The organism is Vibrio chagasii (assembly GCF_024347355.1).
In the GTDB taxonomy this organism is placed as follows: domain Bacteria; phylum Pseudomonadota; class Gammaproteobacteria; order Enterobacterales; family Vibrionaceae; genus Vibrio; species Vibrio chagasii.
The window spans coordinates 460,796-691,481 of sequence record NZ_AP025466.1; the positions used below are offsets into that span (position 1 = coordinate 460,796).

Consider the following 230,686-nt stretch of genomic DNA (forward strand, 5'->3'; position numbering starts at 1 on the left):
TTGGGCTTGCAATGCTGAATCAAGGAATAGACAGTGTTCACTCACGCCTTCTGTTTTAAAGTCATTGCTGATGGCGCCGACTGCGATAACAAGATAATCGTACTCTAGCTCTTGCATCGTACCGCTAAAATGATTCAGTTTGATGACTTTATTAGCACGCTCTAAGCCGCTCATGGAGGCTTGAACATAGGTGTAACCATTACAAGATGCATGTTGGAAGTAGCTGACAGCGTCGAGTTCTTCGTCGAATGTTCCCGCTGCAATTTCGTGTAAACGCGGTTTCCAGTAATGGTGTGACGATGGCTCTACAAGTGTCACATCATAACGTTTATCACGACCTAAACGCGTAACTAACTCCAGGCCAGCAGCGCCGCCACCAACCACAACAATCTTTTCTTTCTGTTTCAACATTCGCTTACCCACCATGCCTAAAGGCAAAATCTTTCTGATGGAGTGCATTATATTTATAACAAAATTAATGATAATCCCAATTCAAATCAAATCACTTTTACTAATTTGTAATAATAAAACTCAAATTGATTAATTACAGGATCAAAAAAGCGCCACATTCAAAAAGAATTTGTGACGCTTCTGTCTACCTTAAATAAAAACTAAGGCTTTAGTTTCAGTACCTTATCAATATCTTCAGCCGAGTGGCGTTCTGGTACTTGTTCCCACTCTTCACCCCATGAGCGGTTGATAATACGACCGCGTTGGAAGCCTTCACGCGCTTCTAGTAACTTCGCCCAGCGAACGACATTGGTGTAAGACTCAACCTGCAAGAACTCAGCAGCATCATAAAGGTTACCGAGTACCAGGTTGCCATACCAAGGCCAAATAGCCATATCGGCGATAGTCAGCTCTTCTCCAGCGACAAAGGTACTTTTTGCTAGCTGCTTATCCAATACGTCTAGTTGACGCTTAGCTTCCATCGCGAAGCGGTTAATTGGGTACTCTTGCTTTTCATCTGCGTAAGCGTAGAAGTGACCAAAGCCGCCACCTAGGAATGGGGCTGAGCCTTGTGCCCAAAATAGCCAGTTAAACGTTTGAGAACGAGCAGCGCCCTCTTTCGGTAAGAAGTGACCAAACTTTTCAGCTAAATGAACCAGAATGGAAGCCGATTCAAAAACGTTCACGTCTTCATTGCCAGATTTATCGACCAAAGCAGGAATTTTCGAGTTAGGGTTTACACCAACAAAACCAGAAGAGAATTGATCCGACTCACCAATATTAATCAAGTACGCATCATATTCAGCTTCTTTCACGCCCGCAGCTAATAACTCTTCAAGCATGATCGTCACTTTTTGGCCATTCGGTGTGCCAAGAGAATACAGTTGCAGAGCATGTTCACCAACAGCCAGAGCTTTGTCGAATCGAGCGCCAGATTCAGGGCTATTGATGTTTGCCCACTTGTTACCACCGGCAGTATCGTTAACCCATACTTTTGGTGGTGTGTATTGATGTGACATGATATTTCCTTATTAGTATAGGGTCTTACCAACAGATATTAGGTCACATTTACTCGGTTAAAACCCCTCAATGCGTTTTCTTTTCAAACTGTTAAGCATGCCTTATTCCAGAAAGACATATCCAACATACGGCCCCCTCTGTATAAGCGTTCACAAACCAGTCCAGCGCAAAATTGATGTTAGTTAAAGCAAAGCATCATTTAGTGACAACACCTCTAGAGCTTCAATAAAGCTGTGATAGTATCGACTGATTACAACAAATAGGAATTTGGCAATGTCTTCAGATTACAATGGCTCAAGCGCGGCATACGCTCGCCAGGAGCAAGGTTACCGTGAGAAAGCACTCAAACTTTACCCTTGGGTTTGTGGTAAATGTGCACGTGAATTTGTTTACTCGAACCTAAGAGAGCTGACGGTTCACCACGTCGACCACGACCACACCAATAACCCTGAAGACGGCAGTAACTGGGAACTATTGTGTCTTTACTGTCACGATCATGAACATTCTAAATACACAGACCACGAACGCTACGGTGTCGATGCCACAGCACGTTTAGACGACCACCAAACGGCGACACATAACCCGTTTGCTGATCTAGCGAAAATGATGAAGAAGTAAAACGCTCTTCATTCCTGGCTCGATAACAAGAAACCCCAGTATGTCGCCATACTGGGGTTTCTTTTATCTGAGGCCATATAGGTTCTCGCAGGATCAAAAAAGCCTTCCGAAGAAGGCTTTTGAAAATCTGTTTTTAACTATGCTGCAGCTTGCTTGCGAGATTCTTCAATCTGTTTCTCACGTTTCTTTAGTGTCAGCTTATCGCGGTAAGAGAACCACACGTAAGACACAACCACTAAGAAGAATAGGTAAGACAATGAGAAGATGAATGGTGACTGGATAATATCGTTAGAGATACCCCAAGACAAACCTACCACTGTTACCGCGATTTTTGCAAAGAAACCGCACATTAGCAGCACTAGTGCTAGCTGTGGGAAACGTGTGCTGCGGAATGCAAGCCAGTAGCAACTACCCACTGCAAGTGCTGCAATGTAGAAACCGAACAAGAAAGAATGAATATGATCAGCGGCTGCTACACCACCAGTAATCGACATCAGTAGAATTAAAAATAGTTTCATAACACTTGCCTCTTAGTAGACTAGAAACGCATCCTTTCAAATTTGAAATCTCAGTTTGCGTACTATTTTCCCACTTTTTACGGACAAAACAAGCCCAAAAAACGAACAAATTGTAACCAACAAGAAACACAAAGCCCCTTATTAACAATCAATTAACATTCGTAAATTCAACAAACTAAGTTCCCTCTGGGGTTGTGGCGATTAATGTCCAATTTGATTTATTTTGTTACACAAAATTAACCACAGAAATAATTTAAAATTAATTGCAATGATGTGATGAGAGCACGGTTTGTAGGGACACTAGCAGGAAGAGATTGGGTAAAAAGCATGAATACTGGAGCCTAAACCAGCAAAGTGTACAAAAAAGAAAGGTGTTAACAACAACTGCAACACGCATAAAAAACAGTTCTTTAACAACTCAAGTTTAATTTTGATAAAAATGGAAAAAGAGATTCCAATCACATTTTTATTGGTTATAATCCGCGCTCTTTTGCGCTATCTGTTGATAAACGCAAACTAATTTTGAAGAAATAATCACAATAACCCGTCTTTAGTCCTGTGGCTCTCACTAGACCAAAGACAAAACTGAGAATAAAAATGAGCAAGATTGATAAAGCTACACGTATCCTGCTAGCAGGCTTCTGTATCAACCTTTGTCTTGGCATCCTGTATGCTTGGAGTGTATTTAACAAAGCCCTACAAGGTGAAGGCTGGTCTGCAGCTGAAGCATCAGCACCATACGCGACTGCAACAATCACATTCTCTATCTGTCTTCTTGTTGCTGGTATCCTACAAGACCGCATGGGTCCACGTAAGATCCTAATTCTTGGTACAGCTCTTACTGGCATTGGCATGATCGCATCTGGTTTTGCGACTTCTCCACTAATGCTAAACATCACATTCGGTGTAATGGCAGGCGCTGGTATCGGCTTCGGTTATGCATGTCTTTCTCCTTCTGCAATGAAGTGGTTCCACCCTTCTAAGAAAGGTATGGTTAACGGTCTGATCGCAGCAGGCTTCGGTCTAGCGGCAATTTACCTTGCTCCAGTTACTGCTGCTCTTATCGAGAGCATGGGCATCCAAACAAGCTTTAAGATTCTTGGTGTTGGTGTACTAGCAATCGCTGTACCTCTAGCAGCAACAATCAACAACCCACCAGCGGGTTACGCTCCAGCTGAACCAAAAGTAAAAGCTGGCCAAGCTCCAAAAGCTGTTAAGAAGAGCGAAGACCTATCTTGGAAAGTAATGCTGAAGACTCCTCAGTTCTACTCTCTATGGATCATGTACGCTTTCGCAGCTTCTGTTGGTCTAATGATCATCGGTAACATCACAAGTATCGCAAGCGCACAAGCAAACCTACCGAACGCGGTTTACCTTGCTTCTATCCTTGCTGTATTTAACTCAGGCGGTCGTGTTGCTGCTGGTATGCTTGCTGACAAAATCGGTGGCGTTCGTACTCTTCTACTTGCGTTCATTCTGCAAGGTGCAAACATGGCGCTATTCGCTACGTTTAACACTGAGTTCACACTAATCATCGGTACTGCAGTAGCAGCGGTTGGTTACGGTACTCTACTAGCAGTATTCCCAACGCTTACAGCTGAGTTCTACGGCCTTAAAAACTACGGTACTAACTACGGCGTGCTTTACACGGCATGGGGTATCGGTGGTGCAATCGGTACAGCGGTTGTTGGTTACTCGATGACTAACGGCGACAGCTACGGCCTTGCTTACACTATTTCTGCAGCAATGATGGCAGTATGTATTGTTCTAGCAATCATCACTAAGCCAATGTCTGAAGCGAAAGCGGCTGAGCTAAAAGCATCTCAAGCTTAATCTGATAAAAGATTGAATTTGAAAAGAAAGAGCTTAACCTTAGGGTTAGGCTCTTTTTGTATGAAGCGACGTATCAAGTGACATTAGAATCCACTCCTCAACTACACCCAACTTACTACCTCGACAACTTCAATCGACTGATTGAACACGCTCAAACGTACTACCCTGACCTTCTAAGCGCCGATGAAACTCGTTGGCTACAAGGTTACAAGCGCCTTTCTACACCTAGCCAGTGTTTAATGGTTCGTTTGCTGTCTCGTAAGGGGTGTTGGTTTCGCAGTGATAAACTCGACTACGTTGAAATACCCAACCTCTCAGATGCGCTGCAAGAGCTGAGCACATCCGGCTTTATCGCACTGAGTAATCCTAAAGCTACACACAACCTTGTCATCACAGAGCATGAGTTAGGCTTACACTTGCTCACCAAGCCTGAGCTATTAAACCTATTTCCTCCCCTCAAAAGCAGTAAGTCGGCTAAAAAGGACGTGCTATTGGGGCTGCTGACTCAACAACCTTTTGATAATTATCAAGCCTTAACATTTGACTGTATCCATGCTATTGAAGCCGAAGTTATCGATTTATTACTGCTACTCTTTTTTGCCAATACATACCAAGATCTCAGTCAGTTCGTTTTAAGCGATCTTGGCCTCAACACTTTTGAAAACTACCCATTGAGCAAGCAGCGTCGCTTCTTCAACTCCAGGGAGCAGGTCGATCAACTGCTCTCAATGCGCGATGTTCAGCGCCAATATTATGAAAGTGACCGTAAGGACAGCGATGTTCTTGAGAACCTTTTGCAATCCTTACCGTGTGAATCAGAACATCGCACCATAGCGCGAAAACGCTCGCGCCTGATCAATGACATTGCTCGAGATCTAGAAAGACTCAATCAGAACGAAAAAGCCGTTCATTGGTTTAAGCAATCATCACTTCCACCGAGCAGAGAGCGGCTTGCTCGCATCTACGACAAGCAAGATGAACTAGACCTAATGAGTGACACCGTCACGGAGATGCAAACCAATCCATCTGACGTATCAGAACTGGAAGTCGCCGTTAAGCTTGAGCAGAGGTTGCTACGCAAGCAGGGACAAAAGGTTCCACGCGCTTCAAAGCCAACTTGCGAACAAATTAGATTGGAATTAGACCTAAGCCAAACCAGAGTCGAGCTTGCCGTTAAGCAATATTTTGAAGTTCAAGGTTGGGAAGTCTATTTTTCCGAGAACAGCTTTCTGTGTGGGTTGTTCGGCTTGGCGTTTTGGGATGTAATTTTCTCAGATGTCGAGGGGGCATTTATCAACCGCTACCAACATAGACCGCTGGATCTCTATCATTCCGACTTTCAACAAAAGCGTGTATTGCAAATCAATGCCGTATTCCAAACCATCTCGAGCAAAGGCATTGAACACTTGCTCGATGTCTATGATGAAAAGCTTGGCATTGCTAATCCGTTTGTTCATTGGAATCACTTCCCTAAAGCACTCATCGAACATAGCATCCACTCAGTACCACGAGCCTTGCTGATCGAGCTCTTCAAAGTCATATTGAGTGACCTAAAACTGTTTAGAACCGGAATGCCTGACCTGATCGCTTTTAAAGATGACCAATTTCACTGGATAGAAGTCAAAGGCCCTGGAGACAAATTACAAGACAACCAATGGCGTTGGATAAAGGAATTTGAGCGACTCTCAGTCCCCTTTTCTGTTTGTTACGTTAACCAGTAGGCCTGAATACTGAGCTCTATGCCCACAGCCAAGCCTTGCGAATCGCTCAATCCTATAGAGATCTTGTCTACACAATTGTCAGAACATGAGCATTTTCAATCGTTTTCGATATAATTAGAAAAAATGCCAAATATCTAAGTACGTATGAATTTGAAAAAACTCTTCATTTTGTCTCTTGTCAGCGTGTTCTCAGGTTGTGCCGTGTACGCGGGTCTAAACTTCGATGAGCTGTTTGGCGAACAACAAGTTCGTGATCGCCAAACTCCTATCCTTTCAGCTCAATCGCAACACTTTCTCAACGAAGTTAAACCGATCATTGATAACCGATGTGTGGTTTGTCACGCCTGCTATGATGCTCCTTGCCAACTAAAAATGTCTTCTGTGGAGGGTATCGACCGAGGTGCAAGTAAAGCACTGGTTTATCAAGGTACGCGTTTAACGGCATCGGCTCCCACTCGCTTGTTTGAAGATGCGTTAACCACACAAGAGTGGCGCGACGCTGATTTCCACCCTGTACTCAACGAACGTATGCAGAACTCGACCGCTAACTTAGATGCTGGGCTTGTCTCTCGTATGTTGATTCAGAAAGAGAATCATCCACTTCCGGAGCAAACGCAGCTAGAAGGCTTCGACTTTTCAATCGATCGTGACCAGCAGTGTCCGACTATCGAAGAGTACGCTCAATATGAGAGAGATTACCCTACGTGGGGTATGCCTTATGGGATGCCTAACTTAGACAAGACAGAATACGCGACTCTGATGAGCTGGCTAGAAAATGGCGCTTTGATGAACGAACATATTCCGCTAAGTGAAGCTGAGCAAGAACTGGTTAATACTTACGAAAAGTTCCTCAACAAAAGTTCAAGAAAGAGCCAGCTTTCAGCACGTTACATCTATGAGCACTTGTTCTTATCACACGTTTATTTTTCTGAGTTAGGACAGCCGACACGTTTCTTCTCGATCGTTCGTTCTGCTACACCTCCTGGCGAACCAGTTAAGCGCATCACCACTCGTCGTCCTTATGATAATCCAAAAGTCCCACGCTTGTACTACCGTCTTATCCCTGAGCAAGGCACAATTGTCGACAAGACACACATGCCTTTCGCACTCAATGAAGAGCGCCTGCAAAACTGGAACACTTGGTTTGTTGATGCCGATTACACTGTAGATAAGCTGCCAAGTTACGATATTGATGTTGCCGCGAACCCGATGACCTCATTTGAGGCCTTGCCAGTAAACTCTCGCTTTAAGTTTATGCTCGACAACGCTCAGAACACCATCATGGCTTACATCAAAGGCCCTGTGTGTCGTGGTCAGTTGGCATTAAACGTGATTAACGACCGATTCTGGGTATTCTTTATCGACCCAGACAAAGCCGATCTTCCAGAGATCAATGCCTTTTATGCGAGCCAACGTGACAACCTTAAGCTTCCAAGTGAGCTTGAAAGTAACACGGTTCCTGCAACTAACTGGGTTAGATATTCAAAACAGCAAGCACGCTACCTAGAAGGGAAATCAGACTTTGCTAATAAATGGTTTAAGAATGGCGAGAACTTAACGACAGACGTTATCTGGGATGGCAATGGGACTAACCCGAACGCTGCCCTCACTGTTTTCCGTCACTTTGACAGTGCATCGGTTGTACAAGGCTTGGTTGGCCCTCAACCTAAAACGGCGTGGATTCTGGATTACGCACTTTTAGAAAGAATTCATTACCTACTTGTAGCTGGCTTCGATGTTTACGGAAACTTCGGCCACCAGCTCATCACGCGTATGTTTATGGATTTCTTACGTCTTGAAGGTGAAAGTAACTTCTTAACACTGTTACCAAAAGATGTACGACACCTTGAGCACTCAAGCTGGTACCAAAATCAAAGCGTCCAGTTGAGCGACTTCTTGCAACGTAATATCGCACCTTTTGATCAGCCAACTAGCGTGGTGTACAAAACGGCCGATCCAAAACGTGAGTTACTCGATAAGCTGAAAGATAAGCTGAGCCCAATACTTAATGACCGTTATGAGATCGTTGATACTGGCTTTAGCCGTAAAAATGAAGCACTGCTTAAACAGGTAAGCTTGGTGAAAGGTGAAGGCCTACGCCATGTCCCTCAACTCGTGATGATCATGATTGAAGGCGAAAACGGTGAAGAGCAGCTATTCACCATGATTCACAACAACGCTCACAGCAACATTTCTAGCCTATTTAACGAAGAGGGTAACAGAGATTACGCTAATGACGACTTAACGCTCGTCCGAGGCATTGTAGGCAGCTATCCAGCCGCTTACCTATCACTGACAGAGAAGGAACTTCCAACTCTAGTGAAGTCTCTACAAAACTTACAGACTGAAGAAGATTACGTGGCGCTGCTTGATAAGTTTGCCATCCGACGCAGCTCTAGTGAGTTCTGGCCATTCAGTGACCGTGTACATCGTTGGTACCAACAAGACCAACCAATTGAGTTCGGCCTGTTAGACTACAACCGCTTCGAAAATCGTTAGTCCTCAGATGCCGCTTTAAAAACAAAAATCCTCTGTCTTGGCAGAGGATTTTTTGTTTCTGGATGCGCGGTTAGACAGAGCTCAGCTTAGCCTAAGAAGCTCATTATGTGGCAGAGAACATTCTATATCAGACATGTTGTTGCAACGCCGCTAGAGAGTCTTTAACGAGCCCCGTTAATTCTTCAGAGCTGTTCTTGTATTGCGTTAATGGCTCACTGCTTATCTCAATGTTCTTACACAATTCAAACAGGGCTAATAGTCCTAAGCTGCCTGCCGACCCTTTGAGCTTATGAGCGAGCGATTTCACCTCACGGGCGTTCTCCGCATCATTGGCGTCAGCCATTTCTTTTAACGTTTCAAGGCTGCTTTGTTCAAATAGCCCGACAATCTGCTTCATCTTGTCCAAACCAAGAATAGACAAGTCGCCTTCTATTACTTTGCTATCAATTATCAGTTTGCTATCAGAAATGGTCACAGGACTTTCCTCTTGGTCTGGCTGTTTAACTTTGCTTTCGACTACTAGGTCGTTCTCAATACGCTTTTCACAAAAACTATCTTGGTTTCTTTGGCAGGTCGAATCATTCGGATCAGGCTGTGGCAATAGCAAGGTCTTGCCATCTAGCTGAGTCACTATCAGCCTTGCAAGCGCTTCTTTCTCCAAAGGTTTTGGTAAGAAGCCATCAAAGCCAGACGCCAAATAACTTTCTACTTCTTCATTAAACACATGAGCCGATACCGCCACCATAGGAGGCGCATACTGTGCAGTGCTCTCTGGTAAACAGTCTAAAGCAGATGCTTGAACCTCGATCTCTTTAAGCTGCTGAATAAGCTCAACGCCATCGCAGTCCGGGAGGTTGATATCAACAAGTGCAATATCAAAGACCTGTTCACTGTATATCTGACGAGCTTCTTGTCCGGTTGTGGCAATCACGACCTCATGCCCTAGGTTGTTTAAGAAGCCTTCGGCAACAATGCAGTTCACTGGGTTGTCTTCAATCAACAGCACTTTAGCGCGGATACAGGTTTCAACCACTGCAGCTTTAGTTTCGATTTTTTCACCAGCTTGAAGCGGTAAAGAGAACCAAAACTGACTGCCTTCCCCCTCTTCTGAATGAACGCCAATATCACCGTTCATTGCCAACATGATGCGTTTACTGATCGCCAGACCTAGCCCAGTGCCACCCGTTGTGTTTCGACCACTGTTGGTTTGGCTAAACGCATCAAACAAGCACTTTTGTTCGCTTTCATGTATCCCAACGCCCGTATCGGACACTTCAAACATGACGCGGTTTTCATCTTCGAGATCTAAGCTGATGAAGATGTCGACATCACCTTTATCGGTAAACTTGATTGAGTTACCAACCAGGTTATTCAATATCTGGCTAATACGGGTGACGTCACCACGCCAGTAGCGCTGTACATCGCTTTCAATATGGTAGCTAAAGCCAAGCTTCTTCTCGGCTGCTCGCCCTTCCATCAATTGATAGGTGTCTTGAACCATTTGATGCAAGTCGAAAGACGCAATCCTTATCTCAAGGTGCCCAGCTTCAATTTTAGAGTAGTCCAATACATCGTTGAGGATGGCTAATAAGTTCTTACCGCTGCGGTTAATGATGTCAGCATAGCCCGATTGAAGAGAGTTCAGCCCGGTATCTTTTAGCAAACGGGCCGTGCCCAATACCCCATTCATCGGTGTTCTGATTTCATGGCTCATGGTCGCCAAGAAAGCAGACTTAGCACGGCTCGCTTGCTCGGCGGCACTTCGCGCTTTGGCGTGATTCGTCACCTCGACGTTCAGCTTTTCGTTGGTTTGTTGAAGCTGGTAAGTTCGCTCTGTGATCAGCTCTTCAAGGTGCTCTTTGTGTTCCTCTAGCTCTCGTTTCGCTTTAGCCTCACCCACAGCCACCACTTGTAGCGCCTGCGCTGTGTTTCTTGCTGTGATGATTGCTTCACCCATGTGCGCAAGCTCATCATTACCTTTTACTGAGATATCAATATTAAGGCGCCCTTGTGCAATAGACATCAAGGCAGCAGAGTATTCAGCAAGGCGTTTCACGACCGACACATACACCACTCGCCATACAATAAACGCCACTATCACCAAGCCAATAATAGAAATCACAGAGAGCGACCATTGCGCGAGGCTTAACGTAGAAGTCAGTTCATCTACCGCTTTTTTCGTACTCAGGTTGGAGTCATCGATCAGTTGGTTTACCGTCATGTTCAGCTGTGAAAACAACTTCAAGGTATTCTGCATCAACAGCTCAGATTTTTTGGTGTTCTCATACTGCTCCAGAGAGATATCAAACACCACTTGGCGCTTTTGTAATTCATGGAGAAGCTGAGACATTTGCTCTGAACGTGTTGGATCCTCTACCGCTTTCACGCGGCGCACCATGACCCTATGATTCGTTTCAAACTCGGTCTGGATTTGGTGGATACGCTCAACATTGGTTACCGTTTGAGTTTCCTCAATTTGGTTAAGCATTTTAAACGCCAGCAAGTGCAATTCGTGTAGACGCTCTGATAGGTCAAGATCAACTTCCACCAGCGCATCCAAGGCTTGGTAAGCTTTATCGGTTTCTTTAGTTTCTAGCAGGTCATAGATATGGGTAACGTTAGCAACCGCTATGGTCGCCGTGTTCAGCACTTGAGTTCGAGTCAGCTGTTCTAGCTCTTCAGCTAATAAGCGCATCTCTTCAACGCGAGACGTCAGCTCTTTGGTTAGCCAGAGTTTACGTTCTACTGAAACGCCTAGTTCAGCTAGCGTGTTGATAACGCTCTGCACGTTATTTTCAAGTTTATGCAGCAGCTCTGAGTCGAAACTATCGACACCCAGGTCTTTGATGTGTTGCAACAAAGACTCAAGCTGATCAAACAACAGTGTGCCAGCCTCTTTTCTCTCTGCTTCATTTCTCGCATTAGAGAGGGTCTGCACAGACGAAATGATACGATTACTCAACTCAGACACCTGACGAGCTTCAATCATCGCAGGCAAAGCAGAATCGACGACGTTTCTTTCTGTTTTTGCAACAAAGCTAAATCCAGAAACACCAATCAATGCAGACAAAAGAACGAGCATCGCCATCACTAAAAATGAGGCCAGCAGCTTGCGTCCAATACTTGCTGAAGCTAACAACATAAAACCTAAACCTTAAAACGTTCTTCTTTACCCCTGCAGAATACGCTATATTTTGCAGTGTTTCTTATCTAAAACCAATAAAACGGCAATTCATGCGCACTAAATCCTTCGCGTCAAAACTTCTTTTATCTTTACTTGCGTTAACCGCCTCTTCCGCTAGTGCTGATGAGCTATTAAGCCCTATCAAACCGGCGACTGCGACGTCACAAAAAGAGAAGATCTGCGCCATCTACCCACATCTCAAGGATTCCTATTGGTTATCTGTGAATTACGGCATGATTTCCGAAGCCGAAAAATTGCAGGTTGAGCTACGAGTGCTAGAAGCTGGCGGCTACCCAAATATCGGCAAGCAAGCCTCGCAACTCGTGCTTTGCACTCAATGGGGTGCCGATGCCATTATTTTAGGCACAGTATCACCAGACGCCTATCACGATAACCTCACCGACTGGGTTGGATCGACACCTGTGTTTGCGACCGTGAATGAGTTAACACTAAGTAAGGAGCAGCAAAAAGTCTTGAAAGGCACGGTTGGTGTTGATTGGTATAAGATGGGCTTTCAAGTAGGTGAATACCTTGCCAAGCTTCATCCTAAAGGTTCAGGCGAAACGCCCATTGCACTCTTGCTTGGCCCTCAAGCGAGTGGCGGCACCAAACCTGTGGCGTTAGGATTCTATGACGCGATTAAAGATAGCGATGTAAAAATCGATGTGAGCTATTGGGCTGACAACGACAAAGAGCTACAACGCAATCTTGTACAACAAGTAATAGAACAAGCTCACGTAAAATACATTGTCGGCAGTGCCGTCGCGGTTGAGGCTGCAATCAGCGAGCTAAGAGCGGCAGACAAAACCGATGAGATTGGGCTGATTTCTAGCTACCTAAGTCACGGGACTTACCGAGGTTTACTGCGAAACAAGGTACTTTTTGCACCAACAGACAAAATGGTGGAACAGGGTCGCTTGTCGGTGAAACAAGCGGTGAGTTATTTACGAGACCAACCTTACGAGATGCACAGCGCACCAAAAATTGAAGCTCTGACCCCTGCAACACTCAAAGATCAAATTATTGCCGATTCATTGTCACCTTCTGAGTTTCGGCCGGTATTCAGTGTGAATCCATAGTGTTATATTGAACCAAGCACTCAATAACTATAAAAATACGAACAATAATTTAGGGAACATTCATGCAAAAAACAACGCGTACTATGCCAACGCATAAACATATCGCTCTAGTCGCTCATGACCACTTCAAACCTGAGCTTCTAAGATGGGTAAAAGAGAATAAAGAGAAGCTACAAAGCCACTTCCTTTATGCGACGGGTACAACGGGTTCTCTGCTAAGCAAAGAGACAGGTTTAGCAATCAAGAGCATGATCAGTGGCCCAATGGGTGGCGACCAACAACTTGGCGCTCTAATTTCAGAAGGCAAGATCGACATGCTGATCTTCTTCTGGGATCCACTCAATGCCGTACCGCACGACCCTGATGTAAAAGCACTACTGCGTATCGCGAGTGTTTGGAACATTCCTGTAGCAACCAACCGCGCTACTGCGAACTTCCTTTTCAACTCTTCACTACTTGAAGAAGAAGTTGTTATCGAGATTCCAGATTACGAAGCGTATCTGGCTGAACGAACCTAATTCTCGTTAAGACAGATGAGTACGTCACAGACTAAAAAGCCTGCTTAATCGCCTGTCTCTTGATCACAAGTCTGGTTAATCAAGAGACTTGGCGAGTTCATACCCTTCAAGGATGGTTTGTAACCTAAGCCATCCTTGCCATAACGTCTTTATAGAAGCGCGACCTGTTCGCTTGGTATTCTTCCAACCACCTAACCGAGCAATACCGTTGTAAGCCCATGATATATTAGGCGCTTCTTTCGGTAGTTTTTTGCTCTCCAACTTGAGCCACATTAACTTCCACGCTTTGCCTTTTAATACCTGCTCACAACTGCTCTTAGATAACTCGTCTGATTCATTCATAAACCTCAACTGGAGTAACCGAGTCGCGATAAAAGCCAAAACGACGCTGAGCCTTTCTAAGTTATCCTTACTTTGCATTCTCAGTTGCTCAACTTCAGTCCCTTCACTTTTCCAGACTTTATGAAAATCTTCTATCAGCCAGCGCCGCTCATAATAACTGACGATTTTGAGTGCCTCTTCCTTGCTCGTTATCGGCTCTGAAGTCAGTAAGTGCCATGCGAGCTTATTACCACTCTCTCCTTGTTCTATACATCCCACGTAGTAAAGCGGAATGTTATCGAACTCTTTCTTGTTAGCAGGAGACTTGAGTGTCACGGGGGCATATTTGATATCTAAATGAGCCTTGCGAGCTTTACGACCGCCTTTTTGCGGTATTTCGAGCACTTTCTCTCCGGCTGATAACAGGGTAGAAGCATAGCTATAAAGACGATTATCGTGCTCTTCAATACAGCGGCTTTGCATTGAGCGAACGAGGAACCTTTGTTGTTGCTCTCGCTTGTAAGTGAGGTATTCAAATAGGTCGGCTTCTCTATCGCACACAGAAATGACATCCGAAATTTTATCGCCAAGTCGCTCAGCGACATGGCGAGAGGCTTGTTCCCACTTATAACTTTCTTTCTCTTTGTATGGTCGAGTCGCATGCTGGTGCCTTTGACCTCGCTTTTCTATATCACGAGTCCAGCGCTGTTGTTCAATTAAACCAATAACAGATTGAGTGTCGGGAGCAAAAAGTAAGGTTGAGTGTACAAACATGGCGCGATGTCGATTGCCTTGATTAGAGTGCCCGAGTTCATCTCGAATGCTGCGATGGGAGTAACTGAGAGAAGTGGTGTCTTCTAAGGCAAGAAGTGTTTGTTGCTCTAATGCTTCTTGTGCGGTGACATAAAAACCCGCTTCTGCGATATCTTCTGCTTTGATTTGCTCATTACGGATGAAGCGATAAGCCCCTTCCATTTCAGCAGGGGATATAATGAGTTTCGAGACGGGTACGCCAGGCTGCTCGGCCAGTGAGGCTGCGAGAGCAACGAGTCTTTGAGTGCGTCTAGGGTCATTAAGGTGGGCTTGACCGAACTGTTTTTGTGCCCAAAGGGTTGGCTCTATATAGGTCATGATAATCATCCTTGTCATTGCTTAGATGATCAGATCATGATACCTAAAAATAGTTCAAAAAAAATCCCCAAGCGTGGCTTAGGGATTTGTGTATAAGAGACAGGCTTAATCGCAGGCTTTGGTTTATCTGAGTATAGATGTCATGAGAAAAGGCTATTTGTCACTCCACACTGCCATTTCGTTGCCACTTGGCTCGCGAAAATGAAAGCGTCGGCCACCTGGGAAACTGAATATTTCACGATTGACCTCTCCACCCGCATTAAGCACGTCACGTTCGGTCTGTTCGAGATCTTCACTGTAGAAAACCATCAATGCCCCGCCCTTTTCTGCATCAGAAGACAAATCAGCCAAGTAGAAACCGCACATTAACCCTTTACCTTCAAAAGCGGAATACTCAGGACCATAGTCCTCAAAGCGCCAACCAAACACTTGGCTGAAAAACGCCTTGGTCGCTGCAATATCTTTCGCGGCAAATTCGATATAGTTGATTGAACCATGTTCCATATGCATGTCCTTCTGCTTTATGTCTGCAAATAAAATACAGGCGAATGCGACTTAAACCCCTACCTAGACACCCTAGCTAGACGACTACTTTTTACGGACTATAGGGTAGTCGGAGCCGTGTAGCTCTTGTACGAAGCCAGAACCATCGCCACTGTGCGTGATCCACACTTTCTCTTTAGCACGTGTCATCGCTACGTAGAACAAGCGACGTTCTTCCGCGTATGGGAACACGTCTGACGATTCAGTCAATGCACCATCAATATGCAGTTGCTTCTTCTTCGCTGGGAATTGTCCTTCATCCACGCAAAGGATAATAACGAAGTCTGCTTCTTTACCCTTACTGGCGTGACAAGTCATGAAGTTGATATCAATGGAGGTGAAAATCTTCTTCCAGTCTTCCAATAATTCTGGCTTGTGATAGTGGTTACGACCAAGCAATAACACCGACTTGTTAGTTTTGCCTTTAGATTGACGGTTAAGTTGATCAAGAATCTTCTCAACTTCTTTACTTGGCGCACTGTATACCGCCTTTTGCTTCTGTTGCTTGAAGCTGTTCAGCTCTTTCGGCAACTGAATTGGGTTTTCCTGCACAAAGCGATTCGCCACAGCACCTAACTGGTTGTTGAAACGATACGTGGTATCCAGGTGATGAATTGTCGAGCTCGCGAAACGATCTTTAAAACCTGTAGTTAAATCAACGTCTGCACCCGCAAATTGGTAGATGGATTGCCAGTCATCACCCACGGCAAAAATAGACGCTTGGTGCTCCGCTTTAGACTGGTTACACAGTGCCTCTACCAAGGCAAGGCGATCAGGAGAGATATCTTGATATTCGTCGATCATGATGAACTTCCAAGGCGAGATAAACTTACCTTTTTCGACGTACTGAGTTGCACGGCTGATCATGGTCGAGAAATCGATATGGTTCTCTTCTTTCAGTGCCTTTTGCCACGCCGTAACACATGGCCAGCAAAGTGATAGTTCGCTGTTAAGACGTGTGTAATCGCGGTGGTCAATAAGCTGCTGCTGTACTTCTTTCTTGGTTAAGCCTGATGCGTTCAGCTGTTCTAGTTGCTTTTCAAGCCAGCCAATCAGTTTAAGGTTTGAAACGTGACTGCCTAGCTCGTCATCACCCGTCAGGTAAGCAATCGGCCATTTAGATAAATGCTTCTGCCAACGTTTGAAGTTGGTCGGCGTCATCCAGTGCTTCTTCAACCAATCAATACACCATGCTTGGCGCTGGTTATCATCAAGTACTAACGGAGAAATCACCACACGCTCGGCTTCAACCTCATTCAAGATCTTCAAACCCAACTGGTGGAAGGTATTCACTTGAACCTTCTCAGCGGACAACCCAATTTTACTGTCGAGGCGCTGCTTCATCTCTTCGGCTGCTTCACGACCAAACGCAAGCAATAAAAGCTCTTCGGCTTGAGCTTGGTGACTTTGCAATAAGTAAGCGACACGTGCTGTCAGAACACTGGTTTTACCGGAACCTGCACCTGCCAGAATCAGGTTATGGTCATCGTTCATCAAAACCGCATATTGCTGTGACAGGTTCAACGGCGATGACTCACACTGGGCAAACAACACTTCCCAGTTTTTTCTCTCGGTCTCAAGCCATTGCTGGTTTCTTTCCGCTTGTTTAACCTCGGTGTCTGACAACCACGGCTGCATTCTTGCGATGCGATTTGGCATACGCTGCGCAGCTTCGCCCAGAGTCATCGTCATACTCTCGAGGCCAGAGTTAACCTTCTCAACCCAAGTGTTGACTTTAGAATGAGGAAGAAAGGCTGGAAGTTGCTCTAAGCGTAGTAACTCAGCTTCCCATTGAGGTACGTGTTCAGCCAGCTGCTCACACTGTGTGTCGTGCCATTTCTGGTATGCCGCCACAGATGCACGTGCAAACTGACGACACTGGTCCCAAGGTAGACCTTGAACTAACCAACTGCGCTGCTTTCCGTCTTGTTGGTTAGCAAAAAACTGTAACGATCCCCAAAACAATCCGCGTTTGATCGCGATCTTGCCACTCCAAATAGTAAACGGGATACGTTCCTCACTTCCCACTGACGACAACAGTAGACGTGAACCATCGAGTTCAACCTGATGGTATTCATTTTGAATAAAAAATTGTGCAGTCTTGTTAGCGCTTAGCTGCATTGGAGTGTGCTCTTAATTGGGAATATTGAATTTATATCATGATGCAATGAGAATTAATAATATCTCATATCTTATCGACGCTTTCATGACCACCTATGGACAATTATGGATAAGTATCAAATTCTTGTGCTTGATTTCTGTTAGGATTATGGTTTTTAGTGCGTCAAGCGAGTGACTGTGGACTTTTCAGCCAAATTACGCCTCTATTGGGCGAATAAAACCATAAATTACAGCATATTAATTCTCATCACTCTGCTCGGAGTAGTCGTACCTGCTTGGTATTATGGACAGAACACACTCATCACCCCGTTGATTTTAGGTGTTATCGCTGCGGCATTGGCCGAAAGTGATGACAGCTTTACTGGTCGCTTAAAAGCCCTGACCCTAACCTTTATCTGTTTTGCCGTCGCCGCTTTTTCTATTGAACTACTTTTCGACACCCCCTGGCTGTTCGCATTGGGTCTATTTGCGTCAACATTCTCATTCATCATGCTGGGTGCAATCGGCCCTAAATACGCCAGTATCGCCTTTGGTTCTCTGCTAGTGGCCATCTACACCATGCTCGGGGCCCATGAGAGCGTCAACTTATGGTTCCAACCTTTGTTACTCTTAACGGGCGCAGCTTGGTACTACTTCATGTCGATGATTTGGCAAATCGTGTGGCCGATGCAACCTGTACAGCAGAACCTTGCTACGGTGTTTGACCAAATTGGCACCTACATGGAATCGAAGGCTGAGCTTTTCTACCCTGTTTCTGACCTTATTCCTCAACCACACCGCATTATTGAAGCCAAATTGAATGCGAGTACCGTGAATGCGCTCAACATGTGTAAAGCAACGCTACTTAACCGTTCTAAGCGCGGACACATTGATGGCCCAAGTGACCGCTTCTTAAACACTTATTTCATCGCACAAGATATTCACGAGCGTGTAAGTTCTACTCACTACCGCTACCAAGAGCTTGCCAAACACTTTGAACGTTCTGATGTGCTATTCCGCTTCAAATACCTACTGGAAGCGCAGGCAACAGCATGTAAAGAGGTGGCGAGCTCACTCAAGGTGGGCGCTGAGTATCAACATGGTGATAAATCAGTGTTAGCGCTGGATGAATTAATGTCTTCACTCAACCACCTACATCAACAAAATAAGCCCGAATGGAAGCCGTTGTTGAACCAACTGGATTATCTGTTCAATAACCTAGCGACCGTTGAGAAGCAGCTATCAAACATCAGTAACCCAGATGCGGAAAAGCTAGAGGAAGATGTATTAGACGACACCAACCCACATACGCTGTCGGCAATGTGGCAGAAGATCAAAGCCAACCTTCATACTGACTCTATGCTCTTTCGCCATGCCATTCGTATGGCAATCACATTGACACTTGGCTACGGGATCATCCAAGGGTTTGAGATCGAACGCGGTTATTGGATCTTGCTAACGACATTGTTTGTTTGCCAACCAAACTACAGTGCTACCCGCCAAAAGCTGACTGCGCGTGTTATTGGTACCGTTGCTGGCCTGTTGATCGGTGTGCCACTGTTGACCTTCTTCCCTTCTCAAGAAAGCCAGTTGGTATTCATTGTGATCAGTGGTGTGATGTTCTTTGCGTTCCGTATTAATAACTACGGCTTCGCGACAGGCTTCATCACCCTATTGGTACTGTTCTGCTTTAACCAGCTTGGTGAAGGCTACGCTGTGGTTCTGCCAAGGCTTGCAGATACCTTCATTGGCTGTGCTTTGGCGGTATTGGCAGTGGTTTATGTGTTACCCGATTGGCAATCAAAGCGACTACACAAGGTAATGGCTGACGCGCTGGACGCCAACAAAAACTATCTAGCGCAAATCATCGGTCAGTACCGAGTCGGCAAAAAAGACACGCTGAATTACCGTATCGCTCGTCGCAGTGCTCACAATAACGATGCGAACCTGACCGTGGCGATCAGCAGTATGTTAGTCGAACCTGGGAAATATCGTACTTCTGAAGATGAGAGTTTCCGCTTCCTAACGCTCAACCACGCCCTATTAAGCTACATTTCCGCTTTAGGTGCGCATAGAACACGTATCGACGACGAGTCGACACACAAGCTCGTTTTAGATGCTCACCGTGTCATCCATGAGCACCTCGACGCGCTCAATGATCAGCTTTACTCTCACTGCGAACAGTGTGAAGTCAAAAATACTTACGATCCTGATTTGGATAAACGTTTGAGTGAGTGGCGAGAAGAAGACGAAAGTTCTGTCAGAATGGTTCTACAACAGCTGCATTTGATCTATCGAATGCTTCCAGAACTGCATACGCTAGCAACCAAATTTGCAGTTAAAGTAAAAATCGACAAAGCGTTTGAAACGGACGCTTCTTGAACGAAGCACAAAGTACTGTAAAAACAAAAAGATAGCGGCAATCGCTTACCTTTTGATCATTTGTTAAATTTGTGGGTTGCTCTACCAATACCTATATTTGGGTAGGGCAACTCCTCACCTAGCCTTACTGCATAAGGGATGAGTCGATTTTTACATTGTCATGATTTTCTGACTTTGATTGACCAAGCCTTAACTTTGCTTAACATTTCTCGGACAAAAAGCGACCACAGAAATTTATAGTTGTCTTAGTTCTAGGAAACGACAAAATAAGTTTAATATTCTCTTAATCTTGTTTGATTTCTGGTTACAGTAGTCTATGCTCCTTGGAGCATATGGAATTGCAGCAAGGTCACATTATGAATACTCAACAGTTTGAAGCATTTAAACAGCAGATCCAGCTTCTTAACCCGGAGCAACTAAAAGCGTTGCAGGGTGAGATTGACGGTAATCTGGAAACAGAGAAAGAAACTCTGCTTACTGACGAAGAGCTAAATGCACTTAACGATCTGTTCAGTTAATAGACAGATATCACTATTTTAGCTTAAGTTCACCGTTTCACCGTAGATTTCCCCTTCTCAACATTGCGCTTAAAATATCGTCCACCTAGACTCTTCCAATACGTCAATTAAAGGTCCTGCTATGTCGATATCTGGTATTCAATCTGGTTACGCCATTATTCAGCAGTCTGCCAACATGGCTGAAGAAGCGGCGATCGAACTCAACCAAGCCTCAAAACATAATCAAGTCTCTGAACATGTGCCCGAATCTGACGACGATGTAATCGAAGACAGCGATTTCAGCTTTAATCAAATTGAACCTGAGCAATCACTTTCATTTAAAGAAAAAGAACCAGAACCTACTGCTTCTTCAAGCGATGCGTTGGTCAAATTAACGCAGAGTGCAAGCTATAACCGTGTCGGTGCTAGCGTTGTGGAGCGCCAAAACGAAGCCATTGGCAGCCTACTCGATATCCATATCTAGGCCGTGCTGATCTGTTGAACTGATCTATAATCAAATTTAACGTCCGGTTCCTGTAGTCTGAATCCCTTTGGTTCAAGCACTTTTAATACTTTTTGACGTAATAAGCACACAAACTGTAACTCATTATATCTGGCGCTTGTTTCTGGTCTATTACTCGGTAGAATCAGCGCAAACCATTTTGCTGCACAAACTTTACTTCATACTATTTATGCCAAAACTAAATCTGCATCGCCGTGACTATGTTTCTATTTTAGGGGGCGATATCTCCGCAGACGAATTAGAAAATAAACTCCAACCTCATTTTGAAAAGCCAGCAAACAAGCTGACACCTAGCCCTTACCTGACAGAAAAGAATGTGACACGTCGTTGGACTGCTCTCGATAATCAAGAATCACAAAAAGAGCTACTCGACCCTCATACTGAAAGCCAGATGCAAACCTATGAAAAAAACATCGAGCACTTCGTTGGCACTGTTAAGGTACCTGTAGGTATCTCTGGCCCATTGCGCGTCAACGGCTTGTTTGCCCAAGGTGATTACCTAGTTCCACTGGCAACAACCGAAGCAGCACTTGTCGCGTCTTACAACCGAGGTTCTAAACTCATTAGTGCCTGTGGCGGCGCGAGTGCAATGTTGCTCAATGAAGGCGTAACGCGCACCCCTGGCTTTGCATTCCAAGGCTTAGTGGAAGCTGGACAATTTGTGGCATGGGCAGTAACTCAGTATGAAAAGTTCAAGAGCTTGGCAGAATCAACAACATCACACGGCAAACTGACCGATATCAATATCAACATTGAAGGTAACCATGTTTATTTGGTGTTTGAGTTTCTAACCGGAGATGCTTCTGGTCAGAATATGGTGACCATCGCGACCAACGCGGTATTTGAGTACATCATTGAACATACACCAGTGAAACCCGATCACGCCTTCCTTGATGGTAACTTGTCGGGTGATAAGAAAGCCAATACCCAAACCTTGCGCAGCGTTCGTGGTAAAAAGGTAACCGCTGAAGTAAATATCCCAGCAGAACTTGTTGCTAAGTATCTACATACCACGCCTGAGAAGATGGTTCAGTTTGGTCAAATGACCACTGTGGGCGGCGCTCTGAGCGGCACTATCGGTATCAATGCCCATTACGCTAATGCACTAGCTGCTCTTTATATTGCTTGCGGACAAGACGCCGCGTGCGTTGCAGAATCTGCCATTGGCATGACTCGCATGGAGCTAAACAAAGAAGGCGGTTTATACGCAAGCGTAACGCTTCCTAACCTAATGGTGGGTACTGTTGGTGGCGGTACCAGCCTTCCAAGCCAAAAAGCGTGTCTTGATTTGCTAGGGCTGCACGGCAATGGTAAATCCCAAGCCTTAGCTGAAGTTTGCGCTGCATTGTGTTTAGCCGGTGAGCTTTCCATCGTTGGTGCATTTTGCGCAGGCCACTTTTCACGAGCTCACCATAAGTTAGCTCGAAAATAACCTTTATCAATTTGGCTTGTTCGGTTTTGGTGTAAATTCAAAATCACAAGCCAATTTGAATTCGCGAGTCATACATGGATTACTTACACTTATCGAGAGTGAGCCTTAAGCACCTCACTGCTCTACATATAATGCTAAATACCCATAGCGTGACTCAAACCTCTGAGCAGCTCTGTGTTAGCCCATCAAGTGTGAGTAAGACCCTGTCTCAGCTTCGTGAGATCCTCAACGACGAGCTGTTCTACCGAGATGGCACTAAGCTCATCCCAACGCCCTTTGCACTTCAAATCGCTCCAACGGTTCACGCGATTCTTTCCAGCATGAATGGATTGCTTCATCAGAAGAGCTTCGCTCCAGAGGAATACCAAGGCAGCTTTTCACTCTCGATGCGCGAGAGTACTTTTGAAGTATTCGCCTCTAAGATCAGCAGAATCACCACAGGGCTTGCTCCGAAAGCAAAACTTCATATCTATTCGAAACAGCAGCTTGGGTTCGATGCTTTGCTCAGCGGCAAGGTTAATTTGATCTTATTACCTCACGATATCTCTCAACCTCCGACAGACAACAAAGATCTGGTGTGGGAAACGATCCTGCCGGATGAGATGGTTTGCTTGATGGGTGCTCACCACCCGCTCGCACAGCAAGAGCTGACGGTAGAGGGTTACCTAAACTACAAGCACATTGGCATCTTAGATAATGAACTGTCACAGCCTTACTTTGAACAAAGCTTAGTGCAACGCCATAAGCCAAGAGAGATGGCTATTTCGGTCGCTGACTTTGGTGCAGCGGCTGTGCTTTGTCACAATACACCTTTCCTGTTCACTTGTTCGAAACAGTGGGCTGAACACGCAAAACAAGCCCACGGATTAGTGAGTAAGCCACTCCCCTTCGATTACGGAAAAGTGGCGTACAGCTTAGTGTGGAACAAGCCAAACATGAATGATCAGGCGATCAAATGGCTGTGTGACCTGTTTTTAGAAGCCTAGCTCTTTTTTTAGAAGCCTAGTTCTTTGGTCATTGAAGACCGAGAATATTAAGTGTACACCTCTGGCGTTTGCATCGGCCTTTGAACAATCGTGTAGAGCTGGTCGTGAAAGCTTTGCATCTGTTGTTTTGTACACTTAGGCCACTCCAACGCTTCGCCAGTCACGCCGTGATGTTGAAAAGCATTGAGTCGAATCCGAACATCAGCTGGCAATCCTTTCAAGTAATACCCAACTTGCTCTATCTCATCCTCAAGGTCACTCTTACCCGGAATATGCAAAAGCCTAACTTCGTGTAACTTACCTTGTTCCGCTAGATAATTGATGGTTTCAAACACACGATGATTCCCTCTTCCCACTAGCCAGTTATGGGTTTCTGATTGCCAAGATTTAAGATCAATCATCGCTCCATCAAGATAAGGCAACACCTTGTCCCAGCCTTGTTTTGACAGCGAGCCATTGCTATCAATAAAACATGTGAGATGCGCTAGCTGCGGATCGCTTTTCATCGCTTCAAATAGATCAATGATAAACGGCAACTGCATGGTCGCTTCTCCGCCCGACACGGTAATACCACTCAGGAAGAACTGGTTATGTCTCACAAGTTCTAGCACTTCTGAAACCGTCATCGTGGTGATTTTCGGGCTCGATTTGTGACCACAAACATCAATACACTGGTCACAATTGGTGCAAGCCACCGGATCCCATATCACTTTGCCACCAATAGTACTCAAGGCACCACTTGGGCAGCCACTAACGCAATCTCCGCAATGATTACAGTGATTGATGGTATGAGGGTTATGACAGGTTATACAGTCGAAATTGCACCCCTGTAGAAACAGCACAAGCCGATTTCCCGGCCCATCAACACAAGAAAAGGTCAGCACACGGCTGACCTTCGCTTGTTTTTCTGTCTTATTGTTATTAACCCTAGCCATTTGAGTTGTTAGATCAGAAATTTTCATAGTTAATGTGATTCGAACACCAGGTTATTCGTACGTTGGCGACATCTCTAAGCTTGCCACGCGCGGTTTACGCTCTAAGATGCCCGTATTTTTCGCCGCTTCAGCTCCTAAGAAAGTCGTGTTGGTGCGCGAACCTTCTTCGTCGTATTTAGCGATGTCAGACAACTTAATCATGTAACCTGTCACACGAACTAAGTCGTTTGATGCAACGTTAGCGGTAAACTCACGGTAACCCGCTTGGATTGCACCTTTACACAGGTTAAACATAGCTTCAGGGTTCGACTTCACTGTTTCGTCGATGGTTAAAATGTCGCTGATACCTGAGGTATAGAACTTGTGGTGCCCCGCTGTCGCACGAACGTAAGAGACAGGATCTGGTTCTGTTCCATAAGGGATACGCACACCTGGTGTTACACCTTCATCTAGGCTGATACCACCTTGAGCATGCAATAGAGCCTTGCCTTCTAAACCATATTTCACTTCAGAGCTATCAACGATCTCAGCCAGTTTTTCTGAAATGCGATGTCCAAGTTGGTTAGCTTGTTCGTCATGACCATAACGTCCTGCGTTACCCTCTTTCTCCATCAAGATATTCACAGCTTCAGCCATACCGTAGATGCCGAACATTGGTGCAAAGCGATCTTCTTCGATCAGACCCTCTTGGGTTAAGAAACCCTTGAAGAAATTAGATTCTTCATGCAAGAAGCGGCTACGAGCGTTCATTAGCTCAACCATGATAGCGCTGTAGTGTGGTAACACTTGCTGTAGGAAATCGACACTGTCCTCAGACTTCAACGCTACTTGTTTTAGGTTCATACGTACTAAAGTGTTTGAACCACCAGCCAAAGGAAGAGAGTTATAACAACTCACGATGCCAAAGCGCTTATCACCGTATGCCGCAGCGTGTGCTGGGTAGTTAGCGATGTGTGGCTTACTGCATTCACAAATATTGCTCGCAGCATGACGTAGCAAATCATCAGGTGTTACAGCAGGGTCATACATAAAAGTAAGGTTTGGCGCAATCTGCTTGAGTTCAGCATCAACTCGCAAAATAGTACGGCAGATAATGTTGTCTGTTGGCCCGATATTCACATGCATGAACGCATCTGGCAGTGTGCGGTCCAGCATGATCCAGAATAACTTAAGCTTCTGATAAACCTGCTCTTCTGTTAAGTCGCCAACGAAAGGCATTAATACATCATCCAATTGACCTAAGTAAACAGGAATAGATGTTACCGATGGGACGTGATGGTAAAGGATGGTAAGCATGTTCAATGCTTCATCAAAATTAATTGCCGCGCTAAGCTCTAAATACTTTGAGCCTTGATGTAAGTATTTAGAATAATCGGGAAGCACATAGCGCGGCTTAAATGGAGCGTGACCTTCAAACATGTCACATAGCACGCCTTGTTGTAAGGCTTGTTCTACTTCACTACTTACCGGCATGTACGGTAGGCTTGCTTCAGCCTCTAAAGCAAGATAGCTCGACTTCTGTTTTGGTGACAGATTGGCATCTGAAATGATATTGCTAAAGCGTTGTTGCTGCTTGGAAAGTTGTGGAGAAGCAGATTGGTGGCTCATGATAAAACCCTTAAAATTGTTATGGGCTTATTTTATATCTGACCATTCAGTTTCCACTAGTGAAATGTATGCAAGGATACATTTCCAAAATGGAAATGAGCAATTTGTCATTGGGCGATTTTAGAGGGACGGATTTATGCGTTTAAAACGTTAGTAAGTGTCATAAATCTCAACAACTAAAAATAGAAAACCCACATAACTGGCACTAAGACCGTTGATGTGGGTTCGGTTATTTATGTTTTACTTCGTTCGCTAAAACGTGTTTTGGATTTTAGTTCTCGCTAATCACTTAGCCATAAGCTTCAAATGAACTACTTACGTCCAACGCCCATCAGCACTTTTAGCTTGCCTTGTGGGGTATCAACAGAGAAAGGTGCCGATACTTCAACAACAGAAAATCCAGCAGCACTCAATACGTTCTCTGAGCGCTCAGGGCTTACGCCGTAGTCATCGCTGTCGTTTTCTAGACACCAGTCCCAGTGAACAAATGTGCCATCGTTTTCGAGTAGCGTATAAATTAGGCTAACTGTGTCTTGTAGGTTCGGGAGAAAGCCACAAACCGACGATGCAACCACTAAGTCAAACTGGTTTCTGAATGCTGGATGCTGCGCTGCTAGCCCGCGCGATAGAATATCAACAACCGGTTCAACGTTGGGTAGTTCTTTCTTATCTAGCTCTTCAATCATCCCCTCAGACATGTCGAGTGCGATGATCTCTTTTGCTAAAGGAGATATTTTTTGGCTGAGTAGTCCTGTACCACAACCAAAATCAAGGACACGGGTTCCGTTTAAATCAACGAGCTGTGTTAACTGGTCAAATACGGACTGTGCGAATCCTGCGGTCGCGGGATCTTTATCCCAATCAACGGCGTACTCGTCCCATTGTTTCGCCATCATGGCCTCCATCTTTACTTCTTGTAGGTTCGGAACCTGCCCAGAGTAAACTAAATTAGTCAATTCGTCATAGAGTTATCATGCAAAGATGGACTATTTCTAAGATAGCCAGCACAATATTCAATATAATATGCACCAATACCCGCCTAATCTGGAAATGAAATGAACCTTTCTCAAGTCCAAGCCTTCTGTTCTGTTGCTGATTTAGGATCAGTCTCTGAAGCTGCACGCCAGCTAGAATGCAACCGAACCAAGCTTAGTATGTCGATCAAAGCCTTGGAGAAAGAATTAGATGTAGAACTTTTCGTACGCAGCGGCAACCACGTCGAGCTGTCTGAAGCAGGCAAAGCCATCTATAAAGATTGCGAAGGAATGTTAGTGACAGCGGCGCGTATTAAACAAACCTGCCTCCATGTTTCTGGTGAGTTCAACGCCGAGATATGGATTGCTCGCGATGATTCTCTGCCCGATGAAATGTGGCAAGATTTATCTCACACGCTGAACAACAAGTACCCTTCTACTTCTTTTAACTTCGTTCTAGCATCGAGTGGTGACTTAGCCAACCTCGTTGAAACTCAACAAGTTGATTTCGCATTCGGTGTTGATTACGAACGTGTAGACGACCCAAGAATCATCTATAACCCACTTGGTAAGATTCGGATGATGTCTGTGTGTAAGAAAGGACATGACCTGAGTGCAATGCGCCGTGTCTCCGACGAAGTGCTAAGAAATTCGATGCAAGCGACCATGGTTTATCTCAACGAAAAAGATAATCCAGAGCTTGAGCCCTTCTCTCGTCGTTACATTGGTTTCTCTAGCTTTGACTTTATGCTAGATACAATTTTGCGTGAAGACGCATGGGGCGTAATGCCAGAGCCGCTGATACGTCATCTGCTGCGTGAGCAAGAATTAGCAGTAATCAAACACACCTACGGCCTAACGCAAGAAGATTACTGCATGTTTACGGCAGCTGGAATGGCAGAACACCCAGGTATGAACTGGCTCGCAGACCAGCTAAGTGATTACTTGTTCGATTTCTAATTGAGGCTGGTTAGAAGACCATCACATGGTCCACTAGATAACGTCCGTCTTCTTCAACTAGCACCATTTCAGCAACGAATTCGCCTTTGGCAATGGTGTATGCCTGCTTCCATATAAAAGCGACGGAATCAGAACGCCTAAACACCGCAACAGGTTCGCGCTCTGCAAAAAAGCCGTTGCTGTGTTGATAATGATGGCACACCTTTTCTAAATACTCAGGTGTCACTATGTCCTTCATTCGTTGAGTAAAGTCGCGACAATGTTGGGCATGATCAACATTGGTTGAGCCCTCCATCAAATTATCCATAATAGGGTTAGCGATTGCCCACAAATCGCTGTCGCTAATATCATCAAACTTCATCGTCATCCTTTCTTTCCCACTATTCCAAGCGCTAATGCCCTTCACCGCGCTATAAAACACCGCTCAATGATGTGTTTTATTAATGATAAGCGATCTTGATTCAGTTGCACACTAGTCCACGAAAACAGTCATCGTCAATTTTACTGACACCTAAATATTAATGTAAACAACTGAATTAAAATGAATAATATAAAAAACCATGTTCTGTAACATAAACATCATCAGATAAAGTTTGAAAATCTCGCTCAATATTAGAACAATGAAATTATCAAAAACATCTGGAAAATATTATGTGTGACAGGAAAAGCCAAAACGAAAACCGAGTTCTATTGTTCTCAGCCCTTTTAGCATCAGGCTTCGCTATTGGCGGATTGATGTTGGGTCTTCTCGTTGGCTCTCTGGTCATAGTATTTGACGGTGTCTACTCTCTTATTAGCTTACTGTTAACTTTATTGTCACTAGCTGCCTCAAAATACATTAATCGCCCTTCTGATCGTGAATTCCCGTTCGGTCGTGCGATCATTGAACCTATCGTCATCACGATTAAAGCTGCTGTCATTTTACTTGTGGTTGGTTATTCACTGTATTCAGCGATTGGCGCCTTGATGACAGGTGGTCGTGAAGTTGATGCTTCTATCGCAACTCTGTTTGGTATTTTTAACGTATTGGGCTGTGGTTACGCGTGGTGGTACATCGCTAAAAAGAGTAAGAGCATTTCATCTGGCTTGATTCAGGCTGAGTCTAAGCAATGGCAAATGGATACACTATTGAGTGTCGCGGTAACAGCAGGTTTCGTCGTGGCTTGGTCAATGACATTCTCACCGTTCGCAGAATACGCTGTGTATGCCGACCCAATGATGATGTTGCTGATGTCTTTCTACTTCATCAAAGTACCGTTCGATATGCTAAGAGAAGCGATGCGTGAGCTACTAATGATGTCGGCAAACAAAGAAATTTGTGACGCGGTAGATAAGAACGTTGTCGCGGTAGACAAAGAAGCAGAACAAGATTTGGAGCTAATCGGTGTGACTAAGGTTGGTCCTGAGCTAAGAATCAACGTTGATATTCATACCAACGACCAACAAGCGATTGCGGTCGATGATATTGAACGTACGCGCCGCCAACTAAAGCGACGCCTGTCTAAGATGCCATATGAGCTTCAACTGAACCTCAACATCGCGAGCTAATTCTCACCCAGCAATCGGTAGATAAACGCAATTGCTATTGAGATTGAATCTCTTCAGAAGCCGACGCCTTAACCGTCGGCTTTTTTTCTCTTGTAACCCACCAGCAAGCCAGTGATCCAATCGTCACCATACATACCCCCTGCCAAAATGTGATAGTCAGCGTTAAACCTAAAATCATAGAAGAGAGTAAGGTTGCAAAAATTGGCGTGAAGTAAGACATGGTAGCAAGAAAGACCATGTTGCCACCCAATATCGCGGTATTCCAAAGCGCGTAGCCCGCGCCCATGCACACGCCAGCTAAAGCCAAATCAATCGCGGCACTGCTCGTAAGTACCATTCCGGTTTCGCTGCTAAGTGCGTATTTGATCCACAAGGTGATCGCTGTAGCGATAAAGAACAACACAATCGCATTCTGCCCTTTCGCAACTTTCTGAGTATAGTTACAGTAAACCGCCCAGATAATCGCACCGAAGAACGCCATCGAATAGGTTTTAGGGTTAGTCGCGATATTTGCCGCAATCTGTTCAACAGAGAGGCCTTGGTCGCCACTGATGCTCCAAGCCACACCAAAGAAAGCCAAAAAGATACTAGGGTACACCAGCCAATTTATCTTTTTATCGCTGAGTAATACCGCAAACAATACCGTCAGAGCAGGCCAAAGGTAATTGATAACCGCCATCTCTAAGGCTTGATGTCGGTTATTTGCCATGCCTAATGCCAAGGCTAGAAAGATCTCGTAGCAAACGAACAGCGCGCCACCAATCAACAAATAAGACTTTGAGAAGCGTTTCAGCTTAGGTAACCCCATAACGCAAACCAAAAACAGTGAACTCACTGTGTAAAGACTGGCTGCGCCGCCAATTGGGCCTAATTGCTCTGAGACGCTACGAGATAACGCAATTAAGCAGCTCCAAAGTAAAATGGCAGCAATGCCGTAGCAGCTATGGCGATGAGATTTCAGCACGCTTATTCCTTCTATTTATTATGAGTAGTTATCGTGGCAGCTTAAAGCATAAATATGCTTGAGTACCACAATCGAAAAGTGAAACCTGTAGAAATTAAGTAGCCGAGCACAGAATTGTACTCGGCCATTAGTGATCAACGAATAAAGTGATGATCAACGAATAAAAAGATGATCAATGAATAAAGCTAAAGTCAGTAAGCCGTTACGCTAACAGAAGTGCTTGTAGCTCAGCCAGAGACTTCACTTGATAATGCGGGTTAATACCTTCTGGCGTCGCCTTCTCTTGGCTGTTTAACCAACAGGTCTCGATACCAAAATCTAAGCCACCTAAAATGTCTGAGTGTGGGTTATCTCCCACCATCAAAATGCGCTGCTTTGCTGGTAAGCCAACAAGCTTGTGTGCATGTTCAAAGATCTCAGCATCTGGTTTAGCAACGCCGACTTCTTCAGAAATGATCACATGTTCGAAGTAATCGGTCATGCCAGTGCGCTCTAAACGGATCGATTGCAGCTCAGTGAAGCCATTAGTAATAATGCCCATGTTCACTTTGCCTTGTAACGATTCCATTAGCTCTTTGGCACCCGGTAGCAAAGAACAGATGTCCGCCATTGCTGTTAGGAATGCGCTGTTTAATTCTGCAGTTGTTGTTTCTAACTTTTCTGCCCAGCTTTCGAAGCGTGTGTGCTTCAGTTGATCAGCCGTAATTCGGCCATCTTGATAGTCTACCCATAGTGGTAGGTTAACTTCTTGATAAACAGAATAATCCTGCTCGCTAAAATCCACACCAAAACGTGAGAACATTAGCTTCATTCCTTGAAAAGCGTCAAAGTGGAACAAGGTTTCATCCGCATCAAAGAATATCCAATCGTACTTCATTATCTCTCCTATTATTCGCGCTATCGAGCCGAATTTTCCTAACCTCAACGGTTAAGTGTGCATTCTACTACCATTTTTGTGAGCCTGAATATAGTTCTAAGAATTTATAGAAAACAAGCAACAAGTCATGATGTATCGCAAATTTTGCCACATATTAAACCAATACCATAAAGGAAATACACGAAATGTACCGGGATGTACTATGAAGCACTTCTTACCGTCATCCGTCATGCTCACTCCATTCCTGGTCAAATACTACGATGAAGAGCCTCAAGAAGCGTCAGATTCACCTGGGAAAAAGGAAAGCCAGGTCGAATGCACTGTCAACCCAGCTCAAGAATCGACACAAGAAGAACATGAGCCAGCGTTGACTGAATAGCCTTATTTTCAATGGTTATAAAGCATCATACCAGTCTTAGAACGATCAATTATTCACCATCCATAACTGACAATATACACATCAGAAAACCATAAAAACGATTGCTATATGAGCCCTATCACAACCAATAACCAGAAAGTGGTAGTTCGAAATCAAAGTTGTTCCAGATCAATGGTCGACCAGTTGTTTGCCGACAACATATAGGCAATTAAAAATCATAATTAACCGGAGTTTTCCAATGTCTAGTGCATTTTACATCCCTACAATCAACTTCATGGGTACTGGCTGTCTAAAGGATGCTGCTGATAGCATTCAGTCTCAAGGCTTTAAAAAAGGTCTTATCGTAACCGATAAAATCCTAAACCAAATTGGCGTGGTTAAGCAGGTACAAGACCTTCTTAGCGAGCGCGGTGTAGACGCTGTGGTATTCGACGGCACTCAACCAAACCCAACCATCACAAACGTAAATGATGGTCTTGAATTACTGACTGACAACGACTGTGATTTCGTTATTTCTCTAGGTGGCGGTTCTCCACACGACTGCGCAAAAGGTATCGCTTTGGTTGCTTCTAACGGCGGCAAGATTGCAGATTACGAAGGTGTCGATCAATCTGAAAAACCTATGATGCCTCTTATCGCTATCAACACGACTGCGGGCACCGCTTCAGAAATGACACGTTTCTGCATCATCACTGATGAAGAGCGCCACATTAAGATGGCTATCGTTGATAAGCACACAACACCGCTTATTTCAGTAAACGATCCTGAACTAATGCTTGCTAAGCCTTCATCACTGACTGCTGCAACAGGTATGGATGCGCTAACACACGCAATCGAAGCTTACGTTTCTATCGCAGCGACACCAATAACAGACGCTGTAGCGATTAAAGCAATTGAACTTGTACAAGCTCACCTAAGAACGGCAGTAGCGCACGGCGAAGACATTGAAGCACGTGAGCAAATGGCTTACGCACAGTTCATGGCGGGTATGGCGTTCAACAACGCGTCACTAGGTTATGTTCACGCGATGGCGCACCAACTGGGTGGTTTCTACGACCTTCCACACGGTGTATGTAATGCTATTTTGCTACCACACGTTCAACGCTACAACGCGCAAGTTTGTCCTGAGCGTCTACGTGATGTTGCAAAAGCAATGGGCGTTAACGTTGAAGGTATGTCACCAGAGCAAGGTGCAGAAGCTGCGATCGAAGCGATTGTTCAACTAGCAAATGACGTGAACATCCCAACAGGTATCGCGCAACTTGGTGCGAAGCTAGAAGATATCCCTACTCTGTCTGACAACGCTCTGAAAGACGCATGTGGTTTTACTAACCCTAAACAAGCGACCCACGAAGAAATCTCTGCGATTTTCGAAGCGGCAATGTAATCGGCCATTAAGTCACTTATAAACTTATCGACAAACGGGCTCACCTACTGAGCCCGTTTTCTTTACCTACCATATGCTATTCAAGTCTCTGTTTTGAATAGCCACTGATCCAGATAAATCTCTTTAAAAGTCGCATTGTCGTAACTGCTTAGTTATAGTTAAACTATTGATACATAGAATGACAAACAGGTTCCATTGAGTCGTTGGATAGTTAGCTCCTCATTATTAGCATCGCTCGTTTCCCACTCTGCCTTCGCGGAGGAACAGGATGAGTGTCACAGCCAACCGTTAGAAGACACGCGCGTCGAAAAAGCTTACCACTACCTAAACAGCAAGTTTTGTCAGCCCGCAATATGGTTCGATAACTTCTTTGTGGATGACCGTATTACCGAGGACGCCAGAGCCGGAACCTCTGTACGTTGGTATAATGATTTCATCTATTCTGAGGGCGGTGACGTGGATTACTCCACCAAGCTCAACGCACGCTTACATTTACCCTTTGTCAGCAAAAGGCTTAAGCTAATCTACGAGTCTGTTGGCGATGAAGAATTCTTAGACTTCTTCCCGCAAGATTCTGAAGAGTTAGAGAATGCACTTGGCCTTCGTTATGACGCCTATGCCAAGGGTTACAGTAGTTTTAATATCAAAGCGACTCTGCGCCCTCGTATCGAGGCTCGCTACCGTTTTACCTACCCGCTCACCACAGATGCAGTGCTTCGGCTAACCCAACGTGTGTATCAAGAGAAGAAAGAGACGGGAGAGATCACTGATATCGATTTTGACCTCTCTTTGAGTGACAATTTCTTAGCGCGTTGGTCTAACTTTGCTGGCTATAACGATGACCTCAAAGGCTGGGAGTATGGTACGGGCATTACCTTGTACCATTACCTTTCTCAAGACCAAGCTCTGCAATACAGCGCCACGATAACCGCGACCAGCGAGCCATATAACCACTACGAATACTCGCAAGTGTCGGTTACCTATCGAGAAAACATTTGGAAAGAGTGGCTATTTTACGAGATTACTCCGCGCTATCAGTGGGAGCGAGAGCCATACGAGAAACACACTGAAGAAGCCAACATCACCTTTCGAGTCGAAGTCTTGTTCAATAACGTTTAGCGTTATCAGAAGCGTTAGACATACTCTATGAAAAAAGCACATCAAATGATGTGCTTTTGAGTTCTCTACAGCTCGAATTAAAATCTTACCCTTTGTAATTTCTCACTCGTGCCGCTTCTGCTTCGCGTTTATCAACCACCGTTTTACCGATTGGCGCCAGTGAGATAACCGCTAGCTTAAGGTGCTGAATCGCAAACGGAATACCAATGATGGTAATGAAACATGCCACCGCTGACATGATATGACCAATCGCAAGCCAAATACCTGCAAACAAGAACCATATGATGTTACCTATCATACCTAACGGACTGGTACCAATATCCATTTCATTGGTCAGCTCATCACGAGAAATGGCTTCTTGACCAAATGGAAAGAACGAGAAGTTCCCCATAACAAAACACGCTCTACCCCACGGAATACCAACGATGGTAAGGAATGCAAGCAGCCCAAAGAACCACCACGCCAATCCCATAAATACGCCACCGAACAGAAACCAAATGATGTTACCTATTGTTTTCATTCTGTATTCTCCAACTCTTTGAATGCTGTTTAATTACTATGCCAAATAAGGCTGTGCTTCTTTCAATAAGTTCATTATTGTTGAGCCTTTATGAACCGTTTATGAATCAACGCGATTTTCTGTGTTTGATGCACACCACGAAATACCAAATCCGCATAGGGCAGTGCTAATTTATTTGATACCATTCAGTTCTAACCCAAGCGCAGACTCAACAACGAATTTAAGGCCGAATCTATGAACAATACAGAGCAACCTAAAAAGAAAATGAAAAACTGGGTGCCTATCGTCTTCTTCGGAGTTCTTAGCACCGTTCCAGTATTCATGTTCCTAGTCGACGTGTACATCAACCAATATATGTAACACACCCTCTATTGTCCCGACTTAAATGAATACAGGTAAACACACCTGTATTCATCCTAGTTAGCACTCCTCACTAGATTCAGTCCAGCCGTTCGGTACTCAAATCAGTGCTTCGCTAATGAGGTCCAAGATATCGATCAACTCGTGATCCGGCAGGTTTAATAAGTTATCCCCCACATACCACTCAATCTTGCATTGATTCGGTAACTCACAGATAGCTGGGTTTCCTATCCATACCTTATGCTTACTAGCAATATTGTCTCTTAAAGCAATCCCATCTTCGTAACTTGCCGGCAAATAAAGATGTAGCATGTTCGCTTGCGGTTGTTGTGGGTTCACTTTGAATTGAGGGTAATCTAACAAGATTTGGTAGATCTGTTTCGTGCGTTCATACAAAGCGGGCATCTGCGCTAGTCGTTGATCAAACTGCATTGCTGCCGATACAACATAAGGTGTACGGTGATACACATTACCGCCTTGTCGTTTCATCCAAGCTGATGCATTGGCTACAAACGCTTTATCACCTAACAACAGTGAGCCACCAAGTCCATTTAGCCCCTTGTATAACGAGACATAAGCGCTATCAAACCCCTTTGCGATTTCACTGTAAGGTTTTTGATAATATGCACCACACTCCCACAAGCGCGCGCCATCCATATGCAGATGAATGGATTGTTCGTTGCAATACTGCTTAATCGCTTCGAGTTCTTCCCACCCTGGTAGCTGACCACCTATCTCTCGCATCGGTAACTCATACAGTGCCGCTGCGATTTCATCTGGCCACGCTTTCAAGTCATCGACATTCCAAGTGCGAAACACATTGCCCACTGGCAACACATTAAAGCGGTTCTGGAGCTGGTACCCTTGACGTTCATGACGCAGAATATGACTCGATTCATGCATCGCAACCAGCGGGTTTCTTTTCTCCTGGCAGGCGATCTCTAGTGCCGTGGGTTGATTCATAGTGCCAGTGATCACAAACACAGCCGCTTCATATCCAAGCAGATCTGCAACTTTGGCTTCAAAGCCTTCGATGAACTCACCATCACCGTAAGTATCGTGATGTATGTTGTGCTCTTCACACCATTCAGCCATCTGAGCAAATGTTTGGGCCGGAGTCGGATCTAAGTGACCTGAAAGAAACAAATTGCACTGTTGACGCAAGTCCATGCTCATACTTTTTCCTTTATTCATTGTTGTTCTATGTAGAGAGATTGAATTATTTACGTTCGCTACCAACGTTGACATAAAATACGTCTATTCGCTTTTATTATTCGCGAATAATTAGTTTTACTTAGTCATAGTCTACGTGTGCCAGAAATACGCAAACTAACGAGTGTTTTATATAATTGAGCACTCGATAAACCTATGTATCTAAATAGATAAGTATGGGCTAATTCGTTGTTCTTCAATCATTCTTCTATTATTGTATATCTATAATTCCAATAAGCATTATTCGTTAACGGACAAAGAGGGCTTTATGTCGAAAAATCGAGTCTTGGTGCTATTCGCCCACCCTTCTCAGCATCGCTCTGAAGCAAACAAACCCTTATTCGAACAAGCCAAGTGTATTGATGGCGTGACCTGTGTTGACCTCTACGCTGAATACCCAACTTTCAAAATTAACATCGATCGTGAACAGAAACGCCTGTTGGACCATGACATCATCATTTTTCAATTCCCACTTTATTGGTATTCAACTCCGGCAATTCTAAAAGAGTGGCAAGACCTTGTTCTTGAGTATGGTTTTGCCTACGGCACGGATGGCAATGAGCTAGAAGGTAAAAGCTTAGTCTGTAGCATCACCGCGGGCGGTAAACAAGACGCTTACCAATGCGACGGTTACAACCATTTCACCATCAGAGAATTGCTTCATCCTATTGAGCAAACGGCTTCGTTATGTGGCATGAACTATCTTGCCCCCTTCGCGCTATTTGGTTCACGTACCGCTTTGGAAGAAAACCGCATTCAAGAGCATGTCTACAGCTATAAGTTTCTATTAGAGGCGTTAGTTGCAGGCAAAGTGAACGTAAAAAAAGCAGGTAAGGCAGAAAAGCTCAACCACTACGTTGAAGAATTGAAAGCTGAGGTTAAATAATGACGGGATATTTTCTACAAGCCTTTATCTACTTAGTCGCCGCCGTGATCGCAGTGCCGATAGCTAAGCGTCATGGCTTAGGCTCAGTACTGGGATATTTAATCGCAGGTGTGGTTATCGGACCTATCATCGGCCTTGTCGGTGAAGAAACCACCACCATTCAACACTTTGCCGAATTCGGGGTTGTGATGATGCTGTTCTTAGTTGGCCTTGAACTTGAGCCTAAGATGCTATGGGCAATGCGAAATCGCTTGATGGGCCTTGGTGGTCTGCAAGTGGGGGGCACCGCAGCCATTGTAATGGGCATTGCTCTAGCCTTTGGCCAACCTTGGACTATCGCTCTCACTATCGGCTTAATCTTTGCGTTGTCATCGACAGCGATTGTACTGCAAACATTCAACGAGAAAGGCTTATCTAAGACTGAAGGCGGTAAGAATGCCTTCTCGGTTCTTTTGTTCCAAGATATTGCCGTTATTCCGATGCTGGCATTCATTCCTCTGTTGGCGTTGCCAGAATTAATAGAAGCTGCACAAAGCGCGGTCACTTCAGCTTCTGACCACCATGAAGAGTTAAGTCTGGTTGCTGGCCTACCTGGTTGGGCTTATGGTCTTGTGATTACTGCATCTATCGCGATTGTGGTTGTTGGCGGGCACTTCTTAAGCCGTCCACTCTTCCGCTTCGTCGCAAGCTCTGGCCTGCGTGAGATCTTCACGGCAACGGCACTGATGCTGGTTATTGGTATTGCTGCACTGATGAGCCTTGTCGGCTTATCGCCTGCACTAGGCACTTTCCTTGCGGGTGTTGTACTGGCGAACAGTGAATTCAGACACGAACTGGAATCGAACATCGACCCGTTCAAAGGACTGCTGCTTGGCTTGTTCTTTATTACGGTAGGTGCGGGAATCAACTTCGATGTTCTATTCAATGATTTCATCCTAATCATAGGGCTAACTCTGGGTGTCATGTTACTAAAAGCAGCTGTGCTTTTTACCTTGGCATTGATTTTCAAAATCAAGAACAGTGATCGTTGGCTATTTACACTGAGCTTGGCGCAAGCCGGTGAGTTTGGATTCGTACTATTAAGCTTCTCGGCGCAAAACCACGTATTGCCGGCTGACATTGTTCAAACGCTCTCACTAGTGGTTGCTCTTTCAATGTTCCTAACTCCGGGCCTGTTTATTTTGTTTGATAAGGTGATTCTGCATCGTTACGAGCAAAAATCGAATGACCGTGAAGAGGACACTATCGAAGAGAAAGGCACAGTAATCATTGCGGGTATCGGGCGATTCGGTCAGATCGTTAACCGCTTATTGGTATCGAACGATGTCAAAACGGTGGTTCTGGACCATCAGGCTAACCAAGTCGACGTGTTGCGCTCTATTAATATCAAATCTTACTTTGGTGATGCGACTCGTCACGATCTGTTGCACACTGCGGGTATCGAAGAAGCAGCAATGCTTGTTGTTGCCATCGACAATCAAGACTCAAGCGTGGAGCTCGTCAAGTACGTTAAGCACTCCTACCCTAACGTAAAAATCTTGGCTCGTGCGTTCGACCGTGGTCATAGTTACCGCTTAAGAGAGGCTGGTGCTGATTTCGTGGAATCAGAAACCTACCACTCAGCACTAGAAATGGGCGCACAAGCCCTACGCTCGTTGGGTCACCACCCATTCTTCGTAGAACAGCAGAAATCGACCTATCAACGTGTTGAAAGCCGTAAGTCTGAAAAGCTATTCAAAGCTTGGTCGGAAGCGGAAGACAACCCAAGGTACGACAACAACTATCGACAGATATTTATTCACCTTGAAGAAGCGATGAAAGAAGACATGAAGAAAGACCGATCCGATAAGCACTCTCGCTCAGAGCGTGGTTGGACACCGCCTCCAAAAGGTTATGCAGACGGTTTTGAAGAAGAGGAATCATAAACTTCGATTCTCAATCCCAATTAAAAGCGGCTATTTAGCCGCTTTTTCTTTATCTATGGCCCCTAAATACCGCAAACAAGTGCCATTTATTGATACCTAAGCGGATAATAATCGCAATTTATGTGATCAAGCTATAATTTTTAATCTCATCCCTCTCTTCAAAAACGAATTCACTTTTTACATTTTTGAAACATACTCGCCATGCATAAACCTCAGTAAAAATATGGTTTTATATGCACTTCCTTTAACTATACTGAACTCAGCTAAAATTCCAATAACCAGTTTCAGGGCTTTGAACACCATTGCATATATCAAAGTCGACCTTACTAACTATTACAAAAACATTCACACAACAAATGCCTGAAGCGTCTGATTCACAAACCAAAACCAATCTAATTAACACAAATGTTTCAAGAGATGTCTATCGTTACAATTTGTAACGAACTGAAGTTGTCGGTATAGTCCTGCCATCAAAAAAGTGAGACCTATGCGCTCACCTTAAAGGAGATATAATAATGATCACTAATGATGCCGTAATTATGGGCATGTTAGCTGTTATTCTTGGCGGCGTATTTATCACGGAAAGTAGCCAAAACAGCGCACTGAAAAAATTCTATTCATTCATCCCAGGCCTATTGCTCTGCTACTTTGTTCCTTCATTGTTGAACAGTTTTGGTATCATCGATGCGTCAAACTCAAAACTATACTTCGTAGCAAGCCGCTACCTACTACCAGCGGCACTGGTACTACTGATCATTTCAGCGGATCTTCGTAAGATCTTTGGTCTTGGCTCAAAAGCCGTCATCATGTTCCTGACTGGTACTGCAGGTATTATCATTGGTGGTCCTCTGGCGATTCTGATCATCGACCAAGTAAACCCTGACCTTGTCTCTGGTGACGTGTGGCGCGGCCTAACGACAGTAGCAGGTTCTTGGATTGGTGGTGGGGCAAACCAAGCTGCGATGAAAGAAGTGTTCGATGTAAATGATAACCTGTTCTCAGCAATGATTACGGTTGACGTTATCTGTGCAAACATCTGGATGGCAGTGCTACTAATTATGGCTGGCCGTCAGAAGAAAATTGACGCATGGCTAAAAGCAGACACTTCTTCAATCGAAGAACTGAAAGAAACGGTATCGAAATACCAAGAAGAAAACGCTCGCCCGACAACAACAACCGATCTCATGAAGATCGCTGGTATTGCCTTTGGTCTAACAGGCCTTGCTCACTTCTTCAGTGACATAATCGCACCATGGATCTCAACGAATGCTCCAGAACTAGCAAAATACAGTCTAACATCTGGCTTCTTCTGGCTAATCGTTATAGTTACAACGTTCGCGTTGATCGCTTCGTGCTTCAAATCGACACGTAGCCTAGAGCACAGTGGCGCATCGAAAATTGGTTCAGCGTTCATCTATATCTTAGTTGCTACCATCGGTATGCAAATGGACGTTACAGCAATCTTTGACAACCCAGGTTACTTCTTCATTGGTATCACATGGCTAACTATCCATGCCCTGCTCATGATTGCGATGGCGAAAATCATTCGTGCACCGCTGTTCTTCATGGCAGTAGGTAGCCAAGCTAACGTTGGTGGCGCGGCATCAGCTCCAGTCGTTGCAGCAGCATTCCACCCAGCATTAGCTCCAGTAGGTATCTTGATGGCGGTACTAGGTTACGCGTTAGGTACATACGGCGCTTACATCTGTGGCCTAATCATGCAGGCTGCTGCGGGTTAAGTGAGCTCACCTTAGCTCAAGCTATCCATTAAACATCAAAGCCCAATATTGGTACGCCAATATCGGGCTTTTTTATGTCTACAGATTAGTCATGATGTAATGAAAACAAGGAATTAAGATCATCTGTAGCCCCAAGAATGCCAGCAGATACTGAAGAGTTTCATTTTTGGACTTCTCAATCTTTTTGTTCACATACGACTGAGATACCGGGTCGACTTCATTAATTGAATCTTTAAATGCTTTGGGCAAGTAACACCGCCCTCTTCTCTGGAACGCCTGCCTTAATCAGGGTGTTAGATAATTTTCTAACGTCTACTCGTACCATTTGAAACACCAATAATTAAATTAAGTGCTTGAAATCTATCATACAGAATAAGTCGTATCTCACTTCAAAATGAATCGTGTGTTTTAAGTTTATTCTTAGTTTCAAACCGCTTTTGGTTTTGTTTTCATTAGCTTTTCTGTAGGAAGATTTAGACCTAATTTCATCCTATTGATACTAAAACAATCTATCGTTCAGTCTAGCTAAACACCTATTATAAAATCATTGATTTATACGAACACATCTATCCAGTTATATTGCTTATCAAAGTGATTAACGAGGTGATGACGATGAGCGAACTCGATAGATATTGTGAACAAATCAACCTAGAACTGACAGAGCAAGATGTCGCTCGCCTTGGTTGGAACAAGCCTATGTTTAGCAAGCGGGTTGCTACGCTCTCAGCTGTGTCTTTATTTGCTTTGTAGCTAACTTATTGGTTTTAATAAAAAGGCCAAACGACGACCGTCCAGCCTCTCTTCGAACCCAGCTAAAACAAGATTAATCGAACAAAGATGCCAGTTTGTTCTCAACGACTGGGCTGACGTTAAAGCTCAGCATGAAATCCGGGCGTGTCTTTTCGTCTTTCTCGATATAGTAATTGGCTTCAATACCAAACTTCCAAGGACGACCGTTGAACACTGTTGTTTTACTTACGCTAATATTCAACGGAATTTCAGCCTGATCTTTATTCCAGTCATAAGAAAGTGTCGGCGCTGAGCCCACCGTCCATCCACCCTCTAATAACTCTACCCAAAATAACTGCGTAGACGTCTTGTTAATACGAGTATCTGAGTTATCCGCACCATTGCCAGATACACCATAAAGGTGGCTTGGGAACACACCTACCACGCGATCGGCGCTTACTTTGCCGTACATAAACTCAGGGCCAACAGCAAATTGATCCGCCGTGAGTTCACTACTTCCGGTTGGTAACGAAGCAAACACACCAAAAGCGGCAATGGTCCCGCCTTCCATTTTGGGCGCATAAGCTAGGTCAAAGGAAATATCACTAACTCCCGACTGATCCATATGTTGGGAACTTGTCGGCGTATTCACATTGAAATCATTCTGAACATAAGAGATAGCCGGGCGGAAAATGATTTTGTCGCCGTTCTCCATAGGGAAAGGTAGCGTCGGCTGCAGAACTGTAGCAAAACTGTCCCCTCCTCCGTCATATCCGCCAGAGTATTGAAGTTTTAAGTTAAGGCTCGCGTAAGCCGTGTTCGGGTTTGCAAGTTCCTTTGCTGCCTGGTCTGCTGTTTGATTACTTTCTTCATTAGCAATCGCAACAGTAGACGTTAATAATAATCCACTCATTATTACAGCAAGTGATTTACAAGCCATTAAGCCCTCTCTAAATATAAACGCTGTGTATTTACGCGTATTTTAAAGATTGCCGATATTCAAAATAGCCATTAGGCGACATGGGAATTTGTTCGCCCTCAAAAAACAAAAATGCCCCAAATTTCTTTGGGGCATTTTCATTGTGGAACTAGCTAAGGGTCTCCCCTATTTGCTTATTCCCAATCTAGGATTACTTTACCAGACATACCAGAGCGCATCATGTCGAAGCCTGCTTGGAAGTCGTCTACTTTGTAGTGGTGAGTAATGATTGGAGACAGATCTAGGCCAGACTGGATTAGTGAAGCCATCTTGTACCAAGTTTCGAACATCTCACGACCGTAGATGCCTTTGATAACCAAGCCTTTAAAGATTACTTGGTTCCAGTCTACTGCCATGTCTGATGGTGGAATACCTAGTAGAGAGATCTTACCGCCGTGGTTCATGTTAGTTAGCATGCTGTTGAATGCTGATGGTACACCAGACATTTCTAGGCCTACATCGAAGCCTTCTGTCATGCCTAGATCAGCCATTACATCTTCAAGCTTCTCTTCCATCACGTTTACAGCGCGCGTTACGCCCATCTTCTTAGCAAGGTCTAAGCGGTATTCGTTTACATCAGTAATTACAACGTGACGAGCACCTACGTGCTTAGCAACCGCAGCAGCCATGATACCGATTGGGCCAGCACCAGTGATTAGCACGTCTTCACCTACTAGGTCGAAAGAAAGTGCTGTGTGTACAGCGTTACCGAACGGGTCAAAGATTGATGCTAGGTCATCTGAAATCTCCGCAGGGATCTTAAACGCGTTGAACGCAGGGATCACAAGGTATTCAGAGAACGCACCAGTGCGGTTAACGCCAACACCAGTAGTGTTACGACAAAGGTGAGTACGGCCGCCACGACAGTTACGACAGTGACCACATGTGATGTGACCTTCGCCAGAAACACGATCGCCGATTTCAAAACCACGAACTTCTTGGCCGATGCCAACAACTTCACCTACGTATTCGTGACCTACAACCATAGGTACTGGAATTGTGTTTTGTGACCACTCATCCCAGTTGTAGATATGTACGTCTGTACCACAAATTGCGGTTTTCTTAATACGGATAAGAAGATCATTATGACCCATTTCAGGTTTTTCAACCTCGGTCATCCAAATGCCTTCTTCAGGCTTAAGTTTAGAAAGTGCTTTAATTTTCATAATGTTACCTAGTTCATCTCGCCTAACTGTAAGGCGAGAATCAAAAATCTTATTGTTTTTATCTAATCATCACAGCGTTAGCGTTACGCTAACGACCTGCAATAAAATTAGATGATACCCATGTCTTTACCAACTTGGATGAACGCATCGATTGCGCGGTCTAGTTGCTCACGAGAGTGTGCTGCAGACATTTGCGTACGGATACGAGCTTGACCTTTTGGTACTACTGGGAAAGAGAAGCCTACAACGTAGATGCCTCTCTCTAGAGCGCGCTCTGCGAATTCAGCCGCTACTTTTGCATCACCAAGCATGATTGGGATGATTGCGTGGTCAGCACCACCCATAGTGAAACCAGCTTCTTCCATGCGAGTACGGAAGTGCGCAGAGTTTTCCCATAGTGTTGTACGTAGGTCACCAGATTCTGCTAGAAGATCTAGAACGCGGATAGACGCTGATACGATTGCTGGTGCAACAGAGTTAGAGAATAGGTATGGACGAGAACGCTGACGTAGCCAGTCGATCACTTCTTTCTTACCAGACGTGTAACCGCCTGAAGCGCCACCCATTGCTTTACCTAACGTACCTGTGATGATATCGATGCGATCAACAACGTTGTGGAACTCGTGAGTACCAGCGCCGTTTTCACCCATGAAGCCCACAGCGTGAGAATCATCAACCATTACTAGTGCATCGTACTTGTCTGCAAGGTCACAGATAGCAGGAAGGTTAGCTACTACGCCGTCCATTGAGAATACGCCGTCAGTTACGATTAGCGTGTGGCGAGCGCCAGCTTCTTTAGCTGCGATAAGTTGCTGCTCTAGCTCTTCCATGTTGTTGTTCGCATAGCGGAAGCGCATCGCTTTACATAGACGAACACCATCGATGATAGATGCGTGGTTTAGTGCATCAGAGATGATTGCATCTTCTTTGCCTAGAATCGTTTCGAATAGGCCAGCATTAGCATCAAAACAAGATGTGTATAGGATTGTGTCTTCTTTACCTAGGAACGTAGACAGCTTTTGCTCTAGCTCTTTATGAGAATCTTGAGTACCACAGATGAAACGAACTGAAGCCATACCAAAACCGTGCTGATCCATACCACCTTTTGCAGCTTCGATAAGCTCAGGGTGGTTCGCAAGACCTAAGTAGTTGTTTGCACAGAAGTTTAGTACTTCTTCACCAGTCGAGATAGAAACCGCTGCTTTTTGAGCAGAAGTGATAATGCGCTCAGACTTGTAAAGACCTTCTTCTTTAACTTCTTCGATTTGATTTTGAATCTGTTGGTAAAATGCAGAAGACATTGTCTCATTCCTTCCTAGTTATTATTCAGCAGCATCGCGCGCCGCATTATGTAGGGATATAAACGATCCTAAAACGATCATTTACACTGTAAAACTAATCTCTATATTCTAGTTGAACATCCCCTTTTCGATTATCCCTCCAGTTGGAAAAACATTAATGAATCTGAGGCATAAATAATGGTTCATCCCAGTGACACAGGGCACATTAACGTCCTTCTCTTGTTCTTTTTAACGCCATGTTCACCGAAAATTCGACCTAATTTCGCTTTCATATCAAATCTCAATTTTTAATCTCAAAACGATATAGTAGTGAATTACTGTTTCTCTCAGAATGTGCGGCCGTTACACAGATGCCCAAGATAAGATGAGAAACAAGCCCATGACACTATCCGACCACATCATTCAAGAAGCCTTCGAAAACGACTGGCACACCTGCTTTTATCAACCAAAAGTAGAAGCGAGTGCAGAGAAAGTAACAGGCGTAGAAGCACTGTTTCGCCTGAATATTCCAGAAGAAGGTGTCTTTTCACCCGGTGTGTTCATTGATCGTGCGTTCGCGCTAGGTTACGAAGAAGAGATCTTCTTTTGTGTTCTTGAGCAATATTTAACTGAAGTGAAGTCACTATCAGCACACTTGAACTTGGCCGTAAATGTCAGCAAGAAAGTTCTAGCGAACCCAGACAACGTAGAAAAAGTACGTGAACTACTTTGGAATACCTCGTTCAAAGCAAAACAGTTAACGTTCGAACTCAGTGAAGCCGATCAATGGGATGAAGAGCTCTGCGAACAGATTAAACGCTATAAAGCGCTTGGTATTAAAATCTCTATCGATGATTTCGGTGTGGGTTACTCAGACATGAATAAGGTGATGAACCTTGATGTCGATGAAGTGAAATTTGATAAGTCGATTGTAAATAGCGAAGACAGTTCTCGCTCTGAACTAATCCAGCAAACTTTGGCTTACTGTAAAGCATCTGGAATTAAAACCGTAGCGGAAGGTGTTGAAGATGTAGATAGACATCAACGTGTCCACCAGCTTGGCTTCGATCGCTGTCAGGGTTTCCTATACTCGAAGCCACTTCCGTTGACGGATCTTAGACTGGTCATGTAATGACTCTGTTCTACTAAGGAGTGGGCTAGCTTAAAACAAACTCAACGCTTTTTTTCTTCTGTTTTAGGTCATGGTAACGGATGTACTTGAAATAGATATCGTGCTTGTTTTGGATATTCTGAGAAAAGGGATTTTTCACCACTTTTTAATATCAGCTTTGAAAAATGGCATACCAAGCATACTCATGTATGGCTCTAAATAGAGATCATAAAGAAACTGACACATAGCTGGATCAAGAGTAGGAAAACAGAATTCAGTGCCCGCTAAGTTGTCGGCCATGTAATCAAAGATCTTGCGACGAATAACAATACTCACGGCCCCTACACTGCACAGCATCTTGCTGACACCGTCGTAAACCACATGCCCAATGATGATGCCCTCATAAAGAAAACACAGCACCTGCATATCTTCTCTCTTCACACCCAAATGACTCGCGACTTCGATAAAATCTTTGCCGTAAGTCTTTTGATGCATTCCTTGAATCGATTTGAGCCTTTTTGCAGGCAGTGAGCTAAGGCTATGTGATTCAACACTGGTCACCTCGTAATCGTAACCAATATCAACACTGAACGGGCACTCAGCGTTCTTGGTTGCTGCTTTCACTTGCACCATTTCTTCAACAGAAAAGTCATAATCCACCCGGAAGAAGCTCGCAATCCCCAAACGACGAACAAAACTGGGCAGTGTCTTCGCCCTTTCCCACTGGCTCACCATCACCTGATTGACACCAGAAAATGCTCGGTGAGAATGGGAAAGTAGCTCAGCAAACTCTTCCTGAGATAAAGCTTTCTCTTCACGCAGATACTTTAACTTTTGTGCAAAATTCGATTTATCCATAACTCACATTGCCTTAGTTATTATCAGTCGCTTAACACCCAAGGCTCATCTCGCTAAGTCTGGGTCATCGACTCTCCTTCGACACTGTCTTCAGTATGCTCTGCCAACCAGTACAACCAAATCATCGCCAAGCATAGGATGAAACAGAGCACAAATAGCCAGTAGGCGCTCAACATCTCTATCACCACACCACCAAGCAATGGCGCAATAGCAAAGCCAAGAGAGTAAAGTGCCGCCGCACCGAAGTAAGAGCCTCTGAGATGTGGCGGTGCCACTCTATCGATTTGTACATTAAGGGTTGGGAAAGCAATCACTTCTCCTAAACTTAATATAAAACAAGCAATTCCCCAACCTAGTGGCCAATCATTTGGTGTAAAAAGAAAGCCAATTTGCGCAATCGCCATCAAAATCATGCCGATTCGAGTTCTAACAAACAGCGGCACATGCTCAAGCCATTTAAGCATTGGGAACTGGAAAACGATAATCGTCAGCGTATTCACCAAAACTAACCCAGCAATGAGTTGAGCGGCATCAGCGATTGAAGAGCGCACGATGACTTGAGGAATTGACGACTCAACCTGCGCGTAGACAAACATCATGATGAAGTTAGCGACCATCAGTTTTACAAAAATGTTGTCTTTACGAATCACATTAAGCGTCGCGGCGAAATTAGGCAGTTGAGAGGGATCTGGCTTGGTAAAAGTACCTTTTCGTTCAATTCCTAACAGCAGCCAGAAACCGTAAACGACATAAGTACCACCAGCAACAAAGAACAAGTTTTGTGGCTGAGAAAGAGCCAAAGTGATACCAATCAATGGACCAAGTGCGCCACCCAGATTAAGTAAGAAGTAACGAATGTTCAGCGCTAACTCACGATCTTTGGAGTCTTTGAGATTATCGCCTATGACTGCCTTAGCTGGCGCTTCGATCATTGGGCGCATTAGACCTGTCATCATGATCAACACATAGAACTGCCACACTTCACTCGCTAATGCGATGCCAGTGTAGGATATCGAGGCAATCCAACTGCCTAGCACCATGACCCATTTACGCCCTAGCTTATCCGAAAGGTAACCCGAGTAGAGCCCAGTTCCAGCACCAACAACGGCGGATACCGCTAGCATGGTACCGACTTCAATCGCTGAAGCGCCGTAATCTTCATAGAGAAAGACGATCAGAAAAGGCCATGCCATAAAGTAGCTTGTTCGGGCGAGTAACGTTCCAGTCAGAACTGTCCATACTGAAAAGTTAAACCGTTTTATACGCTGCTTTTGAAACAAGCTTTCTGATCTATCCATAGATAACGCCTCTATAACCGACTGATTTAAATATTATTATTCAGCCAGTATATAGAGTAAGTAGAATAGATACAGAGTATTCAATAAAGCTGTGTTAATTATGGCACCTCCATACCTATTTCACATTAGCAGATGCACACAGCCAAAATACCATTAACGAAGAGCGGTCTAGAGTTAAGGTCATAGAGCAGCCTCTAGTCAAAGATCAACGCACTAGGCTGAGTAATGTTGCCCTTTGCGGTCAGACAATACCTTTCCGTCTTTGATCGTCACGATTCGCTTGGTTCGTTCAGCAAGCGAATTATCGTGCGTCACGATAATCAATGTTCGGCCCTCAGCATGAAGCTGATTAAACAAAGCCTCTATCTCAGCGCCAGACTTGGAATCCAGAGCCCCTGTTGGCTCATCAGCTAATATAATCTGAGGATCATTAACCAAAGCTCTAGCAATAGCGACACGCTGTTTCTGACCACCAGACAGCTGATTCGGTTTATGGTCAAGTCGATCGCCCAACCCTACTTGTTCAAGTAATGCCGCCGCACGCTTACGACGCTCTTTGGCTTTGATCCCTGAGTACACGAGAGGCAGAGCAACATTGTCCAATGCAGATGCATACTCAAGCAAATTAAAACTCTGGAATACAAAACCAATTTTTTGATTCCGAATACCAGCAAGATCATTAGCACTCAACGCAGCAACATTTTTTCCATCTAGCTGATACTCCCCTTCCGTCGGCTTATCAAGGCAACCCAGCATATTCATCAGCGTTGATTTACCGGATCCTGACGGGCCTAAAATAGACAAAAACTCTCCCTTCTCAATCGAGAGATCGACACCGTCTAATGCACGTATTTCAGTATCACCGTTTGAGTAGTGTTTACCGATATTTGAGAGTTCCACTAAGAATTTGTTAGACATGGTTTCTCCGCTGTCTTTGATCTCATCATTCACTTTGTAGTGCCTCCATCGGAGTCACTTTCGCCGCACGATTAGCCGGAAGCCAAGCCGCAGCGACACCAATAACCACCAACGTCAAAACAACAATGGTGACAACCAACCATGAAAGCTCAGGCACAGGTTTACCAAGACGCTCATAAAACATGTTGCCTTCAAGCTCTAACGAGCGAATTACAGCAATCAGTGTATAAGTGATTACTAAGCCCAATAAACCGCCCATCATCATAGTCATCAATGACTGAACCAGATAATGCATGCGAATCATCCCTGGAGTAGCACCGACCGCCATTCTCACGCCAATATCTCGTGTGGATCGTTTCACCGTTGCATACATCACGTTAGCAATACCTATGCCCGCCACTGCCAAAGTGATAAAACCAATCACACCAAGGAACCCCTGCAGACCAACTAAGAATTGTTGCATCGTTTTTTGTTTGAGGAACATATCCTCAACCTGAACGACCTGCTCATCACTGACACTAGCACCATGTTTGCGCGCAATAACCTGACGAATCGTATCTGCAAGTTTGACTCTGTCGACACCATCATGAGGTTGAACGTTGATACCACTGATATCTCCGTTGATATTAAAACGCTGCCATGTAGAGAAAGGAACAAAGCTCGAATAATTGATGCTATCTCCCTGTTCAACCTTGGCACTGTTTTTCTCTAGTACACCAATCACCGTAAACTCTTGGCTGCCAATTTTTACTGTTTTCCCGACGGGATTAACCTCTAATTTGACAGTAGCAAACCAGCTAAAGCTTTCATTAGGGTTAAACAAATCGGCCGCTAAAAGGTAACCCAACACGATGACTTTGCGTTGTTGCTTTTGGTCTAGAGGATTAAACCAACGCCCTCCTGGACGTGTCTTGAGATTCGTCACCGACTGAAATTCAGTCGTTACCGCTAACGCTTTTTTCCAAGACCCTCGCTCCCCAACAGTAAGTGATTCATCCCACACAGCTGTCGGCACCGCAGCTTTGATGTTAGGCAGAGCCTCTACAACTTTCGTATCTTCTGCTGTTAGAGTCAGCGGCTTGCCCTGATGAAAAGATCCATAATCAACCGTAGCCATCCCCACTGATAGATAAATCAAATTACCATTGCCATTTTGTGCCGTTTTAAGCACGCCTTGTCTAATGCCTTCTCCCACCGATAGCATCGCTGAAATACACAAGGTTGCCCACGCAACAGCCAGAACTGTGAGTCCAAGTCGTAGCTTTTCTGCAGACATTTCCTGAAAGATTTGTCTCATCGGTAATAGCATGATTAAGCCCTCGCACTAAGTGCATCAACAGGAGTGAGACGAGACGCCCGTTTTGCAGGAAAGTAAGAGGCTAAGAACGCCAGAATCAGTGTCACCGTTAACGCCATTCCAATCGAGCTTAACGTGATAACAGGTGATCCAATCCATTCTGGTAACGCCATCGAGCCAAGCAAATAAACCGTACCAAAGGACGCCATTAATCCCACGATGGATCCTAAGGTAACTAAGATAAGCCCCTCAATAATAAACTGAGACATGATGGAACCCTGTGTTGCACCAATCGCCAGCCGAACGCCAATTTCTCGAGTTCTTTCCGTAACAGAGAGAAACATGATATTAGCCACACCCAAAGCGCCAACCGCCATAGTCATAGCGCCACTGGTCGTCAGGAATATTTGAATACCACGAAAGATACCGGTAATCACGTCCCCACCCTCGCTAAAGTCGGGCAGATAGACCGCATCTTTATCCGTAGGGTCAAAGTGCATCTGTTTAGCAAAAAAATTAGCAATATTACGTCTAAACGATGCGGAATCCATGGCTTCTACAGGCTTTAATAGCAGTTGCCATGGCTTATCGTTCCAGAGATCAAGATAAGTAGTTTGAGGCACAAAAACTCGTCGACTCTCACCGAAAGAGATCCCTCCTTCATTATCGACCATCACACCAATTACGTAGAATGGAATGCCGTTGATCTTAATATGGTCGCCAATGTCGACTCCGCCCATTTGAGCAATTCGATCACCCAATACAGCCACCCGTGTGTGGTTTGCCATATCCGTCACCGAAATATTTCGTGAACCAGGCTGCAACTTATTTTGTGAGATAGGAAAATAAGAGGGAGCAACACCACTCACCATACTGCCAATATTATGCCCTTGAGTATTCGTCACGCTGGTATCCCATTTAAGGTAAACAGCAGACGCCTCTTTAACAAAACCAGCCTGCTGGATCAGCTCAATTTTATCTTGTTCAAGGTTTATTTCGCGCCTTGAGGGCAAGCCCTGCCAAGGTTTACTCGTACTAGAGGGAAACACAACCTGAGTGTCATTGACCAAAAATGAGAAAGACTTCGTTTGATAACGATAGAAGCCTTCCCCTAGCGCCATTAAAACAACAACAGACAGTACGCCCCATGAAATTGCAATAATCGCCAAGGCACTTTTCATCCGATGCGCCAACAACGTTTGCCAAGTCTGAAGAAAAAGATTAACCATGGTGTAACGCCTGAGATATCAGCGCCATCGCTTCATCATCTAATTTACCAGTTGTCTGTAGCAGGCCTATTCTCTGACGCCAATAATCATATAAGTTGGTCTGTAGAAGGAACCTTGAATCAAATAAGCTGTTATGTGCATTGATAACATCTGAGGCTTCTAGGAAACCCGCGTCGTATAACTTTTCTTTGCTACTCAACACCTCTGCGCGAGACGCTACAACATCATGCGCCATTAACACTCGTTCCCAGTTGAGCTTCACTTGAGTAAAGTTCTGATCAATTCGCTTCTTGATGTCTATTTCAACCTTTCGTAAATCCTGCTTAGCCGTCAACAAGTTAAGCGAAGTTTGGTCCACTTTGGCGCGTGTTGAACCATTTAAATCAATAGGAACACTAAGAGTTAAACCCGCGTTAAATTCACCGTTGTCCAACCGATCACTGTCGTTATAGCCCACTTGCCCTTTAACTGTTGGGTAATAACCTCCTTGGGCGGATTTTTTGTCTAGCTTGCGCGCTTCAACGCCTTTTATGGCAACCAGTAATTCAGGGCTATTATTTCTCGCTAACTCAAGCCACTGCTGCTGAGAAGCCACCAGCATAGGAGGCTCAACCAAATTCTCAGTACGAATTTGATCCACCGAATCAGGAGCTTGGTTTATCAGCGCTTCCAGCTCTGACTTTTTACTTTCTAACTCTGCCTTTGCTCGCAGAATATTGGCTTTGTCAGACAACTGATTAGCACGCATCTCTTCCACATCAATCGATTTCACTTTGCCTGCTAGATAGCGTTTTTCGAAGATTTTTAGCAGCTTGCTGCCTTCCTCTAACTTACTGTTAGTTAGCTGTAAGTTACCTTGGGCGCTGCCTATATCGAGATAAACCAGAAGTAACTTAGCCGCCAAATCATTATGTGCTTGAGCCAATTCCAGCTGGGATTTCAGATAATCTGATTGTGCTTTATCTAATTCAGACCAAAGACTACTGTCCCAAATAACCTGAGACAGCTCTGCACCATACCGATTTGAACTACTGCGGTCCTCGCTCCAGTCTGCTGAAGCGCTCGCGCTTAAAGCGGGTAATAAAGAGCTGCGACTTAAATCCACCGAACTCTCGCCGAGTTGAACACCAATTCGGGCTTTCTCGTAATCAGGATCCGTCTGTTTGGCTCGCTGCCATGCTTGTTCAATAGAAAGGGCATATGAAGGACAACTAAGTACAGTTGCTAATAGCAAGCTGCCTATACTCAACAGGGTCGATTTACGAGGTGACAGAGGTTTGTCTAATCGCTGTGAACAACTAAACAGCGCTGGCTTAACCATGTGCTGCCCCCATCATACTGTTGTCGATGACGGTTTCGTCTAACTCCACACCTTCGATGACTTCAACATTGATACCATCTGATAGGCCCAGTTTTACCGCTTGCTTGTGGAAGCCTTGTTCTGAGCTATCTGGGATTAATACGTTAGGGCTGTCGCCTTCAAATTGCAGTGCGCGCTCTGGTAGAGTGAGTACATTTTCTGATTTAACTAGAATTATCTGAGCAGATGATGAGAACCCTGAACGTAACCGGACGTCTTGAGGTATTTTGAGCTCGCCAACTTCGACTTCAAAACCGTTATCAAAACTTTTGCCCGAACTACTATCAGCTGTCGAGTTAAGACTTTCAGACTGAATCGCAATCTTAGTCAGTACCCCTTCTATTTCGATACTTGGATAAGGTGCAACGGTCAGCGTTACTGGCATCCCCGGGGTAAGTTGTGCGGCATCATGCTCACTAACACTGCCCTTAAAAATCAGGCTGTTCATATCGGCCAATGACATCATTTCTGTTGCCGCTTGACTCGATTCAGTAGAAATAATCGGTTCTCCTACCTCGACTTTTCGATTCAACACCGTACCGTCTATCGGAGCATAAATGGTAGAGGTGAGGCGAGAGTTACCAATTGTCGACTCCCCGCTTTGAATCAATTCGAGGTTCTGACGTTTTTGCATAACGTCAGCCTGTGCTGATTTCACATTGGAACGTGCAGTCACATATTCGTCGTAGTTCTTAGGAATGATTTCTTGTTCAACCAAACTCTGCAGATTAGCGAGTTGTTGTTTTGCTGACTCAATGTTCGCCTCACTTCGCATCAACTCTGTCGAGGCATCGGTCAACGCTTTCGGGGTAGGGTTAGGGCGAACCTTAATAAGCGGCTGACCTTGCGTTACGTACTCACCAACACCAGCATAGATTTCACCAACGATCCCGTCGATTTGAGATTTGATAGACACAGAGTGAGCGGGAACGATATACCCCACCGCAACCGCCTGCTTTTCGATCGTCCCCGTGGAGACCGTTAGGGTTGGAAAAGCTTCTGGAGGCGTTGAAGTTTGAAAATAGAAATACGCACCTCCACCTATCAGCGTGGCACATGCCACAGACACTAACCCACGTTTAGTCATAATTTATCCAGCTCATTATTTTATATTTGTGAGCCCTATGACTACCGTGGATATGCGAAGTTCATAAATAGTATAAAATTTTATAATGCATAGCGTTAAAGCAAAATTAAACGACAAACTTTCTACGCCTCCTTTTAGCCTTATCATGACCATTTAAGTAGAAAGTTGTCTCCGTTTAACGCACTTTAAATCTCGTAGGCCCAGCACTCTTGTTGTATGTCGAGCAGCTCCGGCTTACCGCTCTCTAGCTGATAGAGGTGGAATTGGCTTAAAGGGGGCGAATACACATGTAACGTAATGAGCGGTTCATCTCCAGCCTGTAGATTCGATATCTGATGGATATCATTATCTTTACTGACGGTCACACTGCCCTCTTGGAAATGAGTCGACTGAGAAGCAAAAATATGGCCATTAGCCGCCGTTTCAAACAAGGTTTCCGTTGCTTGCCCGTGTAAAATTTTTACGCCACAAGACGTATTCAAATGATCGTGTATTTTACTTCTTTGCCCATTTAGCCAACTCAAAATTAAAACTTCGCAGTGGTCATTCTTGAAAAGTCTTTGTCGGCAGTATGTTTCTTTATCAAAACTCGCCAACGACTTGATCTCTTCTTTACTCAGCTCGATGTTATCCAATATGAACCGAATGGAAGCCAGAGACATAGGTTTATTCGCCAGCTGTATTTGGTCCATAAACTCTTGGAAATTAAGCTCATAATCGTTATTAATTAACGCGGCTAACGCAGGAGATTGCGTTGGGGTAATATCAGTACGTTGCAAAATACTTACCTCTAACTATGTTTTGCTCTTCCGAACTCGAAGTTAAAAGTTCTCTTCGAACGATGAAATATAGCTGATTCGATTCAGCACAAGTTTGGAGGATATTAACACCGTTTAAATGAAATTTAACAAACAATCACAAGTATTTACATTGATATAACAAAAGCATCTAACAACCAATTGGAAGCAACGGAATTGCCATATTGACTTGAGATTTGAATAACTGAGTAATTTGAAATAGGAACAACAAAAGAACGGCTTCCATCACGGCTACTATTGCGCGTATCAATTGATGAAATTGATTCACAAGTCAGAAGAGATCAATCACAATCAAGGTTATGCTCACTGTTGAAATTAGTCTAACTGGATACTTATGATTAATCCCAAACTCATCGCCTTACTTCCTGATCTCGCCTCGTTCATCTTAGTGGTAAATGAAGGGAGTTTTACTGCGGCAGCAAAACAGCTAGGGGTGACACCTTCAGCGCTCAGTAAGCTGATTACACGTTTAGAGAAAGCACTGTCAGTCAAGCTATTCGAACGAACCACTCGTACGCTTATTATTACTCAGGCAGGCCAATTGGTTTACGACCAGAGCGTTGTCATGATTAACGCTGCACAGCAAGCGGTTGAATTGTCGACCTCTGATCACACAGAACCAGCAGGCTCCATAACAGTAGCGGCGCCTGAAGCTTTCTTAAACTCAGTGCTACAGCCTTTTGTTGTTCCATTTTTAAATCAGTATCCAGAAATCCAACTCAAGTTGAGAGCGGCCGATGGCGACATCGATATTTTACGTCAGGGCATCGACATCGCTTTCCGCCTAACCGATAAGCCCGACGAAAGCTTGGTTTTGAAAGAGCTTGGAAAGACAAACCTCGTGCTATGTGCGAGCCCCGACTATCTGAAAGCCAAAGGAGTTCCTAGCCACCCAACAGACCTTTCTGAACACGATTGTTTGTATCTTGCAGAGACAGACAAAGACCACATTTGGGACTTCCTTAAAGATGATGAGTTTCACACCGTTTCCGTCAGTGGTCGATACGCAGTGAACCACTCTCAAATGCGACTAAAAGGTGTGAAAGAAGGTTTGGGGATTGGCATCTTCCATGACTTTGTGATTCAAGATGCGTTAACAGAAGGTAGCGTTGTTCAAGTACTAAATGACTGGACCATCAAGAGTAACTACCACGGCGCCATCGCTATGCAGTTTGCACAAACCAAGTATATGCCCGCTCGCCTACGCGTGTTCATTGACTACGCGATGGAACACTTGGGTGAAAAGTTGGCAGGAGAAATAAACTGATGCTAAAAGGAATCCACCACGCCGCCATTATTTGCTCAGACTACAAAGCCTCAAAACGCTTTTACACTGAGATTTTAAAGCTAAAAATTATTGCAGAGAATTACCGAGCAGCGCGCCAGTCTTACAAACTTGACCTAGCACTCCCTAATGGTGCTCAAATAGAGTTGTTTAGTTTCCCTGATGCACCTGAAAGACCGAGCTTTCCAGAAGCTCAAGGATTGAGACACTTAGCCTTTTGTGTTGAGGACGTTCAACAAGTAAAAAGCTATTTAGAAGGACAAGGAATCGACGTTGAACCGATTCGAGTTGATGAGTTTACAGGGAAGTCATTCACGTTTTTCGCAGACCCAGACGGCCTGCCGCTAGAGCTTTATCAAATATAGAGCTTTATCAAAAATAGAGCTTTATCAAAAATAGGCTGTATCAAATCTAAACTTTCTTGAAAAATCAGCTTCCCGCCAGAATAAAAAACGGACCTTCTCAAGCCGAAAAAGTCCGTTTTTGGTTCAATTAGCTCAACGCCGTTTTGAACTTCTCAACACGTGAGAACAGTAGCCAATCCAATATCATGGCCGTCACAATCGTTGCTCCTGCGAGAGGGAATAGTACTGAAATCAGCACAACACTCACCAAACCAGCTTTCCATAAGCCAGCATCACCAAACTTAGGTGGCGCGCCAAGCTTACGTTGGCCTGACGGTCTGCGCATCCACCACATCACACCGCCAGTCACTGACACAACGATGAACGCCAAGCAGAACAAGGCATTTAAAAGCTTGTTGATAATACTTATATCACCTTGGTGCAGAGAGATACCGACCGCTAATGTCTTGGCGATAAAGTTATAATCTTGCCAGGTCACTTCACCAAGGATACGACCTGAATACTGGTCGAGGTGCGTGGTACGATCTTGAGTGGGATCGATGATATCTCCGCCCATCGTGTTTGCTGTCACTGTGTAAACACCCGTCTCAGAACGTGGGAAATTCACCTTGTACTGCGTGAAGCCAAGAGCTCGTGCTTTCTCAATGACATCATCAATGGCAAAGCTACTCACAGACATGACATGCATAGAGTGGTCATCACCCATCTTAGAATGATCATGAGGTTCGGACGCCTCTTCCACATGATGAACGTGTTCTGCTGGCTTATCTTGAGACAACGGCAGTGGTGTCTGTTCCAGATTCCATGGCAGTTCTTCTTCTGAGCCATGGTTAAGCGATGCGTGTGTCTTATCAGACAGCGGAATATCATCCCACATTTGAGCAGGGAAAGTGCTCCATGCTTGGACGAGCTTACCGCCCCAGAAACCTGTCCACGCCAAACCAGACAGGATAAAGAGCAGCAGAAAAAGAGATAGCGTGCCACCTATGTTCGCATGCAGATCACGCATCAGTACTCGTGGGCCAGATGACACTCTCAGCTTAAGAAAGCCTGCACGGCTCGCATTGTCTCTTGGCAACCATAGGTAAATGCCACTGATAAGCAACAGAATCGACAAGCTGATCGCAACTTCAATCAGATAGTCACCCCAATCGCCAATCAATAACGTGCCGTGGATGTCGTTTGCTAACTGGTACAGGCTGTCACTGCGTGGTACTTCACCGACAACTTCACCCGTATATTGATTCACAGTTGCAAAAACAGATGTGCCATCTTCCAGAGAAACTGAAAATCGGTTCGCCAAATCAGGCGCTTTGCTTGGGACAAACTGTGTCACTGAGCCTTGTGGATATTGCTTTTGGACTGCCGCTAACTGCTGCGAAACCTTGATTGGTTCACCGGATGCTGCAATTTCAATCGCCTCTTGATGAAAAGCCAGTTCGATCTCATCGTCAAACAACATCACTAAGCCAGTAATACTTAGCATCAGCATGAATGGGATAACGAATAGACCAGCGTAAAAGTGCCAGCGCCAGGTGAGAAAGTAGAGGGTTTTATTGCGCTCTTTGGTTTTAATATTGGTTTTCGAACCGCTTGTTGCACTGCTTGTAGACTGCGAAGTCGCTTTTGCCTTCACAGTAGTTTGAGATTCATTTCTCAACATTATTACTTCCTTTGACATGCGCAAACGAACCTTCTGAAAATCAGAAAGTCGCTAAGGCATGTTTAACTTTACTTAATACTATATTTTTTAATTATTTTAATGAGTTAGGTTTAAGCAGTAACAAAGGGAGGGCCGCGGGGAGCTTGCCTCGAATAGCGTTCGCTTAGAGCCAAAAAAGCGTAGCTGTCTGAGACAATAAAACTCAGTCGAGTTGTGAGCAGTGTAGTTGGAAGTTCATCTTGGTGAAATGTGGAAAAGTGGCTAAACGGACACGGCTTACCTTTATGAGTATTTGGTTCACCCTCTTCGATTTGAACCAGTTCAAAGCCATTGACCGTACACAACGACGCCCACACTCCCGCACTATTACCATGAGCATTGATAACAGGCATTAATGTCACTAAAGCCCAGCTCAACGCTGTGGCAAGTAACATAGAGAGGTTGAACGAGGTTCGGCGCATTATTCCAAATCTTTATAAATTTCCCTTATTATGAGGCACTTGTTATATAGGTAAACGTAAAGATTAACATCAGGTTAAAAAGTTGAAGCCAACGCACACTCTTTTTAGTTAAAAACTGGTTACGCGAATAGAACATAACCCATATTATTCATCTACGCGCACAGATCCCGGTCAGAAAGCCACCAATAAAAAACGCCGCCTACATTTTCCAATAAAGGTAAATATAGGCGGCGTTTTAGAAATCGAATCTTGAGGTTTGGGCTTTGTTAAACGCCTAACATGCAAACGCTCCTGATTAACCCATTAACCGAAGATCTTGCTCCAGATACTTGGGTTACGCTTGTCGTGGTACTCTTCACGAAGGCCATCAATCGTGCGCAGCTCTTGTTTTGCTGCCTCGAAATCACCTTGGTCTAGCTTCTGTTCAATGCTATCGATCGATAGACTGATCTTCTTGAAGCCTTCCATGAAGTTTTCTTCTTTCTCTACTGGGTACACACCCGTTTTTAGTTCTGCCACTAGCGTATCTAAACGAACGATAGGTTTTTGCATCTCTTCAATGCTTTGAGCTTCTGCCGCTTGTTTGAATGCAAGCTTCATTTCTTGCATGTTTTTCTTAAGGTCAACGTTAGCAAATGCGGTGCCAGACATTACTGCTGCAGCGATTAGGCCAGATAAAAGGATTGAGCGAGTTTTCATTGTTTCTCCAAGTGAAACTGTGACTTTGAAGATAGCGCCGTCATTATTGCAGCGCCTCGACTTTATTATTTTCCGGCTAGTGTATACAAAAATCCGTCAGGCACAAAAATTGATTGTGTCGAAATGCAAACCTGCCGACATTCTCTTAAACAAGCGCCGAGTATTCAGGGATCTCGTTGCGACCACGTAGCGCAAGAAATGATAAGAATTGCTGCGGTGAATGAGTAATAACCTTATTCGAGTCAATGCCAACCTTATCAAGCAGTGAAGACACAAGATCCAAACCACCAACATCATTACAAAAATGAGCATCGCTACCCGAAGTGATAAATGCCCCTTTTGCTTTTGCTATTCTCGCGATCTCGTAGCAGCGGTCGACACTACCCACGCGGCTATTGCCTTTCAGTGTCGTGTTATTGATCTCTATGGCGACATTGTGCTCTACCGCACATTGAATGACGGCTTCAAAGTCGAAATCAAAATTAGGATTACCCAAATGACCGAGTGCATCGACTCGACCACCTTTAATGACATTTAAGAGAGCCTCAGTATGATCTGCAGAATCTGACGGGCGAAATACAGGCTCATGAAAGCTCGCAATTACCCAATCTAAGTTCTTATCAACACTTGGGTGTATATCGATCTCCCCCTGAGTGTTCATAATGTTTGATTCAACACCGCGAATAATCGCAACGCCTTCGATAAAACGAGGAAGTACACGCTGATTGCTAAAGAACCAGTAGTGTGGCGCGCCCGGCATTGACTCTGAATGGTCAGTGGTACAGAACATAGCAAGGCCGTTTTGTTTTGCCGATTTAGCGTTTTCAATCAATGTACTATAGGCATGGCCACTGGCGTATGTATGGGTATGAGTGTCTACCTTTAATTCCATAAATCAATGCCCTCTATTGATATCTAAACTTTTCAGAAAATAAACCTAAAGCCTCAACTTGGAAGCGAGTGCCTTATCGTATCAATAGAGCCAGTTTATCAGCACAAAGTGACAATTAGCACCTTAACCTAACGCTTTCTTATAACTAATTGCCCAGCAGTTACAGGACAGACTGTCACCTCTACCTTCACGCAACATTCTATCGGTCGGCTTCATTATCATAGCGACAGGCTAACCTGGTAATTGAGCCAATTTTTTGCAACCTACCCAAGTTCGTCAATACTTAAACCAGTTCACACGCTGGAGTGTTAGATGAGACGAAGACGTTATCCGCTGAGTATCCACATCACTAGCCTTTTCCTAATTTTGACAACATTTGTCGGCGCAGTTTTGATATCTATAAGCTATCGGCACTCTCAAGAGTTGCTATTAGGAACCGTTCGCGAGGTAAGTAATGAGCACAGTGACAAGCTAGAGTCGGTGTTCAAGCAAGCAATAGCGCCTGTCATCACCACTTTGAACGTGATGGCTGTCAGTCCGTTTGTTAATCAACAAAGCTCCTCTATCGAGAAGGAGTCTTGGCTAGCGTCGGTTGATATTATCTTCAAACAGAATGCTAATTTAGTCGCGCTCTTCTATGGCTCGGAGGATGGCGACTTTAGAATATTCCGCCCCTTGAGCACCAATAAACAAAGGGCCGAAAATAATGCCCCTGCCAAAGCGACCATGATGGTCAGTAGCACTAATTTGGATGGTGAGAACTTTATTACCTACCTCGATGGTGCGCATCAGGTCATCAGCACGGTGCAAAGTGAGAGTAAATTTAACCCAACGACTCGTACTTGGTATCGCAATGCAAAGCCCGATGGTTCAATCCACCTATCCGAGCCCTATCTTTTTTATTTCCTTAAAACCAATGGCATTACACTGTCTAGGCGTTCAGCTGATGGCAAGCACGTGGTAGGCGCCGACTTCACGCTGAGTTCTCTCTCTTCTCAGATCAGTGAGCTGGCCTACTCTCCGCAGACGAGACTGGCTCTATTTGACCAACACTTTAACCTTCTTGGTCAACATCAACTGGATTTAACGACCTCTAACCTCACCTTCCAAGCTAACCATGACGGTACTAATAATGTAAATGGCGCAGGAAAACTCTCTGGTAGTGAGCAGGAGCAGAGCTTTTTCAACATCCCCAAACGAGAGCAAATGGAGGCGTTAAAATCTTCAGTATTGGGGCCGCTAATCTCAGATGAGGAAAAGTTTAACCTCAATCTCAAAAACGTCGAGTACAACCTGAACACATGGGCACTGACCTTAACTCCGGTTGAGCTCACCCAAAACGTGACCCTCTATTTGGCAGAAGCGACACCACACAATGAACTGCTTTCTGACCTCATTTCGATGCGTGACAAACAAGTCGCGGTCGCGATTGGGATGTTGTTTATCTGCTTTGGTATCGTGTGGTTGGTTGCTAATCGTCTATCCCAACCACTCAATACCTTGATGCAGCTTACCGATAACATCGCTCGGTTCGATTTCCGTCGTACCCATTATCCGAAGAGCATGATTAAAGAGGTCGCTAACCTCGCCCACTCCATTGAATTAATGGAACACACGCTTCATGACCTCATCAACTTACTTCGGGACACAGCAGGGAATCAGGAGTTCTCGATACTTGCCAAGAACATCGCTCACCAAAGCTATCTGATAACCAAAGCCGAAACCATTGTGCTGTTCACTCAATCAGAAGAGAAAGATGTGTTTGATACCGCCGCCAACCTAGCGATCATTCCCTTCAAAGCAGACATCAATGACTTCATCAAACACACACCTTGGTTACTGTGCAAACTCAAGTCAGGAGAGACCATCCACCTAAATCGAGAAGACAATGTACTCAACTATTATCAAGACTCAATCTTCAATTCAGATCTGTACCTATTTCCGTTGTTGAACCGCGAAAAACTGTTGGTTGGTATTGTGGCGATTGGCTATGAAAGACCGATTACCAAAGCTCAAGCAGATAAACACGCCTTTTTAAGAGAGTTATTGAGCTTCGCGGAAATAGCCAAAGACAACATCGACCAAATGCAGCAACAGAAAGACATGCTCAACGCCTTTATTGAACTGATCGCCTCTGCGATTGATACCAAATCCCCATACACTGGCGGTCACTGCCAACGAGTACCCGAGCTGACCAAATGGTTAACCCAAGCGACTATCGATGACGACCGTTATTACCCTCAGTTCTCTCTGGACAACAAACAGTGGGAAGAGTTGATGTTAGCCGCGTGGCTACATGACTGTGGGAAAGTCACCACCCCAGAGTATGTGGTAGACAAAGCAACCAAACTTGAGACCATTTACGACCGAATCCACGAAGTTCGTATGCGATTTGAACTACTCAAACAACAAGCCGAAACTGACTACTGGAAAGCGATAGCGAATGGTGGACTTCAAGAAGAGCAGCTACAGATCCTAGGACAAACCCTTTCCGACCTCGATGAAGAGTTTGCCTTTGTTGCTCAGTGCAACCTTGGCGGAGAATCAATGACACAAGAACAGTTACAACGATTGGACCAAATAGCCAAGCGTCAATGGAAACGAACGTTAGATGATCAACTTGGAATATCTTGGGCTGAAAAAGAGAGGTACAACTCTTGGCAGAAATCGTCGCAATCTGCCGACGCTAAACCAGATCACAGTGAACAGACATTACCAGTGATGGAACCACTCCTTGCGGACAAGCCAGAGCACAAGATCCCATGGGATAATGGCTTTAACCCAGCAGAATTGTGGCAAGAAGAGTTCGTCCTTAAGCCTGGGGAGGTCAAATACAACCAAGGCGAGCTGCACAATTTGAAAGTCAATCGTGGCACTCTCAACGAAGAAGAACGCTTCATGATCAATGACCATATCATTCAGACCTTCACCATGTTAAACAAGCTCCCTTACCCACCTTACCTGCAAAATATTCCCGAAATTGCCAGTGGGCATCATGAACGTATTGATGGTAAGGGCTACCCTCGTGGGTTGAGTGAAGATCAATTACCTTTGCCGTCCCGAGCCATGGCGATTGCTGACGTGTTTGAAGCCCTGACTTCCAGCGACCGTCCGTATAAAAAAGGAAAGCTGCTCAGTGAATCGCTCAATATCATGACCAACATGGCGACGAGCGGTCATATTGATCCCAAACTCTATTTACTGTTTTTAGAAAATAAAATCTATGACAAATACGCAGAGCGATTCCTTGAGTTAAGCCAACGATGCGATATCGATGAAACGAAACACATCGAAAAAGTAAAAGAGTATATTCGCTCACTTTTTTAAACTGTTACTGACAAGGTTTAGCGCTTAACTATTGGCTGTAAACCCAACACCGATCTCTCTTTGGAGTTGCTCGTTGGCTTGGCTGCTTGCCCGTCTTTACTACGCTTTTTAGCTAACAAGGTATTAGTGATGCTCGCAGCAACAATCAGGTTAATACCAACCAACTGCTGAGTAGAAAATACATCATCAAAGAACACACCTTGCCACAACGCGCTAAACAACATGTTAGTGAAAATTAGTGGCGCCAGTTGAGAGCCACTCTCTGCAAGCTTATAAGCCTTTGAGCGGAAGATCTGTGTATTAACAGTACATAGCGCTAATCCAAATGCCCCGATTCCAATCCAGCCGATTTGGTCAACCGTCTTTAAAATATTAAGAATGCCTGAGTCAGCCTGAACTCCAGAAAAGCCTTGTACTGAGGTGAACACCAACATCGGGATAACCAGTATTGCCGCAACTAAAAATGTCCAAGCATTGAGCTCTGCAGGTGTGAGACTAGTCTTAGAGGCACGATATAAACTCACTTGTGACGCTGAGTTGAATACTCCAGCCAGCAAACCAAGCAGCAATTCAGGCCTCAAGAACTCAGAGCCAAATTTAAACTGTGACCAATCCCCTGCCATCATCACAACACCAACAAAGGTTATCGCTAAACAGAATACGGTTGTTCCATGAACCTTGGTTCCAAACATTAACTTTTCTAACAACGGTATAAACAAAGGGCCAGTACTGAATAGCACCACACCTTCTACCAACGTTAAGGTTTGTAACGACGTAAGAAAACACCACTGACATGCCACCATAAATATCGCCCGCATCACCAATGGCTTCCACATACCTCCCGTCGGCCTACTAATTTTAGAAAAGATAAGAAACAAGAATAAGAGCAGGCTAGGCAACAAAAAACGAACAAAGCTCAGTAACGAAATAGGCATCGCTTCCGATAGATACTTCGCCACTAAACCGCTTAAAGACAAACTGAATGTCGACAACAACATGAAAGTCGTCGCCTTGGTAATATCAGACATAATTATCACCTCCTATGCTGTCTATTTTAGAAGCGTGACGTCATTAAAAATAGCGAGTAATATTAACCATAACTGTAAGGAAAACTTACCAATGAAAAAGCTCGTTTCGCTTAAATCCGTTTACGCTTTCATTGCTGTCGCAGAGACAGGCAGCATGACCGATGCCGCTCGTGTATTGTATGTCAGCCACTCTGCGGTAAGCCAAGCCATCAAGTCCTTAGAACAGCAGGTCAATAAGCCTCTATTTCAGCGAGTAGGTCGTCGTGTTGTTCTAAATGCCGCAGGTAAACGCTACTATCGCAAAGTTGCTCCCGCACTGGAGCAAGTGATAGAAGCCACTGAAGAGCTAGCAAGGACGCCTAATGACCATCGCATCACACTCAACATGGTAAATTCGCTCGCCATGCACTGGTGGATCCCTCGAGTCCCTGACTTTCAATCGTTTGCTCCCTCACTTGATATTCGAATTTCAACACTAACAGGCCCTTTCGATATTGAACAAGAAGGGGTTGATATTGCTCTTGTACATGGCAAGTCCAATGAGTGGGAGCGGTATTACAGCGAAAAACTGGGCGATGATGATCTGGTGTTGGTGTGTAGCCCTGCGCTCCTCAAAAGTAATGAGAATTTAAGCGTCAAAAAGCTTGTTGAGCAAAACTCCACGATTGGTGTCTTTAACCCAAGGCGAAAACACGACTGGCAAGTGTGGTGTGATCATTACCAAATCCCGATGCCAAATTTTCACAGCAACCTAACGTTTGATGTGTCGATTCAAGCGGTACAAGCCGCGATTCGTTCACTAGGTGTATTAGTCACCCATCGCTTGTTTGTAAAAGATGACATTAGCCACGGCATGCTAGTTGAGCTTGGTGCCCCCGTTGCTAACCCACATCAAGATTTCTATTTTGTTTGCCCAAAAAACAAGTTAAAACAAGAAAGTGTGCTACAACTGAGAACATGGTTAAGACATGAATTTGCCAATTCAGACATGACACTTAGCGATACAACACAAGATTAGAATAACGACAACGTCCACTAGAACCGTTACTTACAAGAGGCCATTATGATCATTACCACCACACAATCTGTCGAAGGCAAACGCATTGTCGACTACAAAGGAGTTATTGCCGGAGAAGCTATCTTAGGGGTGAACGTATTCAAGGATATATTTTCTGGCATTCGTGATTTTGTTGGTGGGCGCTCTGGCACCTACGAAAAGGAACTCGAAAAAGCCCGTAACTATGCATTCAAAGAGCTGGAACAGAAAGCCATTGAAGCTGGTGCAAATGCAGTGGTCGGTGTCGATATTGATTACGAAGTACTTGGAACAGGTAACGGCATGCTAATGGTATCAGCCAGCGGCACAGCGGTAGTAGTGGCTTAATTACTCGCTAAGTCGTGATTACCTATAAAAACGCCCCTTAGCTAAATCACTAGCTAAAGGGCGTTTTTGTATGCGTTGCTAGGTTAGGTTTGAATATCTCTAACTCGCACGGCCTGCTGGCTCAGAGATCATGGCATCAAAAGAAGCGATTCGAGCCAAGAACTCTTTTCTATCTTTAGGCATAATCGAACTTGCCATCGGTAAATTCGCCTTCATCGCATCCACGGCTCGACCACGAACCAACACCTCAAAATGCAAGTGAGGACCAGTGATACGCCCCGTTGCACCCGATAGCGCAATTTTCTGACCTCGTTTAATTTGCTGCCCTTTCTTAACTAAAAAGCGGCTCAAATGAAGATAACGAGTGGTGTATACGCTGTTGTGTTCAATCACCAAGTATTTCCCGGCATAAGGATGGTCGCGCAGCGCGACAACCCGGCCGTCACCCGTTGAATATACCGGGGCGCCCACTGGCGTCGCAAAGTCAGTACCATTGTGCGGCGAGATTCGGCCTGTCACAGGATGTCTTCGTTTCGGGTTGAACGATGAGGTAATTCTTCGGAACTTTCTGTCAACAGGGTATCTATCGAAGGCTTGTTCTAGGCTATTGCCTTCTCTATCGTAGAAAAGACCATCATGCGCCAAAAACGCTGCTACTTCTCGGTTTCTTAATTGAATTGAGATGCCTTGAACTTCTGTTTTTCCCGTTAAGTGGTTGTCTGTGTACTGCTCTTTTACCAGTACATTAAAGCTGTCACCGGCTCTAAGCTCACGAGCGAAGTTAACTTTATCTTTCAGCGTACGAGTAATATTGGCAATCTGAGCTGTTGTAAGCCCAACTTTGTATGCCGATGTTGAAAAGCTACCATGAACACTGCCCGCGTAGAGTTTTTCTCTCCATTCGCCTGGTATCTCGTGGAATTTATAGGTGAAGCTCCCATCATCATTTCGAGTAAAGGCAGCTTGCTCAACCAGACTTTCGTGGAACACCAACTCAACAAGCTGTTTGGAGTCACTATCTAAAAGCAACTCTAAGTGGTCACCGGGTTTTATGGTATCGAGTTTCAAGGATTCAAGATCCGCTTCCATTACTTTATGAACTGTTTCATAAGGCAGATTCCACGATTCGAATATGTTACTCAGTGTATCCCCTACTTTTACAAAGTAGTGAATTTTGATCAATGAGCTCGAATTAGCTTGTGGGTGCGCCTGTTCCTCACCGTCCATGTGTAGTTCTTGATAAGGCGTTACTTTTATTGAAATTTCTTTTTCCGGCTCCGGATGGAAAGAGAGCAATGCGGCAAGTGAAAATGCACTGATAGCGACAAAAATCAGGCTAATGCGGAGGTACTTCATAAATTACTTAGCAGTTATAACAAGGAACTTGAAAGTGTTATAACATAACAATCAATTCAAAAAAACAAACGAAAGTTAAGAAACCGTTCTTTATAAAGCATAAAAGTATGGTGGGCTTAAGAAACCCACCATACCATCAAACATTTATTCTTCACGAAGCGCCTCAAAACGCTCTAAGCCTCGAAGCATTTCGAAGTCTGGCTCTTCAGCCAACAACTCTCGCATTGAGCCGCTGGCTTCGACGGAACGTTCTAAATCATCAATCGCTTGCCCTTCTGCTCCCAACCTAGCGTAAGCACACGCCCGCTGATATAAAGCATGAGCATTCTGGTCATCCACCTCTAACACACGATTACATAAGCTCATCGCCCAATGGTATTCCTGAATCTCCATCGCTGCGTCCGCTTTGTATGTCAATGCTTCTAAGTCCCCAGGACGAACCTTCAAAATCTCATCATAGATTTCAATTTTCTGTTCCGCGGTTTGAGCATTTTGCGCCCTCAACCATAGATTGTGGATCTCATTGATGATTTCGATTTCTCGGTTGTTCTCTGAAATGATTCTTGTTTTACGCTTCAGGTCTCTCTCAAGCACGTTGAACTTTTTCTCATATTCTTGAGCGATAGTATTGAGTCGTTGATCTGCCATCTCTTTGGTAGTGTGTTTTAGCTCTTTGAGCGATTGCCAACCCACTAAGGCGATTAAAGACGCTACGCCTGCAATGATGTAGAAGAAATAGGTAACGGTGACATTGGCATAATTGAGTGACTTATCCGCCACAGCGAGCTCGCGATCCGTCATCTGAATGGTGAGACGCCTTTCAAGATCCTGCTGCTCGATTCTCAGTTGCTTCAACTCATCCAAGATATAGCGTTCCATCAATGGTCTATCCAAATACTCTTTCTCAGAGTACTTAACTTCTTCGCTTGCAAAACTCATTGTGCTGAACACTGAGATAACTGCAATCAATAAGATTCGAAGCATTATACACTCCTTATATATTTATCTTTAACCTAACTGTATCTCGTAATAGGCATACAAGCTAGGAAGTGGGCAAGTTTGCCTTATCCATATTGGAATTAACACTCTAAAACATCATTGATAATTATAAAACACCTGAAGCAACATCATTAATTTCTAAATTATAAAAATACCAAGTAATACTGTTCTATATAATTAATTCGCGATGCGAATATAGAGTCATTTGATTTATTGCATCGAGGTGAAACTTATATTAATAACGATCAGAGCGAGGTTAATTTGAATAATCCAAGATACGATTTAGTAAGCCGTGTACTGCACTGGGTAATGGCTTCAGTAATCATTTATGCCACAATCGCAGGTTATGTGATGCACTATGTGACCAGTCATCCAGAGCTGTTTTCATTCTTATCAGTGCTTAACATGTCATTGGCGACCGTTGCGACGCCATTGCTCGTGGTTCGTTATATCTGGAGTCACTTTCGCTCTTCTCCAACCATGCCAACATCAATACCAGAGGGGCAAAAGTGTGTGGCTAAGCTTGCTCACTCTTTGATGTACCTCGCCATGTTTATGGTGTTCAGTACAGGCTATTTGATGCTGGAACAACCTTACTCATTATTCTGGTTAACCACTGTCGAAAACCTAATTACCAACCCAGCAATCAACAGCTTCTTCTTTTATTTACATCATGTCAGTTGTATTGCCCTAGCTTGTTTGATTGTTTTACATATTAGCGCAGCACTTAAACACCACTTTGTCTCTAAGAACTATGTATTAAAAATGATGATTTAAATAATACTGTGAGACTTTGGACTTAAAGCTCGACCAAAAAAAAAGGTTCATCGCGGCTTTCCGGGGAAAGCCGCTTTTATCTTCAAGAAGAAGTAGTCTGTATCTCGATACCCATATCCCATTCGCTTGATTAGCTTTATCTTGTTGTTTATCCCTTCCAATGTGCAGGTGTTAAGCGGATAACTCGCAGATGCGATAATGCCGTGAAGATAAGGCCTTAGTTTTCGTGCGAACTCTTTCAATGGCTTAATTCCACTCTCTTGTACTTGTGCCCACCACGCCTCCCAGAGCCCTTTAGCATGTACTTCTGATTCACAATACCAAAGCTCTTTGAGTTGTGCTCCGAGTATATAAGTGGTCATTAAGTCCTTATTGATATTCAATATTTCGGTAAGATAGCTGTTTTGCTGTGTATTCAAATTACCCCTGTTTTTTAGCAACACCCAGCGTGAGCGCTTGATCCATTGCCTCGCTTTTTTATCTTGCTTGAGTTTGTTGGCTTGGTCGACTCTGACTCTATCCATCACCTCTCGACCGAACTTAGCAACAACATGGAATAAGTCGTAAACGATTTTTGCGTTCGGACAGTGTGCTTTAACTTCAAGATCAAAAGCCGTATTCATGTCCATTGCGACCGCTTCGATATTATTGCCATGCTTGCCTAGTTGCTCGAAGAACGGCCGTATGTCCTTACGGCTTCGGCCTAACCCTATCCAAATGACTTGGTGTGTCTTAGCGTCAGCGATGACCGTGGCATATCGATGCCCTTTAAAGATGGCGAACTCGTCCATGACGAGTTGCCTTAGCTCCTCCCATTTCACTGGCGGTACCACTTTTCTAAGTCGGGATTTATCTATCTCTTTAATGGTGTGCCAATGAACGTTCGTTAACCGGGAGATATGCTTAATAGGAAGAAGAGGCAGTAATTGTTCTATATAGCTTCTTAAGCGCTTCGTTATACGAGCATAAGGCTCCAACCAAGATAGAGATTCTGTTTTTATGCCACACTCACGGCACTTGATTCTTCGCGTTTGAACAGAAAGAACAACAGGAACACCGAGCAACATGGCTTCTTTTACATGACGCCATTGATACTCATGAATAGCCTCGGCCTCGAGACCACAAAGGCACTTAGCCTCAGAGTTCGGTTCAAGAGTCAGGGTAATAAGTGATGCTGTCTGGTGAGACTTTACGACTTGAAAGCCTTCCCAGAATGAAGATAGGAAAGTATGATTCGGCATGAAAACGGTAGTTTGTGTATGATTTTTGTTTGGCGACTAAACCATATCACTTACTACCGTTTTTGTTTTTAGTTCCCGCTAATCCGCGATGAACCTAAAAAAAGCCTTTAACCACGATAGCTAAAGGCTTTGAATACTAGCAAAAGGCTTTGGTTCTATGGCTGTAAAGCGCTGAGCACCTCAGTGGCACCTTCAAAATCGTAACTCTCTAGCAATCTCAGCACCTCTTTTAAAGCACTCGAGTCAGGGTGTTCAATGAGTAACTCCGAAACGTATTGAGTCGCATCGTTATCGTAAGCCTCGAGAAGAGATAGCAGCTTAGCGATTTGCTCAGGAGCAACCTCAGAACAGTCCGAAGTATCATCTGAACCTCTATCTGCTGTAGTTGCGCATGGTTTGCCAAAATCGCGCTCGACCGCTTCAATTAACTCCGTTAAGCCAATTTCGCCATGCTTAAGATCTTGCTCCACGCATATCCTATTGTGAGCTCGACTTTCTAAGTCACTGAGTAATTCAGCGAGCCTCTGCCCGCCAATTGAAGCCGCCATACTTTTTAGGGTGTGTAGATTCCGCTCTAACGTCACCCACTCTTCTTGCGCTAGATTATCGAACGCCTCAGACAACATCGATGGCGCCCCTTGGCAGAACCTATCCAACACCTTATTTTGCAAGGATGTATCGCTATTAGTGAGCTGCTCAAATCGAGCTTGTGAGAAAATAGGCAAGCCAGAGTTGTCAGAAACTGATTCATCAACTAATTTAGGCGCAGATGCTTGCCCCTCAAAGTATACCTCTGGAACGATATACTTTGAGATCAAAGACGTCGCTTTATCAATAATGATCGGCTTATCCAAGAAGTCCGTTACGCCTGCGTCCCTCGCTCTCTGTTTTGCATCACTAAACACGTTGGCCGACATCGCAATAATAGGCACAGTTTTATTGAATTCACGGATCAACCTTGTAGCCTCAAACCCATCCATAATTGGTATTTGCAGATCCATAAAGATCATTTCATAGTCATTATTCTGCGCCAACGCTAATGCCTCTTTTCCGTTTTCGGCAAGGTCGGCATCTAACTTAGATCGACTGAAGAAGGCCAATGCAAGATCTTGGTTTAGCTCATTATCTTCCACCAGCAGTATCCTCTGCCCTTTAAACTCTATCTGATAATCCAATTGCAATTCTTGAGCTTTAAACTTAGCGAGTTCTTCATCCGTCGACCTTGCAAGTGTCACAATAAAAGAAAACTCACTGCCTTGCCCAAACTCACTCTCAACCGTAATTTGGCTACCCATCGCGTTAACAAGTTTCTGGCTAATATTGAGCCCTAGCCCTGTGCCACCAAACCTGCGCGTTGTTGTGGTGTCTGCTTGGCTAAACGCTTGAAATAGTTTGTGGAGGTTCTCATCGGAGATCCCAATACCGGTATCCACAACGCTGACCCTCATGGTCAAGTTGTTATCATTCGATTCCATTACATCGACGGTTAACGTGACGCTGCCTTTTTCGGTAAACTTAATCGCATTACCTATCAGGTTAAGTATCACTTGGAACAATCTGAGTGGGTCCCCCATAAGAGGGGTATCCAGTTCTGGGTCAACCGACATCGACAAGTTGAGCTGCTTTTCAGCAGCTTTCGATTCCATCAACTCAATCACGTCTTGAAATGTCGTTAGTGCATTAAATGGAATATTATCGATAAACAACTGACCCGCTTCTATCTTGGACAAGTCTAAAATATCGTTGATTATGCTTAACAGAGAGTGCCCAGAACGGTGCACTTTTTCGATATAGTTGCGGGCTGTAGGGTTAGAGATTTCCCCAATAGCTATATAAGACAAGCCAATAATGGCATTCATTGGCGTTCTAATTTCATGGCTCATATTCGCCAAAAACTCTGATTTGGCCTGACTTGCGAGGTTTGCTCTCTCTTTCTCCTCTGCCAATTGCTCGTTAAGTCGCTTCATTTCAGAAATATCGAATGCCCAAAATAGCGTTGCGATTTCACCATCAAGCTCAAACAAGTAATAGCTAACAAGTGCGACAAAACGAGTGCCATCTGACTTTCTAAGCACTAACTCTTTGTTCACGACTTTTCCGTTTAGCTTGAGCTCTTTATGAATGTCATCACGAACTTCGAGAGAATCATGAATAGCAACTACATCGATAGACGAGAGTTCCTTATTTTCAACGCCAAACAAGCGTTTTGCTGTGTCATTCGCATAACGACATTGCTCATCAGACACCACAGCAGCGGCAATTGGGGAACTATTCAGCATGTTATAGAGTTGGTCTTGTGCTTTTTTGAGTGCCTCTGTTGCTTGATTGGCTATGCTAATCTGCTTAGCGAGTTTTCGGTTCCAGAAGACAATCAGCAAAAAAATCACCAACGAAAAGGCGGAGATGGTGTAAACCAGATGATAGTCAACTCTTTCTATCGCTTTTGGTGCTGCCCACTTCGCTGATATCTTTTGATGCTCTTCTGCAGAGATCTTATCAATGGCTTTATTCAAAATAGAAAATAGAAGAGGTTCAGATTTGATCACATGTAAGGTCGGTGAAAGGAAAAAGTCGAGTCGGCCGATAATCCCAATATCTCGATGGCCAAATGAATCAATCAAATAGTTTAAGACATCGACCGTATCGATCATTCCGTCTAAGCTTTGATCATCTAGCAAGTTCAACCCCTCTGCGGTTGAATCAACAAATACCCACTCAACGTTTGGATACTTCTTTACTATCGCCTCAGTATTCGCTGCATTTCTTAAAATACCAATTTTCCATCCTGTCGCTTCATCGAGCACCAGACTGCTCACCTCTCGTCTTGATGCAAGTGCCAAACGGCTAGAAAACAGGCTATTTGCCGCTCTGACATGCTCTCCCAAGGAGCGATTTTCTTGCGCGGCAGAGACGAGTTCAACTTCTTGATGATCAACTAAACTTCGAGTCTCTGACCAATTCACCACATCAACATGTTCAATGTTCAAGCCTGTTTTCTGCGCGATGAGTTCCAGGTAATCATCAATCATACCGATGTACTCGCCAGTACTAGAAACAGCCTCATACGGGAGTGAATTAGGGTCGATACCGATTCGCACCGTTGGATTATTTTTAAGCCACTCCCTCTCCTCTTCACTTAGATTTAAGATCTCTCCCGTTAAGTTATTTGCTTGATATATCTCTGCAATATACCGCTTAGCGGGTTCACCAAACGAATTGAACTGCTCTATATCTGGGAAGTAAATATGGTTTCGCTGTTGAGATCGAGTGTCAAAGTAAAAGGTCATGGAGCCCGAATTAGTAATACCACCTTTCGTGCGGTAGCTGGCGACTTTGGTCACTGATGCAAAATGGGAGGTATTGCGCTTCTCTCCAAAATCATCAACTAGGTTACCTATGTACCAGGCTTTAATTGGGCGATTATTGTTGTCTGCTTGGGCTGTGATCACCTGAAATGAACTGTCTGTATCAAATACTTCAAAGAGCTCAGACAGGTCGTCAAAGCGGTCATTTACGATAAAATAAGCCGAGATTTGAGCAATAATACTCGCTTTCTTCATAACCTGGCTTAGGTCACTCTGGATATGAGTCTCAATGATTTGGCTTAAACCATCATCGACTTGCTTAAGGTTGGCCACCGCAGCGTTAAATCGGTCTCTCAGTTCTTCACTCTTAAAATCGACATAGATTGGATACTCCACTTGGTAGTCATCGTGTAATCGAAGTTCTGACATTTCAATAAAGCGAGTATTAGTAATAAACCACTCCAGTACTCGCCTCTCGACCATTAAGACATCTACGCTCTGTGCTCTTAACTGTGCGAATGCCGACTCTAACGTACCGATATCTTCAACTCGTTCGATATCAACTTCCTTAGAAAGCATCTCTATCGAGTTTTTTATCGGTGAGGTGTCATCAAATAGCAGCGCCCCTAGAGACAAGCCTTTCTGAGATTTAAGATTGAGTTGGCGCCTTGCCAGCGACACAGGGACGAATTCAACGTTAATAACACTATCACTTAAAAAGTGGGCATCCGGATCGTCAGCCTGAACGCCTGAGACAAAAGAGATCGAGTTATTATTATCAATGGCCTTCCTCGCGGCACTCGGCGGAAGCGTGACAACGTCACCTAGCTTATGGCCCATGTCATTCAATGCGCGCTGTATAATATCGTGCTCCAAGCCAACAGCGGTACTATCTGGATACATGTAAGGAGGGTTACCGAAGCCAAACACGCCTTTAAGTGGAACCCGATAAGGAGACGCATCTAGCCACTTAGATAAAATCTGGTTCTCTTTGCGAACATCAAAGGTTTTGATCTGTTTGTTGATTAACGTCAGCAGCTCCACATCATCAGTTCGTACTACCATAGTCGCCTGAATTCTCTTCCAGTGCTCTAATACATAATTAATCGTTAAATCATGAACACCGACTTTTCTGGCAAGGTCCATCGTCGTGATAGGCTCTGCGACAATACCTTCTACCTCACCTTCCCCTAGAGCTCTCACCGCATCAATCACGTTATTAAAATCAACTCGTTCAATAGAGCTAAGTTGAACGCCTGCTTTTTTTAAGTCTATGTTTCCATTAACCATAGCAATGCGTCGTTTATGGTTTTGGTCTAGGTTAGTGTCGATTTTATTGTCAATGGGAGCAATCACAGCAACCTGATAAGGGATATACGGGTCACTCGAGAGAAAACGCCCTCCATCACTTGGATCAAACTGTTGGAATGGGAAAACATCGCCTCGTCCATCAAGTAGTGCAGCTTTGGCTTCACTGCGAGAGCTGACGCTTATGAACCTCACATGAACACCAAACCGCTCTTCAAGATCCTGTGTCCAATCTTTAACAATACCAGAGACTTTTCCGTCATCATCAAGGAAGGAATATGGATAATGGTTAGCAAGAGCAATGAAAGTCACCGTTGGCTTGTTGTCTAACCATAGGTCTAGCTCGGCATCAGTCACTTCAGAGGCATAAGCACTGCCAACAAACATAAGCACGGACAACAACCATACCGAGAAGAAAATCACTGAACTTTTTAGCCTCGAAATGAAAGCACTGCATCTATTGGATCGATTACTCATCTTTGAATTTTTCTTTAATCGCTAAGATCTTAGTGAGGTTTTCAAACAGTAATTCAACGATTCTAGGGTCGAAATGTTTGCCCTTTTGCTCTTCAAACAAAGCCAGCGCTTCATCAACGCTCCAAGCTTTTTTGTACGGTCTCTCTGCTGTCAAAGCATCAAACACATCGGCAACCGCAGCAATGCGTCCAACCAGAGGGATTGCTTCGCCCGCTATTTGTTTCGGGTAGCCACTGCCATCCCATTTTTCATGGTGATATTGCGCGACTTGAATGGCCATTCGCATCAAATTAGAGTCACTCTGCCTGCCGAGTATCTCTACACCGTATTCGACGTGTTTTTGCATGGTGGCCCACTCGTCCGGGTCTAATTTACCCGGCTTGAGTAACACACTATCAGGGATACCTATCTTGCCAATATCATGCATAGGTGCTGCGTCTCGTAGCGTTTCGGCATCTTCGTCTGTCATACCCAATGCCTTCGCCAATATTTCACAATAGTGGCTCATGCGCATAACGTGCATGCCCGTTTCATTGTCTTTGAATTCAGCCGCCCTACCCAAAATATTCAGAGTCTCTAACTTACCAAGATTGATCTCTTGGGTTTTCTCTTTCACTTGGCTAAATAGCGCTCGCTGTTGGTCATACAAAGCAATATGAGTCTTCACACGTTGCAGCGCGATCTCAGGTGTGATCGGCTTAGTAAGGTAATCAACAGCGCCTAAAGATAGCCCTTTCACTTCGGCTTCAGGGTCTATTTTGGCGGTCACAAATATAATGGGAATATGCGCGGTATTCGGCTGTGCTTTTAGTTGTCGACACACTTCATAGCCGTCAATATCGGGCATCATGATATCGAGAAGAATCAGGTCTGGCTGAGGGACTATTTTGGCAATTTTAATACCAATGGTTCCGTTAATAGCTACCTTAACTTGGTAGGTATCTTTGAGTATTGCCGTTAACACATCCAAGTTACTTGGGGTGTCATCCACGACTAGCACTATTGGTTTACGACTCATTGATACCTCGTATAAAAATCAAACAGTTATAACCCAGTGTAGAACGTTTTTGGAATGCAAGGCACAAAAAATGGCAAATGATTTTGAAAAATGAAGAGCAGATCTTCGAGTGACATCAAACTATCACTTTCGATGTAGAAACCTGTCAATATTACGTCGATTAAGTGGTTATAAATAAAAGAGAAATCATAAATATAACCTTACAACTAAGGTTGATTACCTAAAAAAAGAGCTCCACATTGGGAGCTCTTTTTATGAGTTCAAAGGGTGGCTGATTAACGACCTGAGTAGTACATACAGACTCGGACGCCATCGAACTCACGAATCTCAAATGGAATCTCGTAGATCGACTCCATCACTGACTTTTCAACCACCTCAGAAACCTTGCCAGACTTCACTACTTGGCCTTTTTTCATCGCTACGATGTTGTCTGAGTAACAAGAGGCAAAGTTGATGTCGTGGATAACAATAACGATTGCTTTATTGAACTCATGCGCTAAGCGACGCAGCGTCTGCATGATTTCAACAGAGTGCTTAATATCTAGGTTGTTAAGGGGCTCATCTAAGAAGACATAGTCGGTGTCTTGTGCGACAACCATAGCAATAAATGCCATTTGACGCTGACCACCACTGAGCTCATCAAGGTATTTGTTTTGAATATCAGTAATACCTAAGTGTTCTAAAGCTGTATCAACGATCTTGTTGTCTTCGTCTTTCAAGCGACCTTGCGAGTGCGGGAAACGCCCAAAACAGACCAATTCGCGAATCGTAAATCGCATATTGATGTTGTTTGATTGTCGGAGTACCGCCAGGTGTTTCGCTAGCTCTTTGGTATCCCACTCAGCAAGCAGCTTGTCGCCAATTAGCACTTCACCGGCATCACTCTCTGTTAGACGACTTGCCATTGAAAGCAGTGTACTTTTACCCGCACCGTTTGGGCCAATAATAGAAGTCACTTCCCCTTTTGGGAACATAGCGCTGGCATCGTCAACAACCAGTGATTTGCCATACTTCTTACTTAAACCTGTTAATTTAATCACTACTTACTACCTTTACTGAATTCTGGTGCGTAACAACAAGAACATAAAATACAAACCGCCGACCAAGTTAATGATCACACTGACCGTGGTTTCAAAGGCCATCACTTTTTCAATGAACCATTGACCAGACACGAGCAGAACCACCGCTAATAAGCTACTGGCAAGAATAAGTACACGGTGTTGATACGAGCTAAATATCTGGCGCGCTAAGCTGACCGTAACTAAGCCGAAGAAAAGCACTGGGCCAACCAGAGCAGTGGATAACGCGACCATTACTGACACAATCACCAGAATCATCTGAGTTAATCGCTTGGTATTCACACCCAAACTTGTCGCGTTATCGACGCCCAACCATAGAACATCCAACTTTGGAGCTAACACCCAAAGCCCAAGCAAACACAAACCTAGCGGAAGAATACTCAGGTAAACCAGCTCGCTTTTCACATTGTTGAAGCTTGCAAACATAACGTTCTGCAGCACCGCAAACTCATTCGGGTCAATCAACATCGCTAAGAAGTTCGATAAGCTTGAGAACACGCTGCCACACACAATACCAATCAGCAGCAGGGTAAATACGTTGTTACGCTTGCTCTTAAAGTAAAAATGGAACAGAGCAAACGAGAACAAGATCATCACAGATACAGATAGGCCGAAGTTTGCAATGGAATCAATCACCCAAAAGCTCGTGCCTCCAAATACAAATAACAACGACGTTTGAACCAACATATACAAACTATCAAAGCCCAATATTGAAGGGGTGAGAATCCGGTTGTTGGTAATGGTTTGGAAGACCAGTGACGACGCAGAAATCGCCACAGCCGCCAGTACGATGGACAACAGCTTAGGCATTCTTAGCGACAAGAAAAACTCGTAGTTATCCCAGGTTAGCCCCTGCCCTACAAAAATAGCCGTCATACCCAAAGACGCGATAGCCAGAATCGCGATTTTTACTGAATCACGCATTCGACTTGTCTCTCATGATTAGGTAGATAAAAATCAAGCCACCGAAGATGCTGATGACCATTGAGATTGGAATCTCATAAGGGAAAATGACGATGCGGGCTAACAGGTCACACGCCAATACTAAAATCACGCCCCAGTAAGCTGTCCAAGGCAGGATTCGTTTCATGTTGTCGCCCATCATCAGCGATACAATGTTTGGCACAATAAGGCCAAGGAAAGGAATAACACCAACGATCATCACCACTGAAGACGCACATATCGCCACCAAAGCAACACCAATGAACACGATCTTCTGGTAGTTCAAGCCGATGTTCTTTGCAAAACTCTCACCGATACTCGCTGCGCTGAACTGACTCGCGAAGTAGCAAGCCAGCATACAAGCTGGAACGGCAAGATACAGGATTTCATAGCTGCCTTGTAATACGCTTGCGAAGTTCGCCATGGTCCATGCAGACATGGTTTGTACTAAATCGTACTTGTAAGCAATAAACGTGGTCAGTGCTGAAACCACGTTGCCATACATGATACCAATCAAAGGCACTAGTACCGCATTCTTGAACTTAAGATGCTGTAAGAAACGAACCAACAACATGGTGCCAAACACAGCAAATGCGAAGATGAAGCCGAGGTAGCTCCATTGAGCCGCGTTACCCAATACAAGAATACCAACGATGTAGCCCAACATGGCACAGTCAATCGTGCCCATCGTAGACGGTGCTGCGAACTTATTCTGCACAATCTGCTGCATGATTAAGCCTGAGACACTTAGACCGGCGCCTGCGAGCACAATGGCAAGCAAACGAGGGATTCGACTCACGATATAAATAGAGTTGGCGTGTTGGTTGCCGTTAAAGAAGTCACTAAAACTGATTTCAGCGACTCCTATCATCAATGACGCAACGCATAACACGAGAAGAAATACAGCGGCTGCAATGGGTTTCAACATAGAAATAATACTAAAGGTAGGTCTCGGGTAGCCCGCATAAAAAGTGAAAAAGGGCTTATAAGAACGTTTCTTATAAGCCCGAAAAACTCGTTAAAAATTACTGTTGAATGGTACGTTCAATGTCACCCAACATTCTGTGGATTGCAGTAACACCACCACCAGCTAGGTACCATGCACTTGAATCAAGGTAAACGATGTTACCTTGTTGTGCTGCTGGCGTTGCCGCTACCAATGGGTTATCAAACAGTTGAGGTGCACGACCTTCAGAGCGGCCAATCGCTTTTTCACGATCTAGGATGTAAAGCACTTCAGGTTTTGCGTCTGCAATGTATTCAAAAGAGATAAGGTTACCGTGCGTACCTTTGATTGGTGCGACTGTCGCACTCTTTGACTCAACGTAGCCAAAATCGTCAAAGATAATAGAGAAGCGGCTGCCTTTGTTGAACATCGCAATATTGTTACCGTTGTTCATTAGCATCATCGCCGTCGTTTCACCCGAGGTTACTTTGTCATTCACAGCAGTGATTGAACCTTGAGTCTCTTTGATGATCGCTTCAACTTCGGCCTGCTTGCCGAATAACTCACCCAGTGAACGCCAGTTTTGCTGTGCATCAGCCCAGTACTTATCACCTTCAATAGAGAACATGATCGTTGGTGCAATTTGAGCCAACTTGTCGTAAACCTTAAGCATGCGGTTTTCCGCAATGATTACGTCTGGCTTCAACATGTAGATAGCTTCGAAATCAGGTTCTCTTAACGAGCCAGTGTTTTTCGTTGTTTCTTTGTATGACTCAAGATAGTCAGGCATTAGGCTGTGAGGTGCACCAACTGGCTTTACACCAATTTTATCAAGTACATCCAAGCTACCAAAACCAAGAACAACAACTCGTTGTGGTACTTCAGTAAACTGCGCGGTGCCCTTTACGTGTTCAATCGTGACGGTTTCCGCATGAGCGGTCATCAGCGATGATGCAAGAACGATAGCAAGCCCGCTCACTAACTGGCGAACTGATTTGATTGTTTTCTTCATGTTTCTTCCTTTGCCATTGAGACAAACCACCACTCATGACAATGAAAGTCAGAATACTCATAGGTGAGTAAGGGTCGTACACAACTGCTAAATAACGATAATTTAAAGTTTGTCATTGATTTGACTACAAACTTGTAACGCAAGTGAGAATTATTATCAATAATATTTGCAATAATTTAGTTGCACAACAACTTTCTTATTCAGAAACGTTAAAGTGATTATTCATATATTGCTAGATCGCTATCTAAAACACGTATATCGACGCAGCGTTCGAAAGCTGGATAGATCTCATTTAAGAAAAATGGAGCAGGATTTGGAAGAATGGAGTTTTAAATAAGCAACATAATCAAGGACTCGTAGCATGAAGCCTTGGAATTTACAATGTAAAACTCCTATATGACAGCAACTTAGTTATCACCGATAGTAAAAAACACCGCAAAGCATAACAAGAGAACTTTTGTTCAGAAAACATGATCAGTGACACCGCACTAAGAAGAGTAACCTCCCAATGACTCTCCCTTTACGGCTAAATAACGATGATATTTCAATCAAAATTATTTTTAGATTTCATAAAAAATGGGGTTGTAATTTAAAAAACTAGGCGTATAGTTCGCCATCTGGCTCTAATCTATAGAGCTGTTAATGCTAAAGTAAGTCCAAGTTCCACAAAGACAGTTCTCGATACCTCGTTACACCATCTCTGCGTCAGCTTTCACCTAGATAGTCATTCAATAGCTTTTAAATTCGATCCTAACTACCGATCTATCGTTATTCGCTTTCTTATGTGCGAACTCAGATTAGATCGTTCACTTAAATACAAATGTAATAAACACAAGGCAAAGTTATGTCACGAAGAACAACAAGACAAATCCATTGGTACCAACTCTCACGCGAGAAATCATTCAACAAACTAAAAGGTAGTAAATGCTCAAGATCAAAATAGACTTACACAAAGAACAACTTTCATGGGTCGCCGAGATTAGACAGCTCAATAGCGATATACTTCACCGCCATATATTGCCAAAGCTACAACACAACAGTTATCTCATAGACTTTGAATTTAACGAAAGAGACAGCACCGGAACTATCGTTTCACGCAACGGAAACACCCTAGGACATTTCACACTCCTATAGCTTTTCCCCTAAGGCAACAGAAAGAAACACCGTTAGTCCCACAGATGTCACCCTCAATTCGCTCTAGCAGAATAAAATAGAGTAGAACTGGAACAGAATAGAAACCTAGCCCTTTTTGCATTTCACTCGCGGCTTACGCTAGCTAGGTTATCGTGTTTTCATTGAATTGACGCTTGTCTGAAAAGCGTAGAGATTTGAAAGCGTCATCTTGAATGATCGCTTCTGATGAAAGCCAGTTTCTATTTCAATTAGCTCTTCTTGAAATCAATTAAGATTGAACCTTGAATCACCAATGACACATTATCATTGCGTTAACGGCATAGACCTTAACTTTTGATCAAGCGTATATAGATGTTCTGCAGCTTGCATGTGTTGAGGGTAATCGCTGAACTTATCGCGATTTTCCTCAGTCATCTTACATGTTTCATCCACCAGCATTAACTTCCAATACAGCTTTGTGGTGTGCAGCATAGCCAATAAAGGTTTGAATACCTCTTTCTCATAAGCCTGAATCAACTCTTCAATCAACTCATCGCGTTCGTCTTCACTTGAGATTGAGGCATTAGTCGCTGCCAATACCTTTTGATACTTTGGATTTAACTTCAACTTGTCCATCACGCTTTGATTGTCTTCAGCTAACTCAACCAACTTTAAGCGAATGATATTCACCCAATTAGCTTGACTAATCACGCCCTCATCAACATTTGAAAAGTCTTCACGGATTTGGCGTTCAATGTCTTTCTGAGCGTTTTTTAAAACAGTGCGTACTTTTTGAAAAGGTAGTTGAAACTCCTTACTTAGCTCGATGATCAGTTTATGAAAACCACCATTTGGAAGGTGTAAGTTTTCCTTAAACATCGCCATTGCAGCTTCTTGCTGCTCTCTAAGGTGGGTCATTCTCTTTCCTTTTCTGTATAACTTCGGTGCAGGCTCAAGATCATAACATTATTAGTCGCTATTTTTCGGCTAGTTCAAACGTTAATACCTTATTTCTATCAATCCTTTCTCGTTCGACTACTTTTCAAACCAAATGGCATCAAATGGTAAGAATGAGTTGATGAATATTCGTACATTACGCGCACAGGGTATTCAACCTGACAGGAGTCATTTACTTATATATGAAAGATAACGGCAAGAAGTGAGATAACACATGACCTATTCAGAATTCAAAGAATCCGACCTGCATAAATGCATGAGCATAGCTGGCGAAGCGGCAGTCTCGATAGCCAAATTTATTTTTAAAGTTACTTCCCTTTTGTTTCGAGGCGCTCGTTGGTTAGTCATCAAAGCATATAACTATGAAATGAAGTAGCTGCATAATAAGATAGCGACATAACGAAATAGCTATTTTGCACAGTCGTAATTACTAACCAAGCTAAATGGTTAAGTCATTACTTTCATTACGTCCCCTCACCAATAAAAAGCGCGGCCTCCTAGGTCGCGCTTTTTTGTATGCCTAGATTTTTAACTCGTTTTTATATGCATAGTTTATAAGCACTTTCTATCAGCGATGGCGTTAAATGGTAAAACTATCGTTCAAATAAAAACCATACTACACCAGTTCCAACGAAACAGACTTCTAACTTATACAGGTACTAAAATGAAAAAGATTGCACTTAAAATTGTAGGACTAACGGTTTTGGCTTCTGCGCTAACTGGTTGTATCGGCAGTAACGCCGTAACAGGGAAAGTGATGAAATTTAACGTTGAAGTTGTCGATAACCGCTATGCTCGTGCGGGTGTAAACTTCTTATTAGCGCCTGTGTACGGTATTACAACCGCAGCAGGCTACGTGGTATTCAACTCACTTGAATTCTGGACAGGCAAAAAACCTATCAGTGGCGCACCACACGTATTTGATACAAAAACAGACACTCACTTCAAAGTGAACGATGACCTGGACCCAAGCCTAAAAGAAGCGCCTGTAGGTCCAATATCTAACAACCGTACTATTGAAACCGGTGAAATGATTAAGATCGATGAAAACACTATCCAGATGGATATCGTTTATAACAGTGGTGAAACCGCAACACTCACTGGTATCAAAGAAGGCCAAAATGTGACTTACTACATGGATGGCCAACTCGTATCGCAAACAACGATTGCGGAACTAGAAAAAATACAAGCAACTGCATCTTAAGACACAGCTCTGCTAAACAATAAAAAGCCCGACAATCGCCGCAATGTAGATCAGATAAGGATCGGTTGACCGATCCTTCTTCTGAGAGATAATCGGAAGCCTGTTTCTAGGCTTCCGATTTTTTATGTCTATCCAAAACTATTTTGTCGATTTCCTCGAAGAAAATCCTGTTGATGTAGCTCAACTCACCACTTTCTCTGAACATATCCCAGATGAATGGGTTGTTAAGGCAGCTAGTCTTTCTGATAAAGCGACTATTCGCCGACGTCGACTACCAAGTGACATGGTCTTGTGGCTAATTGTCGGCATGGCCTTCTTCCGTAATGAACCAATTGCCGAAGTCGCACGAAGAATGAATGTCTGTGCGGATGGCTTGGCTGATGAAGAGTTATTAGCAAAAAGTGCTTTAACCCAGGCAAGACAACGTTTAGGCAGTGCTGCACCAGAGTGGTTGTTTAAACAATGTGGGCGAACGTGGGGTCTTGAACGATACCGTGATGATACGTGGCAAGGATTACAAGTTTTTGCTGTAGACGGTGCTCTTTTTCGCACCGCGGATACGCCCGAACTTAGAGAGCACTTTGGCTCGGGTAATACCTCGAGTAGCAGGCAGACACCACATCCAATGCTAAGAGTTGTGACTATGATGAATGTCCGTTCTCATGTCATCGTTGACGCTGCCATAAGCCCTTATCGGCGTGGTGAAATCCCACTTGCTATGCCCTTCATCGACTCTTTACCAGATAACTCTGTGACGTTACTAGATAAAGGTTTTTACGGTGCAGACTTACTTCTCTCTCTTCAAAATAGCGGTATTAATAGACATTGGTTGATACCAGCAAGGAAAGGGTTGAAATACACACTTTTAGATGAAGAAGAAAGCAATGATATGCTCATCGAAATGAACGTCTCACCGCAAGCTCTCAAAAAGAACCCTAGTTTACCTGAAAAATGGCAAGTCAGAGCGGTGACCTATGAAGTACAAGGTAAGCAGAAAACTGTTTTTACATCCCTTCCAAGAGCAGACTACGACGCGAAAGCGGTAGCCGAACTTTATCATGAACGTTGGGAAATCGAATTAGGTTATCGTGATATCAAAAGCTCAATGCAACACAATGCCTTAGTATTACGCAGTAAAACAGTAAACCTTGTTTATCAAGAACTCTGGGGGCTGTTGCTTGGTTATAATTTGGTAAGACGTGAAGCAAGTCAGGCAGCAGTTGAACATGGAAGAATGCCGAATGAAATTAGCTTTAAATACGCTTGTCAGTTTATAGCGAGCCAACTGAAGGTGATGAGTAAAGCGATATCGCCAGGCAATACACCTAAGCGTTTAAAGAGTCTAAGGGGAGACTTATCAATCCTCTTTATAGACAAACGCCCTAAGCCTAATCGGCCTAGGGCGGTAAAAATATCAAAGACTCGCTACCCAATTAATCGCAAAGCAGCTCCGCTTAAGTGAACTACATTGCCTTGTAGAAGGGGCATTCTTGTAAACTTAGTTTTCAATATCAAAACAAAGCCAGCCACCAAGCTGGCTTTTTTATTGGCTCAAACCCAACCGGCAATTGAAAGTGATACTCACTTAAAAGTATTTACCAGATGACACCCTCTTACTTTCCCTTTAATTGTTCATTACTTAGCCACAAATAAACATGAGTAAACTTCACACAATCATGCATCCACAAGCAAAATCTAATATTGCAAATTTCATTCATGAAAAATATGAATGCACTCATAAGAAAAGATATATCGTGCAAAGTCCTGTTTGGGACGGATGTTTCATTTTATGTATTACTATTGATGGTATTATAATTGGGTAATTACACTACATATTGCTACTAATGTGAGAATAAAATAATGTAGAATAGATTAAAAAAATCAATGATGTTCTGCCAAATGATGTTTGGACTTTCGTTCTATGGCGTCATGGTGATCTTGACTCATTTCTTCCTTGAGGACCTGAACTACAACGAAGCCGACACCATGATGGTGGTTGGTGCTTTCTCTGCAATCGGACCGCTGTTTGCTATTGCCGGTGGTTTCATCGCCGACAAACTCTTAGGTGCTTACCGATCTCTGACTATCGCTTTCCTAGGATTCGCGAGTGGTTACGTTTTACTGGTACTCGGCGCAGCAGCAACCAATGTTCCTATGGCATTGTGTGGTATTGCGTTAGCAAGTTATGCACGTGGTTTGATGTCTCCTTCTTACCCAAGTCTCTACAAACGCACGTTCAAAACACAAGAAGATTTTGAAAACTGCTACCCTATCAACTACTCCGTAAACAACATTGGTGCACTGTTAGGTCAGTACTTATTCCCTATGCTAGTGCTTGTTGTTGGCTTCCACGGTGGCTTCCTTCTGTCTGCTGTTCTAGCAGGCGCGGCACTACTGATGATGTTGTTTGTTCGTAAAGGCCTTGTTGAAGCAAGTGCTGAGATCGACCAGCAGCCAGTAAGCACTAAAAACTGGGCTGCTTTCCTAGGCTTATCTGCAGCAATGATCGGCTTAGTATTTTTCATGTTCTCTAACATGGATATTGGCCAAAACATCGTTTACGCGATCGGTGCTGCAGCCATTATCTACTTTGTCTCTTTGATGGTGAAATCAAAGAAATCAGACATGCTGAAAATGGGCACGATCTTAATCATCACATTCCTGACTACATGTTTCTTCGTGTACTGCGGCCAAATGATGACATCGATGACAATGGTGGCAATCAACACCATGCGTGGTGACCTATTTGGCTTCATTCCTGTTGCACCAGAAGCGTCAATGGCAATGAACCCACTATGGTGTATGGTGGCTGGCCCTATCATCGCCGGTATCTTCTCTAGCCTAGAAAAGAAAAACATCAACTCCTCTACAGCAACGAAAGTAGGTTTCTCTTTCATCCTGACGGCTATCGCTTTTGGTATCCTGACAATGACAGTGACTACCGTTGGTGAAGACGTTCTAATTCGCCCTGAAGTATTCCTAGCGATCCATTTCTTCCTAGCATTCGGTGAAGTAATTGTGGGCTCTATGGTAGTGGCGTTCATCCTGTCTGTGGCACCTAAGCACATCGAGAACTTCTCTGTAGCAATCGCACTATCAGGTATCGTTGGCGCGGTATTCTCAACGTCAATTGCACTAGAGAAAGGTCAAGAGATCACACAAGAGATCGTTCAAACAGTTTACGGCGACTACTTCCAAATGCTGACTGTTCTTGCGGTAGTAATGGTAGGTATTGCAATGGGTGCATCTTTCATTATTCGTAAGATGCTAGAAGCAGCAAAAGCCGCTGATGAAACGATTGAACTAGAACAAGCTAACAGCTAGCTACTCTCACGTTCAACCGACCTAACCCATCAAGCCCTTCAGTTTTCTGAAGGGCTTTTTTGTCTATATTTTTAATGATTTATAAAAAATCTCACCTTTGGATTTTCATTATGTAAATTATACTAAATGATAATTATTAGTATTGAGTGTTTTCTGGTTCGAGATTATTATGTGGGCATCAAAATCTAAGAGAGCCTTATATGAGCAAGCCTAGCCCTATCACATTAACTGTTACTCAAACCTCAACCATTACTCCAAACATGCAGCGTATTACGTTTAGCGGTGAGGGATTAAGTAAGTACCCTGCTGAATGTGTAGGCGGCTACATCAAGCTACTATTCTCGCCACTAGGCACCACCGACTTGAGTCAATTAGACGAAGGTGAGCGTCCAACCATGCGCACCTACACCATTCGCCACTACAATCCTGTAGAGAAGTTCATCGAAGTCGATTTCGTTCGCCATATCACTAAAGATCTTCAATGTGGCTTTGCTGCGAGATGGGCAATGAGCGCACAAGTTGGTGATACTATTTCAGTGGCTGGCCCAGGTTTAATTCAGGGGCTGAACCTAGAGTCAGATTGGTTCTTCTTAGTGGCAGATATGACTTCACTCCCTGCGCTCTCCGCAAAAGTAAAAACACTGTCAGAAGACGCAACAGGGTACGCTGTTATCCAGATCAATTCAGCAGCAGACAAGCAAGAGCTAGAAGCCCCTGAAGGCATCAAGATCACTTGGCTAATTGAAGATGAAACATCAGAAACACTATCCCAAACGGTTCGCAGCTTAACGTGGTTAGACGGTCAGGTTTCAGTATGGACAGCGTGTGAATTTGAAAGCATGCGTGAACTCAGACAGTACTTCAGAAACGAAAAAGAAGTCGCAAAAGAGAACATCTACATCAGTAGCTACTGGAAACGTGGCGTCAGTGAAGATGGGCATAAAGTTATCAAACAGCAAGATGCTCAAGCTCTCGCAGACTAAGCCAACCACCAAATAGCCAGTCTCAAGACCAACTAAAAAACGCCCTTAACGATTAATCCACCGTTAAGGGCGTTTTACTTTCCAATGCCAGAGAGCATTTTCTATCTCTCAAAGCAAGATACCCTAGTAGGCGCTTCTTAAATCAGTGAGGTAACCAGACCTATAAGAATCAAAACAACGCCTATACCGCGGGTCATGTGCCACTTTTCCTTTAAAAAATAGATCCCCATCACCACACCGAAGATGATACTCACCTGTCTAAGAGCAACGACCAAGCTGACGTTCTCTGTCATGGTCATTGCAAACAGCACCAAACCATAAGTCGACGCCATCATGATACCAGCCACCGTGGCTTTCTTGCGTAGTACCCAAGCATTCGTAAACTCGACACTTTGGTTAGTTACCAATAACCAAATACTCAGCGGAATCACGATTGCCCAAAACTGGATGCCTAAATAAAAAATCGCCGTGTGTTTGTTGGTAATAACCGTTGTGCTTAAAGGCTCCAATAACAGTAGCGCTTCTTTATCAATAATGGAATAGCCAGTGGTGCCGATAGCGGCGATAAGTGCCCAAAGCACGCCAAGGTTCAGGTAGGCCTTGAGCCTTAGTTCAGAGAATTGTTTCAGTGGGACAAACAAACAACCCAATGTAATCAGTGCAAATCCAACCCATTGATTAACGGTAAGATCATAACCAATCAATACGGTACCCAAGCCAACCATTAAAACAGGCAACGCTCGAGCCATTGGATAAATCACACCAATATCAGCTTGTTTATAAGCAGCACCCAATCCAATTAGATAAATGATTTGGCATATCCCACTGAGTAAAACCAATTGCCAAAATGGAAGTGAGATATTTGCAAAGCCAACATTATCGACATACCAGATAAGATAAGGAGTCAATATCGCTGCAGCCGCAAACCCAGAGGCCAGGAAAAACGATGAACCAGATCCTTGGTTAGATTTACCGAGAACATTCCAGCCCGCATGCAATAAAGCAGAGATAATGACGATAACAATGGCAGAGAATTCCATTTCATTCCTAATAAAATTGCTAAATAGATAAATAAAAGCAACAGCTTAATTGAAGTGATAAAAAAGGTCTCTGGATGAGAGACCTTAAATCATTGAAACCGGACGCCCCTACAGAATTATAAGGGACCCGTTAGTTAACTAACACAGTGTCAAAGTGATTAGCGTTCGAGTTGAGCTATCGATTCAATACTGATTGCATCATGACGCCAATACTCAATATCACAATCAATCAAATCGCCGTTTTGATTGTAGTTAACACGCTCTACCACCATCGCAGGAGAACCCGAAGTCGCACGCAGAGCTTGTGCTGTTTCGCCCAATAGCGACGTTGTGCTCACGCGATAACGTATCTTCTGATACACCACACCAAAGTGCTCGCGGTAAATGTCCGTCAGTGATTTAGACAGGTCATAATCGAGCAAGTTAGAAAATAGCTCTGGTCGAATGTAATTTGTCACATACACAACAGGCCTATCTTCAAGATAACGAACTCTATCTACGCGATAAACATCCGAGAAAGGAGGCAGTTCAAGGAGCTTAGTCGCCTCCTTAGTGGCGAGCATTCCCTTGGCAGAGATCAGCTCAGTTTTCGGCTTACGATTCTGCGCCAGAGCCATATTAGTGAAGTTCAATGTTTGTGTTGGATCGTAACGAAGCGGCGCTGGTGAGATAAACCAACCACGGCGATCTTCTCGATAAATACGCCCTTCCGCTTCGAGCGAAGATAGCGCTTCACGTAACGTAACGCGTGTTGTATCAAACGACTCAGCTAACTTACGTTCCGCAGGCAGCTTTTGTCGCGGCGTTAGCATCCCCGACTCTATCTGCTCTACGATGACATCTTTGATTTTTACGTACTGCACTTAATTTCCTTCATTCTTATTCTTGTCGTCAGCCACTCCTTGGCCAACCGCAATCTACAATGGTTCGCTAGCGCTTGCGCCAAGCTTGGGTGCGCTTCTCAAATAACTTATTGATTAACATATGAATCAACTTCGCACTCGCTGCAGATATCATGATCATTACCGCCATGGCTGCTGCTGCACCGGTTTGCCCCGCGTCGTCCATATTCAGTACTGAAACTGACGCAGGTATCGTATCGGTAGAATACAAGAATACTACCGCAGATGTGGTGGTAAGTGCATTAATAAACAGGTATGTCGCAATATCTAAAATCGTAGGCAGACAAACTGGTACCGTTACTTTAAAGAACAACTTGTATTGCGGTAGGTTTACCGAGGCTGCGGTGGCTTCAATTTCCGCAGGCAGCTGCTTCAATGCAGTTAATGCCGTCATGTGCCCAACCGTGTAATAGTGAACCACGGTATTAATAACCAAGAACGCCATTGTGCCATATAAGAAGTTAAGTGGATTGCTCAGGTCATTGAAGTAGAAGATATAACCCAAACCCAACACCATCCCAGGAACGGCCATTGGCACAACACTGAGCATCTGCATCGCCTGACGAACAGGACCAAATGCTCTGCCCTTCTCAATGCAGTACGCACCTAAGAAAATCAATACGGTACCGATAATGGCAGTCCATGCGCCAAGTGTTAGCGAGTTGAAGAACGGTGTCCAACCATAGGTACTCATTTCTGCGAAGTTGTAGTTGTTCAGTGTCAGCGCTTTGTTCCAAGGCCAGAAGGTGACCATAGAACCGTATACCGCCATCCCCAACACGATCACCACAGCTGCTGATATCACAGCACAATAAAGGAAACACAATCCATCACGCACGGTATTTGGTTCTGGTTGGTACGCGACAGAACGAGTATCAAATAAGCTCTTTTGCTTCTTTTGTACCCAGCGGTCCACTGTAAACGCAAGCAATGCAGGCAATAACAACAAGATACTGGTTACTGCACCCATTGAGAAGTTCTGCTGCCCTACTACCTGTTTAAAGATATCCGTCGACAAAACATTGTAGCTACCACCAATCACCTTGGGTACACCAAAGTCACACACCACCAGCGTAAACACCACGATAAGCGTACTGATCAAGCCATATTTGGCTGCAGGTAAGGTAACCATGAAGAAGGTTTTGAGCGACGACGTATTCAGTGCACGTGCTGCCTCATAAAGACGGGCATCGGACGTTCTGAGTGAAGTGGTTAGAATCATCAAGGCATGTGGAAACGTCCAGAATATCAGGCCTAATGAGATGCCAATTAAGCCATATACCGAGTTGCCACCGAGGAGTTCTTTGGCAATGCCTTGGTTACCAAATAGGAAGATCAAACTGATTGCAGGAAGTAATGAAGGCGCAAGGATCGGCGCAGAGCCTAATACCTGAAATAACCCCTTAAAAGGCATACATGACCGAGTCAACGCATAAGCGTAACCAAACGCTAAAACACCAACCACTGTCGTTACCAACAAGCCCAACGTAAAAGTGTTACCCACAGATTGCCAAAGGCTTTGAGAAGCGAAATAGGTCGCGAAATTCTGTAAACCTACAAATTCACCATCAGCATTCTGAACACTTTTTTTCAGCATCGCCCACAATGGCATCAGAATAAACAGCGTCATGACTACAGACAAAAATGCCAACAGCCCAAATAGAATCACGTTGTCCTTGCTTAACCGAGCCAGTAAAGGCTGTACTCGTCGTTGAATTAGCAGCTTAGGTTGCATCATTTGAGTCGATTCCATGATTCTTTACGCCGCCTCGTCTTTCATCACTTGAACACTTTTCGATGGATAAGCTCGCAAGCCTTCTTGATCAAACGCCACGTAACGAATATCGCTACGGCGTAACTTCAATCGATTGAACTCTTTGACTGGCACATCAACGATAACCTCTTTAGCGGTAGAGTCATGCTGCAATTGACATTCGACACGATAAAAAGCCCCTAGAAACTCACTCGAAACGATTCTGACAGGTAATGACTCATTAAAACGATCAACAAACTGAATTTGCTCAGGACGAACTGCAATATCGAACACATCCCCCTGCTTTGGAGTCAGATTGTCTAACCCAGGAAGTGGCAACATAGATTCAGCAATACGCATCTTGCCTTGAACAGCCACAGAGGCTTGAATGAAGTTCATGCTGCCGACAAACTCAGCGACAAAACGACTCGCTGGCTTTTGGTAGATCTCTTGAGGCGCCCCCACCTGTTCAATAACCCCGTGGTTCATGACCACGATGCGGTCTGCCATAGTCAAAGCTTCGTCTTGATCGTGTGTCACCATGATCGTGGTGATGCCCAACTTGCGCTGTAATTGACAAATCTCATCACGCAGGTGTGTTCTTACTTTTGCATCGAGTGCAGACAGCGGCTCATCAAGCAGAAGTAACCCAGGAGACAAGGCCAGTGCGCGAGCTAAAGCCACACGCTGCTGCTGACCGCCAGATAATTGATTCGGATACTTTTGACCAGACGTTGGCAAGCCGATGGTTTCTAGCCAAGACTCCACCGTTTCGAGTGCTTCTTTGGTCGACATGCCTTGGTTTTTCAACCCGATTTCTATGTTTTCTTCCACCGTCAGGTTAGGGAAAAGAGCGTAAGATTGGAACACGTGCCAAAGTCACGCTTTTCTGGTGGTAAAAAGGTCGTGTCGCTACCATTTTGCTCAATGGAACCTGAGGTTGGTAAGTCTAGACCTGCAATCGCACGTAATAAGGTGGTTTTTCCACAGCCCGATGGGCCAAGGAAACAGACGAACTCGCCTTTTTCAATCGATAGGGAGATGTCTTTTAGCGCTGTAAATTGGCCAAATTGCTTTACAACGTTTTCAATATTCAAATAAGTTTGGTTGCTCATATTACAGCACTCCTTACATGGTATATACCAAATCTAAACTTTGAATATTTCAGTTGAGTGACAAATTTATAGAAGCTAAATGACAGTTATATTGCAGAAATAAAATTCATTCTAACTGAGGGTGACGAGAACAAAACAAGTAATAATATTCAATATCTTACAGAAACCCACTAACCCTCAGATAGGTATTTGGCGATGAAAGCCAATGTGCTTTTCACCGCCAAATATCAATGCTTGTTTATGGTTATATCTATCGTTTCTTCCAATACTGAAATCAGTAGACCGCACGCATGGAGCAGATTCCAAGCGAGCGCTTAAACGTTCGTGTGGATTAACCAAGTGAGGGCGATCCGCCACTTCATATTGAGGTAAATCATTAATCGAGTCAGCACCATTTTGACTATGGTTGTGCGAAGGGCCGTGTTGCTCTAACCACTCATTCAAACTAACCACCTTGCCATGCGGATGACTCGGAAGCCCCAAAATCTTGGCAGAGTATTGACTCGACGATTCCATGAGTTCAATACCGACAACATTGGGAATATTGAGCCTTTTTGCCACACATGCAGGAATGAGTGACACAATGGCAGAGATGATCACCATCGGCTGCCCTTGTGTTATTGACGACCAGCTCCTCTTTGCAAGATGAGGAAAGATCTTGCTGAGAACTTTACGATTAATGCACTCTTCTAATAATGCACACACCTCTTGATAAGTTTTATTGGCTAGTGAGCGGGTTGCAAATTCAAGGTAAATATCTTCATTGAGAATACCTTGAACATACAGCGCCATAAGCCGGCGTTCTTCGTTCAAAAAGCTAGGTTCATTTGCCAACCCTTTCTCAACCAAAAACTCATTCCAAATCATGGCGCTGTTTCCATCCATGAGTGCTTCGTCTAAATCAAATACATACAGCGGGGTCGTCATATCAATTCTCACTTCAAATCAAATTTAACTTCCAATTCAGTTGCCACTTGAAGATCGGTTCTCGCTTAACCTGCAAAGCACAATCTACAACAAAGATTCACTCAACCTTGTCGGCTTTACCTGCCGCACCAGCCAGCTTTGCTAATTGCTTATCTAGCCACCATGGCGCTTTTCCTGAGTCTTCTGCGTTCTCTTTTCTGCGTACTGCATTGCGCACCGTCATGGCCCCTACCCAACGGAATGGCTCTGGTGGGAAATGCCCAAGCGGTCCTTTGGTTAATCCGCAGCAGGTCCAAGCGTTGTCAGTGCCGAGTACCATAGATGACAGAATCTTTCCGCCCATACGAGTTTGCGCAACACCATTACCTGAGTAACCGAGCCCATAATAGATGTTGTTTTGGCCTTTTAGATTACCGAAAAATGGCAATCCTGTTACTGAGCGATCTGATCCACCCGACCAGTTGTAATCGAACTCACTTTGTTCCAATTTAGGGAACAATTTTTCGAACGATTGATTTAGAATCGACAGGTAGTTTGTCTTTTGGTTAAACATGCTTTCAACTTGATTGGCAAACGAGAACTTATTGCCACCTTTACCCAACATCAGACGTCCATCTTGGGTGTCTCGGTAATAGTGAACAAAGATACGTGAATCCACCACTGCCGCCCCTTTCTCTGGGCCAAATTGCTGAAGCTTTTCAGGGATAGGCTTAGTGACAACCATGTCTGACGAAACAACCACAATACTGCGTTTAAACTCTTTAAAGTGATCGAGCATCCATGCGTTGAGTGCCCAAATGACCTTGTCGGCAAAAACAGATCCACCTTTGGTTTGGATTCGAGCTGGGGCTCCATAATCAAGCGAAGTCATTTCCGTGTTTTCGTGAATTTCAACCCCTAAATCAATAGCAACTCGACGTAACCCTCTCGCCAGTAATGCTGGCTGCACACTGCCCGCGGCTTCTGAGTAATAACCTTCGATATGACGCTCCGATCCTGCTTTATCAGACAAAGAGCTGTCACACTTCTTCCAGCTATTGATACCCTGTTTAACCAACTCATTCACTACGGGCTCCATTCCACCTTTTTGTGCTTCATTGGTTGCCGTGTAATAAGTCCCGCTACGATACAAATGCGCGTCGATATTATGTTCGTTACAGAAAGCTTCGATCTCGTAAATGACCTTTTCCGATTCTTTTACCAGCCATTTTGCTTGCTCTTTTCCGTAGAGCCTCTTCAACGTGGGATACTTAGTCGACCATGTCAGCATACAGCCACCGTTCGCACCAGAAGCGCCGCTGCCACACAAACCTTTTTCAATCACCACAACATGCTTTTGAGGTTGCTGCTGCTTGATCAAAATCGCCGTCCACAGCCCTGTGTAACCGCCGCCAACAATAGCGATGTCGCAGTTAATGTCTTTTTGCAGTGGCTTCGCAGATTCTAGCCCCGCATCGATGCCGCCAAATTCCTTTTCTAGTGCTTGTTTGAACCAATATGAGTAGTGTTTTGTCATTTGTCGTACCTTACATAAAATCTAAAGGCGTAAAACTAAAAAAGGAAGACCGAAGCCTTCCTTTACTGGTTTCTAACTTCTAATGAACTTAATAGTTAATTAACTGAGTAGCTCGATAGATTAAGATTTCGGCTCTGATTTAGCGTCAAACTTCTCAGACCATGTTTTCAATACGTCTGCACGCTCGCTGCCCATACGTGCAAAGTCCATTTTTGCCATGTTCTTTTCGACGTTAGGGAAGTTTTCAATTGTTGCCGTCACATCTTGGTGACCAACAACTGGGTACATTTCGATGTAAAGCTCGTTTGCTGCTTTAGAGATAGACCAATCAACCACGCGTTGCGCTGCATCGGAAGGCTTCACAAGACCTACCGCTTCAGATTCCCAGCCGATACCTTCAGGCGTAATTACAGAAAGCGGTGCACCTTGAGTTTTCAGCTTAGCGCCACGGCTCGCCATAGAAATACCGATAGCGACTTCACCCATACCCGCTTGAACACATGGCTTAGAACCAGAGTGCGTGTAGTGAGCGATGTTTTGGTCTAGCTTCTGCATGTAGTTCCAACCTTGGTCTTCACCCATGTTTTGTAGCCAAGCAGACACTTGCATATAACCAGTACCAGAAGACGCTGGGTTTGGCATCGCAATATGACCTTTGTAGATGGGCTTGGTTAGGTCATCCCAAGATTTAGGTGCAGGTTAAGTTGTTTCGCTACCGCTTCATTGAAACAAACCGCATTGAAGAATGCATCGTTGCCATACCAAGCTTGAGTAGATTGCGGATCGTTGAGGTTTGAGCGCAGCGCTTCTACACCTTGAGGAGTGTAAGGCTTAAGAATGCCCTCTTCTTTAAGTAGAGCCATTGAAGAACCCGCAAGGCCCCATACCACTTCTGCACGAGGGTTGTTTTTCTCAGCTAATAATTTTGCCGTCATGATCCCAGTTGAATCACGTACCCATTTGATGTTGATGTCTGGGTTTTCGCTTTCAAAAGCATTTTTGTACTTCGCTAAGATGTCAGTTTCAAAAGCGGTGTAAACCGTTACTTCCTGTGCCGCATAAGCGTTACCAGCTAATAGTGTGACTAATGCTGCAAGTGATCCTTTCATAAAACGGTTTTTCATCATTTTCTCCAGTCAGGCTCAACTCTAAAGTGAGAAGTAGCCAAGGTTAAAATTGCTAAAGCTAGAAGCCCCACCAAGAGGCACCTATGTCCATAAATTCATTTAGGTTATTAGCACACACCTCCAGTTTGGTATGTACCAGATTTCAATTATTAAGCTAACTGGCTTCTATGACGGTTAAATGAACAAAAAATGGCAGTTTAAAGATCGATGAATTTCTCAGGGCAAGGGATTAATTTTATTATGAAGCTTTTGTGAAAATGGCATTTGGACTATTTACGACCGTTTAAATTGGTTGTTAAAGTAATCGCACAAATTGGTATAGTCCAAATTAAATCACGAGAAATTAAACATGAGAAACGATTACTTATTACTGACACCGGGCCCACTATCGACTTCTGAAACCGTTCGCCAAGCGATGCTTAAAGATTGGTGTACTTGGGATGATGAATACAACAAAGACATTGTTGAAGTGATTCGTAGCAAGCTTGTGAATTTAGCGACTAAACAAGCGGGATACACGAGCGTATTAATGCAAGGTAGCGGTACCGCTTCAGTTGAAGCAACAATTGGTAGCGTTATCTCTAAAAATGGAAAACTTCTCGTTGTGGATAACGGTGCGTACGGCGCTCGTATTGCTCAAATCGCAAAATATTTAAACATTCCATGCCATGTCGTTTCTCCTGGTGAAACATCACAGCCTGACTTGAACGAAATGGAAACGGCATTGGCCATGGATTCAGACATCACTCATGTTGCGATTGTGCATTGTGAGACCACAACTGGCATGCTGAATCCAATTGATGACATTGCTAAATTGGCAAAACTGCACAACAAGACTGTCATTCTTGATGCAATGTCGAGCTTTGGTGGCCTCCCTATGGATATTGCTGACTTAGGTATTGATTACATGATCAGCTCAGCTAACAAGTGTATCCAAGGTGTGCCAGGCTTCGGCTTTGTCATTGCTAAGCAATCAGAACTAGAAAAGTGTCAAGGCCAAGCTCGCTCGTTAAGCCTTGACCTGTTTGATCAATGGCACTGCATGGAAATCAATCACGGTAAATGGCGCTTCACCTCCCCGACTCACACGGTGCGTGCTTTCTACCAAGCACTGCTTGAGCTTGAACAAGAAGGCGGTATCGAAGCTCGTCATAATCGTTACCAAACCAACCAAAAAACGTTAGTTGCTGGCATGCGCTCCCTAGGGTTTGAACCACTGCTTACTGATGAACTTCACTCTCCTATCATCACCTCTTTCTATTCTCCAACACACAGCGATTACCAATTTAAAGAGTTCTATGAGCGCTTGAAAGAACAAGGTTTTGTGATTTACCCGGGCAAGGTCTCAAACGCAGACTGCTTCCGCATTGGTAACATTGGTGAAGTTTATCCGTCTGATATTGAAGCTCTCATTGGCGCTGTTAAGAATGCTATGTACTGGGACATTAAGTAATGACAATAATTAACCAAGAGCCAGCACCAAAGGCAACGCACTTTCGAAGTGAAGGCGATGTGAACACCACACCCGCACGTGAAAAGTTGAATGAGTCGTTAAACGATGAGGCGACTCAAGCGATGTTAAAACGCGACTCAGACGTGTTTCTCCATCAAGCGATGTCAACACCTTGCCTAGACACACTTGAAGCCGCTAAAGGCATTTATATTCAAGATGCGACGGGCAAAAAGTACATGGACTTTCATGGCAATAATGTCCATCAACTAGGTTATGGCCACCCACACATCATCAATAAAGTGACTCAACAAATGGCGTCATTACCGTTTTCACCACGTCGCTTTACCAATGAAACCACCGTTCAATGCGCTGAAAAGCTAACACAGATCTGCGGTGGTGATTTAAATCGCGTGCTGTTTGCACCGGGTGGTACTTCGGTTATCGGCATGGCACTCAAACTGGCTCGACATGTCACCAACAACTTCAAAGTCGTTTCATTGTGGGACTCCTTCCATGGCGCATCATTGGATGCGATTTCTGTCGGTGGTGAAGCCTGTTTCCGTGAAGGTATGGGCCCGTTAATGGCTGGCGTAGAACGTATCCCACCAGCAGTCTCTTATCGTGGTGCTTTTTCGCTTCGCGCTAGTTTTCCGTTAAGTGAGTGTAGCTCAAGCGATAACAATGAGACGGCATGCGATGTTCACTACGCCGATTACCTTGAGTACGTCATTGAAAAAGAAGGTGGTATTGGAGCCTTCATTGCGGAAGCGGTTCGTAACACAGACGTTCAAGTGCCAAGTAAAGCTTACTGGAAACGCATCCGTGAAATCTGCGACAAGCACAACGTCATGTTGATCATTGATGACATCCCAAATGGCATGGGTCGTAGCGGTGAATGGTTCACACACCAAGCGTTTGATATCGAACCTGACATCCTATGTATCGGTAAAGGCTTTGGCGGCGGCTTGGTTCCAATTGCAGCCATAGTCACTAAAGACAAATACAACACGGCAGCGCAAGTTTCACTGGGTCATTACACCCATGAGAAAAGCCCTATCGGCTGCGCGGCGGCACTGGCTACCATGGAAGTGATTGAGCAAGAAAACCTACTTGAAAAAGCGCAAGCAGACAGCGTATTCGTTCGTGAACAACTGCTACAAATGAAAGAGAAATACCCAGTTATTGGTGACGTTCGCGGCATCGGCCTGCTTTGGGGTGTGGAATTGGTCACCGACCATATCACCAAAACCCGAGCGTTCGATGAAGCAGAAGCCGTACTTTACCAATGTCTGAACGATGGCCTGAGCTTCAAGGTGTCACAAGGTAACGTGATTCAATTGAGCCCGCCATTGATCATCAGCCGCAGTGAACTAGAAGTCGCTCTGTCTGTCTTCGAAAACGCGATAGCAAAAGTCTGTAAAGACTTTGAATACCTTTAAACCAACATGAATCCAATAACCTAAAACATCATTAGCCCCTCCCGTGCTTTTAAATGGGAGTGGCAAAAAAGGACACCACTATGAACACAACATCACCTATCCAAGCGGTTATCTTTGACTGGGCTGGCACTATCGTAGATTTTGGTTCGTTTGCTCCAACCAGTATCTTTGTTGAAGCATTCAAGCAAGGTTTCGACTTTAACATCGACTTAGCAGAAGCGCGTGAACCTATGGGTATCGGTAAATGGGATCACATCCAAGCGGTGGGTCGAATCCCTGCTGTCGATGCGCGTTGGAACGCACAATTCGGGCGTTCGATGACCAGTGAAGACGTTGATGCAATCTACGCGGCATTTATGCCTCTTCAAAAAGCGAAAGTAGCCGACCACGCAGCGCCAATTTTAAACGCGATTGAAGTCGTAAATAACCTAAAAGAGAAAAGCGTAAAGATCGGTTCTTGTTCCGGTTACCCACGTGAAGTGATGGATGTTCTGATTCCTGCAGCAGCAGATTACGGCTATCGTCCAGACAATGTCGTTGCAACCGATGATTTACCTCAAGGTGGTCGCCCTGCACCATTCATGGCACTTAAAAACGTGATTGATCTAGGCGTAACAAACGTTGCAGCCTGTGTAAAAGTGGATGATGCAGCCCCGGGCATTGATGAGGGTCACAACGCAGGCATGTGGACGGTAGGCCTTGTTTTATCAGGCAACGAAGCAGGATTAACTTACCAAGAATACTTAAACGCAGATGAAGCAACGCTTACAGCAGCTCGTGAAAAAGCGAGCGTTAAGCTAAACAAATCAAACCCACACTATCTAATCGACACCATCGCCGACTTGCCTGAAGTAATTGCTGCTATCGAAAAGCGCTTATTGGCTGGTGAGCGTCCTTAATCTCAAGTTCTTTCTGTTTCAGGAAAGCAAATGTTAATTCCTTGTTTAAGCAATATATTAAGCGATGTACTCATTCAAAAGAAGCATATTAGGTGATGTTTCAGTCTAAAGCATGATGAGGAACAAATTTTCTAAGAGTTTTCATCAGACTAACTGGCAAATATACAAAACTAGGCTATAGCTTAAATATAACCATCCTCTAAACAATAAAGGTCACGTAAATATATAATATCTAACAAATTGATTGACTCCAACACTCAATCAAGCCAACCATTTAAGTAACGATAAACATATATGTTCAACTGAACACACCTTGATTCACTTATTTCAGCAGTGTCTCCCCTTATTAAGTGATGGTTTTGGTGAGTTCAAACAACAAGAGTTAATCCAAGGACAAAATTATGAAGAAACTCTCGAAAATCATGAGTGCTATTGTTGCCGCTTCCAGTCTAGCAGCAGCACCTTCAATCGCAGCTACGACTTATGTCGGCGGTAAGTTAGGCATGGGCTGGCTAGACAGCGCGTGCGTTAGCGGTGAAAAGTGTGATGATGATGCTATCGGTGCAGGAATCTATTCTGGATACAGACTTAATGAGAGACTTGGTATCGAACTTAGTTCCGACTTCTTGGGTGACTACAAGACGAGCTTTTCAAAAAATGGAACAACAGCTACATTCAGTGACCCTTTGATCGCGATATCACTAACACCAATGTACCGTCTACCTATACAACAAAAGTTTGATGTCTTTTTCAAAGCAGGTCCTGCATACATTTCACACGGCGGTGAAGATGATTTTGTATTATCCGCTGGTATTGGTCTAGAAAAGCAATTATCCCCTGATTGGGCGCTTCGTCTTGAATACCAATATTTTGATGATTTCGACGACAAATTTGTACAAAACCTAAACTCAAATCTCCTATCTATAGGCATAAGTTACAGTTTTGGCACAGGTACTGCCACAGCGGCGGCAGCAGTAACTCAAGCCCCGTCTGAACCAATCACAGAGCCAGAAACTGTGGTTGTTGAAGAGGAAGCTGAGGTAGTAGTTACCAAAGCACAAACTGAGAGCTTCTCTCAAGGCACATTTGCGACTAACAGCGCAAAGCTTTCAGACGAAGGTAAAGCCGCTATACAGCCAATTGTGGAAGTCTTACAGACATACCCTCAGTCTACCGTTAACATTGTTGGTCACACAGATTCAACAGGTGCAGCTGAGTACAACATGATGATCTCTAAGAAACGTGCGGCAGCAGTAGCAGCATACATCGAAGAGCAAGGCATTGAGTCAAGCCGCATTACCGCTTCTGGTGAAGGGGAAGAAAACCCAATCGCATCCAACGATACGGCTGAAGGTCGTGCACAAAACCGTCGTGTCGAAGCAACAATTCCAAGCTTTGAGTACCAGGAAAAAGTCCAAGTTGAAGAAGTAATCGTAGAGACAGTGGAATAATCGCATCCCGCCGCAATCACGATATCTTACTTAATAATAAGGGCGGAGCACTGATAAGTGCTCCGCCCTTTTCTATATCTGTTTGACACTGAAGATAGTGGTCTAACTCTAATGCGCTGTCATTTGCTCAGAATTAAACAATTTCCCAGCTTTGCGTCATTTCTATGCCTGCACCTAGCATTAGGCACACTGAACAGTACTTTTCCAATGAATCAGCGCATACTTTTGCAACTAACTCAGGATCAAGGTTGTCACCTGAAACTTCAAAGTGAATGTTAATCGCAGTAAAGATTTTTGGCGCGGTTTCACGACGTGTAGTTTCAAGCTTTGCGTTACAACCTGTAATGTTTTGACCAGCAGATTTCAAGCCATCTACCACATCAACAGAGCTACATCCACCAGCGGCCATAAGGACCATTTCCATCGGGCTTGGTGCCGTTGCACCACCGCTGCCATCCATAACAATAGAGTGGCCTGATTGAGATTGACCCAAGAATTTAAAACCTTCGACCCATTTAACTTCTGCTTGCATGCTGTTCCTTAGATGACCGATAACCGCCATCACTGTCTGTTATTTATTGTTAGTATCGACACCCTACTACTGGTAGCATTCATGAGCAAGATTTTCTCTGACACATATTTTTTTCATGAATAGTGCAATTTTTTCCATCTAAAACCTGTCTCTATTCGTACATTCAAAATCGAATGAAAAAGAACGTCAAGATGAGGTATCTATGAATAAATTATCTAAAATATTGGTATCACTCGTGGTTGCACTACCACTGATTTCGTTGTTTGTCAGCCAAACTGGCACTGCCAATACAATGGATAAAACGGCTAATTCAGGGAAAAGTGAAATCGCGACACTCGCGGGTGGTTGTTTTTGGTGTACAGAGTCTGACTTAGAGAAACTAAAAGGCGTAACAGACGTTATCTCTGGATACTCTGGTGGCGAGCTCGAAAACCCAACCTATAAACAAGTTTCTTCAGGTAAGTCTGGTCACATCGAAGTGATCAACGTGACCTATAACCCTGATGTTGTTAGCTATGAAAAGGTACTTGACCAATTCTTCCGACATATCGATCCAACCGATGACAAAGGGTCATTCGTAGACCGTGGTCCGCAATATCGACCTGCCATTTTCTATCATAACCAAGAGCAAAAAGACGTTGCTCAGAACTTTATGATGGAGATCGACAAGGCTCAAATCTTTGGTGCACCACTAAAAACAGAACTGATCAAATTTGAGAAGTTCTGGCCAGCAGAAGATTACCATCAAGATTATTACAAGAAGAGTAAGGTTCGTTATAACTACTACCGCTACGCTTCAGGTCGTGATCAGTATTTAGATAAAATCTTCGGTGATGATAGAAAGGACAACCCTAAAACACTACGTCAGATCATCGACAGTAAAAATGCGACAGCGAATGCTAAAACATACGTAAAACCGTCTGATGCAGAGATCAAAGCGAAGCTTACAGCACTTCAATACGATGTAACGCAAGAAGACGCTACTGAGCGCCCATTTGACAACAAATACTGGGATAACAAAGAGGAAGGTATCTATGTTGATATCGTTACCGGTGAGCCTTTGTTCTCGTCAAAAGACAAATACAAATCAGGTACGGGCTGGCCGAGCTTTACCCAACCAATCAACGAAGCTTACGTAGTGACAACCACAGACTACAAACTGTTGTACCCACGCACAGAAGTTCGTAGCCGATTTGGTGATTCTCACTTAGGTCATGTCTTCAAAGATGGTCCTAAACCAACAGGCTTACGTTACTGCATGAACTCAGCGGCGATGCGCTTTATCCCAGCAGATAAACTGGATGAAGAAGGCTATGATGAATATGTAGAGATGTTTGAGGGCTAAGCATTCAGCGATTAACGCTACACCTATAACAACAAAGCCAGCATAACGCTGGCTTTATGTTTTCTGATTCATTAACAAACGCGCTAGCCTGTTAGAACAGTGTCTTCTGGGTATTTGAGCAGTGAAGGCTCTGGGCGAGCTAACATATACGCCAACGTCAAAGGACCGATACGACCAATAACCATCACAACAATCATAATGTATTTGCCAGGTTCGGTTAGATTTGCGGTTAACCCAGCCGTCAATCCTACCGTTGCAAAGGCAGAAATCACCTCGAACATGACTCGATCAAACGCGGCTTTTTCGGTAAGCATTAACAAAAACATCGCCGTAGTTAATAACGCCCCACTGACCACGATAATGGCCAATGACTTGGTGACCGCCTGCCATGTAACCGTACGTTTAAACATCACGACGTGCTTTTTCTGACGTAGGAATGTCCAAGTCGCGACAAAAGCAACTGCAAAGGTCGATACCTTAATACCGCCACCGGTTGAGGTAGAACCAGCACCAATCAGCATTAACACAATCATCACCAATAAAGCAGGCTGCGTGTACTGAGACAAATCCACACTGTTAAAGCCAGCGGTACGAGCGCTTGCTGATTGAAAAAACGCCGCCAGCCATTGGCCTTGAGTTGATAACCCTTCCATAGTCGCAGAGTTATTTCTCTCCAACAGCCAGAATAATACCGTACCTACCAACAATAGAGTCGGAGTTGCGGTTAGCATGATCTTGGTATGTAAATGTAGATGCTGAAAGCCTTTGCGCCAGTTACTCGATAAGTCACCGACCACCGTGAAGCCTAAGCCACCAAAAATGAACAGAGCCGCTAAGGTAAAGATCACCAATGGATCGTCAACAAAGCTCATCATGCTATCTGAGAACAGAGCGAAACCTGCGTTATTGAAGGCTGATATCGCATGAAACAGTGCGTAAAAGCTTCCGGTTGCCCAGCCCATTTCAGGCACCCATCGGAAGCAGAGCAATACAAAACCAATAAATTCAGCCACTAATGCGAAGACGATTATCTTCTTGACCAATTTTCGAAGGTTAATCTTACGATCTTGTCCCAATGCTTCTTTCGCCAATGCCTGCTGCTTCAAGCTTAACCTAACACCAAACATGTAAAGCAGTACCGCAGATAAAGTCATCTGCCCTAGCCCACCTACCTGCATCAAGAACATCAGCAAGATTTTTCCAGCTAAAGTAAAGTGCTCGCCCGTATCGACGACACCTAAGCCTGTCACACTGATTGCAGAGGTCGCAGTAAACAGCGCATCCGTAAAACTGAGCCCCGTGACAGAGAAAACAGGCAACGTCAGCAAGATGGCCGAGGGAATTAGAACGCCTAAGAAACTGGTCAGGATTATCTTAGGTTCAGAGCCCTTACGAGGCTTTTCATCTCTCTTAAGGGTATAAAAAGTACCTTTTCGTTGAAACGAATTCATACTGTTACCTTATTGCAGTTACCATTACCAATTACGTAATTTTCTAGATAAGGTCTCTTTAGGCCCGGCGATGATCACCACATCCCCAATTTCTAAACTCACTTCCAGTTCAGGCGCTTTAGTCAGATTCGGTCCGCGTTTAAAACCAAGAACTTCAACACCCACCTCTTTGCAAAGCTTCAAATCACGAAGTTGTTTACCCAAGAGTTTTGAGCCAATGACAATTTCAGTCATCGCCAAATCACTGCCAAGGTCAATAAATTCAAGAACGCGCCTGTCTAGCATCTTACGCGCGACCCGAATTCCCATGTCTCGCTCCGGCATAATAATGTGGTCAGCGCCAATTTTAGAAAGGATCTTGCCGTGGAATTTATCGTTCGCCTTAACCCAAACCGTTTTAGCCCCCGACTCTTTTACGACGAGAGTAGTCAAAATGCTCGAGTTCACATCAGAACCAATCGAAACCATTACCATATCGTACTCGTCGAGCCTGAGCTCTTTAACCGTCTCTTCACTCGTACAGTTAGCAACAATCGCTTGTGAAACAATGGCCGCGGCTTCTTTCACTCGCTCTTCATCAATATCGACGGCTAATACCTGCGCGCCAGAACTTTGCAGCTCTTTACACACAGATAAACCAAAACGCCCTAAACCGATAACTGCATATTGTTTGTCGCTCATTTGAAATCCTATTTAGAAATTTTAATAACACGTGATAGTCAAACCTACATTAGTTTCTATCTCAAAAAAAGTTAGTTCTGCAATAATAAGGTTATACTATTGTCATAATCGCTTGATTTATAAAGGTAGAGAACAACTCGAGTTTCTGCTAATTTCCAATTCATAATTTCTGCGGCAGCACACACAATGAATGAATTCTTAACCCAAGTACAAACCTACATTAACCAGAGCCATAGTGATTGGGCCAACAGTGTCCTATTCATCACTATTGCGAGTTTTCTCGCTTGGGTAGCTTGGCGAATTATCCACAATCGCTTAGAAATTCTGGTACAGAAAACCCCTTTTCACTGGGATGACCTGCTACTAGCAGCACTGAAAACTCCAGTCAGTACGCTACTATGGTGTTGGCCGGCGACTGTCTCTATTGGGTTGATCCTTCAAGACCAATTTGGTAACGAAATCAACTGGTTAAAAACGCTAAAACACATTTTAATCATATGTACTTTCGTTTGGTTCACCTTGCGAATGATCACCAATACTGAAACATACGTCTTAGAACAGAAAAATAGAGATGAAACGACAGTACAGGCGATCGCAAAAGTAGCTCGCCTGTTCTTTATGGTCATGGGTGGCCTGACGATCATGCAAGCATTCGGTCTCAGCCTATCAGGCTTGCTGACCTTTGGTGGTGTAGGTGGCTTGATTGTCGGTTTAGCAGCAAAAGATCTACTCTCGAACTTCTTTGGTGGCATGATGATCTACTTTGACCGACCTTTTAAAGTCGGTGATTGGATTCGCTCTCCTGACCGTCAAATCGAAGGTACCGTCGAACGTATTGGCTGGCGCATGACCATCATTCGTACATTCGATAAACGCCCGCTGTACGTGCCAAACTCGGTATTCAGTAACATTGTGGTGGAGAACCCATCACGAATGCTAAACCGCCGCATCAATGAAACCTTTGGGCTTCGTTACGAAGACGCGAGCAAGTTAGCTGTTATCGTGAATGACGTAAAAGCCATGCTTGAAACGCACCCAGACATCGATGCTAAGCAGACGCTCATCGTGAACTTCGATAAGTTTGGCCCATCAACACTGAACTTCTTTATCTACACCTTCACTAAAACCGTCAATTGGGTGAGATACCATGAAGTGAAACAGGATGTGCTACTGCAGGTGCTAGCAATTATTCATAAGCACAATGCGGATATCGCTTTCCCAACTCAAACACTAAAAATCGATCCGCAAGGTTTGAGTGAAGTTCAGGATGTGGCACTTCCTAGCGTAGAAGGACCTCGATAAAACAACGGCTCTACTGTTTATCGACAAGTAAGTGGCTTATCGATAATTAAAAAGTGTGAAGCGTGGTAACATGGCGCCAGAATTTTAATGCACCCTGTACCACGCTATGATTTTACCTGTCATTCTAGCTGGCGGCTCTGGTAGCCGCCTCTGGCCCCTCTCTCGCGAGCTTTATCCTAAGCAGTTCCTCAATATTGCTGGCGAACAATCGATGCTCCAGCAAACCCTTTTGCGTCTTCAAGGTCTTGAAGCGCACTTGAGTAATGCAGAATGTGCGGCTCCCTTCATTATCTGTAATGAAGAGCACCGCTTTATTGCTGCGGAACAGGCTCGCTCGGCCAACATAGAACACAGTGGTATTTTGCTAGAACCTGTCGGAAGAAACACAGCTCCCGCCATCGCACTCGCTGCATTACAGGCTTTAAATCACACCAGATGTAACCAACAAAATGAGTCAGATCCAATATTATTGGTACTGGCTGCTGATCATCACATCGCTAAAACAGCGGAATTTCAGCAGACGGTGGCGAGAGGTGTTGAATACGCAAAACAAGGTAAACTGGTTACTTTTGGTATTACTCCAAGCGCACCAGAAACTGGCTATGGTTATATAAAACAAGGAGAACCACTCTCCCATCATGCTTTTGCCATTGAATGTTTCGTTGAAAAACCCGACCTAGCCACCGCAGAACAATACATTAGCTCAGGGCAATACCTCTGGAACAGCGGCATGTTTATGTTTAAAGTATCACGCTACTTAGAAGAGCTAGCAAAGCATCATCCACAGATCCTTGAGGCCTGCAAAAGCGCGCTCGAAAAGCAAAATACCGACCTCGACTTCATCCGTATTGACGCCGAGGCATTCCAAAGCAGCCCGAGCGACTCTATCGACTATGCCGTGATGGAAAAAACGTCGGATGCTGCGGTGATCCCTATGGATGTTGGTTGGAATGATATTGGTTCATGGTCTGCAATCTGGGATGTCAGTGATAAAGATGAACACAACAATGTGATTGAAGGCGATGTGTTAACTGTCGATTCTCAGCACAACTATATCCACGCTGAAAACAAACTGGTTGCGACTGTAGGTGTCGAGAATCTCATTATTGTCGAAACAAAAGACGCCATACTCGTCGCGAACAAAGACAAAGTTCAAGACGTGAAATCGATTGTCAGCCAACTGAATCAAGCAGATCGCACAGAACATGTTCATCACCGCGAAGTGTTTAGACCTTGGGGTAAATACGATGTAATTGACCTAGGCAAACGCGACAAGGTTAAACGCATCACCGTTAAACCCGGTCACAAGTTATCCCTACAGATGCATCACCATAGAGCAGAACACTGGGTTGTTGTAGCAGGTGTTGCGAAGGTGACCAATGATGAGAAAACCTATCTCGTTGAAGAAGACCAATCCACTTATATTCCGCTAGGACACATACATAGCCTAGAAAATCCAGGGGACGCTCCACTCGAAATGATCGAAGTACAAACCGGTAGCCATTTGAGTGAAGACGACATTATTCGATATCAAGATAGTTACGGGCGAAGCGAACAACCTAGCTCACCTCAAATCAACAAATCGAACTAAAGCAGCGACGATAGAATGAAACAGAATTTAGATCTCAGCTGCTTTAAAAATAACGATATCCGAGGAATCATTGGTAAACAAATCAATGAGCGCCTAGCTTACCTGCTTGGTATAGCATTTGCCGAATATGTCCTTGCAGAAACATCTAAAACGTCATTCGATGAGCTGGCTCAAGTAGTCATTGGTCGTGATAATCGTGGAACCTCATTGCCACTGCAGAAAGCGATGACCAAGGGTTTGATTGAATCAGGGATAACCGTGGTAGATCTCGGTATGACAGGCACAGAAGAAGTCTACTTTGCGACTCGCCACCTACAAGCCATTGGCGGAGTCCAGATTACAGCAAGCCACAATCCAATCAATTACAATGGTATGAAGTTAGTCGGTCTAGACGCTAATCCGATCAGTAAAAACAATGGGTTAGATGTAATTAAACAGCGTATTGAAGCTCTACAGTATGAGGGCGTAAGCGAACAACCGATCAGCCATGAACAAGCCGATAATTCCATTAGAGCGACCAGTATCCTAGCTCCTTATGTGAATCACCTACTCTCTTACATAAAGCCGTCAAAGCTATCACCGATGAAGATTGTCGTTAACGCGGGAAACGGCGTTGCTGGGCATGTCATTGATGCGTTAGAGACCAAATTCAATGAACTGAATGCTCCAATCACCTTCATCAAGGTTCACCACATTCCTGATGGGATGTACCCAAATGGCATCCCTAACCCTTTACTCAAAGAAAACCAAGCTGCGACTCGCGATGCTGTTTTAGAGCACTCCGCAGACCTTGGCATCGCCTGGGATGGTGATTTTGATCGTTGTTTCTTCTTTGATGAAAAAGGTAATTACATTGAGGGTTACTACATCGTCGGTCTGCTAACCGAAGCCTTCTTACTGAAGGATTCCAATGCAACTGTACTACACGACATGCGCATGACATGGAATACAATAGAGGTTGCCGAGAGATTAGGTGGAAATGCAGTGGGCGTAAAAGCTGGGCATGCTTTGATCAAAGAGAAAATGCGAGAGCTCAACGCTGTGTACGGTGGAGAAATGAGCGCACATCACTACTTCCGTGATTTTGGATATTGCGACTCAGGGATGATTCCTTGGCTACTCGTCATCGAACTGATCAGTAAGACTCAACAATCGCTTCATCAACTTATCAGCTCTAGCGTAGAAAGATTCCCCTCTTCTGGAGAGATCAATCGCAAGGTAGCAGACCCAGAACAAGCTATCGTTCGTGTACTTTCATGCTACCAAAAGCGTGCTGTAAACATAGATCATACCGACGGTATTAGCATGGATATGGGTACTTGGCGCTTTAACTTAAGGAAATCCAATACCGAGCCACTAATCCGCCTTAATGTAGAAACCAAGCAAGATAAAGATTTGTTGTCACTTAAAGTCGACGAGCTAGTGTCTTTCCTAGTTTAAAAATACAGGTCACTTCCTATTAGCGATTAGAGACTATTAAAAAGCCCTTACTCACAAAAGCGAGTAAGGGCTTCAATTGTCTAAGTCGTTCTAGAGACTAATTAAAGTCACTAATTTACTTGTTACGGCGAGCTTCAACTGCATCTGCCAGTTGACGAAGTACTGTTTCAGTATCTTCCCAACCAATACAAGCGTCAGTAATTGACTGGCCATATGTTGGAGCTTTGCCGTCAACCAAATCCTGGCGGCCTTCAACTAGATGAGATTCGATCATCACACCAAAGATAGCTTTGTCACCACCAGAGATCTGTGCGCTCACGTCATCCGATACGTTCAGTTGGCGCTTAAATTGCTTAGAGCTGTTTGCGTGGCTAAAGTCGATCATTACTTTCTGTGGTAGGCCTGAGGCTTCAAGCTCTTGCTTGATCTTACCAACGTGCTCTGCGCTGTAGTTTGGCTCTTTACCACCACGTAGGATGATATGACAATCAGGGTTACCAGCCGTTTCAACGATAGCTGAATGGCCATACTTAGTTACAGACAAGAAGTGGTGAGAAGCACTTGCAGAGCGGATTGCGTCTGTTGCGATCTTGATGTTGCCATCAGTACCATTCTTGAAACCAACAGGGCATGAAAGACCAGAAGCTAGCTCACGGTGAACTTGAGATTCCGTAGTACGTGCGCCAATTGCACCCCAGCTAATTAAGTCTGCTACGTATTGAGGCGTGATCATGTCTAGGAATTCACTTGCCGTCGGCATACCCATGTCTGTTAGATCAAGCAATAGCTTACGTCCAAGACGTAGACCATCGTTTAGCTTGAACGTGTCATCCATGTACGGGTCATTGATCAGGCCTTTCCAGCCAACGGTAGTACGTGGTTTTTCAAAGTAAACACGCATTACGATTTCTAGCTTATCGCCTAGTTCGTCACGCAGAACTTTCAAACGCTTACCGTATTCAAGAGCGGCTTCTGGATCATGAATAGAACATGGACCAACGATAACCAATAGGCGGTCATCTTTGTCTTCTAGAATGTTGTGAATTGCTTTACGGCTTTCAAAGGTTGTAGAAGAAGCAACTTCTGTCGCTGGAAACTTTTCTAAAACAGCAACAGGGGGTAATAACTCTTTTACTTTGTTAATTCTTACATCATCAGTCTGGAACATTGCTTACTTCTTCCTATATCTATCCTTGAGCTGAATGTACGTTATCTCACGTAACTTTCCATCAGCACATATCTTCTTGTTCCCTGTAACTTAACTAGTAAAAACGCCAGTTTCAATCACTAATTTAAAAAGAACGCAATTTTTTTTGTGTTTTATATTTAAAACACCCTGTATAACTTTATTTACACGCTATCGATTGCGCAATTTCAATAGGATAACGTTGAATGTTTTTTCACCCATCACTTGTCAACAAAACTGTTCTATCAACAGAAACAAAAAAGCCCACGCTGTTAACGTGAGCTTTATAATTAATTACATTCTTTTCAATGGCTTGACGACACTGTCGAGCCCTTCTATTTTTAGCGCTAGGCACAGTTTGAGCAGGTCACCTAGCTCACCGTTTGGGAACCCTTTCTTGTCAAACCACAACAAATATTCTTCAGGTAAGTCAATTAGTGTGCGGCCGGTGTACTTTCCAAATGGCATCTGCATTCGAGCCAACTTAATCAGGTTCTCTTTCTCTAGCATTGTTCGGTCTTTCTATGCGTCATCGATGTTCTGTAGAGTATCACCTAAACGTTCAACCCAATAGTTGATTGCATCTTTGGCATCATCAAGTGAATCGATCATAGTTGAAAAGTCCTTATTTCCGGCTTCACGATCGATCGATGCGAACAGTGGTGTGCCATCTTGAGCGTCACTCACCAGCAGCTCGACACTCGCACTACCAACATTGGTGTGCTCTCCTGTCGCAACTTTTGAGATGGTCGACATGGCAAGACCAAAAGGTAAGACACTACTGGTAACGGCTAAGATAGGATTTGGCGTTTCAACGTTACTCAATGCGATACTCAGGCGTAACGTTTTGCCCGTCGGCTCACCAACGATCACTTTGTGAGGTGATATTTTCTCTTCTAATCGGTTCACCATGTGGTCGGTAAGTTCCTGAATTTCTTCTTGATCTAACGAACCTTCTTCGGCAAGCACAAAGATTTGGTCAATGACGACAGAATCATAGTCATCCAACTTACTCTTCAAGCGGTCGGCGTCACGCAGCCCTAATCTTGCCCAAACGAGGTCAACTCCCCCGTCAGGGCCAGGCTGAAAATCTTCATAAGTGGTGAATTTGGTAGCAGTCTTGATTGGGCCGCCTGCACAACCAAACAAAAAGATGCTGGTTGCGACAAGCAAAAATAGTTTTAGAGGATTCATAGCGCACTTAGGTTGGAAGAAAAACACCCAAGTATGCTATACCATATGTAAAAAGTTTGTAGAAAAAGGGGCTATAACTCAGAGCTAACTCTAAAATTAGTTGTGTTGAACAGTGTGAGCATACTCTACGATAACTTGATTTCCTTCGATGTAAGCATTTTGGATCTCTCCATCAACACTCATTCTACTTTTCAGATAGACCACTTTAGGACCAGAGTCATTTCCTTCTTTAAGTGACGGGAATACGTTTCTCGGTTCCAAGTGAAGTAGACGACAGAAATGGCTCACAAATGACATAGTCAGCGGCGACTCCCCTCGCAACATATTTGAGAAATCAAGCTGACTCATTCCAAGCTTCTTTGAAAACTCCATCTGCGTGATTCGCATTCGCGATTTTTGTGACATCCACGTTTGGTACAACGCTTCTCTATCTTGTTCAGTGAATTCCATACTGACTCCTTTATATAATTCATACCAATTAATTGTCCGGTTTTTCATACATAACGTGTCAGGGTTTGGTTAGTGGAAACCAAAGGTTTGGTTTTGATATGCGCTCAATCGTTATCAGCAACTAAAGTTAAGCACCCAAACCATTCATAAAAACAATTAGAGCAAATGCTTTCTTAATTTATTTCAATCACTTATAGGTAAATAAAGAATACATTTAGCAAGTTAATTTGTGACAAGAATTAAAAGTTCGAGATTAGCATTCCACATTTCAATCTATTCATTCGCATTTATAAAACGCGTTGACTACATTTCGCTTGCTTAAACGCACTTCTGGCAAACTATTTGAAAGAATAGGACGCAAAGCCACCGCTCTGTCGACAATTATTCTGTCTATGATAGCGGAGCTGCCACTTAATAGGATTTAAGTGCAAATGCGTGCCGGAGTGTTCTCTTTTTTGTCGGCCAAATACAGTAAGGACAAATAATGAAACAACTCCCAAAAAAATCACTCATCGCTCTGTCGCTACTAAGCGTTAGTGGTGCAAGCTTCGGTCACGGTTATGTCTCGGCATACAATAATGGCGTAGCTGAAAGCCGTGTAGCGCTGTGTAAGTTCCCTGCGAGTGATACACAAGAGAAGAACACCAACTGTGGTGGTATCCAATACGAACCGCAAAGTGTGGAAGGCCCTGAAGGCTTCCCAGAGGTTGGCCCTGCTGATGGAAAAATCGCTAGTGCGCAATCTTCTTTAGCGGCTGCGCTAGACGAGCAAACGGCAGACCGTTGGGTTAAACGCCCTATCCAATCTGGCTCTCAGTACTTTGAGTGGACATTTACAGCAAACCACGTGACTCACGATTGGAAATACTACATTACAAAACCAGACTGGAATCCAAACCAGCCTTTGGCTCGCAGTTCTTTTGATCTAACACCATTCTGTGTAGTCGAAGGCAATATGGAACAGCCACCAATGCAAGTAAGCCACTTGTGTAATGTCCCTGAGCGTGAAGGCTACCAAGTGATTCTTGCTGTTTGGGATGTGGGTGATACTGCAATGGCTTTCTACAACGTTATTGATGTGAAATTTGATGGCGATGGCCCGATCATTCCTGATTGGGACCAAGGCGGTCAAATCAACCCAACTCGCGACCTAAACATCGGTGATGCCGTTTACACTCGTGTCTTTGACCAATCTGGTGAGAACGCTTCATACAGCACAGAGCTAGTCATTGAGAACAACGAACAAGGTAAAGCGAATAACTGGTCTTATGCATTGGCATCAAAGATCAACCAAGAGCAGACGCAAATCAAAGCGGGTCAATTGAACGACCAAGGTGATTTCGCTCCTGTATACGGCTCAAATCCAGTTTACTTAAAAGCAGGTTCAGGCTTTAAGAGCGTAGAGATCGGCTACAAGATTGATACTCCAGAGCCAGAGCATGAAGTTGAAGTAACAGGTTTAGAATCAGAGTACATTATCGATGAGAGTCAACCGACTCAACTTGATCTTACTCTAGCGGCAACAGGCGATGTTCAAGCAGAACTCACGGTATACAACCACCATCGTGAAGCACTTGCGTCTCAGAAATCTGAACTTAAAGACGGACAAGTTGAAGATGTTCAGTTGACTCTGTCTAAATCTGAAGCTGGCCACCACATGCTTGTGGTTGTAACTAAGGATGACCAAGGCAACTTAGTTGACCAAAACACGCTTGATTTCCACCTTATGGACGAGCAAACACCGCCACCAGCAGGCGATTACGATTTCGTATTCCCTGAAAGCATTGAATCTTACACTGAAGGTACAAAAGTACTGAGCAGCGACGGTAGCGTTTATCAGTGTAAAGAGTTCCCATACTCTGGTTACTGTATTCAGTGGGCACCAACGGCAACTCAGTACGAACCTGGTGTAGGCTCACACTGGCAAGATGCTTGGTACAAAGTCGACTAATTGATCGCTCTGTGCTTACTTTCATGATAGTGAAACTAAGCAATCAGCCAAACAAAAACGGATGCCAAGCGCATCCGTTTTTTATTCAGTATTCATCTACAAGTCTGATCTTAAAGGAGGTAATGGTCTGCCAGCAAAGCAACAAACAAAATCATGAGATGATAAATAGAAAACTTGAATGTCTTCATCGCCATGTTAGGCTCATCACGATACTTCAATACCCAGGCATGATAAACAAACCCACCGTTGAGCACCAAAGACGCGCTCAGGTATATCCAACTGCTCATTCCAACCAATACTGGCAGCACACACACGATGCTCAGCAATAGTGTATACAGCAGAATTGAAGTCTTGGTGTAAGTTATCCCATGTGTCACAGGCAACATCGGGATATCTACCTTGGCATATTCGTCACGACGATGAATCGCAAGCGCCCAAAAGTGAGGAGGTGTCCAGATGAAGATGATCATCACCAGTAGCCATGCGTTGGAGTGCAACTCGTTAGTCACTGCCGTCCAACCCAATAAAGGTGGCATTGCCCCTGCGATCCCTGCAATGACAATGTTCTGTGGCGTCGCTCGTTTTAAATACATGGTATAGATAACCGCATAACCTAATAAGCTCGCAAAGGTTAGCCAAGCCGTAAGCGGGTTAACTAACAAGGCTAAAGTCACAAAGCCAAGTAAACCGATACCTGCTGCAAAGGCGAATACTCGTACACTGCTGAGCTCACCCGATGGTAAAGGACGACGATTAGTACGAGACATTTGCCCGTCGATCTTCTTGTCGATCAAGTGATTAAATGCAGCGGCTGAACCCGCCATCAACCCTATCCCTACCATGCCAAATAATGCTTGCTGTAATGGCAATCCATTAGGCACCGCTAAACACATGCCGACTAATGCTGTTAACAACATCAAAGCAACCACTTTAGGCTTAGTCAGTGTTAAATAGACCTTCCAAGCTGCTTTGTTTTGAGCAGCAACTTCATGACTTGAAGCGGTATCTTGAACCACAATTTGATGCTGTGTTGAAGTTCTACTGACCATGATTACCTCCTTGTAATACACTGTTCTTTGCCAAGCGCTCACTTGGTTTTCGTTGCCACACTACAAAGTTTGTCGCAACCAGACTGACAAGCAGCATCGCCGCAACTAAGTTATGAAGCACTGCCACTGAAATCGGTAGATGGAACCACACGTTACTGATCCCTAAACTGACTTGCACGGCTAATACCAATGCCACAATGACACCCAGTTTTTGGTGCGCTGTTTGACCAAGCTTCCACAACTGATACACGACCATTAGCACCGTTATCGTTGCCACAATAGCGCCAAACCTATGCATGACATGTATGGTGAGCCTTGCGGGATACTCGAGCACACCAAACTCATAGTTATCATGCCCATGCTGTGCAAAGTCGAACGCATTCTTAAAATCTAGGTAGCTTATCCAATTACCTTCACAGATAGGCAGTTGAGTACATACCAGCGCGGCATAATTTGAAGACGTCCAACCGCCAAGTAAGATCTGTCCAATTACAACCATCAGGCCAAGTAACGCAGCAAACTTGCTCGTCGCCGAGTATGTCGTTTCACTGAACCGAGTCTGGAAATTAGAGAGGCGACAATACAGTAGGCAGAGCAGAGACAGCAGAGTGAACCCTCCCATCAAGTGCGCCATCACCACAACAGGCATCAGTTTGAGAGTCACTGTCCACATCCCTAACAAAGCTTGAAAGATCACCGTTGCTGCAATAAGTAACGGTAGTCCAGCAGAAGTGATGTTCTTCTTAATACACCAAGCAACTACAACAAAGATGAGAAGCCCTAATGAACCAGCAAAGTAGCGATGTATCATCTCTATCCAAGCTTTATTAGCCTCAAGAGCACGTTCAGGGAATTGGAGGTTAGCTTGGTTCACTGCTTGTGCATCAGACGGTACTGTGAGCTTTCCATAACACCCAGGCCAGTCAGGGCAACCAAGCCCAGCATCCGATAATCGGGTATAAGCACCGAGCACAATCACTGTCAGCGTCAGTAAGATAGTCACTCGCATCACGAGCATGAGTAAATCAGGGGCTTTGTTCTGCATCGTTTATCTCCCTATACTTATTCCCTTTCGCTGCCAGAGTTCAGTCACCACAGTCAAACCGATTCGCTTATCAACTATCCAACACGTGATAGCTTTAGAAGCTTTCTGAGGTCATGAACCATGCCTTTGGACTGCCCGACTAACTGCGACGGTTCTGAGACACTTTTGTATTCCATAACGAGTTGCCCAAGGGGATCAATGATAACAATCGAAGCTGGTGCAAACTTAGTGCTCAACTGCTCCCCACCAGACAGAAATGACAAATCAGGTTTGTTAAATGCTCCTGGTAATGCATCCCCTTCAGAAACAAAAACCACAGCTGTCACTCGTTCTTTGTTCTTCCCTAGCGCTAAGTAGCTTTGGTTCAAGTAATGGAGTTGTTGTTCGCATAAGCTATCGCAGTCCGTTGGCGCAATGTAACCCACCAACCACCCTTCTCCTTCCATCGGCGTCGTCAGCCCAAAATCTTGTAGAGTCACTCTTGGCTCAACTAACTCCCCACTGTTTGTCACACCAGATGTGTACCAATTCTGCTCTAATACAGTTTTAGCAATAATGGCAGGTAAGGCGAAGACCAAGATCAACCCGATGAAGATAAGTCGACCACGTGAGCGGCGCTGTTTAAACGCAGCAAGATTAGCATCGGTACTTTCCTTTTTAGTTTGTGTTTGAGACTTATCCATTTTGATTCCCTGTATTAGTCGCTGCCGATCACTAACCGTGTTTATGTCGTTACAAGCATTTACTTCTTATTCATGTGACTATGTTTCTTCAAGTATCTGAACCCAATCAACAACATCAGCGAAAGCAATACTGCAGCCATCACAAACCATTGAAATGAGTAACCGAAGTGCTTCTCAGACTTCATCGCAGTCGGGCGCCATAGCATTTCATAAGGCCATGAATCTAAGCTCTGAGGTTGAAAAACGAACGGTAACACCTCTTGCCCTGTGTATTGTGATAACGCTTCTATGTTGATATTTTGAATCCTTTTCGGCGTCGTGTTTTCTAGCCCAAGTTCCTGACTTAACGGATTCACCGAACGTGTGTACAAGCGACCAGACATCTCGATTGGTAGCGTGATCTTTCCTATTCCTGGTAGCTCTCTTCTGTCATTACTTGCTGCAACGAATCCAAGATCGATCAAAAGCTGTTTTCTTCCATCTTGAGTTTGAACCTCGCCCAGCATGTAAATCACATACCCCACCGTTCCTTGATTGATTTGATTGTCCAGCAAGAGAATTAAACCACTCGATTTCACTAATTCGACGTCAGCGTTCAAGCCATTTAAGGTCGAAGGGGGCACCGACTGCTGAGTTCCAACGCTTGCCTCTCGCCATTCAGTGAGCACTGCATCTAGTGGTTTAGAAGGTTGCACAGATCTCTGCGATAGCTGCTGCTCATAACGTAGTTTCTCGTTACCTCTGTCTAACTGCCATAAACCCAACTTGATTAAAGTGCCGACTGAAACCAAAGTTAAAGCAACCGCAAACCAAAAACCTTTACTGCGGAACGTTCGTTCATCATGATTCAAACGGTTTGGAGTTATCACTATGGCGTCACCTACCTTTATCCTGTTATTCAAAGTTGTGTTAGTTGCCCTGCTATTTTTCATCGCATTCAACTTAATGAAAGGGCTCATTCAAATCGCTTCTAGCAAACACAATGGCAAAAAGCTGAGTCACTTCTTGGGGCGTCGAGTCATGTGGTCAGCCGTTGCTGTGTTACTGCTATTGCTTGCTTTAGGGTCAGGAGTGATAACTCCCAACCCTCGTCCTTATTAAGCCCTTTAGCTCTGTCGCTTCGCTAAAGTACGTATACAAACACGAATAATCCTAACCACACCACATCAACAAAGTGCCAATACCAACTGCCGGCTTGGAATGCAAAATGGTCTTTGGGTGTAAAATGATCTTTGGCAACCCTAGCCAACAGCACGATTAAAAAGATCGTCCCTAAGCAGACATGTAAACCATGGAAACCCGTCAGTAAGAAGAAGGTGTTGCCATAGATTCCCGATTGAAGAGTAAGGCCCATATCTTGATAAGCATGGATATACTCTTCAACTTGGAAAAATAGGAAGAACCCAGCCAGAACGATGGTGATCTCTAACCAAACGATTAATGCCATGCGCTTGTTTTGTTCGAGGCTTAGATGGGCCATATGCAGCGTGATGGACGAAAGCAATAGGATAATGGTGTTTTTGAGTGGAATTCCTTGCCATGGCATAGCTTGTGTTGTTACGCCATCCGGTGTCGTAGTCAGCGGCCACATTGATTGGAACATTGGCCACAATACTTCATGAGTCATTTCATTGTTGCCCGCCCCGCCAATCCATGGGACAGAAATCATACGAGCGTAGAACAGCGCGCCAAAGAAAGCACCGAAGAACATGATTTCAGAAAAGATGAACCAACTCATGCCTTGCCTGAAAGAGCGGGATATTTGCTCAGAATAGAGGCCGCTCAAGGATTCTGTAATCACGTTGCTAAACCAACCCGCAAGCATGTAAAGCAACACCGCAAACCCGACGAACAACACAGCCTTACCGAACACACCGCCAGCGGCATCAGTGCCCATGTTTTGCACGGTTAACCCTGCTCCAACCGCAACAAGAAATAGCGCAACGGCACCGACTAATGGCCAATGGCTTTGATGTGGAACGAAATAAACTTCCTTTTTAGAACTCATCGCTCAACTCCTTTTGTTGATTCTGGTTCCTAGTTACTCGCGATTACATTAGGCTCGGCACTACTTGATTCCCCGACCACCTCATTCGTAATGTTAAATAGCGTATAAGAGAGCGTCAGTGTGTGAATCGATTCTGGAATATCTGGCTCTATGTAAAATATCAAACCCATTTCAGCGCTTTTATGCCCCTCTAATGGCTGCTGGTTAAAGCAGAAGCATTCCATCTTATTAAAGTAAGTCGCCCCCATCCCTGGAGATACTGAAGGCACAGCCTGCCCCACTAGAGAGTTTCCTGATAAATTTTTGGCGATGTAATTCGTTTGAATTACCTCACCAGGGTGAACCTCTAACACACGATCTTCAGGAACGAACTGCCAGGGCATATCAGGTTTGATGTGCGACATAAACTCCACACGAACTGTGCGAGAATAATCTGGCTGCATCCCACGTGGCTGTACCGCAGACACGGTATTAGTTTTGCCGTTGATTCCCAAAGCCTCGCACATCACATCGTAGAGTGGCACCAAAGCAAAACCGAAGCCAAACATCGCTACCACACTCAATACCAAGTAACCCGTTAGCTTTTTAGTTGATCGCTTCTTGGTTGACCGCTTTGGTTGGTTTTTATCTAGTTCGCTTTGCTTATCACTCATAGCCCATCTCCCTAATCGACTTTAGGCGGATGAGTAAAAGTATGATGAGGCGCAGGGCTTGGTACCGTCCACTCTAACCCTTCAGCACGTTCCCATGGCTTGCTTGGTGCTAGCTCGCCGCCTTTCACACACTTGATAACTAGCCACAAAAAGATGAGTTGCGATAAACCAAAGGCGAAGCCCCCTATCGACACCACTTGGTTAACGTCAGCGAACTGGATAGCGTAGTCTGGAATACGACGTGGCATCCCCGCTAAACCTAGGAAATGCATAGGGAAGAAAAGAACATTCACTGAGATTACTGACGTCCAGAAATGCCATAGACTGAGCTTGTGGTCGTACATATGACCAGTCCATTTAGGTAACCAATAATAAGCGGCGGCCATTATCGAGAACACGGCACCAGTCACCAGAACGTAGTGGAAGTGAGCCACTACAAAATAGGTGTCGTGGTATTGGAAATCTGCAGGAACAATGGCGAGCATCAATCCAGACAAGCCACCTATCGTGAACAGAACGATAAAGGCAATGGTGAACAGCATTGGGGTTTCGAAAGTCAATGCGCCTCGCCACATGGTTGCGACCCAGTTAAAGACTTTCACGCCTGTCGGCACAGCAATCAACATGGTGCAATACATGAAGAACAGCTCTGCAAAGACGGGCATCCCCGTGGTGAACATATGGTGTGCCCAAACTAAGAAGGACAAGATTGCGATACTACAGGTCGCGTACACCATTGAGTGATAACCGAACAAACGCTTGCCACTAAATGCAGGGATAATTGCTGAAACAATACCAAAGGATGGCAAAATCATGATGTAAACTTCAGGGTGCCCAAAGAACCAAAATATGTGCTGGAACATGACGGGGTCACCGCCACCGGCCGCATCGAAGAAGCTCGTCCCAAAGTATTTGTCGGTCAACACCATGGTCACGGCCCCTGCGAGAACTGGCATTACGGCTATCAGCAAGAAAGCGGTAATTAACCAAGTCCAAACAAACATTGGCAATTTAAACCAAGTCATACCCGGAGCTCTCATGTTCACGATAGTCACGATAACGTTGATCGCGCCCATGATTGAGCTAATACCCATGATGTGAACAGAGAATACAAACAAAGCTGTGCTATCTGGGCCATACGTCGTTGAGAGCGGTGCGTAGAATGTCCAACCAAAGCTAGGACCGCCCCCTTCAGTAAACAAAGATCCAATCAAGATTAGGAAGGCGAAAGGTAGAATCCAGAAACTGAGGTTGTTCATTCGAGGTAACGCCATATCTGGAGCGCCGATCATCATAGGGATCATCCAGTTGGCGAGCCCTGTGAATGCAGGCATTACCGCGCCAAATACCATGATCAAGCCATGGACTGTGGTCATCTGGTTGAAGAAATCAGGCTCAACAAGCTGCAGACCCGGTTGGAATAGCTCCGCACGGATCACCATCGCCATCGCACCGCCAGTTAGGAACATGGCGAAACTGAACCACAGATATAGCGTACCTATGTCTTTATGATTGGTTGAATACAGCCAACGCGCCCATCCTTTAGGAGCGGCATGGGAATCGTGATCGTCCGAAGGTAAGTCATGGCTGTCTAAGGTACCATCTAAAGTATGACTTAGAGCCTGGTCTTCTGCAGGCGCCGATTTCACCGGCTTTTCGATTGGTGAACTCATAGCTGCTCCTTAGCATCACTTTGTGCTTCATCCGCAGAGCCTTCCGCTCCACCCGACTGTTTAACCTTATAGGCATTAACATCTGAAGCTTGAACCACATCGCCAGTGTCATTCCCCCAAGCATTTCGTTGGTAGGTCACGACTGCTGCAATCTCTTTCTCAGTCAACTGATTGTCGAAGGCTTGCATTGCCGTGCCTCCTCGACCGTAAACAATAGTGTCGATATGAACATCTACATCTCCAAGAGCAACTGGGCTACCTTTGATAGCAGGAAACGCTCCGGGTATACCTTCACCGTTTGCTTGATGACATACGGCACATCGAGTTTTGTATACCTCTTCACCTATGGTGTTCAACTCTTCCAAAGAAAGTGACGCGTCTAACGCATCTTGAGCCGCTTGTTGTGCGGCAATCGTTAGCTCTTTCTGTTCTGCTAACCATGCGTCAAACTCATCTTCTGCCATGGCATGCACTACTATCGGCATGAAGCCGTGAGCACGACCACAAAGCTCTGCACACTGTCCTCGGTAAACGCCTGGTTCATCAATTTTTGTCCAAGCTTCGTTAATGAAACCCGGAATGGTATCTTTTTTAACGGCAAAGGCCGGAACCCACCAAGAGTGAATCACATCATCTGAAGTCATCAAGAAGCGAACTTTTCGATCGACAGGAAGGACGAGTGGTTTATCAACCTCTAGCAAGTAATGAGCGCCTTTCACTTCAATGCCTTCGATTTCTTTATCACTGGTTGCCAGCAAGCTGAAGAATTCAACATCTTCGCCAAAATAACTGTAATGCCATTTCCATTGTGAGCCAGTAATTTTAACTGTGAGTTCAGATTGGGAGGTGTCTTCCATCGCTATCAAGGTTTTAGTAGCGGGAATCGCCATTGCGATAAGAATAATGATGGGGATAATGGTCCAGAGAATTTCGACTTTGGTACTTTCATGAAAGTGAGCGGCCACCGCGCCCTTCGACTTTCGGTGCCTTAGAATCGAATAAAACATCACCCCGAACACAACGAAGGCGATTGCACAGCAGATGTAGAAGATCAACATGTGAAGTTCATACACTTGACCACTGATCTCTGTTACACCTTGTGTCATGTTATATTCGCTACTCGCATTCACCCACGGCGAAATCGACAGCACAACAAAACTGTTCAAAAGCCACGCTAGCCTAACCAGTAATCTTTTCAAAAGATCTCTCCTTATCCTTCCTAATTGGATACATGCGACCTAAATGTCGTTGCGAACACAACAGCACTCATTGCTGTACCGGCTTCGCATGAAAAGGCTGAATCTCAATCTACTACTCTCGTGAGCACAGCCTATAACGGGCTGCTAGATCCTCTTAACTTACCGACTTATACGTCTATCAAAGTCTGGAGGTTTCAACGAAAGATTCAAAAACGGCGAAATTGTTCAATTTTGTTATATTTATGTAAAAGGCTAGTTAGTGATATCCAATTGTTCAAGGTAAGTTTACTTACAAAATAGTCAATTATTTAGAATGGCTTAGCCCACTTGTCTTTGTCGTTGGAATTTATTTTTAATCGAGTTTTACGATTGCTTTCATGGAAATGATAATCAATATCACTTAAATTAATCCCAACAGTAAGTCATACCGACATAAAAAGGTTCAGTGATTATGCAAGATGCTATGAATTGGTTAGCGAGAGACCCAGATCCAAGAACTCGTGAAGAGCTACAACACCTCATTGATGAGGGAATGCACGACGAATTGAAAGACCGCTTTACGCAGCGATTAGAATTCGGAACAGCGGGTCTTCGAGGTAAAGTAGGATGTGGCCCAAACAGAATGAACCGCTTAGTCATTCAAGAAACCGCGACTGGGCTTGGTCACTATCTAATTGAACATGTAGCAAACGCGACCATGAGAGGTGTCGTTGTGGGCTATGATGGCCGATTAGATTCAAAGCAATTCGCGATTGATACCGCTTCAGTACTGACGGCTTTAGGCATCAAGGTTTATCTAACATCGAATGTAGCTGCGACCCCTATCGTTGCTTTTGGTATCGAGCATTTCAACGCAGCAGCGGCCGTTGTGGTGACAGCTAGCCACAACCCACCTGAATATAACGGCTTCAAGGTATACTGGGAAAATGGCGCACAAATTATACCGCCTCATGATGCAGGTATTGCCGCTGAAATTGACTCCGCAGCGACTAAGCCTATCCCTTTGATGAGCCTCAGTGATGCGGAAACGCAAGGCAAGTTAGTGTGGCTCACCGAGGGTTACTATCAAACCTACCGCGCTGCGATCAACAAAAGCCCATTTGTAAAGAACGATATAGAGTCTGCTAATACCACCATCGCTTATACAGCAATGCATGGGGTGGGCGCACAGATGGCAGAAGATCTTCTGCACGACTCGGGTTTCCATAAGGTATTCAGCGTTGCAGAGCAAAGAGAACCTGATGGCCACTTCCCAACGGTGAATTTCCCTAACCCAGAAGAAAAAGGGGCAATGGATCTTGTGGTTAATCTAGCAAAAAGCGTCGATGCAGATATTGCTTGTGCTAATGACCCTGATGCGGACCGATTTGCGGTTGCAGTAAGAACAGATGACGGCTCATACAAAATGCTGACTGGCGATCAGGTCGGTGTGCTATTCGCGCATTACTTGTTATCAAAACCTCACACCAAAAATCAATTGGTGGGTAACAGTATCGTATCGTCTACCCTCCTTGAGAAAGTCGCTAATTCTCACGGTGCTACCTACTTCCAAACGCTAACAGGGTTTAAGTGGCTAGCTAACATTGGCATGCAGTTGGAAGATGAACAAGACGAATTCCTATTCGCCTATGAAGAGGCGCTAGGCTACACGATTGGAACTCAAGTCCGCGATAAAGATGGTTTGTCAGCCATTGTCGTTTTCGCACAACTGGTCGAGGAGCTAAAATCTCAAGGTCGAACAGTATGGGATCTTCTGGCTCAGATTTCCTTTGAACATGGTGTTCATACCAATGCGCAGCGTAGTATCGCGCTGGACCCAGATTCACCTTCAATTGGCTCTAAGCTTCGCGCAGCACAACCAAAAACAATCAATGGCATTGCGATATCTGTGATTGAAGATCTTCACTCTTCGCTACGCTTCATTACTGGTGGTGCAACAGAGGCGATAAACCTCCCTGCGAGTGACGTACTCATCTATCATCTCGAAGATGGTTCTCGCATTATCGTCCGCCCATCGGGCACAGAGCCAAAGGTTAAGGTTTATTACGAAACCGTGACAAAATTTGAGGGGACAGAAACCTATGACGACACTCGTCAGCGAGGTGAAGAATATATGGATAAGCTCATCGAACAACACCAGAAAGAGCTGAACTCTTAACGGATTAACGCATTAAGAATGCATCAGTTAAATTAAAAATGGACGCTCTAAGCGTCCATTTTTCTTTAAACATCTGGTTGCGGATAATCGCGTTTGGTTGTTACTTATGAAGTGAAGAAAGAAGACAGCATCCAAACCGCTAATACAACAAATACGCCACCCATCACTTTCTGTTGATAGGTACGAAACTTAGCATTTTCTACCAGTGACTTACCGATGGTACCTACCAGAGCTACAAGCAAGAAGTTGAACGTTAAGCCTAACACATTGAGTAATAAGCCTAGCACCAACATCTGTTCGCCCGATGTCGCCTCAATATTTGTCGACACGAACTGAGGTAAAAACATCACAAAGAATACCAAGGCTTTAGGATTCAGCAGGTTACTGATCAGCGCTCTTTGGTAGTAAGCCTTTGCAGCGAAATTATCAGTCAGTTCAGGCGCATTGCCCTGCTCTGTTCGCAGGCAGTCCCACCCCATTTTTAGCAAGTATGTACCACCTAATAGGTGGAGAGCATTCAAAGCAACAGGGCTCATTGCAATTAATGCAGATACGCCCATCGCCGCTAAAACAGTAAGAATGATGCCTGAAGTCGCGTTACCTAAGCTCGCAAAGACACCAACCTTGCGACCATAACTCATGCTTGAGCTAGCAATCAGCAACATATCAGGACCAGGTAAAAGGAGAAGAGCGACGACGGCAGTCAAGTAAACAGGCAGAATGGTTAAATCGATCATAGGGTTTAGCATTGATAAAAATGGAGACGGATTTTATATCAATTACCAACACCCTTCCAGATGCAATTAGTTGTACCATAGCTAAAATTTCGAATTAAAAACTAACATCATAAAATTAGCCAAAATTATTAACTAAATAGACAACTTTAGTTAACTCGCAACCCACTCTATCTCTATCAATGTTGTCTCACCACACTTAAGGCGACCTAGGAAAATATCACCTTGATGTACTTCTCCGACACCTTTAGGGGTGCCCGTCATCACTACATCGCCATCTAGCAAAGTCGTGTAAGAAGAGAGCTCTTCGAGGATTGTTTGTGGGGAATATAGCATTTGCTCAACGTGTCCTTTCTGAACACGAACACAGTTAATAAACAGCTCTAGATTTAAGTCTGCGAGATCCAAGTTTGTTATTGGAACAAAGCGGCTAAGAACGGCAGAACCATCAAATGCTTTAGCACGCTCCCAAGGCAAGCCTTTCGCTTTCAAGCTGCTTTGCAGCTCGCGCTTAGTCAGATCTAACCCTAAACCTACTGCTGAATATTGACCGTTTTCAACGATGAAACAAATTTCTGCTTCATAGTGCAGGGCTTCCTGATGAAAAGAAGAGAGGGAAGAAGTTACGCTAGTACAGGGTTTATTGAACACCACCATAACGTCTGGAATCGCGTTGTTAAGTTCTTCAATATGATCGACATAGTTACGCCCAACACACAGTACTTTCGTCGGTGTCGCTGTTTGTTTCGAATTCATTAACTTTTCCTGATCTACAACACTGCTCATAGTTTATCCCTGAACTATTTTGGAATGCGGAGTTTACCTCATCCCAAAGATAGAATCTTCGACAAGCTGGCGACTGATCTCTAAATTCTGATCTTTAGCTCAATTCGCTCATTGGGAAATTTTCATAAGGAAATCGGGGCATTCTGAGGTGGTCATTCAAAACGAAAAAAGCCCTCTCCAACCAAAAGGTTTGAGAGGGCTTAGCATGGTGTCTAGGACAGTATCCTAAAAGGTAAACCTAAGGAGTAAACACTATGCTAAATCAGTCTGAGACTTATAGGTAATAGCGGGCATCAGTAGCCACCAGTAGTCTGCGTTACCGAAATCAAAAGTATCTCAGTAGTTCACCGTTTCTTCCATATTAGTCAGTACCTAGTTAGCGAACTCCTCGTAGATGACAACGTTCATGAATGAGTTTGGCGTATAAGAAAAGTTGTAACAATATTCTATTGAGATGGACAAAAATCAATTACAAAGAAGAGATTCAAAGCTGGAAGTAAAATACCCCCTACTTTCAGTACCAGTTAAAAGTACATGAGAAATGAGTATAGGGGGTGATTTCTCGATGGCTCTCCTTACAAGGTTTGCTCAAGCGCTTGTTTAAGTTCTGCTTCTGCTCGCTCAATCACTTGTTGAGCCTGCTCGCGTTGCGCTCTGCCTTCCTTGACTCGTAATAGCGTATTGTTCAACGTTTCTATCGTCAGTTGATTCACGGTCTCTAGAGAATCAAGGTCGAGAATGCCACGCTGGTCATTTTCTGCTATTTGCTCTTCTAACGCCTTCAGTTTCTCTGCGTTTTGCACATATTGCTTATTGGTATAATCCTTCACCGCGCGCGTTACCTTTAACGCTTTCTCTTTTTCGTAATTGGAAATCGCAATCAAGAATTGGCGCTTCCACAATGGGAAAGTGTTGTGCACGATATCTTGAATGTCTTCCATCAGCATTTTATTGCCTTCTTGAGACAATCGAATCTGAGGTGCGGTTTGGATAGCAGCAAGGCGAGTGAGCTCAAGGTTATGTACTCGCTTTTCTAAACGCGCAACGGCTTGGGTGGCATCACGGTATTTCTGAGCATCCATAGTATTTCAGCCTGTAAGAACGAGCAGGGCAATTAACAATTAACAATTAACAATTAACAATTAACACATTAACACATTAACACATTAACACATTAACACATTAACAATATTCAATGTAAATATATCTCCCCCCTTCTTAATATAAAAGAATAAATAAGCAAGATAACTACATTGAAAGCCCGGAATCATAATTTGAAGCCAGGCCAACTGTATTACTCAATAACTAATTAATCATTCAGTGATCTCAACACCAAAATGCTCGGTACAAGTCACTTGGCTAGGCTGACCGCCTGAGTCATAGCCACAAAAGTCTTCCTCAAGAATAGCGTAATCGGCACGCGTATCTGCCAATTGCTGCATAAATTCTTCTTTGGTAACTTTCTTTTCTCGGTAGAAACTTGCATAAGTTGGCTGGTCCATAAAAAAGCCTTGAGCTGTACGCACTCTCGTATCATTTGGTGGGAGGGTCGTTAACTGGTTTTGCATGATACTTCCGTCAGGCAAATACACTTGGTATAGAACACTGTTTTCCCCCATCAAAGTGGTTGAGGTGTCCACCATCATTCCATAAGCTTCGTAAGAGCCAGCTAACCCCCCATTACAATCCGATGCACTTTGATCGGCACTAAAGATCTTTTCATTACCATTCGTTCCACAAATTCCCGAACCAACAACATCTTCACCGCTTGTACATTCTGTTAGGTCCTTCGGAGGGTAGAGGAACACATTTCGCTGCTTAATGCTGTTCCCAACAACTTCTAGATGAATGAAACCTTTGTAGTGATCGTAGCGGTAGGGCCAACTGGAGGATACATTGGGGTTACCATCGCTTCCTAAAAAAGTATACTCACCAACCCACCACCCCTCTTCTCTTTGCCAAGCTTCAAAATCAAGCAAGTTTACTGACTCTAAATCACAAGAAGAGTCAGAAATAACAGTCTCGACTTCCGAACTACCCTCGACTTCCGCACTAGTGTCATTATCGTCATTGCAAGCGGCTATTAAAGTACATGTAACAATGACAAATGTTGTACGTAAAAACATAGAACCTCCATATCGGAATAAACTTTGTTCAACAAACAACACATAAGCATATTTTATACCCTATGTTACTTATTTTTCACATCAATCATTGTTGACGTTAACTCATAGCCTCCAACCCTACGCAACCTTTAAGAGTTCATATACTTAAATCTATTTGTAACTCAGAACTCATTACTGGATGTAGCGAGAATCATTTTTACGATGGTACAAAACACTGCAATCATTTTTAAAATTGATAGTATTGCCAACATTTCCTCCTCTTGTTTTTATTTTGATTCTCTAAAAGCAAAGTGAGTATTGAAATAATACAAATATCCGTAGAATTCTCTAAGATCCATTTTTACTGAAGCAAACCTCAGCCCAACGAGCTAAGCCCGCCGTTACTGAACCGAAATAGTTGCCACTCACAATAGGCACATTCGGTACGGCTTGTTGAACCGCTTCTCTAAGGATAGGTGAACGTGCTGAACCACCCGTCATATAGATAACATCTGGTTTCTTTTCGCCTTGTTGAATAGCCTCTTTAACCAACTCAATCATCTTAGACTTTGGCGTATCGATAGCATCCACCATCTGTTCAACTGAGATATCGACTTCGATCAACTCGGAAGCAACATTCATCGCTGCGCGATACTCTGAAGATTCCGCCAACGCGATCTTAGCTTCTTCAGCTCTACGTACGATGCCGTAACCCAAAGTATCGTGATAAACCTTGAGTAAGCGGTCTAGCTTCTGTGGTTCAGCAGCTTCTTTACGAAGTAACTTCAGTGCTACAAGGTTTTCTCGCGAGTAAAAATTCTTTTGAGCTTCTACATTGTTGATGGCTATTGGGTTCCAGAATTGGGTCAATGGCATATCAATACCGGAAATCGCTTTACTGCTCATACCGAAAGGTGACATCAGTTGTTTGAAAGCCAGGTAAATATCTAAGTCATTACCCCCTACCCTTTGACCACTGTGCGCTAATAAGCTCTGGCTACGATCGGCTTTCCCAGACCAACTCGGGCCCATTTCTAGTAGAGAACAGTCGGTCGTACCACCACCAATATCAACAACCAATACCGTTTGGTTTTCAGTCAGAGTGCTTTCATAATCTAAGCCAGCAGCTACAGGTTCAAATTGAAATGCAATATCTAGGAAGCCCGCACGCTTCGCCGCGCGAGATAAGATAGCTTCAGCTTGTCTGTTTGCTTCTTCACCACCGCGACCGTGGAAGTTAATTGGTCGACCAATAACCGCTTGTTTGATTTTTTCTTGAGTAGTGAGCTCAGCTTGCTGCTTGATGTTGGCCATCATGGCACATACTAGATCTTCAAAGAAGCTAACCTGAACGTCATGTAGCCCACTTGCGCCTAGGAAAGACTTAGGAGACTTTACATAATAGACATCACGCGGATCTTCTAAGTAGAGATCTAACGCTGCCTGACCAAATGCCATTTCTTCTGGCACAAGGTCGATACTCTCTTCGCGGTTGAGGGCAATGGCACGTCGTAGCACTTGCTCACCGACAGCATCGCTCGGTTTGATGTTCAGGTGGCGAAATAAATGTTCAGATACACTCTCACGAGTAGGAGCAAATACGGTTGAGGGAATATAGTGGTTGTTACCTTCTAACGGTAACAAGCTTGGTTCTCCATTGACCATTGCAGCCACAGAACAGTTTGCTGTTCCATAATCAAATCCAATAAACATAATATCCCCCACTCAACAAAAGGGGCGAGATGCTACATGAAAAGCCTTTCAATTACGAGGTCATTTACTATTTTTCAGAGTCAATTTTTAGTGAGTTTTCTCTTAAAACAGATACAAGTGTGTTACATTTCAGCCCAAACAAATCAAGGGTCAGATAGATGAAAACACCTTGCCGAGCGGCTTGTAAAAATAATGGTGGCATGTGTAGCGGCTGCTTCAGAACCATGGACGAAATTATAGGTTGGAAAGGCTTATCTGAGAATGAAAGAGAATCTGTGATGAATAACCTTAGCGGTATTAGCTCTACCCACCAATGCCCGCAATGTAACGAGCCTGCTCAGTGCGATATTAGCGTAGGTAAAGAGACGTGCTGGTGCTTTGAGCTAGAGAAAAGAGACACGAGCTCTATACCCAAAGTTGGAGTATGTATGTGTCGTAAATGCTTGTCTGAATTCCCAATTCAGTAGCCTGTCGGTATTGAAAGATCTAAGAAATAAGCGAGATAAGCTCATCTCGCTTCATGGTCTTAATGTTTAAGTAAGTATTTACTTCACCATTGAACCCTATTTACTTGGACTTTAAGACCAACGCCGGCTGGGAGAATTCAACCCCACTCCAGCCATGAACCATAAAGTTTCGGATGTTCTGGTGATCAGTGTTCTCTGGAAAACCTAGTACATCATTACGGTAGTATTGGCCAAAGCACGCTAGTGTTTGCTCTGCTGAAAGCCCTTGATCTTGGCCGAACGCAAAAATTTTGCATGAACCGTTGTTCTTCCCTGCCTCATTCACCACATCTCCATTGCGAAATTCGCACTCAGAAAAATCATAATGAGCTTCAATTACCTGCATTGTATCTTCAAATTGAACACTTTCAGGTGATTCAGACAGGGTGTTTAACAAGGTTTCTAGTTCCATTTACTCTTTCTCCTTTGATTAGATTATGGGTAGCAGTGTAACGCGTTTTTTGCTCAGAGTAAGCCGCTGTTTGAGTGACAAACCATTTCCACTTTTTTCATTCAGATATCTTCATTTCCTTAGTGAAAGTAATGATATAGTTCTATTGGGACGTTATATTATTTTCAATATATGGTTAACATTTTCATTGAAGAACATGCATAAAGATAAAACGTAGAACTGTTTAGATACCTGAAACCCGGTACAAAAGCACCAGGTGTATTAGAGTTTGGCCCCGACGACTCAATTCAGATCAGTACTCTATATATTGGGCACAAAGAAGAGCAGTACCTTATCTTAGAGCTGTCACAAAAAGCGACCGAGGCACTGACGTTAAGAAAACTCATCAACGTCGATATCATCGTTCGAGCGATTACAGACACAGAACTTGGGCACATCGTCGCATTCAAAACCAATGTACTTGCTCATATCACCTCCCCTGCGCATCTTCTATTTCTTCGTCCGCCAACGAGCTTTGCAACAAAACCAATCCGCGAACACGAAAGATACAAAGTGCGCCTCAACTGCGAAGTTACCTTTGACACCTTGACGCTAAACGCTGTGTTAGTCGATTTCTCTGTTTCCGGCTGTGGTATCTACATTACACAACTATCCGATATTGATGTGGGATGGAAGGTAAAGGTGGATTCAATATTGAGTGAGCACTTAGATAGTGAATTGGTTTACAAAGTCGTGAGTAAGAAAAGACAAGGCCAAGGCTGGGTGCTAGGAATTCAATTCCCTGAACACCTAGACATGAGTGATGAGCTTAAAACATTACTGTTAGAACAAGCTTTCGTTGCTGGCTTTGTATAGTTGTTCTCGGATGTTCAGGATGCAGCTCTCGAAACCACTCGGTGTGGCACAGCCTTGCATTCAAAGAGTTAAAGAAAAACTAGAGTCTGTTTTGATCCCAGTATGATTTTTTGAAATGGACAAAAGCTTGATGCAATGACTCTTCTTTAATCGGTTTAACAATCACATAGTTGGCACCTGCAGCCATAAAACTATCCCTTGTCGATTCTTGAGCATCTGCAGTACACGCATAAATCGGGGCTAATACACCGATTTCCTCTCGCAACTGTTGTGTCGTTTCAACGCCGCCAAGATTAGGAAGTTGATTATCCATTAGAATGAGGTCATAAGTGGTTGCTTTTGCGAGCTCTATGGCCTCCAGACCATCTTTCGCCCAGGTCACCACCATGCCATATTTTTTACAAAAAGCCTGTGCGATGAAAGCATTGGTGTGGTTATCTTCCACCAGCAACACCTTCAAAGAGCGATCGAATAGCGCCTCAGGTTCTATACCTGTTTGCTGCTTAACATCAATTAGCGTCTTAGAGTTCAGTTCAACTGGGATTTCGATAATGAATTCCGAGCCTTGATCTTTAGCACTGCGAACCTGAATATCGCCTTCCAGCATGTCGACCAAGTTTTTAACAATGGTTAACCCTAACCCAGTCCCGCCGTACTCACGTGTTGTCGTTTCTTCGGCTTGGACAAAGGGTTCAAAAACGGCATCAATTTTACTCCCATCAATACCAATACCGGTGTCTTTAACGCGAACGATCAAGCTGGCTTTATTCGCATTGAAGATACTTTCAAGTTCAAAGCTAACAGAGATACCACCTTGATGCGTAAATTTTAGGGCGTTACTCAACAAATTAAACATAATTTGGTTCAAACGCACTTGGTCGGTATTGATTTCAATGTCGTCAGCCAGATGATTCACGATCGTGAATGTGATCGATTTATCCTCACAAAGTGGACGGTAGATGCTGTCTAGAGTGTTAATCAACTCCGCCAAGCGGAAGTCTTTCTTTTGAATATTGAATTGCCCTTGCTCGATCTTTGAAAAATCCAAAATGTCGTTCAATACCGCTAGCAAGTGTTCTGCACTGTTACAGAGTACATCGACCTGCTCTTTATTATCTTCATTGTGCATAGAGCGTTTAAGAAGCTGAGATACACCCAAGATGCCATTGAGTGGTGTACGAATTTCGTGGCTCATCTTCGCCAAGAAATCAGCACGAACGTTCGCAAGATGCTCGGCCTCTTCTCTGGCACGATCGGCTTGTCTCTCCGCTTCAACCAACTTGGTTATGTCTTGTCCTTGTACTACGACGCCTGTGATGCCATGTTCAACCCGAATCGCCGACATATTCCAACGAAACACCTTTTCGCCAATTGGTACGTTAATGCCCGTCAACTTGGCCCCTTGAACCACCATTTGTATGTTTGGCAGCATACGATGTTCGAACTCATGTGCAACGGCACCATAATTATCATCTTCATCAAACAGCGTCATACGCGCTGCTGGATTCATTTGAATCAAGTCGCCTTTTTCAGACCAAACCAAAATAGGAGAATGAGCAAAGTTAAACAGGTCTTGGAATTTTTGATTTTGTTCAGATAGACGTTCAAAGGTATCCTCAAGAGTACAGCCTATGTGATGAAACTCGAAAATATTAGAGCCATCAAATTTGTTGTACTCTTCGCTATCACTAGCTGAGCGAGTGAAGTCCATGAGCTTATCAAGTTCAGCAGAAACTCTTCTCTGAATCCAAGAACGGGCAAAGAAAGACATGAAAACGATCACAACAATGACAACGATGATCGCACGCTCATAGTTCTCTTCTAAGGCGATGACATTACTGTTCTTTTGAACGGCACGAATGATAAGAGGCGTTTCTACCGCGTTGATTTTAATCGTGGTGATAGTGACAAAATGACGAGGTAATTGCTCGTAGATTCTGTAATTGAGGATGTCTGTTATCGAGTAACTTTCATCACCACTGAAGGTTGAAGTGACAGGCGTACCGTGCGCTTCAATCACGATATTTTCGCAGTTACTGCCCTGCAGGATAGACTCTGCGAGAGAAAAATTATTATCAAGGACAATGGCTATATACAGCTGTCCGAGTACTTCGCCCGTTTTACTGTCAACAATCGGAGTACGACGAGCTAACAAGTGACGCTTACCAATCTCGGTCATTACCTGGATGAAGTGCCAGTTGCTGCTAAAAGAGACCTCATCAGAAATATGCTCTAGGTTGTTTCCATCTAAACCATAAAACTGAGCGTTGCCATCTTCCCATACCAACCCATCGTGCGTTGAGACAAAGCGAAGATCAGGAGCGTGATCGGGCTCTCGCTGATCTACGCCAAAGAAAAAGTAGTTCAACACCTCTTCGTCGCCTGTAGCAAAGTACTCGCGTAAAGTGTCACTGTGTGAGCTACTGTCTTGATGAATCTGTAAGACAGACAGACGATAATCGAACATGTTTTGAATCAGACTCGACGTCTGTTGAACCGTTCGATTAGTCTCTTGTTTTACAATGTTACTGCTGGTTTCATAATTATGAATAAGCACGCCAAGTGCCATCACGCCTATCACTAAAATGATGATACGCGTAATAAGCTTAGCTAATGTGTTCCTAGGTGTACTGGCGTAGCTTTTCTTCATTATTGACCTGAGTATCTAAATGCTCGCTGTTTCAGTTCAGAAATGCGTTCTGGGGAGTCTTCTTTAGTCACGATTTCAAAATCACCTGAGTAAACAGTAGGAACGGCTTCCCCGGCAAGGTCCCACTTAATAGCCTCTGCCATTGCGATACCCGTATCATCGTTCATACGCATCACAGTGACATCAAGTTCACCTCTTTCAATCGCTTCAAGTTCAGCAGAGCCACCGCCCCAGCCATTAACTAAGATATCTCGACCCGATTCTCGAATCGCATCCACCGCACCTAAAGCGACATCGGTTGCACATGCATAAATAAAGTCTAGGTCTTTATCGTTCTCTATGCTGATTTTAGCCGCTCGGTAACCACTCTCTTTGTCCGATCTTGTGTAAAAAGAGGATTTTAAATCAAAGTTCGTATCACTGTTTACATCGTGAATGAAGGTATCACCACGGGCATCACTAATATAACCTTCTGAGCGGTACAGAACCGAGTATTTGCTGTTGGGTTTGCTGACTTCTTTGAAGTAATTCGCTAATTTTAAACTGCCCGTTGCATGGTCAAAACCAACATACATGAAGGGTTGTCTATCAGCCCATGCTCGGACTGGCGTAGTGATGTTCTGCAGAATAAGTTTGGTATCAGTAGAGCTCAATACGTGCTCAATAAATTTACGATGGCGCGTCGTGTCCAGCGTAAAGATCAAATAATCGGTTTTATTTTCTATCGCTTCTTGTAACGAGATACTTTGCTGTGCGAGATCCGCGTTCACTCTCGTAAACACTTGGTTAATTTGATAATTAATTCTCAGTTTATCAAGTCGCTTTTCAAAAGCTTGGATGTTACGAACCCAATAATCAGAGATTTGTTGGCCCGGATACACGACAGAAATCGTGATCGGCTCATCCTGGACTCGTTTCAGTGGAACGGGGTGGTTTTGCACAGCCTGAACCATTTTATCGGTTAAGGCTTTTTGTTCAGGAAAGTTAGAAAGGTAATCTTGGTACTCCCAATATCCGTTAAGGACATGGGTTCCGTGGGAGAGAGCGGACGCAGAAAATACGGCTAGTCCAAACAACATCAATAAACGTTTCATATTTTTCTCGTTTTATATGAGCTACTTTGGCTCATTTTTTAACCTAGCATGACACCATCTCTTTGAATGGCTGAAAGATATTATGTAGGACAACGAGGATAAATGATAGCGGCTAGAGCTAATTAGAACGACATTCCAAATGAGTGATATATCAAATGAGAGCGGTAACAGAAAAACTTTAGTGTCACGTGGCTAAACACGCATTCCTAATTTTATATTTTTCAAATAAAAATCAACTATTTAATAAAACCCTCTCGGAATTTTTAATTATTACGATTTTATCAGTAGTCACTATTTTAGGTATGAATTATGAGACTTCGATATATTGAATGTTGTCGTCTTGCCACTCAATGATAAGTTTTAGTGATACTAACTTTTCTTTACGTAACTTAGGTAATTGTTTGATCGCGTATTCGGTTTTCAGAGCCTCACTTTTCGACTGGGTCTCCATACTCCAAACTAACTTCAGCGGCCCCTTGCCTTTTAGGGCTTTGGCACCTTTACCAGTTTGGTGCTGCTCAAAGCGACGTTGTAGATTATTGGTGACACCACAATACAAAGCGTTATGACGATTGCGGATCAGGTACACGACCCAATCCGCCTTGTTCTCAGATTCAGACATTTAAAGCAGAGATTCAACCAGAGCTTTCAACTCGGCTACTTCAGCCCTTAGGCTTGCAACTTCAGACTCTAGCTCTTGCAGCTTCTCACTCGATGCTGACGGTGCTGCAACACCTGCAGATGCCGTCGCAAACGCTTCAACATCGACTTCACCGCTGAGTAAATGCTGATAACGTGACTCACGCTTACCTGCTTCACGCGGCAGTTTAACAACCAAGGCGCCAGCTTCACGGGTCGCTAGCTTTTCGAGCGTTGCTTCCACCTCTTTTACATCAGTGAAATTCGCCAAGCGCCCTGTCCTCGTACGTAATTCGCCCGGCGTTTGTGGACCACGCAGTAACATACAACAGATGATCGCGCGCTCTTGTTCTGTAAATTGCAGATCACCAAATTCAGTATTGCAGAAGCGATGCTGGTACTTATTAACACGACTATTAAAACTACTTTCGTCACTCACCATGCGGCGAGCAATCAAGCCATCAACGGCATCTAATACTTCTGACTCAGACAACGACAGAACAGGCTCACGATTGCTTTTCTGATTACAAGCAGTGGTCAGACTGTTCAACGTAAGTGGGTAATGATCGGGAGTCGTCACTTCTTTTTCGATCAAGCAACCAATGATTCTCGCTTCAATTGGGGAAAGTACTGTGTTCATCGTTATTCCTTTTTATTATTTTGGTGATTCCGTCTCAGCACTAAACAATGCATTCACCTAGGACTAGTGCTCAGACAAAATTGGTACTCGTTTCTTTCTACCCTGTTCATCAATCATTATGATCTTAGAACGGTTTAGCTCTATTTCCACGACTTCCAAATAAGTACGCTCTTTTACATACGCATCACGAAGCTTGTTTTGCTCTGCTGAAGGTTCAGTCGCTTTATCACCTGAATCTTCGGTTTCCAATTGTTGTTGATTCATTTCACATTTCGTATCAATGCAGTATCTACATGGGATACTAACTTGAACGGCGAGATAAAAACAATCACACATCGGTGAGAGTGACGAATAATTAAACAACCTTACTTTTGCTTTGATCTAAAGACTGTTACATCATCAATTGATGTGCTTTAATCAGAACCAGATAACGTATTTGACGAATAGGAAAAGGAATCTATGAGCAGCGTATTTGAAATTGTTAACCAAGCACGACGTAAGAACAAACTTAAGCGTGAACTGCTAGACAACGAAAAGAAAGTTCGTGACAACCGTAAGCGTGTCGACCTTCTTGATAACCTACTTGATTACATCAAGCCAGAGATGACTCACGATGAGATTCTAGGCATCATCAAAAACATGAAAGCTGACTACGAAGATCGTGTTGATGACCACATCATCAAGAGCGCAGAGATTTCTAAAGCTCGTCGCGACATCAGCCGTCGTATCCGTGAGCTGACAGAAGAAGACAAGCAAATCCAAGGTAAGAAGTAATCTTACAAAGTTGGATGACTTGTTTAGTAACCCACTCTTTGTAGTGGGTTTTTTTGTACCTAAATTCCAGTGTCTATACTTAAGCCTACGTATTTAATGATTCAAATATCATTATCAAGGTCAACGTAAGAAATGGAGTCAACTTATGTACTCAACCATTCTGATTACCTTAGCGCTGTCATCAACTCAACCCTATCCACAAGAGTTTGAAAGGCTTTATACCGAAAATACCGAAATCACTTATGACGATCTCGTGGTCGACGTTCATGGCTACAAGGTTCCGACTCGTTCGGCATTTCGAGGCTGGATGCTACTTAATCACGCTGAAGACAAAGTAAGAGAGATTGGACAGCAGCTCAAAGATGCTGGAATCACCCAAAGCATGCCTTTGCATCTGGTGCTATTACAAGGAACAGACTGGGCGATGAGCAACACCACCTTGTTTACTCTTCCTGATAAGAAGAACGTGCCGAATATGATCAACACCTTGAAATACATTCAACAATACATTGAGCCTGAAATCGGTGTGGTGATTCCTGTATCTGGTGAAAGAACTCAGCTTTATAACCAACAAGCTGGCGGTGCACTACGAAGTAAACACTTAGAATTCTGCGCCTTGGACCTAGTCCCAGCGAATGACCTTACTCGAGAACAACTACACGTAAAACTCAAAAAAATTCATGCTGAGTTTGGGCAGAAAAATAACGTTGGTCTGGGTTTGTATTCTGGTGTTCGTTTCCATATTGATACTTGTGGCTTTAGACAATGGTAAAAACACACTTAAAAGTCAAAAAGACATATAAATTGCAAGTGTCTTTTTGACTACAAAAGAGCAACGCCTAAAGTTAAAACACTGATAATCAAGAGTTTTAAATCTTGGAACACTAATTGCTACTAGTTAAATATCAAAACAACTATTAGTAACTAGGAATTCAATATGAAGACGATGACTCAACGCTTTCAAACTCTACTTTCTGTATCTAACTTCAGCCTAGCAATCACCACGTTGCTTATGCTACTCAGCATAATTATCGCTTACCCAATGGCGGACCATTTCTCATTACCGATTCAGATCGTTGCGCATATCAGCACTATCATTGTGGCGGCTTTCGTCAAAATCAGTTATGTCGGTCGATGCCTTGCGCAATACAACCTTGGAATGGAAGTGCGTTAAATATCGGTAGATTCGTTCTAAAACTCAAAGCAAAAAAGCTCAACGACTTGTTGAGCCTCGAGTGAGATATCCATTAAACAATATCAAGACTGCTAAACAGATCATAGAGTTGGTGAGATTTATAAGGTTTAGGTAAATAAGCATTCATGCCCGCATCAAAACAATCTTTGATGTCTTCTTCTAACACACTTGCAGTTAAAGCAATAATGGGTAGTGGTGTCGCTTGTTGTTCAAGCTCCCACTGCCGGATTGCTCTGGTCGCTGTTATCCCATCCATGACTGGCATCATGCAATCCATCAACACGGCATCAAATTGCGCGCCCTGAGTGATAACATCAACCGCCTCTTGCCCATTACTAGTAATTAGATATTCATAACCAGCTTGTTCAAGAAAGAAGCTCGCTATCTTCTGATTCATCAAGTTATCTTCGACAATCAAGATACGTCGATTCAGAGGACGCACTTCTTCTTTTTCTGATTTGGCTTCAGGTACTGGCTCTTCATTCGCATCAAGTGACAATAGACTATTCAAGAAACGCCGTCCCAAGAATGGTAGTGTATGAGTTGAATGAACAGACTCTGTAATCAGATTAGTTTTGAATAAGTGGTGCTGACAAACAATCACGCGGTCTAACGGGTACTGTTCTTTCAACGCAGCTAAATCACTCTGCAGTGAGTGATGTAAGGTATGGCAATACAGAACAAAGTCGCTCTCTTTGATCTCTTCGTCTAGCGACGATATCGACCCCACCACCTTAGGTTTTATATTGAGGCGCTCACACTCTTTGGCTAATTGGTCGAGATAGTTAAAAGAGTTGGAAATGATCGTTGCACGATTTAAATTTTCGAAGCTTTGAACTTGCGTCTCTACCACATCGACATACAGACAAAACGTAAAGGTAGAGCCTTCACCTTTTACTGAACGGGCAGTGATGTATCCACCCATTAAATCAACAAGCTGCCGACAGATTGCTAACCCAAGCCCTGTGCCACCAAACTGACGCGTGATATTGCCATCCTCTTGAGTAAAGGGCTCAAATATGGACTCTAGTTTCTCTGGTTCAATACCAATGCCTGTATCCGAAACATTGCACTCGAGTTTACCTCTACCCATCGACATTGGCGTATAGGCGATGTCCGTTGTGATGGTACCGTTAGAGGTGAACTTGATGGCATTCGACAATAAGTTCGTCAGCACCTGCCTAACACGATACTCATCGAAGAATAGTTGCGGTGGTGTTTGAGAATCAATGTTCACATCGAGCTCAATGTCTTTACTGATCGCCTTAGATAAAATCACGCTCACAGAGTCATAGACGGCTTCACGTAAGTCAGCATTGTGTGGAGAGAGCATAAGGTTACCCAACTCAATCTTAGACAAGTCGAGAATGTCATTCAGTAGCACCAGTAATGAGTGCGACGATGACTCAATATCCCCAAGCACCTCTTGTTGGTTAGGGCTTAGCTTACTCTGCGATAAAATCTCCGCCATACCAATGATCCCATTTAAGGGAGTTCGGATCTCATGAGACATATTGGCGAGGAATGCACTTTTCGCTTTATTAGCTGATACGGCATCTTCTTTGGCTTCAATAAGCTCTTGATTACGTAGGTAGTTACGTTCCATCACCCTATTTAAGGTTTCAGTAAACTCTGCTAGCTCATCATTGCCCTCAATTTTTATGGTGTTCGGCTTACCATCGTTATCAGCGCACTCCGAAACGCCCTTCAAGATCATTGATAGATTTCTGTTCAAGCGTATAGAGATCATGGCTCCCAACCACAACAACACTCCCGAAACAGCAAGGATCAAGAACGAGATCACTAAAGTTTGTCTTTTCTGCAATGCAATATTGTTTGTTAAATCAAACTGCAATTGCTTGGTGTAAGCACTGATCGCTTGAGAAATGGCTCGCTTTTTGACCTCTAGACTTTTTAGGTGCTCATATACTTCGGGCAATGAAAGTTCTCCTTCGAGAATTCGTGTTGCAAACTTGCCCTGAAACTCATCTTGAGAAACTGTATTAAGAAGTTGCCTAATACTTGGAGAGCTCGTATCCGATTGGAAAAAGGTCTCTAATAACTGCTGCTGTCGATCTAACGCACTAATGTAACTCAGAAGATATTGATTTTTTTGTTCAGGCGAGCGGTACAAGCTGTAGCTCAACCATGCTTCTCGCTGGCTCCAAAACACGTAGTTAGTGAGGTGGACGAACATCGCATCAGCTTGACTAATATCTTCATCCAATAAAGCCACCCGATATTCGGATAACTGAAGCAACACGCCTTTTAATAGTCCGAAAGCCTTATCTATTAACGCCTGATTGCCAGAACCTGGCGTCACATTAGTCAGGCTCATTATCACATTCTTCAGTTCGGTCAGCAGAGGCTCAATATTCAGGTTTTCATCAGACTGCTTTAGTCGAGCCCCGTACTGAGAAAGCCTATCCAATTCTGATTGCAGGGTTAAAAGCAACTGGCCTTTCTCAGAGGAGTCATTAGACAGAACTAACCATCGATGGGCATTTCTTGAAACCGTGTTAAAAGATTGAAGAGCTTCAACCTTAACTCGTGTAGTTTCAAGATTATTCATCTTCGTGTCGTTCTTGAACACTTGGTTTACTGTAAACCCAAACATGATGATTACAGACACAGTGGTAAGAAGAATTAGACGCCATCTAATTGACATGTTTATCATTTTTATAACTACTCCCTTCCCGAAAGTAATTTAACCTAGCCCAAGTAAAGAATAGGACATTAACAGCGGTTATTGATCAAATTGGATATGAACAAACGATACTCTGAGTCCAGAAAGGCAAATAATGTGCAGTGTACAAAGCAAACGTTGGTATCAGGATAGCAAATCAATGAAACGTTTCATTTCCGAGAGAGAGTTATTATCGCTCACATAACAAGTAAAGAAGTCACATTGATAAGGCAGAAAGGCAGCAAGTCACGGTGCTAGGTACGAACAAATTCCCAAATTAAGGTTAAATTTGTGAGATCCAAACGTTTGCGCCCTGCATTTTTTTCACGCAACGATGGCTTATTTGAAGGTTAAACAACAAAACAGACTGATTAGCTTGTTTGTTGTTTACCATTTACGTGTAACTTGTATTGATGATCACAGTTTTACTGATCACTATGACTTTCATTACATATCATATTTTGATTTGAGTATTTTTTGTCGGAAATTAAGTGCTACAGATTGTTAAAGTCAATAGCCTTTACCTACGCATAAAACTTGATTAATGGCTAATATCACACCAACTTACAGATAATTTATCTGCATTTATTTTTCCTAGCAGAATAACCAGTCGTACCTTACAATCCTGCCACATAAAAATTACAAGTTACACACAACGCATATCAAGCACATTTAAGTGGCACAAAAGACCACCGCTTGATAGCTCAACCCCCTATGCTGATTGGCTTCCCTACAACCGCCATGACTGCAGAACTTAACGTGAAAGGTCCCGAGTAAAGATGAGTCCCGAAAAGCACCTCCTAGACTGGCAAACTAGTCAAACTATTGCTGAATCCATCGCTCCAACTTTAGGTCAGTTATACCGCCAAAAAGGCGTAGAAGTTATCCTCTTCGGTAAGACCTTAGTCAACGCAACAACGATCGACATCATCAAAGCTCACCGCATCGCAAAACGCTACACAGGCTCACCGCTAACCGCAGAACAAACTCAACCAATTGTCCAACACCTACTATCAATGCGCTTGTCTCCTTGCCGCGTGGATGTTGGTCGTCTAGCAGCTCAGTACTGGGAAAACCACGAAGATCTCAGCGCGATGGATGATTTCCTTCAAACGGCTCTAATGGGTTCATTAGAAGGCGAAGCGATGACCACACCTCGCGACGTTGTGTTATACGGTTTTGGTCGTATCGGTCGTCTACTAACTCGTATTCTTGTAGAGAAAAGCGGTCCAGGTTACCCACTTCGTTTACGTGCAATTGTGGTTCGTGGTGGTAAAGACGGTGATTTAGAAAAACGTGCAAGCCTACTACGTCGTGACTCAGTTCATGGCCAATTCAACGGCAGCATCGTTGTAGATCAAGAGCGCAAAGCGATCATCGTTAACGGTAATTTCATCCAAGTTATCTACGCAAATAAACCAGAAGACGTGGATTACACGGCTTACGGCATCGACAACGCACTGGTTGTTGATAACACAGGTGTGTGGCGCGACGCAGAAGGCCTAAGCCAACACGTAGCGTGTAACGGTGCAAGCAAAGTGCTGCTTACTGCACCTGGCAAAGGTGACATCAAAAACGTTGTGTTTGGTGTAAATGAAGATGTGATTCAACCTGAAGACACCATCATTTCTGCGGCAAGCTGTACAACGAACGCGATTACACCAGTGTTGAAAGCAGTTCACGACAAGTTTGGTGTTCTATCTGGGCACATCGAAACAGTTCACTCATTCACCAATGACCAAAACCTGATTGATAACTTCCACTCAGGTGATCGTCGTGGTCGTGCTGCTTCATTGAACATGGTACTGACATCAACTGGTGCTGCAAAAGCAGTATCAAAAGCAATGCCAGAGATGGAAGGTAAGCTAACAGGTAATGCGATTCGTGTCCCTACGCCGAATGTTTCAATGGCAGTAGCAAACCTAAATCTTGAGAAAGGTACCAACAAAGACGAGCTAAACGCGTACCTACGTGAAATGGCGCTGTCTTCTGCCCTATCCGCTCAAATTGATTACACCGATTCAACTGAGATTGTATCTACTGACTTGGTTGGCTCTCGCCATCCTGGCGTCGTTGACGGTGTTGCAACTATCGCGCAAGACAACCGCGCTGTTCTTTACATCTGGTACGACAACGAGTTTGGCTACAGCTGCCAAGTTGTTCACTGTATGGAACAGATGATGGGTGTTCGCTACAAGACTTACCCAGCGGTTTAATATCTCTGAGTAAAACAAGCTCCACAACATAATAACTATATCTGCGAAGCCTGTTTCAGGCTTCGCAACCCCTTTTGTTTTACTCCCCCGTATAAACAGAAGGGTTGCCACTTAGATCTGCTATCTCTAACGGATCTGAGTGGCCTTTTTATATCAGAAGTTCTGATACACATCTCTTCTAAAGCTCTACCTCAACATCCGACTGAATCGAGCTTGAACATGCCAGTACATAACCTTGCTCTACCTCCTCTGTTGTCAGAGTTTCTTGGCTGCTTGATTCCACCGAACCTTTGGTCACTTTGCATTTGCAAGAGCCACAAATACCGCTGCGACACGCGATAATAATTGGCACACCCGCTTGCTCTAGTGAATCAACAAGTGGCGTACCCGCTTCTGCTTCCACTTCTTTGCCAAACGTTGGGATAAATACTTTGACTGCACTGTTCACATTGTCAGCAACTTCAGTTTCAGGCTCTTCTGAATGAGCGTTCTGAGTAGCCGGTGTAAAGCTTTCCTGATAGAAGTTATCCATGTTGAACTCAAGTTCTTTTAGATAGCTTTCTATGTCGTGCATGAAACCAACTGGGCCACACAGATAGACGGTGCGATCTAAAATGTCAGGGCTTAGACTGACCAGCCAATTCTTATCCAATCGACCTTGAGGGGCCGTGGTGCCTTGATTGTCTTTGAGTAATAGCTTCAGATTAAAATTAGAGTAAGTTTCATCAAGTTGGTGTAGCTCTTCAAAATAAATCGTCGCTCGCTTATTACGCGCCATATGGATGAAGTCAATTTCAACGCCGCTATCTTGAGACAGCCAATACTTCACCATCGCCATAACAGGTGTGATGCCGCAACCAGCACTCACTAGCGTCACTTTGTTACTCGCCGTTGGCGTGCAATCAATACAGTTAAAACCACCAGCAGGCTTTAAAACAGCAACCTCATCGCCTTCATCAAGCTCATCGACAATAAAGTTCGACACCAAGCCACCTTCAACACGTTTAACCGTCAGCTTTAGGCGATTATCCTCTGGGCAAGAAGCAACAGAGTAAGCTCGATAATCGGTTTTTGTTGGCATATCTAAGCCCAAAGTGATGAATTGCCCCGGCTTGAAATTGAAGTGCAAGTCTTGTGGGATACTCCCCAACTCAAAGCTGACCGTATCTGGTGTTTCGTGCCATTTCTTTAAGCACACTAAATTGATTGAATCGCTATCCGACCATGCATACATCGTAGGTTTACCTTGCTCTAAAGATTAAAATCGAAAAAGCCCCGCCGTTGTCGCTTTTATAAAACGTTACAACAACGGGGCTTAGGAGTTGGCTTACATTAAGCCGCTAGGATTGTTTTAAGATCTTGCTCTGGCGTTGAGATAGCACGCATGTCGAACTCATCTTGAATAATCTTAAGTAGGTTTTCTGTTAGGAATGCTGGCGCTGTTGGGCCTGTGTAAATGCCTTTCACACCTAGCGCAAACAAAGTAAGCAGAATAACAATCGCTTTTTGCTCAAACCAAGATAGAACCAGCGTTAGTGGTAGTTCGTTAATGCCACAGTCAAACTCTTGAGACAGTGCAAGCGCAAGCTGAATCGCTGAGTACGCATCGTTACATTGACCCACATCTAACAGACGAGGAATGCCATTGATGTCACCAAACTGGTTTTTGTTGAAACGGAACTTACCACACGCCAAAGTTAGGATAACTGAGTCTTCTGGGGCTTGAGCAGTGAAGTCTGTGTAGTAGCTGCGCTCAGATTTGTCACCGTCACAACCGCCCACAAGGAAGAAGTGTTTGATGTTGCCTTCTTTCACTTGTTCAACAACCGCAGGTGCTGCTTCCATCAGTGCATTACGACCAAAGCCGACAGTGATCACTTGCTCGATCTCGTCATGCTTGAAGCCTTCTTGTGCAAGTGCACAATCGATTACTGCACTGAAATCGTCGCCTTCAAGGTGAGCAACACCCGGCCAGCCAACAATGCTACGTGTAAACAGACGGTCAGCATACGCCCCCACATCTGGGTTAAGCAGACAGTTAGACGTCATCACAATCGCACCAGGGAAGTTCGCGAACTCTTTCTGCTGGTTCTGCCAAGCGCTACCGTAGTTACCCGCAAGGTGTGGGTATTTGTGCAGTTCAGGGTAACCGTGTGCAGGTAGCATCTCGCCGTTGGTGTAAACGTTGATGCCCTTGCCTTCCGTTTGTTGAAGGATCTTCTCGAGATCATGCAGGTCATGGCCAGAAACAAGAATACAGTGGCCTGCCTTAGTCTTCACATTCACGATTGTTGGTTGAGGGTGACCAAATGTGTCTGTCTCACCCTTGTCTAGCATTTCCATTACTTTGTAGTTCATCAAGCCGATCTGCATTGATGTATCCAGTAACTGTTTTAGGTCAGTTGGATCGGTACCTAGGAAAGCCATAATCTCATGGTATTCAGCAAAGATAGCATTGTCTGTTTGCCCAAGAACACGAGCGTGCTCCATATACGCAGCTGCACCTTTTAAGCCGTATAGACAAAGAAGACGAAGACCAATCACATCTTCATGTTGAGATTCATGACCACGGTTAACCGCAGCTTGTGGTGCAAGCGCTAAAAGCTCTGAAGAGTCCGTTGGAAGATCGAATTGCGCGGCAGGAGAAAGCGCTGGGATTTCGAAACCGATTAACGTAGCAGCTGCACGAACTTTTTGCTCTAGACGCTGTTTAAATTCTTGAGATTGCTGAGCAAATTCAATGATACGAGCAGGGTCGAAGTTCACGTTAGTGAGTGTCGCGAAGAACGCTTTTGGCGCCCACTCATCGATTTCAGTATCAATAACATCGCAAGTGCGACCTAAGTTTGCCCAAAAAGAAACACCTTTAAGAGAATACACCAACACATCTTGAAGGTCGGATACTTCCGATGTTTTTCCACACATACCTTGTGCGAAAGAACAGCCTTTTACAGTGGGTGTTTGAATAGTTTGTTCACATTGAATACAGAACATATAGGGGCTCCAGTAATTTTTATTAGCTGTAAGTACTTCGCTTACAGTGACTTATTCCAAATCCTATAGAGCATCAAGCGTGTCAACTCTTAATCATTTGATTTTTAAGGAGTTAATCATAACCCGTAGTTTTAGTGCGTGATTATGACTACATTTTACGAGCCAAAGCAAACACACACGTGTCATAGTGACTCTCGACAATTATTTTACGGCGTTCATGTTTCGTTCAGAAAAGGAGCGATAAAGTAACAACATAGAAAAAGAGGAATGAATATGAAAAATATATTAGTTACGATTGTTGCGCTGTTTACTGGCCTTTTGGCGCTATTCACAAGCTTGCTCCTTGCTATTCCTTTGGCTATTGCAGCATTAATCACAGGCAAGCGCATTCAAAATCAAATGAAGAAACAAGGCTTCGCAGCTCATATGAACACTCATCACTCATCAACATCTGATGCTGGTGTTATTGAAGGCGAATACGAAGACCTTTCAAATAGAAAATAGTCTAAGCTTTTGCTTCAAGACAGCAACGATAGAGACTACACCAAACAATGCACAGAAAGACCATTCTAACTCTGCTCGCTAGTACGACTTTAGGTCTCGTTGGATGCTCTAACGAGACCATCACTCCAGCTTACGAAGCTTCGCCAAGCCTACCTGAATATCAGCAAGACAGCTTCGATGCCTATGTGACCGAAACTCAAGACTGGCTATTAAAAAACCGTGTATTCATCACCGAAGACAAGCAGCTAGAGGTTCAACTTAATTCACCTACTGAGTACAAACCCACCTCACCTAATGGTAAAGCAGTTCTGTTGGTCCATGGATTAGGTGACTCGCCGTATTCGTTCAAAGACATTGCAGAACATTTAGCCGACCAAGGTTACTTGGTGAGAACCGTGCTGCTTCCAGGTCACGGCAGCCGAGCAGGTGACTTAATGCGACCGCATCTCGAAGATTGGCAAGGCGTGGTGGCTCATCATACTAAGTTACTTGAGCAAGAGTACGATTCAGTATGGCTAGGCGGTTACTCTACCGGTGCAAACCTTGTGACTTCACAAGCGATGAAGGATTCAAAGATCGCAGGATTACTGTTGTTTTCACCTGCATTTCAACCGAATTCATCGGCCGTGCAATACGCGGGGCTAGCGAGCTATTTTGTGACTTGGGCGGACCAAGATCCTGAAGACAACATACTGCGTTATAACTCACTGCCAATGAACGGAGCATCGGTATACTACGAGACCTCAGAAATCGTTCGTGACGAATTAAAAGAGAAACAATTCGACAAGCCAGTGTTCATTATGATGAGCGAAGGCGACAGTGTGATTGACACTAATTTCGTTCAACAGGCGTTTACTGAATCTATGCCGAACCCGAATAACGTATTGGTATGGCAAGGGGAAACTAAGCTCGATGACCCTCGCGCTGTACAATACAGCATGAAAATCCCAGAGCAACGTATCTCAAACGGTTCTCACATGGGCTTGTTGTTCTCACCAAACAATCCGTATTACGGTATCAATGGTAGTGAGAAAATCTGCTCTAACGGGCAAGAAGAGGGCTTTGAGGAAAAGTGTAATGCGAACAGCGAAGTGTGGTATTCAGCATGGGGATACCGTGAAGAAGGTAAAAATCACGCTCGCCTAACGTATAACCCTTACTTTTCCGACTCAATGGCCAAACTAGATTCAGTGCTAAACTCGGCAGGTTAGCCAGACAAACTCATAAAAACTAAAAAGCTCACTAGCGATTCGCTGTGAGCTTTTTTAATACATCTCTTTTTATTGCGAGTCGGTTGTCTAACGCTATATGGTCCACACCACACGCACAGCAAGCAAAATCAAAACGATACCTGAAAGACGATCAATCAACTGCGCTTTTGAACGGATTCGTTCAACAATGAGAGGGCTAGATAGCACCAATGTGATAAAGGTGTACCATAAGCCATCAACAATCAGCGGAGTCGAGACAATAATCACTTGGTTGGTCAGCTCATTGCCAAGTGCAACAAACTGGCTAAACAGAGCGATAAAAAACAGTGCGATCTTTGGGCTCAAGATAGAGATTAAGAAAGCTTCACGGGCAGACTGCATGTAGCTCATCTGTTCACCAGCTTCTAATTTGGCAGCTACACCACCTTTCGAACGCAGAGCATTGACCCCCAAGTACAACAGATAAGCTGCACCCGCCAAGCTAATACCTTTAAATAACGTTGGAGATTGCTCCAATACCACTGCTAAGCCTACGATGGTTGCAAACGCATAAATACCAATACCCGCAGCGTGTGACCAAGCAGCGATAAGCCCGTTGATACGACCACCAGCTAAGCTGTGTTTAGCGATCATTGCTAAACTTGGCCCCGGAGACATTGCTCCCAATAGGCAAATCGCCAATAAAGAAAACCAAATTGTTACCGTCATCATTCCATTCCTAGTCAAACCATGCGTTCTAGTTGAACGCTCTACCATTGATAGTTAGCATAATTATCACTGGGTATTATTTGAAATCAAAGATAATCATCATGGTTATGATTTTAAGTCATACTGATATTGTAACTCGACTTTTGCATTGCCTCGAACGCCTTTTCTCGAGCCCATTTATGTGCAGAGTCGTTGTCGTACTTCGGGTGCCACATTAACCAATAGGTGTGCATTTCGGTTTCGAATGGCAATGGGAAGTACTTAACCTCCAGGTGCCTACCTAGGTTATAGGCGATGCGTTCCGGTACGATCATCAAATAATCGTCTTGCATTAACACGTTACTTGCCGATGAAAAGAAAGGAACCTTAAATGCCACTCTGCGTTTCAGCCCTTGCTTTTTCAATGCAATATCGGCGTAGCTGTCTTTGTCCCCTCCTCCAGTCACCTTGATATGAGAGTACTGGACAATATCTTCGGAACTTAACGCCTCTTGCTGAGCCAATGGGTGTGATTTGCGCATTAAACACACCGATTTGTCCTCTCCAAGCTTGGTGCTCGAGACATGCTCCGGCTTTTTAGGAAACATGCTGGAAGCCAAGTGGATTCCTGATTCATTGAGTGATTCAAGGTAGTTTGGCTGCCACAAACGGTAGGCCAAATTGATGTTCGGCGCGTCTGCTGATACCTCGGCAACAATCACTGGCAAAATATACTGAGCAACATAGTCACTCGAAGACAATACAAACTCACCCTGCCACTCTTGAGGTTCAAATGGTTTGTCACCTAGCAAGTGGTCAAATTCACCGAGTAGGTCATCGAGTTTCTCTTTAAGCAAAATAGCTCGATTGGTTGGCACCAGCTTATTGCCATCACGCACTAACAAAGGATCACCACATAAATCTCGTAGCTGGCTAATTTGGCGGCTCACCGCGGATTGCGTGATATGCAGACGTTGGGCGGCGCGGCTCACATGACACTCTTCAAGAAGGACATGCAGTGAACGCAGTAGGTTTAAGTTGATATTGCTTAACATGAATGTACCGTCGGACTCAGCTTATTAAAAAACTCGGTCAACACGGTATGAGTCATTAAATGGCGAAGCTCTGGATAGCTTTGCAACTGATCGCGAACTTGATTTAGACGTTCCATACTCTCGACCTCGACGTACAGCATCATATCGGTCTCTCCACTAATTGAGTGGCACCATTGCACACCATCAATACCATGAATTTGGTTCGCGTAAGACTCGCAACTATGGTCACTGCTCGACAGGTCGAACTTCAACGAAATATAAGCGCATACATTCTTAGTTTGGTTGGGCTCATCAACCAAAGCGCAGTAACCTTTGATGACTTTGTCACTTTCCAACTTCTTAATTCTCGCATTCACCGCCGAACGAGAGAGGCTCACTTCTCTCGCAATATCGCTCACTGAGCAACGAGCATTGGTTTTTAGGATATCCAAAATTTGGCGATCAAATTTATCCATGCTTTTGATTCTTCCCATTTATTGTTCTATTTATCACGCCTAATTTGACACAACTCTTGCACTTATAACAGTCGCTGTTTGCGACAGCCGACACTTTGACACTTAATCCACGAAATACCGTTAAAATGGCGGCGGCTTACGACGTTTCGCTAGCTGTATTATTGATGACGACAATGTATGCTTTCATTCACACTCTTTTCCATTTCCAGATCAAAATCGTCACAGGCTAGGAGAGCGAATGACCCAGCTAAAACAAGAAATCACGCTAATGTCCGGCATCGGGCAACTTTCAACGACCTTGCTTGGTACTGGGCTATTTATGATTCCCGCTATCGCTGCAGGTATTGCAGGTCAATTATCACTGTTAGCCTGGTTAATCCTGTTTATCGCTATTTGCCCTATTGCTCTCACTTTCGCCGCACTAGGTAAACGCTACCCGAACGCGGGAGGCACTGCCTATTTTGTTCGCCAAGCGTTTAGTGAACGATTGGAAACGAGTGTTGCTTGGTTATTTGTGAGTGTAGTACCCGTGGGTATTCCAGCGGCTATCGCATTGGCTGGCGGCTTTGCCCAACAGTTATTACCAGCACCGCTCGACACACCACTCGGAGCTCAGTTCTTTACCGTAGCGCTACTGATTGCGGTCAATCTTATGGGCAGCAAATCTTCCGGCCGCCTACAAACCGTGATTGCCTTGTCAATCTTTGCCTTAGTTAGTGCTTTCGTTTGGAAGGCTGAGATCACTGTAACCGATATAGCGATACCGAGCCTATCCTCTGACTCTATGTGGTCTATTGGCGCCGCACTGGCCGTGATGTTTTGGTGCTTTGTCGGGATCGAAGCTTTTGCTCATATGGGGGAAGAATTCAAGAACCCTCAACGTGATTTCCCTATCGCTATCGTTGTTGGTTGTTTCGTTGCTGGCTTAGTGTATTGGGCCTGTTCAGTGGCAATCCTAAAGCTAGGCGCGTATGGCTCAACGGAGTTTGATGCCGCATCAATCCCATGGGTAACTGAACAACTATTTGGTAATGGGTTTAAAGCTGTTATCAGTGTGCTTGGTTTCTTTGCCTGTTTCGCTAGCCTGAACCTATACACACAAAGCTTGTCACGAATGGTCTGGGCTCAGGCTCGTCAGCATCGACCGGATGGCAAAATGGCACAGCTCAATAGCCGCGGAGTGCCGCTCTACCCAACGTTAGCAATCGGCGTTATCGCACTGATTTCATGTGTGATTGGCGATCTGTCCAATCTAGACCTTGAGTTCTTTCTAAAGCTCGCTAACGGTATTTTTGTGCTGGTTTATCTACTCGCAATGCTAGCCGCTTGCCGACTTCTGAAAGGTACTTCTAAATACACTGCGATGCTTTCATTGGTTATCTGCACTATCGTGTTTATCTGTCTAAGTTGGTCAATGCTGTATGCTGTGACGATTTTTGTGACATTGTCACTCCCTTGGCAAAAATGGTTCGGTAAAGCCACCGTTTCTATCGATAAGTTATAAGAACTACAGATACCTTTACTGATAAAAAAGCCGAGCGATCGCTTTGATCTTCGGCTTTATTTCTGCCAAACGAATATTCCCAAAACCCAATAACGCCCCATTCCAAACACGCTCAACACTCGAGCCATATTCGTAAAAAGAAAATGGGCGAATAATAATATTGTCGAGTTCAGCTCTTCGGCTCCATTCATGTTCAGAAATACCACCATCCCATTTGACGGTTACATGCAGTCCCGCCGCTTGGCTTATCACCTCAAGGTCGCCATTAAACTCACTTTCAATGGCATCGATCATCGCTTCGTATTTGAGTTTGTACGAACGACGCATCTTCCTGATATGTCGTAATAAATCACCTTCACGAACAAAATCAGCCAATGCTTCTTGAGTATGGCTTGCGGTGTCTCCACTGAGCGCATCTTTAATCTCGAGACACTTAGCAACCAAGTGTTCTGGAACCACCAAATAACCCAAGCGAAGGCCATTGAACATCACCTTACTTAGTGAGCCGACATAGATAATACGATCATCCAAGCCAAGCTTGCCCGCTAGCCCTTGCATACTGGTATATGGACGGTGAGCGAACTGAAACTCGCTGTCATAGTCATCCTCTATGATCCAAGATTGGTTTTGGTTCGCCCAATCAATCAGCTTAAGGCGCTGCTCAGTATTAAGCGTAGTCCCCATCGGGTATTGGTTACTTGGAGTGACGTACAAAGCCTTGGCTTTACTGGAGAGGACTTTATCGATATCAAGCCCAACCTTTTCTCGCACCGCCACACCGTCTAATTTGAGCTTTAACAGATCAACGATTTTATGGACTTGTCGATACCCAGGTTCTTCCATCAATAGTTCATCCCCCATCATCAACGTTGCCATCAAACCAATGGAAATCGCTTGTTGCGCCCCCGCCGTGATAATAACTCGATCAACGTGACAGCGAACTGAGCGACTGCTCGCGAGATAGCCACTGAGCGCATCTCGTAAAGCCACACTCCCTTGGACGTCTTGGTTGCCTGCAATGTTTTGACGCGTTGAATGTCGCTGCAGTAGCCTTTGCCATTTCGCAAAAGGGAAAGCGTTGAGATCAGGCACTCCGGGGGCAAAGCCACTATTGATATCATGCGTTGTCGCTATGGCTCTAGGTACTACCGAAGCCTGTGCAGCCACCTGACTCGTCTTTTGAACAAGGTTAGGTTGAGACGAGTTCAAGAAATGTTCGGGCTGTTCGACCGACACATAAAAGCCAGATCCCTTACGACTTTCGATATAGCCCTCCGTGACTAACTGCTCATACGCGTAGATCACCGTATTTCGGCTCACCGATAACTCAACAGCCAACTTGCGCGTTGAAGGTAACTTGCTGCCTTTACTCCATAAATCTTGAACGATCTTCTCTCTGATCGCATGGAATAAAGCGGTTTGACGCGTGTCATGTTGCTCACTAAGTTGTAGGTCACCGACATCGATAGGCTGCATAACTGGATCCAAATAGTGTTTAAAAGTGGCTCTATTTAATAGACCAGTTAATCGCTACATTAATCAAAAGGCAATGATTAAGGAGCGATTATGTTATCTAACACGAAAAGAACCACTATTAAGAAAGGGGCTCATAAAGCGGTATTTGAACAAGAGAAACTGCATCAAATCATTGATGAAAGCTTAATCGCACATATTGCTTTGCAGGGCGAACAAGGGCCGATGGTGATACCAATGTTGGCATGGCGAGTGGGTGACATGGTCTACATTCATGGTGCAAAAAACAGTCGCTTGCTTAGAGGGCTTAAAAAGGGTGAACCAACCTGTTTAACATTCACGCTATTTGATGGCTGGGTGTTGGCTCGTTCAGCCTTTCATCACAGCGCACACTACCGTTCAGCGGTTATACTGGGTTCATTTTCAGTCATCGACGACAATCAAGAAAAGGATCGCTTGCTGAATATCTTCATTGAGCAGATAGCCCCTGGTAGAACCGATGAGGTTAGGCTGAGCAATGAAAAAGAGCTCACTGCGACTGAGTTATTGGCGATACCATTAACTGAAGCATCGGTGAAAATTGGTAAGCATGGTGTGAATGACGATCTGGCTGATATGGATATCCCTGTATGGGCTGGGGTACTTCCCTATCGAACCGTTGTGGGCCCACTAGAAACGGTACCCGAGCAAGAGGGGTTCATTGAAAAGCCTGACTACCAACAAGCTTATGGTGAACGTTGGTATCAGAATTAGCACGATAGGGTGGTCAGTAGAGGATAGTTGTATACAATCTGGTTTATCAAAATTTTAACATTAGTAAATAACGTAGCCAGACGATGAAGACGAATAAGGACTTTCAACAACATCAGGGCTTGCTCAATGGTATTGGGCAAGTCTATTTCACCCCTTCTCTCGTGACGTCGGTTCTACTATTGTTTGCGATCTCAATGGAGTCACTTCCGCTGGCTTTACTCACCTTGCTTGGCGCGAGTTGCAGCTACACATTGGCTCGTGGTGTCTATACCTTTAGTCATACCAACAGCAAACCAAATCATCACATAAACAGTGGAATGTATGCGCTAAACGGAGCGCTGATTGCTCTGTTCATCGGAAATTTTTTTGGTGTGACGCCACTATTGGCGGTAGTAACAATATTCGGTGCACTACTCACCGTACCTATCGCTAATATCGTATTCAGATTTAATAAATATCGAGGTTATACCAGCGCGTTTATCCTTATTGCTTGGCTGATTTATGCACTTCAATCGAGCTTGGCGCTTTCGGTCATTTCTCCATCAGACTCTAATCGGATACCGCTGATAAATATTGATGTCGATTTTGGAACTCTGCTACCCACTTTTATTCTGACCATACTTAAAGGGATCAGCCAAGTCAGCTTTATCAACAACGAATGGACAGGGCTGATTATTTTAATTGCTATCGCGCTCCACAGCGTCAAATACGCAGTTTGGATCGTGTTGGCTGCAGTCATCAGCACTCTGTTTAGCGACATGATTGGTGCTGATGACACACTGATTTCTCAAGGGTTGTATGCTTACAACGCCATTTTAGCGACATTGGCACTCGTTCTCTATCCAACAAGAGTTACATGGCAGTTGGTTATCGCGGGTATGCTCTGCAGTTGCCTAATCACCCTTATTTTTCATCGACTAGAACTCATCCCGTTAACGGCGCCTTTCATTCTCAGCACCTGGCTAATGGTTTATTGTTCGGGCAAATTACAAAACCCGAACGTCGACTAGTCATACAGCTATAGATCGCTCCTGAACCTTTCTATGTATTGCTTCGGTGTTAAACCTCGATGTTTCTTAAACATTCGATTAAAACTCGCGACATTGGTATAGCCTAGGCGTTTCGCAACCTCTTCAATGGACAATTTATAACTCAACAACTCCACAGCAACATTGCTTAATGCATAACCCATAATGGTAGAAAAGTTGACACCCAATTTATGCAAGCGCCGTTGAAACTGTTGCTCAGATAACCCCAGTAAACTCGAGACCTTGTACAAGGTCGGCAACCCAAAGTGGCGGCTGTAGTTGATCATCTCATACGTCACTTTATGTTCATCACCGGCATCTGGCATATTGAGGTAATTGTCTAGATCATGAAAATTCATCGCCAAACCCATTTTCCCAACACTCGGTGACTGATTAATCGATAGTCTCGACTTACTTGGAATCCAAACCTCGGTGCGGGGTTGGCCCCATTGAATATTGCAACCGAAGTACTTTTCATAAAGGTCAACGTCCTCACGATACCCTGCGATAGAAACGAACGCTGGTTTGAAATCAGGCCCTAAATATCGCCTAATAATCTTCATCATGAAAATTGCGATACGCACTGAGTCATGAACCTTACCAACTTCAGAATACTCAGGATTATCGTAACACCACTTAATTAAGCTCCCAGCCTGAATTCCATAGAGAAAAGCCCCCGACTGTAAACAGTGCAGTCCAATATTGACTCTACGAATAGTTGAAGCTAAGTCGTGCCCGGAGAAGAACCAGTTAGCAAGTGGCCCTAACCTCTCAATGTCCACCCTATCGGCAAGCTTCAAAATAATGTCGGGATCGTTCGTTTGCTGCTCGAGTAAGCCGTACCATTTATCCACTTCATTGACAGGAATCAGGTTCAAAGCGTTAGCGAAGACTGACTTGGGAATGCCTAAAGAATCCATATCTATGTCGCGGTTAGCCGCCGCATACTGATAAATACCTAAAATTCCTAATGCTCTTAAGAAGTTACAATTGTTCATTCGTGATAAAACCCTGAAATGTAATTACAGATCAAATCATTTACCTGCCATTATTGAAGTAATTGGTAAATTTGCAACCTATAAATCGGATATCTATCACACTCAGCGCTCAATTTAGCTTAGGGTTTATCAATGAGTTTAGTAAGTGTCCCATTTGTCGGAACTGGCGCTGATACAGCGCTACACGTAGTTGCGGGGGTTGTATTGGTCGCAACCATTGCCGCCGCATGTTACGGGTTCTGGCGTGTTCATGAATTACCAATCAATAAAGCTCACAGTAAAGAGCATCAACAACTCGGTTTGATCACAGCACTCACATGGATTGGATTTTTATGGCACTGGGTATGGGTACTCGCCGTGATCTTAGCATTCGTTGATATGGAGAAAGCCATTATCAACCTGAGAGATACATGGAAAGCACCACCAACACCAAAAGATTCAACCACGACTAAAACTAAAGGTGAGGAGAACCAAACATGTTAGAAGGTTTAGCAATTTGGGCGCTGTTCATCTATTTATTGAGACTGATTGGTATGCCTTGGAACAAAGGCACAAAAGCGTTTGCTTACCTTGGAGGTACATCATGGCTGATGTTTGTATGGGTCGGACTGATTAACTTAACGCCAATGGATTTGTCTGGGGGCTCTGTGGTTCAATCGCCACACATTCAATTGCGTCCAGATTCAACCAATGTGTCTGGGAAAACCACGAAGGTACATATTCACCCGAACCAAGACGTGGCTGAAGGGCAATTGATCTACGAGATCGACGACACCAAATATGTGATCGCTCGAGACAAGGCACAGGTTCAGTTAGAGTCAGCAGAGGTCGCTCTAGATACCGCTCGTCAAGAAGTCAGTATCGCAAAAGTCAGCTACCAATCAGCGCTTGAAGACATCAAAGCTTCGATAGCACAAATTGAGTCAGCAAAGACCGACTTAGTTTTGCAGTCTAAGACACTGGATCGTTATCAAAAGCAAAACAGTGTGGCTGAACACACCATTACAGAGTCTGACATCGACCAACAAACCGCAAAGGTGGACTTAGCAACACACAACGTCACTACGCTTGAATCTCAGTTGAGTAAAAAAGAAGTAGATGCGGAAAACGCCAAGTTAAACATCCATAAAGCAGAGACCAACGTTAGTAAGCAAAAAACGGAAGTCGAATCTGCAAAAGCGACACTGGCACAAGCGCAATGGGACTTAAATAGTACCAAAGTAACGGCGCCATCAGATGGCTTTGTTACCAACTTTATTCTTCGTGAAGGGCAACGTGTTTCGATGATGCCTCGTATACAAATGTATACCGAAGAGAAATACGTGTTAATGCGAGTAAACCACCAAGCGATTCGCAACATCAAAGTCGGTCAGCCTGCGGAGTTCGCAACAGCGGTATACCCAGGGAAAATCTTCTCTGCGACAGTAGAAGGAATTGTGGAAGCAACGGGTGAGGCACAAGCCAGCTTATTAGGTATCGATGAACAGGTTCGAGTAACCACAGGTCGAAACCTTCAGAACAAGCACCACTTCGTTCGTTTGAAGATTGATGAAACAGAAGGTTACGACATCCCTGTCGGCTCAGTAGGGCTTGCTTGGGTTAGTGGTGAGAAGCCAATTAGCTTTATGGCCTTCCTGGATGTTATCCGTGGCATCATCATCAGAATGAAGTCTCAGCTATACTTCTTCTACTCTATCTAACCACCTTCATGGATTAGAAACACCAAGCCCGAGTGATCACTGATCACTCGGGCTTTTCGTTTCTTGAATACAAACCAATAAGCTTAACTCAGAAAGAAGAGCCAACAGCTTGCCCCCCTACCATTTATCGTCAAACTAATACCAATTCGCAAAATGCATTCGCATTACGCAAAAACTCAATTTCAAAATGCTAAGAAAGCGCTTAAATACGCACCAAATTGCTATCAAACAGCCGATAATCAAGGTTATTAGAGTTGGCACACTAACTGCAATGTAATCTAGTGACCCTTCTTAAGCCGAGGGTCACCTAGCCAACTGACGTTGTTAGTGAACCTATTCTTGTTCACAAAATATATAAGCCAATCGCGATTATTGCGGTTGGCTATTTTTTTACCTGTCGTTTGGCTAACCAATCCCCCCTCGATACAGACACCCATTCAATCGCATAACAATCAACATTCATAGTCAACCATCACTAGTAGACACCCAATACGCTATAGAAAACGTTTTCTATTAATTTCTACGAAACAAATCATAAAAATTACCGTATGTTTTATATAGAAATTGACAAGAAAACTGATTTTAAGCCGGCTCTATTGACAAAATTAGCATTGACTATGTGATTTATATCACCATAATGCGCACGTTTGCCTGCAATACGGCGACCGTTAATTTTAATTTTGATCATTTGCGGAGGTTAAAAAATGGCTGCTGATAATAACTACAGTCTAGGGCCGGTTCCAACATCGGCTAGGAAAGGAGTTGCTTCACTCACCATGGTAATGCTTGGACTCACTTTCTTCTCTGCAAGTATGTGGACAGGTGGTTCACTCGGGACAGGCCTTTCATTCAACGATTTCTTCCTCGCCGTTCTCATCGGTAACCTAATTCTCGGTATTTACACTTCTTTTCTTGGCTACATCGGCTCATCTACTGGCCTCTCTACTCACCTCCTTGCTCGTTTCTCTTTCGGTACTAAAGGCTCATGGCTTCCTTCTGCTCTACTTGGTGGCACACAAGTCGGTTGGTTTGGCGTAGGTGTAGCGATGTTCGCGATTCCAGTACAAAAAGCGACAGGCATTGATACCAACACCTTAATCATCGTATCTGGTTTGCTAATGACAGGTACTGTGTACTTCGGTATTAAAGCGCTCATGGTGCTGTCAGCGGTCGCCGTTCCCGCTATTGCTATTCTGGGTGGTTACTCAGTACTGACAGCCGTAGACAGTGTTGGTGGTTTAGAGCAGCTACAACTTATCAAGCCAGAAACGCCAATGGACTTCTCAATGGCCTTAGCTATGGTTGTCGGTTCATTTGTTAGTGCAGGTACATTAACGGCTGACTTCGTGCGCTTCGGTAAGAAACCAGCGAGCGCAGTACTGATTACCATGGTCGCGTTTTTCATCGGTAACTCGCTGATGTTCATCTTCGGTGCGGCTGGTGCAGCAGCAACAGGTCAAGCGGACATTTCAGATGTGATGATCGCTCAAGGTCTACTACTGCCTGCGATTATCGTACTAGGTTTAAATATCTGGACGACCAACGAAAACGCGCTTTACGCATCAGGCCTAGGCTTCTCTAACATCACAGGCCGCTCAAGTACTACAATGTCTATCATTAACGGCATTATCGGTACGATTTTCGCGCTGTGGTTATACAACAACTTTGTTGGCTGGTTAACCTTCCTTTCGCTAGCGATTCCACCAATTGGTGGCGTTATCATCGCCGACTTCTTCGCGAACCGTAAACGTTACAAAGATTTTGCAAATGCGGAGTTCCAAACCGTTAACTGGGCTGGCATTATCGCGGTTGCAACAGGCGTAGCAGCAGGTCACTTCCTCCCTGGCGTTGTTCCTTTGAACGCCGTGTTAGGTGGTGCAATCAGTTACCTAGTGCTAAACCCTCTATTGAATAAAAAAGCTCTGAAATCTCAGGCCGCTTAAGGACACACTATGACAACCTTATTAATCAAGAACGCGAAACTTCAAGACCAAGAAGGCTTGAAACAGATTCTGATTGAAAATGGTCAATTTTCTCGCATTCTCGATAATGACGCGCAAATCAATCATCAAGGCGATATCCTTGATGCAGAAGGCGGTATTGCGGTTTCTCCTTTCTGTGAACCGCACATTCACCTTGATACGACTCAAACTGCTGGTGAGCCAAACTGGAACATCTCTGGCACTTTGTTTGAAGGCATTGAGCGTTGGGCTGAGCGTAAAGAGCTGCTGTCGATTGAAGACGTTAAATCTCGTGCTAAGCAAACATTGAAATGGCAAATTGCTAACGGTGTTCAACACGTTCGTACTCACGTAGACGTGTCTGATCCAACGTTAGTCGCGCTAAAAGCGATGGTTGAAGTGCGTGAAGAGATGAAAGAGTGGGTCGATATCCAAATCGTCGCATTCCCTCAAGAAGGCATTCTTTCATACCCTAACGGCAAAGAACTTCTTGAAGAAGCTGTGAAGATCGGTGCTGACGTTATCGGTGCTATCCCACACTTTGAGTTCACTCGTGAATACGGTGTTGAATCGCTGCACTATGTATTTGAACTTGCACGTAAATACGACTGTCTCATCGACGTTCACTGTGACGAAATCGACGACGAACAATCTCGTTTTGTTGAGACACTGGCAGCCCTAGCTCATAAGTTCGAAATGGGCGAAAAGGTAACAGCAAGCCATACGACAGCGATGGGCTCTTACAATGGTGCTTACGCATCTCGCCTATTCCGCCTATTGAAAATGTCTGGCATCAACTTCGTTGCAAACCCGTTAGTGAACATTCACTTACAAGGCCGCTTCGATGACTACCCTAAACGTCGTGGCGTGACTCGCGTTAAAGAGATGCTAGCAGCGAACATCAACGTCTGTTTTGGTCACGATGATGTGTTCGACCCATGGTACCCATTAGGCACTGCAAACATGCTTCAAGTACTCCATATGGGGCTACATGTGACGCAAGTGATGGGCTATGACCAAATCAACAACTCGCTTGATTTAATTAGCAAAAACTCGGCTCGCACGCTGAACATTCAAAACAACTATGGTATCGAAGAAGGTAAGCCTGGTAGCCTACTGATTCTTCCTGCAGAGAATGGCTTTGATGCAGTGCGCCGCCAAGTTCCTGTGCAGTACTCAGTGCGTCACGGCAAAGTGATCGCGGAGACTCAGCCGGCGAAAACAAAAATTAATCTAGATAAGACGGAAGATGTAAGCTTTAAACGCTAATATCGTCTATAATTACTATTGAATAAAAGGAAGCTGAGATGCTTCCTTTTGTTATGTTGGCGAAGAGACAAAACTATCACTAATTCAGTGTGTTTCTTGTTAATTCGTACGGTATGACAAAAAAAACACTGATTTCGCAATCAATGTGTGTACATCTCGAAAGACTGTGTTAACATGCACTCGCTCTGTTAGCCGGAGTTATTTAAGTTAGATGAATAGTAAAAAATTGACATGTAAAATCGTTACCCGTTTTTGTAAGTAGTTTTTCCTTATTTCTTAGCAATATTAAATAATTCAATTATCAGCGCATTGCATTGAATGCAATCAACAATTTAGAAAATTTATGAATAAGGGACAAATTATGTCTAACACAAATACTGGCACTGTAAAATGGTTTAACGAAGAGAAAGGTTTCGGCTTCATTTCTCAAGACAACGGCGGCGCTGACGTATTCGTACACTTCCGTGCTATCGTTTCTGAAGGCTTCAAAACTCTGAAAGAAGGCCAAAAGGTTTCTTTCGAAGTTGAAAACGGTCAAAAAGGCCTACAAGCAGCAAACGTTGTTGCTCAATAATTAGCATTTAGCTAAAAAGAATTTTAAAGCGCTGATTTTTATCGGCGCTTTTTTCTATCTGTCGAAAAATTTCTGCCCCCTCCTACTACTGAGCACTTCCTCTACACCACGCTTAAATCACTCGCTGCTCTAACAAACGCACTAACTTTGGCTCACCCACTTAAAGCGTAATTTCTCCAAATCCTTGCCTAGCTTCAGTACTGACATCTACATCGCTGTTGCAAAGTGAATAACTCAAAATTTGGTTAAAGAACAATCCATTAGATCGCCGTTATAAGTACGCAATCGATATTCATAATAAAAATGAGTAATTTATCCAACCCTCATCCATTAATTATATAATTTTTAAAGCAAAGCTCCTCGAAATCCGCTAACCTTGTCCACAAGTGGCTTTAGTTGGTTTGATATCTGCAGTAAAAATAATGAACAAAGACGAATTTCAGAAATCCACCGCTAATCTAAAGAAAGCGGTGCCTCTTATGATGAAGAATAGGGTGTCGACCACACCTGCAAATTACGCACTTTGGTACACCTATGTCGATAATGCGATCCCGCAACTGACTAAAGATATGGATGGGGTACTGGAACATTATGGTATCTGCCCCCCAGCAGTCGGTGATCAACTTTACAACAACTACGTTGCCAGCAAATCTGAAACCAATATCAATGATCTGCGCGCTAACTTAGAGCTGTTGGTATCTGAAGTATCAAACTCTATGAATGATACGCTAACGGATACTTCGGCTTTCTCGGATATGATCGACAAAAGTTTTGAAGACCTGTCTCGCGTTGAAAATGAAAGCCTATCTATCGACGAAGTGATGTCACTGGTACGTCAGCTTGTTTCTGAGTCTCGAAACATTCGCCACTCGACCCAATTCTTAAATTCTCAACTGAACTCGGCCACTTCTGAAATCTCTAAGCTGAAGAGCCAGCTTGTTGAAGTTCAAAAAGACGCGCTTTTTGACAGCACCACCACACTGTATAACCGTCGCTCTTTCGACCGAGATTTAGAGACACTCTGTGAAGCCAACCAATCTCTATGTTTGATCTTGCTCGACATCGACCACTTTAAGAATTTCAACGACACCTACGGTCACTTGTTTGGTGATATGGTTCTAAAAGGTATTGCTCGCAAACTTAAGCTAAGTTGTCGTGAGGGTATTTCAGCATATCGATTTGGCGGTGAAGAGTTCGCACTTATTGTGCCAAATAAATCCATGCGTATCGCACGTCAACTTGCTGATACTAACCGTCGTTCGTTAGAAAAGCTGTCGATTAAAGATCGTCGCAGTGGTGAACAAGTCGGTAATATTACCGCCTCTTTTGGTGTGGCCGAGCTTGAACCAGGGGAATCCCCTCAATCGCTGATCGAACGCGCCGATAGGCTGCTTTACGAAGCCAAAACACTTGGCCGTAATCGAGTTATGCCTCTATAAGGACCATCATTGGTCCAGGCTATTTAACCGAATTACGCGTGGTTCGCCTTTATTGAAATTAGAAAGCCCCAAAGGCATTACCTTTGGGGCTTTTAGTTTATTATGCCCTTGATTCAGAGCGCTGAAGGCTCGGCTTTAAATTTGGAAACAGTAATTTAGGCAGTAGTCCTCACCACTTTTTGCTCTAAATTCTTTATTTTCACTACACGCCTTTGGTTTACCCTTTTCATCACCTTTAACTAGGCTGATCCAGTGTCGCATCGCAGCAATAGTTTCTTGGTGTAAAGTGGTATTCGTTGATTCAGTTGGAGCTTGACCGAATGTCGTGCACGATTCCAGTTGGATATCATCAATCTCTACCAGTTCAATGCAGCCAGTACCTTTGTGACAACCAAACATCACTTCTAAGTGGCTTCCGCTACCATCACGGAACAAGATTGAATCAGGGTCGCTCTTCTCCCCCATGTAGGCTACAAAGTGCTTAGGGTGTTTTAGGCCGCTATGCTGTCCGTCTTTGAAGTAAGCCATGATATGACGGTAATCGACTACGTAGCTCGTTACGTCTTGGTGAGAGCCATGCTCAAGAGGAAATAGACGGTCAAGCAGTTGCTTTGCTTTCACTTGCTTCTCATTTTGCTGGTTTGCACTGATTGTCTCCACGGCAAAGACAGCTTCAGCGATAAATGGCTTTGATTGTTTTTGGATTTCTGTTTTATCGAATGTAAGCATATTCATAGTCTTTCCCTCTTGACTAGTCCGGTGAAAACCACCGATTTTTAACGCAAAAATGTGTCCTAGAGCAATTATTCCAAACGAACGTTTAATTTATTTATCGTTTTGTGAATTGCTTAGTTTGTAGATTAGCGCTTTTTTACATACAATTTCACAACAAAAATTTTACAATGTGAATTTTACAAATATGGCCTTGTCAAAAAGTTTAGTTCGTCAGTCACATTTCCTAGGTACGAAGATACGTAACCTTAGGAAGCGTAACCATTTAACGATGGAAGATCTGTCTGCGCGTTGTATTAGAATCAACCCAGAGTATGCACCTTCCGTTTCTTACCTCTCTATGATTGAACGTGGAAAGCGAGTCCCAAGCATCGATATGCTCGAAGTGATTGCTCAGGTCTTCCAAAAGAGCCCAACATGGTTTCTTGACGATGAATCAGAACAGCAGGCCATTGCTCCCGACAAAGGTAATCGAGGCGGGATTAGCGGTATGGCTCTGGAGCCCAGCTTCCTTTTCTCTAACGACATCCTGCAAATTGCGATACCTGAGATGTTGTCGCAAACAGGTATCTCTGGGCGCCAATTCGCACATCTATTAATTAGAGCCCACCAAGAGAGCCACCAGAACCACTTCCCTGACCTTGAGCGGGCTGCTGAAGAGGTGGGCCTAAAACGACTCAACCTCAGCATAGAAGACCTAATAGACATCGCTAGAAGCCTCGGAATCAACATCCGCTGGGTAACACGCACACCGCAAGACGTAGTCGATGAGCTCGGTATCAACGCCAAACAGTTGGTAACGTCCTTTTTTGAACCGCCTGGTACCATCTTCTTAAATGAAATCCTCAAAGAATATCCAACGCGTTTAAAATACGACTTGTCGGTTTACATCGGCCATTGCATTTTGCATAGCAAAGAAGGGTTAAAGAGTGTGTTGTCGGTGGGAAATAACAACACATGGGACGACAACCAAGTATCAGGGTCTTCTCAACTCAACTCTCAAGATATTTTGCAAGCGTGGCGAGATTTTGAATCCAGCTTCTTTGCTGGTGCTCTGCTGTGCCCGAAGGTTCCTTTCAGACAATTGCTTGACCGTACCGGTTATGAAATCGATGTCCACCAAAGAGCAGGGGTTTCCCCCTCTGTTGCGATGCGACGAATGACGGTAGTCTCCCCCTACCCTCATTGGCACTACTTTGATGCTTATGGACCGGGGAAACTCAAGGCGGTATACCGCGGGAACGGGATTCCACTGCCTTGGGGGAATATGAGAACGGTGGCCGACCCATGTCAGCATTGGGCTGTGTTCCGTCGATTATCAGAGCCTCGTGCGGGTAGCTCAGCTCAAATCTCCATTTTAAACGTGGGTGACGAGCCAAGAATCTACTGTTGCGAATCCATCAACATGACGGATCCGGCGGGTAACAATCGCGTATTGTGTGCCGGCATAGACCTCAACCCTGCGATTGATGCCCAAGGCGGTAATTCAAGAGAAATAGCAGAGCAGCTAAAAGCTTCATGCGTTGACAATGGCGGCTCTGTAGCGATCCCACGTAACATCAAGAAAGATCTCACGACCATAGCCAAGATTCTAAATATAAATTGGATTGAACGTGGGATAGAAACAGAGGCGAGGCTTATCTGCTCAAGAGGCGGAGAGTGCCCACGCCAACCAAGCTGTTATTCAAAGTGCGGTGAGAGTTAATAGCGAAACCAGTGGGCATGTGTCTTAGCATTCATGCTCTGCTTGTTTTGCTTAGCAAAGCTGAGCTAATTAGGGTTAATGGATAATTCGGTTTGCTTAGTTTTGGAAGAGAGTAAAAAGCAAATCAAAAATAGAACCTCAAATTCAGGCAAAAAAAAACCAATCACAAAAAGGTGATTGGTCATATATTTTGTGTGAACAATAAAGATTCACTAACAACGTCAGTTGGCTAGGTGACCCTCGGCTTAAGAAGGGTCACCGTTACTAATGCAGCATGCGTGCCAACTTTAAAACCCCCTATTTATTACGCATCTGGACACGTATTAGCCGTAAATTCTTGTTTGTTTTGCAAACTGGAATTGCAAATTGCAAATATCAACAAAAACGCTAGTGATTATGTTGTTATTAAAAACTTATTAAAGACAGATTAACCTTGAGTTAAATTACTCTTTTTCAATAGATTCAATAAGTTTAACATCCCTTTCAGCCTACCACTTTTCAATACCACACGCATAAAAAAACGCGAACATTGATCATCAATATTCGCGTTTATCTCAGTGCTGTTGCAGAGCGATTTAGGCTTTCAAGAAAGCAACACTCTGCTTATGGCGCTAGCAGCAGAAATTCTTACTTCTGAGGCGCAGGCTTCGAACGAGATCGAGACGGTTTGTTCGCCGAAGGTCTGTTTCCTGAAGGCTTATTCGATGACTTACCTGGGCCGTAGCTGCCACCGTATCCAGATTTCTTAGCATTACCCGTGTCGCCCACTTTACCCTGACTGTTTTGCGAGCCAGGCTTGCGTTGCGAACCAGGATTACTTTGTGAACCAGAGTGGCTTTGTGAATTAGAGTGGTTCGAAGCTGGCTTCTTACCTGTATTCCCGCGCTTGAAGTTGCTGCCATTGTTTCTTACTGACTTCTCTTCCCCCATAGCGGCTGGGTTGTTTTCAGCAGGCTTTCTACCCTGTGTCGGTTTGCGTTTTGGTGCAGACCCTGTGCCTGGTACATGGCGCTTGTTCTTACCTGCAGGCTTGTGACCGCGAGCATTATCGCCCGAACGTTGACCATCCGAGTGTTCACGTGGTTGTTTTGCTTTCTTCGGCTTCTTAGGTTTGATTGGACGTGTATCCAAACGCGACTCCGGAAGCTTGTTTACTGGCGAGAAACCTTCAAGTTCACGGCGCTCTAGCACTTGTTGAATTAGACGTTCAATACCGAACAGCTCACCAACTTCATCCGCACAAACCAATGAGATTGCTTTACCTACTTCACCCGCACGACCTGTACGACCAATACGGTGTACATAGTCTTCTGAAACGTGTGGAAGGTCGAAGTTAACCACTTGAGGCAGTTGTGGGATATCAATACCACGAGCCGCGATATCAGTTGCGACTAACACGCGTACCTTACCCGTTTTGAAGTTCTCTAGCGCTTTAGTACGAGCACCTTGGCTCTTGTTGCCATGAATAGGTGCAGCGGTAATGCCTTGCTCATCAAGGAAACGAGCCAGCTTATTAGCACCGTGCTTAGTTTTACTAAATACCAGCACCTGACGCCAATCATTGTCTTTGATAAGCTTCGCAAGCATTGGGCTCTTTTTCTTCTTATCTACTGGGTAGATACTCTGTTCAACCGTTTTCGCCGTCGAGTTTGCAGGGCTTACTGAGATTTCAACCGGGTTATTAACCAAGCCTTTCGCTAGGCTACGGATGTCATCAGAGAAGGTTGCAGAGAACAGTAGGTTCTGACGTTTCTTAGGTAAGAAAGCCAAGATCTTGCGAATATCGCGGATGAAACCCATGTCTAGCATACGGTCCGCTTCATCTAGGACTAGAATCTCAAGTTGATCGAAGCGCACAGCATTTTGGTTGTATAGATCAAGCAAGCGACCCGGTGTTGCCACCAGCACATCACTGCCTTTACGCAGTTTTTGCATCTGAGGGTTAATTTTTACGCCACCGAATACCACACTCGAAGTCAAAGGTAGATTGATACTGTACTTAACAACACTGCCATTCACTTGCGCAGCAAGCTCACGAGTCGGTGTTAACACAAGTGCACGAACTTGGTTCTGACGTACACGAGGGCCTTTTGATAGCAACTCAAGAATAGGTAGTGTGAAACCTGCAGTTTTACCTGTCCCTGTTTGAGCAGCGGCCATCACATCTTTGCCTGTTAGGACAGCTGGCACGGCTTTCTCTTGGATTGGTGATGGCTTATCGTAACCTTGTGCTTCAATAGCTTTAAGGATCGGTTCTGAAAGGCCAAGGGAGGTAAAACTCATAGATTATTTTCTCAGTTGAATAACATTTAGTATGAGCGACAAAGTACAAGAACGTGCCGCTGCAGCTTTTGCTGATCAAATCATTGATACGTAGCAAAGCGCGGTATTCTGAGGCTTTTCCCCACATTCAGCAACTAAATTCTAATCGCAACTGAGATTCTTTCTAGGTTATCTGACGCTTCTGCTCGTACATTTTTTCATCAGCGGCTTTCAACAGGCCATCGACATCATTAAAGCTGTCGTCATAAACGACCCACCCCACACTGATTCTGAGATAAAACGAGTGTGCTTCATAAACCACTGGCGTTTCGCATATCGCGCCTGTAGCTTTTGCGTAATGGTTGCCACGTGTTCCTCATCAATAATGCGTGGCAGCAGTACCAAAAACTCATCACCACCAATACGCGCAACAATATCTGAGGTGCGTAGCATACTCTTGATTCGTTTGGCGCACTCAATCAATACCTTGTCACCTGCCGCGTGACCATAAGTATCGTTAATCGCCTTAAAACCATCAAGGTCGATATTCACCACGGCGAAAGTCTTCGTTCGATGCTTCTGAACCGTTTTGAATGCTTGCTTGAGGCTATACATAAAGTAGCGTCGATTTGGCAACATGGTCAGTTCATCATGCATTGAACGGCTATCAGCAATACGATAAAGGCGATAGATCATGAAGTAAGCGCCCATAAGAATCAGCATCACCCCATACCCAATCAGCCTAACACTATGGATTCGATACCAAGGCACATCCATCAGTACGTGGTCATTACCCGATAACGCCAAATACCAACCTCCGTAAGGAAAGTTTACCTGTTCGGTAGTAAAGGCATTACTAAACACCTCTTGCGTCCCATAGAACACCTCACCATCTTTACCAGCACTGTTTGTACCGCGAATGGCTAAGTTATATTTGTTTTCAATTTTGCCAACACCTACATCTTCTAACAGTGCATCTAGGTCGATAACCGCGCTCGATACGCCCCAATAGTTTTGGTTAAAAGGAGGATCTCTAAAGATAGGGGTTCTTGTTATTAAGGCTTGCCCACCCTGGAACAAATCAAAAGGACCCGCAATAAAGGTGTTACCTATGTTGCGAGCAATCTCAACCGACTCCCATTGAATTGGATGGTCTCGATAGTCAATACCTAGGATTTGTTCGTTGCCTTCCAGTGGATAAACAAAATTAAGTACATCGTTCTCAGCGAGACCGATTAAGCGAATGTGGAAGCCATCTCGAATGATGTTCTGAGCAATCTGGTCCCAACCTTTTGGTCTCCATTAGGATTGATCGTCACAAGTGTTGAGAAGTTATTGAGAATATACATGTCAGACACGATCGTCGCTTCTATACGAGATCGGATAATAGATAGTTGCTTTTTGGCGACCGAATACGATTCATTTTTAAGAAAGGTCAATTGCTTGGCGTGAAAATGCTCAATTGCACTCACGACTACAAAGAAGAATAACAACGATAATACTTTGGCAGGCCACTGCTTGCTAAAACGACTTGGCATTCGAGAACCTCTAACACTATTGTTCTGTTTACTGCCTTTAATCGGCTCATTTCTGGCTTGTTTTTTCAGTATGCCGACAAGCGATTAAAAATCCACACTTTAAGTCTGGTCTACACTCATTATTGAGTCATTCATCACTCATAGCCAGTTAACTACACTGATTACTCAATCAAAAAACCTAAATGAGCCTTATAAAGCTTACATTGTATTGACCCAAACCTTACATTAAAGGATTCATCAGTGTTATTTTATACTCACGATTAATCAGCTTGGTACTTTACTCATATGAAGTTAAAAACTCTCACTCTGTGCACCTTATTATCAACTTCTGTTGCCATTGCGTTCCACGCACAAGCTTCCTCTGAAACAAACGGGGCGGTTGAAGTACAAGAGAACTATACCGCAACAAGCGTACCAACTGTTCAATCGCAAACTGAATCGCTCTACTCTCAAGAACAATATTTCAAACAATCAGCCGACTTGATTCGTCAGACCTATGAAAGCCAGCTTTACACGCTTCCGGCCTTTAAAGAGGGGCATTACGGACTGCGCATGTATCGTCAAACATTAGATGATAAATACGCAGCAGCGGTATGGAGCGATATGGCTCGCGTGGCGAGTAAGCTCAGCAGCCTGTCGAATGATGTTCACACCATGGAGCAAATCGTCCTTTATTCAGAGAAACGTGTTGCTTCTTACGTCGGTGATGACGATGAGCGCAGTGTACGACGTTACAATATCACCAAGCATATGCCCGAATATCTATATCTAGGCGTTGATCTTCTTGGCTCTATGGCACGTGCCAATGAATACGGTTTGGAACACAAGAACGATGCCAAGCTACGCGAAATCATTCGTCGCTATGACTTTTCTCGTTATGTAACCAATGAAGACATGGTGAAAGCGTGGGCAGCTCAGCTCGCTAATCAGGTTTATTGGCTGCGCCAACTGGGTGAGCAAGATGTGGTTGATGAGTTCGTCGAGACCTTTAAAAAAGCCTACCCTGACGACAAGGATAAGAAGCTCTCTAGCCAACAGTTTGGCAATAAGATTTACGGCATGACACACGTCATCTTCGGTGACTCTGAGTACTATCAACATCAGGTCAGCGAACAAGAACACCAATGGATCTACGATTACTTTAGAGAGAACATCGATACTATCCTGCTGCGTGCCAAAGAAGATGTTATTGCCGAGGTTGGCTTAACCTTCCTATTGGCAGGCCTTGAAGATGATCCAGTGGTAGAGAAGACTCGACTTGCTATCCAATCCTCGATTGATAAGAAGCGCGGTATGATCCCTTCAATCACCGGTGATTTTGATCTTGAATATGGAGAGCACCGCAACGTATTGGCAATCATGTTGCTTGACTGGCAACAAGTGAATGAAGCACCAACCTTTAAAGGGAACCCAAAGGTATTTAAAACGATTCCTTACGGGCTCGTTGAGAATAAATAGAACACTTAAGCCAGACGACAAAAAACCAAAAAGCCGCACACCTTTAAGGCATGCGGCTTTTTAATACCTGACACATATCAATAGCGCGGACAAAGCATAACGCTAAAACGCTCAGACAGCCTTGTTCATCACTATAGTGAAATCACCTTCGGTGTAACCCTCAATCAAAGAGACATCGTCACACTGCGTTTTACAGAAGCGATAAACGCCCTGGGGGTGATAACTCATCAAGGTATTGCTCGAAGGGTACTGGCTAGAGTTAAGAAGGTTAAATATGACGGTTTGATTTGCTAGGTCAAACATCCGAGTAATCATATTCGTCAGGTAATCAGAATCTCGACAAATGTAATTCAATGAACCGCTAGCGATAACCACGTCATGGGTTTCAAGAGGCATCTTGCTCATGTCACCTGCAATAAATTGGCATCGATCTTCTGTGTATTTTTGCTTGGCCGTTTTAAGGAAGCCAGAGTGCTGGTCAACACCTGTGTATGATTGGAGACGATAAATGCTGTCGAGTAGTTCAAACAGATCTCCGTAACCACACCCTAAATCCAAAACACTTTTTTTCTCGAAGTCTGTAGCGCGCGCGATCACTTCGAAGCGACACAACTGGCTCTCTTCGTTGGTCCAACCTAGAGACTTTGCTTTGTCCCCTTTCCAACGATGGGTTTGCTTTCGGTGATACCAATACACCTTAAAACGATCGCGCCAATGCATTACATGCAACTCAACCACATAGTCAGACTAGCTAGGCTTCAGAGTCGTTAGTAAGTAAGCCACCGATCTTGTAGCCAATTGCATAGCAAACCGCGGCAACGGTCACGAACCCCAGTGCAGAAAAGAAGTACGCTGCCGATGCTGCTACACCCGCGCCCCAGACAACACTAAATACCAAACCGAGATAAGCTTCTTTTGGCCACTGAGAGATAGGAAATTGTTCACCACCAGCAATAAGATAAACCATTGCAAATAAGCCAATGAAGGTGGTGATAAGACCAATGAGAACGCGCATGTTCATGGGAAGACCTTTGATTTATTGAATTTGGTTGCCACTATTGTTCATCGGTACCAAATATCGCTACTCGAAACCGCATACCACTAATCGCAACCTAATAATATTCAAGTATATAGGATAAAAGAGGCTTGCTCTATTACTCTTCAGAGTGAAGCTTCACTCACTATAACAGCACGAAAAACCTAGTCCTCATATCATTCGACTTTGTAACAGCCACAAAAAAGCGGAGACCTTCCTTACGTAAACTCCGTAAACAAGGTCTCCGCTTTGACTGAATCTAGAGGCTTTTGCTCAATCTAGATTAAAGCAGGATGAAGATACCCGCTAAACATGCACTCATTAGGTTTGCTAGCGTACCAGCAGCGACTGCTTTCAAACCTAGGTTCGCTACTTCTGCGCGACGCTCTGGCGCCATTACACCGATAGAACCCAGTTGAATCGCAATAGAGCCGATGTTAGCAAAGCCACACAATGCAAATGTCACAATCACTTGGCTGTGTTCAGACAGTAGCGCTTTGTTTTCAACGAAGTCGATGAAAGCAACAAACTCGTTCATTACGATCTTCTGACCAATGTAAGAACCCGCCATTAATACTTCATCACTCGGAATACCGATTAGCCATGCTAGTGGTGAGAATAGGTAACCGAAGATAGCTTGCAGCGTGATACCCGCAAAGCCGAACGTATCACCTAGGCTTTCTAAGCCAGTGTTTACCATGGCAATCACACTCACAAATGCAATCAACATCGTACCAACGGCTACCGCAACCTTCATACCGTTCATCGCGCCGCTAGCCAATGCATCAATTACGTTGCTTTGGTCAGCTTTATCTAGCTCAATGTGGTCATAGTCACTCGGTGTGCTACGTTCAGGAACGATGATCTTCGCCATTAACAAGCTACCCGGAGCCGCCATGAAGCTAGCAGCAATGAGGTATTTAAGTTCAACACCCAAGCCTGCATAACCACCAAGCACACTACCAGCTACCGATGCCATACCACCTGCCATTACAGCAAACAGTTCAGAACGAGTCATAGACTTTAAAAAAGGACGAATAAGAAGAGGAGACTCACCCTGAGAAAGGAAGATATTACCAGTCGCTACCAGAGATTCAGCTTTACTTGTGCCAAGCAGTTTTTGCACCGCTCCACCTAAGATTTGAATCACTTTCTGCATGATGCCTAAGTAATAAAGCGCAGAGATCAAAGCACTGAAGAAGATAATGATTGGAAGTACGCGAACCGCGAAAATGAAACCTTCAGTAGCAAGATCACCGAAAAGGAAAGCAATACCCGCGTCAGCAAAACCAAGTAGGCTAGAAACACCATTACTTAGACTTGTTAACGCTAACTGTCCCCATGGGAAATACAAAACTAAAGCTGCGAAGCCGATTTGAAGTAGTAGTGCACGAGTCACCGTTTTCCAGTTAATCGAAGAACGACTTTCAGATAGCAGGTACGCGCAAGCAATCAGTGCAATAACACCGACAAAACCAAATAGAATATTCATAATGTGTCCTAGTAATCCTTATAGAGTGAACATGAGCCAAGCGAATGACATCAAAGGAACAGGACAAAGAACCGCAAGCAAAACGCTACGCGATGAAGGGGCTAACAAAGTTAGCGGCTGTAACAACGAGTTGTTCATGTAAAAAATCACCTTATACAAGCAGTGGAACGTAGCTGGTCCGGTCCGTGGGGTCATTCACATATCCATGTGACGGCTTGTATTGGCTAAGCACCGGCTTAAAACCGGAAGAGAAGTATAAACAGATGATTGAGACTTTCATCACATTTTTTAACGCAAACGATCGCGCGGTCATAAAACATACAAAACGAACTAATTACCGCGATAATTCACTTTGTTAGTAATAAATAGGATAAGTACAAGTCACACTAAAACAAAAAGCCACAGAGTGTGGCTTTTTCAAAATATGATAGAAAACAAAAGTGATTAGTTTAGCAATGCACTTTTCACTTCAGTGTCTTGGAAGATTTCTTCGAAGCGCTGTTTATAGATAAGTTGCATCTCATTGATGATTGCACCGCCATCAGGCACATCATTCTCGCCTTGGAAGTTTTTGCTGAGTAGCTTTTCGCCCGCTTCATCGTAAATAATCACATTAACGTTGTACCAAGAATTGTCCGTGAACGCGTGGAAGTCATACTTCCATTCATTCAAGACGAACATCATTGATTTATTGTTGAACGCTTTCATCTGCTCAGCGACCTTGGTGATATCCTCTTCCGGTGTCGTTTCTACCGACTCAACAGCTACTTGCTGTTGTTTCAAACCTGCTACCAATCTGTCGCTTAAAAACTGAGACATGGGCTGCTGTGTCGCCGTGTTGTAGGTATAAGGGATACCTAATGAGCTACGAATAATGCCTTCGAACTTTGGCTCTTTGTCGTGATCAAGAACATAAGGGCGCTTGTCGATCACAGCGATAGTCAGTGCTTTTTCTTGCGGGACTTCGTTGAGTTGAGGCGCACTCTGCTCTGCGGTTAATACTGTTGCACAGCCAGAAAGCCCTAGGGATACTGCAGCGAGCAGCAAACTGACGAGTTTTTTCATTAGATTTACCTATTTTATTGTTTTGAATAGGCTGTTCTAACAAACATTGCCTCGCCCCGCAAACATTCATAAAATCAATAATTTATACAGTCTTTATTTCTATAAATTAGCTCACACATCAGGTCGAATTTATTGATTCATCAATCAATAAAACGCTAACTAACAAGCCCTTGTAAATGAGAGTTATGAAGTGAACAAAATATGTTCAACCCATGTAGCTCACCAAGTAAGCGCTTAGTTAATTCTGTGTGATTATTAGCAGTTTTCTGTGCTCTACCTCATTTACCGTGACTTCAAGATTCATCTTAAGTTTAGATGCGTATATACTTTATAGGTATCTCACCAAATAATATCTATAAAATACTAATAGAGCTGATCAGATATAACAGCCTTTGAGACTAAGAGAGGAAACACGTGAAGAAAATGGAAGCTCCGCACGATATGAACATTGGAGCTAAATTCAAAACAAATAGACACGGTTATGTGACAGTAGTTGAATATTATAATACTCATACTGTTATCGTTGCGTTTGAAAACACCGGAAATATTCGAGCTATCAGTGCGGCTAAATTACGTACAGGTCAACTAACTGATCGTTCGGTTGCTCCTGATTCAATTATGATTGGCGAACAGGTTGAATCGGTTAAACACGGAATATTAACCATTACTCAAGTTGAGTCTGAAAATATTGTTGTGTTAAAAAATGCTGACAATGAAGAAATTAGAATGCTATTGCCAGCAGTACAAAAAATGAAAGACAAAGTTGAAGATATTGATGAAGATAAACTTGAAGCATCAAAACCAACTTCTCTAAGCCAGTTAACTAAAAGAAGTAAAAAGACTAAAGACGTTAATAGCATGCTTAAGAAAATGCTTACTGATTACGGCAGATACGATTAATTCAATATTTGATCTTTGCTAAACCTTTCAAGATTCATATTCTAATATCCAAATAAAGATCCTCCTCCCTCTCTAAATAAAAGACGTTGCATATTCAAGTGAGAACTTAATTTGATCAAGATCCCACTCTGAATTTCTCGCGCAACTTAACGAGATCTGCGTCACAATATCATTTTGACTTTGTGACGCAAGTATTACTGAAATCTCGGTATTTCCATTAATATGCTCCCACACAATAAGAGAACGAAGTTTCTCAAACCTTAAAATCCAATCGAGACAAATATTATGAAAAAGATTCTTGTAGTTTGCGGTAACGGCCTTGGTACTTCTCTAATGATGGAAATGGCAGTGAAAGATGTGGCTAAGAAAATTGGTTTTGAAGCTGAAGTTGATCACGAAGATCTATCTTCTGCAGCATCAAGCACTGCGGATATCTGGGTTGCTGCAACTGACGTTGCGAATCAACTAAAAGAAGCTGGTAAAGAAAACATCATCAGTCTACAAAATATTTTTGACAAAGCATCAATCGAAGAACAACTAAAAACTTTCATGTAAGGTCAAAATTATGCAAAACTTTTTCGAGTTTATGCTTGGCTTATTAAAAGAGCCAGCAATCATGGTGGGTTTAATTGCTTTCATTGGCTTGGTTGCACAGAAAGCAGATATTTCTACCATTCTTAAAGGCACAATTAAAACCGTAATGGGTTTCCTAATTTTAGGTTTTGGTGCTGGTGCCTTAGTTGGTGCTCTAAATAACTTCTCAGTAGTATTTACTGAAGCATTCGGCGTAAGTGGTGTTATTCCAAATAACGAAGCAATTGTGGCGTTAGCACAAGAAGCATTCGGTTATGAAATGGCTCTAATTATGTTCTTCGCATTCGTTGTGAATATTTTATTGGCTCGTTTAACACCTCTAAAATATATTTTCTTAACGGGTCACCACACAATGTTCATGTCTATGCTGGTTGCAGTTATCCTGTCTACAGCGAACATTCAGGGCACGGCTTTAGTCGCAATTGGTTCGATCATTGTGGGTTCACTGATGGTCATCATGCCTGCACTTGCTCAGAAATACACAGAGAAAGTAATGGGTACCGATCAACTAGCGATGGGTCACTTCTCAACATTCTCATACCTGGTATCTGGTTTCATTGGTAGCAAGTTTGGTGACACGTCGAAAACAACTGAAGACATCAATGTGCCTAAGAGCCTAATGTTCCTACGTGACACGCCTGTCGCAGTAGCAACAACCATGGCAATCTTCTTCATGTTTGCTTCGATTGTCGCTGGCGGTGAGTTCGTAGAAACCGTTTCAAATGGTCAAAACTGGGTTGTGTTCACATTCATGCAGTCTCTTGTGTTTGCCGGCGGTGTTTACATCGTACTGCAAGGTGTGAAGATGTTGATTGCTGAAATCGTTCCTGCATTTAAAGGTATCTCAGACAAGCTAGTACCGGGTGCAAAACCGGCTCTAGACTGCCCTATGGTATTCCCTGTAGCACCAAACGCGGTACTTATTGGCTTCCTTTGTTCTTTCGCTGCTGGCCTACTAGCAATGGCAGTACAAGGCGCACTTGGCTGGACAATTATTGTAGCGGGCGTTGTTCCTCACTTCTTCGTAGGTGGTGCAGCGGGCGTTTACGGTAACGCAACTGGCGGTCTACGTGGTGCGATTCTAGGTTCATTCACTCAAGGCCTATGTATCTCTTTCTTGCCTATGCTACTGCTTCCTGTTCTTGGCGGACTTGGCCTAGAAGCAACAACATTTGCTGACTTCGACTTCGGTGTGGTTGGTCTGATTCTAGGGTGGATTGTTTCATGAGTTTATTCGATTTAGTCGGTAACCAAGGCGTTATCATCAACTCTGAAGAAAACCTAACGGTTGATGCTGCGATTGATGTGACATGTTCAACACTGCTAGCGAGCAACAAGATTGAAGCAAGCTACGTTGAAGCCATCAAACAAAAGCACAAGGACATTGGCGCGTACTATGTTCTAGCTCCAAAGATTGCAATGCCTCATGCTCGCCCTGAAGACGGCGTAAACGAAGCATCACTACAGGTGACAATATTCAAAAAAGGTGTTGATTTAGAGTCGGAAGATAACGGTGACGTTTACCTTTCCATCACTCTGGCGGCAATGGATTCAGATAGCCATATCCATACCATCATGGCGCTATCTGAGCTGTTCCAAAATGATGATGACATTGATGCCATTATCGCTGCAGAAACAGAGCAAGAGATCATCGAGATCTTAAAGCGATACTAACCTCGCTACAGTGCTCCTGAGCGAATAAGCCCCCAAATAAAAAGCGATAGCCTCGGCTATCGCTTTTCTGTCTCTGTTTAGTCGATGTCCGTTGATCATCAAACTCGATTGATTGTACTTACCGTTTACTGAACGCTTAGTTTAATCATCTTAAAATCATAAAGACCGTCGTTAGCGGCTCTTTCCTTGAACAACAACTCTCCGTTATAAAACGTAAAAGCGAGAAGATCGCGCTCATATTCATAAATATAAGCAACCGATCCATCACTGTTGATGACCTGATCAGGCTGACCTAATCGATCAGTCACATCTTCAATGTTCGTTTGTCGATCGACTAGTTGTTCCAAACCGGCTTCATCGTAGCCACCTTCATCCATACAACCTGATAAGGCGGCAACCAAAGCTAGCAGTATGATTTTCGTTCTCAACAGCCTATTCCTTTAATGGTTTTTACAACCATATCAGTAGCCTTGCTCAATCACTGTAAGTTATCGTAAGCGCCATGAATAAAATGAGAAGGGATTGAAACGACTCCAAGATCCTCACGTTTCGTAAATCGGGTAAGCCCACTTATCAGTCGATAGCTCAAAACAATACTGAGCGTGCTTCTTCAAACACTCAAACACTTCACGGTCGAGCTTATGGTTCTCAACATGCTCAGTCAAAATCGCCATCGCCTCTTCCAGTGTCATTCCCTTTCGATACGGACGAGACTGTGTCAATGCTTGGAACACGTCGACAACCGCTACAATTCGACTGGGCTGATCCAGTTCTTCTGCTGTTTTACCCATTGGATAACCAGAACCGTCTAGCCTTTCATGATGATTCGACGCCCACTCACAAATCTGAGGTGAACTGAACAACTCTTGTAGTGCGAACCTTGTATCCGTTGCATGGCGCTTAATACAGCAATACTCCTCATCAGTGAGTAAGTCTGGTTTGTGGAGGATATCACTTGGCGTTTGCAGCTTACCGATATCATGTACTAACCCTGCTAAATAGAGCTTACGCTGCGTTGTATATGAGTAACCCAGTTGCTTAGCTAAATACTCTGAAAGCTGCCCCACCTTCAACGAATGCTTAAAGGTAAACGAGCTCTTGGTATCCACCACATTGGCAATAAACTCTGCAAAAGCGACCGTTTCATCCAACGACATCTGTTGAGAAAAGAAAGGCACGGGCTCAAAGTTATCCCTCATGTTTTCAATGTAAGGGATCTCCATCGAGAACCAGAAATCATCCAAGTCGACAAGCTCACACATATGTTGCACAAGGTTGGTTTCGAACATCTCGTCCGCTTGTTCAGTCAAACGTTCGATAATGCTCGCTTTTCCATCTGGGGTGAGGTTGCCATAGCGATCGGAAGAGGTGATGCCATAGAGATAGTCAACCCTATCGGCAAGCATGACAATCGCGGCCAGTTCTTTCTCTAATTCACTAATAGGTAACGCTTTAAGCTCCACCCAAGGAGTATGATGGTAAAGCACTGGTTTAGAGAATATCGAAAGTACGGGACACTCTTTTAATATTTGATAGCCTTTCTGACAATGGTGGTGGGTGGAGTCAGGAACAAAACCTGAGACCAAACTGAGCTGTTCATCAACTTGGGATACACCACAATCGTGAATGAGCCCCAACGAGAACGCAAGCTGTGCTTGTTCCTCTTCCCAGCCCACACTAAGGGCACAGCGGTAAGCGATATAACCGACTCGTTGCCCATGATTTTTGCTTTCAAAACCTACGTTATCAAGCGCCTTAGCTATACCGAATAGAGCCTTTCTAAGGTCTACGGTTACGTCTTGGCAGTGTTGATTCATTACTTAAGCCTAGAATTTTTATTGTTCTTATATATTTAGGCTGCCAATACTAATGCATAGTTAATGTTTATATACACAACTAATGTAAGGTTTAATGAGTTTCGTGATAGATCTAACGTATCACGGAAAAATCGTGCTACAAATGGTTGCATATTAAAAAACAGGCGACATTATGTTTTGCCGACTAAGATCCATCCAACTGAACCGTCAAAAAAAGGAAATGCATGTTTAAAACAGTTATCGATGACGAATTGTCCATTGCTTTGGTTGAAGAACGTTTCGCCTCTCACTACGCGGAAATCTCACAAAGTCAAAATGAGTATTTAAGTCAGTGGCTTGCATGGCCGCCACATTGTAAAACCGAACAAGATTTTAGGCTCTTCGTGCAGCGCTCATTACACGATTACGCAGAAGGTAAAAGCATGACCTGTGCCATCGTGTACCAAGACAACATCGTTGGTAACTGTAGTTTCAATACCATTGATCATGATATGCAAAAAGTAACGATAGGTTATTGGCTGTCTGAACCATACCAAGGAAGGGGAATTGTAACGCGTGTAGTTAAAAAGCTGATTGATATAGCTTTCAATGAGTTAGATATAGAGAAAGTTGAAATATCTGCCGCCGTTGAGAACCAAAGCAGCCGCAAGGTTTGTGAGCGCTTACAATTCAATTTAGAAGGCATCATTACACGTAGCGAGAACTTGAACGGTCGTATCGTTGACCACGCAATCTATGGTCTTCACCGTTCAAAACAGTAGCCGTTTCCGGTTAAAAAAAACCACGGTTTGAACTAATCGGTGTCAGTTCAAACCATGGCTTTTGTTTTTCCTAAACGAGTGTAGATTCAATAAAGATAAATAACGGTTAAGCCGCCTTAGCAATTACAATCGTAAATTTAGCCCCACCATGACTGCTACCATCGATCTTGATACTCCAACCTAACTTCTTAGCCGCAGAGTTGGCAATGGCAAGCCCCAATCCAAAACCACCGGTTGAAGCGCTTCTGCTTGAGTCTAATCGAGAAAATGGAACAAAGACTTCATCACGACGCTCCTCTGGAATACCAGGCCCATTGTCCTCAACGACTACTAACCAGCTTTCTGAGTTTTCATCTAAAGTCAGCCAAACGTGGTCTTTAGTATAGTTGCCAGCATTCTTAAGGATGTTATCAAACACTAAGCGAGCCATGGAGCAATCACACTTTATCGTGCTGTCTTGATTCACCTTTGATTCAAAGGTCACATTGTCCAACTCAGAATATCGAATCCGGTCTAAACAATATTCAAGTAAGCTCGCTCTTACTTTCACCAACTCGAAGAAGGAATTGTCCATAACATTCAACTTCGAGAGCATAATGATCTCTGATGTGAGTTCGTTGATATCGTCGACATAGGTATCGATATCATCGAAAAGTGCTTGATGCTGCTCAGGCGCTCCTCGTCTCAGTATGTCAGTCGCTAACTGTATTCGGCTCAACGGCGTGCGAACTTCATGGGGAATGGCTTGAGCAAATATATGGCTCTCTTTCACCTTACTTTCTATCTCTTCAGCCATGCAATTAAAACTGCTAGCCAACTCGGAAACAGGATGAATATATTCAGTCTCAGAACGCGTACTCAGTTTACCTTTACCAAACTGTTTCTGCTTCTCAACTAACGACTCAATCCTCTCTTGAAAGCCCCTAACCGGTAAGTAAACACTAGCTCCAATCGCAATGATGACCGCGAGCAGAAGTCCAAGTAAAAAATGCCGCTCTGAATCCTCATACCATTCAATTTCAGGAGAAAAGAAATCCCCGACTTCACAAAATGCAAAGCTAAACTTGGAATTCGGCAGTTGGTACACAGCCGAGTACAAATTGTTTTCGCTGAGGTAAATAGGCACACCGTTTAAGATGGTATGCAACTCACATCGTTGACAAGGAGGTTCTCCCGACCAATTCTCTAACAGGCGTAAATTGAAAATAAAAAACTGTTGGTGACCTGTTCTATCGAGTTCCTTGTAGAGCGAATCTTCTTTGTCGCGATGCAGGATATACTGTTCAACAAAGTACAACCCATCATTGAGAAAAGTCTCAATCTCTGTTCTTCGCATATGTCCTTCACCAAGGTGTAGGAACAAAAAGATTGTCGTCGACATCCCTGTAACAATACCAAGGTAGAGCCGAGCAAACATCGAAACAGAGCGAAGCCTCTCTTTAATAAATTTAAGCAACCAGCATGTACCCCTTATTACGTACCGTGCGTATTAACTGTTTGTCTTTTGCGTGAACGCGCAGCTTTCGGCGTAAACCTGATACACGCATATCAATCGAACGATCGTTAAACGCGTAATCTATTCCTCGAAATAGCTGGCAACATTGGTCACGGGTAACGACTTGGCAAACATTCTTAACAAGAAGGTTCAAAATCTCAAACTCTGCGGATGTGAGTTTCAAGTTTTGTCCGTATAAAGTGGCACTTTGGGCTGCGCTATTGATGACGATCTCACACTGGTTTTCTGACACCGTTTCCACCGTTGTTGTAACCGGCGTTGCACGTCTCAACAGAGCTTCGATTCGGGCCAGCAATGCATGCCCTCGTATCGGCTTAGCCACATAATCATCAGCACCGAACTTAAATAAGCTTACTTCACTCATTTCATCTGCAGAGGCAGTCAGCACTAAGATCATTCCATTGTAAAACTCACGAGCCTCTCGGCAGATTTGTGCGCCACTCATACCTGGTAGCATAAGGTCCAATAGCACTAAATCAGGTTCAATACTTCGGATAGCTTCAAGTGCCAAGTTTCCCTCATGAACGACGCTCACTTCATACCCTTCTGCTTCTAGGTAGAGTGTGGTTAAGCGAGCGATCTCTTGGTCATCTTCGACAATGAGTACTTTGGTTTTCGACATATCTATCACCAGTATTTATTAAAAGCGTGGGCAGTATATATACTGGTCATATATCATCAATATTGTTATTAGAGTCAACACTTTACCGTACGCAAAACATAGTAATCATATTTGTACATCTACGTTTACAAAATCAGACACCAGGTCGTCTGTAAGCTCCGATTTATATAGGCTCCGCAAAATGACACCGATTGCATTTAATGACGTATCCCATCCTAATCGCTTACACTTGCTTTATTTTCTTACCCACACTTACATTAAAATTGTTTACAAAAAACAATCAAATCAACCATCTTTCAACCTGTTACACCTCAGTTTATAAAACCAAGGAATAAACTCCATTTAGATAAAAAAACCAGAAAGTTCGACTGACCACTAAAGGAAACCGATTACCTGCATCACTCATCAGCACTTTCCTTTTTCTCTCCCCCATTCCTTCCTATAAAGTCATTACCACTTCAAGTAACATTCACAAAATCAATAGATCGCTTTGTAATTTGTCATTTAATCACTCCTTAGAGGGACCCTCTTAAAATGAATAAACCGCTTCCATTGTTACTGGCTACGTCTGCTTTATTTTCAGCACAATTATTTGCTGATACTGATAAGCAAGAAACGATAAAAAAGATTCAATCTCAGGTGAGTTCTTGGATTGATATTCAGGTCGCTCCGCAAAGCAGCATTATTCAAAAAATGGTCTTTGATTGTGAGTTCTACAGTGCAACGCCTTATATCAAGTCTCCAGATGGCAGTGAAAGCAGTTCAGGCTCATACCGTTTCTACTCACAAAAAGGGGGATTAGGTACCGTTACTGAACCGTTTACGACTCAGCCACTGCCTGAATTAACCATGTGCTTAAAAGAAGACTTCACCCTAGCGAATCAAGACCAAGCGCAACTCCTATTTGAAGCTATCGAAACGGTCTATCCAAATCATTCTATGTTTGATGAGAACTTCCCTAAGGAAATCATAAAGAAACCAAATGGATGGCATTTTATTGATGGTGAAATCTTCGATGATAAAAAAGGCTATATCATCGAGACAACTCCGCAAGGGAAAGTGACCAAGATCATCCGCTCATTAAACCTATAAACACACCTTTCTCAATAATATGGAGAGGGTTTGATTTGTATTAATAAGTCACCGAAGTAGGCTGCCTGCTCGGTGGCATCCAACTAAAACTTCCTCACGTAGAGTCCAGCATGATGACAAGTTATCAATCTTTCGAGTACCTAAAGTGTCCTATTTGGATATATGACATCGATAACAAAAGAATCACATGGGCAAACCAAAGTGCTCTTCCTTTGTGGGAGGCGGAATCTTTGTTTGAACTGACGTCACGCGACTTTAGTGTCGAGATGTCAAAGGCAATAGAGGCGACTCTCGAAGAGTATCAAAGACAATTTCTACGTGGTGAAAGCATCAAAACATGGTGGAACTTCGCCCCCAAATACATAGCCAAGCGCGCACTATGCCAGTTTTCTGGTATCCCTTTACCTGATGCTCGAACGGGCATGTTAGTTCAATTTGTTGCCGAAGAAGGCAGTCTTAAGCAGGATCTCGCTTTCTCAGACGGAGCGAACCTTTCTCTACTATTTGACCGCTCAGGTAAGATAGTAAGTACTAACTCCGCGTTTAACCAAAACTATGGTTCACCATTTACCACCCTCTCCGATTTTCTTTCCAGCGAAGAAACTGCAGCCCATTGGCTATTTTCAGCACGAACAGGGCAAGAGATCCTAGAAGAAGTGAGCTGTACCATAGGTGACAAAACCCATCACTTTGACGTTCAAGGTAAGTGGCTGTTCGACAAGAGTGAGCTACTGTTAGACCTAACCTGTACCACCAAGCAAAAAGAAAAGCTGATAAAAGCTAGGTACAACGCGGAGCACGATTGCTTAACAGAGCTTCATAACCGCAGAGGGATCACCAACTTACTACAAACCAGTATTGCCTACCGCTCTCCTTTTGAGTTGATGTTTGTTGACCTTGATGGCTTTAAGCTCGTCAATGACACCTATGGGCATAGCGTGGGAGACCAGCTACTAAAACAAGTCGGTGAGCGCCTAAAACAACTAGTTGATGAAACCTGCATGATTGGTCGCTTTGGTGGCGATGAGTTCATCGTGATTGCTCACGCATGTCGAAACCAAAACATCCCACTGCTTTGCACACGCATTATTGATGCATTAAACCGAAGTTTTCACATCAGTGGTATTGGTACTCTGTCTGTGGGTTGCAGCATAGGTACTGCAAACTTTCCAGATAATGCCATAGACCAAGAGTCATTACTCAAACAAGCGGGCATGGCAATGCATATGGCAAAAGCTAACGGACGTAACCGCTTCCAAACTTTCACCCCTAGCTTAGCTCGTGCACTTCATCGAAAAGTAGAAATTCGCCATCGTTTAGCTCGCGCTCTAGAGAATGAAGATCTTGCACTGCACTACCAACCAATCATGAATACCAACAGTGATAAAGTGAAAGGGTTTGAAGCACTGCTACGCTGGTCAGATAAAGATTTAGGAGACATTAGACCTGACGAGTTTATCGCTCTAGCAGAAGAAACAGGTCAGATTGTTCCGCTTGGAAAGTGGGTGCTCAACTCCGCACTTAAGCAGCTATCCATTTGGCACAGAAAATTTGATAACCAGCTAATGATGAGTATCAATATCTCCAGTATTCAAATGCATGCAACCTTTGCAGACCAACTATCTGCAATGCTCAACTTCTACAATATCCAGCCTCAGAGTATCGCCCTTGAGATCACTGAGTCATCCATGATTTTCAAACATGGTGAAGTTAGACAAGCGTTGTGCGACATTGCCAAGTTGGGTGTGGAGCTGCATCTGGATGATTTTGGTACTGGTTACTCTTCTCTATCTATGTTGCATGACCTACCTATTAGTACCGTTAAGCTTGATAAAAGTTTTGTGCACGGGTCACACAAAGGCAGCAAAGCCATTGTTCAAGCAACCCAAGCTATCTGTGACAAGTTAGGGCTAAAAGTGGTCGCGGAAGGTGTTGAGACAGAAACGCAGAAGGACTTCTTGGTCGACTGTGGTTACCAATATCTACAGGGGTTCTTATTTAGTAAACCAATCCCTTCAAATGAAGTCGAAAGCAAATTTTTATTCCTTCGATAAGTCAATGTTACTCACTTGAAATGGCAAGTAAACAATAGTGACGAGTATCGGCTCAAGCATCGTGTATTTGGCCTAACAACCTGCTTGAACATGCGAGCTATTCACACTCATCTGCAGTATGCTTCTCACTCATAAAATCTCGACTTTGTCTCAATACTTCAGTTAGTTACCCGCTTTTTATGTCAATTTTTGTTCAGCTCAAATGTAACCTTTTGGCGACTCATATTTGAGCTTCGATATTTTGTAGACTGATTTCGTCCATACAAAATGAGAAAGAGAATCATGAAAAAGAACCACTTAGTCTTACCAGCCTTCGCTGTAGTTACAGCTTGCTTACCATTGTCTGCACTCGCAGGTGACCGCGACAACTCTATTGAAGCCGGTGTGACATTTATTGGGAATCAAGAGCTAGCAACCTTTGGCTATAGTAAAGCCCTATCGAATAATATTGTTGTCGGTGGTGGCTTCTCATTAGGCACGGAAGCGGTAGATTTGGACGAGCCAAACTCACAAGATGCATGGGGCTTATATTCAAACATTGGCTACCGATTTGAAATTGCCGAGTTTGATATCATCCCTAAGGTTGGTATCAACTACTTAAATGCCGATGTGGAATCGGGAAACGCTTCTTTCAACGACATCAATATCGATAATGTTTATGGTTCAGTGGGTGCCACAGTGAACTGGCGTATGATAGGTCTAACGGTCGATTACGGAAAGATCAATGATTCAGCAATGGTACCCGACGGTTCAGGTAGCACCAAACCATTCGAAGAAGATGTCGTACGTGTTACAGCAAGCTTCAACTTCTAACCTTTAGCTTTCCATTTATGTAAAAAGAAAAGCTGTCCATAAATGGCTTCAAAGAAAGCCTAACAAGGAAGTCCGCAAAAGAAAGTCGACAAAAGCTCCTATTAGCCTGCCTAATTAGGGGCTTTCTGTTTGTAAAGCAATCAATAAGGGTGAAATTTGATTTAAACCATTAATATAACAAGGTTTAATTTGAGTACTAGATATTATACAAGCCTGACTCATATCGATTAAAAATATGTCCTAACAAAATAGAGTGTAAACACCAACCAAAATCAGAACAAATATGGAATAAATATCACAATTTACACTTGCATCTAGACCTAAAATTAGCCACTTTCCTGAAAAATCAAATTCAGATTTATTTTTAATCAATAAAAATTAGTAGCCATGATTTAAAGCCTATAAAAACCACTAATGATACCCTTGTTAATACAGATAGTTTGAAAAATAAATAGATATAAACTAGAAATTAAATGATATTAATATCATCCTAAACCTAGTTATTAAACTTTATCCTGAAAATTTATGATAAATCTACCTCATAAGTAGATTTCAAAAACACCACGCCCATCAATATTAGCACTACCTAAAATTGCAGCTGAAACTGCCGATATAGAAGCTGACAAATGGATAAATACCAAAACAAATGGATAAATCCCCCTTGTCTCTTGTAAAACCACGGCTTTCATTTATAAATTCAACTTTTGGGTGAACATCTCTACAACCTTTCATTACAGCCCGAATTCTGCGATTAGTATCAACATCTTGAGAGAAATGGTGACATTTTAGTTATGTTATTTAGAACGGACTCTTGGGTTGAATGACAATCCCAGCCACACATATCAATCACACAAATATAATAACTATCGCTTAGGAGTTGAGCTATGCACTGTTCTTTCAATATAAATAACAATAACGAAAGCTTGCAACTAATCTATAACGAAGAAAAAATATATATAAAGAGAGACAGTAATAAGATATCAGAGGAAACTCTTAATAGTAAAGAGAGTTTTGTCTTCAAGTATTTAATTGAAAATGCTTCAATTTCAAATCCTCAATCTGCCCGAGATGTTGAGGAGTCATTTAAATTACATTTTGATGAAGAGTTTAGTTTATATGCATTAAAAAACATTATCGCTTCTATAAGAAAGAAGTACCGAAACCTATGTAAGAAGGCAAAGGTTGATAATAATAGCGAACTCATTTCCAATCTCTATAAAGTCGGGTACTTCATTGCTCTCGACAAAAGCTCAGAAAACCGCATCGCCCCCAAGCACAACATCAACCAGTTCAAACCTAGCCAGATACTGATGCTAAAGTTGATGCTCAACACTTATTACAAGGAGTTGATCAGGTCTCTGATAACCGTACTCACTGTGACTTCACTCTCTCTATTCGTTGTCTACTTTTTCCAAATCCTTTATACAACGAAAATTGCTAATGAATACAGCGAGAACACCAAGCACATAGCAGAAGAGGTAATGGATTACGGCTGTGATAGCGCGGGCGCGGTACACTCGTTAAGGCACTCACTTAACCTCGATTCGGTGGTTATGACTACACCTTATGGTTCATGCTACATCTCTAAGAGTCGTTCTCAGTATGTTGAGCTCGATCAGATTGATGATTTTTACGATAGTGCTGATTTTGTTTATTCTCGTTTCAGTAACTCTGAAAATAATACCAAGCTAACGGTTCGTATTTCCAAAGGCTCTATTGAAGCGCGTTACAGAAACTCATTACTGCCTCTGCTGGTTGATTCCGTCTCTATTCAAAAGAATGGCTACTACATTCTCAACCTTGGCAATAACAGCCAGTCAATTTACACCTCACCACTACCAAGCGGTGCTAGCATCACCTTCTATAGTGACGATATCATTGCACTATGGGGCGTGCTGTCACTATTGCTCGCAACCCTACTCTATCGCTCTTATATTCTAGGGTTCTTTATCTATCTCTTTCGCTGGAAGCACATCTCGTTTGAAGAAGAACCAATCATCAATACAGAAGACAACACCGTTTTATACTACGAGTTGTTGTCTCGGGTACGTAATGTCGGTGTTCTTAGCTTTATTAATACGATGAGACGCACCAACCTACTGACTTTTCATACCATTTTGCTTATTGAAACGGTAAGAAACGCCAAGTTGCACAACAGCCATGAGATCTATGGTGTCAACGTATGCCCGAGTGCATTAGTAGGGAATAATTTTTCCAAACTCAAAGAGCATTTGGACGCAATGGAAGCGAATGAGTTTGTCGTCGAGATCACGGAGTACTCAAACATTGGTTATGGCTGTGAAGTCATCGATAACATCAAAGCGATCAAGAAGCTCGGGATCACCATCGCCTTGGATGATTTTGGCACAGGTAACAACAACATCGAAATCATTAGCGTGATCTCCCCCACCTACCTGAAACTAGATCGCTGTTTCGTTAAAGACATTGAATCAGGGGAACATCAACAAGGTGTACTACTGAACATCTCTGAAATTGGCCGCTTATCAAACATCACGATGATTTATGAGGGTGTTGAAACGCGCAGGCAACAATATATCTTGTGTCAGTTGGGCTACAACTTACATCAGGGCTACCTTTATAGCCGTCCTCAAAGCACATCTAGCTAATCCTTTTTATCAGGTACCGGATAGCTCAAAGGCAACGATAAAATTAAGCGTTGTTGCACTTAAGGCTTTCAGAGTTCACAGGAAAATAAGCGTCTAGTAACCCTTTGGCAGTCAGTGGCTTATCAAAGTAATAACCTTGAAGTAAATCACAATGGTATTGCTGTAGCTTCGCCATCTGCTCTGGGGTTTCGACCCCCTCGGCAACGACTTTCATCTGACAAGAGGCGCCAATATCAATAATGGCTTTCACTAAAGTCTCACTGTGCTGACTGGAATTCAGTTTTCCGATGAAAGATCGGTCGATCTTTATCTCTGTGATTGGCAGAGTATTAAGGTAATTGAGTGATGAAAACCCAGTTCCTAAGTCATCGAGCGAGATGCCAAATCCATAATCTCGAAGCCTTCTCAGTATCGGCTCTACGATATGCAGATCTTTGATAAGGATGTTTTCCGTTAACTCTAGAGTGACTCGCTGTGGAGCAATGCCGATTTCCTCGACTAAACGTATCACTTTCTCGTCAAAACCTAGTTCGAATACCTGTTTAGGCGACACGTTAACCGATACACATATCGCCTCAGGTCCATTTGGCATCAAATTAAGGGTGTCTTCGCACGCCCTCCTTAACACGAACTCACCAATCTCATGAATTTTCCCTACTCGTTCAGCCGCCGGAATGAAATCTAAGGGTGAGACAAACCCAAGTGAACTATTATTCCAACGGCACAGCGCTTCCACGCCTTTTAACTGTTTAGAGTGTGCATCGACCTGCGGTTGATAGAACACACTGAATTCACCACGTTCTAGGGCCGTTTCTAACTGCTTTTCTACCGAATAGTCATACTTCACTTTTCGATTGATTACATCGTCATAAAAAACAGCATCACCCTTGTTTGACTCTTTTGCCTTGTACAGCACAATGTCCGCTTTGGTCAGCAACTCTTCCACTTCCGTCCCATCATAAGGGTACATAGAGACGCCCGCCGAACACCGAGTCGATACCGTTACACCATTTAGGTCGAAGGATGGATTGAAGACAGCTTGGATTTGCTTAACTTTCTGTTCTGCATCAGAAAGGTCATGAATACCGGGCAAGCAGAAAACAAACTCATCCCCCCCAAAACGAGAGACGACATCATTCTCTCCTAAGATATCTTCAAAACGCTAACCTATCTGCTTTAACAGTTCATCTCCACTCGCATGCCCAAACTGGTCATTAATGCGCTTGAAGTTATCGAGATCGACAAAAACCAATGCCACCAACTTACCCTCAAGTTTTGAGTGAGCAATCGCCCGGCTGACTTGAAGTTCTAGTTCAGAACGATTAGGAAGTGCCGTCAGAGAGTCGTGTTTTGCCATATGTTGCAGTCGACGGCGACTGTTTTGGATTCGGCTAAAATCGTCTGCGATTCTCTGCTCCATCTGAGAGAAGCGAGTTGATATTCTTCGACTGATAAGGGCGCTGATAAAAATACAGCTCATCGTCACCAACACACTCAATATAAGAACAAGACCAAATTCGTTACGCGATTCAGCTAACAACTCATTTTTTCGTTTCTCTATCGAGGCATTAACATTATTCAAATACACGCCAGTGCCGACGATCCAATTCCAATCATCGACCTTTTTGACATAGCTACTTTTAGGCCCGATAACGCCATTTTTATCTGCGGTAACATAATCAACGAATCCACCCTCTTCAGATTTTGCTAGTACATCTTGCTTAAAGCGACTTCCAAGATCATCGTAGACGTTAATCCCTTGTCCGATATTAATTCGATTTGCGTGGAGTAAGCTGTCACCATTTTGTTCAAAAACGAACAGATAACCATTGTCACCCACGATTACTCTCGACAGTATTTCTAGAATCCTTTGATAACTGGCTCGCTTGACATCATCCAGAGACACGCCAGTACCAAAGTACCAGTCAAAGGGCTCGAATCGGCGAATATAGGTTAATTTCTCATAGTGCGTACTGTCGATATACGGCTTATCTATATCTCTCCCCTCTAGTTCTGGGCGCGGAACGAAATACCGAGAAAAGGCACCATTACTCTGCTTAAGAAGTTCAATCTGTTCTTTGATGACAGCTACACCTTGAGTGTCTGTCGTTTTAAGCTGATTGGTGTTTTCAATTTCTGGGTTAAGAGGATGAACAAGTGACGTGCCCTGCATGTCGTAGGCATAGATGTACTCTTGCTTTTCAGCATAACTCAGCTTTCTGATCTCATTTAAAATCAGTTGTTTAAGCTTATCTTCTGGCAAGTGTTGGTTCGAAGAATAGATATTTTGAGCCGCAGTGTACGCTCTATCTAACCGTCGAGTAATGCGCTTTTTTACTTCATCTTCAACAAGGCGTTGGGTGTGTGTGATTTGCTGAGAAACCTGAAGCATCTGCGCCTCAATGGAGCCTTTTTGGGCAGCAATATAGTCGGTTCGAATTAACTCAACCAACGCCTTAACCTTTTGATTCACACTCTTGAACATCGCCATATTCAAGATGATCGCAGAAAAGATGATGATGGTTATTGGCAAATACTTGGTAAACCAGACCAGTTTTTTGTCATTAATGTGCAACATACGAACTCAACACCAAAGTACGGAGTACTATATAATAACGTTTTTTACTGAACACCCAACCATAAAAATATTCTATTAATTTTTATAAAAGTCTTGCCAATACGAATAAAAAGGTTAGTGTTATACACATGTATATCACCATGCAGTTTTAATTATGACCGAATGGAAAGACGACCAACCGATCTTTAGGCAGCTTGCCACTAAGATCAGCGACCAGATTCTGCAAGGTATTTGGCTAGAGCAACAGGCCCTGCCCTCTGTGCGCGCTGTTGCTGCTGATCTTAAAATCAACCACCTTACCGTCATGAAAAGCTACCAGTTACTGGTTGATGAAGGCTTGGTTGAAAAGAAGCGAGGCCAAGGTATGTATGTAGCCGAAGGTGCACTTCAAAAACTGAAAGAGTCCGCACACCAAACTTTCATCAACACACAGATCCCAGCCATCGCTGAGACGCTAGGCATCATTGATATGAGTGTCGAAGAACTCGTGAAACAGCTAGAACAACATATAAAGGACAAGTCATGAGTACTTTACTTTCCGCGAAAAACGTCACTAAAACTTATTCGAATCAAGTGGGTGTAGAGAACATCAGCTTCGAACTAAAACCTGGACAGGTGCTTGGCTTGCTTGGTCATAATGGCGCTGGTAAATCGACTCTCATCAAGTCACTGCTTGGTGGGCATAACTACCAAGGTAAAATCGAAGTCAACGGCTACCACCCAATCCACCAGCATGCAGAGCTCATGCAGCACCTATCTTACATCTCTGATGTGAATGTGCTTCCGGAATGGATGACCATCAAACAACTACTTCGTTACACCGAGGGCGTACACCCGAGTTTCAACCGACAAAAAGCCGAGCAAACTCTGAGTAGCACAAACATCAAACTCTCTTCCACAATCAAACAGCTCTCTAAGGGGATGAAAGTACAAGTTCACCTTGCGATCATCATCGCAACTGACACTCAGGTACTCATCTTGGATGAGCCAACACTTGGCCTAGATTTGATTTACCGAGACACCTTCTACCGCCACCTGTTGGAATGGTTCCACGATGGCGAGCGTGCGATGATCATTGCTAGCCATGAGGTTTCTGAGATCGAACATCTACTGACAAATGTACTTATTCTCAAACAAGGCCGCTGCGTGCTGCAGAAAAGTATGGAAGCGATCGAGAGTGATTACTTCATTATCGAAGTTGCTAACAATCACTCAAGCGACATTCAAAAACTGAAACCACTCACTTCACAACCGGGGCTAGGAACGACTAAATGGTTATTGGAAGGTCAGTACAAACCACAAGTTGAATCACTAGGTAACATCTACAACGTTGGTCTTGCCGACCTATTCCTTGCAACACAGACGGAGAAGGCATAATGCACCCAAGTTTTTACATGCTAGAAAAAGAACTTATCGAGCACAAAATCAATACTCGATTACCTCTATTCGTTGCGTTGTGTGGTTTGTTACTGTTCGTGAGTCTGTTCTTTAATGGCGCGGCACAGCATGAGTTTTTCTTCCAGATGGAAGTTAACGGTGATGTGAGCGACATCCACAGAGAATTCGCACAAGACCTTAACTCAGTGATCTACTTTGGCGCGGGCTTAATTTCACTGCTGCTTTCAACGCTGTATATCCCAAAAACACTGCGTAAAGAGCGCCAAGAAGGCAGCTCAATGTTTTGGAGAAGCATGCCGGTATCGAATGCTCTGACTCACGGTGTGAAGCTAGGCTTTGGTTTAGTGTTGATACCCGCTATCTGCGCCCTATTAGTTCTATTTGCCGATGTTCTATTCTGGATTCTAAACGTATCTAGCGAACAACAACTGGCGCTATTAGTAGAACAGCAATCACTATTTTATGTGCTCACCAATTGGTTGGTATTCTTTGGTCGAATGCTGTTAGTTGCCTTGGTGCTATTACCGTTAGCGACAATGACACTGGCAATCTCGCAACTGGTCAACTCACCATTGCTTGTGATCTTTGTTTCAAGCTTTGCAATCAAATGGCTGGCTATCGCACTGTTCGGTTTCTATGGCATCAATGACTTCTTTTCTGTTATCGCTTCACTACCGATGAAAGTACTTACGGCAAGTAACCCGTTCAGTGCACTCTCTGACGTCTCTGTCTTATCTTTGAGTATTTACGCCTTGCTTGGTATTGGTGGCTATCTACTGAGCCTTAAATTAAACAGAACGGACGATGTAAGCCTAAAGACACTGTTCCAATAACAGGTTACAAAACCTATCGCGTGATAGGTAAATAATGAAATCAAAGCTTCTGAGAAATCGGGAGCTTTTTTATTGCCCGTAATTTTTGTTTGGAGCTTGGGTGTGGAATCGTTGTGCTAAGTAGAAAATATACTAGGTAACAGATTAACTGTGTAAGAGATTTGCTTTGAGAGGTATTAATGAGCTGACATTAAATTGCATTGTTATTAATGCCTGCCAGCTCTTTGAGGGATGATTTCTTTAGCTACCAACCAGATGAAGGTCATTGAGAGTGCTATCGAAATCGGTTTGTTTCATTTAGAAGCCATTGATGGCTGTGATTGAAAGCCTTTCAGCTTTGCAAGTTTTTAGCTTTATTGCTTGATATGTAAAGCTTATTTCTTTGAAGCTTCTTTCGAAGTGTCTTTCCAGTATTGGATACGAACGCGATGAAGCTGTGCTCTTCTCATTTTTTTCATAAGGTATTTTTCCTTTTCATTTAGCTGCTCTTCATGAGCTTTTTTATTGCCAACTATTCGAATCTAACGGTGTTTGATGGCCAGATCAATGATACAAATCACAAAATATAAAGAGTTCTAAGTACCATTTACATCAAAATATGACCTAGATATCAACTGTGGCTCAATTTAATCCAACAAGCCGTTCTACCTATTAAAGGTTAGATCTCTCAGGTGACAAACTCATTTCAGTATCAATACACTTCTATGATACCCATTTAATAGACCGGAACATCGAGGATTTAGTTCCCAAATTATTATACCCTCACCAAACAAAGTGACACTGTAACCCAAAGTGGGGAGAATTGAGTCTATTTTTTGTTCACAACGGTCTATACGACACATAATTAAAATGGGATTATGTTGATGAGAGGCAACACGATTAACAAAGGATAGGCAGACTTAAATGGACACAACAATCAGTAAAGTGATTTTACAAGGGCACATTGTCGTACCAGACGATGATCTAGAAACAGTTATACAAGCACTGACCATTCATAAGGAGCTGACGTTGGCTGAGCCGGGCTGTATTGTATTTCGTGTTAGCCAAAGCTCACTGCAGCCAAACCGCTTTGAAGTATATGAAGAGTTCACTAACCGTGAAGCGTTTGAGGCCCACCAAAATAGAGTGAAAACCTCTGACTGGGGCAAGATAACTAAGAACGTGACACGCCATTATCAAGTGACTGATGTAACCACACCATCATGACCCAAGCATTGCTCAACCAAATCGCAGCCTTGATCGAACAAGATCCACTGCGAACAAAAATCTTAGAGTGTGTGGCTCAATTAGATCTACCACAATGCTATGTCGCCGCAGGCTTCGTAAGGAATCTAGTTTGGGATCACTTGCATGGCTTTGATAGCCCCACGCCGCTCAACGATATTGATGTGATCTACTTTGATCGCGGTGATTATGGTTACCAATCGGACATAGATTACGAAGCTCAGCTGAAACAGCGGCTACCTGAACTCAACTGGCAAGTTCGTAATCAAGCCAACATGCATACTCGAAACCAAGATAAACCTTATCAAAGTACGCTAGATGCAATGAGTTACTGGCCTGAGAAAGAAACCGCTATCGCAGTAAAGAAAAACTGCCATGGACGTATCGAGTGTATATCGGCTTTTGGTTTAGAGAGCCTGTTCAATTTGAAAATAACGCCAAACCCGAACCGCGGTCGGGACGTATTTGATCAACGAGTCCTATCTAAAAACTGGCTAACTCATTGGCCAAAGTTAACCATTGACTAGAGTTAACTATCACTGACAGCTAACTATCAAACAGCTTCAAAGCTAAAACCATTGACTAATAGCCCAATCAGATCGAACATGCCTCACTTATTAGCTAAACCGCACGCGGTAACAAACGATTCCTTCTTCTCGTCATACTGAGTAACAACCATGAACCAACAATACATGCTGCAAGCACTTGAAGCTTCGCGCCAAGCCCTACCCGATTGTCAACCAAACCCACCAGTGGGATGTGTTTTGGTGAAGAACGACAAAGTAGTGTCTGTTGGTTACACACAAAAGGTTGGTGGGAACCACGCTGAAGTCGAGGCACTGAATCACTATGATGGCGATATGGAAGGCGTAACAGCTTACGTGACATTAGAGCCGTGCTCTTTTGTCGGTAGGACACCAGCTTGTGCTAATACTCTGGTTGAAGCCGGTGTAAAACACGTTGTGGTTGCTATACTCGATCCAGATCCTCGCAACAACGGCCGCGGTGTAGCAATACTGGATTCGCATGGTGTGAAAGTTGACGTGGGGCTATGCCAAGCACAAGCGAGTGCCTTTTTAACCCCATATCTTGGTAAGTCTTAGTACTCAGCATCTGTGGCGTTTAGCTATTGAGCTAGGCTTATTGAGAACTCGCTACTCAACATCCAGTAAACCAAGGCTAGCCCACGTCTACTCGATAAAGTGGGTTAGCTGGCGCATCAACAAAGTATGCCCAGATATGATCATAAACCGCATGTTGGTTGGGGAATGGCGCTAACGCTTTCGCTTCTTCTAAACTGCACCATCGATACTCAGTGTGCTCGTGGTTTAGTTCTACCGCTTGGTCTGGCGGGCAAAGTACAGCAAAGATTGGGATAAGTTGAATGACATTGACGTTCGCCTCGTAGAACTGCTCCAAAAATTGAGCGTTATACAACTCTTTCGCTTCGATTTTAGTTTCTTCTTCAAATTCACGTACGATTGCCTGCCAACCAGTTTCACCCGCTTCAATCGAGCCTGCAACATGACACCAATAGCCTCCCTTTACGCGTTTCATTAATAGCATTTTCGTTTGTCCGTCGATCTCAGAAAGAGCGACACCAGCCACAATCGAAGTATTGAGTGGAATCATAACGTTACCTTATTTTGAACACGAAGCGAGCAAGCCTAGCACCCTTCCATTAGTAAGTAGTCTTCGATGATGAAAAACGAGAGACCAATCATTAATTTGAATTCCTCCCCAGAGCACTCCAACCTTATGCGAACAATCAAGCTTACTGTATAAAACCACGGTGTGATTTCTTATTTGAGGCGCTTTTAGATAAAGAGTAGAATCGCCTGCCTTATACTGTATTTAAGCTCTCAAAACACAGTAGACACGTAGCCATTTATCACCATCAAGTAAGACGACTATATGCACTCATCAAAACCAACGCACGACTCAGAGACCAACCATACACCTGAGCACTGCTTCACTCGCTTTCAACAGCCGATCGAGTCATATTCGTTGCCTGAGCGCTTCACCTTTCCGTTCTATTACGAACCGCATCCGTTGTGTGAAATTGCGTCTCACCAACTTCAACAATACCTAGAAAACCAAACCGATTGGCAGCACGACTTCGGGCTGGATTCTGACGAAGGTCGCGGCAAGATGTTTGGTGTACTACTAGTAAGAAGCCCTGAAGGTGAACTTGGTTACTTCTCTGCATTCTCAGGGAAAATCGCCGATCAAAACCTACTGCCGCACTTTGTTCCACCGGTATTCGACATGCTGAGCAGTGACAGTTTTTTCCGTCAAGAAACCGCAGATATGATGGCGGTGAACGCCGAATTTAAAGCGCTGCAGGTCAACGCTCAATACCTTGAGTTGTGCGAACAATTGGCACAGAAAAAAGCGCAGGCAGAGCAAGAGATCGAAGCTCAACGCTTGTTGATCATTGAAGGTCGTAAAACGCGTAAAGAGCAACGAGAGCAAGGTAAAGAGAGCCTTGATGAGCAAGCTTTTGAGCAACTAAACCAAGAGTTAAGCAAAGCCAGCGTTGCAGATAAAAACCAACAGAAATACCTGAAGCTCAATTGGGAACAAACCCTAAACGAGCTACAAGGCAAGGTGGATGTATTTACTACTCAATTGGCTGAACTAAAAGAGCGAAGAGCGCACCTGTCTCATCAACTTCAACACAAGTTGTTTTCACAATACGCTTTCCAAAATGCGGAAGGTAATGTCGAAGACCTTAACCAGATCTTTGAAAACACACCAAATAAAATACCACCGGCAGGCTCTGGTGAATGTGCTGCGCCAAAACTTCTACAATATGCCTATTTGAATGGCTACACGCCATTGGCATTAGCTGAATTTTGGTGGGGCCGCTCTCCGAAATCGGAGATCCGCAAACACAAGAAATACTACGCCTCTTGCCAGAGCAAATGTGTACCGATACTTGGCCATATGATGAAAGGCCTTGAAGTGGATCCAAACCCGTTGTTAGAGAATCCAGCAGAGGGCAAAGAGCTCGATATCCTGTTTCAAGATGAGCATATCGTTGTGGTACATAAGCCAGCAGGGTTCCTTTCAGTACCGGGCAAGACCATCAAAGATTCTGCCTACACTCGCGTTCAGGAAATGCATCCTGATGTGGAAGGGCCGTTCGTGATACACCGCTTAGACATGGCGACCTCTGGCATTCTAATATTCGCCCTGACTCGACGAACAAATAAAAGCCTGCAGAAGCAGTTCATTACTCGTGAAGTCGAGAAGCGATACGTCGCGATGATTGAAGGCGTTCTGACCGAAGATGAGGGTTATGTTCGATTACCGCTGCGTGGTGACCTGTACGATCGTCCTCGTCAAATTGTCTGCTACGAGCACGGCAAACCTGCAGAAACTAAATGGGAAGTGATTGAACGCAATCAAGACACCACCAAGGTTTATCTGCACCCTAAAACAGGACGCACACACCAGTTACGTGTGCACTGTTCACATGAAGAAGGGCTACATATGCCTATCGTCGGTGATGGATTGTATGGCAACAAAGCTGACCGTCTTCACCTACATGCAGAAAGACTTGCCCTACACCACCCAATTACCAAAGAGTGGATGGATTTCCAATTCGATGCAGAGTTCTAAAGACTCTCATCAATAACAAGTCTTAATGAAAGGAGTCACACTATTTGTGGCTCCTCTTCAGCCACTTCCCCACATTTACGCCCTCGTTTCGCCTACCTCTTTCGGATATATCTCCACGCTTATTGCACTACATCAAGGTTCACCTCATTTTGAGGTGTAGGATGCCCCTCTTCACCTTTCCTTGAGGCCTTTGATATGTCATCAGCTGCTTTGAATCTACATTCCAATACACAAACATCTTCTTTGACTACTGCGCCAGCATCAACAAACGTAAAGCCAATCACAACGAAAAAACCGGATCTGAATTCGGCAATGCTGAATCTCATCGAAGAAGTGAAAAATGAACTCCCGCTCTATGAGTCAGAGACATTCATTTGTGGGCCAAAAGGAAACTGCTCAGGTTGCTCTAAGAAATTGCTAGAGATGGTCGACACAGAATTGATGTACTGGGAACACAGCATCTCAATGGGACAAGGGCCAAACTTCGAAGAACTGCGTCGCTTCGGTAAACTATGCAGCAGCGTAAGACGTGGCTTAGAAAGAAACGGCTTGGTAGAGAAGCGTCCTAGAAGAAGGTAACTAGAAGCAAGTCACTAGCTTAGGTATTAAAACACGATTTAGGGCGTCCTCGATCGTGTTTGAGGTCTCGTTATACCTAGCCTTAGCGCATATTAGCTCCACTTACCTCAGTTGGAGTTAACACTATGAAACGGACACATTTACTGTTCACATCCCTACTTTTCCTTTGCAGTTCAGCCATCGCTTCCGGTGTCGGATTCACTCAAGTCACCTTAACTGACAATCCTAATCGCCTGCTAAACACTGCCATTTGGTATCCCGCGAGAGATGCATCAGACACAACCTTAATTGGCGATAACCCCGCCTTTATCGGTACACAAGTCATCAAAGGCGCAGACATTCAATCCGGTACTTTTCCAGTAATACTGCTATCGCACGGCTACCGAGGAAACTGGCGCAATCAAAACTGGTTAGCGACCAAACTTGCGAGTAAAGGCTACATCGTAGCGGCAGCTGATCATCCGGGAACCACCTCTTTCGACCATTCTCCAAAGCAAGCAGCGAAATGGTGGGAAAGACCACGAGATGTATCACGTATTCTGGATTACCTGTTATCTGCCCCACAGTGGAAGCAGTCTGCTAACGCCGACAATGTGACTGCAATCGGGCATTCATTGGGTGGCTGGACAGTAATGCAATTGGCGGGAGCAAGAATCGATAGGCAAACCTTTGAAGCGGATTGTCTCATATACCCTAACCCACGAACTTGTGGACTTGCTGAAGAGCTAGGGCTCGACAAAGTCCAAGCTGCAGAGCCAAACAATAAAGATCTTTCAGATCCAAGAATTCAACGTGTAGTCAGCCTTGATTTAGGGCTTGCTCGCAGCTTTTCAATCGTTAGCTTAAATGCCATTAAAGTACCAACCTTGATACTGGCGGCCGGGGTAGATATAGGAGATCTCCCTCAAGCATTAGAGTCTGGCTATATTGCCGAACATGTACCGCTAAACTCTAGACGCTACAAAGTCTATGAAAAAGCCGCCCATTTCAGCTTCATTCAAGGCTGTAAACCCGGTGCTATAGCCATGCTGAATGAAGAGGTGCCAGGGGATGGTATTATTTGTAAATATGGTATTGGTACATCACGCGACCAGTTACACCAATTGTTCTTCAATGACATCGTTCGCTTTCTAAATTGATAAACAAAAAGCAAACACACTCAATCTAACACTTGTAGCGAACTTCGAAACTCACTCGGAGTTTGCCCAGTTATCCTTGAAAACTCCCTATTGAAGTTAGACTTGGTCTGAAAGCCTGAACTTAGGTAGATCTCTGTTATCGCTTCATCGGTTTGCTTCAGAAGAGTCTTAGCGTGTTCAATCCGATAGGCGTTAATCACCTTCGAAATGTTCTGTTGGTGAGTTTGATTAACCGCAGACGATATCTTGCGAGCAGGAATGCCTAGCTTTCGTGCCAAGCGATTGAGAGACAGGTCAGGATCCTTGAATACTTGGCGCTCTCTCATTAATGCATCGAACTTAGTCATGATCTGAGTAGTTTCTTCAGTTTGGTCGTCATCTAAGCTACTCACTAGTGTAGTCGATGTGTCGACCTCTTCTGGAGAACCTTGTGACATGGCAGGTAAAGCCGGCACTTGCATGGTTTTTTCTTCGGCAGGCGTGCTCATACTGACCACCATCACAGCGGACACAATGGTTGGAATAAGGACAAGGTAGCTAATCGATAAGATCAGATTGGTGTGCTGCGCATCCAACAGCAAGATGTCGAAAGAAAGCGCACTATCAACCAAAGCCGAAAATAGCAGCATTACACCTGCAACTCGTTCAGCTGCCAACACTTTCGATACATCGGTCAGCCGCACTTGTTCCGGCACTCGCAGCGACGACTTCAGCAGCAAGCTACCATATCCGAGATAGAGAAATATCAGCAATACATCAAGAGTTCCCGCCCAGAGTTGCACATAGAAAAGTGAGCAAACTAAAACAGTAATCGGGCCTAGCCAATGTAAATGTTTACTGGATTGACTTCGATGAGCTCCCGAAAAACACAACCAAGCCGCCACAGGAACACAGGCACCAAAAATGGGTTGTAAGAAGCGAAACAACGCAATATCAAACGTCCATCGCAGGCCCACTACCGTCACCATCAACGCACACAGAATGATAAACCAAAATGGCTTTTGACTGGTTTGTGGGTAACGGCATCGAAGCAGCACACCTGTCATCATTAACAACAGCGCAGCGACAAATGGTAAAGGAATGGCAAGCATCAACAGTCCGTTTAAGTTTGAGAAAAGATCACTTCCCCTTCAAGCACTTCATTAGCGAAGCAAGTGAGCGAACCAGTGATACATATTGAATATCAACCTATGGTAAATCATTCCTCTGATAAAAATCTAGATCGAAACCTTGATGGTGTTAAACCAATGATTTTCATAAAGACTTTTCGGAAGCTGTTAACGTCTTCATACCCAACTAAGTAGCTGATTTGTTCTACGGGTTTGTGAGAACTTTCCAGTAGCTCGCACGCGCTTTGAACACGCACGTGTTGAATATAGTTAATCGGAGTCAAGGTCGTCGCTTTGGTAAATTGTCGGATAAAGGTTCTTCGCGTCATGAAGGCTTCCTCCGCCAATTGATCAAGCGTCAAAGGAAGGTGGTGATTCTTTTGAATAAAGCGCTGCACAAAGACAATCTTGTCATTCCCATGAGCGTAGTTAGGCACAAAACTTTGGTAGTAGCGCTGCTCTCTCAACCCCGTATCCAACACCAGATACTTACCCAAATTACGTGTATTAGTCGGCGTTGTGTATTTAGTCAGAATAAACAGAGCCAAATCCATCCACGACATCAAACCACCAGCGGTAATGATGTCATCGTCATCGATCAAGATTTTGTCGACATCAACATCGACCTCAGTATATTGCTCCGAGAATTGTTGTTGTGCTTGCCAATGCGTTGTCACGGTTCGTCCCTGCAACAACCCCGTTTCCGCCAAAATAAACACGCCCGCGCAAGCAGAACACAGTATCGCCCCACGTTGATGAGATTGTACAAGGTAATCCAACAGTCCTTCATCCGGCTCTAAATAGTAGCTGCCATCTAAGTTTGGCGGCACCAAAATGATGTCTGCTTTTGAGTTCTCGATTAATCCATCAACCGATTTAGACCAATCGTCGTAAGGCTTAATTTCAACATGAAACTGAACCTGCTCATTGGAAGGTTCGAGGCTATTAGCCAATTGAAGAAACTCTTTCACTCCAAACACGGCACTTTGCAGAGAGCCTGGATAGTCGATGATTTCGACCATTACTGATTTTGTCACTATTGCCATATAGTCTGTCATTTTTGACGTGCGATAAAAACTACAGAGTATTCATAATATCCCTACACCGCAACACACTAAATACAAAGGTATAGACTATGAAGAACACAGCCCTACTACTTATCGACTTTCAAAACGACTACTTCCCTTCATACGAAGGTGCGAAATGGGCACTCTCTGAAACAGAAAAAGCAGCCGAAAAAGGTGCACAGTTATTATCAGCTTTCAGACATAAGCAACTTCCTGTGGTTCATGTACGTCATGAGTTTCCGACGAATGATGCTCCGTTCTTCTTGCCAGAATCAGACGGAGCTCAAATCCACAGCAGCGTGGCTCCGCGAGAAGGTGAGCCTGTCATCGTAAAACATCAAATCAACAGCTTTAGAGATACAGAACTGAACAAAGTGCTAAAAGAGCAAGGCGTTGAAAAACTGATCATCGTTGGCGCAATGAGCCACATGTGTATTGATGCCGTGACTCGTGCAGCAACCGATTTAGGCTATGAATGCCACGTAGCGCATGATGCTTGCACAACCTTAGACATGGAGTTCAATGGCGTTAAGGTTCCAGCAGCGCATGTCCATGCCGCATTCATGGCTGCACTGAGCTTTGGTTATTGCAATGTCGCGACAGCAAACGAGCTTAAGAACCTGCTTAAATAAAGCTCAAAATCAAAAGCCAGCTTCTGAACAATTCTTGTAGATACAAAAAAGGCGCCTATTACGGCGCCTTCTCATTAAAATCTATTTTTACTAAGCTTGAGCCACTTGACGTGCAGGGTGTTTAATAAACACAGCGACGACAGCCACGATAGCCAATGCAAAACAGTAGTACGAGTTAGAAACGATCTCTAACGGCGATAGGTTAAATACAGAACCTAGTAGCAATACCTGTGCACCATAAGGCAACACACCTTGAATCACACAAGAGAAGATATCCAATAAGCTCGCCGAGCGACGTGGAGATACATCGTTCTCTTCTGCTAATTGACGAGCAACACTACCAGAGACAATGATCGCTACTGTGTTATTTGCCGTGCACATGTTCACCATAGACACCAAACCAGCAATACCCAACTCACTTGCGCGGCCGTTCGCTTGCTTAGAATGTGAAGAGCCGAATGCACGAATCATGCTACTTACTAGGTTAGTCAAGAAAGCTAGACCACCTTGGCGACGCATCAGCTCACTCAAACCACCGATCAGCATCGACAGTAAGAAAATTTCCTGCATGTTGCCAAAGCCAGCATAGATATCTTGCGCGTAATCGGTTAAACCATAGTTCTCCAGAGAACCTAAGCTAACGCCACCCGCCAGTAAGATACCGATGGTTAGCACAACAAACACGTTCATACCTGATACTGCAAGAATCAAGATAGTGATGTAAGGTAATACTTTAAGCCACTCAATAGGACCCGTTTCAGGCACTTGAGTCGCAGTGCTGTTAAAAGCGAAGATAACAATCGCGATAAGTGCAGCAGGAAGTGCGATACGGATGTTCTCTTTAAACTTGTCTCTCATCTCACAGCCTTGCGAGCGCGTTGCAGCAATCGTGGTATCAGAGATGATAGAAAGGTTGTCACCAAACATCGCGCCACTTAAAACAACGCCTGCTGTCAGTGGAATGCTCATGCCTGCTGAATCAGCAATGCCCAGTGCTACAGGGGCTACCGCAGCAATGGTGCCCATCGAAGTACCCATTGCTGTTGCGATGAAAGCAGAAATTAGGAAGATACCCGGTAGGATCATGCTCGTTGGGATTGCCGACAAACCAAGGTTTACCGTCGCATCCACACCACCAGAAGCCTTAGCAACCGCCGCAAAAGCACCTGCCAATAGGTAGATCATACACATTGCGATAATGTCTTTGTGACCTACTCCACTCAAGAACTGTTCGATAGCACGGTTCAATTTATCTTTGCTCAACAGCAGCGCCAACATCACAGCAGGTAGAGCCGCAATCGGAGCTGGAAGCTGATAGAAAGCAAAATCGACGCCTTGCAACGACAAGTAGGTACCTACGCCAATAAACAGCGCTAGGAACACGATCAGAGGGATAAGCGCTACTGCCGAAGGGGCAATAACCGCATTAGAATTTTTTGAATTGGACATGGAACGACAACACTATAGAACAGGAAGGAGAGCAGACTAATGTCACACTTAGGACTTGTCAACGTCTAGACGTCTAAACGCCCAATATAATGCAAAGTAATAAGAACTCTATTGAACATCACATAATAGAAAAGGCTATTTACTCACCAGTAAATAGCCTTTCTAGAACAAATTGCTCATACGTGAAGTAGAGTTTTAGAGACCTGCTTTCTTAATCAATAGAGCTTGTAAATAACTTAGTGCTTTGGTTTGAAAGTCACTTGGTACTCTCCGATACCATCATAAGCAACGGTTGTTAGCTCATTGAAGTCAAGCTCAACCACACCACAGTAAGACCCTGTAATGATTGCCTCACCCGCTTCAAAACTGACTCCACGCTTGGTCATCGTATCGATCAACCAGTAAACGGGATTTTGAGCTAATACGTTAGGGTGGGTGCCAGAAAATGCCTGTACTTTTTCAGCTTGAGTTATAGCCACTTCGACCTTGGCAGCAGAAAACGCTTTATCTTTCTCTATCTCAGGACCAAGAAACAAGCCTTGGTTTGCCAAGCAATCGGCTAAAACCTCGTAAAACTCCGCTCCACTGTCATCAGCAAAGCGAGATTGAATTAACTCAAGTGCCATATGGCAAGATCCAATGGCATCATTGACTTGTGCTTCGCTGTAGCCATTTGAGTTTGCAGGCAAAGGCTTAGCCAGTACAAAAGCGATTTCTGGCTCTACTCGGGCTACCTCTTTACCTGGCACTGAACCTGTGTCTGCGAACAATTCACAAATTTCACCTTGCTGCACGTTGTCAGCGAAAATAGGCGCTACGATAAATTTGTTTTCTGCAAGAGGTAACAGACATTTCCAGCCCCCCACTTTATCTGTGCGAATTTCAATCATGGATTCTTGAATAGCTAACGCATCATCTAAACTGGTTGGGCGATATGGTTCGATTAATCTTGGCGCTTTAGTTCCCGCTGTGCGACGGCTTAATAACTCTTTAGCCGCATGCTCAAATACACTTGTCATAATATACCGTTTAATTTAGAACGATTAGAAATAGGCTTGGGCAATGGCACCACTCATGCGATGGTTGCACCATAAAGTGTTCAAAGGCCTATTGTCACATGTCCCGCAAGTGAACACATACCGCTAAGTCAATATATTAAAAGAAAAGCCAGCACCTTGAACTGACCCCCAATAGTTGGACACCAATTATTGGGGGTCTTTTTATGTCCAAATATAGCCGAGAGCTAAAATGTATCATTGCTAAGCAATATTTAGATGGCACGTCATCTCGCTACTTAGCAAAACAATATTCAATCCCTTTAAGACAGATACGGTATTGGGCTCAAGTCTTTGCCATCCATGGTACTGATTCATTTTTACCAACTAAGCATGCTGCTTCTGCTCAGACAAAGCGAAAAGCATTGAATTTAATGTGGACGAATGAATGGTCTCTCACGCACACTAGCGCAGTATTAAACCTCTCATCCCCTGGGATACTCTCTGTCTGGCTCAAAAGATTTAATGAGCTCGGTATCAAAGGGCTCAAAATGGGCCAGAAAGGAAGACCCTCAATGAAACAGCACCCTCAACGTACGACTAAGCCTGATGATGAAATGACACTTGAGGAGCTAAAAGAGGAATTGGTCTACTTGCGAACCGAGAATGCCGTTCTAAAAAAGTTGGAAGAGTTGGAGCAGGAAAAAAAAGTCGAACAAAGAAAAAGCGATGATAGCTCTAACTCTTAAAAGCAAGTACCCGTTAAAGCACTTACTGCACACTCTACAGCTAGCAAAAAGTGTCTTTTATTACCAGGCTCAAACGAGCAAGCGCCCAAATAGCTACGAACGTGAGCTGCGGTTGATAAAGTCAATTTATCATGAGCAGAAGGGACGATATGGCTACCGCCGTATTCACTTGGAACTAAAAAATCAGGGGGTCATGCTTAATCACAAAACGGTTCAAAGGCTTATGGCTCAGCTCAACCTTAAATCGACGGTCAGGATTAAAAAGTATCGTTCATATCGAGGAGAGTCTGGAACAGTAGCTCCTAACGTGCTTGAAAGAGATTTTAGTGCGACTCAACCCGATGAAAAATGGGTAACTGATGTCACGGAGTTCAAAGTAAAAGAGCAGAAAGTATACTTGTCTCCCGTTGTCGACTTGTTTACTCAGGAGGTGGTTGCTTATAGAGTGGCCAAAAATGCCTGCTTGCCGCTTGTCACGGATATGCTGGCGGAGGCTATATCAAAACTGAACCCCAACTCAAAGCCAATTATACATAGCGATCAAGGTTGGCAATATCGCCATCGACAGTATCAGAAAAAGATAGCGGAGAGTGGGTTAACGCAAAGCATGTCGAGAAAAGGTAACTGCTTGGATAATGCGGTTGCTGAAAACTTTTTTGCTTTACTCAAAACAGAGATGTATCACAACCAAAGCTTTGAAGATGCAGATGCTCTGATAGAGCAAATTAAAGAATACATCGAGTACTACAATACCAAACGTATAAAAGTGAAACTAAAAGGCCTGACTCCGATAGAATATCGAACTCAGGCCTTGAAAGCCGCTTAACAGAAATGTCCAACTTTACGGGGTCACTTCACCTGATGATCAGATTGCTGGCTTTTTGAATATGTCATTGCCGGACAAGCGCTACGCGCCTTTCAGCGTCTTCTTAAGATTTTGCATGAAGTTTCTGAAGTGAGGCATGAAAGCCACAAACAGAGGGTGTTTTCTGTCTTGCATCATCAACGGTCCCAGTAAGCGAATACTTACACCTAGTCTCGTTGCGGATTGCTCGTCTAAGCCACTGTCCTGCTTAATCTTATCTACAATCGCGAACATGTTTTCTCTGTCTTCAATTTCAAACTGCATGGTTTGCAGTTCACGATCTTCCTTGATGTTCACTTCTTCGATAGTGATACGGTAGTGATTGTGTTTGCCTGTGATTGTTTGCATCGTCATTACTGTCTCCTAACTTGAATTTACGAAAAATTAAGTTGATAATATCAACTATAAATAAAGTAGTTGATATTGTCAACTATATTTCTAAGGATCGTTTATGTCTGATAACACATCGTTAGAGTCTATCTTTCGCTTAGTACACTCTTTGAAGCGTCAAATGAGTGAACAGATTGAGAGCTTGGATTCTGAGATCGCACCTATGAATATTCGTGTCATGAAGATCATTACTAAGAAATCTCCATGTACGGCTATCGATATCGCGCACTTCCTAAACCGCGATAAAGCACAGGTCACGAGATTAGTTAATGCGTTGATAAATCAAGAACTTGTGAAGAAGTCTCCAAACCCTGAAGACAAACGTAGCCAGTTGTTGGTGCTGACTAATAAAGGTGAAGAGATCATGACTAAGGTTTCGAATATTGATCGAGAGATGCTACAGAGAATGACTAAAGGCATGAACGAAGATGAGCTAGAACAGTTCAGCCAAATAGCGAGCAAAATGGCTAAGAATCTGGAAGATTGCGCTAAGTAGAAGAAGCCCTTTCAAACAAACCACTCATTTCAAAAAGCAAAAACGCCACCGAATCGTGCGATTGGTGGCGTTTTGTGTATCAGCTGGTTCTATAGATTCGCGCTATGAAGACATCGATTAAAATAGTCGTTCTAGTTTAATGCCAATTTCCACCAGGCTTGCACAGGTACTGGTTCTGAAATTACTAAACGTTCCCCCATCACAGGGCTTACCATCTGTACGTCTCGCTCTTTACTTATCGCCAAAGCTTGTTCCATTGGGTCTTGCCAGTCGTGCATGGAAAGATCAAACGTACTGTTGTGGATTGGCATCATCACTTTCCCTTGAAGGTCGATGTGCGCTTGAACGCTTTGCTCTGGAAACATATGAATATCGGCCCAAAGTGAGTTGTACGCACCCGTTTCTACCATGGTCAAATCAAACGGCCCGAAACGTTCACCAATCTCTTTAAAGCCATTGAAATAACCAGAGTCACCACTAAAGAATACTTTCTTATCTGAAGCGTTAATCACCCAGCTACCCCATAGGGTTTGGTCACGGTCGAGCAAGCCACGACCAGAGAAATGTTGGGTTGGAGTCAAAGTAAACTCGATGTCGGCAGCTATTGCTGATTCCCACCAGTTCAACTCAATGATCTTTGCTTTATCCACGCCCCACTTTTCAAGTAGTGCACCAACTCTGAGTGGCACCAAGAATGTTCCCACTTTATCGGCTAATACTTTAACTGCACCTTTATCTAAATGGTCGTAATGATCATGGCTGATCACTACCACATCAATATCAGGTAATTCTTGTAGTGAAATTGGTGTTGGGTGGAAACGCTTTGGTCCCATCCATTGGACTGGTGATGCGCGATCACTGAACACAGGGTCAGTCATCACTAACTTACCATCGAGCTTCATCATCACGCTTGAGTGACCTAAGCGGTACGCAACGTCTTCTTGCTCTTCAATCAGCTGTTCTGCTGTCATGGGAACGAGAGGCAATGCGGTTCGTGGCACTGGCTCATCTCTTTCTACAGTTACATACGCCTTCAAGATTGAAAAAATATCAGACATGCCCGACTTGTACTCTAACTCACTGTTAGCAAACTTCTTCGGAAGCTTATCTAGATTGTCATTTGATTGTGAACCTGTGCTTACGATAGCGACCACGGCAAGTACTCCTAAAATCGGTAATAGATATTTTTTCATTGGTATCTCTTCAACTGTTGGGAAAACCCAACTCAAAAACTACACTGATTAGTTTACATACCAAAAAACAAAAGTAAACCAGCGAGTGTAATTTTTTGTTCGTCAAATTTAGAAGAGAAGCACTCCGTATATCGAGCACAGACCAATGTGGACATCTTAAATCTGTACAAATATCGCACAGCACTCATTTCTAGACTTCATTTATTGACCAGAAAGTCAGGTTTCAATTAACATTGCATTTACAAATGGAATTGAATCTTTTTAGAAGGGAATCTAAATTGCAATTGACTATACGAACCAAAGCGATACTGGCGACAATCGTCGCTGCTCTTGCCATTATTAGCGTGATGGGAGTGTATTCATTTCAATCAAGCCGGGCTATTTTGATTGATAGAACCTTCGAGCGAGAATTACCAGCTTCACTCGGCGAGGTGAGTAATGAAATAAACCTCAAGTTGGAAACTCCTATACTTGCATCAAAGATGATGACGCTTTCGCCTTTAATGCAACAAACCAGACTTTCGGAACAAGAGCTTCGAACCTATCTTCAATCTGTTAAAAGCGAGTTCAACGCGAACAGTGCCTATTACGTTTCCAACGAAGCAAGCACTTACTACACCCATAACGGCGTGCTAAAAACGATCTCTACCAATAAACAAAGCGACCAATGGTTCTATCGATTCATCGAGTCAAATCAGCCATTTGAGCTCTCTTTAGATATTGATGCAGCCACCGGAATTCCGGCACTGTTTGTTAACTATGCAGTCACTCGCAATGGCGAACGTATTGGCGTGACTGGCATTGGCTTAACGTTGGAAAGTATTACTCAATTGATCAGCAACTATAGCGTCGGAGAAAGCGGTATTGTTTTTCTTGTCGATCGACAAGGGAGCATCAAGGTTCACCCAGATAAGAACCTGATTGGACGTTCACTAGACTCTGTAGGCATTAAAGCTAGTCAGTTAATCGGCAGTAAACAAACTGTCGTTCATGAGGCCATCGTCGATGGTCAGCCGCAAATTCTGGGTTCCAAAGCGATGCCAGGCATAGGTTGGACTCTGATTACGCAAATTCCCAAGCAAGATGTACTAGGTGAATTAAACGGCTTTAGCCAAACCGTCATCTTTATGGCTCTACTCATTGCAGCCATCTATACGCCGATCGCTGCATGGGCGACTAACAAGCTCTTACTGCCGTTTGTGGAAGTGGCCGAGCGATTACAACAGATAGGGAAAGGCGGTGGTGACCTCACCTTTCGCTTAGATGATTCTCGACATGACGAAATTGGACAAATCGCGAAAGGCTACAATCAATTCGTGCAATATCTAAGTGACTTACTCAAAGATGTCTCAAACACAGGAGTCCAAATCTCTGAATCGATCCAAGGTGTCGATCATATGGCGCAGTCGATGGAGCAAGACATCAAACAACAAACCAGCCAGATCGAACAAGTTGCAACAGCCATTCATGAGATGGGTGCCAGCTCAGACGAAATCGCACAAAACGCTAATGGTGCCGCCGACAGTGCACAACATGCAGCGAGTGCAATCAGCATTGGACAAAAGTCCGTTTCTGTCACTTCAGAAAGCATTGAACATATGAACAAGCAGCTCGATGACACAACGGAAATTATCAATCAACTCGCTCAAGATGCGAACTCTATCGATACCGTGTTAGATGTCATCAATAGTGTCTCTGAACAAACCAACCTACTAGCCCTTAATGCAGCGATAGAAGCCGCTCGCGCAGGCGAACAAGGTAGAGGTTTTGCGGTGGTAGCAGACGAAGTAAGAACCCTCGCCTCACGAAGCCAAGCGTCGACCGAAGAGATTCGAGGTATTATTGAAAAGCTTCAGCAGCGTACTCAACAAGCCGTGACAGCCATCGAAACCAGCACCACACTTGGCAGTAAGTGTCAGGTCGAAGCCTCCAACTCAGAGCTACAACTCTCGAGCATTTCTCATAGTGTCGATCAGATGAATGCAATGAACATGCAGATCGCTTCAGCAACGGGCCAGCAATCTAACGTCATCAACGAGATCTCACCGCACATCTCTGGCATTTCTGAAATAGCCAGGGAGAGCGATAGCATGATTGAGAAAACGGCTCAGGAGTGCCAAAACTTGCGGGCTAAGGCGATGCATCTAACGAGTTTGGTTTCTCAATTTAAATGTTAGCTTCAATGGAACGCGAAATACGCTGACCACTTCCACTCAAGTTAGTCAGCAGACCATACATTCTTGAAATCTGGCCATCCCCAGTTGGTGATGGCTACGTTTTTCAGAATCCCTTGGAAACGCACGTTTTGTAAGTGATGGAACATCGGGACTAACCAATAATCAGAAATCAGTGTCGATGCAATAGGTTCCAACTCAGCCAAGTAATCCGGCAATTCAACCGTTGCTTTGTGCTGATCTAATCGTTGCTTAAGCCAATCACTGTTCATCTCGCCGAGTGCGGAATGCAATACAGGGTCATTCATCAACCACGAGAACAACGAAGATGGCGCATTGTCATCGAGGTTCAAATTACACAACACCAAGTCTTCTTTTAAATCGCCCGTCTGAGAAAGCTGAGCTAATTCTCGAAAACTGTAGGTATTCACCTCAACTTCCACACCGTGTCTTTTAAGAATATCTGACACCGAAATAGCGCATCGATAGAGGGCATAGTAGTTATAAACCGCAATGCTCAACTTCTTAGGCAACTCAGTCTCTCTAGAGGGCGTTCGATACAGCTTCTGCCAACTTGGCAATATGTTCTGAGCCAAAGAGACACTGAATAAGCCTTGGTTTTGCTCCAGTTGCGTCAAAATAGCCTGTGGGTTTGCAAGTGATGATAGATACTTACGTTGTGCATCACTTAACGAGTTAGCCGCTGAGTTTTGGTTAAATAGAATAAACAGACAACCGTCTTCGATTCGACTGCGAAGCCCGTCTGTTTCAGCAGACACCAACTCCGTGTCGCTCTTTCCTAATTGATGAAAACAGGCCGAATCTTCATACGGTGACACCTGCATCTGGCTATCATCGAATCGAGCGCTACCAGTCATCGATTCTTCAAACTGCCAAATGGTCACCTCATCGGTTAAAGAGCGACAACCGTAAAAGTGTTCGAATGCCGAGAGCTTGATGCGCTCGCTGTTGGTTTCAACCACTCTAAAAGGGCCTGTACCAATCACAGCATGAGAAGCTGAGTTTAATGATGAAGGTTCACGAGTTACCTGTGCTGCCGGTTGAATTGAATATTTAACGCCAGCCAACAAACCTGCAAAGCCAGTATCCGCTTGGGTTAACTTAAAACTGATCCTTAATGGCTGCTCACTGAAAATGGAAGAGACATGAGCCAACTCAGCTTGATAAAAATGCAGAGCTTGTAAAGCAGTAAACAAAGCAACTAACTGTTTGGCATCAACAGGCTGCCCATCATGGAACGTCAAACCGGGGCGCAAGTAGAAAGTCCAAACCAATTGCTTAGTGTCATATTCCCAATGGTGAGCTAATTCAGGCTTCAGTTCGCCCTTGCCGTTACATGTCACCAAGCAGCTAAACACTTGTCTGATCAAAAATCGCTCACTACTGCGATGTATATGATGTGGAAACAGATCCTCAAACTTGCGTTTATAGGTTAATTGAACATGCAAGAGACCTTCACGCATGGTCGCGCCGGAAGTTTCTTGCAGTAAAGAACTAAACACAGTACGGTCATTGTCCAATATCGAGAGTGCTTTTTCATACTTGCCCTGCTCTATCAGCTTACTCGCGACATGCTGAGCCAATTCTGAGTTGCTAAAACGCAGTGTTAAGTTAGAGCGTTGATTCCTGCCAACTTTTGGTTCCCACACGACCCATTCTGCTTGATGCATTTTGCCTAACAGGGTTCGAGCATGGCGCAAGCTTGTAAACAACTTATCTGCCACTTCCGTCAAGGTCACGGAGTGAGAAATGTTTGGCTCGAACGATTCTAGCCGCGTGTAGTAACGCATCATGTTTAGATCAGACAAATAATGAACCTTTTAAACGTAGCTCTTCCTAATTAAGCCCATTATAAAACACAATCGTAAAAAAGTAGTGCGATATGACTAAAACAGGAACAACCAATAAAAATATCCTCTGTTTTTTAGTTCCTCTTAATTAACCATAATGAACGGGTCAGCAACAAACCATAGGTTGTCAATAAAGCCTAACTAGAGAGAGTAATGACCATGAGAAAATACTATCTTAACAAGCTAAAAAGCACCTGCAGTAAGCTCGAAAGAGAAGCACTACGAACACTTATAGATCTATGTAACTGGCGTTATTAGTACACTTTTTAGCACCGAGTAAACGCGAGTTGAGTACAGCCTAATATGCTCCTACCCCCAATATGAGTTAGGTCTCAACTCGCTTTTCCATTCCAATTCCCCTCTCAAGCCTGCTGTACCAATAGCTCACACAATCGATAAATTTCCATTGTCGACTCGACAAATTTAATTCGTTTTCTTAGTTGAACGAAAAGCCTTAAGGTTCGCCCCGAAGCAAGCAAGGAGCCTCAGAAAAAACTGAAAGCTCAGCTAACAACTAATTTATTTGCAGTTACCAATCAGGTATTAACTAAGGAAACGCCATGCGTATCGCAATTCTTTCTCGCAACGAAAATCTATACTCTACCGCTCGTCTAAAGCAGGCTGGAGAAGCACGTGGTCATCAGGTCGATGTTATCGACACGTTGCACTGTGATATAGATATCGCGAGTAACAATCCGAAGATTCGCTACATGGGTGAAGAGCTCCCTCAATACGATGCTGTTATTCCACGTATTGGCGCTTCCATTACCTTTTACGGAACTGCGGTTGTTCGCCAATTCGAAATGATGGGCACTTTTTGTATCAATGAGTCAGTAGCTATCAGTCGTTCTCGCGATAAACTGCGCTCACTACAACTGTTGTCTCGTAAAGGTATTGGCTTACCAAAAACAGGCTTCGCTAGCCGCCCAGACAAAATTCAAGACTTGATCAAAAACGTAGGTGGCGCGCCACTTGTGATCAAGCTACTTGAAGGTACTCAAGGTATCGGTGTAGTTCTAGCTGAAACAAACAAAGCAGCAGAAAGCGTTATCGAAGCGTTCATGGGCCTAAAAGCGAACATCTTGGTTCAAGAGTTCATTGAAGAAGCAAATGGCGCAGACATCCGTTGTTTTGTTGTTGGCAACAAAGTAATTGCTGCAATGAAACGTCAAGCTGGTGAGGGTGAATTCCGCTCTAACCTGCACCGTGGCGGTACTGCTCAACTGGTTAAACTAACCAAAGAAGAGCGCGCAACAGCAATCAATGCAGCGAAAATCATGGGACTAAACCTATGTGGTGTAGATATTCTACAATCTAAGAACGGTCCAGTGGTAATGGAAGTAAACTCTTCTCCAGGCCTAGAAGGCATCGAGAAAGCAACGGGTAAAGATGTAGCAGACATGATTTTCGAGTTCATCGAAAAAAATGCAAAGCCAAACGCTAACCGTACTCGTGGCAAGGGCTGATTGAATACCGTTAACTCATGATTGGAAAGAAAATGAACAATAAAATGATCATAGGGAATACCGAAGCACTTTGCTTACCAGAGTTAGGGATAACTGGACTACATACACGTGTTGATACAGGGGCTAAAACCTCTTCTCTACACGTAGACAATCTACTATGTGTAAAAACAGACGGTGAGAACTTCGTTGAGTTTGATCTTCACCCAGACGTTTATCACCTAGAAGAGACTGTGCGCTGCAAGGCGAAACTGAAAACAAGTAAGAAAATCAAATCATCTAACGGCGAAGTTGAACACCGTTGTGTGATTGAGACCATGCTGAGAATCGGTGGCCAACAATGGCCTATCGATATCACGCTAAGCAACCGTCAAGACATGACTTACATGATGTTGCTTGGTCGTCAAGGCATGAGTGACAAAGTGATTGTTGATCCAGCGGGTGAATTCCTGCTGACTCACTAATCCGAGTCATCGTAACCGCTCCACAGGTTATAACTAAAGCTCGTCACAACGATATAAGGCCAGTCTCATGACTGGCCTTATTGCTTTCAATTCTTTAATTTCGAGTTGCCACTTTTGGCTGATCTATTTCTTAGATTTACCATGAGATTGAAAACCAAAACGCCAAATCGATAACAACAGTTTCTTGGCTTTGATTTTGGTTACCCGCCAATGTGTCACCGGTCTTCTTGGGGCGCTCATCAATAAGTGTTCAAAAGCTGTCTGACTAAAATCGACTTGTCCTCCATGCGCCACCAGCAAGGTATCAAGTTGCAAGTCATAGATGCGAGATACTGACTCTCGGTACTTGTTAGGGTGAAAGATAGGGAAAGGCGGAATCAGCTTCTTTTTCACTTCCACCATGAGGTCTGCCACATAGGCAATGCTGTGAGATGGGCAATAAACAGAAAGATCTCTGTCGGTGTGGCCCGGGGTTTCTAGAACCAACCAATCATCAAAACCCGGAATGCTCTCACCATCCGACAGTTTGTAGTCCGGCTTTAACTTTCTTGAATACCACAAGTTCGCTTTCGGCTTTCCTAAGCGGTTTGCCATCCATCTTGCTAATGTTAGATCGGTCAAATGCATCAAGATACCATCGATACCGTGATACCAATCCTTATCTCGGTTTGCTGCCACCAAGTTACAGCTCGTGAGCTTTCTGAGCTTGTGCGCTGCCCCTGCATGGTCAGGATGCATGTGTGTCACCACAACCGTGTGGAGATCAGAAAAATCACGCATAAGTTCGGTTTCAATGAAAGTCTTCAAATGCGGGATGTCTGCTCGACATGCGCCATCAAGCAACAGTAATTTGTCCGGATACTCGACCAAATACATGTCTTGGATATAGCCTTTAATGGTATGCAGTTGCAAACCCACTCCTTGTGATAATTCAACTGGTCAGACCTATACCATAGCAAACTCATATTTATTTGTAATAAATTTGTTAACTACAAAATCACATCAAAGTACCATGCTCTTCCGCTCTTTTATCGTGACGACAAAATACGTGATTTGTTGACCTGAGTTATTAGGACTATATATGCGCCTCTAATTTATTGTCTGAGTGCTATACATGAACCAACTAATCGATGCTCTTTCTACCCAAGGCTACTTTGTTTGGGATGACTTCTTAACGCATGAAGAAGTGGTGGCATTGAGGGATTGCATTCCAGAGAACTGGAAAAAGGCTAGGATTGGCCGTAACGATGAAGTAACACGAGAATCAAGTATTCGTAGTGATAAGATTCAATGGGTACACCGTGACATGGGTGAGCCTGCATCTCAGTTCCTAGATAAAATGGAGCAGATTCGTTTAGCGGCAAACCAAGCGTTCTTTTTGGGCTTGTTCGAGTATGAAGCGCACTTTGCTAAATACGAAAAAGGCGACTTCTACCAAAAGCACTTAGACTGCTTTAAAGGCAACGAAAACCGCCGTCTGACTACTGTGTTCTACATGAATGACGAGTGGAGTGAAGAAGACGCAGGTGAGCTTGTGGTTTACGATCTACAAGATAATTACATCGCAACCATTCCGCCAAAGTCTGGCCGTTTGTTTGTGTTCTTATCAGAGCAGTTCCCACACGAAGTTCTGCCAACCAACACAGAACGATTCAGTATCGCAGGTTGGTTCCGTATCAACGGCGTGAAAGACAACCAACTCGATATCGCTCACTAAAGCGAGGTTCGGGTCAAAGCCTCATCTCATCCAAAGCCTCTCCACTCGAGAGGCTTTTCCTCTTAGTACTGCTAGGAAAGTACTAAGAGGAAAATATCACTTTTATGAACCAAATCCTGTGTAGAGACTCTTGCCCAGCAATTACTCTGGCGTATTCGGGAAAACTGATATTTAATAAATATTTACGATGCGCATTCAAGAAGGATTAATTATGTCATCTATCATCGTAGGTCACCGTGGTGTAGCGGGTACTCACCCAGAAAACACCAAAGCAAGTATTGAACAAGCCGCTAAACTTGGCTTGAAATGGATTGAAGTCGATATTCAGCAAACTCAGGATGATGAGCTTGTCGTTTGCCACGACCACACTCTCGAGCGCTGTAGTGATGGCAAAGGCCGTGTTGATGAACACACTTTGGCAGAGCTGCGTCAGCTTGATTTTGGTTGCTGGAAGTCAGAACAGTTCGAAGGAGAAAGAATACTCACACTTAGCGAGTTACTTGAACTTGTTGAAGAACATAACCTAAGCGTTAACCTAGAGATAAAAGTCGATAGCCGACACCAAGCCCCTCATGTGGTTGATCTTCTACACAGCGAGCTGATCCGCTCAAACATAGACACGGACAGAGTGCTGCTTTCAAGTTTCAGCCATGAAGTTGTTGCAGAAATGGCTCACCACTTACCAAGATACCGCGTTGGCGTGATCACAGAGCAGCTCTCTCAAGACGATCTTCTGCTTATAGATCAGGTGAAAGCGTTCAGTTGCCACATGAATTACGAAAACGTCAATCAGGATGATCTTAATACGCTTGCCGAAGCAAAGATTCAAACATGGTGCTACACCGTCAATGATCCGTCTAAGTTCAAATTCCTATCCACCGTCGATGCGATATTTACTGATTTTCCAAATAGATTTAGCGCAAAAAATTGACCAAACAAATACCAAAGTAGTAAACGTTTAAGACGGGAAAATTTACCTCGATAAACCTTAAAATTAAGTAGCAAACACAAGTGAGTAGGAGTACATTCCGCTGCTCACTTGGTTTCATTAGCTCGCACTATTTAGGCAGCTTTATTGGTTACTTAATTTATGGATCTCATTTTTAGTCCAACTTTCCCAATTTTGGGTGCAACCTTCATTTTTGCCGCTATCGTTCGTGGCTTCTCAGGCTTCGGTTTCACCCTAGTCGCATTGCCTCTAAGTGCGTTATTCGTGCCGGTTATTGAGCTTGTTCCTGTGTTCATGCTTATCGACCTACTTGGCAACGTTCAATTACTGCCTAAGGTCAAAAAACATGTCAATTGGCACTGGGTAGCAAAAGTATTTATTCCTTGCCTTGTGTTCACACCTGTTGGCCTGGTTTTACTCAAATCAGTTAGCCAAGACACCATTATCTTGATCATCAGCGCCTTTATCTTTGCGTCTGCACTTATGATCTACCGAGGCTTTCAATATAAAAGTGAACCGAGATTTGCTCCCTATATCCTAGGAAGCCTTGCTGGAATAATGAATGGTGCGGCTTCTATGTCTGGTCCACCAATTGGCACCCACGCATTGGCGAGTCCTGTGGCCCCGCACGTCGCCAGAGCAGGTTTGATTGCGTTCTTTGTATTGGCAGATTCGAGTGCCTTTGTTTCTGCATCCATTGCGGGGCTCGTCGACCGTGATGTGGTTTGGCTTACACTGGCACTGTTACCAAGCAGTATGTTTGGTGGCTATGTGGGTTCGAAACTGTTCGAAAGATTTGGTGGCGAGAAATTTAAGCCTGTCTCTATCGGGCTGCTTATCGTGATTGCATTCTTTAGTGCAGGTCGAGTTCTGCTTTAACGAGCTGTCTAATTTCTGAAAGGAAAATGGGTACCAGAGCCTACCATTCGATGTGGATAGGGGTGCCCATTTTGACTAGTTGAATAAACTCATCCATATCTTGGTTGGTTAATGCGATACAGCCATCTGTCCAATCGAAACTTTGGATAAAACCTGGCGCACGACGTTCACCGTTTTTAATACCATGAATTTTGATGTTACCACCTGGGTCAACATCATTCTCTTCAGCCCACTGTCTATCAGAAGAGCGCGGATAGTTGATGTGTACCGAACGGTAAAACTCAGAGCGCTCCATGATATAGTCGAGCGTGTATTCCCCTTCTGGCGTTCGGTTATCCCCTTCAAAGCGTTTATGACCTTTCGGTTCCTTACCCAAAGCGATACGAAACTCTTGTACCACTTCATCCCCTTTGAGCAGGTACATTCTGCGTTTCGATTTATCGACTTTCACTAAGGTCACTACTTGCAACAGAGGATCAATTTCAGAAAAAGAATCGGGCGCCATGTAGGGTTCTAATAATGAAGCTTGAGCAGAAGCTTTAGGTAAGCGTTGCGATGAACCTTGTGCCAGCTGAGCAATTTGAGTGGATTGACCTTCACCCAGCGCCTCATCCACATCAATCACATGCTTTGATTTTGAAGTGCCAGTAGAGTTAGGAGAGGAAGTTGAGATGCGTTGTGAATGAGCTGGTGCTGACTCAAAGACAATGGTTTCAATAGCGGTAGCGTCAGACACTATCTTCTCCACGACGACCTTTTCGGCGAGTACAATCGGACTCATCAAGAATAGGCATAGTGATAGTGGTAAAAACGGACGCACCCTTATATCTCCTCAAAACGCATCGACATGATTCGGGACTGAGTCTCCATTCCTAGCGACTCATAAAAGCTCTGAGCTTGTTGATTAAACTCCATCACCTCTAATCTTAATTCGATCGCTCCTTGAGCTTGCGCCCATTGATTGAATGACTTCATTAGCGCTCGACCAACGCCTTTACTCTGAATTTGGTCACTCACCACAATAGTGTTCACTCTCGCCACCTTATGAGACTGAATAAAGCTCACGCCTTTGTTTTGCGTGACCTTACCCGCGAGAAAACCAATCACTGCATCCTGTTCAACAGCGACAAAGAAGGCCCCAGTCGGGTCAATCATTAAGCCCAGCCAGTACTCCTCGCTGTCTGCTTTGCTTTGTGACGGCGGCGCAAACACCATAGGCGCACCAAGATGATGTTGATGATTTATCTGATCAGAGAGCGCTAAAATAGCGTTGATGTCAGTTACCTTAGCATTCCGAATTTGCATATCATCACCTTGTTTGAATTCAATAACACCTTAGCAAAAATGGCTTAAATGTGCACCGTTCCACTGGTCGACTCAGACACTCTGTGAAGGCAGGAGATCAATATTAGGCACTAAGTTTGGGGAAATTGTTCCGCAAATCTCAGGCACATTACCAGCCTTTGAGTGCTACTATCTCTGCAGAATCAATACACTAACGACTGGACACCTCTATGATTAAGTTCGCTGTAATTGGAACCAATTGGATTACACAAAAATTCGTTCAAGCTGCACATGAATCACAATCGATGCAGTTGACTGCCGTTTATTCGCGAAACCTAGACAGCGCCGCGCAGTTCGCACAAGAATTCGGTGTTGAAACCACATATGACTCACTTGACGCATTAGCCAACGACAATACGGTTGAAGCGGTGTACATTGCCTCACCGAATTCGCTGCACTGTGAGCAGTCGATTCTGATGATGGAGCATGGTAAGCACGTCATCTGTGAGAAGCCTGTTGCATCGAATATTGTGGAAGCCACACGCATGTTTGAAGTCGCTGAGAAAAACGGTGTGGTACTGTTTGAGGCGTATAAATCACAATTCCTGCCTAACTTTAAGCAAGTCCAACTTGGGCTAGAAAAAATCGGCAAGGTACATAAAGCGCACATCAACTACTGCCAGTATTCATCGCGTTACCAAAAATACCTGAATGGTGAAAACCCAAACACTTTTAATCCAGCTTTCTCCAATGGTTCACTAGTCGATATTGGCTTCTATTGCGTTGCAGCAACGGTAGCGCTGTTTGGTGAACCTGATAACGCCCAGGCATCTGCAAAACTGCTGGAATCAGGCGTTGATGCGCATGGCTGTGCCATCTTCCAATACCCTGAATTTGACGTGACCCTTGCACACTCTAAGGTCAGCGACTCATATGCGCCAAGCGAGATCCAGGGTGAGCAAGGTGCGATCATCATTGATCACATCGCTGAATGCACCGACGTTAAGATCCGCTATCGTGATGGAAGCATTGAAAATCTCACTCAAGTGCAAAGCGAAAACTCAATGAGTTACGAAGCGCAAGCCTTTGCTGATTGCATTGCTGGCGATCACACCACACAAACCGATGCTAAACAGCGCGCATTAACCGTTGCCAAACTAATTACTAAGATGCGTCAACAGGTTGGTGTCGTTTATCCTGCAGATAAATAATACAGCTCATTAAGCTAACGCACTGATTTTAATCACATATCAGTTTATGCATAACTAAATTTAATCCTTACGACAAATAACCGGATTAGTTGATCAGAGGGCTATCTGATTAAATCCGCGTTCGATATCTATCGTATTTATTTAATTTATTGAAGGTGTGTAAAGTGTTTTCAGTTGATGATCGCGTTGTAGCAACAAAAGGTGTTGAACTTGGTGAAATGGTAGTAACTGGTCTAAGTGCTGGTGGTTACTACGTTCACGTTACAACAGTAGAAGGCGCAATGCCGCTTACTTACCCAATGCAAGACCTTAAAAAAGCATAGTCTAACCGCTCTGCTCTTTTAGTAGTCACTCTGCTAAAGGTAACAAAATTGAGGCCTTGGCTGCTTTACTCTTCTGCATTAGAGTGAACAGCCAGGGCCTTTTTTATATCTGCTACTCCCCGCCAAGCTCTCCACAGGTTTAGTCATTGCAGCAAAGCCAAATCCGGCAGACAATAGAATGAATCAAAGCGTAACGACACCAAGCACTTATTGCCTGTTAATACGCACTCTCTATTGATGTTTAGTGTTTACAGAAGTTTCTGGTACATTAGCATCATCTTATACTTACAATGACCATGAACTGAGGGAAGCTATGAAGCTTTATATTTACGACCACTGCCCTTTCTGTGCACGAGTCGCCTACATTGCTCAATCTCTAGGCTTAAACATCGAACTTGTTTCTGTGGATTATGATGATGCCCAAACCCTTATCGATTTAATCGGTAAAAAGATGGTACCTGTATTACAAAAAGACGATGGTTCTATCATGGCTGAGAGCCTAGATATCATTGCGTACTTCATGGACCTAAAATCAAGCGACGAGCAGCGTGAGCCATCAGAGCAAGTGACCTTGTTCCAAACTCGCGCATTCCCGCTAAGCCAGCGCATTGGTCTACCACGTTGGTGGAAGCTGGACCTTACTGAGTACCAATCACCAGCAAGCAAAGAAGCATGGCGCGCAGCCAAAGAAACCGAAGAACTCAACTTCGACAAGCTGATTGAACAAACACCGCAGTTTGTTGAACAGATTAACCCGCTTCTGAAAGATGCAGAGCTGCTACTGAACTTAGAGAATGGTGAGTCTTCGCTGCCTCTTATCGACCAAGCAGTGTACTTCTCTATGCTGCGTGGCTTCTGCGTTGAGCCAAGCATCACATGGCCACCAGCTCTAGAACGTTGGTTAGAAAAGCAGAGTGAAACGCTAAAACTGTCTCTTCTTCGCTAGAACGATTACAACAAGCACAAACAAAAAATCGAAGCCATCAGGTATCTCCCCTGCTAGCTTCGATTTTTTTATCTTTCACTATTTCGATGACATCAAGCTCTTGTTATTACAACAGGCGCCTTCTCAAGCCGGTTCGCTCTAGGATACGGGTAGAAATCTCTTCAACCGATAATGAAGACGTGTTGATGTAAGGCACAGCTTCTCTACGGAACATCGCCTCCACAGTTTGCAGCTCATACAAACACTGTGAGTCACTCGCGTATTCACTGCCCGCTAAACGATTCTCACGGATTTCAGTCAATCTTTCTGCATCAATGGTTAAACCAAACAGCTTATGTCGGTATATCTCAAACTCTGGCAGCAGCTTTAATCGCGCCAAGTCATCATGAATGAATGGATAGTTCGCTACGCGTAGGCCAAACTGCATCGCCATGTACAAGCTGGTTGGGGTTTTACCACTTCGAGACACACCCAGTAAGATGATGTCGGCTTCTTCTAGTCCTTTAAGCGTAATGCCATCATCGTGCGCAAGCGTGTATTCAATTGCGGCAATACGGTCGAAATACTTCACCGAGTCCTTGTTTACACTGCGTGAGCGTTGAAGCTTAGGTGTCGGCGCCATATGGATGTCATCTTGTACCTTCTGGACAATGCTTTCCAACACGTCATAGCAATGAGCAGGCGCTTCAAGCAACTTCGCTTTGATTTCAGGAATCACAATCGAAAAGAACACTAAAGGTTGCTGACCACTCTCACGATACGAAGTGTCGATCTCTTTCAATAAATCAGAAAGTTTGTCCTCACTTTCAACAAACGGAAAGGTTTTCTCATTGGCTTTGAAGGGAAATTGACCTAGAACAACATGCCCTAAAGTCTCACATGTTATGGCCGTTCCATCAGAAACATAGAATACATCACGACTTTGAATATCAATTTGCATTTTTTATTTAATGTTTAAAATTATTTTGAGTAGGATGGTAACCATAATATATATAACAAAACCCTGCTGACTATTACGTCCCCCACAGCTTTTAAAAATAATTTACATTTTTTTAAACTGACACGTAATCGTTTGCCTTTAAATCCCTACAATGCTTGCTATGTTTCTGGAGAAATAAATGCAAAATAATACCCTATGGTTCAATGGCCTATCCATGGAAGATGTCGACAAAGTCGGCGGTAAGAACGCCTCACTGGGCGAGATGGTTTCTAACCTATCCAATGCTGGTGTTTCTGTACCAAATGGTTTTGCAACCACCTCTCACGCGTTTAACGACTTTCTTGACTACAAAGGTCTTGATGAGCGCATTCACCAATTACTTGACGAACTTGATGTTGAAGACGTTGAAGCTCTGCGTAAGACAGGTGCAACGATTCGACAATGGGTTCTAGATGCCCCTTTCCCAGAATCACTAGAGCAAGACATCCGTGATAACTACCGTGAGCTAATCGAAGACAACGAAGAATTGTCTGTAGCTGTACGTTCATCTGCAACGGCGGAAGACCTTCCAGATGCTTCTTTCGCAGGCCAACAAGAGACCTTCCTTAACGTGAAAGGTATCGATGCGGTACTAGAGGCGACTAAGCACGTTTATGCGTCACTGTTTAACGACCGTGCTATCTCTTACCGTGTACACCAGGGCTTTGACCACCGCGGTATTTCATTGTCTGCAGGTATCCAACGTATGGTTCGTTCAGACAAAGCCTCTTCAGGCGTAATGTTCACCCTTGATACAGAGTCAGGCTTCGACCAAGTCGTATTCATCACCTCTTCTTGGGGCCTAGGTGAAATGGTTGTTCAAGGTGCTGTGAACCCAGATGAGTTCTACGTGCACAAGCCAATGTTAGAAGCAGGCCACCAGCCTATCGTGAAGAAAACCTTTGGTTCTAAGTTGATCAAGATGATCTACTCAACCAACCAAGAGATCGGTAAGCAAGTCGACATCATTGATACGGATGAGCAAGAGCGTAATCAGTTCTCACTGAACGATGAAGAGATCAAAGAACTAGCAAAACAAGCGATGATCATCGAGAAGCACTACCAACGTCCGATGGACATTGAATGGGCGAAAGATGGCATCGATGGCAAGCTTTACATTGTTCAAGCTCGTCCAGAGACGGTATGTTCTCAAAGCGACCAAAACGTTATCGAGCGTTACGAGCTAAATAACAAGGCAGATGTACTCGTTGAAGGCCGTGCTATCGGTCAACGCATCGGCTCTGGTCCAGTGCGTTTAGTTGACTCTCTAGACCAAATGTCACTGGTTCAAGAAGGCGACGTGTTAGTAACAGATATGACAGACCCAGATTGGGAACCTGTTATGAAGAAGGCCTCTGCGATTGTTACCAACCGTGGCGGTCGTACTTGTCACGCAGCAATCATCGCTCGTGAGTTAGGCATCCCTGCAATCGTTGGCTGTGGCAGCGCAACAAGCAACCTTGAAGATGGCGCGACTGTAACAGTGTCGTGTTCTGAAGGTGAAACCGGTTATGTCTACCAAGGTGAATTAGAGTTCGAAATCAAACGTTCTGAAGTTGATGAGCTACCATTGCTACCAACTAAAGTGATGATGAATGTGGGTAACCCAGATCGTGCTTTCGATTTCGCGCAGATTCCAAACGAAGGTGTGGGCCTTGCTCGTCTCGAGTTCATCATCAATAAAATGATTGGTATTCACCCGAAAGCGCTGCTTAACTTTGACGCTCAGTCTGACGAGCTTAAAGCTGAAATCACACAGCGTATTCGTGGTTACAAAGATCCTATCGATTTCTACGTAAGCAAACTAACAGAGGGCATCGCGACCATCGCTTCTGCATTCTGGCCTAAGCGTGTGATCGTACGTATGTCTGACTTCAAGTCGAACGAATACAGCAACCTAGTTGGCGGTAAAGAGTTCGAACCACATGAAGAGAACCCAATGCTGGGCTTCCGTGGTGCATCTCGTTACATCTCGCCTGTATTCGAAGACTGTTTCGAGCTAGAAACTCAAGCGATCAAACGTGTTCGCAACGAAATGGGTCTTAAGAACGTTGAAATCATGATTCCATTCGTTCGCACACCAAGTGAAGCAGCTTCGGTTATCGACATTCTGGCTAAATTCGACCTTCGCCGTGGCGACCAAGGTCTGAAAGTCATCATGATGTGTGAGCTGCCATCAAATGCGATTTTGGCTGAAGAGTTCTTGAAGTACTTCGATGGATTCTCTATCGGTTCAAACGATATGACTCAGCTAACGCTTGGTCTAGACCGTGACTCGGGTGATGTTGCACACCTATTCGATGAGCGTAACCCAGCTGTGAAAGCAATGCTGAAAATGGCTATCGATGCTGCGACCAAAGCCGGCAAGTACGTAGGTATTTGTGGTCAAGGTCCATCTGACCATGATGACCTAGCAGAGTGGTTAATGGAACAAGGCATCAGCTCTGTATCCCTAAACCCAGATACGGTTATCGATACGTGGTTGAAGCTAGGCAACGTTGCTAGCAAGTAATCTTCACTAATCGAAATATGAATAAAGCCAGTCATTACGACTTAACACTGATCATTTAAGCATTTTTTCGATCAGTTGAACGATCCCATAGATGGTTGACAATACCCTTAAGCACTTTTGTTTAAGGGTATTTTTTATGTTGTCACACTGGTTAATTGATGTTGACGATTTTGCTAATCCAGAATCTCTTTCTTTGTTCCAAAAAGACCTGCCGCTAGATTGGATAAACCAAGCTTTATCTGAAACGAATAAAGCGAGTATGCGCCGTAGAAAGCTACCCGCTGAACTCGTTGTATGGCTAGTCGTTGGTATTGGTCTATATCGAGATAGACCGATCACCGATGTACTCGATAAACTCGACCTCAAATTGTCTAATTCATTGGGTGAGTCTATTGCACCTAGTGCAATTCCCCAGGCGAGAAAGCGCCTCACCGCTAAACCTTTACAGTCATTATTCTCAATCACTGCAAAACACTGGACACAGTTGGAGGATGCCGCTGATACATGGAATGGTTTGAGTCTATTTTCAATTGATGGCACACAGTTTAGAACTCATGATAATCCAAGCTTAGTCGAGCATTATCAATATGTTTACTACCGTAAAGATAGGCATACTGAGTACCCAATAGTTCGAATGTGCGCACTCACATCACTACGCAGCCGCCTTATTCATGATGTGGCTTTTGGGGAAAGCTCTAAAGGTGAAATCAGTTATGCAAAAGATTTAATTTCATCATCAGTTCCGAATTCATTGACCATTTTTGACCGTTGCTATTTGAGCGCAGAACTTATGCTTAACTGGCAACAAGAGCATGGGACAAGCCACTGGATGACCCCAATAAAGTCGAATGTGAAATATGAAATCATCGAGCAACTCGATGATGATGGACATGATCTTATTGTAGAAATGAAAGTCTCCCCCCAGGCTAGAAAACAGGACCCGAGTCTTCCGGAAACGTGGCAAGCTAGGCTGGCTCTATATCCCGATGATGGTGAACGACAACCAAATCATATACAAGGGTTGCTGACATCTCTAACAGATAGAAAATACAGTTTAAAATCATTATTAGATGTGTACTTCGAAAGGTGGGAGATCGAGAATAGCTATGGCGAGATTAAGCATGACATGCTTGAAGATGAAATCCTGCTCCGAAGTCAATCTGTAGAGGGCGTAGAGCAAGAAATATGGGGTATCCTTATCGCGTATAACTTGGTTCGTCTGGAGATTAGCCGGATAGCAAAAGAGGCAGAAGTCTCGCCACTTAGGATAAGCTTCACGATGGCTCTTCGCGATATTCAAGATGAACTAATGTGGTGTGCTATCGCCTCACCAGGTTCGATTCCCCAAAAGTTGCGTGCTATGAGAGAACGAGTGAAACGTTATATCTTGCCCGAAAAACAAAAACGGCCCAAAGATAGGACCGTTCGTTTTAGCAAAACTCGCTACATTGTGCGTTCTAAACATCTTAAATGATAGGTGTTAAGTCATTACGACTGGCTTTTTTAACTATTCCAATAAGGCTCTGGCATTGTCACCTTCTTCATAGATATACAGGCTGACACGAGACAATATGGTTATCTCTTCCATGCTCACTTGGAGTGAGTTTTGACCTCTTCCAAGGTTCGCCCTCAAGCGATCGACAAGCTCCTGCACGGCTATCAAATCATCTCTCGCTTTCGGTACTCGCGTCTTCATGAAGTTAAACCATTTTTCACTCATATTACGGTTTATCTTAGCGAGCACTTCGCTATTAGTAATAGTAAATGCCTTATCTAGATTACCGCCATCACGAAGAATATCGTAAATAATATGACCATTTTTCTTCGCTACCATCATGTTCCGAGTATTAAGCTGTAGCTCACCAATATGTCCATTCGCCATCTTTAAAAAGAACTTAATATCTTTGTAGCCAGCATCGGTTGCACCGCAGTTGAACTTAGCGTTGTCACCTTGGCTCGTACCGTAGCGATCTTTCATTGCTGATTGGTGGTGCTTCAGTTCAACAAATTCTTTGGTAAGAATGATCATCGCCTTTGCTACGATCATATCGTCCATATTCTCAAACACGATCGTCATGCGTGCCGCATCTTTAAGATCACCGATGTCGTAATGACGTTTACGATTAGTGATCTTATCTAGCGCACCGTGGAAGTCTTTTACACCTAAATAAGCGCCGGGAGGTTGCTTGAGCGTGCCATTACATACTGAAGCCACTTTCACTGAGAACTCTCTGAGGGCCTCTTGCGCTTCAACGGTTTCCATAAACATCATGAAGAGTTGTTTCTTCTTGAGCGTTGCGTTGGCAACTTGATTTCGAGAGCCAAAATCGAGGTTCCCATTTACTAGCTTCTGGCTTGATGTTTCATCCAGATAGTTATGGATCTTCTCTTTCTGCGTCATGATGTCGAGAATCACCTGGTCTTGCTTTTTATTCGCTTCATTCAGGTAATCGAAGTTTCCACCTTGTGCTTCAATGCTTTTAGCTTCTGTTGGTAGTCTTTGACGTTAACCAATCGAAAGCCCTGAGACATAATGCCTTGCTGATTTATCTTGGCGAGCATCTTAGCCTTATTCTTCCTAACTTGCTCTTGGCTAATCTGAATTTCTTCTGTGGTCGGCATATCTTAGTTCCCTCTCCAATATGCAGTTCATTTTGTACTGTCGGGTTCGCACTCCTTTTTCCTTTAACGATATTAGTTTATGGATTTGATAATTACATTAGCCAGAAAGGGTAACCCTATAAAATAAATAAGGTTTGAGAGGTTGTTCCATAAAGTCACAGAACAAAATGCGCCAATCCTATCAACCTCAGGGTTAAGGAATATAACGAGATCCGGCAACAATGATTGGTATCGTGCTGACCTTACGTTATCCTTTACACAATTCTTCACAGCTCTGCGCTACCGCTGTGAGTCTATCTTTAAGACCAAAAAGAGTAATATGAATTCTACTACCGTAACTCCCTCGCCTTCGCTTGGCCGACAACTCTATACCATGACGTGGCCAATGCTGTTTGGGGTGCTTTCTCTAATGAGCTTCCAACTTGTAGACAGTGCCTTCATTGGCCAGCTCGGCGTTCTGCCGCTTGCTGTTCAAGGTTTCACGCTACCTATTCAGATGATCATCATCGGAATTCAAGTCGGGTTGGGCATCGCGACCACAGCAGTCATTGCACGTGCCATTGGTGCTAACGAAATGCGCTACGCTAAGCAGCTAGGTGGGCTTGTGATCGCAATGGGAAGTGTGAGTGTCGCACTTTTTTCAGTCATCATTTATCTGCTTCGTGGCCCAATTTTAGAACTACTCGATGCGCCAGCAAGCGTATTGCCGATCATTGACTCTTACTGGATCTATTGGCTAATCAGCTCTTGGACAGGTGCGTTACTCTACTTTTACTACAGTGTGTGTCGTGCCAACGGTAATACTATGCTGCCCGGCTCGATGATGATCGCGACCAGCATCATTAACTTAATATTGGACCCAATCTTCATCTTTACGCTCGACATGGGCATCAACGGTGCAGCGATTGCGACAATTTTAGCGTTCGGTGCGGGCATCTTTATCGTGGCGCCCAAAGTAACCAAGAAACATTGGATGACGTTCGACTGGCACGATCTTGATATCGGCAAGAGTGTTCGCTCGATTGGCAACATAATGGGTCCTGCGATGGTGAGCCAATTGCTGCCACCTGTATCCTCTATGTTGGCGACTAAACTGCTGGCAGGCTACGGTACGGCTGCCGTTGCGGCTTGGGCGCTGGGTTCTCGTTTTGAATTTTTCTCGATTGTAGCGGTGCTTGCCTTAACCATGTCGATGCCACCAATGGTTGGTCGCATGTTGGGAGAAAAGAACCTGACTGATATTCGCAGTTTAATCAAGATTGCCGCAACCTTTGTACTTGGCTTTCAAGTCGTAATTGCGCTCGTTACGTGGGTATTCTCAAGTGGATTAGCAGGATTGATGACGAGCGACAGTGAAGTGACCAC

Annotated in this window: 199 protein-coding genes, 7 pseudogenes and 1 riboswitch (2 of these 207 cut by a window edge); of the genes and pseudogenes, 97 read left to right on the top strand and 109 right to left on the bottom strand. The window is 44.0% G+C overall.

What is annotated here, in order from left to right; translation table 11 throughout:
• Both OCV52_RS18040 and yghU read right to left on the bottom strand, forming a co-directional pair.
• Positions 1–411 carry the start of an NAD(P)/FAD-dependent oxidoreductase gene (locus tag OCV52_RS18040; protein ID WP_137408985.1) on the bottom strand. It extends 816 nt beyond the left edge of the window, so the window shows 411 of its 1,227 coding nt (coding positions 1–411); the start codon lies at positions 409–411; its stop codon lies off the left edge, out of view.
• 200 nt (positions 412–611) lie between these two features.
• Positions 612–1,469, bottom strand: coding sequence for a glutathione-dependent disulfide-bond oxidoreductase (gene yghU, locus OCV52_RS18045; RefSeq protein ID WP_137408984.1), 858 nt, complete (start codon positions 1,467–1,469; stop codon positions 612–614).
• 274 nt (positions 1,470–1,743) lie between these two features.
• On the opposite strand from yghU, the gene OCV52_RS18050 reads away from it, so the two are divergent.
• Positions 1,744–2,088, top strand: coding sequence for a YajD family HNH nuclease (locus tag OCV52_RS18050; RefSeq protein ID WP_004740276.1), 345 nt, complete (start codon positions 1,744–1,746; stop codon positions 2,086–2,088).
• 137 nt (positions 2,089–2,225) lie between these two features.
• Here the strand turns inward: OCV52_RS18050 and OCV52_RS18055 are convergent, their stop codons facing one another.
• Positions 2,226–2,606, bottom strand: a complete 381-nt coding sequence (locus OCV52_RS18055) for an NADH:ubiquinone oxidoreductase (RefSeq protein ID WP_137408983.1) — start codon at positions 2,604–2,606, stop codon at positions 2,226–2,228.
• Between the two features lie 597 nt (positions 2,607–3,203).
• Between OCV52_RS18055 and OCV52_RS18060 the strand changes: the two genes are divergently transcribed.
• The 3 genes from OCV52_RS18060 to OCV52_RS18070 all read left to right on the top strand — a co-directional run bounded on the left by OCV52_RS18060 (position 3,204) and on the right by OCV52_RS18070 (position 8,659).
• Positions 3,204–4,439 (top strand): L-lactate MFS transporter, encoded by a 1,236-nt coding sequence (locus OCV52_RS18060; RefSeq protein WP_137408982.1) that lies wholly within the window; start codon positions 3,204–3,206, stop codon positions 4,437–4,439.
• 56 nt (positions 4,440–4,495) lie between these two features.
• A complete protein-coding gene (locus OCV52_RS18065) occupies positions 4,496–6,160 on the top strand; it encodes a VRR-NUC domain-containing protein (RefSeq protein WP_137408981.1) in 1,665 nt (554 codons plus the stop codon).
• A 144-nt stretch (positions 6,161–6,304) separates the two neighbouring features.
• A complete protein-coding gene (locus OCV52_RS18070) occupies positions 6,305–8,659 on the top strand; it encodes a fatty acid cis/trans isomerase (protein WP_137408980.1) in 2,355 nt (784 codons plus the stop codon).
• Between the two features lie 127 nt (positions 8,660–8,786).
• Here the strand turns inward: OCV52_RS18070 and torS are convergent, their stop codons facing one another.
• On the bottom strand, positions 8,787–11,801 hold the full coding sequence (torS, locus tag OCV52_RS18075) for a TMAO reductase system sensor histidine kinase/response regulator TorS (protein ID WP_137408979.1): 3,015 nt from the start codon (positions 11,799–11,801) through the stop codon (positions 8,787–8,789).
• Between the two features lie 92 nt (positions 11,802–11,893).
• Here torS and torT point away from each other — a divergent pair, with 92 nt between their 5' ends.
• Together torT and OCV52_RS18085 are read left to right on the top strand one after the other, a co-directional pair.
• Positions 11,894–12,922 carry a TMAO reductase system periplasmic protein TorT gene (gene torT / locus OCV52_RS18080; protein WP_137408978.1) on the top strand — a complete coding sequence of 343 codons (1,029 nt, stop codon included), beginning with the start codon at positions 11,894–11,896 and terminating at the stop codon, positions 12,920–12,922.
• A 62-nt stretch (positions 12,923–12,984) separates the two neighbouring features.
• A complete protein-coding gene (locus OCV52_RS18085; RefSeq protein ID WP_008218843.1) occupies positions 12,985–13,440 on the top strand; it encodes a methylglyoxal synthase in 456 nt (151 codons plus the stop codon).
• A 75-nt stretch (positions 13,441–13,515) separates the two neighbouring features.
• On the opposite strand, the gene OCV52_RS18090 is transcribed toward OCV52_RS18085, so the two are convergent.
• The 3 genes from OCV52_RS18090 to helD all read right to left on the bottom strand — a co-directional run bounded on the left by OCV52_RS18090 (position 13,516) and on the right by helD (position 17,556).
• Positions 13,516–14,892 (bottom strand): IS4 family transposase, encoded by a 1,377-nt coding sequence (locus tag OCV52_RS18090; protein WP_102265919.1) that lies wholly within the window; start codon positions 14,890–14,892, stop codon positions 13,516–13,518.
• A 153-nt stretch (positions 14,893–15,045) separates the two neighbouring features.
• Positions 15,046–15,396 (bottom strand): VOC family protein, encoded by a 351-nt coding sequence (locus OCV52_RS18095; protein ID WP_137408402.1) that lies wholly within the window; start codon positions 15,394–15,396, stop codon positions 15,046–15,048.
• Positions 15,397–15,480: 84 nt separating this feature from the next.
• Positions 15,481–17,556 carry a DNA helicase IV gene (gene helD, locus OCV52_RS18100; protein WP_137408401.1) on the bottom strand — a complete coding sequence of 692 codons (2,076 nt, stop codon included), beginning with the start codon at positions 17,554–17,556 and terminating at the stop codon, positions 15,481–15,483.
• A 177-nt stretch (positions 17,557–17,733) separates the two neighbouring features.
• On the opposite strand from helD, the gene yccS reads away from it, so the two are divergent.
• From yccS to OCV52_RS18125, 5 genes are all read left to right on the top strand, one after another.
• Entirely contained in the window at positions 17,734–19,917 is a 2,184-nt protein-coding gene (yccS, locus tag OCV52_RS18105) for a YccS family putative transporter (RefSeq protein WP_137408400.1), read from the top strand.
• 332 nt (positions 19,918–20,249) lie between these two features.
• Positions 20,250–20,435 (top strand): hypothetical protein, encoded by a 186-nt coding sequence (locus tag OCV52_RS18110; RefSeq protein WP_061031158.1) that lies wholly within the window; start codon positions 20,250–20,252, stop codon positions 20,433–20,435.
• A gap of 121 nt (positions 20,436–20,556) precedes the next feature.
• Positions 20,557–20,898 (top strand): hypothetical protein, encoded by a 342-nt coding sequence (locus tag OCV52_RS18115; protein ID WP_137408399.1) that lies wholly within the window; start codon positions 20,557–20,559, stop codon positions 20,896–20,898.
• 208 nt (positions 20,899–21,106) lie between these two features.
• Positions 21,107–22,369 (top strand): hydroxymethylglutaryl-CoA reductase, encoded by a 1,263-nt coding sequence (locus tag OCV52_RS18120; protein WP_137408398.1) that lies wholly within the window; start codon positions 21,107–21,109, stop codon positions 22,367–22,369.
• 74 nt (positions 22,370–22,443) lie between these two features.
• Positions 22,444–23,355 carry a LysR family transcriptional regulator gene (locus tag OCV52_RS18125; RefSeq protein WP_137408397.1) on the top strand — a complete coding sequence of 304 codons (912 nt, stop codon included), beginning with the start codon at positions 22,444–22,446 and terminating at the stop codon, positions 23,353–23,355.
• Positions 23,356–23,402: 47 nt separating this feature from the next.
• Here OCV52_RS18125 and OCV52_RS18130 read toward each other — a convergent pair whose 3' ends face one another.
• From OCV52_RS18130 to OCV52_RS18140, 3 genes are all read right to left on the bottom strand, one after another.
• The gene (locus OCV52_RS18130) at positions 23,403–24,317 is read right to left on the bottom strand and encodes a YjjW family glycine radical enzyme activase (protein WP_102423161.1); all 915 of its coding nucleotides are present in this window, start codon (positions 24,315–24,317) and stop codon (positions 23,403–23,405) included.
• Positions 24,318–24,341: 24 nt separating this feature from the next.
• Entirely contained in the window at positions 24,342–25,898 is a 1,557-nt protein-coding gene (locus OCV52_RS18135; RefSeq protein ID WP_137408396.1) for a YjjI family glycine radical enzyme, read from the bottom strand.
• 311 nt (positions 25,899–26,209) lie between these two features.
• Complete coding sequence (locus tag OCV52_RS18140; protein ID WP_137408403.1) at positions 26,210–26,791, bottom strand: class I SAM-dependent DNA methyltransferase; 582 nt, start codon at positions 26,789–26,791, stop codon at positions 26,210–26,212.
• Positions 26,792–26,953: 162 nt separating this feature from the next.
• Between OCV52_RS18140 and OCV52_RS18145 the strand changes: the two genes are divergently transcribed.
• Complete coding sequence (locus OCV52_RS18145; protein WP_063522763.1) at positions 26,954–27,832, top strand: LysR family transcriptional regulator; 879 nt, start codon at positions 26,954–26,956, stop codon at positions 27,830–27,832.
• Between the two features lie 10 nt (positions 27,833–27,842).
• On the opposite strand, the gene OCV52_RS18150 is transcribed toward OCV52_RS18145, so the two are convergent.
• Complete coding sequence (locus tag OCV52_RS18150; RefSeq protein ID WP_008218874.1) at positions 27,843–28,193, bottom strand: hypothetical protein; 351 nt, start codon at positions 28,191–28,193, stop codon at positions 27,843–27,845.
• Between the two features lie 290 nt (positions 28,194–28,483).
• On the opposite strand from OCV52_RS18150, the gene OCV52_RS18155 reads away from it, so the two are divergent.
• Positions 28,484–29,380 carry a cation diffusion facilitator family transporter gene (locus tag OCV52_RS18155; protein ID WP_137408395.1) on the top strand — a complete coding sequence of 299 codons (897 nt, stop codon included), beginning with the start codon at positions 28,484–28,486 and terminating at the stop codon, positions 29,378–29,380.
• A 34-nt stretch (positions 29,381–29,414) separates the two neighbouring features.
• Here OCV52_RS18155 and yddG read toward each other — a convergent pair whose 3' ends face one another.
• Both yddG and yjjG read right to left on the bottom strand, forming a co-directional pair.
• Positions 29,415–30,344 carry an aromatic amino acid DMT transporter YddG gene (gene yddG / locus OCV52_RS18160; protein WP_137408394.1) on the bottom strand — a complete coding sequence of 310 codons (930 nt, stop codon included), beginning with the start codon at positions 30,342–30,344 and terminating at the stop codon, positions 29,415–29,417.
• A gap of 202 nt (positions 30,345–30,546) precedes the next feature.
• A complete protein-coding gene (gene yjjG, locus OCV52_RS18165; RefSeq protein ID WP_004740299.1) occupies positions 30,547–31,221 on the bottom strand; it encodes a pyrimidine 5'-nucleotidase in 675 nt (224 codons plus the stop codon).
• A gap of 127 nt (positions 31,222–31,348) precedes the next feature.
• Between yjjG and OCV52_RS18170 the strand changes: the two genes are divergently transcribed.
• From OCV52_RS18170 to OCV52_RS18180, 3 genes are all read left to right on the top strand, one after another.
• Positions 31,349–31,600 (top strand): hypothetical protein, encoded by a 252-nt coding sequence (locus OCV52_RS18170; protein ID WP_137408393.1) that lies wholly within the window; start codon positions 31,349–31,351, stop codon positions 31,598–31,600.
• A gap of 238 nt (positions 31,601–31,838) precedes the next feature.
• Complete coding sequence (yiaY, locus tag OCV52_RS18175; protein ID WP_137408392.1) at positions 31,839–32,987, top strand: L-threonine dehydrogenase; 1,149 nt, start codon at positions 31,839–31,841, stop codon at positions 32,985–32,987.
• 195 nt (positions 32,988–33,182) lie between these two features.
• Entirely contained in the window at positions 33,183–34,106 is a 924-nt protein-coding gene (locus tag OCV52_RS18180; RefSeq protein ID WP_137408391.1) for a hypothetical protein, read from the top strand.
• An 85-nt stretch (positions 34,107–34,191) separates the two neighbouring features.
• On the opposite strand, the gene OCV52_RS18185 is transcribed toward OCV52_RS18180, so the two are convergent.
• The gene (locus tag OCV52_RS18185) at positions 34,192–34,626 is read right to left on the bottom strand and encodes a YccF domain-containing protein (protein WP_004740303.1); all 435 of its coding nucleotides are present in this window, start codon (positions 34,624–34,626) and stop codon (positions 34,192–34,194) included.
• A gap of 234 nt (positions 34,627–34,860) precedes the next feature.
• Between OCV52_RS18185 and OCV52_RS18190 the strand changes: the two genes are divergently transcribed.
• Positions 34,861–34,986, top strand: a complete 126-nt coding sequence (locus tag OCV52_RS18190; protein WP_008218887.1) for a hypothetical protein — start codon at positions 34,861–34,863, stop codon at positions 34,984–34,986.
• Between the two features lie 99 nt (positions 34,987–35,085).
• Here the strand turns inward: OCV52_RS18190 and OCV52_RS18195 are convergent, their stop codons facing one another.
• On the bottom strand, positions 35,086–36,162 hold the full coding sequence (locus tag OCV52_RS18195) for a threonine aldolase family protein (RefSeq protein WP_137408390.1): 1,077 nt from the start codon (positions 36,160–36,162) through the stop codon (positions 35,086–35,088).
• A gap of 304 nt (positions 36,163–36,466) precedes the next feature.
• Here OCV52_RS18195 and OCV52_RS18200 point away from each other — a divergent pair, with 304 nt between their 5' ends.
• From OCV52_RS18200 to OCV52_RS18215, 4 genes are all read left to right on the top strand, one after another.
• Positions 36,467–37,084: an NAD(P)H-dependent oxidoreductase gene (locus tag OCV52_RS18200; RefSeq protein ID WP_102423623.1), complete on the top strand. Its 618-nt coding sequence runs from the start codon at positions 36,467–36,469 to the stop codon at positions 37,082–37,084.
• Positions 37,084–39,009: a monovalent cation:proton antiporter-2 (CPA2) family protein gene (locus tag OCV52_RS18205; RefSeq protein WP_137408389.1), complete on the top strand. Its 1,926-nt coding sequence runs from the start codon at positions 37,084–37,086 to the stop codon at positions 39,007–39,009. The genes OCV52_RS18200 and OCV52_RS18205 overlap by 1 nt, the downstream gene beginning before the upstream one ends.
• Positions 39,010–39,524: 515 nt before the next feature.
• Positions 39,525–40,748, top strand: coding sequence for a DUF819 family protein (locus tag OCV52_RS18210; RefSeq protein ID WP_137408388.1), 1,224 nt, complete (start codon positions 39,525–39,527; stop codon positions 40,746–40,748).
• Between the two features lie 612 nt (positions 40,749–41,360).
• Positions 41,361–41,498: a hypothetical protein gene (locus OCV52_RS18215; protein WP_170222464.1), complete on the top strand. Its 138-nt coding sequence runs from the start codon at positions 41,361–41,363 to the stop codon at positions 41,496–41,498.
• A 73-nt stretch (positions 41,499–41,571) separates the two neighbouring features.
• Here OCV52_RS18215 and OCV52_RS18220 read toward each other — a convergent pair whose 3' ends face one another.
• The 3 genes from OCV52_RS18220 to OCV52_RS18230 form a co-directional block, all read right to left on the bottom strand.
• On the bottom strand, positions 41,572–42,417 hold the full coding sequence (locus tag OCV52_RS18220) for a hypothetical protein (protein WP_137408387.1): 846 nt from the start codon (positions 42,415–42,417) through the stop codon (positions 41,572–41,574).
• 173 nt (positions 42,418–42,590) lie between these two features.
• The gene (tdh, locus tag OCV52_RS18225; protein WP_061031177.1) at positions 42,591–43,622 is read right to left on the bottom strand and encodes an L-threonine 3-dehydrogenase; all 1,032 of its coding nucleotides are present in this window, start codon (positions 43,620–43,622) and stop codon (positions 42,591–42,593) included.
• Between the two features lie 107 nt (positions 43,623–43,729).
• Positions 43,730–44,923, bottom strand: a complete 1,194-nt coding sequence (locus OCV52_RS18230) for a glycine C-acetyltransferase (protein ID WP_102423628.1) — start codon at positions 44,921–44,923, stop codon at positions 43,730–43,732.
• A gap of 379 nt (positions 44,924–45,302) precedes the next feature.
• Between OCV52_RS18230 and OCV52_RS18235 the strand changes: the two genes are divergently transcribed.
• Positions 45,303–46,034 carry an EAL domain-containing protein gene (locus OCV52_RS18235; RefSeq protein WP_137408386.1) on the top strand — a complete coding sequence of 244 codons (732 nt, stop codon included), beginning with the start codon at positions 45,303–45,305 and terminating at the stop codon, positions 46,032–46,034.
• Positions 46,035–46,059: 25 nt separating this feature from the next.
• On the opposite strand, the pseudogene OCV52_RS18240 reads toward OCV52_RS18235, so the two are convergent.
• The 8 genes and pseudogenes from OCV52_RS18240 to OCV52_RS18275 all read right to left on the bottom strand — a co-directional run bounded on the left by OCV52_RS18240 (position 46,060) and on the right by OCV52_RS18275 (position 54,839).
• A pseudogene (locus OCV52_RS18240) lies at positions 46,060–46,871 on the bottom strand (helix-turn-helix domain-containing protein).
• A 53-nt stretch (positions 46,872–46,924) separates the two neighbouring features.
• Positions 46,925–48,169, bottom strand: coding sequence for an MDR family MFS transporter (locus OCV52_RS18245; RefSeq protein WP_137408385.1), 1,245 nt, complete (start codon positions 48,167–48,169; stop codon positions 46,925–46,927).
• Positions 48,170–48,382: 213 nt separating this feature from the next.
• Entirely contained in the window at positions 48,383–49,087 is a 705-nt protein-coding gene (locus OCV52_RS18250; RefSeq protein ID WP_137408384.1) for an ABC transporter ATP-binding protein, read from the bottom strand.
• Positions 49,088–49,112: 25 nt separating this feature from the next.
• A complete protein-coding gene (locus OCV52_RS18255; RefSeq protein ID WP_137408383.1) occupies positions 49,113–50,396 on the bottom strand; it encodes an ABC transporter permease in 1,284 nt (427 codons plus the stop codon).
• Between the two features lie 2 nt (positions 50,397–50,398).
• On the bottom strand, positions 50,399–51,613 hold the full coding sequence (locus OCV52_RS18260; protein ID WP_137408382.1) for an ABC transporter permease: 1,215 nt from the start codon (positions 51,611–51,613) through the stop codon (positions 50,399–50,401).
• Positions 51,606–52,934 (bottom strand): TolC family protein, encoded by a 1,329-nt coding sequence (locus OCV52_RS18265; protein ID WP_102431496.1) that lies wholly within the window; start codon positions 52,932–52,934, stop codon positions 51,606–51,608. The genes OCV52_RS18260 and OCV52_RS18265 overlap by 8 nt, the downstream gene beginning before the upstream one ends.
• Positions 52,927–54,060: an efflux RND transporter periplasmic adaptor subunit gene (locus OCV52_RS18270; RefSeq protein ID WP_055319410.1), complete on the bottom strand. Its 1,134-nt coding sequence runs from the start codon at positions 54,058–54,060 to the stop codon at positions 52,927–52,929. The genes OCV52_RS18265 and OCV52_RS18270 overlap by 8 nt, the downstream gene beginning before the upstream one ends.
• A 185-nt stretch (positions 54,061–54,245) precedes the next feature.
• On the bottom strand, positions 54,246–54,839 hold the full coding sequence (locus tag OCV52_RS18275; protein ID WP_102431495.1) for a cysteine dioxygenase: 594 nt from the start codon (positions 54,837–54,839) through the stop codon (positions 54,246–54,248).
• Positions 54,840–55,212: 373 nt separating this feature from the next.
• Between OCV52_RS18275 and OCV52_RS18280 the strand changes: the two genes are divergently transcribed.
• Together OCV52_RS18280 and gloA2 are read left to right on the top strand one after the other, a co-directional pair.
• The gene (locus OCV52_RS18280) at positions 55,213–56,145 is read left to right on the top strand and encodes a LysR family transcriptional regulator (RefSeq protein WP_137408381.1); all 933 of its coding nucleotides are present in this window, start codon (positions 55,213–55,215) and stop codon (positions 56,143–56,145) included.
• Positions 56,145–56,528, top strand: coding sequence for an SMU1112c/YaeR family gloxylase I-like metalloprotein (gene gloA2 / locus OCV52_RS18285; protein WP_137408380.1), 384 nt, complete (start codon positions 56,145–56,147; stop codon positions 56,526–56,528). The genes OCV52_RS18280 and gloA2 overlap by 1 nt, the downstream gene beginning before the upstream one ends.
• A 127-nt stretch (positions 56,529–56,655) precedes the next feature.
• On the opposite strand, the gene OCV52_RS18290 is transcribed toward gloA2, so the two are convergent.
• From OCV52_RS18290 to OCV52_RS18305, 4 genes are all read right to left on the bottom strand, one after another.
• Positions 56,656–58,191 carry a PepSY-associated TM helix domain-containing protein gene (locus tag OCV52_RS18290; protein WP_137408379.1) on the bottom strand — a complete coding sequence of 512 codons (1,536 nt, stop codon included), beginning with the start codon at positions 58,189–58,191 and terminating at the stop codon, positions 56,656–56,658.
• A gap of 110 nt (positions 58,192–58,301) precedes the next feature.
• Positions 58,302–58,652, bottom strand: coding sequence for a hypothetical protein (locus tag OCV52_RS18295; protein WP_004742438.1), 351 nt, complete (start codon positions 58,650–58,652; stop codon positions 58,302–58,304).
• 303 nt (positions 58,653–58,955) lie between these two features.
• On the bottom strand, positions 58,956–59,351 hold the full coding sequence (locus OCV52_RS18300) for a cytochrome b562 (RefSeq protein WP_137408378.1): 396 nt from the start codon (positions 59,349–59,351) through the stop codon (positions 58,956–58,958).
• Between the two features lie 145 nt (positions 59,352–59,496).
• Positions 59,497–60,243: a phosphatase gene (locus OCV52_RS18305; protein WP_137408377.1), complete on the bottom strand. Its 747-nt coding sequence runs from the start codon at positions 60,241–60,243 to the stop codon at positions 59,497–59,499.
• Between the two features lie 312 nt (positions 60,244–60,555).
• Between OCV52_RS18305 and OCV52_RS18310 the strand changes: the two genes are divergently transcribed.
• Positions 60,556–63,570 carry an HD domain-containing phosphohydrolase gene (locus tag OCV52_RS18310; RefSeq protein WP_137408376.1) on the top strand — a complete coding sequence of 1,005 codons (3,015 nt, stop codon included), beginning with the start codon at positions 60,556–60,558 and terminating at the stop codon, positions 63,568–63,570.
• A 17-nt stretch (positions 63,571–63,587) separates the two neighbouring features.
• On the opposite strand, the gene OCV52_RS18315 is transcribed toward OCV52_RS18310, so the two are convergent.
• Positions 63,588–64,598: a DMT family transporter gene (locus OCV52_RS18315; protein ID WP_137408375.1), complete on the bottom strand. Its 1,011-nt coding sequence runs from the start codon at positions 64,596–64,598 to the stop codon at positions 63,588–63,590.
• A 91-nt stretch (positions 64,599–64,689) separates the two neighbouring features.
• Between OCV52_RS18315 and OCV52_RS18320 the strand changes: the two genes are divergently transcribed.
• Together OCV52_RS18320 and OCV52_RS18325 are read left to right on the top strand one after the other, a co-directional pair.
• Positions 64,690–65,616: a LysR substrate-binding domain-containing protein gene (locus OCV52_RS18320; protein ID WP_137408374.1), complete on the top strand. Its 927-nt coding sequence runs from the start codon at positions 64,690–64,692 to the stop codon at positions 65,614–65,616.
• A 45-nt stretch (positions 65,617–65,661) separates the two neighbouring features.
• The gene (locus tag OCV52_RS18325; RefSeq protein ID WP_137408373.1) at positions 65,662–65,982 is read left to right on the top strand and encodes a heavy metal-binding domain-containing protein; all 321 of its coding nucleotides are present in this window, start codon (positions 65,662–65,664) and stop codon (positions 65,980–65,982) included.
• Between the two features lie 99 nt (positions 65,983–66,081).
• On the opposite strand, the gene OCV52_RS18330 is transcribed toward OCV52_RS18325, so the two are convergent.
• Positions 66,082–67,338, bottom strand: a complete 1,257-nt coding sequence (locus OCV52_RS18330) for a peptidoglycan DD-metalloendopeptidase family protein (RefSeq protein ID WP_137408372.1) — start codon at positions 67,336–67,338, stop codon at positions 66,082–66,084.
• 144 nt (positions 67,339–67,482) lie between these two features.
• Complete coding sequence (locus OCV52_RS18335) at positions 67,483–68,322, bottom strand: tetratricopeptide repeat protein (protein WP_004742431.1); 840 nt, start codon at positions 68,320–68,322, stop codon at positions 67,483–67,485.
• A 324-nt stretch (positions 68,323–68,646) separates the two neighbouring features.
• On the opposite strand from OCV52_RS18335, the gene OCV52_RS18340 reads away from it, so the two are divergent.
• On the top strand, positions 68,647–69,114 hold the full coding sequence (locus OCV52_RS18340; protein ID WP_240700693.1) for a cytochrome b: 468 nt from the start codon (positions 68,647–68,649) through the stop codon (positions 69,112–69,114).
• Between the two features lie 47 nt (positions 69,115–69,161).
• On the opposite strand, the gene OCV52_RS18345 is transcribed toward OCV52_RS18340, so the two are convergent.
• The 7 genes from OCV52_RS18345 to OCV52_RS18375 all read right to left on the bottom strand — a co-directional run bounded on the left by OCV52_RS18345 (position 69,162) and on the right by OCV52_RS18375 (position 80,442).
• The gene (locus OCV52_RS18345) at positions 69,162–70,355 is read right to left on the bottom strand and encodes an ISL3 family transposase (protein WP_261900840.1); all 1,194 of its coding nucleotides are present in this window, start codon (positions 70,353–70,355) and stop codon (positions 69,162–69,164) included.
• A 155-nt stretch (positions 70,356–70,510) separates the two neighbouring features.
• On the bottom strand, positions 70,511–75,355 hold the full coding sequence (locus OCV52_RS18350; RefSeq protein ID WP_240700713.1) for an ATP-binding protein: 4,845 nt from the start codon (positions 75,353–75,355) through the stop codon (positions 70,511–70,513).
• Between the two features lie 82 nt (positions 75,356–75,437).
• Positions 75,438–76,463: an HD-GYP domain-containing protein gene (locus tag OCV52_RS18355; protein ID WP_137409094.1), complete on the bottom strand. Its 1,026-nt coding sequence runs from the start codon at positions 76,461–76,463 to the stop codon at positions 75,438–75,440.
• A 275-nt stretch (positions 76,464–76,738) separates the two neighbouring features.
• Positions 76,739–77,503, bottom strand: coding sequence for an iron ABC transporter ATP-binding protein (locus tag OCV52_RS18360; protein ID WP_061032327.1), 765 nt, complete (start codon positions 77,501–77,503; stop codon positions 76,739–76,741).
• Positions 77,504–77,515: 12 nt separating this feature from the next.
• Complete coding sequence (locus tag OCV52_RS18365; protein ID WP_137409095.1) at positions 77,516–78,466, bottom strand: iron chelate uptake ABC transporter family permease subunit; 951 nt, start codon at positions 78,464–78,466, stop codon at positions 77,516–77,518.
• Positions 78,459–79,412, bottom strand: coding sequence for an ABC transporter permease (locus tag OCV52_RS18370; RefSeq protein ID WP_137409096.1), 954 nt, complete (start codon positions 79,410–79,412; stop codon positions 78,459–78,461). The genes OCV52_RS18365 and OCV52_RS18370 overlap by 8 nt, the downstream gene beginning before the upstream one ends.
• 97 nt (positions 79,413–79,509) lie before the next feature.
• Positions 79,510–80,442, bottom strand: a complete 933-nt coding sequence (locus OCV52_RS18375; RefSeq protein ID WP_105023685.1) for a siderophore ABC transporter substrate-binding protein — start codon at positions 80,440–80,442, stop codon at positions 79,510–79,512.
• A gap of 924 nt (positions 80,443–81,366) precedes the next feature.
• Here OCV52_RS18375 and OCV52_RS18380 point away from each other — a divergent pair.
• Positions 81,367–81,576, top strand: a complete 210-nt coding sequence (locus OCV52_RS18380) for a hypothetical protein (protein ID WP_004738883.1) — start codon at positions 81,367–81,369, stop codon at positions 81,574–81,576.
• 303 nt (positions 81,577–81,879) lie between these two features.
• Here the strand turns inward: OCV52_RS18380 and OCV52_RS18385 are convergent, their stop codons facing one another.
• Positions 81,880–82,473 (bottom strand): hypothetical protein, encoded by a 594-nt coding sequence (locus OCV52_RS18385; protein WP_137409097.1) that lies wholly within the window; start codon positions 82,471–82,473, stop codon positions 81,880–81,882.
• 703 nt (positions 82,474–83,176) lie between these two features.
• Here OCV52_RS18385 and OCV52_RS18390 point away from each other — a divergent pair.
• The 4 genes from OCV52_RS18390 (at position 83,177) to OCV52_RS18405 (ending at position 88,023) form a co-directional block, all read left to right on the top strand.
• Positions 83,177–83,716 (top strand): DUF3332 family protein, encoded by a 540-nt coding sequence (locus tag OCV52_RS18390; protein ID WP_137409098.1) that lies wholly within the window; start codon positions 83,177–83,179, stop codon positions 83,714–83,716.
• A gap of 124 nt (positions 83,717–83,840) precedes the next feature.
• Positions 83,841–85,178: an IS4 family transposase gene (locus OCV52_RS18395; protein WP_261900889.1), complete on the top strand. Its 1,338-nt coding sequence runs from the start codon at positions 83,841–83,843 to the stop codon at positions 85,176–85,178.
• A gap of 437 nt (positions 85,179–85,615) precedes the next feature.
• Positions 85,616–87,040, top strand: coding sequence for a peptide MFS transporter (locus OCV52_RS18400; protein WP_137407098.1), 1,425 nt, complete (start codon positions 85,616–85,618; stop codon positions 87,038–87,040).
• 200 nt (positions 87,041–87,240) lie between these two features.
• Positions 87,241–88,023, top strand: a complete 783-nt coding sequence (locus tag OCV52_RS18405; protein ID WP_137407097.1) for a siderophore-interacting protein — start codon at positions 87,241–87,243, stop codon at positions 88,021–88,023.
• Positions 88,024–88,160: 137 nt separating this feature from the next.
• Here OCV52_RS18405 and OCV52_RS18410 read toward each other — a convergent pair whose 3' ends face one another.
• The 7 genes and pseudogenes from OCV52_RS18410 to OCV52_RS18440 form a co-directional block, all read right to left on the bottom strand.
• Positions 88,161–89,063 carry an EamA family transporter gene (locus tag OCV52_RS18410; protein WP_137407096.1) on the bottom strand — a complete coding sequence of 301 codons (903 nt, stop codon included), beginning with the start codon at positions 89,061–89,063 and terminating at the stop codon, positions 88,161–88,163.
• 158 nt (positions 89,064–89,221) lie between these two features.
• The gene (gene phnR / locus OCV52_RS18415; protein WP_137407095.1) at positions 89,222–89,926 is read right to left on the bottom strand and encodes a phosphonate utilization transcriptional regulator PhnR; all 705 of its coding nucleotides are present in this window, start codon (positions 89,924–89,926) and stop codon (positions 89,222–89,224) included.
• 67 nt (positions 89,927–89,993) lie between these two features.
• Positions 89,994–91,703 carry a putative 2-aminoethylphosphonate ABC transporter permease subunit gene (locus OCV52_RS18420; protein ID WP_206383561.1) on the bottom strand — a complete coding sequence of 570 codons (1,710 nt, stop codon included), beginning with the start codon at positions 91,701–91,703 and terminating at the stop codon, positions 89,994–89,996.
• Between the two features lie 21 nt (positions 91,704–91,724).
• A pseudogene (locus tag OCV52_RS18425) lies at positions 91,725–92,833 on the bottom strand (putative 2-aminoethylphosphonate ABC transporter ATP-binding protein).
• 177 nt (positions 92,834–93,010) lie between these two features.
• Positions 93,011–93,772: an HAD-IB family hydrolase gene (locus tag OCV52_RS18430; protein ID WP_261900894.1), complete on the bottom strand. Its 762-nt coding sequence runs from the start codon at positions 93,770–93,772 to the stop codon at positions 93,011–93,013.
• Between the two features lie 85 nt (positions 93,773–93,857).
• Positions 93,858–95,276, bottom strand: coding sequence for an FAD-dependent oxidoreductase (locus OCV52_RS18435; protein WP_137407092.1), 1,419 nt, complete (start codon positions 95,274–95,276; stop codon positions 93,858–93,860).
• Between the two features lie 120 nt (positions 95,277–95,396).
• Positions 95,397–96,403 (bottom strand): annotated as a pseudogene (locus OCV52_RS18440) (putative 2-aminoethylphosphonate ABC transporter substrate-binding protein).
• A 349-nt stretch (positions 96,404–96,752) separates the two neighbouring features.
• On the opposite strand from OCV52_RS18440, the gene phnW reads away from it, so the two are divergent.
• The 4 genes from phnW (at position 96,753) to OCV52_RS18460 (ending at position 101,645) form a co-directional block, all read left to right on the top strand.
• Entirely contained in the window at positions 96,753–97,856 is a 1,104-nt protein-coding gene (phnW, locus tag OCV52_RS18445; protein WP_137407091.1) for a 2-aminoethylphosphonate--pyruvate transaminase, read from the top strand.
• Complete coding sequence (locus tag OCV52_RS18450; protein WP_137407090.1) at positions 97,856–99,295, top strand: aspartate aminotransferase family protein; 1,440 nt, start codon at positions 97,856–97,858, stop codon at positions 99,293–99,295. Before phnW ends, OCV52_RS18450 begins: the two co-directional genes overlap by 1 nt.
• Before the next feature lie 80 nt (positions 99,296–99,375).
• Positions 99,376–100,194 carry a phosphonoacetaldehyde hydrolase gene (gene phnX / locus OCV52_RS18455; RefSeq protein WP_137407089.1) on the top strand — a complete coding sequence of 273 codons (819 nt, stop codon included), beginning with the start codon at positions 99,376–99,378 and terminating at the stop codon, positions 100,192–100,194.
• 401 nt (positions 100,195–100,595) lie between these two features.
• Positions 100,596–101,645 carry an OmpA family protein gene (locus OCV52_RS18460; protein WP_137407088.1) on the top strand — a complete coding sequence of 350 codons (1,050 nt, stop codon included), beginning with the start codon at positions 100,596–100,598 and terminating at the stop codon, positions 101,643–101,645.
• A 133-nt stretch (positions 101,646–101,778) separates the two neighbouring features.
• Here the strand turns inward: OCV52_RS18460 and OCV52_RS18465 are convergent, their stop codons facing one another.
• A complete protein-coding gene (locus tag OCV52_RS18465) occupies positions 101,779–102,177 on the bottom strand; it encodes an OsmC family protein (RefSeq protein WP_137407087.1) in 399 nt (132 codons plus the stop codon).
• A 202-nt stretch (positions 102,178–102,379) separates the two neighbouring features.
• On the opposite strand from OCV52_RS18465, the gene msrB reads away from it, so the two are divergent.
• Entirely contained in the window at positions 102,380–103,522 is a 1,143-nt protein-coding gene (gene msrB, locus OCV52_RS18470; RefSeq protein WP_137407086.1) for a peptide-methionine (R)-S-oxide reductase MsrB, read from the top strand.
• A gap of 83 nt (positions 103,523–103,605) precedes the next feature.
• On the opposite strand, the gene OCV52_RS18475 is transcribed toward msrB, so the two are convergent.
• Positions 103,606–104,973 carry a TrkH family potassium uptake protein gene (locus OCV52_RS18475; RefSeq protein ID WP_137407085.1) on the bottom strand — a complete coding sequence of 456 codons (1,368 nt, stop codon included), beginning with the start codon at positions 104,971–104,973 and terminating at the stop codon, positions 103,606–103,608.
• A 24-nt stretch (positions 104,974–104,997) separates the two neighbouring features.
• The gene (locus OCV52_RS18480; protein ID WP_137407084.1) at positions 104,998–105,654 is read right to left on the bottom strand and encodes a potassium channel family protein; all 657 of its coding nucleotides are present in this window, start codon (positions 105,652–105,654) and stop codon (positions 104,998–105,000) included.
• A 186-nt stretch (positions 105,655–105,840) separates the two neighbouring features.
• On the opposite strand from OCV52_RS18480, the gene OCV52_RS18485 reads away from it, so the two are divergent.
• The 3 genes from OCV52_RS18485 (at position 105,841) to OCV52_RS18495 (ending at position 109,987) form a co-directional block, all read left to right on the top strand.
• Complete coding sequence (locus OCV52_RS18485; RefSeq protein WP_137407083.1) at positions 105,841–106,956, top strand: mechanosensitive ion channel family protein; 1,116 nt, start codon at positions 105,841–105,843, stop codon at positions 106,954–106,956.
• Positions 106,957–107,062: 106 nt separating this feature from the next.
• Positions 107,063–108,547 (top strand): mannose-1-phosphate guanylyltransferase/mannose-6-phosphate isomerase, encoded by a 1,485-nt coding sequence (locus OCV52_RS18490; protein WP_137407082.1) that lies wholly within the window; start codon positions 107,063–107,065, stop codon positions 108,545–108,547.
• Between the two features lie 15 nt (positions 108,548–108,562).
• Positions 108,563–109,987, top strand: coding sequence for a phosphohexomutase domain-containing protein (locus OCV52_RS18495; RefSeq protein ID WP_137407081.1), 1,425 nt, complete (start codon positions 108,563–108,565; stop codon positions 109,985–109,987).
• A gap of 115 nt (positions 109,988–110,102) precedes the next feature.
• Here OCV52_RS18495 and aroG read toward each other — a convergent pair whose 3' ends face one another.
• The 4 genes from aroG to OCV52_RS18515 all read right to left on the bottom strand — a co-directional run bounded on the left by aroG (position 110,103) and on the right by OCV52_RS18515 (position 112,817).
• The gene (gene aroG / locus OCV52_RS18500; RefSeq protein ID WP_105023172.1) at positions 110,103–111,155 is read right to left on the bottom strand and encodes a 3-deoxy-7-phosphoheptulonate synthase AroG; all 1,053 of its coding nucleotides are present in this window, start codon (positions 111,153–111,155) and stop codon (positions 110,103–110,105) included.
• A 312-nt stretch (positions 111,156–111,467) separates the two neighbouring features.
• Entirely contained in the window at positions 111,468–111,683 is a 216-nt protein-coding gene (locus tag OCV52_RS18505; protein ID WP_061031229.1) for a DUF3820 family protein, read from the bottom strand.
• Between the two features lie 12 nt (positions 111,684–111,695).
• Positions 111,696–112,367 carry a DUF3313 domain-containing protein gene (locus OCV52_RS18510; protein WP_137407080.1) on the bottom strand — a complete coding sequence of 224 codons (672 nt, stop codon included), beginning with the start codon at positions 112,365–112,367 and terminating at the stop codon, positions 111,696–111,698.
• Between the two features lie 96 nt (positions 112,368–112,463).
• A complete protein-coding gene (locus OCV52_RS18515) occupies positions 112,464–112,817 on the bottom strand; it encodes a transcriptional regulator (RefSeq protein WP_105057994.1) in 354 nt (117 codons plus the stop codon).
• A 322-nt stretch (positions 112,818–113,139) separates the two neighbouring features.
• Positions 113,140–113,229, top strand: a riboswitch (cyclic di-GMP riboswitch).
• 72 nt (positions 113,230–113,301) lie between these two features.
• Here OCV52_RS18515 and gbpA point away from each other — a divergent pair.
• Positions 113,302–114,768, top strand: a complete 1,467-nt coding sequence (gene gbpA / locus OCV52_RS18520) for an N-acetylglucosamine-binding protein GbpA (protein ID WP_137407079.1) — start codon at positions 113,302–113,304, stop codon at positions 114,766–114,768.
• Between the two features lie 110 nt (positions 114,769–114,878).
• Here gbpA and cyoE read toward each other — a convergent pair whose 3' ends face one another.
• The 4 genes from cyoE to OCV52_RS18540 form a co-directional block, all read right to left on the bottom strand.
• A complete protein-coding gene (cyoE, locus tag OCV52_RS18525) occupies positions 114,879–115,817 on the bottom strand; it encodes a heme o synthase (RefSeq protein WP_116870880.1) in 939 nt (312 codons plus the stop codon).
• Positions 115,807–116,862, bottom strand: coding sequence for a COX15/CtaA family protein (locus OCV52_RS18530; protein WP_137407078.1), 1,056 nt, complete (start codon positions 116,860–116,862; stop codon positions 115,807–115,809). The genes cyoE and OCV52_RS18530 overlap by 11 nt, the downstream gene beginning before the upstream one ends.
• A gap of 74 nt (positions 116,863–116,936) precedes the next feature.
• Complete coding sequence (locus tag OCV52_RS18535; RefSeq protein WP_137407077.1) at positions 116,937–117,545, bottom strand: SCO family protein; 609 nt, start codon at positions 117,543–117,545, stop codon at positions 116,937–116,939.
• Positions 117,546–117,604: 59 nt separating this feature from the next.
• Positions 117,605–118,504 carry an SURF1 family protein gene (locus OCV52_RS18540; protein ID WP_137407076.1) on the bottom strand — a complete coding sequence of 300 codons (900 nt, stop codon included), beginning with the start codon at positions 118,502–118,504 and terminating at the stop codon, positions 117,605–117,607.
• Between OCV52_RS18540 and OCV52_RS18545 the strand changes: the two genes are divergently transcribed.
• Positions 118,416–118,646, top strand: a complete 231-nt coding sequence (locus tag OCV52_RS18545; protein WP_061031236.1) for a DUF2909 family protein — start codon at positions 118,416–118,418, stop codon at positions 118,644–118,646. The genes OCV52_RS18540 and OCV52_RS18545 overlap by 89 nt on opposite strands.
• Before the next feature lie 22 nt (positions 118,647–118,668).
• Here OCV52_RS18545 and OCV52_RS18550 read toward each other — a convergent pair whose 3' ends face one another.
• The 4 genes from OCV52_RS18550 to coxB are packed head-to-tail and all read right to left on the bottom strand — an operon-like array spanning position 118,669 to position 123,078.
• A complete protein-coding gene (locus OCV52_RS18550; protein ID WP_105057991.1) occupies positions 118,669–119,553 on the bottom strand; it encodes a cytochrome c oxidase subunit 3 in 885 nt (294 codons plus the stop codon).
• 29 nt (positions 119,554–119,582) lie between these two features.
• Entirely contained in the window at positions 119,583–120,206 is a 624-nt protein-coding gene (locus OCV52_RS18555) for a cytochrome c oxidase assembly protein (protein WP_061031238.1), read from the bottom strand.
• A gap of 11 nt (positions 120,207–120,217) precedes the next feature.
• Complete coding sequence (gene ctaD / locus OCV52_RS18560) at positions 120,218–121,879, bottom strand: cytochrome c oxidase subunit I (RefSeq protein ID WP_061031239.1); 1,662 nt, start codon at positions 121,877–121,879, stop codon at positions 120,218–120,220.
• The gene (gene coxB / locus OCV52_RS18565) at positions 121,876–123,078 is read right to left on the bottom strand and encodes a cytochrome c oxidase subunit II (protein WP_137407075.1); all 1,203 of its coding nucleotides are present in this window, start codon (positions 123,076–123,078) and stop codon (positions 121,876–121,878) included. The genes ctaD and coxB overlap by 4 nt, the downstream gene beginning before the upstream one ends.
• A 451-nt stretch (positions 123,079–123,529) precedes the next feature.
• On the opposite strand from coxB, the gene OCV52_RS18570 reads away from it, so the two are divergent.
• Positions 123,530–125,236, top strand: coding sequence for a phospho-sugar mutase (locus OCV52_RS18570; RefSeq protein ID WP_137407074.1), 1,707 nt, complete (start codon positions 123,530–123,532; stop codon positions 125,234–125,236).
• A gap of 104 nt (positions 125,237–125,340) precedes the next feature.
• Here the strand turns inward: OCV52_RS18570 and OCV52_RS18575 are convergent, their stop codons facing one another.
• From OCV52_RS18575 to yegD, 5 genes and pseudogenes are all read right to left on the bottom strand, one after another.
• Positions 125,341–125,973, bottom strand: coding sequence for a LysE family translocator (locus OCV52_RS18575; protein ID WP_061031342.1), 633 nt, complete (start codon positions 125,971–125,973; stop codon positions 125,341–125,343).
• 150 nt (positions 125,974–126,123) lie between these two features.
• Positions 126,124–126,756, bottom strand: coding sequence for a fumarylacetoacetate hydrolase family protein (locus OCV52_RS18580; protein ID WP_137407073.1), 633 nt, complete (start codon positions 126,754–126,756; stop codon positions 126,124–126,126).
• Between the two features lie 575 nt (positions 126,757–127,331).
• A pseudogene (locus OCV52_RS18585) lies at positions 127,332–127,844 on the bottom strand (toxic anion resistance protein); the annotation flags it as partial.
• A 225-nt stretch (positions 127,845–128,069) separates the two neighbouring features.
• Positions 128,070–128,882 carry a hypothetical protein gene (locus OCV52_RS18590; protein WP_063523826.1) on the bottom strand — a complete coding sequence of 271 codons (813 nt, stop codon included), beginning with the start codon at positions 128,880–128,882 and terminating at the stop codon, positions 128,070–128,072.
• Between the two features lie 327 nt (positions 128,883–129,209).
• Positions 129,210–130,574: a molecular chaperone gene (gene yegD, locus OCV52_RS18595; RefSeq protein ID WP_137407072.1), complete on the bottom strand. Its 1,365-nt coding sequence runs from the start codon at positions 130,572–130,574 to the stop codon at positions 129,210–129,212.
• Between the two features lie 158 nt (positions 130,575–130,732).
• On the opposite strand from yegD, the gene OCV52_RS18600 reads away from it, so the two are divergent.
• Positions 130,733–131,041 (top strand): DUF1289 domain-containing protein, encoded by a 309-nt coding sequence (locus OCV52_RS18600; protein ID WP_137407071.1) that lies wholly within the window; start codon positions 130,733–130,735, stop codon positions 131,039–131,041.
• 100 nt (positions 131,042–131,141) lie between these two features.
• Here the strand turns inward: OCV52_RS18600 and OCV52_RS18605 are convergent, their stop codons facing one another.
• Positions 131,142–131,492 carry a HopJ type III effector protein gene (locus OCV52_RS18605; RefSeq protein WP_137407070.1) on the bottom strand — a complete coding sequence of 117 codons (351 nt, stop codon included), beginning with the start codon at positions 131,490–131,492 and terminating at the stop codon, positions 131,142–131,144.
• 196 nt (positions 131,493–131,688) lie between these two features.
• On the opposite strand from OCV52_RS18605, the pseudogene OCV52_RS18610 reads away from it, so the two are divergent.
• Positions 131,689–132,347: pseudogene (locus tag OCV52_RS18610) on the top strand (PilZ domain-containing protein).
• 79 nt (positions 132,348–132,426) lie between these two features.
• Here OCV52_RS18610 and luxQ read toward each other — a convergent pair.
• From luxQ to OCV52_RS18635, 5 genes are all read right to left on the bottom strand, one after another.
• Positions 132,427–134,997, bottom strand: a complete 2,571-nt coding sequence (gene luxQ / locus OCV52_RS18615; RefSeq protein WP_137407069.1) for a quorum-sensing autoinducer 2 sensor kinase/phosphatase LuxQ — start codon at positions 134,995–134,997, stop codon at positions 132,427–132,429.
• Positions 134,997–136,091: an autoinducer 2-binding periplasmic protein LuxP gene (locus tag OCV52_RS18620; RefSeq protein WP_102426274.1), complete on the bottom strand. Its 1,095-nt coding sequence runs from the start codon at positions 136,089–136,091 to the stop codon at positions 134,997–134,999. The genes luxQ and OCV52_RS18620 overlap by 1 nt, the downstream gene beginning before the upstream one ends.
• A gap of 307 nt (positions 136,092–136,398) precedes the next feature.
• Positions 136,399–136,713 (bottom strand): GIY-YIG nuclease family protein, encoded by a 315-nt coding sequence (locus OCV52_RS18625; RefSeq protein WP_102425585.1) that lies wholly within the window; start codon positions 136,711–136,713, stop codon positions 136,399–136,401.
• Positions 136,714–137,370, bottom strand: a complete 657-nt coding sequence (locus OCV52_RS18630; RefSeq protein WP_137407068.1) for a YceH family protein — start codon at positions 137,368–137,370, stop codon at positions 136,714–136,716.
• A 63-nt stretch (positions 137,371–137,433) separates the two neighbouring features.
• A complete protein-coding gene (locus OCV52_RS18635; RefSeq protein WP_063523833.1) occupies positions 137,434–137,634 on the bottom strand; it encodes a hypothetical protein in 201 nt (66 codons plus the stop codon).
• A 195-nt stretch (positions 137,635–137,829) separates the two neighbouring features.
• Here OCV52_RS18635 and OCV52_RS18640 point away from each other — a divergent pair, with 195 nt between their 5' ends.
• The 3 genes from OCV52_RS18640 to OCV52_RS18650 all read left to right on the top strand — a co-directional run bounded on the left by OCV52_RS18640 (position 137,830) and on the right by OCV52_RS18650 (position 139,318).
• On the top strand, positions 137,830–138,144 hold the full coding sequence (locus tag OCV52_RS18640) for a DUF496 family protein (RefSeq protein ID WP_004742367.1): 315 nt from the start codon (positions 137,830–137,832) through the stop codon (positions 138,142–138,144).
• A 145-nt stretch (positions 138,145–138,289) separates the two neighbouring features.
• A complete protein-coding gene (locus OCV52_RS18645) occupies positions 138,290–138,916 on the top strand; it encodes a D-Ala-D-Ala carboxypeptidase family metallohydrolase (protein ID WP_137407067.1) in 627 nt (208 codons plus the stop codon).
• A gap of 165 nt (positions 138,917–139,081) precedes the next feature.
• Positions 139,082–139,318, top strand: a complete 237-nt coding sequence (locus OCV52_RS18650; protein ID WP_061031252.1) for an SMP domain-containing protein — start codon at positions 139,082–139,084, stop codon at positions 139,316–139,318.
• Positions 139,319–139,391: 73 nt separating this feature from the next.
• On the opposite strand, the gene OCV52_RS18655 is transcribed toward OCV52_RS18650, so the two are convergent.
• On the bottom strand, positions 139,392–141,956 hold the full coding sequence (locus OCV52_RS18655) for an ATP-binding protein (RefSeq protein ID WP_137407100.1): 2,565 nt from the start codon (positions 141,954–141,956) through the stop codon (positions 139,392–139,394).
• An 848-nt stretch (positions 141,957–142,804) separates the two neighbouring features.
• Between OCV52_RS18655 and OCV52_RS18660 the strand changes: the two genes are divergently transcribed.
• A complete protein-coding gene (locus OCV52_RS18660; protein WP_137407066.1) occupies positions 142,805–144,241 on the top strand; it encodes a glyceraldehyde-3-phosphate dehydrogenase in 1,437 nt (478 codons plus the stop codon).
• A gap of 178 nt (positions 144,242–144,419) precedes the next feature.
• Here OCV52_RS18660 and OCV52_RS18665 read toward each other — a convergent pair whose 3' ends face one another.
• Entirely contained in the window at positions 144,420–145,475 is a 1,056-nt protein-coding gene (locus OCV52_RS18665; protein WP_137407065.1) for a hybrid-cluster NAD(P)-dependent oxidoreductase, read from the bottom strand.
• Positions 145,476–145,573: 98 nt separating this feature from the next.
• Complete coding sequence (hcp, locus tag OCV52_RS18670) at positions 145,574–147,235, bottom strand: hydroxylamine reductase (protein ID WP_137407064.1); 1,662 nt, start codon at positions 147,233–147,235, stop codon at positions 145,574–145,576.
• 273 nt (positions 147,236–147,508) lie between these two features.
• On the opposite strand from hcp, the gene OCV52_RS18675 reads away from it, so the two are divergent.
• Together OCV52_RS18675 and OCV52_RS18680 are read left to right on the top strand one after the other, a co-directional pair.
• Positions 147,509–147,739, top strand: coding sequence for a hypothetical protein (locus OCV52_RS18675; protein WP_137407063.1), 231 nt, complete (start codon positions 147,509–147,511; stop codon positions 147,737–147,739).
• Positions 147,740–147,786: 47 nt separating this feature from the next.
• Entirely contained in the window at positions 147,787–148,950 is a 1,164-nt protein-coding gene (locus OCV52_RS18680) for an alpha/beta hydrolase (RefSeq protein WP_137407062.1), read from the top strand.
• 93 nt (positions 148,951–149,043) lie between these two features.
• Here OCV52_RS18680 and OCV52_RS18685 read toward each other — a convergent pair whose 3' ends face one another.
• The 3 genes from OCV52_RS18685 to OCV52_RS18695 all read right to left on the bottom strand — a co-directional run bounded on the left by OCV52_RS18685 (position 149,044) and on the right by OCV52_RS18695 (position 151,147).
• The gene (locus OCV52_RS18685) at positions 149,044–149,658 is read right to left on the bottom strand and encodes a LysE family translocator (RefSeq protein WP_102424705.1); all 615 of its coding nucleotides are present in this window, start codon (positions 149,656–149,658) and stop codon (positions 149,044–149,046) included.
• A gap of 113 nt (positions 149,659–149,771) precedes the next feature.
• Entirely contained in the window at positions 149,772–150,692 is a 921-nt protein-coding gene (locus OCV52_RS18690; protein ID WP_137407061.1) for a LysR family transcriptional regulator, read from the bottom strand.
• Positions 150,686–151,147 carry an Lrp/AsnC family transcriptional regulator gene (locus tag OCV52_RS18695; RefSeq protein WP_061031344.1) on the bottom strand — a complete coding sequence of 154 codons (462 nt, stop codon included), beginning with the start codon at positions 151,145–151,147 and terminating at the stop codon, positions 150,686–150,688. The genes OCV52_RS18690 and OCV52_RS18695 overlap by 7 nt, the downstream gene beginning before the upstream one ends.
• Before the next feature lie 238 nt (positions 151,148–151,385).
• Here OCV52_RS18695 and yjeH point away from each other — a divergent pair, with 238 nt between their 5' ends.
• The gene (gene yjeH / locus OCV52_RS18700; protein WP_137407060.1) at positions 151,386–152,651 is read left to right on the top strand and encodes an L-methionine/branched-chain amino acid transporter; all 1,266 of its coding nucleotides are present in this window, start codon (positions 151,386–151,388) and stop codon (positions 152,649–152,651) included.
• A gap of 15 nt (positions 152,652–152,666) precedes the next feature.
• Here the strand turns inward: yjeH and pdxR are convergent, their stop codons facing one another.
• Positions 152,667–154,127, bottom strand: a complete 1,461-nt coding sequence (gene pdxR, locus OCV52_RS18705) for a MocR-like pyridoxine biosynthesis transcription factor PdxR (RefSeq protein ID WP_137407059.1) — start codon at positions 154,125–154,127, stop codon at positions 152,667–152,669.
• Between the two features lie 90 nt (positions 154,128–154,217).
• On the opposite strand from pdxR, the gene OCV52_RS18710 reads away from it, so the two are divergent.
• Complete coding sequence (locus OCV52_RS18710) at positions 154,218–154,877, top strand: pyridoxamine 5'-phosphate oxidase family protein (protein WP_137407058.1); 660 nt, start codon at positions 154,218–154,220, stop codon at positions 154,875–154,877.
• Positions 154,878–154,960: 83 nt separating this feature from the next.
• Entirely contained in the window at positions 154,961–155,887 is a 927-nt protein-coding gene (locus tag OCV52_RS18715) for an urea transporter (protein ID WP_137407057.1), read from the top strand.
• An 8-nt stretch (positions 155,888–155,895) separates the two neighbouring features.
• Here OCV52_RS18715 and OCV52_RS18720 read toward each other — a convergent pair whose 3' ends face one another.
• Positions 155,896–156,903: an AraC family transcriptional regulator gene (locus tag OCV52_RS18720; protein ID WP_137407056.1), complete on the bottom strand. Its 1,008-nt coding sequence runs from the start codon at positions 156,901–156,903 to the stop codon at positions 155,896–155,898.
• Positions 156,904–157,035: 132 nt separating this feature from the next.
• On the opposite strand from OCV52_RS18720, the gene OCV52_RS18725 reads away from it, so the two are divergent.
• The 6 genes from OCV52_RS18725 (at position 157,036) to OCV52_RS18750 (ending at position 163,846) form a co-directional block, all read left to right on the top strand.
• Positions 157,036–157,386 carry an MFS transporter gene (locus OCV52_RS18725; RefSeq protein WP_102424698.1) on the top strand — a complete coding sequence of 117 codons (351 nt, stop codon included), beginning with the start codon at positions 157,036–157,038 and terminating at the stop codon, positions 157,384–157,386.
• Positions 157,380–158,603, top strand: a complete 1,224-nt coding sequence (locus tag OCV52_RS18730) for an HlyD family secretion protein (RefSeq protein WP_137407055.1) — start codon at positions 157,380–157,382, stop codon at positions 158,601–158,603. Before OCV52_RS18725 ends, OCV52_RS18730 begins: the two co-directional genes overlap by 7 nt.
• Positions 158,604–159,307: 704 nt before the next feature.
• Entirely contained in the window at positions 159,308–160,546 is a 1,239-nt protein-coding gene (gene codB, locus OCV52_RS18735; protein ID WP_032498227.1) for a cytosine permease, read from the top strand.
• Positions 160,547–160,555: 9 nt separating this feature from the next.
• The gene (locus OCV52_RS18740) at positions 160,556–161,833 is read left to right on the top strand and encodes a cytosine deaminase (RefSeq protein ID WP_008217300.1); all 1,278 of its coding nucleotides are present in this window, start codon (positions 160,556–160,558) and stop codon (positions 161,831–161,833) included.
• Between the two features lie 361 nt (positions 161,834–162,194).
• Positions 162,195–162,407, top strand: coding sequence for a transcription antiterminator/RNA stability regulator CspE (gene cspE, locus OCV52_RS18745; protein ID WP_004740083.1), 213 nt, complete (start codon positions 162,195–162,197; stop codon positions 162,405–162,407).
• 422 nt (positions 162,408–162,829) lie between these two features.
• Positions 162,830–163,846, top strand: coding sequence for a GGDEF domain-containing protein (locus OCV52_RS18750; protein WP_137407054.1), 1,017 nt, complete (start codon positions 162,830–162,832; stop codon positions 163,844–163,846).
• Positions 163,847–163,981: 135 nt separating this feature from the next.
• Here OCV52_RS18750 and OCV52_RS18755 read toward each other — a convergent pair whose 3' ends face one another.
• Positions 163,982–164,581, bottom strand: a complete 600-nt coding sequence (locus OCV52_RS18755; protein ID WP_137407053.1) for an aldolase/citrate lyase/malate synthase family protein — start codon at positions 164,579–164,581, stop codon at positions 163,982–163,984.
• 169 nt (positions 164,582–164,750) lie between these two features.
• Here OCV52_RS18755 and OCV52_RS18760 point away from each other — a divergent pair, with 169 nt between their 5' ends.
• Positions 164,751–166,283: a DUF3612 domain-containing protein gene (locus OCV52_RS18760; RefSeq protein ID WP_137407052.1), complete on the top strand. Its 1,533-nt coding sequence runs from the start codon at positions 164,751–164,753 to the stop codon at positions 166,281–166,283.
• Positions 166,284–166,910: 627 nt separating this feature from the next.
• Here OCV52_RS18760 and OCV52_RS18765 read toward each other — a convergent pair.
• Positions 166,911–168,566, bottom strand: a complete 1,656-nt coding sequence (locus OCV52_RS18765) for a DEAD/DEAH box helicase (RefSeq protein WP_137407051.1) — start codon at positions 168,564–168,566, stop codon at positions 166,911–166,913.
• 163 nt (positions 168,567–168,729) lie between these two features.
• A pseudogene (locus OCV52_RS18770) lies at positions 168,730–170,083 on the bottom strand (diguanylate cyclase domain-containing protein).
• A 285-nt stretch (positions 170,084–170,368) separates the two neighbouring features.
• Here OCV52_RS18770 and OCV52_RS18775 point away from each other — a divergent pair.
• Complete coding sequence (locus OCV52_RS18775; RefSeq protein ID WP_137407050.1) at positions 170,369–171,541, top strand: DUF3541 domain-containing protein; 1,173 nt, start codon at positions 170,369–170,371, stop codon at positions 171,539–171,541.
• Positions 171,542–171,652: 111 nt separating this feature from the next.
• On the opposite strand, the gene OCV52_RS18780 is transcribed toward OCV52_RS18775, so the two are convergent.
• The 4 genes from OCV52_RS18780 to OCV52_RS18795 form a co-directional block, all read right to left on the bottom strand.
• Positions 171,653–172,261, bottom strand: coding sequence for a class I SAM-dependent methyltransferase (locus OCV52_RS18780; RefSeq protein WP_137407049.1), 609 nt, complete (start codon positions 172,259–172,261; stop codon positions 171,653–171,655).
• 31 nt (positions 172,262–172,292) lie between these two features.
• Positions 172,293–172,562 (bottom strand): hypothetical protein, encoded by a 270-nt coding sequence (locus tag OCV52_RS18785; RefSeq protein WP_137407048.1) that lies wholly within the window; start codon positions 172,560–172,562, stop codon positions 172,293–172,295.
• 298 nt (positions 172,563–172,860) lie between these two features.
• Positions 172,861–174,069: a NupC/NupG family nucleoside CNT transporter gene (locus OCV52_RS18790; protein ID WP_102422942.1), complete on the bottom strand. Its 1,209-nt coding sequence runs from the start codon at positions 174,067–174,069 to the stop codon at positions 172,861–172,863.
• Positions 174,070–174,513: 444 nt separating this feature from the next.
• Positions 174,514–175,134, bottom strand: coding sequence for a YajG family lipoprotein (locus OCV52_RS18795; RefSeq protein WP_137407047.1), 621 nt, complete (start codon positions 175,132–175,134; stop codon positions 174,514–174,516).
• Positions 175,135–175,557: 423 nt separating this feature from the next.
• On the opposite strand from OCV52_RS18795, the gene OCV52_RS18800 reads away from it, so the two are divergent.
• The 4 genes from OCV52_RS18800 (at position 175,558) to OCV52_RS18815 (ending at position 178,302) form a co-directional block, all read left to right on the top strand.
• Positions 175,558–176,034: a hypothetical protein gene (locus OCV52_RS18800; protein WP_137407099.1), complete on the top strand. Its 477-nt coding sequence runs from the start codon at positions 175,558–175,560 to the stop codon at positions 176,032–176,034.
• Positions 176,035–176,319: 285 nt separating this feature from the next.
• Positions 176,320–176,589 carry a PTS sugar transporter subunit IIB gene (locus OCV52_RS18805; protein WP_004740070.1) on the top strand — a complete coding sequence of 90 codons (270 nt, stop codon included), beginning with the start codon at positions 176,320–176,322 and terminating at the stop codon, positions 176,587–176,589.
• Positions 176,590–176,599: 10 nt separating this feature from the next.
• Positions 176,600–177,856: a PTS ascorbate transporter subunit IIC gene (locus tag OCV52_RS18810; RefSeq protein WP_004740069.1), complete on the top strand. Its 1,257-nt coding sequence runs from the start codon at positions 176,600–176,602 to the stop codon at positions 177,854–177,856.
• On the top strand, positions 177,853–178,302 hold the full coding sequence (locus OCV52_RS18815; protein WP_170222428.1) for a PTS sugar transporter subunit IIA: 450 nt from the start codon (positions 177,853–177,855) through the stop codon (positions 178,300–178,302). The genes OCV52_RS18810 and OCV52_RS18815 overlap by 4 nt, the downstream gene beginning before the upstream one ends.
• A 125-nt stretch (positions 178,303–178,427) precedes the next feature.
• Here the strand turns inward: OCV52_RS18815 and OCV52_RS18820 are convergent, their stop codons facing one another.
• The gene (locus OCV52_RS18820) at positions 178,428–178,730 is read right to left on the bottom strand and encodes a hypothetical protein (protein WP_233090489.1); all 303 of its coding nucleotides are present in this window, start codon (positions 178,728–178,730) and stop codon (positions 178,428–178,430) included.
• Positions 178,731–178,844: 114 nt separating this feature from the next.
• Positions 178,845–180,119, bottom strand: coding sequence for an HD-GYP domain-containing protein (locus tag OCV52_RS18825; RefSeq protein ID WP_137407044.1), 1,275 nt, complete (start codon positions 180,117–180,119; stop codon positions 178,845–178,847).
• 224 nt (positions 180,120–180,343) lie between these two features.
• Between OCV52_RS18825 and OCV52_RS18830 the strand changes: the two genes are divergently transcribed.
• Positions 180,344–180,880 carry a GNAT family N-acetyltransferase gene (locus tag OCV52_RS18830; protein ID WP_137407043.1) on the top strand — a complete coding sequence of 179 codons (537 nt, stop codon included), beginning with the start codon at positions 180,344–180,346 and terminating at the stop codon, positions 180,878–180,880.
• Positions 180,881–180,986: 106 nt separating this feature from the next.
• On the opposite strand, the gene OCV52_RS18835 is transcribed toward OCV52_RS18830, so the two are convergent.
• Positions 180,987–182,336: a sensor histidine kinase gene (locus OCV52_RS18835; protein WP_137407042.1), complete on the bottom strand. Its 1,350-nt coding sequence runs from the start codon at positions 182,334–182,336 to the stop codon at positions 180,987–180,989.
• Complete coding sequence (locus tag OCV52_RS18840; protein ID WP_008217338.1) at positions 182,329–183,018, bottom strand: response regulator transcription factor; 690 nt, start codon at positions 183,016–183,018, stop codon at positions 182,329–182,331. The genes OCV52_RS18835 and OCV52_RS18840 overlap by 8 nt, the downstream gene beginning before the upstream one ends.
• Before the next feature lie 534 nt (positions 183,019–183,552).
• Here OCV52_RS18840 and OCV52_RS18845 point away from each other — a divergent pair.
• From OCV52_RS18845 to OCV52_RS18860, 4 genes are all read left to right on the top strand, one after another.
• Positions 183,553–184,110, top strand: a complete 558-nt coding sequence (locus OCV52_RS18845) for a hypothetical protein (RefSeq protein WP_137407041.1) — start codon at positions 183,553–183,555, stop codon at positions 184,108–184,110.
• Between the two features lie 110 nt (positions 184,111–184,220).
• Entirely contained in the window at positions 184,221–186,164 is a 1,944-nt protein-coding gene (locus OCV52_RS18850) for a putative bifunctional diguanylate cyclase/phosphodiesterase (protein ID WP_137407040.1), read from the top strand.
• 282 nt (positions 186,165–186,446) lie between these two features.
• Entirely contained in the window at positions 186,447–186,977 is a 531-nt protein-coding gene (locus tag OCV52_RS18855; RefSeq protein ID WP_137407039.1) for a hypothetical protein, read from the top strand.
• Between the two features lie 884 nt (positions 186,978–187,861).
• Positions 187,862–189,604, top strand: coding sequence for an EAL domain-containing protein (locus OCV52_RS18860; protein WP_137407038.1), 1,743 nt, complete (start codon positions 187,862–187,864; stop codon positions 189,602–189,604).
• A gap of 43 nt (positions 189,605–189,647) precedes the next feature.
• Here OCV52_RS18860 and OCV52_RS18865 read toward each other — a convergent pair whose 3' ends face one another.
• Both OCV52_RS18865 and OCV52_RS18870 read right to left on the bottom strand, forming a co-directional pair.
• Entirely contained in the window at positions 189,648–190,550 is a 903-nt protein-coding gene (locus tag OCV52_RS18865) for a putative bifunctional diguanylate cyclase/phosphodiesterase (protein ID WP_261900900.1), read from the bottom strand.
• Positions 190,542–192,182, bottom strand: a pseudogene (locus OCV52_RS18870) (cache domain-containing protein); the annotation flags it as partial. The pseudogene OCV52_RS18870 and the gene OCV52_RS18865, both read right to left, overlap by 9 nt.
• Positions 192,183–192,336: 154 nt before the next feature.
• Between OCV52_RS18870 and OCV52_RS18875 the strand changes: the two are divergent.
• From OCV52_RS18875 to OCV52_RS18900, 6 genes are all read left to right on the top strand, one after another.
• Entirely contained in the window at positions 192,337–192,708 is a 372-nt protein-coding gene (locus OCV52_RS18875) for a GntR family transcriptional regulator (RefSeq protein ID WP_004740059.1), read from the top strand.
• Entirely contained in the window at positions 192,705–193,559 is an 855-nt protein-coding gene (locus OCV52_RS18880) for an ABC transporter ATP-binding protein (protein WP_137407035.1), read from the top strand. Before OCV52_RS18875 ends, OCV52_RS18880 begins: the two co-directional genes overlap by 4 nt.
• Positions 193,559–194,413, top strand: coding sequence for a hypothetical protein (locus OCV52_RS18885; protein WP_137407034.1), 855 nt, complete (start codon positions 193,559–193,561; stop codon positions 194,411–194,413). Before OCV52_RS18880 ends, OCV52_RS18885 begins: the two co-directional genes overlap by 1 nt.
• A gap of 915 nt (positions 194,414–195,328) precedes the next feature.
• Positions 195,329–195,619 (top strand): putative quinol monooxygenase, encoded by a 291-nt coding sequence (locus OCV52_RS18890; protein ID WP_105024215.1) that lies wholly within the window; start codon positions 195,329–195,331, stop codon positions 195,617–195,619.
• Positions 195,616–196,164, top strand: coding sequence for a nucleotidyltransferase family protein (locus OCV52_RS18895; RefSeq protein ID WP_137407033.1), 549 nt, complete (start codon positions 195,616–195,618; stop codon positions 196,162–196,164). The genes OCV52_RS18890 and OCV52_RS18895 overlap by 4 nt, the downstream gene beginning before the upstream one ends.
• 150 nt (positions 196,165–196,314) lie before the next feature.
• The gene (locus OCV52_RS18900) at positions 196,315–196,740 is read left to right on the top strand and encodes a bifunctional diaminohydroxyphosphoribosylaminopyrimidine deaminase/5-amino-6-(5-phosphoribosylamino)uracil reductase RibD (protein WP_137407032.1); all 426 of its coding nucleotides are present in this window, start codon (positions 196,315–196,317) and stop codon (positions 196,738–196,740) included.
• A 76-nt stretch (positions 196,741–196,816) separates the two neighbouring features.
• On the opposite strand, the gene OCV52_RS18905 is transcribed toward OCV52_RS18900, so the two are convergent.
• The gene (locus tag OCV52_RS18905; RefSeq protein ID WP_137407031.1) at positions 196,817–197,269 is read right to left on the bottom strand and encodes an NUDIX hydrolase; all 453 of its coding nucleotides are present in this window, start codon (positions 197,267–197,269) and stop codon (positions 196,817–196,819) included.
• Between the two features lie 282 nt (positions 197,270–197,551).
• On the opposite strand from OCV52_RS18905, the gene OCV52_RS18910 reads away from it, so the two are divergent.
• The 3 genes from OCV52_RS18910 to OCV52_RS18920 all read left to right on the top strand — a co-directional run bounded on the left by OCV52_RS18910 (position 197,552) and on the right by OCV52_RS18920 (position 200,982).
• The gene (locus OCV52_RS18910) at positions 197,552–199,264 is read left to right on the top strand and encodes an RluA family pseudouridine synthase (protein WP_137407030.1); all 1,713 of its coding nucleotides are present in this window, start codon (positions 197,552–197,554) and stop codon (positions 199,262–199,264) included.
• 195 nt (positions 199,265–199,459) lie between these two features.
• Entirely contained in the window at positions 199,460–199,843 is a 384-nt protein-coding gene (locus OCV52_RS18915) for a hypothetical protein (protein ID WP_137407029.1), read from the top strand.
• Positions 199,844–199,968: 125 nt separating this feature from the next.
• Positions 199,969–200,982: an alpha/beta hydrolase family protein gene (locus tag OCV52_RS18920; RefSeq protein WP_137407028.1), complete on the top strand. Its 1,014-nt coding sequence runs from the start codon at positions 199,969–199,971 to the stop codon at positions 200,980–200,982.
• 20 nt (positions 200,983–201,002) lie between these two features.
• Here the strand turns inward: OCV52_RS18920 and OCV52_RS18925 are convergent, their stop codons facing one another.
• The gene (locus OCV52_RS18925; protein WP_137407027.1) at positions 201,003–202,073 is read right to left on the bottom strand and encodes a helix-turn-helix domain-containing protein; all 1,071 of its coding nucleotides are present in this window, start codon (positions 202,071–202,073) and stop codon (positions 201,003–201,005) included.
• Between the two features lie 107 nt (positions 202,074–202,180).
• Complete coding sequence (locus OCV52_RS18930; RefSeq protein ID WP_137407026.1) at positions 202,181–203,137, bottom strand: GlxA family transcriptional regulator; 957 nt, start codon at positions 203,135–203,137, stop codon at positions 202,181–202,183.
• A gap of 89 nt (positions 203,138–203,226) precedes the next feature.
• Here OCV52_RS18930 and OCV52_RS18935 point away from each other — a divergent pair, with 89 nt between their 5' ends.
• Complete coding sequence (locus tag OCV52_RS18935) at positions 203,227–203,790, top strand: cysteine hydrolase family protein (protein ID WP_137407025.1); 564 nt, start codon at positions 203,227–203,229, stop codon at positions 203,788–203,790.
• Between the two features lie 90 nt (positions 203,791–203,880).
• Here OCV52_RS18935 and OCV52_RS18940 read toward each other — a convergent pair whose 3' ends face one another.
• Positions 203,881–205,239: a Na+/H+ antiporter NhaC family protein gene (locus tag OCV52_RS18940; RefSeq protein WP_137407024.1), complete on the bottom strand. Its 1,359-nt coding sequence runs from the start codon at positions 205,237–205,239 to the stop codon at positions 203,881–203,883.
• A gap of 236 nt (positions 205,240–205,475) precedes the next feature.
• Complete coding sequence (locus OCV52_RS18945; protein WP_137407023.1) at positions 205,476–206,258, bottom strand: 2-keto-4-pentenoate hydratase; 783 nt, start codon at positions 206,256–206,258, stop codon at positions 205,476–205,478.
• Between the two features lie 203 nt (positions 206,259–206,461).
• Between OCV52_RS18945 and OCV52_RS18950 the strand changes: the two genes are divergently transcribed.
• Positions 206,462–206,983, top strand: coding sequence for a helix-turn-helix domain-containing protein (locus tag OCV52_RS18950; RefSeq protein WP_261900895.1), 522 nt, complete (start codon positions 206,462–206,464; stop codon positions 206,981–206,983).
• Positions 206,964–207,809, top strand: a complete 846-nt coding sequence (locus tag OCV52_RS18955) for an IS3 family transposase (protein ID WP_261900896.1) — start codon at positions 206,964–206,966, stop codon at positions 207,807–207,809. The genes OCV52_RS18950 and OCV52_RS18955 overlap by 20 nt, the downstream gene beginning before the upstream one ends.
• Before the next feature lie 81 nt (positions 207,810–207,890).
• Here OCV52_RS18955 and OCV52_RS18960 read toward each other — a convergent pair whose 3' ends face one another.
• Positions 207,891–208,196, bottom strand: a complete 306-nt coding sequence (locus OCV52_RS18960) for a DUF3861 domain-containing protein (protein ID WP_137409021.1) — start codon at positions 208,194–208,196, stop codon at positions 207,891–207,893.
• Between the two features lie 103 nt (positions 208,197–208,299).
• Here OCV52_RS18960 and OCV52_RS18965 point away from each other — a divergent pair, with 103 nt between their 5' ends.
• Positions 208,300–208,734, top strand: a complete 435-nt coding sequence (locus OCV52_RS18965) for a MarR family winged helix-turn-helix transcriptional regulator (protein WP_137409014.1) — start codon at positions 208,300–208,302, stop codon at positions 208,732–208,734.
• 131 nt (positions 208,735–208,865) lie between these two features.
• Here OCV52_RS18965 and OCV52_RS18970 read toward each other — a convergent pair whose 3' ends face one another.
• Positions 208,866–209,927 (bottom strand): MBL fold metallo-hydrolase, encoded by a 1,062-nt coding sequence (locus OCV52_RS18970; protein ID WP_137409015.1) that lies wholly within the window; start codon positions 209,925–209,927, stop codon positions 208,866–208,868.
• A gap of 278 nt (positions 209,928–210,205) precedes the next feature.
• Between OCV52_RS18970 and OCV52_RS18975 the strand changes: the two genes are divergently transcribed.
• Positions 210,206–212,104, top strand: coding sequence for a methyl-accepting chemotaxis protein (locus tag OCV52_RS18975; RefSeq protein WP_240700711.1), 1,899 nt, complete (start codon positions 210,206–210,208; stop codon positions 212,102–212,104).
• A gap of 41 nt (positions 212,105–212,145) precedes the next feature.
• On the opposite strand, the gene OCV52_RS18980 is transcribed toward OCV52_RS18975, so the two are convergent.
• Positions 212,146–213,930 (bottom strand): SgrR family transcriptional regulator, encoded by a 1,785-nt coding sequence (locus OCV52_RS18980; protein ID WP_137409016.1) that lies wholly within the window; start codon positions 213,928–213,930, stop codon positions 212,146–212,148.
• 602 nt (positions 213,931–214,532) lie between these two features.
• Here OCV52_RS18980 and rimK point away from each other — a divergent pair.
• Both rimK and OCV52_RS18990 read left to right on the top strand, forming a co-directional pair.
• Complete coding sequence (gene rimK / locus OCV52_RS18985) at positions 214,533–215,438, top strand: 30S ribosomal protein S6--L-glutamate ligase (protein WP_004740040.1); 906 nt, start codon at positions 214,533–214,535, stop codon at positions 215,436–215,438.
• A 32-nt stretch (positions 215,439–215,470) separates the two neighbouring features.
• On the top strand, positions 215,471–215,899 hold the full coding sequence (locus OCV52_RS18990) for an ATP-dependent zinc protease family protein (RefSeq protein WP_008224746.1): 429 nt from the start codon (positions 215,471–215,473) through the stop codon (positions 215,897–215,899).
• Positions 215,900–216,022: 123 nt separating this feature from the next.
• On the opposite strand, the gene OCV52_RS18995 is transcribed toward OCV52_RS18990, so the two are convergent.
• Entirely contained in the window at positions 216,023–216,811 is a 789-nt protein-coding gene (locus OCV52_RS18995; protein ID WP_102423591.1) for an MBL fold metallo-hydrolase, read from the bottom strand.
• A gap of 202 nt (positions 216,812–217,013) precedes the next feature.
• Between OCV52_RS18995 and OCV52_RS19000 the strand changes: the two genes are divergently transcribed.
• The 3 genes from OCV52_RS19000 (at position 217,014) to OCV52_RS19010 (ending at position 219,444) form a co-directional block, all read left to right on the top strand.
• Positions 217,014–217,616, top strand: a complete 603-nt coding sequence (locus OCV52_RS19000) for a 2OG-Fe(II) oxygenase (RefSeq protein WP_102425309.1) — start codon at positions 217,014–217,016, stop codon at positions 217,614–217,616.
• A gap of 211 nt (positions 217,617–217,827) precedes the next feature.
• Positions 217,828–218,547 (top strand): glycerophosphodiester phosphodiesterase family protein, encoded by a 720-nt coding sequence (locus OCV52_RS19005; RefSeq protein WP_137409017.1) that lies wholly within the window; start codon positions 217,828–217,830, stop codon positions 218,545–218,547.
• Between the two features lie 159 nt (positions 218,548–218,706).
• Positions 218,707–219,444, top strand: coding sequence for a sulfite exporter TauE/SafE family protein (locus tag OCV52_RS19010; RefSeq protein ID WP_137409018.1), 738 nt, complete (start codon positions 218,707–218,709; stop codon positions 219,442–219,444).
• A 40-nt stretch (positions 219,445–219,484) separates the two neighbouring features.
• Here the strand turns inward: OCV52_RS19010 and OCV52_RS19015 are convergent, their stop codons facing one another.
• Positions 219,485–220,264: a L,D-transpeptidase family protein gene (locus OCV52_RS19015; protein ID WP_102425306.1), complete on the bottom strand. Its 780-nt coding sequence runs from the start codon at positions 220,262–220,264 to the stop codon at positions 219,485–219,487.
• A gap of 2 nt (positions 220,265–220,266) precedes the next feature.
• Positions 220,267–220,749: a GNAT family N-acetyltransferase gene (locus tag OCV52_RS19020; RefSeq protein WP_061031313.1), complete on the bottom strand. Its 483-nt coding sequence runs from the start codon at positions 220,747–220,749 to the stop codon at positions 220,267–220,269.
• Positions 220,750–220,958: 209 nt separating this feature from the next.
• Between OCV52_RS19020 and OCV52_RS19025 the strand changes: the two genes are divergently transcribed.
• The 3 genes from OCV52_RS19025 to grxB all read left to right on the top strand — a co-directional run bounded on the left by OCV52_RS19025 (position 220,959) and on the right by grxB (position 223,208).
• Positions 220,959–221,939 carry a Gfo/Idh/MocA family protein gene (locus tag OCV52_RS19025; protein ID WP_102425305.1) on the top strand — a complete coding sequence of 327 codons (981 nt, stop codon included), beginning with the start codon at positions 220,959–220,961 and terminating at the stop codon, positions 221,937–221,939.
• A gap of 164 nt (positions 221,940–222,103) precedes the next feature.
• Positions 222,104–222,262 carry a hypothetical protein gene (locus OCV52_RS19030; RefSeq protein ID WP_008221767.1) on the top strand — a complete coding sequence of 53 codons (159 nt, stop codon included), beginning with the start codon at positions 222,104–222,106 and terminating at the stop codon, positions 222,260–222,262.
• A gap of 313 nt (positions 222,263–222,575) precedes the next feature.
• On the top strand, positions 222,576–223,208 hold the full coding sequence (gene grxB / locus OCV52_RS19035) for a glutaredoxin 2 (RefSeq protein WP_137409019.1): 633 nt from the start codon (positions 222,576–222,578) through the stop codon (positions 223,206–223,208).
• A gap of 106 nt (positions 223,209–223,314) precedes the next feature.
• On the opposite strand, the gene ppsR is transcribed toward grxB, so the two are convergent.
• Complete coding sequence (ppsR, locus tag OCV52_RS19040; protein WP_061031316.1) at positions 223,315–224,148, bottom strand: posphoenolpyruvate synthetase regulatory kinase/phosphorylase PpsR; 834 nt, start codon at positions 224,146–224,148, stop codon at positions 223,315–223,317.
• A gap of 178 nt (positions 224,149–224,326) precedes the next feature.
• On the opposite strand from ppsR, the gene ppsA reads away from it, so the two are divergent.
• A complete protein-coding gene (gene ppsA / locus OCV52_RS19045; RefSeq protein ID WP_137409020.1) occupies positions 224,327–226,699 on the top strand; it encodes a phosphoenolpyruvate synthase in 2,373 nt (790 codons plus the stop codon).
• Positions 226,700–226,835: 136 nt separating this feature from the next.
• On the top strand, positions 226,836–228,173 hold the full coding sequence (locus OCV52_RS19050; protein WP_137408666.1) for an IS4 family transposase: 1,338 nt from the start codon (positions 226,836–226,838) through the stop codon (positions 228,171–228,173).
• A gap of 33 nt (positions 228,174–228,206) precedes the next feature.
• Here OCV52_RS19050 and OCV52_RS19055 read toward each other — a convergent pair whose 3' ends face one another.
• Both OCV52_RS19055 and OCV52_RS19060 read right to left on the bottom strand, forming a co-directional pair.
• Complete coding sequence (locus OCV52_RS19055) at positions 228,207–229,115, bottom strand: hypothetical protein (RefSeq protein WP_233090512.1); 909 nt, start codon at positions 229,113–229,115, stop codon at positions 228,207–228,209.
• 26 nt (positions 229,116–229,141) lie between these two features.
• A complete protein-coding gene (locus tag OCV52_RS19060) occupies positions 229,142–229,321 on the bottom strand; it encodes a hypothetical protein (protein WP_240700700.1) in 180 nt (59 codons plus the stop codon).
• Positions 229,322–229,640: 319 nt separating this feature from the next.
• Between OCV52_RS19060 and OCV52_RS19065 the strand changes: the two genes are divergently transcribed.
• Positions 229,641–230,686, top strand: partial view of an MATE family efflux transporter gene (locus OCV52_RS19065; protein ID WP_137408665.1) — the 5' portion only. 289 nt of this gene lie beyond the right edge of the window; only the first 1,046 of its 1,335 coding nucleotides appear in the window; the start codon lies at positions 229,641–229,643; the stop codon falls past the right edge of the window.

Excerpts from the sequence above, each read along its gene's own strand:
- yghU (WP_137408984.1), bottom strand. The coding sequence starts at position 1,469 with ATGTCACATCAATACACACCACCAAAAGTATGGGTTAACGATACTGCC.
- OCV52_RS18050 (WP_004740276.1), top strand. The coding sequence starts at position 1,744 with ATGTCTTCAGATTACAATGGCTCAAGCGCGGCATACGCTCGCCAGGAG.
- OCV52_RS18055 (WP_137408983.1), bottom strand. The coding sequence starts at position 2,606 with ATGAAACTATTTTTAATTCTACTGATGTCGATTACTGGTGGTGTAGCA.
- OCV52_RS18060 (WP_137408982.1), top strand. The coding sequence starts at position 3,204 with ATGAGCAAGATTGATAAAGCTACACGTATCCTGCTAGCAGGCTTCTGT.
- OCV52_RS18070 (WP_137408980.1), top strand. The coding sequence starts at position 6,305 with ATGAATTTGAAAAAACTCTTCATTTTGTCTCTTGTCAGCGTGTTCTCA.
- torS (WP_137408979.1), bottom strand. The coding sequence starts at position 11,801 with ATGTTGTTAGCTTCAGCAAGTATTGGACGCAAGCTGCTGGCCTCATTT.
- torT (WP_137408978.1), top strand. The coding sequence starts at position 11,894 with ATGCGCACTAAATCCTTCGCGTCAAAACTTCTTTTATCTTTACTTGCG.
- OCV52_RS18085 (WP_008218843.1), top strand. The coding sequence starts at position 12,985 with ATGCAAAAAACAACGCGTACTATGCCAACGCATAAACATATCGCTCTA.
- OCV52_RS18090 (WP_102265919.1), bottom strand. The coding sequence starts at position 14,892 with ATGACCTATATAGAGCCAACCCTTTGGGCACAAAAACAGTTCGGTCAA.
- OCV52_RS18095 (WP_137408402.1), bottom strand. The coding sequence starts at position 15,396 with ATGGAACATGGTTCAATCAACTATATCGAATTTGCCGCGAAAGATATT.
- helD (WP_137408401.1), bottom strand. The coding sequence starts at position 17,556 with ATGCAGCTAAGCGCTAACAAGACTGCACAATTTTTTATTCAAAATGAA.
- OCV52_RS18110 (WP_061031158.1), top strand. The coding sequence starts at position 20,250 with ATGGAATTGCAGCAAGGTCACATTATGAATACTCAACAGTTTGAAGCA.
- OCV52_RS18115 (WP_137408399.1), top strand. The coding sequence starts at position 20,557 with ATGTCGATATCTGGTATTCAATCTGGTTACGCCATTATTCAGCAGTCT.
- OCV52_RS18120 (WP_137408398.1), top strand. The coding sequence starts at position 21,107 with ATGCCAAAACTAAATCTGCATCGCCGTGACTATGTTTCTATTTTAGGG.
- OCV52_RS18125 (WP_137408397.1), top strand. The coding sequence starts at position 22,444 with ATGGATTACTTACACTTATCGAGAGTGAGCCTTAAGCACCTCACTGCT.
- OCV52_RS18130 (WP_102423161.1), bottom strand. The coding sequence starts at position 24,317 with ATGAAAATTTCTGATCTAACAACTCAAATGGCTAGGGTTAATAACAAT.
- OCV52_RS18135 (WP_137408396.1), bottom strand. The coding sequence starts at position 25,898 with ATGAGCCACCAATCTGCTTCTCCACAACTTTCCAAGCAGCAACAACGC.
- OCV52_RS18140 (WP_137408403.1), bottom strand. The coding sequence starts at position 26,791 with ATGGCGAAACAATGGGACGAGTACGCCGTTGATTGGGATAAAGATCCC.
- OCV52_RS18145 (WP_063522763.1), top strand. The coding sequence starts at position 26,954 with ATGAACCTTTCTCAAGTCCAAGCCTTCTGTTCTGTTGCTGATTTAGGA.
- OCV52_RS18150 (WP_008218874.1), bottom strand. The coding sequence starts at position 28,193 with ATGAAGTTTGATGATATTAGCGACAGCGATTTGTGGGCAATCGCTAAC.
- OCV52_RS18155 (WP_137408395.1), top strand. The coding sequence starts at position 28,484 with ATGTGTGACAGGAAAAGCCAAAACGAAAACCGAGTTCTATTGTTCTCA.
- yjjG (WP_004740299.1), bottom strand. The coding sequence starts at position 31,221 with ATGAAGTACGATTGGATATTCTTTGATGCGGATGAAACCTTGTTCCAC.
- OCV52_RS18170 (WP_137408393.1), top strand. The coding sequence starts at position 31,349 with ATGATGTATCGCAAATTTTGCCACATATTAAACCAATACCATAAAGGA.
- yiaY (WP_137408392.1), top strand. The coding sequence starts at position 31,839 with ATGTCTAGTGCATTTTACATCCCTACAATCAACTTCATGGGTACTGGC.
- OCV52_RS18185 (WP_004740303.1), bottom strand. The coding sequence starts at position 34,626 with ATGAAAACAATAGGTAACATCATTTGGTTTCTGTTCGGTGGCGTATTT.
- OCV52_RS18190 (WP_008218887.1), top strand. The coding sequence starts at position 34,861 with ATGAACAATACAGAGCAACCTAAAAAGAAAATGAAAAACTGGGTGCCT.
- OCV52_RS18195 (WP_137408390.1), bottom strand. The coding sequence starts at position 36,162 with ATGAGCATGGACTTGCGTCAACAGTGCAATTTGTTTCTTTCAGGTCAC.
- OCV52_RS18200 (WP_102423623.1), top strand. The coding sequence starts at position 36,467 with ATGTCGAAAAATCGAGTCTTGGTGCTATTCGCCCACCCTTCTCAGCAT.
- OCV52_RS18205 (WP_137408389.1), top strand. The coding sequence starts at position 37,084 with ATGACGGGATATTTTCTACAAGCCTTTATCTACTTAGTCGCCGCCGTG.
- OCV52_RS18210 (WP_137408388.1), top strand. The coding sequence starts at position 39,525 with ATGATCACTAATGATGCCGTAATTATGGGCATGTTAGCTGTTATTCTT.
- OCV52_RS18215 (WP_170222464.1), top strand. The coding sequence starts at position 41,361 with ATGAGCGAACTCGATAGATATTGTGAACAAATCAACCTAGAACTGACA.
- OCV52_RS18220 (WP_137408387.1), bottom strand. The coding sequence starts at position 42,417 with ATGGCTTGTAAATCACTTGCTGTAATAATGAGTGGATTATTATTAACG.
- tdh (WP_061031177.1), bottom strand. The coding sequence starts at position 43,622 with ATGAAAATTAAAGCACTTTCTAAACTTAAGCCTGAAGAAGGCATTTGG.
- OCV52_RS18230 (WP_102423628.1), bottom strand. The coding sequence starts at position 44,923 with ATGTCTTCTGCATTTTACCAACAGATTCAAAATCAAATCGAAGAAGTT.
- OCV52_RS18235 (WP_137408386.1), top strand. The coding sequence starts at position 45,303 with ATGACACTATCCGACCACATCATTCAAGAAGCCTTCGAAAACGACTGG.
- OCV52_RS18245 (WP_137408385.1), bottom strand. The coding sequence starts at position 48,169 with ATGGATAGATCAGAAAGCTTGTTTCAAAAGCAGCGTATAAAACGGTTT.
- OCV52_RS18250 (WP_137408384.1), bottom strand. The coding sequence starts at position 49,087 with ATGTCTAACAAATTCTTAGTGGAACTCTCAAATATCGGTAAACACTAC.
- OCV52_RS18255 (WP_137408383.1), bottom strand. The coding sequence starts at position 50,396 with ATGCTATTACCGATGAGACAAATCTTTCAGGAAATGTCTGCAGAAAAG.
- OCV52_RS18260 (WP_137408382.1), bottom strand. The coding sequence starts at position 51,613 with ATGGTTAATCTTTTTCTTCAGACTTGGCAAACGTTGTTGGCGCATCGG.
- OCV52_RS18265 (WP_102431496.1), bottom strand. The coding sequence starts at position 52,934 with ATGGTTAAGCCAGCGCTGTTTAGTTGTTCACAGCGATTAGACAAACCT.
- OCV52_RS18270 (WP_055319410.1), bottom strand. The coding sequence starts at position 54,060 with ATGACTAAACGTGGGTTAGTGTCTGTGGCATGTGCCACGCTGATAGGT.
- OCV52_RS18280 (WP_137408381.1), top strand. The coding sequence starts at position 55,213 with ATGATTAATCCCAAACTCATCGCCTTACTTCCTGATCTCGCCTCGTTC.
- gloA2 (WP_137408380.1), top strand. The coding sequence starts at position 56,145 with ATGCTAAAAGGAATCCACCACGCCGCCATTATTTGCTCAGACTACAAA.
- OCV52_RS18290 (WP_137408379.1), bottom strand. The coding sequence starts at position 58,191 with ATGTTGAGAAATGAATCTCAAACTACTGTGAAGGCAAAAGCGACTTCG.
- OCV52_RS18295 (WP_004742438.1), bottom strand. The coding sequence starts at position 58,652 with ATGCGCCGAACCTCGTTCAACCTCTCTATGTTACTTGCCACAGCGTTG.
- OCV52_RS18300 (WP_137408378.1), bottom strand. The coding sequence starts at position 59,351 with ATGAAAACTCGCTCAATCCTTTTATCTGGCCTAATCGCTGCAGCAGTA.
- OCV52_RS18305 (WP_137408377.1), bottom strand. The coding sequence starts at position 60,243 with ATGGAATTAAAGGTAGACACTCATACCCATACATACGCCAGTGGCCAT.
- OCV52_RS18310 (WP_137408376.1), top strand. The coding sequence starts at position 60,556 with ATGAGACGAAGACGTTATCCGCTGAGTATCCACATCACTAGCCTTTTC.
- OCV52_RS18315 (WP_137408375.1), bottom strand. The coding sequence starts at position 64,598 with ATGTCTGATATTACCAAGGCGACGACTTTCATGTTGTTGTCGACATTC.
- OCV52_RS18320 (WP_137408374.1), top strand. The coding sequence starts at position 64,690 with ATGAAAAAGCTCGTTTCGCTTAAATCCGTTTACGCTTTCATTGCTGTC.
- OCV52_RS18325 (WP_137408373.1), top strand. The coding sequence starts at position 65,662 with ATGATCATTACCACCACACAATCTGTCGAAGGCAAACGCATTGTCGAC.
- OCV52_RS18330 (WP_137408372.1), bottom strand. The coding sequence starts at position 67,338 with ATGAAGTACCTCCGCATTAGCCTGATTTTTGTCGCTATCAGTGCATTT.
- OCV52_RS18335 (WP_004742431.1), bottom strand. The coding sequence starts at position 68,322 with ATGCTTCGAATCTTATTGATTGCAGTTATCTCAGTGTTCAGCACAATG.
- OCV52_RS18340 (WP_240700693.1), top strand. The coding sequence starts at position 68,647 with ATGGCTTCAGTAATCATTTATGCCACAATCGCAGGTTATGTGATGCAC.
- OCV52_RS18345 (WP_261900840.1), bottom strand. The coding sequence starts at position 70,355 with ATGCCGAATCATACTTTCCTATCTTCATTCTGGGAAGGCTTTCAAGTC.
- OCV52_RS18350 (WP_240700713.1), bottom strand. The coding sequence starts at position 75,355 with ATGTTTGTTGGCAGTGCTTATGCCTCTGAAGTGACTGATGCCGAGCTA.
- OCV52_RS18355 (WP_137409094.1), bottom strand. The coding sequence starts at position 76,463 with ATGAGTCGTAAACCAATAGTGCTAGTCGTGGATGACACCCCAAGTAAC.
- OCV52_RS18365 (WP_137409095.1), bottom strand. The coding sequence starts at position 78,466 with ATGCGTGATTCAGTAAAAATCGCGATTCTGGCTATCGCGTCTTTGGGT.
- OCV52_RS18370 (WP_137409096.1), bottom strand. The coding sequence starts at position 79,412 with ATGTTGAAACCCATTGCAGCCGCTGTATTTCTTCTCGTGTTATGCGTT.
- OCV52_RS18375 (WP_105023685.1), bottom strand. The coding sequence starts at position 80,442 with ATGAAGAAAACAATCAAATCAGTTCGCCAGTTAGTGAGCGGGCTTGCT.
- OCV52_RS18380 (WP_004738883.1), top strand. The coding sequence starts at position 81,367 with ATGCTCAAGATCAAAATAGACTTACACAAAGAACAACTTTCATGGGTC.
- OCV52_RS18385 (WP_137409097.1), bottom strand. The coding sequence starts at position 82,473 with ATGACCCACCTTAGAGAGCAGCAAGAAGCTGCAATGGCGATGTTTAAG.
- OCV52_RS18390 (WP_137409098.1), top strand. The coding sequence starts at position 83,177 with ATGAAAAAGATTGCACTTAAAATTGTAGGACTAACGGTTTTGGCTTCT.
- OCV52_RS18395 (WP_261900889.1), top strand. The coding sequence starts at position 83,841 with ATGTCTATCCAAAACTATTTTGTCGATTTCCTCGAAGAAAATCCTGTT.
- OCV52_RS18400 (WP_137407098.1), top strand. The coding sequence starts at position 85,616 with ATGATGTTTGGACTTTCGTTCTATGGCGTCATGGTGATCTTGACTCAT.
- OCV52_RS18405 (WP_137407097.1), top strand. The coding sequence starts at position 87,241 with ATGAGCAAGCCTAGCCCTATCACATTAACTGTTACTCAAACCTCAACC.
- OCV52_RS18410 (WP_137407096.1), bottom strand. The coding sequence starts at position 89,063 with ATGGAATTCTCTGCCATTGTTATCGTCATTATCTCTGCTTTATTGCAT.
- OCV52_RS18420 (WP_206383561.1), bottom strand. The coding sequence starts at position 91,703 with ATGATGCAACCTAAGCTGCTAATTCAACGACGAGTACAGCCTTTACTG.
- OCV52_RS18435 (WP_137407092.1), bottom strand. The coding sequence starts at position 95,276 with ATGACAAAACACTACTCATATTGGTTCAAACAAGCACTAGAAAAGGAA.
- phnW (WP_137407091.1), top strand. The coding sequence starts at position 96,753 with ATGAGAAACGATTACTTATTACTGACACCGGGCCCACTATCGACTTCT.
- OCV52_RS18450 (WP_137407090.1), top strand. The coding sequence starts at position 97,856 with ATGACAATAATTAACCAAGAGCCAGCACCAAAGGCAACGCACTTTCGA.
- phnX (WP_137407089.1), top strand. The coding sequence starts at position 99,376 with ATGAACACAACATCACCTATCCAAGCGGTTATCTTTGACTGGGCTGGC.
- OCV52_RS18460 (WP_137407088.1), top strand. The coding sequence starts at position 100,596 with ATGAAGAAACTCTCGAAAATCATGAGTGCTATTGTTGCCGCTTCCAGT.
- OCV52_RS18465 (WP_137407087.1), bottom strand. The coding sequence starts at position 102,177 with ATGCAAGCAGAAGTTAAATGGGTCGAAGGTTTTAAATTCTTGGGTCAA.
- msrB (WP_137407086.1), top strand. The coding sequence starts at position 102,380 with ATGAATAAATTATCTAAAATATTGGTATCACTCGTGGTTGCACTACCA.
- OCV52_RS18475 (WP_137407085.1), bottom strand. The coding sequence starts at position 104,973 with ATGAATTCGTTTCAACGAAAAGGTACTTTTTATACCCTTAAGAGAGAT.
- OCV52_RS18480 (WP_137407084.1), bottom strand. The coding sequence starts at position 105,654 with ATGAGCGACAAACAATATGCAGTTATCGGTTTAGGGCGTTTTGGTTTA.
- OCV52_RS18485 (WP_137407083.1), top strand. The coding sequence starts at position 105,841 with ATGAATGAATTCTTAACCCAAGTACAAACCTACATTAACCAGAGCCAT.
- OCV52_RS18490 (WP_137407082.1), top strand. The coding sequence starts at position 107,063 with ATGATTTTACCTGTCATTCTAGCTGGCGGCTCTGGTAGCCGCCTCTGG.
- OCV52_RS18495 (WP_137407081.1), top strand. The coding sequence starts at position 108,563 with ATGAAACAGAATTTAGATCTCAGCTGCTTTAAAAATAACGATATCCGA.
- aroG (WP_105023172.1), bottom strand. The coding sequence starts at position 111,155 with ATGTTCCAGACTGATGATGTAAGAATTAACAAAGTAAAAGAGTTATTA.
- OCV52_RS18505 (WP_061031229.1), bottom strand. The coding sequence starts at position 111,683 with ATGCTAGAGAAAGAGAACCTGATTAAGTTGGCTCGAATGCAGATGCCA.
- OCV52_RS18510 (WP_137407080.1), bottom strand. The coding sequence starts at position 112,367 with ATGAATCCTCTAAAACTATTTTTGCTTGTCGCAACCAGCATCTTTTTG.
- OCV52_RS18515 (WP_105057994.1), bottom strand. The coding sequence starts at position 112,817 with ATGGAATTCACTGAACAAGATAGAGAAGCGTTGTACCAAACGTGGATG.
- gbpA (WP_137407079.1), top strand. The coding sequence starts at position 113,302 with ATGAAACAACTCCCAAAAAAATCACTCATCGCTCTGTCGCTACTAAGC.
- cyoE (WP_116870880.1), bottom strand. The coding sequence starts at position 115,817 with ATGGTCAGTAGAACTTCAACACAGCATCAAATTGTGGTTCAAGATACC.
- OCV52_RS18530 (WP_137407078.1), bottom strand. The coding sequence starts at position 116,862 with ATGCAGAACAAAGCCCCTGATTTACTCATGCTCGTGATGCGAGTGACT.
- OCV52_RS18535 (WP_137407077.1), bottom strand. The coding sequence starts at position 117,545 with ATGGATAAGTCTCAAACACAAACTAAAAAGGAAAGTACCGATGCTAAT.
- OCV52_RS18545 (WP_061031236.1), top strand. The coding sequence starts at position 118,416 with ATGGCGTCACCTACCTTTATCCTGTTATTCAAAGTTGTGTTAGTTGCC.
- OCV52_RS18540 (WP_137407076.1), bottom strand. The coding sequence starts at position 118,504 with ATGAGCCCTTTCATTAAGTTGAATGCGATGAAAAATAGCAGGGCAACT.
- OCV52_RS18550 (WP_105057991.1), bottom strand. The coding sequence starts at position 119,553 with ATGAGTTCTAAAAAGGAAGTTTATTTCGTTCCACATCAAAGCCATTGG.
- OCV52_RS18555 (WP_061031238.1), bottom strand. The coding sequence starts at position 120,206 with ATGAGTGATAAGCAAAGCGAACTAGATAAAAACCAACCAAAGCGGTCA.
- ctaD (WP_061031239.1), bottom strand. The coding sequence starts at position 121,879 with ATGAGTTCACCAATCGAAAAGCCGGTGAAATCGGCGCCTGCAGAAGAC.
- OCV52_RS18570 (WP_137407074.1), top strand. The coding sequence starts at position 123,530 with ATGCAAGATGCTATGAATTGGTTAGCGAGAGACCCAGATCCAAGAACT.
- OCV52_RS18575 (WP_061031342.1), bottom strand. The coding sequence starts at position 125,973 with ATGATCGATTTAACCATTCTGCCTGTTTACTTGACTGCCGTCGTCGCT.
- OCV52_RS18580 (WP_137407073.1), bottom strand. The coding sequence starts at position 126,756 with ATGAGCAGTGTTGTAGATCAGGAAAAGTTAATGAATTCGAAACAAACA.
- OCV52_RS18590 (WP_063523826.1), bottom strand. The coding sequence starts at position 128,882 with ATGTTTTTACGTACAACATTTGTCATTGTTACATGTACTTTAATAGCC.
- yegD (WP_137407072.1), bottom strand. The coding sequence starts at position 130,574 with ATGTTTATTGGATTTGATTATGGAACAGCAAACTGTTCTGTGGCTGCA.
- OCV52_RS18600 (WP_137407071.1), top strand. The coding sequence starts at position 130,733 with ATGAAAACACCTTGCCGAGCGGCTTGTAAAAATAATGGTGGCATGTGT.
- OCV52_RS18605 (WP_137407070.1), bottom strand. The coding sequence starts at position 131,492 with ATGGAACTAGAAACCTTGTTAAACACCCTGTCTGAATCACCTGAAAGT.
- luxQ (WP_137407069.1), bottom strand. The coding sequence starts at position 134,997 with ATGAAGAAAAGCTACGCCAGTACACCTAGGAACACATTAGCTAAGCTT.
- OCV52_RS18620 (WP_102426274.1), bottom strand. The coding sequence starts at position 136,091 with ATGAAACGTTTATTGATGTTGTTTGGACTAGCCGTATTTTCTGCGTCC.
- OCV52_RS18625 (WP_102425585.1), bottom strand. The coding sequence starts at position 136,713 with ATGTCTGAATCTGAGAACAAGGCGGATTGGGTCGTGTACCTGATCCGC.
- OCV52_RS18630 (WP_137407068.1), bottom strand. The coding sequence starts at position 137,370 with ATGAACACAGTACTTTCCCCAATTGAAGCGAGAATCATTGGTTGCTTG.
- OCV52_RS18635 (WP_063523833.1), bottom strand. The coding sequence starts at position 137,634 with ATGAATCAACAACAATTGGAAACCGAAGATTCAGGTGATAAAGCGACT.
- OCV52_RS18640 (WP_004742367.1), top strand. The coding sequence starts at position 137,830 with ATGAGCAGCGTATTTGAAATTGTTAACCAAGCACGACGTAAGAACAAA.
- OCV52_RS18645 (WP_137407067.1), top strand. The coding sequence starts at position 138,290 with ATGTACTCAACCATTCTGATTACCTTAGCGCTGTCATCAACTCAACCC.
- OCV52_RS18650 (WP_061031252.1), top strand. The coding sequence starts at position 139,082 with ATGAAGACGATGACTCAACGCTTTCAAACTCTACTTTCTGTATCTAAC.
- OCV52_RS18655 (WP_137407100.1), bottom strand. The coding sequence starts at position 141,956 with ATGTTTGGGTTTACAGTAAACCAAGTGTTCAAGAACGACACGAAGATG.
- OCV52_RS18660 (WP_137407066.1), top strand. The coding sequence starts at position 142,805 with ATGAGTCCCGAAAAGCACCTCCTAGACTGGCAAACTAGTCAAACTATT.
- OCV52_RS18665 (WP_137407065.1), bottom strand. The coding sequence starts at position 145,475 with ATGTATGCATGGTCGGATAGCGATTCAATCAATTTAGTGTGCTTAAAG.
- hcp (WP_137407064.1), bottom strand. The coding sequence starts at position 147,235 with ATGTTCTGTATTCAATGTGAACAAACTATTCAAACACCCACTGTAAAA.
- OCV52_RS18675 (WP_137407063.1), top strand. The coding sequence starts at position 147,509 with ATGAAAAATATATTAGTTACGATTGTTGCGCTGTTTACTGGCCTTTTG.
- OCV52_RS18680 (WP_137407062.1), top strand. The coding sequence starts at position 147,787 with ATGCACAGAAAGACCATTCTAACTCTGCTCGCTAGTACGACTTTAGGT.
- OCV52_RS18685 (WP_102424705.1), bottom strand. The coding sequence starts at position 149,658 with ATGACGGTAACAATTTGGTTTTCTTTATTGGCGATTTGCCTATTGGGA.
- OCV52_RS18690 (WP_137407061.1), bottom strand. The coding sequence starts at position 150,692 with ATGTTAAGCAATATCAACTTAAACCTACTGCGTTCACTGCATGTCCTT.
- OCV52_RS18695 (WP_061031344.1), bottom strand. The coding sequence starts at position 151,147 with ATGGATAAATTTGATCGCCAAATTTTGGATATCCTAAAAACCAATGCT.
- yjeH (WP_137407060.1), top strand. The coding sequence starts at position 151,386 with ATGACCCAGCTAAAACAAGAAATCACGCTAATGTCCGGCATCGGGCAA.
- pdxR (WP_137407059.1), bottom strand. The coding sequence starts at position 154,127 with ATGCAGCCTATCGATGTCGGTGACCTACAACTTAGTGAGCAACATGAC.
- OCV52_RS18710 (WP_137407058.1), top strand. The coding sequence starts at position 154,218 with ATGTTATCTAACACGAAAAGAACCACTATTAAGAAAGGGGCTCATAAA.
- OCV52_RS18715 (WP_137407057.1), top strand. The coding sequence starts at position 154,961 with ATGAAGACGAATAAGGACTTTCAACAACATCAGGGCTTGCTCAATGGT.
- OCV52_RS18720 (WP_137407056.1), bottom strand. The coding sequence starts at position 156,903 with ATGAACAATTGTAACTTCTTAAGAGCATTAGGAATTTTAGGTATTTAT.
- OCV52_RS18725 (WP_102424698.1), top strand. The coding sequence starts at position 157,036 with ATGAGTTTAGTAAGTGTCCCATTTGTCGGAACTGGCGCTGATACAGCG.
- OCV52_RS18730 (WP_137407055.1), top strand. The coding sequence starts at position 157,380 with ATGTTAGAAGGTTTAGCAATTTGGGCGCTGTTCATCTATTTATTGAGA.
- codB (WP_032498227.1), top strand. The coding sequence starts at position 159,308 with ATGGCTGCTGATAATAACTACAGTCTAGGGCCGGTTCCAACATCGGCT.
- OCV52_RS18740 (WP_008217300.1), top strand. The coding sequence starts at position 160,556 with ATGACAACCTTATTAATCAAGAACGCGAAACTTCAAGACCAAGAAGGC.
- cspE (WP_004740083.1), top strand. The coding sequence starts at position 162,195 with ATGTCTAACACAAATACTGGCACTGTAAAATGGTTTAACGAAGAGAAA.
- OCV52_RS18750 (WP_137407054.1), top strand. The coding sequence starts at position 162,830 with ATGAACAAAGACGAATTTCAGAAATCCACCGCTAATCTAAAGAAAGCG.
- OCV52_RS18755 (WP_137407053.1), bottom strand. The coding sequence starts at position 164,581 with ATGAATATGCTTACATTCGATAAAACAGAAATCCAAAAACAATCAAAG.
- OCV52_RS18765 (WP_137407051.1), bottom strand. The coding sequence starts at position 168,566 with ATGAGTTTTACCTCCCTTGGCCTTTCAGAACCGATCCTTAAAGCTATT.
- OCV52_RS18775 (WP_137407050.1), top strand. The coding sequence starts at position 170,369 with ATGAAGTTAAAAACTCTCACTCTGTGCACCTTATTATCAACTTCTGTT.
- OCV52_RS18780 (WP_137407049.1), bottom strand. The coding sequence starts at position 172,261 with ATGCATTGGCGCGATCGTTTTAAGGTGTATTGGTATCACCGAAAGCAA.
- OCV52_RS18785 (WP_137407048.1), bottom strand. The coding sequence starts at position 172,562 with ATGAACATGCGCGTTCTCATTGGTCTTATCACCACCTTCATTGGCTTA.
- OCV52_RS18790 (WP_102422942.1), bottom strand. The coding sequence starts at position 174,069 with ATGAATATTCTATTTGGTTTTGTCGGTGTTATTGCACTGATTGCTTGC.
- OCV52_RS18795 (WP_137407047.1), bottom strand. The coding sequence starts at position 175,134 with ATGAAAAAACTCGTCAGTTTGCTGCTCGCTGCAGTATCCCTAGGGCTT.
- OCV52_RS18800 (WP_137407099.1), top strand. The coding sequence starts at position 175,558 with ATGGAAGCTCCGCACGATATGAACATTGGAGCTAAATTCAAAACAAAT.
- OCV52_RS18805 (WP_004740070.1), top strand. The coding sequence starts at position 176,320 with ATGAAAAAGATTCTTGTAGTTTGCGGTAACGGCCTTGGTACTTCTCTA.
- OCV52_RS18810 (WP_004740069.1), top strand. The coding sequence starts at position 176,600 with ATGCAAAACTTTTTCGAGTTTATGCTTGGCTTATTAAAAGAGCCAGCA.
- OCV52_RS18815 (WP_170222428.1), top strand. The coding sequence starts at position 177,853 with ATGAGTTTATTCGATTTAGTCGGTAACCAAGGCGTTATCATCAACTCT.
- OCV52_RS18825 (WP_137407044.1), bottom strand. The coding sequence starts at position 180,119 with ATGAATCAACACTGCCAAGACGTAACCGTAGACCTTAGAAAGGCTCTA.
- OCV52_RS18830 (WP_137407043.1), top strand. The coding sequence starts at position 180,344 with ATGTTTAAAACAGTTATCGATGACGAATTGTCCATTGCTTTGGTTGAA.
- OCV52_RS18840 (WP_008217338.1), bottom strand. The coding sequence starts at position 183,018 with ATGTCGAAAACCAAAGTACTCATTGTCGAAGATGACCAAGAGATCGCT.
- OCV52_RS18845 (WP_137407041.1), top strand. The coding sequence starts at position 183,553 with ATGAATAAACCGCTTCCATTGTTACTGGCTACGTCTGCTTTATTTTCA.
- OCV52_RS18850 (WP_137407040.1), top strand. The coding sequence starts at position 184,221 with ATGATGACAAGTTATCAATCTTTCGAGTACCTAAAGTGTCCTATTTGG.
- OCV52_RS18855 (WP_137407039.1), top strand. The coding sequence starts at position 186,447 with ATGAAAAAGAACCACTTAGTCTTACCAGCCTTCGCTGTAGTTACAGCT.
- OCV52_RS18860 (WP_137407038.1), top strand. The coding sequence starts at position 187,862 with ATGCACTGTTCTTTCAATATAAATAACAATAACGAAAGCTTGCAACTA.
- OCV52_RS18875 (WP_004740059.1), top strand. The coding sequence starts at position 192,337 with ATGACCGAATGGAAAGACGACCAACCGATCTTTAGGCAGCTTGCCACT.
- OCV52_RS18880 (WP_137407035.1), top strand. The coding sequence starts at position 192,705 with ATGAGTACTTTACTTTCCGCGAAAAACGTCACTAAAACTTATTCGAAT.
- OCV52_RS18885 (WP_137407034.1), top strand. The coding sequence starts at position 193,559 with ATGCACCCAAGTTTTTACATGCTAGAAAAAGAACTTATCGAGCACAAA.
- OCV52_RS18895 (WP_137407033.1), top strand. The coding sequence starts at position 195,616 with ATGACCCAAGCATTGCTCAACCAAATCGCAGCCTTGATCGAACAAGAT.
- OCV52_RS18900 (WP_137407032.1), top strand. The coding sequence starts at position 196,315 with ATGAACCAACAATACATGCTGCAAGCACTTGAAGCTTCGCGCCAAGCC.
- OCV52_RS18905 (WP_137407031.1), bottom strand. The coding sequence starts at position 197,269 with ATGATTCCACTCAATACTTCGATTGTGGCTGGTGTCGCTCTTTCTGAG.
- OCV52_RS18910 (WP_137407030.1), top strand. The coding sequence starts at position 197,552 with ATGCACTCATCAAAACCAACGCACGACTCAGAGACCAACCATACACCT.
- OCV52_RS18915 (WP_137407029.1), top strand. The coding sequence starts at position 199,460 with ATGTCATCAGCTGCTTTGAATCTACATTCCAATACACAAACATCTTCT.
- OCV52_RS18920 (WP_137407028.1), top strand. The coding sequence starts at position 199,969 with ATGAAACGGACACATTTACTGTTCACATCCCTACTTTTCCTTTGCAGT.
- OCV52_RS18925 (WP_137407027.1), bottom strand. The coding sequence starts at position 202,073 with ATGCTTGCCATTCCTTTACCATTTGTCGCTGCGCTGTTGTTAATGATG.
- OCV52_RS18930 (WP_137407026.1), bottom strand. The coding sequence starts at position 203,137 with ATGGCAATAGTGACAAAATCAGTAATGGTCGAAATCATCGACTATCCA.
- OCV52_RS18935 (WP_137407025.1), top strand. The coding sequence starts at position 203,227 with ATGAAGAACACAGCCCTACTACTTATCGACTTTCAAAACGACTACTTC.
- OCV52_RS18940 (WP_137407024.1), bottom strand. The coding sequence starts at position 205,239 with ATGTCCAATTCAAAAAATTCTAATGCGGTTATTGCCCCTTCGGCAGTA.
- OCV52_RS18945 (WP_137407023.1), bottom strand. The coding sequence starts at position 206,258 with ATGACAAGTGTATTTGAGCATGCGGCTAAAGAGTTATTAAGCCGTCGC.
- OCV52_RS18950 (WP_261900895.1), top strand. The coding sequence starts at position 206,462 with ATGTCCAAATATAGCCGAGAGCTAAAATGTATCATTGCTAAGCAATAT.
- OCV52_RS18955 (WP_261900896.1), top strand. The coding sequence starts at position 206,964 with ATGATAGCTCTAACTCTTAAAAGCAAGTACCCGTTAAAGCACTTACTG.
- OCV52_RS18960 (WP_137409021.1), bottom strand. The coding sequence starts at position 208,196 with ATGCAAACAATCACAGGCAAACACAATCACTACCGTATCACTATCGAA.
- OCV52_RS18965 (WP_137409014.1), top strand. The coding sequence starts at position 208,300 with ATGTCTGATAACACATCGTTAGAGTCTATCTTTCGCTTAGTACACTCT.
- OCV52_RS18970 (WP_137409015.1), bottom strand. The coding sequence starts at position 209,927 with ATGAAAAAATATCTATTACCGATTTTAGGAGTACTTGCCGTGGTCGCT.
- rimK (WP_004740040.1), top strand. The coding sequence starts at position 214,533 with ATGCGTATCGCAATTCTTTCTCGCAACGAAAATCTATACTCTACCGCT.
- OCV52_RS18990 (WP_008224746.1), top strand. The coding sequence starts at position 215,471 with ATGAACAATAAAATGATCATAGGGAATACCGAAGCACTTTGCTTACCA.
- OCV52_RS19000 (WP_102425309.1), top strand. The coding sequence starts at position 217,014 with ATGAACCAACTAATCGATGCTCTTTCTACCCAAGGCTACTTTGTTTGG.
- OCV52_RS19005 (WP_137409017.1), top strand. The coding sequence starts at position 217,828 with ATGTCATCTATCATCGTAGGTCACCGTGGTGTAGCGGGTACTCACCCA.
- OCV52_RS19010 (WP_137409018.1), top strand. The coding sequence starts at position 218,707 with ATGGATCTCATTTTTAGTCCAACTTTCCCAATTTTGGGTGCAACCTTC.
- OCV52_RS19020 (WP_061031313.1), bottom strand. The coding sequence starts at position 220,749 with ATGCAAATTCGGAATGCTAAGGTAACTGACATCAACGCTATTTTAGCG.
- OCV52_RS19025 (WP_102425305.1), top strand. The coding sequence starts at position 220,959 with ATGATTAAGTTCGCTGTAATTGGAACCAATTGGATTACACAAAAATTC.
- grxB (WP_137409019.1), top strand. The coding sequence starts at position 222,576 with ATGAAGCTTTATATTTACGACCACTGCCCTTTCTGTGCACGAGTCGCC.
- ppsR (WP_061031316.1), bottom strand. The coding sequence starts at position 224,148 with ATGCAAATTGATATTCAAAGTCGTGATGTATTCTATGTTTCTGATGGA.
- ppsA (WP_137409020.1), top strand. The coding sequence starts at position 224,327 with ATGCAAAATAATACCCTATGGTTCAATGGCCTATCCATGGAAGATGTC.
- OCV52_RS19050 (WP_137408666.1), top strand. The coding sequence starts at position 226,836 with ATGTTGTCACACTGGTTAATTGATGTTGACGATTTTGCTAATCCAGAA.
- OCV52_RS19060 (WP_240700700.1), bottom strand. The coding sequence starts at position 229,321 with ATGCCGACCACAGAAGAAATTCAGATTAGCCAAGAGCAAGTTAGGAAG.